General features: G+C 38.4%; 267 protein-coding genes, 1 other RNA gene and 1 pseudogene (1 of these 269 cut by a window edge). 181 read left to right on the plus strand and 88 right to left on the minus strand.

The features are described from left to right. Positions 1 to 524, minus strand: partial view of an AGE family epimerase/isomerase gene (locus AC2YJL_RS06655; RefSeq protein WP_230933199.1) — the beginning only. Its footprint begins 688 nt before the window's first position; the window shows 524 of its 1,212 coding nt (coding positions 1-524); it begins with the start codon at positions 522 to 524; the stop codon falls past the left edge of the window. Positions 525 to 869: 345 nt separating this feature from the next. Between AC2YJL_RS06655 and AC2YJL_RS06660 the strand changes: the two genes are divergently transcribed. The 3 genes from AC2YJL_RS06660 to AC2YJL_RS06670 all read left to right on the plus strand — a co-directional run bounded on the left by AC2YJL_RS06660 (position 870) and on the right by AC2YJL_RS06670 (position 5,827). Beyond that, positions 870 to 2,198, plus strand: coding sequence for an SH3 domain-containing protein (locus tag AC2YJL_RS06660; protein ID WP_251568566.1), 1,329 nt, complete (start codon positions 870 to 872; stop codon positions 2,196 to 2,198). Between the two features lie 456 nt (positions 2,199 to 2,654). Then, a complete protein-coding gene (locus tag AC2YJL_RS06665; protein ID WP_230933197.1) occupies positions 2,655 to 4,298 on the plus strand; it encodes a sensor domain-containing diguanylate cyclase in 1,644 nt (547 codons plus the stop codon). 17 nt (positions 4,299 to 4,315) lie between these two features. Continuing rightward, on the plus strand, positions 4,316 to 5,827 hold the full coding sequence (locus AC2YJL_RS06670) for a methyl-accepting chemotaxis protein (protein WP_230933196.1): 1,512 nt from the start codon (positions 4,316 to 4,318) through the stop codon (positions 5,825 to 5,827). 200 nt (positions 5,828 to 6,027) lie between these two features. Here AC2YJL_RS06670 and AC2YJL_RS06675 read toward each other — a convergent pair whose 3' ends face one another. Both AC2YJL_RS06675 and AC2YJL_RS06680 read right to left on the minus strand, forming a co-directional pair. Next, entirely contained in the window at positions 6,028 to 6,513 is a 486-nt protein-coding gene (locus AC2YJL_RS06675; RefSeq protein WP_308201969.1) for a hypothetical protein, read from the minus strand. Between the two features lie 472 nt (positions 6,514 to 6,985). Further along, complete coding sequence (locus AC2YJL_RS06680) at positions 6,986 to 7,198, minus strand: cold-shock protein (RefSeq protein WP_195696323.1); 213 nt, start codon at positions 7,196 to 7,198, stop codon at positions 6,986 to 6,988. 231 nt (positions 7,199 to 7,429) lie between these two features. Between AC2YJL_RS06680 and AC2YJL_RS06685 the strand changes: the two genes are divergently transcribed. The 5 genes from AC2YJL_RS06685 to AC2YJL_RS06705 all read left to right on the plus strand — a co-directional run bounded on the left by AC2YJL_RS06685 (position 7,430) and on the right by AC2YJL_RS06705 (position 11,169). Continuing rightward, a complete protein-coding gene (locus tag AC2YJL_RS06685) occupies positions 7,430 to 8,302 on the plus strand; it encodes an STAS domain-containing protein (RefSeq protein WP_369361244.1) in 873 nt (290 codons plus the stop codon). Between the two features lie 172 nt (positions 8,303 to 8,474). After that, the gene (locus AC2YJL_RS06690) at positions 8,475 to 8,609 is read left to right on the plus strand and encodes a hypothetical protein (protein ID WP_276511023.1); all 135 of its coding nucleotides are present in this window, start codon (positions 8,475 to 8,477) and stop codon (positions 8,607 to 8,609) included. A gap of 338 nt (positions 8,610 to 8,947) precedes the next feature. Beyond that, positions 8,948 to 10,105 carry a ParM/StbA family protein gene (locus tag AC2YJL_RS06695; protein WP_098432418.1) on the plus strand — a complete coding sequence of 386 codons (1,158 nt, stop codon included), beginning with the start codon at positions 8,948 to 8,950 and terminating at the stop codon, positions 10,103 to 10,105. Between the two features lie 15 nt (positions 10,106 to 10,120). Then, entirely contained in the window at positions 10,121 to 10,828 is a 708-nt protein-coding gene (locus AC2YJL_RS06700; RefSeq protein ID WP_230933194.1) for a hypothetical protein, read from the plus strand. A 185-nt stretch (positions 10,829 to 11,013) separates the two neighbouring features. Beyond that, the gene (locus AC2YJL_RS06705) at positions 11,014 to 11,169 is read left to right on the plus strand and encodes a hypothetical protein (RefSeq protein ID WP_369361241.1); all 156 of its coding nucleotides are present in this window, start codon (positions 11,014 to 11,016) and stop codon (positions 11,167 to 11,169) included. A 1-nt stretch (position 11,170) separates the two neighbouring features. Here the strand turns inward: AC2YJL_RS06705 and AC2YJL_RS06710 are convergent, their stop codons facing one another. Together AC2YJL_RS06710 and AC2YJL_RS06715 are read right to left on the minus strand one after the other, a co-directional pair. Continuing rightward, complete coding sequence (locus tag AC2YJL_RS06710) at positions 11,171 to 11,482, minus strand: hypothetical protein (protein ID WP_050690413.1); 312 nt, start codon at positions 11,480 to 11,482, stop codon at positions 11,171 to 11,173. A gap of 223 nt (positions 11,483 to 11,705) precedes the next feature. Then, positions 11,706 to 12,233 carry a cupin domain-containing protein gene (locus AC2YJL_RS06715; RefSeq protein ID WP_195696328.1) on the minus strand — a complete coding sequence of 176 codons (528 nt, stop codon included), beginning with the start codon at positions 12,231 to 12,233 and terminating at the stop codon, positions 11,706 to 11,708. Positions 12,234 to 12,509: 276 nt separating this feature from the next. Here AC2YJL_RS06715 and AC2YJL_RS06720 point away from each other — a divergent pair, with 276 nt between their 5' ends. The 3 genes from AC2YJL_RS06720 to AC2YJL_RS06730 all read left to right on the plus strand — a co-directional run bounded on the left by AC2YJL_RS06720 (position 12,510) and on the right by AC2YJL_RS06730 (position 13,757). Beyond that, a complete protein-coding gene (locus tag AC2YJL_RS06720) occupies positions 12,510 to 12,698 on the plus strand; it encodes a hypothetical protein (protein ID WP_195696329.1) in 189 nt (62 codons plus the stop codon). A 243-nt stretch (positions 12,699 to 12,941) separates the two neighbouring features. Further along, positions 12,942 to 13,118 (plus strand): aspartyl-phosphate phosphatase Spo0E family protein, encoded by a 177-nt coding sequence (locus tag AC2YJL_RS06725; RefSeq protein ID WP_230683488.1) that lies wholly within the window; start codon positions 12,942 to 12,944, stop codon positions 13,116 to 13,118. A 249-nt stretch (positions 13,119 to 13,367) separates the two neighbouring features. Further along, the gene (locus AC2YJL_RS06730) at positions 13,368 to 13,757 is read left to right on the plus strand and encodes a MerR family transcriptional regulator (protein WP_025750854.1); all 390 of its coding nucleotides are present in this window, start codon (positions 13,368 to 13,370) and stop codon (positions 13,755 to 13,757) included. A gap of 80 nt (positions 13,758 to 13,837) precedes the next feature. On the opposite strand, the gene AC2YJL_RS06735 is transcribed toward AC2YJL_RS06730, so the two are convergent. Both AC2YJL_RS06735 and AC2YJL_RS06740 read right to left on the minus strand, forming a co-directional pair. Next, a complete protein-coding gene (locus tag AC2YJL_RS06735) occupies positions 13,838 to 14,893 on the minus strand; it encodes an NAD(P)-dependent alcohol dehydrogenase (protein WP_251568567.1) in 1,056 nt (351 codons plus the stop codon). Between the two features lie 161 nt (positions 14,894 to 15,054). Next, complete coding sequence (locus AC2YJL_RS06740; RefSeq protein ID WP_251568568.1) at positions 15,055 to 15,309, minus strand: HPr family phosphocarrier protein; 255 nt, start codon at positions 15,307 to 15,309, stop codon at positions 15,055 to 15,057. Between the two features lie 267 nt (positions 15,310 to 15,576). Between AC2YJL_RS06740 and AC2YJL_RS06745 the strand changes: the two genes are divergently transcribed. Beyond that, entirely contained in the window at positions 15,577 to 16,293 is a 717-nt protein-coding gene (locus AC2YJL_RS06745) for a nucleotidyltransferase domain-containing protein (protein ID WP_230933176.1), read from the plus strand. An 83-nt stretch (positions 16,294 to 16,376) separates the two neighbouring features. Here AC2YJL_RS06745 and AC2YJL_RS06750 read toward each other — a convergent pair whose 3' ends face one another. Next, entirely contained in the window at positions 16,377 to 17,120 is a 744-nt protein-coding gene (locus AC2YJL_RS06750; RefSeq protein ID WP_050690431.1) for an SDR family NAD(P)-dependent oxidoreductase, read from the minus strand. 117 nt (positions 17,121 to 17,237) lie between these two features. Between AC2YJL_RS06750 and AC2YJL_RS06755 the strand changes: the two genes are divergently transcribed. After that, a complete protein-coding gene (locus AC2YJL_RS06755) occupies positions 17,238 to 18,080 on the plus strand; it encodes a LysR family transcriptional regulator (RefSeq protein ID WP_195696344.1) in 843 nt (280 codons plus the stop codon). A gap of 84 nt (positions 18,081 to 18,164) precedes the next feature. On the opposite strand, the gene AC2YJL_RS06760 is transcribed toward AC2YJL_RS06755, so the two are convergent. Then, a complete protein-coding gene (locus AC2YJL_RS06760) occupies positions 18,165 to 18,494 on the minus strand; it encodes a four-helix bundle copper-binding protein (protein WP_195696345.1) in 330 nt (109 codons plus the stop codon). A gap of 153 nt (positions 18,495 to 18,647) precedes the next feature. Here AC2YJL_RS06760 and AC2YJL_RS06765 point away from each other — a divergent pair, with 153 nt between their 5' ends. Further along, on the plus strand, positions 18,648 to 19,361 hold the full coding sequence (locus tag AC2YJL_RS06765) for a DUF4396 domain-containing protein (RefSeq protein ID WP_230933175.1): 714 nt from the start codon (positions 18,648 to 18,650) through the stop codon (positions 19,359 to 19,361). 120 nt (positions 19,362 to 19,481) lie between these two features. On the opposite strand, the gene AC2YJL_RS06770 is transcribed toward AC2YJL_RS06765, so the two are convergent. Then, entirely contained in the window at positions 19,482 to 20,024 is a 543-nt protein-coding gene (locus AC2YJL_RS06770) for a recombinase family protein (RefSeq protein ID WP_195696347.1), read from the minus strand. A 231-nt stretch (positions 20,025 to 20,255) separates the two neighbouring features. On the opposite strand from AC2YJL_RS06770, the gene AC2YJL_RS06775 reads away from it, so the two are divergent. The 3 genes from AC2YJL_RS06775 to AC2YJL_RS06785 all read left to right on the plus strand — a co-directional run bounded on the left by AC2YJL_RS06775 (position 20,256) and on the right by AC2YJL_RS06785 (position 22,942). Then, a complete protein-coding gene (locus tag AC2YJL_RS06775) occupies positions 20,256 to 20,459 on the plus strand; it encodes an XRE family transcriptional regulator (protein ID WP_230933174.1) in 204 nt (67 codons plus the stop codon). Between the two features lie 207 nt (positions 20,460 to 20,666). Beyond that, entirely contained in the window at positions 20,667 to 22,133 is a 1,467-nt protein-coding gene (locus AC2YJL_RS06780; protein WP_195696348.1) for a SulP family inorganic anion transporter, read from the plus strand. Positions 22,134 to 22,522: 389 nt separating this feature from the next. Next, positions 22,523 to 22,942 (plus strand): GNAT family N-acetyltransferase, encoded by a 420-nt coding sequence (locus AC2YJL_RS06785; RefSeq protein ID WP_230933173.1) that lies wholly within the window; start codon positions 22,523 to 22,525, stop codon positions 22,940 to 22,942. Positions 22,943 to 23,212: 270 nt separating this feature from the next. Here AC2YJL_RS06785 and AC2YJL_RS06790 read toward each other — a convergent pair whose 3' ends face one another. From AC2YJL_RS06790 to AC2YJL_RS06800, 3 genes are read right to left on the minus strand one after another with little or no spacing between them, the layout of a single operon-like run. Beyond that, positions 23,213 to 23,431, minus strand: a complete 219-nt coding sequence (locus tag AC2YJL_RS06790) for a helix-turn-helix domain-containing protein (protein ID WP_195696350.1) — start codon at positions 23,429 to 23,431, stop codon at positions 23,213 to 23,215. A gap of 10 nt (positions 23,432 to 23,441) precedes the next feature. Then, positions 23,442 to 23,921 (minus strand): DUF2975 domain-containing protein, encoded by a 480-nt coding sequence (locus AC2YJL_RS06795; RefSeq protein WP_028409470.1) that lies wholly within the window; start codon positions 23,919 to 23,921, stop codon positions 23,442 to 23,444. Positions 23,922 to 23,949: 28 nt separating this feature from the next. Beyond that, positions 23,950 to 24,432, minus strand: a complete 483-nt coding sequence (locus tag AC2YJL_RS06800; RefSeq protein ID WP_097822908.1) for a DUF2975 domain-containing protein — start codon at positions 24,430 to 24,432, stop codon at positions 23,950 to 23,952. Positions 24,433 to 24,997: 565 nt separating this feature from the next. Between AC2YJL_RS06800 and AC2YJL_RS06805 the strand changes: the two genes are divergently transcribed. The 9 genes from AC2YJL_RS06805 to AC2YJL_RS06845 all read left to right on the plus strand — a co-directional run bounded on the left by AC2YJL_RS06805 (position 24,998) and on the right by AC2YJL_RS06845 (position 31,916). Continuing rightward, the gene (locus AC2YJL_RS06805) at positions 24,998 to 25,309 is read left to right on the plus strand and encodes a hypothetical protein (protein WP_195696351.1); all 312 of its coding nucleotides are present in this window, start codon (positions 24,998 to 25,000) and stop codon (positions 25,307 to 25,309) included. A gap of 149 nt (positions 25,310 to 25,458) precedes the next feature. Beyond that, entirely contained in the window at positions 25,459 to 25,986 is a 528-nt protein-coding gene (locus AC2YJL_RS06810; protein WP_195696352.1) for an RNA polymerase sigma factor, read from the plus strand. Then, entirely contained in the window at positions 25,970 to 27,049 is a 1,080-nt protein-coding gene (locus AC2YJL_RS06815; protein WP_230933170.1) for a DUF4030 domain-containing protein, read from the plus strand. Before AC2YJL_RS06810 ends, AC2YJL_RS06815 begins: the two co-directional genes overlap by 17 nt. Positions 27,050 to 27,116: 67 nt before the next feature. Continuing rightward, a complete protein-coding gene (locus tag AC2YJL_RS06820; RefSeq protein WP_195696354.1) occupies positions 27,117 to 27,380 on the plus strand; it encodes a YesK family protein in 264 nt (87 codons plus the stop codon). 63 nt (positions 27,381 to 27,443) lie between these two features. Beyond that, a complete protein-coding gene (locus tag AC2YJL_RS06825) occupies positions 27,444 to 28,169 on the plus strand; it encodes an ABC transporter ATP-binding protein (RefSeq protein WP_369361228.1) in 726 nt (241 codons plus the stop codon). Beyond that, positions 28,166 to 28,993, plus strand: a complete 828-nt coding sequence (locus tag AC2YJL_RS06830; RefSeq protein ID WP_369361227.1) for a DUF2705 family protein — start codon at positions 28,166 to 28,168, stop codon at positions 28,991 to 28,993. The genes AC2YJL_RS06825 and AC2YJL_RS06830 overlap by 4 nt, the downstream gene beginning before the upstream one ends. A gap of 13 nt (positions 28,994 to 29,006) precedes the next feature. Further along, a complete protein-coding gene (locus AC2YJL_RS06835; RefSeq protein WP_195696357.1) occupies positions 29,007 to 29,780 on the plus strand; it encodes an ABC transporter permease in 774 nt (257 codons plus the stop codon). 7 nt (positions 29,781 to 29,787) lie between these two features. Then, on the plus strand, positions 29,788 to 30,465 hold the full coding sequence (locus AC2YJL_RS06840; protein ID WP_195696358.1) for a response regulator transcription factor: 678 nt from the start codon (positions 29,788 to 29,790) through the stop codon (positions 30,463 to 30,465). Beyond that, positions 30,453 to 31,916: a sensor histidine kinase gene (locus AC2YJL_RS06845; protein WP_230933166.1), complete on the plus strand. Its 1,464-nt coding sequence runs from the start codon at positions 30,453 to 30,455 to the stop codon at positions 31,914 to 31,916. Before AC2YJL_RS06840 ends, AC2YJL_RS06845 begins: the two co-directional genes overlap by 13 nt. A gap of 236 nt (positions 31,917 to 32,152) precedes the next feature. Here AC2YJL_RS06845 and AC2YJL_RS06850 read toward each other — a convergent pair whose 3' ends face one another. Together AC2YJL_RS06850 and AC2YJL_RS06855 are read right to left on the minus strand one after the other, a co-directional pair. Further along, on the minus strand, positions 32,153 to 33,019 hold the full coding sequence (locus AC2YJL_RS06850; protein WP_230933165.1) for an alpha/beta fold hydrolase: 867 nt from the start codon (positions 33,017 to 33,019) through the stop codon (positions 32,153 to 32,155). A 287-nt stretch (positions 33,020 to 33,306) separates the two neighbouring features. Then, positions 33,307 to 34,131 carry a hypothetical protein gene (locus AC2YJL_RS06855; protein WP_230933164.1) on the minus strand — a complete coding sequence of 275 codons (825 nt, stop codon included), beginning with the start codon at positions 34,129 to 34,131 and terminating at the stop codon, positions 33,307 to 33,309. Between the two features lie 227 nt (positions 34,132 to 34,358). On the opposite strand from AC2YJL_RS06855, the gene AC2YJL_RS06860 reads away from it, so the two are divergent. Next, the gene (locus AC2YJL_RS06860) at positions 34,359 to 34,685 is read left to right on the plus strand and encodes an antibiotic biosynthesis monooxygenase family protein (protein WP_195696362.1); all 327 of its coding nucleotides are present in this window, start codon (positions 34,359 to 34,361) and stop codon (positions 34,683 to 34,685) included. A 42-nt stretch (positions 34,686 to 34,727) separates the two neighbouring features. After that, the gene (locus tag AC2YJL_RS06865) at positions 34,728 to 34,856 is read left to right on the plus strand and encodes a hypothetical protein (RefSeq protein ID WP_269067663.1); all 129 of its coding nucleotides are present in this window, start codon (positions 34,728 to 34,730) and stop codon (positions 34,854 to 34,856) included. A 258-nt stretch (positions 34,857 to 35,114) separates the two neighbouring features. On the opposite strand, the gene AC2YJL_RS06870 is transcribed toward AC2YJL_RS06865, so the two are convergent. After that, positions 35,115 to 35,417, minus strand: coding sequence for a hypothetical protein (locus AC2YJL_RS06870; RefSeq protein ID WP_369361225.1), 303 nt, complete (start codon positions 35,415 to 35,417; stop codon positions 35,115 to 35,117). 248 nt (positions 35,418 to 35,665) lie between these two features. Here AC2YJL_RS06870 and AC2YJL_RS06875 point away from each other — a divergent pair, with 248 nt between their 5' ends. The 3 genes from AC2YJL_RS06875 to AC2YJL_RS06885 all read left to right on the plus strand — a co-directional run bounded on the left by AC2YJL_RS06875 (position 35,666) and on the right by AC2YJL_RS06885 (position 38,478). After that, a complete protein-coding gene (locus tag AC2YJL_RS06875) occupies positions 35,666 to 36,721 on the plus strand; it encodes a beta-carotene 15,15'-monooxygenase (RefSeq protein ID WP_369361224.1) in 1,056 nt (351 codons plus the stop codon). A 110-nt stretch (positions 36,722 to 36,831) separates the two neighbouring features. Further along, positions 36,832 to 38,082: an erythromycin esterase family protein gene (locus AC2YJL_RS06880; RefSeq protein ID WP_369361223.1), complete on the plus strand. Its 1,251-nt coding sequence runs from the start codon at positions 36,832 to 36,834 to the stop codon at positions 38,080 to 38,082. A 108-nt stretch (positions 38,083 to 38,190) separates the two neighbouring features. Then, the gene (locus AC2YJL_RS06885; RefSeq protein WP_230933162.1) at positions 38,191 to 38,478 is read left to right on the plus strand and encodes a cupin domain-containing protein; all 288 of its coding nucleotides are present in this window, start codon (positions 38,191 to 38,193) and stop codon (positions 38,476 to 38,478) included. A 24-nt stretch (positions 38,479 to 38,502) separates the two neighbouring features. Here AC2YJL_RS06885 and AC2YJL_RS06890 read toward each other — a convergent pair whose 3' ends face one another. After that, the gene (locus AC2YJL_RS06890) at positions 38,503 to 39,276 is read right to left on the minus strand and encodes a Cof-type HAD-IIB family hydrolase (protein WP_369361222.1); all 774 of its coding nucleotides are present in this window, start codon (positions 39,274 to 39,276) and stop codon (positions 38,503 to 38,505) included. A 14-nt stretch (positions 39,277 to 39,290) separates the two neighbouring features. After that, entirely contained in the window at positions 39,291 to 39,461 is a 171-nt protein-coding gene (locus tag AC2YJL_RS06895; protein WP_369361221.1) for a hypothetical protein, read from the minus strand. A gap of 114 nt (positions 39,462 to 39,575) precedes the next feature. Here AC2YJL_RS06895 and AC2YJL_RS06900 point away from each other — a divergent pair, with 114 nt between their 5' ends. Continuing rightward, positions 39,576 to 40,073 carry a hypothetical protein gene (locus AC2YJL_RS06900; protein WP_369361220.1) on the plus strand — a complete coding sequence of 166 codons (498 nt, stop codon included), beginning with the start codon at positions 39,576 to 39,578 and terminating at the stop codon, positions 40,071 to 40,073. Between the two features lie 62 nt (positions 40,074 to 40,135). Here AC2YJL_RS06900 and AC2YJL_RS06905 read toward each other — a convergent pair whose 3' ends face one another. Beyond that, on the minus strand, positions 40,136 to 40,336 hold the full coding sequence (locus tag AC2YJL_RS06905) for a hypothetical protein (protein ID WP_034650223.1): 201 nt from the start codon (positions 40,334 to 40,336) through the stop codon (positions 40,136 to 40,138). Positions 40,337 to 40,504: 168 nt separating this feature from the next. On the opposite strand from AC2YJL_RS06905, the gene AC2YJL_RS06910 reads away from it, so the two are divergent. The 4 genes from AC2YJL_RS06910 to AC2YJL_RS06925 all read left to right on the plus strand — a co-directional run bounded on the left by AC2YJL_RS06910 (position 40,505) and on the right by AC2YJL_RS06925 (position 43,612). Continuing rightward, positions 40,505 to 40,912 carry a DUF1878 family protein gene (locus tag AC2YJL_RS06910; RefSeq protein WP_369361219.1) on the plus strand — a complete coding sequence of 136 codons (408 nt, stop codon included), beginning with the start codon at positions 40,505 to 40,507 and terminating at the stop codon, positions 40,910 to 40,912. A 457-nt stretch (positions 40,913 to 41,369) separates the two neighbouring features. Continuing rightward, positions 41,370 to 41,903, plus strand: a complete 534-nt coding sequence (locus AC2YJL_RS06915; protein ID WP_230933157.1) for a sigma-70 family RNA polymerase sigma factor — start codon at positions 41,370 to 41,372, stop codon at positions 41,901 to 41,903. Positions 41,904 to 41,906: 3 nt separating this feature from the next. Further along, on the plus strand, positions 41,907 to 42,314 hold the full coding sequence (locus tag AC2YJL_RS06920; RefSeq protein WP_369361218.1) for a PadR family transcriptional regulator: 408 nt from the start codon (positions 41,907 to 41,909) through the stop codon (positions 42,312 to 42,314). Between the two features lie 8 nt (positions 42,315 to 42,322). Then, positions 42,323 to 43,612 carry an FtsW/RodA/SpoVE family cell cycle protein gene (locus tag AC2YJL_RS06925; RefSeq protein ID WP_369361217.1) on the plus strand — a complete coding sequence of 430 codons (1,290 nt, stop codon included), beginning with the start codon at positions 42,323 to 42,325 and terminating at the stop codon, positions 43,610 to 43,612. 821 nt (positions 43,613 to 44,433) lie between these two features. On the opposite strand, the gene AC2YJL_RS06930 is transcribed toward AC2YJL_RS06925, so the two are convergent. Next, a complete protein-coding gene (locus AC2YJL_RS06930; RefSeq protein WP_050689481.1) occupies positions 44,434 to 44,715 on the minus strand; it encodes a DUF4190 domain-containing protein in 282 nt (93 codons plus the stop codon). Positions 44,716 to 44,995: 280 nt separating this feature from the next. Between AC2YJL_RS06930 and AC2YJL_RS06935 the strand changes: the two genes are divergently transcribed. From AC2YJL_RS06935 to AC2YJL_RS06965, 7 genes are all read left to right on the plus strand, one after another. After that, complete coding sequence (locus AC2YJL_RS06935) at positions 44,996 to 45,286, plus strand: hypothetical protein (RefSeq protein ID WP_028409443.1); 291 nt, start codon at positions 44,996 to 44,998, stop codon at positions 45,284 to 45,286. A gap of 21 nt (positions 45,287 to 45,307) precedes the next feature. Beyond that, positions 45,308 to 46,072 carry a membrane protein insertase YidC gene (yidC, locus tag AC2YJL_RS06940; protein ID WP_050689483.1) on the plus strand — a complete coding sequence of 255 codons (765 nt, stop codon included), beginning with the start codon at positions 45,308 to 45,310 and terminating at the stop codon, positions 46,070 to 46,072. 56 nt (positions 46,073 to 46,128) lie between these two features. After that, a complete protein-coding gene (locus AC2YJL_RS06945; RefSeq protein WP_230933152.1) occupies positions 46,129 to 46,368 on the plus strand; it encodes a hypothetical protein in 240 nt (79 codons plus the stop codon). 296 nt (positions 46,369 to 46,664) lie between these two features. Beyond that, entirely contained in the window at positions 46,665 to 47,516 is an 852-nt protein-coding gene (locus AC2YJL_RS06950; RefSeq protein ID WP_251568570.1) for an ABC transporter ATP-binding protein, read from the plus strand. Next, complete coding sequence (locus AC2YJL_RS06955; protein WP_251568571.1) at positions 47,517 to 48,170, plus strand: ABC-2 transporter permease; 654 nt, start codon at positions 47,517 to 47,519, stop codon at positions 48,168 to 48,170. It begins immediately after the preceding gene. 240 nt (positions 48,171 to 48,410) lie between these two features. Then, positions 48,411 to 48,716 carry a hypothetical protein gene (locus AC2YJL_RS06960; RefSeq protein ID WP_195696378.1) on the plus strand — a complete coding sequence of 102 codons (306 nt, stop codon included), beginning with the start codon at positions 48,411 to 48,413 and terminating at the stop codon, positions 48,714 to 48,716. A gap of 449 nt (positions 48,717 to 49,165) precedes the next feature. Beyond that, the gene (locus AC2YJL_RS06965) at positions 49,166 to 49,375 is read left to right on the plus strand and encodes a hypothetical protein (protein WP_230933148.1); all 210 of its coding nucleotides are present in this window, start codon (positions 49,166 to 49,168) and stop codon (positions 49,373 to 49,375) included. Between the two features lie 332 nt (positions 49,376 to 49,707). Here AC2YJL_RS06965 and AC2YJL_RS06970 read toward each other — a convergent pair whose 3' ends face one another. Beyond that, positions 49,708 to 50,754 carry a 2,3-butanediol dehydrogenase gene (locus tag AC2YJL_RS06970; RefSeq protein WP_251568574.1) on the minus strand — a complete coding sequence of 349 codons (1,047 nt, stop codon included), beginning with the start codon at positions 50,752 to 50,754 and terminating at the stop codon, positions 49,708 to 49,710. A 127-nt stretch (positions 50,755 to 50,881) separates the two neighbouring features. Between AC2YJL_RS06970 and AC2YJL_RS06975 the strand changes: the two genes are divergently transcribed. The 3 genes from AC2YJL_RS06975 (at position 50,882) to AC2YJL_RS06985 (ending at position 54,204) form a co-directional block, all read left to right on the plus strand. Beyond that, positions 50,882 to 51,787 carry a LysR family transcriptional regulator gene (locus tag AC2YJL_RS06975; RefSeq protein ID WP_028409434.1) on the plus strand — a complete coding sequence of 302 codons (906 nt, stop codon included), beginning with the start codon at positions 50,882 to 50,884 and terminating at the stop codon, positions 51,785 to 51,787. Positions 51,788 to 51,831: 44 nt separating this feature from the next. Then, the gene (locus tag AC2YJL_RS06980; protein WP_369361216.1) at positions 51,832 to 52,461 is read left to right on the plus strand and encodes a hypothetical protein; all 630 of its coding nucleotides are present in this window, start codon (positions 51,832 to 51,834) and stop codon (positions 52,459 to 52,461) included. Positions 52,462 to 52,941: 480 nt separating this feature from the next. Beyond that, the gene (locus tag AC2YJL_RS06985; protein WP_369361215.1) at positions 52,942 to 54,204 is read left to right on the plus strand and encodes a SulP family inorganic anion transporter; all 1,263 of its coding nucleotides are present in this window, start codon (positions 52,942 to 52,944) and stop codon (positions 54,202 to 54,204) included. Between the two features lie 85 nt (positions 54,205 to 54,289). Here AC2YJL_RS06985 and AC2YJL_RS06990 read toward each other — a convergent pair whose 3' ends face one another. Together AC2YJL_RS06990 and AC2YJL_RS06995 are read right to left on the minus strand one after the other, a co-directional pair. Continuing rightward, on the minus strand, positions 54,290 to 55,237 hold the full coding sequence (locus AC2YJL_RS06990; protein ID WP_195696383.1) for a phosphotriesterase family protein: 948 nt from the start codon (positions 55,235 to 55,237) through the stop codon (positions 54,290 to 54,292). A 220-nt stretch (positions 55,238 to 55,457) separates the two neighbouring features. Continuing rightward, positions 55,458 to 55,964: a CcdC protein domain-containing protein gene (locus tag AC2YJL_RS06995; RefSeq protein WP_176543638.1), complete on the minus strand. Its 507-nt coding sequence runs from the start codon at positions 55,962 to 55,964 to the stop codon at positions 55,458 to 55,460. Positions 55,965 to 56,223: 259 nt separating this feature from the next. Here AC2YJL_RS06995 and AC2YJL_RS07000 point away from each other — a divergent pair, with 259 nt between their 5' ends. Then, on the plus strand, positions 56,224 to 56,670 hold the full coding sequence (locus AC2YJL_RS07000) for a helix-turn-helix domain-containing protein (protein WP_244658436.1): 447 nt from the start codon (positions 56,224 to 56,226) through the stop codon (positions 56,668 to 56,670). Between the two features lie 446 nt (positions 56,671 to 57,116). Continuing rightward, the gene (locus tag AC2YJL_RS07005; RefSeq protein WP_369361214.1) at positions 57,117 to 57,857 is read left to right on the plus strand and encodes a CPBP family intramembrane glutamic endopeptidase; all 741 of its coding nucleotides are present in this window, start codon (positions 57,117 to 57,119) and stop codon (positions 57,855 to 57,857) included. 79 nt (positions 57,858 to 57,936) lie between these two features. On the opposite strand, the gene AC2YJL_RS07010 is transcribed toward AC2YJL_RS07005, so the two are convergent. Then, entirely contained in the window at positions 57,937 to 58,071 is a 135-nt protein-coding gene (locus AC2YJL_RS07010) for a hypothetical protein (RefSeq protein WP_255219768.1), read from the minus strand. Between the two features lie 233 nt (positions 58,072 to 58,304). Between AC2YJL_RS07010 and AC2YJL_RS07015 the strand changes: the two genes are divergently transcribed. From AC2YJL_RS07015 to AC2YJL_RS07045, 7 genes are all read left to right on the plus strand, one after another. After that, positions 58,305 to 59,081: an SDR family NAD(P)-dependent oxidoreductase gene (locus tag AC2YJL_RS07015; protein ID WP_369361213.1), complete on the plus strand. Its 777-nt coding sequence runs from the start codon at positions 58,305 to 58,307 to the stop codon at positions 59,079 to 59,081. A 171-nt stretch (positions 59,082 to 59,252) separates the two neighbouring features. Further along, on the plus strand, positions 59,253 to 59,891 hold the full coding sequence (locus AC2YJL_RS07020; RefSeq protein WP_369383376.1) for an NAD(P)-dependent oxidoreductase: 639 nt from the start codon (positions 59,253 to 59,255) through the stop codon (positions 59,889 to 59,891). Positions 59,892 to 60,263: 372 nt separating this feature from the next. Beyond that, positions 60,264 to 60,554 (plus strand): hypothetical protein, encoded by a 291-nt coding sequence (locus tag AC2YJL_RS07025; protein ID WP_195696386.1) that lies wholly within the window; start codon positions 60,264 to 60,266, stop codon positions 60,552 to 60,554. Between the two features lie 430 nt (positions 60,555 to 60,984). Further along, positions 60,985 to 62,199, plus strand: coding sequence for a threonine synthase (locus tag AC2YJL_RS07030; RefSeq protein WP_487374729.1), 1,215 nt, complete (start codon positions 60,985 to 60,987; stop codon positions 62,197 to 62,199). 911 nt (positions 62,200 to 63,110) lie between these two features. Beyond that, positions 63,111 to 64,514, plus strand: coding sequence for an MFS transporter (locus AC2YJL_RS07035; protein WP_033580232.1), 1,404 nt, complete (start codon positions 63,111 to 63,113; stop codon positions 64,512 to 64,514). A 294-nt stretch (positions 64,515 to 64,808) separates the two neighbouring features. Further along, positions 64,809 to 65,012 (plus strand): cold-shock protein, encoded by a 204-nt coding sequence (locus tag AC2YJL_RS07040; protein ID WP_014459099.1) that lies wholly within the window; start codon positions 64,809 to 64,811, stop codon positions 65,010 to 65,012. A gap of 374 nt (positions 65,013 to 65,386) precedes the next feature. Next, the gene (locus AC2YJL_RS07045) at positions 65,387 to 65,560 is read left to right on the plus strand and encodes a hypothetical protein (RefSeq protein WP_014459100.1); all 174 of its coding nucleotides are present in this window, start codon (positions 65,387 to 65,389) and stop codon (positions 65,558 to 65,560) included. Positions 65,561 to 65,757: 197 nt separating this feature from the next. Here AC2YJL_RS07045 and AC2YJL_RS07050 read toward each other — a convergent pair whose 3' ends face one another. Continuing rightward, positions 65,758 to 65,958 carry a cold-shock protein gene (locus tag AC2YJL_RS07050; RefSeq protein ID WP_029714163.1) on the minus strand — a complete coding sequence of 67 codons (201 nt, stop codon included), beginning with the start codon at positions 65,956 to 65,958 and terminating at the stop codon, positions 65,758 to 65,760. 290 nt (positions 65,959 to 66,248) lie between these two features. Here AC2YJL_RS07050 and AC2YJL_RS07055 point away from each other — a divergent pair, with 290 nt between their 5' ends. Both AC2YJL_RS07055 and fbp read left to right on the plus strand, forming a co-directional pair. Then, positions 66,249 to 67,124, plus strand: coding sequence for a YitT family protein (locus tag AC2YJL_RS07055; RefSeq protein ID WP_013058095.1), 876 nt, complete (start codon positions 66,249 to 66,251; stop codon positions 67,122 to 67,124). A gap of 721 nt (positions 67,125 to 67,845) precedes the next feature. Further along, positions 67,846 to 69,774, plus strand: a complete 1,929-nt coding sequence (gene fbp / locus AC2YJL_RS07060; RefSeq protein ID WP_195696387.1) for a fructose-1,6-bisphosphatase — start codon at positions 67,846 to 67,848, stop codon at positions 69,772 to 69,774. 55 nt (positions 69,775 to 69,829) lie between these two features. On the opposite strand, the gene AC2YJL_RS07065 is transcribed toward fbp, so the two are convergent. Then, a complete protein-coding gene (locus AC2YJL_RS07065) occupies positions 69,830 to 70,537 on the minus strand; it encodes a M48 family metallopeptidase (RefSeq protein ID WP_369361211.1) in 708 nt (235 codons plus the stop codon). Position 70,538: 1 nt separating this feature from the next. After that, the gene (locus AC2YJL_RS07070) at positions 70,539 to 71,042 is read right to left on the minus strand and encodes a YehS family protein (protein ID WP_014459104.1); all 504 of its coding nucleotides are present in this window, start codon (positions 71,040 to 71,042) and stop codon (positions 70,539 to 70,541) included. A 420-nt stretch (positions 71,043 to 71,462) separates the two neighbouring features. Between AC2YJL_RS07070 and AC2YJL_RS07075 the strand changes: the two genes are divergently transcribed. From AC2YJL_RS07075 to phaZ, 3 genes are all read left to right on the plus strand, one after another. Next, positions 71,463 to 71,993: an ECF transporter S component gene (locus AC2YJL_RS07075; protein WP_230933141.1), complete on the plus strand. Its 531-nt coding sequence runs from the start codon at positions 71,463 to 71,465 to the stop codon at positions 71,991 to 71,993. A gap of 89 nt (positions 71,994 to 72,082) precedes the next feature. Beyond that, positions 72,083 to 72,274, plus strand: coding sequence for a hypothetical protein (locus tag AC2YJL_RS07080; protein WP_013058089.1), 192 nt, complete (start codon positions 72,083 to 72,085; stop codon positions 72,272 to 72,274). A 196-nt stretch (positions 72,275 to 72,470) separates the two neighbouring features. Then, a complete protein-coding gene (gene phaZ, locus AC2YJL_RS07085; protein WP_195696389.1) occupies positions 72,471 to 73,367 on the plus strand; it encodes an intracellular short-chain-length polyhydroxyalkanoate depolymerase in 897 nt (298 codons plus the stop codon). Between the two features lie 174 nt (positions 73,368 to 73,541). Here phaZ and AC2YJL_RS07090 read toward each other — a convergent pair whose 3' ends face one another. Beyond that, positions 73,542 to 74,117, minus strand: coding sequence for a CBO0543 family protein (locus AC2YJL_RS07090; protein ID WP_369361210.1), 576 nt, complete (start codon positions 74,115 to 74,117; stop codon positions 73,542 to 73,544). Between the two features lie 167 nt (positions 74,118 to 74,284). Here AC2YJL_RS07090 and AC2YJL_RS07095 point away from each other — a divergent pair, with 167 nt between their 5' ends. The 5 genes from AC2YJL_RS07095 (at position 74,285) to AC2YJL_RS07115 (ending at position 77,311) form a co-directional block, all read left to right on the plus strand. Next, a complete protein-coding gene (locus AC2YJL_RS07095; protein WP_369361209.1) occupies positions 74,285 to 74,554 on the plus strand; it encodes a hypothetical protein in 270 nt (89 codons plus the stop codon). Between the two features lie 108 nt (positions 74,555 to 74,662). Then, on the plus strand, positions 74,663 to 74,836 hold the full coding sequence (locus AC2YJL_RS07100) for a glycine zipper domain-containing protein (protein WP_195696392.1): 174 nt from the start codon (positions 74,663 to 74,665) through the stop codon (positions 74,834 to 74,836). A 23-nt stretch (positions 74,837 to 74,859) separates the two neighbouring features. Then, entirely contained in the window at positions 74,860 to 75,237 is a 378-nt protein-coding gene (locus AC2YJL_RS07105) for a hypothetical protein (RefSeq protein ID WP_195696393.1), read from the plus strand. Positions 75,238 to 75,498: 261 nt separating this feature from the next. After that, positions 75,499 to 76,122 carry an FMN-binding negative transcriptional regulator gene (locus tag AC2YJL_RS07110; protein WP_369361208.1) on the plus strand — a complete coding sequence of 208 codons (624 nt, stop codon included), beginning with the start codon at positions 75,499 to 75,501 and terminating at the stop codon, positions 76,120 to 76,122. A 211-nt stretch (positions 76,123 to 76,333) separates the two neighbouring features. Next, a complete protein-coding gene (locus AC2YJL_RS07115) occupies positions 76,334 to 77,311 on the plus strand; it encodes a ring-cleaving dioxygenase (protein WP_369361207.1) in 978 nt (325 codons plus the stop codon). A 57-nt stretch (positions 77,312 to 77,368) separates the two neighbouring features. On the opposite strand, the gene AC2YJL_RS07120 is transcribed toward AC2YJL_RS07115, so the two are convergent. The 4 genes from AC2YJL_RS07120 to AC2YJL_RS07135 all read right to left on the minus strand — a co-directional run bounded on the left by AC2YJL_RS07120 (position 77,369) and on the right by AC2YJL_RS07135 (position 79,750). Further along, positions 77,369 to 77,572: a YjcZ family sporulation protein gene (locus tag AC2YJL_RS07120; protein WP_372586384.1), complete on the minus strand. Its 204-nt coding sequence runs from the start codon at positions 77,570 to 77,572 to the stop codon at positions 77,369 to 77,371. Between the two features lie 292 nt (positions 77,573 to 77,864). Next, positions 77,865 to 78,758: a tyrosinase family protein gene (locus AC2YJL_RS07125; protein WP_369361206.1), complete on the minus strand. Its 894-nt coding sequence runs from the start codon at positions 78,756 to 78,758 to the stop codon at positions 77,865 to 77,867. A 229-nt stretch (positions 78,759 to 78,987) separates the two neighbouring features. Further along, positions 78,988 to 79,500 (minus strand): LPS export ABC transporter periplasmic protein LptC, encoded by a 513-nt coding sequence (gene lptC / locus AC2YJL_RS07130; RefSeq protein WP_230933135.1) that lies wholly within the window; start codon positions 79,498 to 79,500, stop codon positions 78,988 to 78,990. Positions 79,501 to 79,504: 4 nt separating this feature from the next. Next, on the minus strand, positions 79,505 to 79,750 hold the full coding sequence (locus AC2YJL_RS07135; protein ID WP_230933134.1) for a hypothetical protein: 246 nt from the start codon (positions 79,748 to 79,750) through the stop codon (positions 79,505 to 79,507). Positions 79,751 to 79,912: 162 nt separating this feature from the next. Here AC2YJL_RS07135 and AC2YJL_RS07140 point away from each other — a divergent pair, with 162 nt between their 5' ends. Then, the gene (locus tag AC2YJL_RS07140; RefSeq protein WP_251568578.1) at positions 79,913 to 80,452 is read left to right on the plus strand and encodes a GNAT family N-acetyltransferase; all 540 of its coding nucleotides are present in this window, start codon (positions 79,913 to 79,915) and stop codon (positions 80,450 to 80,452) included. 61 nt (positions 80,453 to 80,513) lie between these two features. Here the strand turns inward: AC2YJL_RS07140 and AC2YJL_RS07145 are convergent, their stop codons facing one another. From AC2YJL_RS07145 to AC2YJL_RS07155, 3 genes are all read right to left on the minus strand, one after another. Beyond that, a complete protein-coding gene (locus AC2YJL_RS07145; RefSeq protein WP_195696400.1) occupies positions 80,514 to 81,149 on the minus strand; it encodes an FMN-dependent NADH-azoreductase in 636 nt (211 codons plus the stop codon). 485 nt (positions 81,150 to 81,634) lie between these two features. Next, complete coding sequence (locus tag AC2YJL_RS07150) at positions 81,635 to 82,270, minus strand: FMN-dependent NADH-azoreductase (RefSeq protein ID WP_028414603.1); 636 nt, start codon at positions 82,268 to 82,270, stop codon at positions 81,635 to 81,637. Between the two features lie 30 nt (positions 82,271 to 82,300). Continuing rightward, on the minus strand, positions 82,301 to 82,618 hold the full coding sequence (locus AC2YJL_RS07155) for a winged helix-turn-helix transcriptional regulator (RefSeq protein WP_013058076.1): 318 nt from the start codon (positions 82,616 to 82,618) through the stop codon (positions 82,301 to 82,303). A gap of 220 nt (positions 82,619 to 82,838) precedes the next feature. On the opposite strand from AC2YJL_RS07155, the gene AC2YJL_RS07160 reads away from it, so the two are divergent. From AC2YJL_RS07160 to AC2YJL_RS07190, 7 genes are all read left to right on the plus strand, one after another. After that, entirely contained in the window at positions 82,839 to 82,982 is a 144-nt protein-coding gene (locus AC2YJL_RS07160) for a spore germination protein (protein WP_487374671.1), read from the plus strand. 313 nt (positions 82,983 to 83,295) lie between these two features. Next, positions 83,296 to 84,645, plus strand: a complete 1,350-nt coding sequence (locus AC2YJL_RS07165; RefSeq protein ID WP_407818782.1) for a glycosyltransferase family 2 protein — start codon at positions 83,296 to 83,298, stop codon at positions 84,643 to 84,645. A 127-nt stretch (positions 84,646 to 84,772) separates the two neighbouring features. Continuing rightward, entirely contained in the window at positions 84,773 to 85,393 is a 621-nt protein-coding gene (locus AC2YJL_RS07170; protein WP_369361205.1) for a polysaccharide deacetylase family protein, read from the plus strand. 256 nt (positions 85,394 to 85,649) lie between these two features. Continuing rightward, positions 85,650 to 86,243 carry a LemA family protein gene (locus AC2YJL_RS07175; protein ID WP_251568581.1) on the plus strand — a complete coding sequence of 198 codons (594 nt, stop codon included), beginning with the start codon at positions 85,650 to 85,652 and terminating at the stop codon, positions 86,241 to 86,243. Beyond that, positions 86,243 to 87,016: a TPM domain-containing protein gene (locus AC2YJL_RS07180; RefSeq protein WP_251568582.1), complete on the plus strand. Its 774-nt coding sequence runs from the start codon at positions 86,243 to 86,245 to the stop codon at positions 87,014 to 87,016. Before AC2YJL_RS07175 ends, AC2YJL_RS07180 begins: the two co-directional genes overlap by 1 nt. Positions 87,017 to 87,124: 108 nt before the next feature. Beyond that, on the plus strand, positions 87,125 to 87,400 hold the full coding sequence (locus tag AC2YJL_RS07185) for a hypothetical protein (protein ID WP_230933130.1): 276 nt from the start codon (positions 87,125 to 87,127) through the stop codon (positions 87,398 to 87,400). A 93-nt stretch (positions 87,401 to 87,493) separates the two neighbouring features. Then, positions 87,494 to 88,864 (plus strand): DUF2254 domain-containing protein, encoded by a 1,371-nt coding sequence (locus AC2YJL_RS07190; RefSeq protein ID WP_195696406.1) that lies wholly within the window; start codon positions 87,494 to 87,496, stop codon positions 88,862 to 88,864. Between the two features lie 36 nt (positions 88,865 to 88,900). On the opposite strand, the gene AC2YJL_RS07195 is transcribed toward AC2YJL_RS07190, so the two are convergent. Together AC2YJL_RS07195 and AC2YJL_RS07200 are read right to left on the minus strand one after the other, a co-directional pair. After that, the gene (locus AC2YJL_RS07195) at positions 88,901 to 90,205 is read right to left on the minus strand and encodes an aldehyde dehydrogenase (protein WP_230933129.1); all 1,305 of its coding nucleotides are present in this window, start codon (positions 90,203 to 90,205) and stop codon (positions 88,901 to 88,903) included. A gap of 63 nt (positions 90,206 to 90,268) precedes the next feature. Beyond that, positions 90,269 to 90,895: a nitroreductase family protein gene (locus AC2YJL_RS07200; protein WP_195696408.1), complete on the minus strand. Its 627-nt coding sequence runs from the start codon at positions 90,893 to 90,895 to the stop codon at positions 90,269 to 90,271. A gap of 446 nt (positions 90,896 to 91,341) precedes the next feature. Between AC2YJL_RS07200 and gdh the strand changes: the two genes are divergently transcribed. Both gdh and AC2YJL_RS07210 read left to right on the plus strand, forming a co-directional pair. Further along, on the plus strand, positions 91,342 to 92,127 hold the full coding sequence (gdh, locus tag AC2YJL_RS07205; RefSeq protein ID WP_251568583.1) for a glucose 1-dehydrogenase: 786 nt from the start codon (positions 91,342 to 91,344) through the stop codon (positions 92,125 to 92,127). Between the two features lie 145 nt (positions 92,128 to 92,272). Beyond that, the gene (locus tag AC2YJL_RS07210) at positions 92,273 to 93,262 is read left to right on the plus strand and encodes a DUF4003 family protein (RefSeq protein WP_487374672.1); all 990 of its coding nucleotides are present in this window, start codon (positions 92,273 to 92,275) and stop codon (positions 93,260 to 93,262) included. 88 nt (positions 93,263 to 93,350) lie between these two features. On the opposite strand, the gene AC2YJL_RS07215 is transcribed toward AC2YJL_RS07210, so the two are convergent. From AC2YJL_RS07215 to AC2YJL_RS07225, 3 genes are all read right to left on the minus strand, one after another. Continuing rightward, positions 93,351 to 93,488, minus strand: coding sequence for a hypothetical protein (locus AC2YJL_RS07215; RefSeq protein WP_195696410.1), 138 nt, complete (start codon positions 93,486 to 93,488; stop codon positions 93,351 to 93,353). 141 nt (positions 93,489 to 93,629) lie between these two features. Then, positions 93,630 to 94,391, minus strand: coding sequence for an MBL fold metallo-hydrolase (locus AC2YJL_RS07220; RefSeq protein ID WP_487374673.1), 762 nt, complete (start codon positions 94,389 to 94,391; stop codon positions 93,630 to 93,632). A gap of 144 nt (positions 94,392 to 94,535) precedes the next feature. Continuing rightward, on the minus strand, positions 94,536 to 96,116 hold the full coding sequence (locus tag AC2YJL_RS07225) for a histidine kinase N-terminal 7TM domain-containing diguanylate cyclase (protein ID WP_251568588.1): 1,581 nt from the start codon (positions 96,114 to 96,116) through the stop codon (positions 94,536 to 94,538). A 324-nt stretch (positions 96,117 to 96,440) separates the two neighbouring features. Between AC2YJL_RS07225 and AC2YJL_RS07230 the strand changes: the two genes are divergently transcribed. The 3 genes from AC2YJL_RS07230 (at position 96,441) to AC2YJL_RS07240 (ending at position 100,888) form a co-directional block, all read left to right on the plus strand. Further along, positions 96,441 to 97,292, plus strand: a complete 852-nt coding sequence (locus tag AC2YJL_RS07230) for a PRD domain-containing protein (RefSeq protein ID WP_221781353.1) — start codon at positions 96,441 to 96,443, stop codon at positions 97,290 to 97,292. Positions 97,293 to 97,411: 119 nt separating this feature from the next. Continuing rightward, positions 97,412 to 99,352 carry a beta-glucoside-specific PTS transporter subunit IIABC gene (locus tag AC2YJL_RS07235; RefSeq protein WP_251568589.1) on the plus strand — a complete coding sequence of 647 codons (1,941 nt, stop codon included), beginning with the start codon at positions 97,412 to 97,414 and terminating at the stop codon, positions 99,350 to 99,352. 42 nt (positions 99,353 to 99,394) lie between these two features. Continuing rightward, positions 99,395 to 100,888: a glycoside hydrolase family 1 protein gene (locus tag AC2YJL_RS07240; RefSeq protein ID WP_251568590.1), complete on the plus strand. Its 1,494-nt coding sequence runs from the start codon at positions 99,395 to 99,397 to the stop codon at positions 100,886 to 100,888. 79 nt (positions 100,889 to 100,967) lie between these two features. On the opposite strand, the gene AC2YJL_RS07245 is transcribed toward AC2YJL_RS07240, so the two are convergent. After that, the gene (locus AC2YJL_RS07245; protein ID WP_251568591.1) at positions 100,968 to 101,786 is read right to left on the minus strand and encodes a histidinol-phosphatase; all 819 of its coding nucleotides are present in this window, start codon (positions 101,784 to 101,786) and stop codon (positions 100,968 to 100,970) included. A gap of 248 nt (positions 101,787 to 102,034) precedes the next feature. Here AC2YJL_RS07245 and rnpB point away from each other — a divergent pair. The 3 genes from rnpB (at position 102,035) to AC2YJL_RS07260 (ending at position 104,275) form a co-directional block, all read left to right on the plus strand. Beyond that, positions 102,035 to 102,423, plus strand: an RNA gene (gene rnpB, locus AC2YJL_RS07250) — RNase P RNA component class B. Between the two features lie 220 nt (positions 102,424 to 102,643). Beyond that, positions 102,644 to 103,033, plus strand: a complete 390-nt coding sequence (locus AC2YJL_RS07255; protein ID WP_369361204.1) for a VOC family protein — start codon at positions 102,644 to 102,646, stop codon at positions 103,031 to 103,033. A 357-nt stretch (positions 103,034 to 103,390) separates the two neighbouring features. Further along, positions 103,391 to 104,275, plus strand: a complete 885-nt coding sequence (locus AC2YJL_RS07260; RefSeq protein WP_487374674.1) for a LysR family transcriptional regulator — start codon at positions 103,391 to 103,393, stop codon at positions 104,273 to 104,275. 32 nt (positions 104,276 to 104,307) lie between these two features. Here the strand turns inward: AC2YJL_RS07260 and AC2YJL_RS07265 are convergent, their stop codons facing one another. After that, complete coding sequence (locus tag AC2YJL_RS07265) at positions 104,308 to 104,865, minus strand: MerR family transcriptional regulator (protein WP_487374675.1); 558 nt, start codon at positions 104,863 to 104,865, stop codon at positions 104,308 to 104,310. A gap of 351 nt (positions 104,866 to 105,216) precedes the next feature. On the opposite strand from AC2YJL_RS07265, the gene AC2YJL_RS07270 reads away from it, so the two are divergent. Then, entirely contained in the window at positions 105,217 to 105,531 is a 315-nt protein-coding gene (locus tag AC2YJL_RS07270) for an MGMT family protein (protein WP_251568593.1), read from the plus strand. Between the two features lie 324 nt (positions 105,532 to 105,855). Here AC2YJL_RS07270 and AC2YJL_RS07275 read toward each other — a convergent pair whose 3' ends face one another. Beyond that, entirely contained in the window at positions 105,856 to 106,473 is a 618-nt protein-coding gene (locus tag AC2YJL_RS07275) for a LysE family translocator (RefSeq protein WP_251568594.1), read from the minus strand. Between the two features lie 137 nt (positions 106,474 to 106,610). Here AC2YJL_RS07275 and AC2YJL_RS07280 point away from each other — a divergent pair, with 137 nt between their 5' ends. The 4 genes from AC2YJL_RS07280 to AC2YJL_RS07295 all read left to right on the plus strand — a co-directional run bounded on the left by AC2YJL_RS07280 (position 106,611) and on the right by AC2YJL_RS07295 (position 110,289). Then, positions 106,611 to 107,156 carry a cupin domain-containing protein gene (locus tag AC2YJL_RS07280; protein ID WP_195696421.1) on the plus strand — a complete coding sequence of 182 codons (546 nt, stop codon included), beginning with the start codon at positions 106,611 to 106,613 and terminating at the stop codon, positions 107,154 to 107,156. A gap of 170 nt (positions 107,157 to 107,326) precedes the next feature. Next, positions 107,327 to 108,259, plus strand: coding sequence for a class A beta-lactamase (gene bla / locus AC2YJL_RS07285; RefSeq protein ID WP_251568595.1), 933 nt, complete (start codon positions 107,327 to 107,329; stop codon positions 108,257 to 108,259). A gap of 283 nt (positions 108,260 to 108,542) precedes the next feature. Beyond that, positions 108,543 to 109,940, plus strand: coding sequence for an NCS1 family transporter (locus AC2YJL_RS07290; protein WP_251568596.1), 1,398 nt, complete (start codon positions 108,543 to 108,545; stop codon positions 109,938 to 109,940). Positions 109,941 to 110,139: 199 nt separating this feature from the next. After that, positions 110,140 to 110,289 carry a hypothetical protein gene (locus AC2YJL_RS07295; RefSeq protein WP_013058052.1) on the plus strand — a complete coding sequence of 50 codons (150 nt, stop codon included), beginning with the start codon at positions 110,140 to 110,142 and terminating at the stop codon, positions 110,287 to 110,289. Positions 110,290 to 110,370: 81 nt separating this feature from the next. Here AC2YJL_RS07295 and bglA read toward each other — a convergent pair whose 3' ends face one another. Next, a complete protein-coding gene (gene bglA, locus AC2YJL_RS07300; protein ID WP_221784008.1) occupies positions 110,371 to 111,810 on the minus strand; it encodes a 6-phospho-beta-glucosidase in 1,440 nt (479 codons plus the stop codon). A 284-nt stretch (positions 111,811 to 112,094) separates the two neighbouring features. Here bglA and AC2YJL_RS07305 point away from each other — a divergent pair, with 284 nt between their 5' ends. The 3 genes from AC2YJL_RS07305 (at position 112,095) to AC2YJL_RS07315 (ending at position 113,663) form a co-directional block, all read left to right on the plus strand. Next, positions 112,095 to 112,805, plus strand: coding sequence for a GntR family transcriptional regulator (locus AC2YJL_RS07305; RefSeq protein WP_407818797.1), 711 nt, complete (start codon positions 112,095 to 112,097; stop codon positions 112,803 to 112,805). A gap of 170 nt (positions 112,806 to 112,975) precedes the next feature. After that, positions 112,976 to 113,179 carry a hypothetical protein gene (locus tag AC2YJL_RS07310; protein WP_407819223.1) on the plus strand — a complete coding sequence of 68 codons (204 nt, stop codon included), beginning with the start codon at positions 112,976 to 112,978 and terminating at the stop codon, positions 113,177 to 113,179. Further along, positions 113,172 to 113,663 (plus strand): GNAT family N-acetyltransferase, encoded by a 492-nt coding sequence (locus AC2YJL_RS07315; protein ID WP_407818798.1) that lies wholly within the window; start codon positions 113,172 to 113,174, stop codon positions 113,661 to 113,663. Before AC2YJL_RS07310 ends, AC2YJL_RS07315 begins: the two co-directional genes overlap by 8 nt. A gap of 23 nt (positions 113,664 to 113,686) precedes the next feature. Here AC2YJL_RS07315 and AC2YJL_RS07320 read toward each other — a convergent pair whose 3' ends face one another. Next, complete coding sequence (locus tag AC2YJL_RS07320; RefSeq protein WP_487374676.1) at positions 113,687 to 114,589, minus strand: DMT family transporter; 903 nt, start codon at positions 114,587 to 114,589, stop codon at positions 113,687 to 113,689. A 114-nt stretch (positions 114,590 to 114,703) separates the two neighbouring features. Between AC2YJL_RS07320 and AC2YJL_RS07325 the strand changes: the two genes are divergently transcribed. From AC2YJL_RS07325 to AC2YJL_RS07335, 3 genes are all read left to right on the plus strand, one after another. Further along, complete coding sequence (locus AC2YJL_RS07325) at positions 114,704 to 115,576, plus strand: LysR family transcriptional regulator (RefSeq protein ID WP_407818800.1); 873 nt, start codon at positions 114,704 to 114,706, stop codon at positions 115,574 to 115,576. 130 nt (positions 115,577 to 115,706) lie between these two features. Next, on the plus strand, positions 115,707 to 116,486 hold the full coding sequence (gene fabI / locus AC2YJL_RS07330; protein ID WP_014459159.1) for an enoyl-ACP reductase FabI: 780 nt from the start codon (positions 115,707 to 115,709) through the stop codon (positions 116,484 to 116,486). A 150-nt stretch (positions 116,487 to 116,636) separates the two neighbouring features. After that, positions 116,637 to 117,164: a complement C1q domain-containing protein gene (locus AC2YJL_RS07335; protein ID WP_195696431.1), complete on the plus strand. Its 528-nt coding sequence runs from the start codon at positions 116,637 to 116,639 to the stop codon at positions 117,162 to 117,164. Between the two features lie 252 nt (positions 117,165 to 117,416). Here AC2YJL_RS07335 and AC2YJL_RS07340 read toward each other — a convergent pair whose 3' ends face one another. Next, a complete protein-coding gene (locus tag AC2YJL_RS07340; RefSeq protein ID WP_487374677.1) occupies positions 117,417 to 117,638 on the minus strand; it encodes a hypothetical protein in 222 nt (73 codons plus the stop codon). Positions 117,639 to 118,407: 769 nt separating this feature from the next. On the opposite strand from AC2YJL_RS07340, the gene AC2YJL_RS07345 reads away from it, so the two are divergent. The 9 genes from AC2YJL_RS07345 to AC2YJL_RS07385 all read left to right on the plus strand — a co-directional run bounded on the left by AC2YJL_RS07345 (position 118,408) and on the right by AC2YJL_RS07385 (position 123,113). Beyond that, a complete protein-coding gene (locus AC2YJL_RS07345; protein WP_071272714.1) occupies positions 118,408 to 118,668 on the plus strand; it encodes a metal-sensitive transcriptional regulator in 261 nt (86 codons plus the stop codon). A 92-nt stretch (positions 118,669 to 118,760) separates the two neighbouring features. Further along, on the plus strand, positions 118,761 to 118,988 hold the full coding sequence (locus tag AC2YJL_RS07350) for a sulfurtransferase TusA family protein (RefSeq protein WP_071272716.1): 228 nt from the start codon (positions 118,761 to 118,763) through the stop codon (positions 118,986 to 118,988). A 46-nt stretch (positions 118,989 to 119,034) separates the two neighbouring features. After that, entirely contained in the window at positions 119,035 to 119,517 is a 483-nt protein-coding gene (locus AC2YJL_RS07355) for a DsrE/DsrF/DrsH-like family protein (protein ID WP_013058040.1), read from the plus strand. 27 nt (positions 119,518 to 119,544) lie between these two features. Beyond that, on the plus strand, positions 119,545 to 119,901 hold the full coding sequence (locus AC2YJL_RS07360; RefSeq protein ID WP_251568604.1) for a rhodanese-like domain-containing protein: 357 nt from the start codon (positions 119,545 to 119,547) through the stop codon (positions 119,899 to 119,901). Between the two features lie 22 nt (positions 119,902 to 119,923). Beyond that, positions 119,924 to 120,220 carry a rhodanese-like domain-containing protein gene (locus AC2YJL_RS07365; protein WP_028414564.1) on the plus strand — a complete coding sequence of 99 codons (297 nt, stop codon included), beginning with the start codon at positions 119,924 to 119,926 and terminating at the stop codon, positions 120,218 to 120,220. Positions 120,221 to 120,275: 55 nt separating this feature from the next. Next, positions 120,276 to 120,827, plus strand: a complete 552-nt coding sequence (locus AC2YJL_RS07370) for a sulfurtransferase TusA family protein (RefSeq protein WP_251568605.1) — start codon at positions 120,276 to 120,278, stop codon at positions 120,825 to 120,827. A gap of 62 nt (positions 120,828 to 120,889) precedes the next feature. Then, entirely contained in the window at positions 120,890 to 122,017 is a 1,128-nt protein-coding gene (locus AC2YJL_RS07375; protein WP_195696436.1) for an MBL fold metallo-hydrolase, read from the plus strand. Positions 122,018 to 122,041: 24 nt separating this feature from the next. After that, complete coding sequence (locus AC2YJL_RS07380) at positions 122,042 to 122,266, plus strand: sulfurtransferase TusA family protein (protein WP_251568607.1); 225 nt, start codon at positions 122,042 to 122,044, stop codon at positions 122,264 to 122,266. A 70-nt stretch (positions 122,267 to 122,336) separates the two neighbouring features. Next, on the plus strand, positions 122,337 to 123,113 hold the full coding sequence (locus AC2YJL_RS07385; protein ID WP_251568608.1) for a sulfite exporter TauE/SafE family protein: 777 nt from the start codon (positions 122,337 to 122,339) through the stop codon (positions 123,111 to 123,113). Between the two features lie 39 nt (positions 123,114 to 123,152). On the opposite strand, the gene AC2YJL_RS07390 is transcribed toward AC2YJL_RS07385, so the two are convergent. From AC2YJL_RS07390 to AC2YJL_RS07400, 3 genes are all read right to left on the minus strand, one after another. Then, positions 123,153 to 123,329: a hypothetical protein gene (locus AC2YJL_RS07390; RefSeq protein ID WP_165592324.1), complete on the minus strand. Its 177-nt coding sequence runs from the start codon at positions 123,327 to 123,329 to the stop codon at positions 123,153 to 123,155. A gap of 95 nt (positions 123,330 to 123,424) precedes the next feature. Continuing rightward, on the minus strand, positions 123,425 to 123,964 hold the full coding sequence (locus tag AC2YJL_RS07395; protein WP_251568609.1) for a DUF2812 domain-containing protein: 540 nt from the start codon (positions 123,962 to 123,964) through the stop codon (positions 123,425 to 123,427). Further along, on the minus strand, positions 123,965 to 124,291 hold the full coding sequence (locus tag AC2YJL_RS07400) for a PadR family transcriptional regulator (protein WP_140451309.1): 327 nt from the start codon (positions 124,289 to 124,291) through the stop codon (positions 123,965 to 123,967). A gap of 489 nt (positions 124,292 to 124,780) precedes the next feature. Here AC2YJL_RS07400 and AC2YJL_RS07405 point away from each other — a divergent pair, with 489 nt between their 5' ends. The 3 genes from AC2YJL_RS07405 to AC2YJL_RS07415 all read left to right on the plus strand — a co-directional run bounded on the left by AC2YJL_RS07405 (position 124,781) and on the right by AC2YJL_RS07415 (position 127,313). Next, entirely contained in the window at positions 124,781 to 125,983 is a 1,203-nt protein-coding gene (locus AC2YJL_RS07405; RefSeq protein ID WP_487374678.1) for an aminotransferase-like domain-containing protein, read from the plus strand. Positions 125,984 to 126,048: 65 nt separating this feature from the next. Continuing rightward, a complete protein-coding gene (locus AC2YJL_RS07410) occupies positions 126,049 to 126,591 on the plus strand; it encodes a dienelactone hydrolase family protein (protein WP_487374679.1) in 543 nt (180 codons plus the stop codon). A gap of 107 nt (positions 126,592 to 126,698) precedes the next feature. Then, entirely contained in the window at positions 126,699 to 127,313 is a 615-nt protein-coding gene (locus AC2YJL_RS07415) for a GNAT family N-acetyltransferase (protein ID WP_195696441.1), read from the plus strand. Between the two features lie 48 nt (positions 127,314 to 127,361). Here AC2YJL_RS07415 and AC2YJL_RS07420 read toward each other — a convergent pair whose 3' ends face one another. The 4 genes from AC2YJL_RS07420 to AC2YJL_RS07435 form a co-directional block, all read right to left on the minus strand. Continuing rightward, positions 127,362 to 129,308 (minus strand): FtsX-like permease family protein, encoded by a 1,947-nt coding sequence (locus AC2YJL_RS07420; RefSeq protein ID WP_487374680.1) that lies wholly within the window; start codon positions 129,306 to 129,308, stop codon positions 127,362 to 127,364. Next, a complete protein-coding gene (locus tag AC2YJL_RS07425; protein ID WP_029323043.1) occupies positions 129,298 to 130,059 on the minus strand; it encodes an ABC transporter ATP-binding protein in 762 nt (253 codons plus the stop codon). The genes AC2YJL_RS07420 and AC2YJL_RS07425 overlap by 11 nt, the downstream gene beginning before the upstream one ends. 100 nt (positions 130,060 to 130,159) lie before the next feature. Continuing rightward, entirely contained in the window at positions 130,160 to 131,164 is a 1,005-nt protein-coding gene (locus AC2YJL_RS07430; protein WP_487374681.1) for a sensor histidine kinase, read from the minus strand. Then, positions 131,157 to 131,849 (minus strand): response regulator, encoded by a 693-nt coding sequence (locus AC2YJL_RS07435; protein ID WP_487374730.1) that lies wholly within the window; start codon positions 131,847 to 131,849, stop codon positions 131,157 to 131,159. Before AC2YJL_RS07435 ends, AC2YJL_RS07430 begins: the two co-directional genes overlap by 8 nt. A 170-nt stretch (positions 131,850 to 132,019) precedes the next feature. Here AC2YJL_RS07435 and AC2YJL_RS07440 point away from each other — a divergent pair, with 170 nt between their 5' ends. The 3 genes from AC2YJL_RS07440 (at position 132,020) to AC2YJL_RS07450 (ending at position 134,781) form a co-directional block, all read left to right on the plus strand. Continuing rightward, positions 132,020 to 132,934: an NAD(P)-dependent alcohol dehydrogenase gene (locus AC2YJL_RS07440; RefSeq protein ID WP_487374682.1), complete on the plus strand. Its 915-nt coding sequence runs from the start codon at positions 132,020 to 132,022 to the stop codon at positions 132,932 to 132,934. Between the two features lie 385 nt (positions 132,935 to 133,319). After that, on the plus strand, positions 133,320 to 133,619 hold the full coding sequence (locus tag AC2YJL_RS07445) for a hypothetical protein (protein WP_487374683.1): 300 nt from the start codon (positions 133,320 to 133,322) through the stop codon (positions 133,617 to 133,619). Beyond that, the gene (locus tag AC2YJL_RS07450; RefSeq protein WP_487374684.1) at positions 133,597 to 134,781 is read left to right on the plus strand and encodes a M20 family metallopeptidase; all 1,185 of its coding nucleotides are present in this window, start codon (positions 133,597 to 133,599) and stop codon (positions 134,779 to 134,781) included. The genes AC2YJL_RS07445 and AC2YJL_RS07450 overlap by 23 nt, the downstream gene beginning before the upstream one ends. A gap of 182 nt (positions 134,782 to 134,963) precedes the next feature. On the opposite strand, the gene AC2YJL_RS07455 is transcribed toward AC2YJL_RS07450, so the two are convergent. After that, the gene (locus AC2YJL_RS07455; protein WP_244658439.1) at positions 134,964 to 135,437 is read right to left on the minus strand and encodes a hypothetical protein; all 474 of its coding nucleotides are present in this window, start codon (positions 135,435 to 135,437) and stop codon (positions 134,964 to 134,966) included. An 88-nt stretch (positions 135,438 to 135,525) separates the two neighbouring features. Here AC2YJL_RS07455 and AC2YJL_RS07460 point away from each other — a divergent pair. Next, positions 135,526 to 136,070, plus strand: a pseudogene (locus tag AC2YJL_RS07460) (N-acetyltransferase family protein). Positions 136,071 to 136,106: 36 nt separating this feature from the next. Here the strand turns inward: AC2YJL_RS07460 and AC2YJL_RS07465 are convergent. After that, positions 136,107 to 137,495, minus strand: a complete 1,389-nt coding sequence (locus AC2YJL_RS07465) for an alpha/beta fold hydrolase (protein ID WP_251568620.1) — start codon at positions 137,493 to 137,495, stop codon at positions 136,107 to 136,109. Between the two features lie 163 nt (positions 137,496 to 137,658). Here AC2YJL_RS07465 and AC2YJL_RS07470 point away from each other — a divergent pair, with 163 nt between their 5' ends. The 3 genes from AC2YJL_RS07470 to AC2YJL_RS07480 all read left to right on the plus strand — a co-directional run bounded on the left by AC2YJL_RS07470 (position 137,659) and on the right by AC2YJL_RS07480 (position 140,717). Then, positions 137,659 to 139,269 carry a gamma-glutamyltransferase family protein gene (locus AC2YJL_RS07470; protein WP_230933097.1) on the plus strand — a complete coding sequence of 537 codons (1,611 nt, stop codon included), beginning with the start codon at positions 137,659 to 137,661 and terminating at the stop codon, positions 139,267 to 139,269. A 297-nt stretch (positions 139,270 to 139,566) separates the two neighbouring features. After that, positions 139,567 to 140,067, plus strand: a complete 501-nt coding sequence (locus AC2YJL_RS07475) for a CBO0543 family protein (protein ID WP_195696448.1) — start codon at positions 139,567 to 139,569, stop codon at positions 140,065 to 140,067. A gap of 131 nt (positions 140,068 to 140,198) precedes the next feature. Then, on the plus strand, positions 140,199 to 140,717 hold the full coding sequence (locus AC2YJL_RS07480) for a hypothetical protein (protein WP_407818805.1): 519 nt from the start codon (positions 140,199 to 140,201) through the stop codon (positions 140,715 to 140,717). A 29-nt stretch (positions 140,718 to 140,746) separates the two neighbouring features. On the opposite strand, the gene AC2YJL_RS07485 is transcribed toward AC2YJL_RS07480, so the two are convergent. Then, positions 140,747 to 141,085 carry a hypothetical protein gene (locus tag AC2YJL_RS07485; RefSeq protein WP_028409338.1) on the minus strand — a complete coding sequence of 113 codons (339 nt, stop codon included), beginning with the start codon at positions 141,083 to 141,085 and terminating at the stop codon, positions 140,747 to 140,749. A gap of 223 nt (positions 141,086 to 141,308) precedes the next feature. On the opposite strand from AC2YJL_RS07485, the gene AC2YJL_RS07490 reads away from it, so the two are divergent. From AC2YJL_RS07490 to gvpU, 20 genes are all read left to right on the plus strand, one after another. After that, positions 141,309 to 141,491, plus strand: a complete 183-nt coding sequence (locus tag AC2YJL_RS07490) for a hypothetical protein (RefSeq protein WP_487374685.1) — start codon at positions 141,309 to 141,311, stop codon at positions 141,489 to 141,491. Between the two features lie 33 nt (positions 141,492 to 141,524). Then, entirely contained in the window at positions 141,525 to 141,725 is a 201-nt protein-coding gene (locus AC2YJL_RS07495) for a hypothetical protein (RefSeq protein ID WP_014459191.1), read from the plus strand. A gap of 87 nt (positions 141,726 to 141,812) precedes the next feature. Next, on the plus strand, positions 141,813 to 142,151 hold the full coding sequence (locus AC2YJL_RS07500) for a zinc ribbon domain-containing protein YjdM (RefSeq protein WP_230933094.1): 339 nt from the start codon (positions 141,813 to 141,815) through the stop codon (positions 142,149 to 142,151). 201 nt (positions 142,152 to 142,352) lie between these two features. After that, a complete protein-coding gene (gene gltP / locus AC2YJL_RS07505; RefSeq protein WP_230933093.1) occupies positions 142,353 to 143,597 on the plus strand; it encodes a glutamate-aspartate/proton symporter GltP in 1,245 nt (414 codons plus the stop codon). 265 nt (positions 143,598 to 143,862) lie between these two features. Beyond that, positions 143,863 to 144,342, plus strand: a complete 480-nt coding sequence (locus AC2YJL_RS07510) for a DUF2798 domain-containing protein (protein WP_230933092.1) — start codon at positions 143,863 to 143,865, stop codon at positions 144,340 to 144,342. Between the two features lie 191 nt (positions 144,343 to 144,533). After that, on the plus strand, positions 144,534 to 145,019 hold the full coding sequence (locus AC2YJL_RS07515; protein WP_045294309.1) for a general stress protein: 486 nt from the start codon (positions 144,534 to 144,536) through the stop codon (positions 145,017 to 145,019). 448 nt (positions 145,020 to 145,467) lie between these two features. Then, positions 145,468 to 145,728 (plus strand): gas vesicle structural protein GvpA, encoded by a 261-nt coding sequence (gene gvpA, locus AC2YJL_RS07520; protein WP_013058000.1) that lies wholly within the window; start codon positions 145,468 to 145,470, stop codon positions 145,726 to 145,728. 60 nt (positions 145,729 to 145,788) lie between these two features. After that, positions 145,789 to 146,274 (plus strand): GvpT/GvpP family gas vesicle accessory protein, encoded by a 486-nt coding sequence (gvpT, locus tag AC2YJL_RS07525; protein ID WP_028409331.1) that lies wholly within the window; start codon positions 145,789 to 145,791, stop codon positions 146,272 to 146,274. Positions 146,275 to 146,299: 25 nt separating this feature from the next. Next, on the plus strand, positions 146,300 to 146,773 hold the full coding sequence (gene gvpQ / locus AC2YJL_RS07530) for a gas vesicle protein GvpQ (RefSeq protein WP_487374686.1): 474 nt from the start codon (positions 146,300 to 146,302) through the stop codon (positions 146,771 to 146,773). Between the two features lie 19 nt (positions 146,774 to 146,792). Next, entirely contained in the window at positions 146,793 to 147,059 is a 267-nt protein-coding gene (gvpA, locus tag AC2YJL_RS07535; RefSeq protein WP_013057997.1) for a gas vesicle structural protein GvpA, read from the plus strand. Positions 147,060 to 147,134: 75 nt separating this feature from the next. Further along, complete coding sequence (gvpO, locus tag AC2YJL_RS07540; protein ID WP_153255151.1) at positions 147,135 to 147,401, plus strand: gas vesicle protein GvpO; 267 nt, start codon at positions 147,135 to 147,137, stop codon at positions 147,399 to 147,401. A 28-nt stretch (positions 147,402 to 147,429) separates the two neighbouring features. Further along, the gene (gene gvpN / locus AC2YJL_RS07545) at positions 147,430 to 148,356 is read left to right on the plus strand and encodes a gas vesicle protein GvpN (RefSeq protein ID WP_195696454.1); all 927 of its coding nucleotides are present in this window, start codon (positions 147,430 to 147,432) and stop codon (positions 148,354 to 148,356) included. Positions 148,357 to 148,370: 14 nt separating this feature from the next. Continuing rightward, positions 148,371 to 149,138, plus strand: coding sequence for a GvpL/GvpF family gas vesicle protein (locus AC2YJL_RS07550; RefSeq protein ID WP_195696455.1), 768 nt, complete (start codon positions 148,371 to 148,373; stop codon positions 149,136 to 149,138). A gap of 1 nt (position 149,139) precedes the next feature. Beyond that, positions 149,140 to 149,406 carry a gas vesicle protein GvpG gene (locus AC2YJL_RS07555; RefSeq protein ID WP_013084016.1) on the plus strand — a complete coding sequence of 89 codons (267 nt, stop codon included), beginning with the start codon at positions 149,140 to 149,142 and terminating at the stop codon, positions 149,404 to 149,406. Continuing rightward, positions 149,407 to 150,216, plus strand: coding sequence for a GvpL/GvpF family gas vesicle protein (locus AC2YJL_RS07560; RefSeq protein ID WP_230933091.1), 810 nt, complete (start codon positions 149,407 to 149,409; stop codon positions 150,214 to 150,216). Positions 150,217 to 150,233: 17 nt separating this feature from the next. Then, positions 150,234 to 150,521 carry a gas vesicle protein gene (locus AC2YJL_RS07565; protein WP_013057991.1) on the plus strand — a complete coding sequence of 96 codons (288 nt, stop codon included), beginning with the start codon at positions 150,234 to 150,236 and terminating at the stop codon, positions 150,519 to 150,521. Then, positions 150,475 to 150,759 (plus strand): gas vesicle protein K, encoded by a 285-nt coding sequence (locus AC2YJL_RS07570; RefSeq protein WP_013057990.1) that lies wholly within the window; start codon positions 150,475 to 150,477, stop codon positions 150,757 to 150,759. The genes AC2YJL_RS07565 and AC2YJL_RS07570 overlap by 47 nt, the downstream gene beginning before the upstream one ends. Before the next feature lie 21 nt (positions 150,760 to 150,780). Continuing rightward, on the plus strand, positions 150,781 to 151,083 hold the full coding sequence (locus AC2YJL_RS07575) for a gas vesicle protein (RefSeq protein ID WP_050690959.1): 303 nt from the start codon (positions 150,781 to 150,783) through the stop codon (positions 151,081 to 151,083). A 36-nt stretch (positions 151,084 to 151,119) separates the two neighbouring features. Next, positions 151,120 to 151,989 (plus strand): GvpT/GvpP family gas vesicle accessory protein, encoded by an 870-nt coding sequence (gvpT, locus tag AC2YJL_RS07580; RefSeq protein WP_195696457.1) that lies wholly within the window; start codon positions 151,120 to 151,122, stop codon positions 151,987 to 151,989. Between the two features lie 23 nt (positions 151,990 to 152,012). Beyond that, entirely contained in the window at positions 152,013 to 152,429 is a 417-nt protein-coding gene (gene gvpU / locus AC2YJL_RS07585; RefSeq protein ID WP_013057987.1) for a gas vesicle accessory protein GvpU, read from the plus strand. A gap of 30 nt (positions 152,430 to 152,459) precedes the next feature. Here gvpU and AC2YJL_RS07590 read toward each other — a convergent pair whose 3' ends face one another. Continuing rightward, the gene (locus AC2YJL_RS07590) at positions 152,460 to 153,362 is read right to left on the minus strand and encodes an AraC family transcriptional regulator (RefSeq protein ID WP_230933090.1); all 903 of its coding nucleotides are present in this window, start codon (positions 153,360 to 153,362) and stop codon (positions 152,460 to 152,462) included. Between the two features lie 108 nt (positions 153,363 to 153,470). Between AC2YJL_RS07590 and AC2YJL_RS07595 the strand changes: the two genes are divergently transcribed. Then, entirely contained in the window at positions 153,471 to 154,391 is a 921-nt protein-coding gene (locus tag AC2YJL_RS07595) for an EamA family transporter (RefSeq protein WP_230933089.1), read from the plus strand. A 34-nt stretch (positions 154,392 to 154,425) separates the two neighbouring features. On the opposite strand, the gene AC2YJL_RS07600 is transcribed toward AC2YJL_RS07595, so the two are convergent. Beyond that, positions 154,426 to 154,641: a hypothetical protein gene (locus tag AC2YJL_RS07600; RefSeq protein ID WP_230933088.1), complete on the minus strand. Its 216-nt coding sequence runs from the start codon at positions 154,639 to 154,641 to the stop codon at positions 154,426 to 154,428. Between the two features lie 273 nt (positions 154,642 to 154,914). On the opposite strand from AC2YJL_RS07600, the gene AC2YJL_RS07605 reads away from it, so the two are divergent. From AC2YJL_RS07605 to AC2YJL_RS07615, 3 genes are all read left to right on the plus strand, one after another. Further along, on the plus strand, positions 154,915 to 155,850 hold the full coding sequence (locus AC2YJL_RS07605; RefSeq protein WP_098332098.1) for an aldo/keto reductase: 936 nt from the start codon (positions 154,915 to 154,917) through the stop codon (positions 155,848 to 155,850). Positions 155,851 to 156,220: 370 nt separating this feature from the next. After that, positions 156,221 to 156,604: a MerR family transcriptional regulator gene (locus AC2YJL_RS07610; protein ID WP_025751010.1), complete on the plus strand. Its 384-nt coding sequence runs from the start codon at positions 156,221 to 156,223 to the stop codon at positions 156,602 to 156,604. Between the two features lie 20 nt (positions 156,605 to 156,624). Further along, on the plus strand, positions 156,625 to 157,071 hold the full coding sequence (locus AC2YJL_RS07615; RefSeq protein WP_251568623.1) for a GNAT family N-acetyltransferase: 447 nt from the start codon (positions 156,625 to 156,627) through the stop codon (positions 157,069 to 157,071). 314 nt (positions 157,072 to 157,385) lie between these two features. On the opposite strand, the gene AC2YJL_RS07620 is transcribed toward AC2YJL_RS07615, so the two are convergent. Beyond that, complete coding sequence (locus AC2YJL_RS07620; protein WP_057273570.1) at positions 157,386 to 157,532, minus strand: YjcZ family sporulation protein; 147 nt, start codon at positions 157,530 to 157,532, stop codon at positions 157,386 to 157,388. A 446-nt stretch (positions 157,533 to 157,978) separates the two neighbouring features. Here AC2YJL_RS07620 and AC2YJL_RS07625 point away from each other — a divergent pair, with 446 nt between their 5' ends. Both AC2YJL_RS07625 and AC2YJL_RS07630 read left to right on the plus strand, forming a co-directional pair. Next, positions 157,979 to 158,551: a GNAT family N-acetyltransferase gene (locus AC2YJL_RS07625; RefSeq protein ID WP_230933086.1), complete on the plus strand. Its 573-nt coding sequence runs from the start codon at positions 157,979 to 157,981 to the stop codon at positions 158,549 to 158,551. 80 nt (positions 158,552 to 158,631) lie between these two features. Beyond that, positions 158,632 to 159,768, plus strand: a complete 1,137-nt coding sequence (locus tag AC2YJL_RS07630; protein WP_028409318.1) for a GAF domain-containing sensor histidine kinase — start codon at positions 158,632 to 158,634, stop codon at positions 159,766 to 159,768. A gap of 58 nt (positions 159,769 to 159,826) precedes the next feature. Here the strand turns inward: AC2YJL_RS07630 and AC2YJL_RS07635 are convergent, their stop codons facing one another. Then, a complete protein-coding gene (locus AC2YJL_RS07635) occupies positions 159,827 to 160,600 on the minus strand; it encodes a DUF2628 domain-containing protein (RefSeq protein WP_251568624.1) in 774 nt (257 codons plus the stop codon). Positions 160,601 to 160,790: 190 nt separating this feature from the next. Here AC2YJL_RS07635 and AC2YJL_RS07640 point away from each other — a divergent pair, with 190 nt between their 5' ends. From AC2YJL_RS07640 to AC2YJL_RS07680, 9 genes are all read left to right on the plus strand, one after another. After that, positions 160,791 to 161,135: a YunG family protein gene (locus tag AC2YJL_RS07640; RefSeq protein WP_251568625.1), complete on the plus strand. Its 345-nt coding sequence runs from the start codon at positions 160,791 to 160,793 to the stop codon at positions 161,133 to 161,135. A 14-nt stretch (positions 161,136 to 161,149) separates the two neighbouring features. Next, on the plus strand, positions 161,150 to 162,028 hold the full coding sequence (locus AC2YJL_RS07645) for a PhzF family phenazine biosynthesis protein (RefSeq protein ID WP_251568626.1): 879 nt from the start codon (positions 161,150 to 161,152) through the stop codon (positions 162,026 to 162,028). 163 nt (positions 162,029 to 162,191) lie between these two features. Then, positions 162,192 to 162,866: a response regulator transcription factor gene (locus AC2YJL_RS07650; RefSeq protein WP_251568627.1), complete on the plus strand. Its 675-nt coding sequence runs from the start codon at positions 162,192 to 162,194 to the stop codon at positions 162,864 to 162,866. Then, complete coding sequence (locus AC2YJL_RS07655; protein ID WP_195696465.1) at positions 162,863 to 164,245, plus strand: sensor histidine kinase; 1,383 nt, start codon at positions 162,863 to 162,865, stop codon at positions 164,243 to 164,245. The genes AC2YJL_RS07650 and AC2YJL_RS07655 overlap by 4 nt, the downstream gene beginning before the upstream one ends. 72 nt (positions 164,246 to 164,317) lie before the next feature. Further along, positions 164,318 to 165,403: an ABC transporter permease gene (locus AC2YJL_RS07660; RefSeq protein ID WP_251568629.1), complete on the plus strand. Its 1,086-nt coding sequence runs from the start codon at positions 164,318 to 164,320 to the stop codon at positions 165,401 to 165,403. Beyond that, the gene (locus AC2YJL_RS07665) at positions 165,403 to 166,098 is read left to right on the plus strand and encodes an ABC transporter ATP-binding protein (RefSeq protein ID WP_251568631.1); all 696 of its coding nucleotides are present in this window, start codon (positions 165,403 to 165,405) and stop codon (positions 166,096 to 166,098) included. Before AC2YJL_RS07660 ends, AC2YJL_RS07665 begins: the two co-directional genes overlap by 1 nt. 252 nt (positions 166,099 to 166,350) lie before the next feature. Next, the gene (locus AC2YJL_RS07670; RefSeq protein WP_195696468.1) at positions 166,351 to 166,803 is read left to right on the plus strand and encodes a hypothetical protein; all 453 of its coding nucleotides are present in this window, start codon (positions 166,351 to 166,353) and stop codon (positions 166,801 to 166,803) included. An 11-nt stretch (positions 166,804 to 166,814) separates the two neighbouring features. Then, complete coding sequence (locus tag AC2YJL_RS07675; protein ID WP_251568634.1) at positions 166,815 to 167,375, plus strand: shikimate kinase; 561 nt, start codon at positions 166,815 to 166,817, stop codon at positions 167,373 to 167,375. Between the two features lie 5 nt (positions 167,376 to 167,380). After that, the gene (locus tag AC2YJL_RS07680) at positions 167,381 to 167,770 is read left to right on the plus strand and encodes a VOC family protein (protein WP_195696470.1); all 390 of its coding nucleotides are present in this window, start codon (positions 167,381 to 167,383) and stop codon (positions 167,768 to 167,770) included. Positions 167,771 to 167,836: 66 nt separating this feature from the next. Here the strand turns inward: AC2YJL_RS07680 and AC2YJL_RS07685 are convergent, their stop codons facing one another. Then, the gene (locus AC2YJL_RS07685) at positions 167,837 to 168,142 is read right to left on the minus strand and encodes a hypothetical protein (protein ID WP_251568636.1); all 306 of its coding nucleotides are present in this window, start codon (positions 168,140 to 168,142) and stop codon (positions 167,837 to 167,839) included. Positions 168,143 to 168,258: 116 nt separating this feature from the next. Between AC2YJL_RS07685 and AC2YJL_RS07690 the strand changes: the two genes are divergently transcribed. From AC2YJL_RS07690 to AC2YJL_RS07720, 7 genes are all read left to right on the plus strand, one after another. After that, positions 168,259 to 168,846, plus strand: a complete 588-nt coding sequence (locus AC2YJL_RS07690; RefSeq protein ID WP_251568637.1) for a GNAT family N-acetyltransferase — start codon at positions 168,259 to 168,261, stop codon at positions 168,844 to 168,846. Positions 168,847 to 169,029: 183 nt separating this feature from the next. Then, entirely contained in the window at positions 169,030 to 169,389 is a 360-nt protein-coding gene (locus AC2YJL_RS07695) for a hypothetical protein (RefSeq protein ID WP_195696473.1), read from the plus strand. Positions 169,390 to 169,830: 441 nt separating this feature from the next. Continuing rightward, positions 169,831 to 171,333 (plus strand): glucose-6-phosphate dehydrogenase, encoded by a 1,503-nt coding sequence (gene zwf / locus AC2YJL_RS07700; RefSeq protein ID WP_487374687.1) that lies wholly within the window; start codon positions 169,831 to 169,833, stop codon positions 171,331 to 171,333. A gap of 28 nt (positions 171,334 to 171,361) precedes the next feature. After that, positions 171,362 to 173,356 carry a transketolase gene (gene tkt, locus AC2YJL_RS07705; RefSeq protein ID WP_487374688.1) on the plus strand — a complete coding sequence of 665 codons (1,995 nt, stop codon included), beginning with the start codon at positions 171,362 to 171,364 and terminating at the stop codon, positions 173,354 to 173,356. A 30-nt stretch (positions 173,357 to 173,386) separates the two neighbouring features. Beyond that, positions 173,387 to 174,280: a phosphogluconate dehydrogenase (NAD(+)-dependent, decarboxylating) gene (gnd, locus tag AC2YJL_RS07710; protein ID WP_487374689.1), complete on the plus strand. Its 894-nt coding sequence runs from the start codon at positions 173,387 to 173,389 to the stop codon at positions 174,278 to 174,280. Positions 174,281 to 174,329: 49 nt separating this feature from the next. Further along, positions 174,330 to 174,998 carry a fructose-6-phosphate aldolase gene (gene fsa / locus AC2YJL_RS07715; RefSeq protein ID WP_050690981.1) on the plus strand — a complete coding sequence of 223 codons (669 nt, stop codon included), beginning with the start codon at positions 174,330 to 174,332 and terminating at the stop codon, positions 174,996 to 174,998. 78 nt (positions 174,999 to 175,076) lie between these two features. Next, entirely contained in the window at positions 175,077 to 175,562 is a 486-nt protein-coding gene (locus AC2YJL_RS07720; protein WP_487374690.1) for a hypothetical protein, read from the plus strand. 286 nt (positions 175,563 to 175,848) lie between these two features. Here the strand turns inward: AC2YJL_RS07720 and AC2YJL_RS07725 are convergent, their stop codons facing one another. Continuing rightward, positions 175,849 to 176,394 (minus strand): GNAT family N-acetyltransferase, encoded by a 546-nt coding sequence (locus AC2YJL_RS07725; RefSeq protein WP_153253544.1) that lies wholly within the window; start codon positions 176,392 to 176,394, stop codon positions 175,849 to 175,851. A gap of 294 nt (positions 176,395 to 176,688) precedes the next feature. Between AC2YJL_RS07725 and AC2YJL_RS07730 the strand changes: the two genes are divergently transcribed. From AC2YJL_RS07730 to AC2YJL_RS07740, 3 genes are all read left to right on the plus strand, one after another. Continuing rightward, positions 176,689 to 177,966: a glycosyltransferase gene (locus AC2YJL_RS07730; RefSeq protein ID WP_487374691.1), complete on the plus strand. Its 1,278-nt coding sequence runs from the start codon at positions 176,689 to 176,691 to the stop codon at positions 177,964 to 177,966. Between the two features lie 23 nt (positions 177,967 to 177,989). Beyond that, positions 177,990 to 178,646 carry a TetR/AcrR family transcriptional regulator gene (locus tag AC2YJL_RS07735; protein ID WP_195696475.1) on the plus strand — a complete coding sequence of 219 codons (657 nt, stop codon included), beginning with the start codon at positions 177,990 to 177,992 and terminating at the stop codon, positions 178,644 to 178,646. 152 nt (positions 178,647 to 178,798) lie between these two features. Continuing rightward, positions 178,799 to 179,392 carry a hypothetical protein gene (locus tag AC2YJL_RS07740; protein WP_195696476.1) on the plus strand — a complete coding sequence of 198 codons (594 nt, stop codon included), beginning with the start codon at positions 178,799 to 178,801 and terminating at the stop codon, positions 179,390 to 179,392. A gap of 40 nt (positions 179,393 to 179,432) precedes the next feature. On the opposite strand, the gene AC2YJL_RS07745 is transcribed toward AC2YJL_RS07740, so the two are convergent. From AC2YJL_RS07745 to AC2YJL_RS07775, 7 genes are all read right to left on the minus strand, one after another. Next, on the minus strand, positions 179,433 to 179,777 hold the full coding sequence (locus AC2YJL_RS07745; RefSeq protein ID WP_025751033.1) for a DUF1516 family protein: 345 nt from the start codon (positions 179,775 to 179,777) through the stop codon (positions 179,433 to 179,435). Between the two features lie 149 nt (positions 179,778 to 179,926). Next, positions 179,927 to 180,349, minus strand: a complete 423-nt coding sequence (locus AC2YJL_RS07750) for a NucA/NucB deoxyribonuclease domain-containing protein (protein WP_195696478.1) — start codon at positions 180,347 to 180,349, stop codon at positions 179,927 to 179,929. 140 nt (positions 180,350 to 180,489) lie between these two features. Continuing rightward, entirely contained in the window at positions 180,490 to 180,954 is a 465-nt protein-coding gene (locus AC2YJL_RS07755; protein WP_195696479.1) for a FixH family protein, read from the minus strand. Positions 180,955 to 180,983: 29 nt separating this feature from the next. Continuing rightward, complete coding sequence (locus tag AC2YJL_RS07760; RefSeq protein ID WP_487374692.1) at positions 180,984 to 182,366, minus strand: PepSY-associated TM helix domain-containing protein; 1,383 nt, start codon at positions 182,364 to 182,366, stop codon at positions 180,984 to 180,986. Positions 182,367 to 182,519: 153 nt separating this feature from the next. Further along, positions 182,520 to 183,512: a glycerophosphodiester phosphodiesterase family protein gene (locus AC2YJL_RS07765; RefSeq protein ID WP_230933075.1), complete on the minus strand. Its 993-nt coding sequence runs from the start codon at positions 183,510 to 183,512 to the stop codon at positions 182,520 to 182,522. A gap of 174 nt (positions 183,513 to 183,686) precedes the next feature. Then, on the minus strand, positions 183,687 to 184,328 hold the full coding sequence (locus AC2YJL_RS07770) for a response regulator (RefSeq protein ID WP_195696482.1): 642 nt from the start codon (positions 184,326 to 184,328) through the stop codon (positions 183,687 to 183,689). Next, entirely contained in the window at positions 184,329 to 185,150 is an 822-nt protein-coding gene (locus tag AC2YJL_RS07775; protein ID WP_195696483.1) for a sensor histidine kinase, read from the minus strand. Between the two features lie 221 nt (positions 185,151 to 185,371). On the opposite strand from AC2YJL_RS07775, the gene AC2YJL_RS07780 reads away from it, so the two are divergent. Together AC2YJL_RS07780 and AC2YJL_RS07785 are read left to right on the plus strand one after the other, a co-directional pair. Further along, positions 185,372 to 186,205: an AraC family ligand binding domain-containing protein gene (locus tag AC2YJL_RS07780; RefSeq protein ID WP_195696484.1), complete on the plus strand. Its 834-nt coding sequence runs from the start codon at positions 185,372 to 185,374 to the stop codon at positions 186,203 to 186,205. 27 nt (positions 186,206 to 186,232) lie between these two features. Next, positions 186,233 to 186,862 (plus strand): LysE family translocator, encoded by a 630-nt coding sequence (locus AC2YJL_RS07785; protein WP_195696485.1) that lies wholly within the window; start codon positions 186,233 to 186,235, stop codon positions 186,860 to 186,862. 309 nt (positions 186,863 to 187,171) lie between these two features. Here the strand turns inward: AC2YJL_RS07785 and AC2YJL_RS07790 are convergent, their stop codons facing one another. After that, a complete protein-coding gene (locus AC2YJL_RS07790) occupies positions 187,172 to 187,534 on the minus strand; it encodes a transporter (protein ID WP_153253242.1) in 363 nt (120 codons plus the stop codon). A gap of 198 nt (positions 187,535 to 187,732) precedes the next feature. Here AC2YJL_RS07790 and AC2YJL_RS07795 point away from each other — a divergent pair, with 198 nt between their 5' ends. The 3 genes from AC2YJL_RS07795 to cotJC are packed head-to-tail and all read left to right on the plus strand — an operon-like array spanning position 187,733 to position 188,829. Next, positions 187,733 to 187,981 (plus strand): spore coat associated protein CotJA, encoded by a 249-nt coding sequence (locus AC2YJL_RS07795; RefSeq protein WP_276510998.1) that lies wholly within the window; start codon positions 187,733 to 187,735, stop codon positions 187,979 to 187,981. Then, positions 187,978 to 188,238 (plus strand): spore coat protein CotJB, encoded by a 261-nt coding sequence (locus AC2YJL_RS07800; RefSeq protein ID WP_195696486.1) that lies wholly within the window; start codon positions 187,978 to 187,980, stop codon positions 188,236 to 188,238. The genes AC2YJL_RS07795 and AC2YJL_RS07800 overlap by 4 nt, the downstream gene beginning before the upstream one ends. A 21-nt stretch (positions 188,239 to 188,259) precedes the next feature. After that, complete coding sequence (gene cotJC, locus AC2YJL_RS07805; protein ID WP_025751043.1) at positions 188,260 to 188,829, plus strand: spore coat protein CotJC; 570 nt, start codon at positions 188,260 to 188,262, stop codon at positions 188,827 to 188,829. A 60-nt stretch (positions 188,830 to 188,889) separates the two neighbouring features. On the opposite strand, the gene AC2YJL_RS07810 is transcribed toward cotJC, so the two are convergent. Next, positions 188,890 to 189,258 carry a nuclear transport factor 2 family protein gene (locus AC2YJL_RS07810; RefSeq protein ID WP_195696487.1) on the minus strand — a complete coding sequence of 123 codons (369 nt, stop codon included), beginning with the start codon at positions 189,256 to 189,258 and terminating at the stop codon, positions 188,890 to 188,892. A gap of 303 nt (positions 189,259 to 189,561) precedes the next feature. On the opposite strand from AC2YJL_RS07810, the gene AC2YJL_RS07815 reads away from it, so the two are divergent. Both AC2YJL_RS07815 and AC2YJL_RS07820 read left to right on the plus strand, forming a co-directional pair. Further along, the gene (locus tag AC2YJL_RS07815) at positions 189,562 to 190,140 is read left to right on the plus strand and encodes a TetR/AcrR family transcriptional regulator (protein WP_028409287.1); all 579 of its coding nucleotides are present in this window, start codon (positions 189,562 to 189,564) and stop codon (positions 190,138 to 190,140) included. A gap of 26 nt (positions 190,141 to 190,166) precedes the next feature. Continuing rightward, positions 190,167 to 193,316, plus strand: coding sequence for a bifunctional cytochrome P450/NADPH--P450 reductase (locus AC2YJL_RS07820; protein ID WP_487374693.1), 3,150 nt, complete (start codon positions 190,167 to 190,169; stop codon positions 193,314 to 193,316). Between the two features lie 254 nt (positions 193,317 to 193,570). Here AC2YJL_RS07820 and AC2YJL_RS07825 read toward each other — a convergent pair whose 3' ends face one another. Beyond that, the gene (locus AC2YJL_RS07825) at positions 193,571 to 194,506 is read right to left on the minus strand and encodes a helix-turn-helix transcriptional regulator (RefSeq protein WP_195696489.1); all 936 of its coding nucleotides are present in this window, start codon (positions 194,504 to 194,506) and stop codon (positions 193,571 to 193,573) included. A 90-nt stretch (positions 194,507 to 194,596) separates the two neighbouring features. Between AC2YJL_RS07825 and AC2YJL_RS07830 the strand changes: the two genes are divergently transcribed. Both AC2YJL_RS07830 and AC2YJL_RS07835 read left to right on the plus strand, forming a co-directional pair. Beyond that, the gene (locus AC2YJL_RS07830; RefSeq protein ID WP_195696490.1) at positions 194,597 to 195,115 is read left to right on the plus strand and encodes a dihydrofolate reductase family protein; all 519 of its coding nucleotides are present in this window, start codon (positions 194,597 to 194,599) and stop codon (positions 195,113 to 195,115) included. A 77-nt stretch (positions 195,116 to 195,192) separates the two neighbouring features. Continuing rightward, positions 195,193 to 195,633: a cell wall hydrolase gene (locus tag AC2YJL_RS07835; protein WP_014459259.1), complete on the plus strand. Its 441-nt coding sequence runs from the start codon at positions 195,193 to 195,195 to the stop codon at positions 195,631 to 195,633. A gap of 137 nt (positions 195,634 to 195,770) precedes the next feature. Here AC2YJL_RS07835 and AC2YJL_RS07840 read toward each other — a convergent pair whose 3' ends face one another. The 10 genes from AC2YJL_RS07840 to gvpJ all read right to left on the minus strand — a co-directional run bounded on the left by AC2YJL_RS07840 (position 195,771) and on the right by gvpJ (position 199,902). Further along, positions 195,771 to 196,295, minus strand: coding sequence for a hypothetical protein (locus tag AC2YJL_RS07840; RefSeq protein WP_195696491.1), 525 nt, complete (start codon positions 196,293 to 196,295; stop codon positions 195,771 to 195,773). A gap of 144 nt (positions 196,296 to 196,439) precedes the next feature. Continuing rightward, a complete protein-coding gene (locus tag AC2YJL_RS07845; protein ID WP_014459261.1) occupies positions 196,440 to 196,568 on the minus strand; it encodes a hypothetical protein in 129 nt (42 codons plus the stop codon). 32 nt (positions 196,569 to 196,600) lie between these two features. Further along, positions 196,601 to 196,918, minus strand: coding sequence for a gas vesicle protein (locus AC2YJL_RS07850; protein WP_377238371.1), 318 nt, complete (start codon positions 196,916 to 196,918; stop codon positions 196,601 to 196,603). Between the two features lie 14 nt (positions 196,919 to 196,932). Next, the gene (locus tag AC2YJL_RS07855) at positions 196,933 to 197,217 is read right to left on the minus strand and encodes a gas vesicle protein K (RefSeq protein ID WP_013057927.1); all 285 of its coding nucleotides are present in this window, start codon (positions 197,215 to 197,217) and stop codon (positions 196,933 to 196,935) included. Then, positions 197,207 to 197,458, minus strand: coding sequence for a gas vesicle protein (locus tag AC2YJL_RS07860; protein ID WP_013057926.1), 252 nt, complete (start codon positions 197,456 to 197,458; stop codon positions 197,207 to 197,209). The genes AC2YJL_RS07855 and AC2YJL_RS07860 overlap by 11 nt, the downstream gene beginning before the upstream one ends. Further along, positions 197,455 to 198,279 carry a GvpL/GvpF family gas vesicle protein gene (locus AC2YJL_RS07865; protein ID WP_230933073.1) on the minus strand — a complete coding sequence of 275 codons (825 nt, stop codon included), beginning with the start codon at positions 198,277 to 198,279 and terminating at the stop codon, positions 197,455 to 197,457. The genes AC2YJL_RS07860 and AC2YJL_RS07865 overlap by 4 nt, the downstream gene beginning before the upstream one ends. 9 nt (positions 198,280 to 198,288) lie before the next feature. Continuing rightward, positions 198,289 to 198,546, minus strand: a complete 258-nt coding sequence (locus tag AC2YJL_RS07870) for a gas vesicle protein GvpG (protein WP_251568652.1) — start codon at positions 198,544 to 198,546, stop codon at positions 198,289 to 198,291. Beyond that, on the minus strand, positions 198,543 to 199,313 hold the full coding sequence (locus AC2YJL_RS07875) for a GvpL/GvpF family gas vesicle protein (protein WP_230933072.1): 771 nt from the start codon (positions 199,311 to 199,313) through the stop codon (positions 198,543 to 198,545). The genes AC2YJL_RS07870 and AC2YJL_RS07875 overlap by 4 nt, the downstream gene beginning before the upstream one ends. Before the next feature lie 23 nt (positions 199,314 to 199,336). Continuing rightward, positions 199,337 to 199,600: a gas vesicle protein GvpO gene (locus tag AC2YJL_RS07880; RefSeq protein WP_013057922.1), complete on the minus strand. Its 264-nt coding sequence runs from the start codon at positions 199,598 to 199,600 to the stop codon at positions 199,337 to 199,339. Between the two features lie 23 nt (positions 199,601 to 199,623). Next, a complete protein-coding gene (gene gvpJ, locus AC2YJL_RS07885; RefSeq protein ID WP_487374694.1) occupies positions 199,624 to 199,902 on the minus strand; it encodes a gas vesicle protein GvpJ in 279 nt (92 codons plus the stop codon). 434 nt (positions 199,903 to 200,336) lie between these two features. Between gvpJ and AC2YJL_RS07890 the strand changes: the two genes are divergently transcribed. Continuing rightward, the gene (locus AC2YJL_RS07890) at positions 200,337 to 201,161 is read left to right on the plus strand and encodes an SPL family radical SAM protein (RefSeq protein ID WP_195696494.1); all 825 of its coding nucleotides are present in this window, start codon (positions 200,337 to 200,339) and stop codon (positions 201,159 to 201,161) included. Between the two features lie 35 nt (positions 201,162 to 201,196). Here the strand turns inward: AC2YJL_RS07890 and AC2YJL_RS07895 are convergent, their stop codons facing one another. Next, complete coding sequence (locus AC2YJL_RS07895) at positions 201,197 to 201,580, minus strand: nuclear transport factor 2 family protein (RefSeq protein WP_195696495.1); 384 nt, start codon at positions 201,578 to 201,580, stop codon at positions 201,197 to 201,199. Between the two features lie 18 nt (positions 201,581 to 201,598). Next, complete coding sequence (locus tag AC2YJL_RS07900; protein ID WP_230183389.1) at positions 201,599 to 202,078, minus strand: RrF2 family transcriptional regulator; 480 nt, start codon at positions 202,076 to 202,078, stop codon at positions 201,599 to 201,601. A gap of 160 nt (positions 202,079 to 202,238) precedes the next feature. On the opposite strand from AC2YJL_RS07900, the gene AC2YJL_RS07905 reads away from it, so the two are divergent. Together AC2YJL_RS07905 and AC2YJL_RS07910 are read left to right on the plus strand one after the other, a co-directional pair. Next, the gene (locus tag AC2YJL_RS07905; protein ID WP_195696497.1) at positions 202,239 to 203,222 is read left to right on the plus strand and encodes a LacI family DNA-binding transcriptional regulator; all 984 of its coding nucleotides are present in this window, start codon (positions 202,239 to 202,241) and stop codon (positions 203,220 to 203,222) included. Positions 203,223 to 203,514: 292 nt separating this feature from the next. Then, complete coding sequence (locus tag AC2YJL_RS07910) at positions 203,515 to 204,198, plus strand: TerC family protein (protein ID WP_487374695.1); 684 nt, start codon at positions 203,515 to 203,517, stop codon at positions 204,196 to 204,198. Positions 204,199 to 204,234: 36 nt separating this feature from the next. Here the strand turns inward: AC2YJL_RS07910 and AC2YJL_RS07915 are convergent, their stop codons facing one another. Continuing rightward, positions 204,235 to 204,786: a helix-turn-helix domain-containing protein gene (locus tag AC2YJL_RS07915; RefSeq protein ID WP_050691007.1), complete on the minus strand. Its 552-nt coding sequence runs from the start codon at positions 204,784 to 204,786 to the stop codon at positions 204,235 to 204,237. Between the two features lie 95 nt (positions 204,787 to 204,881). Between AC2YJL_RS07915 and AC2YJL_RS07920 the strand changes: the two genes are divergently transcribed. The 3 genes from AC2YJL_RS07920 to AC2YJL_RS07930 all read left to right on the plus strand — a co-directional run bounded on the left by AC2YJL_RS07920 (position 204,882) and on the right by AC2YJL_RS07930 (position 208,284). Beyond that, the gene (locus AC2YJL_RS07920; protein WP_487374696.1) at positions 204,882 to 205,607 is read left to right on the plus strand and encodes an AzlC family ABC transporter permease; all 726 of its coding nucleotides are present in this window, start codon (positions 204,882 to 204,884) and stop codon (positions 205,605 to 205,607) included. Then, entirely contained in the window at positions 205,604 to 205,933 is a 330-nt protein-coding gene (locus AC2YJL_RS07925; protein ID WP_195696500.1) for an AzlD domain-containing protein, read from the plus strand. The genes AC2YJL_RS07920 and AC2YJL_RS07925 overlap by 4 nt, the downstream gene beginning before the upstream one ends. Positions 205,934 to 206,385: 452 nt before the next feature. Beyond that, positions 206,386 to 208,284, plus strand: a complete 1,899-nt coding sequence (locus tag AC2YJL_RS07930; protein ID WP_195696501.1) for an endonuclease MutS2 — start codon at positions 206,386 to 206,388, stop codon at positions 208,282 to 208,284. A 185-nt stretch (positions 208,285 to 208,469) separates the two neighbouring features. Here the strand turns inward: AC2YJL_RS07930 and AC2YJL_RS07935 are convergent, their stop codons facing one another. Together AC2YJL_RS07935 and AC2YJL_RS07940 are read right to left on the minus strand one after the other, a co-directional pair. Beyond that, positions 208,470 to 208,883, minus strand: coding sequence for a DUF1259 domain-containing protein (locus AC2YJL_RS07935; protein ID WP_195696502.1), 414 nt, complete (start codon positions 208,881 to 208,883; stop codon positions 208,470 to 208,472). 114 nt (positions 208,884 to 208,997) lie between these two features. Next, positions 208,998 to 209,654 carry a DUF975 family protein gene (locus tag AC2YJL_RS07940; protein WP_195696503.1) on the minus strand — a complete coding sequence of 219 codons (657 nt, stop codon included), beginning with the start codon at positions 209,652 to 209,654 and terminating at the stop codon, positions 208,998 to 209,000. Positions 209,655 to 209,937: 283 nt separating this feature from the next. Between AC2YJL_RS07940 and AC2YJL_RS07945 the strand changes: the two genes are divergently transcribed. From AC2YJL_RS07945 to AC2YJL_RS07965, 5 genes are all read left to right on the plus strand, one after another. Then, on the plus strand, positions 209,938 to 210,447 hold the full coding sequence (locus AC2YJL_RS07945) for a hypothetical protein (RefSeq protein ID WP_195696504.1): 510 nt from the start codon (positions 209,938 to 209,940) through the stop codon (positions 210,445 to 210,447). A 106-nt stretch (positions 210,448 to 210,553) separates the two neighbouring features. Continuing rightward, positions 210,554 to 210,916 carry a nuclear transport factor 2 family protein gene (locus AC2YJL_RS07950; protein WP_230933069.1) on the plus strand — a complete coding sequence of 121 codons (363 nt, stop codon included), beginning with the start codon at positions 210,554 to 210,556 and terminating at the stop codon, positions 210,914 to 210,916. Between the two features lie 83 nt (positions 210,917 to 210,999). After that, the gene (gene lepB, locus AC2YJL_RS07955; RefSeq protein ID WP_407818822.1) at positions 211,000 to 211,560 is read left to right on the plus strand and encodes a signal peptidase I; all 561 of its coding nucleotides are present in this window, start codon (positions 211,000 to 211,002) and stop codon (positions 211,558 to 211,560) included. A 290-nt stretch (positions 211,561 to 211,850) separates the two neighbouring features. Continuing rightward, positions 211,851 to 212,414, plus strand: coding sequence for an NAD(P)H-dependent oxidoreductase (locus AC2YJL_RS07960; protein WP_487374697.1), 564 nt, complete (start codon positions 211,851 to 211,853; stop codon positions 212,412 to 212,414). 325 nt (positions 212,415 to 212,739) lie between these two features. Continuing rightward, positions 212,740 to 212,904 (plus strand): hypothetical protein, encoded by a 165-nt coding sequence (locus AC2YJL_RS07965; RefSeq protein ID WP_162871488.1) that lies wholly within the window; start codon positions 212,740 to 212,742, stop codon positions 212,902 to 212,904. Positions 212,905 to 212,985: 81 nt separating this feature from the next. Here AC2YJL_RS07965 and AC2YJL_RS07970 read toward each other — a convergent pair whose 3' ends face one another. Further along, on the minus strand, positions 212,986 to 213,240 hold the full coding sequence (locus AC2YJL_RS07970) for a hypothetical protein (protein ID WP_013057893.1): 255 nt from the start codon (positions 213,238 to 213,240) through the stop codon (positions 212,986 to 212,988). Between the two features lie 362 nt (positions 213,241 to 213,602). On the opposite strand from AC2YJL_RS07970, the gene AC2YJL_RS07975 reads away from it, so the two are divergent. From AC2YJL_RS07975 to AC2YJL_RS07995, 5 genes are all read left to right on the plus strand, one after another. Beyond that, positions 213,603 to 214,409: a cell wall hydrolase gene (locus AC2YJL_RS07975; protein ID WP_013057892.1), complete on the plus strand. Its 807-nt coding sequence runs from the start codon at positions 213,603 to 213,605 to the stop codon at positions 214,407 to 214,409. 403 nt (positions 214,410 to 214,812) lie between these two features. Further along, positions 214,813 to 215,763 carry an ABC transporter permease gene (locus tag AC2YJL_RS07980; protein ID WP_050691534.1) on the plus strand — a complete coding sequence of 317 codons (951 nt, stop codon included), beginning with the start codon at positions 214,813 to 214,815 and terminating at the stop codon, positions 215,761 to 215,763. Further along, positions 215,756 to 216,703, plus strand: a complete 948-nt coding sequence (locus AC2YJL_RS07985) for an iron chelate uptake ABC transporter family permease subunit (protein ID WP_195696506.1) — start codon at positions 215,756 to 215,758, stop codon at positions 216,701 to 216,703. Before AC2YJL_RS07980 ends, AC2YJL_RS07985 begins: the two co-directional genes overlap by 8 nt. Continuing rightward, positions 216,697 to 217,455 (plus strand): iron ABC transporter ATP-binding protein, encoded by a 759-nt coding sequence (locus AC2YJL_RS07990; RefSeq protein WP_195696507.1) that lies wholly within the window; start codon positions 216,697 to 216,699, stop codon positions 217,453 to 217,455. The genes AC2YJL_RS07985 and AC2YJL_RS07990 overlap by 7 nt, the downstream gene beginning before the upstream one ends. Positions 217,456 to 217,478: 23 nt before the next feature. Then, positions 217,479 to 218,435, plus strand: a complete 957-nt coding sequence (locus tag AC2YJL_RS07995; RefSeq protein ID WP_487374698.1) for a siderophore ABC transporter substrate-binding protein — start codon at positions 217,479 to 217,481, stop codon at positions 218,433 to 218,435. The last annotated feature ends 273 nt before the right edge of the window (positions 218,436 to 218,708 follow it).

Below are 218,708 nucleotides of genomic sequence, written 5' to 3' on the forward strand. Positions count from 1 at the left end.
GCCGACCACGATGCGTCCCATTCGTCTCGGTAAAAGCCGTGCGCGTCTTCCCAAAAGTACTTTTCCATCACGTCATATACCTCTTCAATTGTTTCTTTTGCTTCTGAAATGCCGGCTTGATATGCGACGGAAGAAGCTAAAAGAGCAAAAGCGTGGCCATATGCTTGTTTAGAATCATCTTTTACTTCTCCGTCATCGGCTATTTCAAAAAAATATCCGCCGTGCTCTCTATCATAATGGTTGTTTTGTAGAAAACGAATGCCGTGCTGAGCTGCTTCTTTGCACCAATCCGGTCCGTCTAAAAGAGCCCCTACACTAAAGATATAAATAAAGCGCGCCGTACTTACCAAGTGCTTTGAATGCGTGTTGTTGACGGTACCGTCGTCGTAGTATTCATGGATATACCCGCCGTTTTTGTTGTCAATACAAGCGGGATAGTAGAAATGAAGCGTATCAAAAATATGCTGTTTTAATGTGTGAGGTTCTCGAAACGCAGTTGAGGAAAAATCCGTTGCCGTGTTCATTTTATCACCATCTCAATCTTTGTTTTTAGTTGTTTTTTACCCTAAGCAGTTGGGAGTAAACGTAAGGGTTTTTTTGCTGTTTCTGCTCTATTATTCTATTTTTGTTGAAAATGTATCAGTTTGGAAACAAGTTTGAAATATTTTGATATACTTTTGACACGATTATCCGGTATTCTAAAAGTACGTGCTAGCTGGAACGAAGTAATGATAAGCCTCTAGACGTCGAATAATTTTACTTAATGTTGTTTAGTTAAGGTTGAGCTTAAACATCGGATCCTGTTTTCACTTAACCTATTAAACTAGCAGCATATATTTCTATTATATTTTGCAAATGAGGTATAAAAAATGACAGAAGTGAACAAACAAAAATTTTACAAAAAATTAGCGGTAACAGGTCTTGCTTTTACACTTGTAGGGGCAGGAACTCTAGGTCTTCATTCTTTCCATTTTACGGGTGAGCCAACTGTCGCAAGCGCAGCGTCGGAAACATATACAACAACGGCGAATTTAAATATTCGAAGCGGTCCATCGACGTCAAACGCGATTATTGCAACGGTCAAACAAGGCACCCAGCTAACGGTAGTTGGACAAGCAGCAAGCGGCTGGCTGAAAGTAAGCTATCAAGGCAAAACAGGCTACGTAAGCAGTGAGTATGTTAAAAAATCAGCGAGTTCAACAACCAAAACCTATGTAACAACAGCAAATTTAAATATTCGAAGCGGCCCATCGACGTCCAACGCGATTGTTGTAACGGTCAAACAAGGCACCCAGCTAACGTCGACAGCCCAAGCAGCGAACGGCTGGCTAAAAGTAAGCTATCAAGGCAAAACGGGTTACGTGAGCACGCAGTACGTAAAAGAATCAACGGGTTCTTCTGAACCGGCTCCAGCTCCAGAGGCTTCTGTCTATGTGGCAACGGCGAATTTAAATGTTCGAACAACTGCTTCAACTTCTGGTGCTGTCATCGCAACACTTAAAGCCGGTACACAGATAGACGTAACGGCTAAAGCAGCAAACGGCTGGCTGAAAATTACGTATCAAGGTAAAGTTGGCTATGTAAGCGGTCAATACGTACGAGCATTAGCTGGCATGAAAGTGGTCTCGAACCCTGAAAGCATCCAAGTTGTTGTGAATAAACAAAACAAGCTTCCGGAAAACTACGTTCCGAAAGATTTAGTATATACAACGATTCCATTTACATTCAAAGAACAAACGGAAAAGAAAAAAATGCGAAGTGAAGCAGCCGCTGCTATTGCACAGTTGTTTGCGGGTGCGAAAAAACAAGGCGTTACGCTTCTTGGCGTATCGGCTTACCGTTCACATGCAACGCAAAGCGCGCTTTTTAGCTCGTATGTTCAAAGAGACGGTTACGATAAAGCGGCAACTTACAGCGCATTGCCAGGCACGAGTGAACATGAAACGGGTCTTGGAATTGATGTAACAAAAGGAGACGGCACATGTGCTGCTCAAGACTGCTTTGGCGGAACAAAAGAAGCAGCTTGGCTCGATGCCCACGCAGCAGAATATGGATTTATTATTCGTTATCCAAAAGGGAAAGATGCGGTAACCGGCTATAAATATGAGCCGTGGCATTTGCGCTATGTAGGCAAACCAGTGGCGCAGGCGATTAAGAGTAAAGGAATTACGCTTGAAGAATATTACGGAATTAAGTGATTTTTAAAAAAGAGGCTAGAACAACAGTAGCTTAGTTGAAGGAAGATCCGAACGTGTTTGATTCTCTATCAAGAGTCAAACGCGTTCGGATTTTTTATTGTTTTGATGAAGGTAGGTTTCATGTATGCAGCGACTTCTAAGTGCTGAATGGAGGGCAAGGCTCCTCGGCCGCCCACAGAAAAATTAACAGCGTTGGAACAAGTGATTTATACTAGCTGCTTTATTCCATTCGTTCGTTTTTAGATTGGATGGATTTAGCCATGCCTCAATCTCTTTTATTTTTGTTCATCATGTTTACCCTTCTTGTGAAGGAGGGTAGGTAATGATACAAAAGAACTACTGTTTGTACATTTAAAGTTGTGTTTGTGTGTGAAAAGATCTAGTGTATATTTCATACAGAAGTGTAAAGTACAGGGGGCGTTCATCTGTGAAAAAACGAAGGAGATGCATCCTACCATGTTGAAAGATCATATGTTTGAATTTTATTTTGATCAAATGAATGAGCTGGTTTTTTTAGCGGAAGTAAAGAACCAACATCTTTATTATAAAAAAATGAATAAAGCGGCTGCTAAGCTTGTACGGTGCCAAGGAGAAGCGGGCATGCGGCTAGAAAGCGTACTCTCTGAGCGGGCGTATCGCTCCTTTTACCCTTACTATATGAAAGCGATGGAAACAAAAAAGCCAGTTACCTACCATGACATAAATACCTTCTCAGATGAAGCTGAAGCGTTTGAAACAACGCTTACCCCAATTTTTGATGATGCCGACAATAGTACGCACCTATTAGTGATGAGTAAAAATATCCAGAAGTTAAAAAAAGAATTAGCCCAAAGCATGGAGCAGTATAAGTCGCTTTTTATGAACCATGAAAACGCCATATGTATGATGGATTTAAGCGGTAAAATCGTTCAAGCAAATCCTGCCTGTGAGCAAATGTTCGGCTACGATGCGCAGGAGATCATCAACAGTTCTTATAGGCAGCTTCTAGAAGAATTGAAGATCGATGCCCGTGCTTTGCCTTTTCATCACATCATATACGACCAAAGCTACAGCAAAGAAATCCAAGCGTGGCACAAAGAAAAAGGAAAGATTTATTTATATGTTACAAACGTGCCCATCATAGTGGAAAATGAATGGATTGGTATTTACTTGATTGCTCAGGACGTGACAAAGGAAAAGACAGCTGAAATAAAGTTGGAAAACACGGTGAAAGATTTAGCAAACATGAAGTATGCCCTTGATGAGTCCGCTATCGTAAGCATCCTTGATCCATATGGAACGATTAGGTATGTTAATGATATGTTCTGTACGATATTTGGCTATGAAAAAGAAGAGCTAATTGGACAATCATATGAGTTATTCGATGTAAGCTATGACCTTCGGGTTCTTGAAAGTATTGGACAAGGAAAGGTTTGGAGAGGGCAAGTCAAAAGCATAACAAAAGAAGGCGTCATCGTCTGGAGCCATAAGACCATTGTTCCGCTGACAGATATTCATCACCGAATCTCAAGCTACGTGCTGATTCAAACCGATATTACTGCGCAAAAAAACCTAGAAAATCAGCTGAAGTTTAAGGCATTTCATGACAGTTTGACGGGGGTGCCGAATCGAATGATGCTGCAAAAACAAGTGCAGGCTGCGATCGAGCAAAAAGAAAGGTTTGGTCTGCTGTTTTTAGACTGTGATAATTTTAAAGAAGTGAACGATCAATTTGGTCATGATATTGGCGATGCATTTTTAATTCAGTACGCGCATCGTTTAACGTCTTGCATTCGCGCATGTGACGAAGTATATCGCCTTGGAGGCGATGAATTTGTTATCTTGCTTCGGCAGATTGAAAGGCGCGAGGAAATACAGCAAATTATGGAACGAATTCACCGAGAGCTTCAAAAAGAATGGAGTATTGAATCCTGCATCTTTGCAGCTACATCGACCATTGGAGCCGCTTATTATCCAGAAAACGGAGAATCGTTTCAAGAGCTGTTAAAACAGGCGGATCAAGCGCTGTACGAAGGAAAACGACAGGGGAAAAATAACGTGAATTTCTATAAAAAAAACCAATCTGCAGCCGATTCTATAGATAAAGAAAGTATTGTCTAATATAGAAAGGGATAAATATGAATAAACATAAATTAATGGTTGTTTTATCAAGCGGAGCAGTGATACTTTCTCTGCTCATACATATCATTCATCGTATTTGGCCGATGGGCATGTCCGGCATGTCCATGGAACATCATTCAACGCCAGGCGAAGTGTCATTGATCTTTTTGATGCTTCCTATTCTTTTTCTTGGTGTGGTGCTTGTGCTGTACGTTAAAAAACATGACCTAGTACCTGCGTTTGTGACGCTAACGCTGACGTTTTCAAGTATTAGCACGGTTGTAGGCGGAGGAGGGATGGTCGAGTATCATTTTTCAATTTTTATGGTGATAGCTATACTTTCCTACTATGAAAATGTAAAGCTGCTATTGTTAATGACGGGTATTTTTGTCATCGAGCATCTAGCTGGATTTTTCGTGCCATTTTTTACGCCGGTTATTTTCGGAACGTCTTCTTATTCTTTTTCGATGCTTTGCCTTCACGCTGCTTATCTGCTTTTTACATCAGGGGCAACCGCTTGGCAAATTACTTCAAAGAAAACATACACAGAACAGCTTCAGCGGGAAAATGAACAAAAGAAGCATATCATTTATGACATGATGAAAAAACTGCATGAAACGAATGGGCAGGTAAGACAAACGGTTGCTGACTTAAAGGGGAATTTAGAAGAATCACAAACGGCTAGTCATCATACGTCTGCTTCAATGCAAGAGCTAGCGGCAGGAGCGGACCAGCAGGTAATAATGGCTCAAAAAAGCAGCGAGTTTCTAAAAGAGATGACGCAAGGCGTAACCAAAATAGCCGAGGCCTCAGCGGCAGTCAGCGAAGCTTCTGATCAAACAGCAAATGAAGCCGTGCAGGGAAAAGAAAAAATTCAAGAAGCAATTCAGCAAATTCATAGAATCGATTCTTCTGTTCAGCATGCAGCTAGCGTTATTCATCAGTTAAAAGAACGTTCTGCGGAAATCAACGATATTATGAGTGTGATTTCAGGCATTGCTGCACAAACAAATCTACTGGCGCTAAATGCTGCAATTGAAGCAGCGCGCGCAGGCGAACATGGGAAAGGGTTTGCGGTCGTAGCATCGGAAGTTCGCAAACTTGCCGAACAATCCAATCAGTCAGCCGAACAAGTAGCAAGGCTCATTCAGCATATTCAGCAAGAAACTTCTCAAGCCGTAGCTTTCATTCAATCAGGAACAGCCGATGTAAAAAACGGTATTTTACTAGCCAACGAAGCGGAAAATGTTTTTAATGGAATCGCCGACGCATCTGCGTACGTTCACGAACAAATTCAGCAAACGGCTGCTTCCGCACAGCAAATAGCAGCCGGATCTACGCAGGTGCTCCATGCCGTCAGCGATATGACCGCTTTTGCCAACCAATCGGCTGCAAGCAGCAGCAACATTTCTTCTGCTTCCGTGCGTCAGCTGCAATCGCTGCAGATCATTGACCAGACGGCGGAATTTTTAAGCGGGTTAGTTGAAGAGCTTGGCAGCGTAACGGAAAAGTTAGCGAAGCAAGCGTGAGTGAGGCAGCAGACTACATAGAAGTACATGATTTTATACACTGGATTAATGCTATAAATCTACTAAAAAATTATGTACATACGAACGCTTAACAAGTTTCTGCGGACCTTTAGACCACTAATGTTCATATCAATCCCCTCCTTTAGAAAAATGAAGCGATCTAAAAAGAGGGGATTGATGCTTTTGTCTAAAAGCTAGTGTTAGTTATTTGTTGGAGAAGGAAATCTCGCTGCTTCAAAATGTGAGCCATCTTCGGATGTGACGATTGTACCAGCTATGCTGCTCTGAACAAAAACTTCAACGCGATCTCCAGCTTCTAAATTGTAAATAGTAGACACGGATACCGCATTAACAAACGGTGTGTTCCCGCCAAAGAAATCGTTATCGATAGCGATAGCGGTTGTCCCATTTACACGTATTTCTATACGAGTTCTATAATCTAGCATCTGGTCGTTAGGAGAGAATCCAATTGTAGCAATGATGGAATATACGCCATCTTTTTTGGGGCGGAAAGTAGAAGTAATCGGGTTATATTCATTTGCTAAATCAAATTGTTCAGTTGGGAAAACTGCTTTTACAAACGTATTTGCAGGAACATTTTGAGACATCGTTAAATTGAGCGCTCTAAATGCTGATTCCCGCGTGCTTCCTTTTTTGCCTTTATCTTCTTTATATCTAGAAGCCAAATCATGTGATTCCTCATAGAAATCTCCATCGCCTCCATAAATCCAAACTTGTGATTCTTCAGAGCTGTCTTCTTCACGCCCATAAGCCCAGCCGCGTGCTTCCTCAGAGGCATCTTCTTGTTGCTGCTCTTTTAAATTATCGTGAGCTTTCTTCTTATTCTTATAAGGATAAGATTTTTCCACATAATATTTGTCATCTTTATCATTGTAATTGAAATAATACTTTTTTATAATAATCACCCTTTCTTTGCAGTACTCTATATTATATTCACTCATAGAGGAAATGTTTGGATACTTGTCTGACAACTTTAGAACTGTTTTTAATAGCTAATAGTAACTAACTTTGAATGTAGACTTAGTTGCATCATATAAAAAAACACCTTTTTCGAACAAAAGTCGAAGAGGTGTTTTTTGGTTCGAAAAGTATTTGATTCGACAGTCTACCCATAACCTGTATGTAAATGTCACTCTATCAATCAACAGGGTGTACTTTTATAGCGCTGGGTCCTTTAGCTCCTTCTTGGATTTCAAACTCTACTTTCTGTCCTTCTGCCAGGTTTTTATATTCCTCACGGTCAATCGTATTGGAGTGAACGAACACTTCTTTTGATCCGTCCTCGGGTGTGATAAATCCAGACCCTTTTGATTCGTTGAAAGATTTAACGGTTCCTTTATGTTTGCTCATGGAAAAAGCCTCCTTATAAGTATAGAAATAAATTCATAGTAGTTTTTTACCCAAACGCTGAAATTTCAATCATTTTATGGTAGGTATACCGATTAGAAGAGTAGGGATAAAAGTAAATAGGGAGGGCTTAACAATTTTTTATTTCGGTTATATTTTTATATTGTATGTGATATAACTATTGTTATAAAATGTAATCGTTAATTCTGCTAACTAAAGGAGATAAAGAAAAAAATGAGGGATGAGTTGTTATATATAGGGAAGAAAATTATCGATAATAAACAGGAATTAGCGATACAATTTTCTGATCTGATGGACTCTGAATATAAGCGGAAGCTGGTTTACCACGAAGAAAGCGAAGTTTTAAAATGGAGAGCGGAACTCATTGAGTATTTAGGCGAGTCGTTATTCGAAGAGCACTCGATCGTTTTAAAAAAAATCGTTCAATGGGGTACAGATATAGGAAAAGTGGCTGTGGAAAACGGACTTTCTTTGAGTCAAACGTTAAAATCACTCGCGCTGTTTCGAACAGTGATATGGGGCGTTTTTACAGAAGAACTGCAGCAGAAGCAGTTTGCTCCTATTACGATGCTTGATGTAAGTAAGAAAATTGATCCGATGCTTGATGAGCTTAATCATATATTTGTTGAAATCTATGAAGAACATAATACGGAAACCATAAAACGCGCTTATGCAGCGCTAGAAGAATTATCAGTTCCCATCGTTCCTCTTTCTGAAGGAATTGCTGTGATGCCAATCGTTGGACAAATTGATACGCATCGTTCGCAGCTTATTATGGAAACGGCTTTAGAAAAAAGCGCTCAGCTGCAGCTGAGTTATTTAATATTTGATATTTCAGGTGTTCTTATCGTCGATACGATGGTAGCGGACAATATTTTTCAAATTGTAAAAGCCTTACAGCTTATCGGCACTAAAACGATGATTACCGGAATACGTCCGGAAATCGCGCAAACCGTTGTGGATTTAGGCGTTGATTTTGGAACAATCAAAACAAGAGCGACGTTAGAAAAAGGCCTTGAAGAAATAGGCTTTAGCAAACTGACAGAAAATCCGCAAAGAAAACCAAACAAATGGCCTTTTCAATGAATAAAAAAAGGAAGAGGCTTAGACAAAGTATGTTAGTTGAAGTTAAACCCAAACCCAAACCCAAACCGTTAATCTAATTGATGGTTTGGGTTTACCGTTAATCTAATTGATGGTTTGGGTTTTTTGTTGTTATGGTGAACGTAGGTTTCATGTATGTAACTGCTTCTAGCTGGTGATTGGAGGGCAAGACGAAGACTCCTGCGGGAAAAGCGGAACAGGTGAGACCCCGCAGGAGCATAAGCGACGAGGAGGCTCACCGGCCGCCCGCGGAAAGCGAAGTCCTGCACGGAAATGCCCAGCGGTGTAAAAAGCAGTCCAACTCATTTATCTCATTCGTTCGTCTTTCGATTGGGTTGATTTAATTATGTTTCCATCTCTTAGTTTTCTCGTGTCTCTAAAAAATAAAAGAAAGGCTTATATTAAGAAAAATTTAAGAGGAAGTCACAGCGTCACATGTTATATTCCTTGTAAAAATGGGTACTGGTAAAAAGAAGCATTTCAAGTGCTTTTCAATTACAGTAGCCGTCTAAAATTAATTAATTGTCAATTTCGAATAACATAAATTATTTAAATACTTAGACAAACAAATGAGGAAAATATATACTTATTAGTGTTGTCACGAAAAGATAAAGGGGAGAAACAAGGATGGATATCAAACGTCAAAACGTTGATTTTGGTAACTCAATTTTTCAAACGCTAGTGGATGGTTATTACTATGAAATTCCTACAAACGTAGTAGAAATCACAAAAGATCAGGCAGAGGGTCATTTTCCTTCAAGTGTAAATGAACCGGAATTACTTCTTCAAAATTTACTGATTTCTACAACAATCGAAGGAGTAGAAAAGTATTATTTAGTAGGAGACGCAGCAGAGAAACACGTGCTAGGCAATATCCATATTAATAAGTTACATAATAAAACTGAATCTGATATTCCTTATGTGATGTTTTTAGCTTCAGTTGCTTATTACAACATACTTAAAGGAAAAGACAAAGAAGATAATCATGTGACGATTAATTATTTCTCGACTATGCTTCCGATTTGGCTGCTTAAGAAAACAAATAAATTCAGTGAAATGCAGCAGAAGATGGCCGAACGTTTTCAAGGAGAGCACACGGTTACGGTATTGACTCCTGGATTAGAAAAAACGCTCACTGTGAACATTGAAACGAGCAAATGCCGTATTGAAAGTGAAGTGGCTCGCTGGGCGATCAAAAAAGATTTTGAATTACAAGATAGAGAAGAAGCAAATGCATTCAAACATTTTGAAACGCTAATTGTAGATTTGGGCGGAGGCACGGTTGACCTGGCGCTGCTTCCTGCAGGACTTCAAGCTCCTAAAAGCAGAAACTCATTGAAGTGTCTTACGGATATTTCATATTTGAAGCATATTGAAAAGCTAAGAAATGAAAAGCTGCTTGAGTATTTTGATGATGTTCGTTCATTAGAAGAGTTTATTATTGCCAATATTCATAAAGCAAAAATGGAGCAAAGAGACGGCAATAGCGGGAAAAAAGTAGATCTCACGGAGCCTATTCACGCTTCGCTTAGAGAATACACGCAAATTTTATTAACGAAAGTTGAAAATCTATTTCCATCGCCAAAAGATAAAGTCTATAAATATATTTATATTGGAGGACTGGCTCCTATCCTTCAACAGTTTATTGCAGAGCAGATTGATAACATGTACGGGGAAGAAATCAGAGAAGAAAATCATCTTTTCTTGCCGGAGACTCGCAAATTAAACTTATACGGTCTTGAAATTTTAAGCAGACATGAAACAAACGCAGCGGTTCATGCTTAAAAAGGGGGAGCATATATGAGTCATCAACACACTCGCCTTAAGGAAGCGCTAGATGATTGGTACGGTCAGCTAAGCTCCCAAATGGCTGCACCATTTTACTTACTATCAAATGCGTTTTTGACAGCTGGCAATCTATCAGCAGATATGATGGGAGCAAGGGAAAAGACCGTAAGTAATAGAGATGAACATGCAAATTTAACAATCGAAACTGCTGACATTCCGTCAAAAGTGTCTTCATTTCTGAAAGAAAAACAGCAGGCAAACGAGCTGCAGGACTATATAGTAAGACTCATACAGCAAGACTTGCAAAAAATGAACAAAAAAGATGAAGTCGAGACGCTCGTTCATTCACTTCGAAAAGAGCTGTTGGGCGAAATTGACTTACTAAAAAAAGAAATGAATTCGCGTCTTGCTGCAAATCGTGAGGAGTATGAGTCCTCGCAGGCAAATCAACTTCAGGATTATGTAGCGAAGCTTGTGGAACAAAGCGGGCAGAAAGACGGCCGGGAAGAAGATTTTCAATCGTTAGTTCATTCATTGAGAACGGAGCTGTTAGGCGAAATTCATTTGCTTAAAAAAGAGCTTGGCTCTGCGTCAGCTCCTTCCTATAAGCAGCTGAAACCCGTTAAAAATCAGGGAGAAGAAACATTTAAAGAAGGTCAATTAATTAAAGGTGAAAAAGTGACCGGAACCATTCAAGAAGATATCGATGTAGATTTCTAAATAGAAAGTAGAGGCGTGATATGCCTCTACTTTTATTATTTTTCTATTAAAAATGAGGCCGAGGCAAAAGTATTTTAGGTGCAGGAAGATCCGAACGAGTTTGATTCTTGATTGTGAATCCAACTTGTTCGGTTTTTTATTGGTGTGCTGAATGTAGGTTTCATGTGTTTAAATGCTTCTAGCTGTTGATTGGAGGGCAAGGCGAAGACTCCTCCGGGAAAAGCAGAACAGGTGAGACCCCGCAGGAGCGCAAGCGACGAGGAGGCTCATCGACCGCCCGCGGAAAGCGAAGCCTTGCACGGAAATTAACAGCTATCCAATGTAAAAGCTTTAGCGTATAAATCATAAAGCTCTTTTGTTTCTTTTTAGCTTTTTTCGAAAGTATAAGCACATATCAAATGTAGCGATGGTACAGATACTGCATTTTATCATAAACCAAAATAACGATTCGTTTATGCCAAATCCGCCAATCGAAGCTTTTAGTTCATTTAGCTGCCTGAGAATTAAATTTGTGTCGTTTTCGTAGGCCACAGTAAAAGATTTAATCACAAGCATGGTCATAATGACTGCTTCTACAGATATATATAGAATTTTTCTTGCTAGTTTAAGAGAAGGATCTACGTTTGATTTGGGAATTTTATAAAAAGATTTCATCGCTCGTTTGCCTTTCAGTTATTTTAAGCTGTTTAAAAAGATTATTTTATTGTATAATTCTTTCCTTGGCTATAAAATCCTGTATGTATAGCAAGTTTAAAAAAGCCCGCTAGAAAAGATCATACACCGATTTTCTAGCGGGCTTTTTTAGTCAACATCCGTCTATTTACTTAGGATTGATCCTGAAAAAGCGTTCCAATCCTGCATAACGCTCTGCTTATCTTTAATGTTCTTCAGCCAGGGCGTTTGCTTTTGTCACATGAACAGTGCCAAACGGATGGTTTGGAGGAGCATATATGGAGTAAAGCTTTAGCGGAGTGGTACCCGTATTGGTGAGATCATGCCACGTTCCGGCAGGGATAAATATCGCATCATCATCGTAGACTTTTCGTTTAAAGGTTAGATTGTTTTTACTTTTGCCCATTTGAACAACGCCTTGCCCTTGTTCAATGCGCAGGAATTGATCAACGTTAGGGTGGATTTCTAAGCCGATATCTTCACCGGGCTTAAGACTCATTAGCGTCACTTGTAAATGTGTTCCCGTCCATAAAGCAGTGCGGTACGTATTGTTTTGCTTTGATGCTTCATTAATGTTAATAACAAACGGCCTTGGTCCGTAGTCCTTTAATTTACCATTTCTTTGCTGAAACTGTTCGCTGGTGTGATAGTGATTCGGCACATAATAACTATATGGCTGCCAGCCGTAATACACTGGAGCCTGCCACTGATGATAATAAGGTGTATAGTGCATACTCATTCTCCTTTTCTCGTTTCATTTTTCTTTTCATCCTATGCTTTTGTCAAAACGGTTGATACCATTTGCCTTTTTGTCCGCGGTCTTTATCCACTTATTTTTTGCTGAAATCATGTGATTCATGATTTATCTGAGCTCCTTGCCTGTTTTTTCGGTGGTTAAAAAATACTTTCATCACTTTAATACGATAATTCAGTAAAAAATATATCGTATGAAAACGTTTTATTTGATATAATTTTAGAAGATGAAAATTATTTTAAAGGGTGACGTTCATTGAAAGAAAAAAAACTTCAAGAATTAACTGAACATCTTAATAATTTATTCCACAATTTAATTCATGGATCTATCACAGAAGGTGAATTTAATGAGTTGTCCGAAGAGCTTTACAGAAAGCAAACTAGGCTGCGCTATGAGATAGAGTGTGAGAAAGGTTCGTATTATAGAGAATATTTTAGAGGCTAAGGCTTTGTATGAGACTGTTTTATAAGAAATAAGAAAAGACCTCCATTTAGGAGGCCTTTTTCTTAATTTCGAGCAGGGAGTGGAGTGATATTTTCTATTTCAATAAGTATATTAGTATATTTACTTCATAAAAAATACAACTGTTGAAGGTCTAAAACTCGCTATTCACCCCCAAAAACCTGTATGATAGGTTTAAGATTGCCGCATATGAGATATATGTATAGTAAAAAGGGGTGATGAGCTGTGAAGTGGTATAAAGGAGTTGTCATGCAAGTCTTAATGACAGAAATCGAAACAGCAAGAGAGAACATGGTTATGTTAGGACTTACAGAAGGTCTTACAAGTCGTAATACAGTTCGAATCAGTCAAACCCTTGATTATTTATTAAATGAACTAAGTAAAGTGATGGCCGCAGATTAATCGTAGTTTATATAAAAATGAAAAGAGCTGCTGACTTCACGGCAGCTCTTTATAAGTTGCCTTAACGTTTACTTTAATATTTATAATACTATTTATACAGTTACCTCATACGTAAAGAAAATAGCGGAATCTACTATATATATCGTATAGTAGAAACCTAGAAGATAAGTTGAAAGCACCTGTGAAAAGGGAAGCTTGGATACATAAAGCAAACGCCGTACTAAGAATGGCGATGGAGGGTAGAGTGGAATGGAATATCATATTAAAGAGGCCGCTGCAAAGGTAGGGCTGCCTACGCATACGCTTCGATACTACGAACAGCAAGGACTTTTACCTTTTATAAAAAGAGATGAGAACGGAAATCGTATTTTTAGCGAGTCCGATATCGAGTGGCTAGAATTTATTATTTGCTTACGAAAAACAGATATCGCCCTTTTAGAATTACGTAAAATTGTTGAATTAACACAAGAAGGCGATGATACAATCGGTTTGCGCAAGCAGATATTTGAAAAGCATAGAGAAAAAATGATGGAAAAACAAAGAGAGCTGGACGCAGCTTTTAGAAAAGTGGAAACAAAAATTGACTACTATGATAAATTAGAACAAAAGTATCAGGAAGAGCTTTCATCTAAAGCCTAATTTACGGGTTGTTTTTCTTATTTTATAAAGAAATAAAAAGCGGGCAGCTAATCCAATTAGCTGCCCGCTTTTCTCTAAATTTACAGTGTAGAAATGTCAATAACAAATCGATAGCGAACGTCGCTGCGAAGAACGCGCTCGTACGCTTCGTCTACTTGCTTAGCATCGATGACTTCAATCATAGGAGCAACTCCGTGTTCAGCCGCAAAATCAAGCATTTCTTGTGTTTCACGAATGCCGCCTACAAGTGAACCAGCAATGCTGCGACGTCCCATGATAAGTGAGAATACGCTGTATTGATCTGGGTTAGCCGGTGCGCCAACGTTAACAAGCGTTCCATCTACGCGAAGTAAAGATAAATATTGATCCACGTTCAGGTTAGCTGATACCGTGTTTAAGATAAGGTCAAAGCGACCCGCTAATTCAGTAAATGTCGCTTCATCACTTGTTGCAAAATAATGATCTGCGCCAAAGCTTAGAGCTTCTTCTTTTTTATTGTTAGAACGGCTTAATACCGTCACTTCAGCACCCATTGCATGCGCAAATTGAATCGCTACATGTCCAAGACCGCCCATTCCCACAATCGCCACTTTTTTGCCAGGGCCAGCATTCCAGTGCTTTAACGGAGAAAATGTTGTAATCCCTGCACATAGAAGCGGACTTGCTGCATCCATACTTAAATTATCAGGAATACGAACAACGAATCCTTCTTTTACGACGATTTTTTGGCTATAGCCGCCGTATGTAGGATTTCCGTCATAATCCAACGAATTATACGTTTGAACAACGCCTTTTGTACAATATTGCTCGTCACCGTTCACACAGTACTCGCACTCTCCGCAAGAGTCAACAAAACATCCAACGCCAACGCGATCGCCAACCTTGTATTTTGTTACGTTTTCTCCAACTGCTTCAACTACTCCCGCGATTTCGTGACCAGGAACCATCGGGAACATCCCGCCGCCCCATTCATCAAATGCACTATGAATATCAGAGTGACAGATACCGCTAAACTTAATATCAATTAAAACGTCGTCTGCTCGCAGTTCTCTGCGTTCAATTGTCGTGTTCTCGAATTTTGCCTTTGCATGCGGCGCACTTAGAACACGTGATGTTGTTGTATGTTGATTACACATAAGTAAAAACACAATCCTTTCGTCATTTGATGTATTTAAAAGCTACAACCCTAGCTTAAACGTTAAAGTCGACTTTAAAGCAAGAGTTTTTTGAAAAAAAATTTACTTTCTATGATTTTATGAAAAAAGGAGAGTAAGAGATATGTAGCAGCTTTTTCTCTCTATTTAGTTAAAAGAAATTTTTCAAGGGTGCGAGCGGCGGCGTGTTCATCCAATCCATTTGTCAGCAGTGTTATTTCATCTCCTTTTTTAACAGCTAAAGCCATGACCTTCATGATGCTTTTTCCACTTACACATTTTCCATCTTTCGAAATAAAAATGTCACTTTGAAACGAACAAGCTTCACGTACAAATAGAGCTGTATGTCTAGCTTGAAGTCCTCCAGAAAGCTGCACCGTCATTCTTTTAATCAGCATTGTATTTCCCCTTTTTTGTATTTTAAAAACTATAAAACTAGCTTAAACGTTAAAGTTAACTTTAAGGCAAGAGGTAATTTGGATAAAAAAGTAATTTATGAATGTATTGAGAGCAGCAATCGTTTCTACTAGTCATTTAAATGATGGTAGCTAACTGAAAATGCGGCACACATGTTCAGGAAGGTTCAATAAATAAGAATTTATTTTTAAAGGAATTTCCACGTTCTAACCAGAAAAACCATATATATTGTTTTCTGGAGGAATACGATGAAAGAGCTAAAAAGGTTAGAACCGCTGCAAGCAGCTACACAATTCATTCTTAAACATTACCCTAACTGTCAAGGTGCATTACTCGCCGGGAGCGTGGTGAGAGGGGAAGCTACGCACACGTCAGACCTTGATCTTGTTATTTTTGATGATAATTTTACTTCTTCTTTTAGAGAGTCCCTCATTGAATTTGGATGGGCAATTGAAGTTTTTGCTCATAATCTGACTTCATACCAATCCTTTTTTAAAAGCGACTGTAAGAGGGCTAGACCCTCACTCCCAAGAATGATTTCCGAGGGAATTATTTTAGAGGATAAAGGAGTGATGCAGGCTATAAAAAAAGAAGCTGCGCAATTACTAGAAAAAGGCCCGGAAAAGTGGCCGGAAGAGACGATTAGATTAAAAAGATATTTTATAAGTGATGCCTTAGATGATTTAATTGGTTCTTCAAATACAGGTGAATCACTTTTTATTGCTAACACGCTCGCTTACATAATGCACGAATTTGTTTTAAGAACAAACGGTCATTGGATCGGGGATTCTAAATGGATTGTCCGGTCTTTGAATGACTATAATGAACGCTTTAGCAAAGAGTTTGTAGAGGCATTTGATACCTTTTATAAAACAGGAAATAAAGATAAAGTAATTCAACTGGTGGATAAAGTGTTAGAACCACATGGGGGCCGGCTGTTTGAAGGATTTTCACTGGGGAAATAGAGGTTGAATCAGTAGCCTTGTTAGAACCCCACTACTATTGCTTGCTAGTAGTGAGGTTCTTTTTTATGAATATTCACGTATGCTTAAAGAGTTTGCCCGTTATCAATCGTAAATACTTGGCCCGTCACAGACTCTTGCTTTAACTGAAACAGAATAGCATCCGCGATATCTTCAGGAGAAGAAATACGCTGAAGAGGTAGATTTCCTGCAAGCTGATACATTTTATCTTCGTTGTCAGCCCACCATCTTGTGTTGACTGCACCAGGAGAGATGCAGTTTACTCGAATATGTGGTGCTAAGGCAATGGCTAACGACTTAGTCATCGTATGAATTGCTGCTTTTGTTGCTGCATAGGGAATAGAGGAGCCGATTCCAGTTGTACCCGCAACGCTTCCTACATTAACAATCGCCCCTGACTTTTGCTTTTTCATATGTGGAACGGCTGCTTTTACACAGTGAAACATGCCTTTTACGTTTATATCATATAAAGAGTCCCATACGTCATCCGTTGCAGACTCTAAGTCATTCATCGGGATTTGAGCTGTAATACTAGCGTTATTCACTAAACCATCTAATCGTCCAAATTGTGCAATGGTTTGATGAATCATTTCATTCACTTCGTGCTCGTTGGCTACACTCGCTTTAAAAGCAAAAGCCATGCTTCCTTTTTCTATAATCTCCTCCACAACTTTTTTCGCTTCTGTTTCTGAACGGCTGTAGTTTATCACAAGTTTCGCGCCCATGTCAGCTAACTTTAAAGCCGTTGCTTTGCCTATACCAGTGCCGCCGCCCGTAATAATAAATACTTTATTTTTAAAATCGATCATTTCTATAAACCTTCCTTTCTCTTAACATCTTTTATTATATCTTCGGTGGAAAAAAGGATATAATAGGTAATACTAAGAGAGGTATCATTTAAAATGATATCAGCGGAGGAATTAAAATTGGAAAGCCAAGACTTACGAATGTTCAAATGTGTGGCAGAAGCAAAGTCACTATCAAAAGCTGCGGAGATATTAGGATATGTGCAGCCGCATATCAGCCAGCGGATTAAAAATCTAGAGGAAGAATTAGACACCAAATTATTGATACGCACGAATCGAGGAGTCACGTTAACAAATGAAGGGGAAGCTTTGTTTAAATACGCCCAGCGTATTTTACGTTTAATGGAAGAAGCTAAAGCAGAAGTTAACCCTAACAAGTTTAAAAGATCCTTGACCATTGGCGCCTCGCAGACCGTCTCTGCTACTAAAGTTCCTTCTTTATTTTCATCTTTTCTGAAAGAACACCAAGGTATTGAAGTTAAAATAAAAACAGATAGAAAACAAGTCTTACAAGAAATGCTTTCGTACGGGGAAATTGACGGACTTTTTCTTAGCGGTACCTATAATGAGGCTCAGTTTGAAACAGTTTATCACTATGCAGAAAAAATGGTGCTTATCTCACCTCGATATGAAGCTAGAGAAGGAAAAGACCAACCAACGCTACTCATCAATAGTGATGGAAACTGCATCTATAGAAACAGACTATTAGAGTTTTCAAAGAAACATCATATACAGAAAGCCAACATTATGGAATTTGATTCATTAGAAGCTATTTTACAAGGCGTCCGTGATGGACTAGGCATGAGTGTAGTCCCCGCTAGCGTAGTAAATTCTCGTGGTGATATAAAAAACAGTGAATGCCAAGAGCTTTCAGAAGACGTTTATATTGATTTTGTAGTAAAGAAAGGGAAGCAGCGCTCGCAAAGTCTTAAAAAGTTTACCCATTTTTTAGAGAGTCTATAGATCTTCTCTTCCCATATCACTAAAAAGAACCCTTAATGCCTGAAATGCGCTTCAAGGGTTCTAAATTTTTTTGTGTTCCTAAGATTATGCAGCTAATTTTCTACATTCATCCGCGCATTTCAAGCAGGCTTCCGCACATTTTTGACAGTGATCATGATCGTGTTTCTTACACTCATTTCCGCATTTTTCGCAAATTTCTGCGCAAACTCCAGCCAGTTCAGCAACGAAAGGAGTTCTTCTTTCTAGAGCTTGTTCCAAATATCCACAAATATCTGCACATTCTCGGTCAAAACGGATACAGTCCACCATCATACCCACATTTTCTTCTTTTAGACAAGCATCAAAACAGTGGTTGCAGGCACTCATACAGTCATGCAGCGTTTGAATAACGGTTTGATAATTTTCGTTAGACATTGTAAAATTCCTCCTTATTTTTTCTTCTCTCTATTACATTAGACTATCGTTTAGTTTAGTAAACATAATAAAAATGAGCAGGTAATCTTCCATGTTTAAATATAGGGGTAGAGGGTATGTGGTTGATACATAAACCCTAAAGGAGTGTAGCACATGAGCTGGCTAGAAATACTTTCTTACATAGCTATTGCAATCGGACTTATTCAATTTTTAGTTATTACAATCGACGTGATCAAGCATCCGCAGATGATGTTTGTGATGAATATTGTGTGGCCTATTACGGGACTATATTTTCCTGTCGCCGGGATATGGTTTTACTTGAAATTAGGACGTAAAGATCGAAAAAAACACGCTCATGCTCATCATTCCTCTGAGCATATGCATGATAACCATGAAGGTCATCATGAGCACCACCATAGTAAAAAGCCTTTTTGGCAAAGTGTTTTTGTATCTACGACCCACTGCAGCAGCGGGTGCTCGATTGGAGATTTAATTGGTGCACCGATTGTATTTTTAACAGGGTGGACGATTGCTGGAAGCGTACTTTTTGCGGATTACGTAGTGGAATTTATTCTCGCTTATATAGCCGGAATTGCTTTTCAATACTACGGTATGAGTATGAAAGATAATAGCTCAAAAGATGAGTTGAAAAATGCGGTAAAAGCCGATACATGGTCGCTTATTGCGTTTGAAATCGGCATGTTTGGCTGGATGGCTTTATCACATTATGTCTTTTTTGCACAGGCACCTAAACCAGACAGCGCGGTCTTTTGGTTTATGATGCAAATTGCCATGATCATTGGCTTTTGTACGAGCTATCCAGCTAACTGGGTACTTGTTAAAAAAGGAGTAAAACATACGATGTAAACATGTTGGTGAAAGCTATTATGTAATTAGTAGGAATTAATAAAATGGATACTAAAACTCTAAAAAAGACGGCCTTTTACCGAATAAAAGGCCGTCTTTTTTGCATGTGTTTTTACTGCTTCAGTTATCTAAGTAACGGTATAAAGTCGTCTTGCTTATACCTGTAGCTTCCGTTATTTGAGCAATCGTATAGTTTTTACTCCAGTACATGTCAAGCGCTCGGTGGACGTTATAATCAGGCTTTTTTGGTCGGCCGCCGCTTTTTCCTTTTGATTTTGCTTCTTGAAGACCGGCTTTTGTGCGCTCGCTGATGACGTCATGCTGAAATTCTCCAATACGTTTAATAGTACTGAAAAAGGTTTTTCCTTGTGACGTGGACGTATCAACGTCATCCAAAATGGATACAAAGTGAACGCCATTGTCAAAAAGATACTCAATTAATTCAATGAGGTGCCGAGTAGAGTCTGCAATGCAGTAAAATTTATACACAACGACTGTATCGCCCGGCTGAAGCGAGGCTACCATCTCATCAAATTCTACTCTTTTCTTTATGGAGTTTGTTTTTTCTTGATAAATTTTATCGCAATTAAAAGGCTGCAATGCCTGTAACTGTTTGTCCACATTTTCATCTTCGCTATATGGACGGGTATAACCAATAATCACTACACCATCTCCTGCACGGATTGTTTATTTATATTTACCTATTGTACCAAATTCCCTCCACCCATAACATTTCTTTTCAGTATAGAAAGAAGTGCAGTTCCAAAAAAGATCGTTTTTGGGACAAAAAAAGATAGACATTTTGTTTTAGGTCTGCTAGAGTTTTAGTTGTTAACAGCGTCTCGGCTTCTATGAGAGTTGGAAGCCACTTATAAAAGAAAAGCGAGGTGTAATATGGATAAAGAGACCCTTAAGCTAATTCGAAAAAGCTACAATTTAAATCAGCGGAATTTTGCTAAAATGGTAAACTGTAGCTTTTCACTCATTGCGTTAGTGGAAGTTGAGAAGAGAAGAGTCACACAGGACTTGGAGAATAAAGTGAAAAAAGCGTTTGGATTAAATGAGGAAAAAATAAAGGAGCTGACTTCATCGTTTTAATAAAAGCGTTTCATGTACGTAAATATAATACTTGAGGAAGATGGGACATGCTTGCCTGTTTTCACTCGTTTTTTATATATTAAAAGTACCATAAACGTACCATTTAGGTTCTATTCATTTTCTATTTTACTACTTTTATTATTCAAAATCTAGACAAGCGTACAGTAGACGCTTATGACTATAGAGAGAAAGGTGTTTTTTGTTATCATGTTCAATAAATTAAAAACGGAGTGGTTTGGCAACGTGAAAGGAGATGTCCTTTCAGGTATTGTCGTAGCGCTTGCGCTTATTCCTGAAGCCATTGCTTTTTCTATTATTGCCGGGGTAGATCCGATGGTGGGCTTACACGCATCTTTTTGTATCGCCGTTGTAATGGCCTTTGTAGGAGGGCGTCCTGCCATGATTTCAGCAGCTACCGGTGCGATGGCCCTGCTGATGGTGACACTAGTAAAAGAACATGGAATGGAGTATTTATGGGCAACGACTATTTTGACGGGTGTGATTCAACTCCTGTTTGGCATTTTTAAAATTGCTCGCTTTATGAAATTTATTCCTCGCTCCGTGATGGTTGGGTTTGTGAACGCATTAGCTATTCTAATTTTTATGGCACAAGTTCCGCACTTCGTAGGAATTTCAGCAATGACGTATGTGTTTGTTGCGTTAACTCTTGTCATTATTTACGTGTTACCGCGCTTTACAAAAGCAGTGCCTTCTCCATTAGTAGCCATTGTCGTTATGACAATTGCAGCTATTTTAGGAGGATTCAATTTGCGTACAGTAGGAGACTTGGGGGAGATTACAAAGTCACTGCCGATCTTTTCTATTCCTAACGTTCCTTGGAATATGGAAACACTGTCCATTATCTTTCCAACAGCGCTAGGGCTGTCCATTGTCGGATTAACGGAATCGCTGCTAACGGCATCGATTGTGGACGATATGACAGATACGTCGAGTAACAAGAACCAAGAAAGCAGAGGGCAAGGGATTGCTAATATCGTCGTTGGTTTCTTTGGCGGCATGGCCGGCTGTGCGATGATTGGTCAAACCGTTATTAATGTAAAATCAGGCGGACGCGGTCGTTTATCAACGTTTGTAGCAGGTCTATTTCTAATGTTTCTCATCTTGGTGCTCGGCGACTGGGTTGTCAAAATTCCAATGGCTGCACTAGCAGGCGTTATGATTATGGTATCGATCGGAACATTCGACTGGTCTTCACTTCGAACGCTAACGAAAGTTCCGTTAACCGATACCGTCGTGATGCTTGTTACCGTGATTACGGTTGTAGCAACCCACGATTTATCAAAAGGAGTTATTGCCGGGGTTATTTTAAGCGCAGTTTTCTTTGCAGGGAAAATTTCCAAGCTAGACGTGTCAGCAAAAGAGTCAGAACACCAAACGGTCTACAAGGTAAAAGGTCAGCTGTTCTTTGCCTCTGTAGAAGACTTTGTTAACTCATTTTCGTTTACAGAAAAACAAGAACAAATTCTGATTGATTTTTCAGAAGCACATATTTGGGATGACTCAGCCGTAGCGGCCATTGATAAAATTGTACTGAAGTTAAAAGAACAAACATCTGCTGAAGTGAAGCTGACAGGTTTAAATGATGTAAGTGAAGAGCTGCTTCAAAGATTAGCGACTTATAATAAGCCGAACGTGAGGGCTTCGGCTCATTGATACAGTGATAATTCCTAGGTTCAAATCATATATGATTTGAACCTTTTTTAGTTTTCTTTACCAGTCTATATAGTTTTGGAAGACTAGAAAACCAAGCAGTATAAAGAAGGCAAAAACAAATAAGGCTTCGGCAGAATGTTGTCTTTCCGCTTTTTTACGTTTATTTTTTCTCTATATTTCCATTGAACGTTTCTTCTTTTCGAATCCAGTTTCATATATAGACTCCTTAAACGATTTCATATAAGTAATTTTACCATATTATTAAATATATGGTTTTTATGCCCTGGACAATCATAACTATCGGAATAATAAACGAATGGCTCATGCACCAAGGGATTTTATTTTCAAAGATCGAAATAGCTTATATAAAAATAAAAGGAGTAGATTCTATGAAGGTTTCCTTTTCAAATTCTATAGAAAATGTTGAGTGGACGAGAATGAAAGAAATTTATCACTCCGTAGGGTGGAAGAACCATGATGAAGAAAAGATCAAAAAAGTATTTCAATCAAGCAATGCAGTAGCGATTGCTTACGATGAAGATAACATAGCAGGGTTTGGCAGAGCTCTTTCAGACGGTGTATTTAATGCTGCGATTTATGATGTTGTGGTTGATGAGCACTATCAGTACAAAGGAATTGGCCAGCAAATTGTAGAAAACCTGCTGGCTCAGCTTAATGATATTTCCTGCGTTCATCTTGTTTCCACAGCGGGTAATGAAGAGTTTTATAAAAAAGCAGGGTTTCGTAAAATGAAAACCGGTATGGCTCGCTACTTAAGCCCTTCTTTAGCAGAAAAATATTTGCAATGAGCTATGCCTAAGATTGTCAACCGGGTGACATTTTAGAGTATGTACTAAATGAATAATAAAGAGGACGTAGAAAAATATAACGTGTTCTCTTTTGAGGTGTAAATATTGCAAATCACATCACACTTTTTGTTACCAATATTAGTATAATTCTCAATCGAGTTCTCTGATTGAATAGATCAATAAAAGCAGAGAAGGGACAGCAATTAAGCTGACCCTTCATTTTAATTTCAATACCTAATCCTCATGGTTGAAGGAATTTGTTGTCTTTTATTATGAATTGTCTTCGTCTCTTTTGTACTCTAAAATATCGCCTGGCTGACAATCCAAAGTCTTACATATTGCTTCTAATGTTGAAAAACGAACCGCTTTTGCTTTCCCATTTTTCAGGATGGAAAGATTCGCCATAGTAATTCCAACCCTCTCTGAAAGCTCCGTTACGCTCATTTTTCGTTTTGCTAACATCACATCAATATTAATAATAATTGCCATATCTTCCACCTCAGACCGTTAAATCATTTTCTGATTTTATGTTAATCGCTTCTTGCAAAAGTCTTTGGAGAACAGCAGCAAAAACTGCGATAACCAACGAAGCAAAAGGAATGACCATTCCAACAAAAATGAGACCTGGGGCATCGTCTTTATCTGCCACGAGATAATAGACGGGCAACCCTAAGACATGCAAACTACAGATAGAAATGGCGCAGTATTTGATGCTCATTAAAATTCGAACAGACAATTCGGAGAAAGCAATGTTCTTATCAATATAACTCAACAGTTTAACAGCTTGATAAAGGGCGAAGTAAAAAGGTAATGTTCCTCCATATAAAAGAATGAAAATGATATATTTTATGGAATGAATACCTAAGAACTCCGCTACCGCATCTGCCAGTTCAGGAACTAGAAATATGCACAAAGTGAGAACTAGAATTCCAATGAGAATAACTGCTATCTTCAAAAATAATGTGGTTGCTATCTTCATAAAAACACCTCTTCTATATTTCAAAATATTAATTGTTTTTTGTCTGTAAATCCATGACATTCTTTATAGGTTTTTGAAACACGTCTACAATGGCTGCGATGATACTTGTTGCCAAGATGCCCATTAGACCTAGAGATATTGGACCTGCTGCATCATCACCTGTGAATTGAGCATGCGCCCTTAAATAAACTATTGCTAACAAAATAAACAAAATGACAGTAAAAGTGCATTTTTTTATTACCTTCAAAGATTGAAGAGATAACTCAGAGAAAGCGTTATTCTTCTCGATATAGGTTAAAAGTTTAAAAGCTTGATAACACGCCAAAGAAAATGTAATACATATTCCATATGTACATACCAACAGTGGATATAACGAATAATCACCAGGACGCTCTATAGCATCTCTTCTGGCTGCTTCAGGCAACAAAAATATACATGCGGCAAGCACTGCAATTCCAATCAGAAAAATGATTACCTTTAAGAAAGTGGTAGAGCCTCGTTTAACATTCATAAAAAACACCTCACTTATTTAATAATAATACGAATTTAACATATGATTTATTGTTTTACAATAAAATGTTATTGTTTTTTATTATATTATTGTTGTTATTAAAATATCCTTTTAATTTTAAACAAAATAAAAAGCATTTCTCATTACAAAGAAATGCTCTTACTTTAGAAGGTTACATTTACAACTTTTTCAACAAAACTTCTTAACAGTTTAATAAAGTGAATCAACAACGAAAGATATCAGACCCTACTTAAAATAAATAATATCTTTAAAACTCACTAACTAATTCACTCAAATTCGAATAATTATTTCCATAGTGGAGAAGTTTTATGCGAATTCCTGCTTGAATTTGAGGGGGAATAGCAAATATACAAGTAATACAAGCAAATAAAAAACGTGAATTTACGCTAAAAGTGCATTATGAAAATAAATTTTGCCCCTTAGAAAAGAACCAGTAAATAAAAATCTATGTCTTCTTTTTCTGTGTGGTAGTAAGACTTTGTAATCTGTATATTTCAATTCAGTATTATATGGTATTATTTTCTTTAGTTAGGAGGTATTTGAAATGAGTATATCAAAAGAAAGTAAGCCGATTTTATTAACGATTATGTTACTGGCGGCTGCGTTTGTTGTATTTTTTGCAAATCGGCTGCTTCCCCAAAATTCAATTTTCCCAAGTGAAACCGGTGATTTGACCATTCTGCTGTGGCTGTTTTTTGCGATAGATATTGGCTTTATTGTGGCATTAGTTTTAGGAGTTCGAACAAAAAAGCCGAGCGTTGTGTGGTTTAGCATTATCGCAAACAGCATCTTTTTTGTGTTGCTTTCTGTTTTGATTTTTTTATTAGCAATTGCGAATGGGATTTCCGAGTCCTAAGCCTTTGGTTAATTAAAAATTTCATAGATTGTGATAGTAAAAGCTCTCTTAATTAGGAGAGTTTTTTTATTTTTGTAAATAAAAACCACAACTTTTTTATAAAAATTACGTCTAAGTAACGAATACTAGTTAAAAGGATGGTCAGGACATTGGAGAATACGAAAAAAGAAGAGATTGAGCGTTGGTATGATGAGCATAGTGACGCTTTATTCAAATTTATTTTGATGCTCGTAAAAGATTATCAGCAAGCTGAAGATTTGACCCATGAAACATTTGTAAAAGCCTATCTTTCCTATGATTTATTTCAGCAAAACGCTAGTGAAAAGACGTGGTTATTTCGTATTGCCCATAATGTAACGATTGATTATTTTCGAAAACAAAAGCCTACTAGTCTTTTAAAAGACTTTCTTCTTTCGAAAAAGGATCATGCTCGTTTACCCCAAGAAATGATTGAGCTTAGAGAAACTTCTCTAGAACTGTATCAAGCGTTAGGAAAGCTCAAAGATTCACATCGTAAAGTTATTTTACTGCGCAAAGTTCAAGGTTTTTCCGTTAAAGATACAGCTACTATTTTAGGCTGGTCTGAAAGCAAAGTAAAATCAGCGCAGTTCAGGGCAATTCCTGCTTTAAGAAAGCAGTTAGTAAAGGATGGATATGTATATGAAGAAACCGTTTAATTCTTATATAGATGACAATTCACTAGAAAAATTAAATGGGGAGTTGATTTGGGAACCAAAAAGAAAGCAAAAGCATAAACAAAGGCTTTTAGAAACAATAAATCAATTAGAATCTTCACAACTCGTAAAGTCTAAAAGTAATCTATTTTCTATCAAACAAAATCGCTTTTTAAGAAATATTGTATATTGTGGTATTGCCCTTTTTATTTTGAGCGGTGCGTTCATTAGTTCAGCATTTGTTTCTCCAGCAATGGCCCAAGTGGCTGCTAAAATCCCTTATGTAGGACAGCTTTTTAAGCAAAAGCCTGTATCCGATGTATTGTATCAAGAGCTTGAAAAAGAGGGATATAAAACGGCTAGCGTGGGGCAGACCTATTATGGAGGAAAAAAAGAATTAGTTGTATCAGTAGAAGGATCAGAGAAGTATTTTAATAAGGTACGAGGAGATATTACCGAGATTGCAACTGAAATCTTATCCAAAAGGAATTATGATGCCTATACGTTTAAAATTGAAAGAATGGAGCCGTATGTCTATACGGAACCGAATGCACAAGAGAAAAAAATTGAAAAGATTCAAACTGATATTTCTACAGAATTAGAGAAGCATCATTATGACTTTTTAATAGCTAACGTTAGTTATAATTCTCCGACAAGAGTAGAGCTGGAAATTCCTAATACAGAAAAGAGAGTAGAAGAAATAAAAGCCCTCATTCAGGCTGTTCTGGCTGAAAATAAAGCAGAGAATGCTTCCATAAAAATAAAGAAAATAAACCTTAAGAAACGTGACCAAGACAATCGATGGGGAACTATTGTTACGGATGTGGGTGAAGACTTACTAGGAAAAGAGAAATATCATGTAAAGATGGTAGGCTATTCTGTTCATCCCGCACCACAAGTATTTATCTACACTTCATTAAGCGTTTCTGAAGATAATAAGAAATTTGCCGATGAACTTAAAGGGATTATCGATGAATTTCTTGAAACAAAAGAAATGAAAAATAAAGTGAAAGGTGATTCGTACACAGTTGTGATTTATGGAAAAGGCAATAAGAAACTAAATTAAACACAGCACTTAAAAATTTTTCTATATATGTTCCTCAATAACAGATATTTTGAAAGGTTGATCGATTATGATGATAGGCGGTCCTTTACTTATTGCACTGCTGCCAGGTGTGCTTTTACTCCTTATAACCTGGCTGTTCAGAAAGATGAAGTGGAACAAGGTCATTAGAATGATTCCTTCAATGCTAACCGTTATTGCTGCCGCTGTTCTTTTTTATATTGGCTATGTAGAGGTAAGAGGCTTTGAAGGCGCTGGCTATTTGTTTTTATCTGTATTTTTGCTTTTATTCGCGCTTGTATCCTATATCGTAGCTAAAAAGCCTGTACAATAATTTTTATAAACTTTATAAATTCTTTATAAATCCCTCCTATACTACGTGTAGGGGGGATTTAATATGAAAAATATTATTTTAGAGGTAAAGAGCGTTTCTAAAAGAGTAAGGCGTTGCCACTTAGTAAAAGAAGTATCGTTTCAAATTAACGAAGGGGAAATATGTGGACTGCTAGGGCCAAACGGAGCTGGTAAAACGACGTTAATTCGTTTATTGACGGGGTTGATTAAACCAACTGGAGGAGAAGTTTTTATTAATAATAAACATATTGTTTCACAAAGAAAAGAAGCGCTGCAAAACGTTGGTGCAATTGTGGAGTCGCCCATCTTTTTTTCTTATATGACGGGGAAAGAAAACCTGGCAAACTTAGCTCGCCTGCATTCGTTTTCGACAAAACAAAAAAGGCAGCAAAGAGTGAAAGAAGTGCTTGATATTGTGGGATTAACCGGCAGAGAAAATGATAAAGTTCGAACGTATTCTCTTGGGATGAAGCAAAGGCTCGGAATTGCCCAAGCTCTCTTAGGTGACCCGGATTTGTTGATACTAGATGAGCCAGCCAACGGCTTAGATCCAATGGGCGTACGTGAACTGCGCGAGCTGCTTTTTACCTTAAAACGCGACTATAACAAAACGATTCTGATTTCTAGTCATTTGCTGGATGAATTACAGCGAGTATGTGATCAAATTGTGGTGATGAGAGAAGGAGAGTTAATATGGGACGGCGCTTTAGACCAGTTAGCATCTGGTAAAAATCTTGAAGATGCGTTTGTAGAGCTGGTGTCGCAATGAATGAGCTCTTAGTAGCGGAGTGGGAAAGACTTTGGAAACGAAAAGTGGCGTGGCTGACCTTTCTATTAGTGCCGGTAGTACTGTTAGCTGCTTCATCCTATCTCCAAAAAGAAAACGGAGCACTCACAGTCGATTTACCGCAGTATACGTTTGCGGGAAACTTTCCTGTACTGAGCTTAGCTGAAATGTTATTTACCGTTTTTAATGCCATGTTCTTAGTTTTTATTACGCTCGTTGTTACCGGCGAGTACCGGTCAGGACAGCTTCGAATGGTTATGATACGATCATATTCGTTTAAAGAAATCATCATCGCAAAAGCCATAGTGCTTCTGCTGTTTAATGCACTGTTTTTTATTACGTATTTTTGTATGAGCTATGTGATAGGCTTTTTAATGTTTGAACAGCCGCAAAGCTACTTTGTGTTTTATCACAGTCATGCTTTTAACATAAAAGAAGCGCTAGTATATAATCTTTCATTCTATGGATATGCCTACTTAACGACGATTGCGATATGCTGTGTGCTGTTTTTTATCTCTGTTATCAGCAAAACGACCACTGCGGCTGTTGGAATTGGCGTTGCTTTTATACTGATCTCGTTTTCGTATCCGACTTTATTAACGGGCTTTAAGCGGTGGATGAGTGAAGAGCTCTTTGGACAGCTATTTTTTACTTCCGTACCGATGATTCAATGGCAGGGGATTGCAGTCATGATGGCAGAAAAACCGCAGTTTGTTGGCTGGAATTTCGGCGTGTTAGGTTTTTATGTTCTGTTTTTTAGCGGTTTAACGTATGTAGCTATTCGAAAAAAAGAATCATTTCTATAAAAGGAGAGAAGACATGATGACAGGACTTTTTATCAGTGAATTAGAGCGAACGTTTAAACGAAAGAAAACGGCGGCTGTATTAGCCGTGTACGCAGGGTTACTTGCTTTTATTTGGTTCTTTTTATTTCGAATGGGAGGCACTTCGTTTTTCGATGCAGACCATGACGTGAAAATTGATTCTTTAAATTCCGCGCCTTTGTTTCTTCGAGAACTGTCGTTTGTTATTACGTTTATTGTCATTCCTATGTTTGTGGCAGATAGCTTTAACAGCGAGTACACGTCCGGAGCTTTGCGCATGGTATTGATTCGACCGCATCATCGTGTAAAGCTGTTTTTTGTAAAATGGGCCGTTCAATGTTTGTTAGTTTTTCTTATTCTTTGTATTACTTGGGGAGTGGGCACGTGTGTTGGGAAGCTAGCTATGCCTCACGTAAACGAAACAACATTTTTAGGCGGACATACGCTCGGGACTTTAGGGGCGTTCCTATATTCGCTGAAATTTTACGGCATTTGTTTTTGCATCTTTATAGCGGTTATTAGTATCGGGAGTATCCTGAGTGTTCTTATGCCTAATTCCATTTTATCTTACGTCGCAACTATTGGTGCTTTAATTGGAAGTGTGTATGTTTCAGATAAACTAAGCTTCTTTTTCTCCGTAACCGATTCTGTTTTTCATGAATTAAGCAGCTCAAGCTCTGAATTTTTAGTGAACCTATTATTTCCAATTTTAATCATTAGCCTTATAATAAACCTATTCGTATGGAAAAAGAAAGAATGGGTAGGGTGAACTGGAGATGAACCAAACAATTTTACTAGTGGACGACGAAAAAGACATTATTTCATTTATGAAAGATGCGCTGCAAGATGAAGGATATGAGGTGATGTTCGCTTACGAAGGACAGGAAGCGTTAAAAAAGTTAAAAATAAATCCAGATTTAATTGTGCTGGATGTGATGATGCCAGGCATGGATGGCTTTGCACTTTGTGAACTGATTCGAAAAAGCATATCATGTCCTATTATCTTTTTAAGCGCCAAGCAAACCGAGCAGGACAGAGTAAAAGGACTATTGGTCGGTGGAGATGATTATTTAGTTAAGCCTTTTAGCATGAAGGAACTAAAAGCTCGAATTTACGCCCATCTGCGCCGAGAGCAAAGAATTAACAGTAACTCCTATAACAGGCTTCATGTTGGAGAGTTAACGATTGATTTAAATGGCTATCAAATTTTACATAACAATGAAGTGATTCCGTTTACTTCAAGAGAATTTGAGATTATTCATTTCCTCGCTCTTCATCCAGGTCAGGTTTTTACACGTGAGCAGCTGTATGAAAAAGTTTGGGGCTACGACGCGGAAGGAGATTCATCTACTATTACAGAACACGTGAAAAAAATTAGAGCAAAACTATTAAAGTATGACGAAACGCCTTACATTTCAACGGTTTGGGGAATTGGCTACAAATGGGTAAAATAAAAAAATGGATGAACCGGGCGACGTTAAAAGCGCAGTTTGTTTTATCTTTTCATTTAATTTTGCTGTATAGCCTGCTTGCGACGCTTTTAACGTGGGGAATTGTCATCTTAGTGAACTGGTTTTTTATGCCCGGAGCATTGAATCCGGCGAATTATTATGAAAAGAAAATACCGAAAATTATCCAGTTTGTGAACGGAAAGGAAGATGCGCTTCTTTCTAAAAGTGCTAAAAATCAAGTAGAATCGGTTATTCCGCTAGAAGGAATGGATTATCAAATTATAAATAAAGAAGGACAAATCGTGTATGGGTCCATGTCCACTTCATACATAAAAAATAAACGGGATCTTTATTCTCAGGTCAATACAAATATCCATTCAGGTAAATATATTATAAAAGTCTATCCGCTTTTGGATTCAAAAGACGAAGTAAACGGGGCGATTGCTCTAAGATATCAATTAAATGTGACTTCGGCTAATCCAAATATTAAATGGATTGTTGCGCTTGTAACGTTTTTATCGCTAGCCAGTCCGTTTCTTTACTTTTACTTTTTTGCTTATTTGTTTGGAAGACGATTTAGCAAAAAAATTGAACGGCCTTTTAATGAGCTGATGACCGCAGCCAAAAATATTCAGCATAATAATTTAGATTTTTCGCTGTCCGTCACTCAAGACGCAAAAGAATTAAGTCAGCTGCTGCATGCCTTTGAAGAAATGCGAAAAGAATTAAAGCAATCGCTAGCTAAACAGTGGCAGCTAGAAGAAGACCGCAAAGATATGACGGCTGCGATTGCGCATGATTTACGAACGCCTCTTACGATTATTCACGGTCACACCGAAATTTTAGTAGAAGGAAGCAAAAAGGACCCCGAGAGGCTTAATCGATACTTACATACGATTTACACAAATACACAGCGTTCGATTCAACTATTAAATCAGCTGCAAGAAGTATCTGTCATAGAAAATCCGGGCTTTACTGTAAAGCGGGAACCTATTGATATCTATACATTTGTTCATGAGAAAGCGGACGAGTTTCAGCTTTTGTGTCAAAAAAAAGAGATTGCATTTGTATCTTCAATTAGTATAGAAGATGCATCCAATCAATTTTACGGAGATCCTCAGCGCATTTCTCAAGTATTAGATAATATCATCACAAACTGTATTCGCTACACGCCTGAACGAGGGGAGATAGCTTGGCATACCGTCGTTCATCACAGCGAAGTAATCTTTGAAATACATGATACGGGTCCTGGGTTTACGTTATCGAACAGAGATCAGCTGTTTAAAAAGTTTTACAGAGAAGATGCGTCAAGAGCAAGCGGCTACGGAAACTTAGGGCTAGGTCTTTATATTGCTCATTCCATTGTGAAAAATCACGGAGGAAGCATCACGGCCGATAATAAGGAGACGGGAGGAGCACTGTTTAAGATTGTTCTTCCAATGGGAAAGAAGTAAACGCGTAAAAAAAGAACCCTCAAAAAAGAGAGTTCCAAAAAGGGTAAGTAAGAAAGAAATATACATGTTCCTTTGGGGGGACTGCATCTGTACAGTAAAATTCATACCCGGTATGCATCTGTTAAAACGTTGAAAAATAATCCAATAATGTAAAAAATAGATCTGAATAGCTTTTATCATTTATAAAAAAGACTGCAAAGCGGCTGTATACCGTACCTTGCAGTTTTTTTTCTAGTTTATTTGCTTAAGAAGTCTCTCATAAATTTATTTACCTTTTGGGGCTGCTCATGCTGAGGCGCATGTCCTACACCGTCTAAGCGATGAATCGTTACGTTTGGAACGTATTCTTCGATGCCGTCTAAATTACTGTTTTCAAACGCTTCGTCCGCATTTCCCCATAGTATTAAAGTGGGAGACTGAAATACTTTATGCGGCAGTGCTACAGGTTTATGAACGCGTTCTTCAAATGGATAAAGAGAAGACGCACGGTAGTAGTTAAGCATGGATTTCATTGCATTCGGCTGGTTCCACGCCTCTACGTATTTCGCTGCTTCTTCTTTAGTTAAATAGCCTTTTTTGATGCCAGGCTCCGTCAGCATATTTCTTAGCTTTTCACTATTATTTGCGAGTAGCTCATCTTGAGAATTTGGCTGTTGGAAAAAGCTCATATAGCTGCTTGCTTCTCGTTGAGCAGGATTTTCAGCAAGCTCTCTTATAAAGGTATAAGGGTGCGGTGCATCAAACATGACTAATTTTTTAACATACTGCGGATATGTATAAGCAAATGCCCATGCAACAGCGCCGCCCCAATCGTGTGCCACTAACACACATTCTTTTTCACCAAACGCTTCAATTAACTGTTTTACATCTTCCATTAAAAGGGGCATGCTGTAAGAAGAAATTTCTTCTGGCTTATCTGATAAGTTATAGCCTCGCATATCTACAGCTACCACGCGGTAATCTTTCGAAAACTCTTCTAACTGATGGTGCCACGTATACCAAAAGTAAGGGAAGCCGTGTAAAAACAGCATAAGCTCGCCTTCACCTTTTGTTACGTAATGAAGGTTTACATCATTCACTTTTACATAACCATCTTTAAACATCTTACTCATCCTTTCGCTTTTCACCTTTATTATAGAAAAACTTTACTCTTTATTAGTTGATGTATCAAATAATAAGGTTTCTTTACGCGATAAATGAGCTATAAAGCTCTTTTAAAATCCTTATTTTGGTTATTTTTTATGAAAAATAACACCGATATCCCCAGGTTATATGTGATGCTTCGCTTGACTTAGAAAAAGCGAATATGTGCAAAACGTAAGGAGTAAAAACTTGAGCTTGTAATGAATACAGAAAAAAAGCTCTCTAAAAGTACTTTTAGAGAGCTTTTTTAAAAATCACCGGCCTTGGCGATTCCTAAATTAGATTCAAAGTCGGTAATGTACACACAGGCATTGGTATACTTTTCAGATGCCTTATAGCTGAATTCTCTACTTACACTATAATCTTCACCTATAGGTTTATAAGATTGAATAGATTTAATTTGGTTGTCTAAAGACAAATCAAAATTATGAGTGGCTTTTTTTAATTGTTCGAGCTGCAGCTTGGTGAAACTATCGCGATGTTTTTGGATTTCATCTTGCATGAGTTCTATTTTATATTTAGATAGGGTGTTAATATGATCAATCGCAGGCCCCATATCTTTTTTTATTTGTGCTTCAGAAGAATGGAAGTGTTTATCATCAAATGAATCTGACACGTTATTGCTTTTTTCTGAAATTTTTGTTGCATCTATAACGTCATGAACATTGTTCATGAGCGTAACTTCATAGATAGTCTTGCTTGAATTAAATCTTTTATAGGATTTTACATATTCTTTTTTTGTTAATGCATCTACATCTCTTTTTAATTGCGCTATGCTTTTTTTTAGCTCACTATCATTTTGTGTTTCTACTTTTAACGTACTATTGATAGACGCAGATAGAAGGTTAAAATCGTTTTTATAGCTTTGAAACGTTTTATCTTCTATCTTTCCGTCTTTATTGATTAAGCGTTCACACTCGTTTTGCAGGAATTTCAGCTCTATGGCCAGCTCTTTTTTTGCCTCGCTTCCATCTATGCTCTCATTATTTGAACTTGTGTGACTGCACCCTATTAATCCAAGCGCCAAAGCTATCGTAATGGTCCCAGTTGTTATCTTGCTTATGTTCCTCATGTTGAAACTCCATTTCTATTTGTTTTTACATATAAAGACTATATCATACAAATGGAATATTTATCTTTACATGCTATTAAATGTTACATTTTGTATAGGCAAACTAAAAAAAGTATTATAATGGAATTTATAAAAATAGTGCTAAAAGAAGACAAAGGTAATAGAAAAATTAATTATGCACTTATACTTTTTTACTATTAATATGACGTCTAAAGGAGGAAATCAATATGTCTGGAATTGCTAAAACCCCAGAACCGCCTTATTACGCCGTTATTTTTGCTTCTGAAAGAACGGAAGGTGAGAAGGGTTATGGAATCATGGCAGACAAAATGGTAGAGCTTGCATCTAATCAAAAAGGCTTTTTAGGCATAGAAAGTGCCAGGGACAAAGATTTAGGCATTACCATTTCGTACTGGGATTCTTTAGAATCAATCAAAATGTGGAAAGAAAACTCAGCCCACCGCGCAGCACAGCACAAAGGGAAAACAGAATGGTATCAAACGTTTTCGCTTAGGGTTTGTAAAGTGGAAAGACATAGCTTTTTTGAGATGTAAGGCGTATATGGTTGAGTGTTTTAAAAAAGGGGAGAAGCCGTTATGTTTTATGGTGTTATAGGATTTATAGCCGCTTTTATCACTTTGTGTTCATTAGAAGCAAAGCTAAGAACGATTGTTAAACAAAATGATCGAGTGATTGAATTACTTGAGAAACAGAATAGAGAGTAAGAAAACGCTAATGAACTAACCGTTTATAATATCATCTCCTGATTTTAGCTACCGGAGATGTTTTATTTTAAGAGTCCATAAAAAAAACCTCAGTAGGAGGTCTAGTTATTACTTTTAAAAGCACTTATAACAAGCTCATTTACTGTCGGATGTCATCTAGAGGCTGTATTAAAAGCTAATTATAAAGTGAGGTTATATTTATCGTTTCACCAGAAAATATGAGCTCAATTTCTTTATTTCTTACTTGTGATCGTTCATTTAATCACCGTATTTTTTTCTGTACATGAGAAACGTTATTAAATATATAACTGAAATCATCGTCAGAAATATTAGCGGCGAAATGCCAATGCCATCATAAGAACTTTTCCCTTGAAAAGTCCGATAAATGGACTCTATAACCTCTAAAATCAGCGTACCTATAACTACCACAAATGCGTATGATTGAGCCTTCGTGCTGATAAACTTCTTCCTTTCATCACCTTTTCGCGAAGATGATGAAACAAAAATTAAAATTCCGCAAACTAACAGGATGAATGAATACACAATTTTAACCCAATCCATTCTTACTCCTCCTTGTTGAAAATGTAAAAAGTGTTTTACATTATCATTGTATCATCAGTTCCAAAAATGTCAAACTCTTTTTACATTGTAAATTATTTGTATATAAGAATCACTATAGAAGAGTGGATATCTTTAAATGGATTTTATAACACAAAGTCATGTTATAAAGTGACTTAAATCAACTCCATTGGTAAAATGGAAGTAACAGGAATTTTTGTGTTTCACCAACTAAAAGTGAGGTGGGTTGTTTGGTTCTTCATAGAAAAACAGTTTCTTTTGTTGCTCTTTTCTTGTTGCTATTAGTGATAAGCTCGAATTATGTGTTATATCATTCTTCTTTTGGACTTCAGTCGTTGCCTGGTGATTTCAACGGAGTGGTAGTAGGTTCTATTTTAGATTTAAGCCTTGTAGCTCCGCTCTTATTTCTAGCTTGGCAACGTAAGTTCAGTCTAAAGTACTTTATTGTATTAATGGCTACAGGCCTTGTGGCTGCGCGTTTTATCATTCCAAGCGAATACTTGGCTTCTTTTCAGTCGGTTATGTGGCTCGGTGTTGGAATAGAAGGAGTACTCATTTTATTTGAACTTTCACTGCTATTTATGCTAGTTAAAAACGTACCGCCTATTTTAAGAAGGATCAGATCAAGCTCTTTACCGCTTTTATTTTCTTTTTCGCGGGCTGTAAACGAAAAGTTCTCCAAACAAACTTTTATACACATCCTTTGTTCAGAAATGCTGATGTTTTACTATGCGTTTGGAACGTGGAAGAAGCAGCCGAGTACTGAAGGGAATACGTTTACTCTGTATAAACGCTCTAGTTTTATTACGTTTCAAATTATGATTATTCATGCGATTATCATTGAAACATTAGGTCTTCACTGGCTGCTGCACAATACCTCTATCATTCTTTCAGTCGTTTTACTGATCCTTAATATTTATAGCATTATTTTCTTCATAGGAGATATTCAAGCATTAAGGCTTAACCCTTTACGAGTCGATGATGATCGTCTATACATTTCATTTGGTTTAGCGAAGCGTGTGGAGATACCATTTAGAGACATTGCTGAGATAGTAGAAGACGCTCACGTTCTCGAGCAAAAAGTACCTAACACCACGATTGAATTTATCGCCCGCGATTTTGAAACTGTTCATCCTGATCTTTTACTAATACTAAAGTCTCCAACTGAAGCAACGCTTTTTATGGGAATCAAAAAGAAATACCAGCAGGTCGCCATTCGGGTAGATGATCCTCATGCGTTTAAAAAAATAGTCAAAGAACGTTTGGAGAAAGCTAGGACCTTATAGATAGATAAGGTCTTTTTGCTAATGATTAGTTGCTGTACATAAATAGTGAAGTGTTAGCTGTATTTTAGTAAGATGGAAGTAATAGGTAATGTAGCAAAGGGGGATAGGGTATGGGGATTTTTTTTAGAAGAAAAGAGAAGTATTCAAACTCTATAGAATGGCTATCTAAAAACTCAATCCAGTTAAGAGAACCAGCTAAATGTATGCCTGAAGAGTTTGAATTTCTCCGTCATATAATAAAAGATAAGAGAATTGTGTGGTTAGGGGAAAACGGTCATAACATAAGAGAACATAATATGATGAAGTCAAAAATAATAGAATTTCTACATAAAGAAATGAATTTTACCGTACTGGCATTTGAAAGCGGCTTAGCCGAATGCTTCAGCGCTAATGAGTTAAAGAAAGAGTTTACAGATGAAGACTTTTTAAAAAACGCGATTTATTCCCTATGGGCAACAAAAGAAAATCTGTCTTTGTTTCAGCTAATAAAAAAATCAGATTTAAGTTTAATAGGAATAGATAGTAATCCTTCTTCTAATCCTGATCTTTTCGTGAAATTCATTCAGCAGCTGAGTTCCGTAGTGTCTGAAGACGTGATAGAAAAGATAGAATACATTGAAGCAGGCGCGTATAAATGGTACTACCAACTAGGGCAATATAAAGCGAGAAGAAAAAAAGTCCCAGCAGAAATGCTACGTGAGTTTGCAACGTTTAAAGAAAAAGCAAGTGCAGTGATAGCAGCCTTAGAAGCTATACATAAAGAATACATTTTCGATCTTGAAAATCAAGAGCTTGTACGTCAGTTTAAAATAATCCTTCGCTGCCTGCAAAATCGCTTGTATTTTATAAACCATTTTCATAACAGCTACCGAACATATAGAAAAGGAAGAGAAAAACGAATGAAGGAAAATCTAGAGTGGGTTTGCCAGGAGCTGTACCCTGACCAGAAAATAATTATTTGGGCACATAACCTTCATATTTTTAAACAATACAAAACGTTTACAGGATTTGAACCATTAGGAGCAATTGTTTCTAATGAAATAAAAAAACAGTCTTATTACTTAGGGTTATTTATGTATGAAGGTGAAATACATACGGACACGGGACAGCCATATAAAATAGAGAAGCCGCCTAAAAAAAGTCTAGAAGACTATATGCATCAAGTTCAGTCACCAGCTTTATTTACAGATTTTTCACAGCTTGAAAAATCCTCAGTAAACAAGTGGATATTCACTAAAACGATTTTTTTAGAAGGTGGTACCATGCCAACTTTATTTGTACCGCGTGACCAGCTAGACGGTGCTTTACTTGTTGAATCTGTTTCTCCCCCTGAGTATCTTAAACGCAACAAAAAGAAATAAGAAAACGTAATGAATAAAGAGGTCATGCACATTGAAAACCTATAAATTTACTAAAGAACATGGAAAAAAGCAGAAAAATATCAGTCGCATTTAGCCACTTACGTAAAAATGGTCAGAACAAAGGAAGCAGCTACGATCGGTTATATGTATATAGAAGGAGAAGGAACAGTAGGATATCACGAAGCGCCTATATCTCAGCTATTTATCGTAGTTGAAGGTGAAGGGTGGGTAACAGGAGAGGATCAAAAACGAATACCCATTAGGCGTGGAGAAGCAGCACTGTGGGAAAAAGGAGAATGGCATACATCGGGAAGTGAAACCGGTATGGCGGTCATTGTCATTCAATCGGAAGAGCTAAATCCTGAAACATTTATGGAAAGGAAAAAGCACGCTTAGATAAGTTATCTAAGCGTGACTTTTCTATAGGACTTTAAATTTTTTAAGGGCAAACTCAATCCCGTCTTCACCCGATTTCTTCGTGACAAAATCAGCGGCGCTTTTTAACTTATCAGATCCGTTGCCCATCGCAATTCCGAGGCCGGCTAACTCGATCATATCGATGTCATTTTCTCCGTCTCCGAATGCGATAGCCTCAGATTGATGGATGTTAAAATAGTCTAAGACCTTCAGGATAGCTACCGATTTTGTAATTTCTTCTTGAAGAACACTTACGATAAAAGGATGCCATCTTTTAAATAGTAAATGAGGAAATTGCTGCGTATACTGCTCGGCGGTTTTGTCATCGGCATACAAACACATTAAATAAATATCTTCGTCATAAATACGCTCATTAATTTGAGGATAATCACTGAGCGATAACGTTTCCTTCAGGGCTTTTAAAATATTATCATCTTTGATCCCGTTCATACTGAGCTCTTTTGTGTAAAATGAAAGTCCATGCTTTTCTGATGCCGCGTATTCAAAGACTTCACGCGCGACGTGCTTGTCCATGGACAGCTTATGAATGACTTCTTCATTATGTACAGTAAACGCTCCGTTTGCGGTAATAAGCGTATCTATACCTAATTCTTTAACTTCTTCACACAGGGATAAAGGCCTTCCGGTAGCGGCTACGATTTTTAATCCTTTGTGCTTTAAACTTTTTACAATTTCTCGAGTTTTGGTCGAAATAGTCCCGTTTTCGTGATGAGTAAGAGTTCCGTCCACGTCAAAAAATACAATTTTATAGCTCATAGTAATCTCCTTGCTTAAACAGCTCGATCTTTTTTTACATTTACAAGCAGTAGCGCACAGGCAAAAATAGCAGCTCCATATAAAACCGCAGGAACAACCGGTTTATGTAAAAAAGCAGTATGATTGTATGAAGAGTCATACAAATAAAGAGCGGCTAAAAATAGAAAAGGCAGTAGTTTCTTCATGCTGTCACCTCCTGGTTTTATTATACATATTTTCCTTGTATTTGTATGTAATCTTATTACGAGTGATAGAATAATAGTATTTTACATAAGCAAAAAGAAAGAGAAGTGGCGAATATGACTGTGCATCACTATATAGGTTCTCCTTATGTATTACCGACAGGAAGCTTTGGCATAAAAGAAAAGCTGGTGCCTTTATCCGAAGTTTCTTCCTTTAATCGAAATCAAAAGAAAGATAAGCTGATTACAATCTATGAAAAAGAAGAAGATGCGTACGGTATTAGTATCCATTACTTAACTGACGGGTACAGCGATATAAAGCACGCATTCACCTTGCCCTATATCTACGAATTATCTTGCGATGTACATTCTAAATCAATAAGAGAGTTGTTTACTTATATTGAGGAATACCTTATAGAGGGCTGTCACATTGAATTATATTCTTGCTTAGATGGTGATGAAGCGGAAGAAAAAGATTCCAGTCTAGATACGAGTATTAACTTAAAAACGCTTTATTTGGGAAAGCATTATAAATTAGATAAAAAGAAGTATATCTACGAATTAGGGGAGATGTTTACATTTGAAGATAAACAATTTGTAGTGGTGGTTAAGTGAGTTGGTTAGCCTGTAACTTTTGGGTAAGAGTTATAGGCTAACCAGTTTAGGTAGACTAATATTTATAAAAAAGGCTTAATATACGGAAGACTCAAACCAAAATAAATAACAAATGACATAAGCAAGTAACACCCAATAACACTTCTTCTAACTGGTTTAGAAGCTTTTTTGAGCCAGCCCCAGTGCTTATCGTCATAGTCAAAGATAAAGTAATCTAAAATCACAGATAACGTGATAATAGCAGCAATTATTAATAGGCCCATATGTATCCTCGCTTTCAATTTATGAAATTATTCCTATTTATAATAATATACCTTATTATTCCATTAACTACAAAGTCATATCCTATAAATGGTTTATTAACGCTACTATATTATGGTAAAATCCACAGGGTATAGTAGTATCATTTTTTAAAGAAAGATGGGAAGAAGTTGGACGTCGTAAAAGAAGTAAAGCTATTAAAATATCAAATGAGTCTCATTAAGCACATGATTAACGCAGAGGAACACCCTTTTTTTATGTTTGCGATTGATCATGAATTTGAAGAAAATCAAGTGAAGGCATTCTTAAAAATACTAGGTGTGTTTAGCTGCCGAATAAAAGGTGAAGAAATTTTCGAATGGTATCAAAATGATCAGCTGTTCTCTCAATTTAACCTTTCGTTAGATAAACTATATGCGTCAGAACCACCTACGCTAGAAGAATTAAAAATGTATGTGACTAAAATTTTTTATCAGGAATTTGAACTAGAATATTTATTGTGCAGTTTGAAGAAGCAGTTTATTCAAACCGAAGTTTGTGATTTTTTCTGGAAGTGTTTAAAAACAGATTTGGAATAAATGATTTAAGAGGATTTTAAATATGTAAAGTTTAAAGGGAAAGGAAGTTTAATTGAAGTGGCACGAATTATCAACTTTTGGTCATTTATGTGTGCGGTACTGTGCGTTGTGTTCTTTTTCATCGCTTTTAATCACCCAGCGTTATTTAATATAAATTTTTGTTTAGCAATAATTCTATTTTTCGTCGGCATTTCAGGGTTCTTTGGAATAAACAATTGGGCATCAGCTCTAAGGAGTATTCTAACGGTGGTAATTAGTGCTGGGTTAATTCTAGTAACAGGATTTATTATCTTCATAGGCAATCTTTTTTCATAACACATACATAAGAGGTACAGCGAAAGGTTCTCGTGTAGAGAATCTTTTTTTATGTACATGCAATTATCCAGAAAATAAAAATGAAAATATAAAAACCTTTTGACAACAAGCTTCGTCTAAGAACAAGAAAGGAGAGGCAGAAGTGAAAGAACTAACCCTAGAATGGATACACGTACAAGACAAAGAATTAGTTATAGATGAAATCATGGATAGATATGGACAAGAAATCTTGCAGCTTGCTTACTCATATGTAAACAGCGTAGCCGTTGCAGAGGATTTGACGCAGGAGATTTTTATTAAATGCTATAAAAACCTTTACAAGTACAGCGGTAGATCCAAGTTTCGGACGTGGTTATGGCAAATCGCAATTAACCACTGTAAAGACTTTTTAAAAAGCTGGTACAACAAAAACATTATACCGGCGACAGACTATTTTCCAAATCATATAAGTGAAAAAGAAAACATAGAGGAAGCTGTTATTCAACACGAAGAAGACCACGAGCTGATGTCAGCTGTTATGAAGCTGCCTACCAAATATAAAGAAGTGATTTACCTCTTTTACTATGAAGAATTGTTAATTAAAGACATTGCGCTCGTAACCAAAACCGGAACGAATACAGTAAAAACAAGACTGAGGCGTGCAAAATCACTTTTAAAAGAAATGCTGGAGGAATGAGTCATGGATAAACGTCTTAAAAATCTTAGAAAAACAATGAATCGTGAAGTGTTTGCTCAGCTGAAATTTACAGAAAACCATAAGAAAAGCATTCACGAAAAAATAAAGCAAGAGACTCATAGCGACGAACAAATTCTGATTGCTATGATGCAGCTGCTTGTGCAGGAGAAAACGGGCTATGAGTTAGTCAGCTTACTGCAAAGCCGAGGAATTTTAAACTTTAAAGAAAACGAAGGGGCTTTATATGTCATCCTGCATCGACTAGAGCTAAAAGGTATATTGACGAGCAGTTGGCAAGAAGACGGAGCTAAGTTTTATCAATTAAATAAAAAGGGCTGCAGGCTACTTAAAAAAGTGGAAGAGCAGCCATTATCTAATCAAATGAGTTTTAAAGAAATATTTGAGGGGTGAAGAAGGATATGAGTGAACAAAGAAATTCATTCTTGGAACAAGTGAAGGCACAAATAAAATCAAAAGAAGCCAAGGCATTTGTTTCTGCGGAATTGCATCATCATTTAAACGAAGTAAAAAGCTATTGGCTGCAAAAAGGGATAAGCGAAGACCAAGCAGAAGCCAAGGCCGTTAATCAAATGGGAAACCCCATCAGCATTGGTCAAAGTCTTAACCGTATTCATCGACCGAAAGTAGACTGGATGACCTTAATTTTATTTGTAGCCACTCTACTTTTAGGGTTTTTGCCACTATTGTCTCAAGGGTATATGAGTGGTAATCATTTTCCTATGTATAAGGCTATCTTTGTGGTTTTGGGTGGAATTTTAGCTCTTGGCATGATGTTGATAGACTATAGAAAGATGGCCAATAAAGGATGGATGTTCTATTTATTAGGTACTGCACTCTTATTGTTCCTCACAAGGCATTTTAACACCGTCGTAGACGGTCAAGCTGTTTTTAAGTTAGGGCCTTTAAAAATGGAAGGTTTAATGGCCATTCCTTTTTTCCTTATGGCATGGGGAGGGTTCTTTCAAAGCGATCGCTTTAAAATGTGGAAATTTATTCTTTTGTTCATTCTGTCATCGTATTTCTTTTTACAATTTAGCCTTACAACGCTCTTTATATATGTAACCATGACGTTTACGATGATCTGGTGGAGTAAGCTAAATAAAAAGAAAATAGCCATTGTCCTAGGAACTGGCTTTGCGTTAGTCGCTGCTTGGGGCATAATTGGATGGATGACCGTTGCTTATTATCAGAAGTATAGAGTTCTTTCATTTTTAAATCCCTATAACGCTGAATATTTAACATCTAAATTTGGACTCTTAGAAATACATCATCTATTTGTGGGTGCAGGGTGGTTTGGCAAGCATTCATTTGCGGATCAATTTATCCCTGAGGCTCATACTAACTTCGTCTTCTTAAGTTTTACGTATTATTACGGATGGTTATTTGCAGCAATTCTTATTGTGGTTCTTTGTTTAGTTGCTCTGAGAATTATGTTTATTGCCCGAAATCTAAACGATACGTACAGCAAGCTTTTACTAGCAGGAGTTGTAATGGTCTATACTGTACAGCTAGTTGGGAACGTAGGAATGATTGTTGGATTCTTTCCTATGACAAACATGTCACTGCCCTTTATTAGCTATGGATTGATGCCGATCTTGTTAAATGCTTTCTTAATTGGAATTGTGTTGAGTATTTATAGACGTAAGGATTTAATGGCTACAAACACCTTACATGGTAATCAGCAATAGAGTATAGATCGTGAGACTTTAAGGTCTGTTGCTTTTATGAGCAAATAATTCACTTCATAAAAACAAGTAAAACAAACGCTGACATCCATTTGTCAGCGTTTGTTTTATATCTAGAGCGGTTATAGGTTTTTTAATTCTTTGAGGTAGTTTCTCGGTTTTTATATATTTTCTCGATAATTTTATACGTAGCTCCAGTTAAAACGGACAGTATTAGCACCTTTCCTATAAGGTTAAGACCATAGTTATATTTTAGATATTCTAATAGTACTGCATATACAAAGACGCAGATACCTAATATGACATGTTTCATAAATAACTCCTTTGTCATTGACTTCATGCAGCTATATTTTAACGTATAAAAGAGGGCTAAATCGTTAGCCCTCTTTTAAGTAAGCTTGTTAAGTGAACAGCTGTTTTTTAACTCAATTATTTACATTCAAAAGAATAGTCATTGGTAATTGGATTATGTATCTCTACTATGGCTTCTCCGCCGTTATCATAACATTTTGAGGTCAAAGTTTGTATCTCTGTACTATTAAAATAGCTAGAACAGTTAAGCAACACAGAGATTACTAGTAGTAAAGTAAGTAAAACAATTACTATTTCTTTTATTCTGGATTCAACGATAGGTTTAATTTTTTATTCTCCTTTGCAATTTACATGAAAAGCTATAGGTATAGTAACAATCTGTCATAGTTAACGTTTGAATTTCAAAAGCTTGATCTTCGGATAGTCGAAAATCAAGCTTTTATTCTTTCGCATAGAAAATTCAATAATCCTATCTACACCCCGATTTTTCTACATGTTTTAATTGACCTGTTTTATTCATAGTCCACCGTCGTTCCGCCAAACATAAACGTAATAATCCCTAATACAAAGAACAGCTGAGAAATTACGCCTACTATACTGCAAATCAATCCTGCAATTGCGAGTCCTTTACCGCCTTGATTGGAAGCAGCTATTTCGTTTGAAGCTTTTTTGTAGAGGATAATGCCGATAATACCTGTAATAAACCCGATGATTGGAATAAAAATGGACAGGATACCTAGAGTTAGAGAAACAATAGAGTTGGTGTTTACTTGAGGTTTTGTATTAGTTTCCAACAGATTCACTCCCTATGAATGATATTTTTGATTATACCATAAAAAGGAATAATATCCTTTTTACTAATAAAAGTAGAAATTTTTAGAATTATATGTGTGCCGGTATATTGTCTATACGTCATTTCATCAACCGTATAATGACAGCTACAAAAAGAAACTTATTTTTTGACTCCTATAAGGAAATCGGTTTCGCGGGCTATCTTAGAGTAAATCTGCTTCATAAAACATTTAACCTAAATTAAGGAAAATGTGATACAATAATCCACAAGGATGTGAATAAATGGAATTGTTTATACCGGATGCTTTTCTGTATTTATCATTTGCGATTATGACGGCATTCTTTGTGCATGCTGCTATTAAACTAGCTACATTTCAAACAATACATAAGCATGTTTGTCTGCAGCAAAAGGATATGTATCTTATACAAAACGTGAATCTTTTACGCGCTCAGGATCTCATATGCTGCGTGTATTACAAATTTAAATTTATATATTCTGTTCACAGACAAGAAGCAATAGGTGAACAAGATGATGAAGGTCCGCATTCGCCAGTATTTTTTTCGTTTAACTAAAAAAATACTGGAGGAATATAAATGTTAAAACATAAAAAGAAGTTTTTCTTTATTTTTGTTTCCATTTTTCTACTTGCCGGCTGTGATTCATCAAACGTGATTCAAAGTTCGCACACTCACTTTTTTGATCACTATTTTATTTATCCTTTTTCACTGCTCATTTTGTTTATAGGAAATACGTGGCTTCACCAAAGTATTGGTTTTTCAATTATGCTTGTGACGGTTGGCGTACGTATGCTGCTGGCGCCTTTGAACATTCTTCAATATAAAAATCAGCTGAGCAATAAACGTATACAGCCTCAGCTTCAAGAGCTAAAAGAGAAGTACAAAGATAAGGATCCTGAGAGTCAGCAGCAATATCAGCGTGAAATGATGAAACTGCTTAAAGAAAATGGAGCCAATCCTCTTATGGGATGCCTTCCTTTACTTGTTCAGCTTCCTGTCTTTTCAATCGTGTACTACGCGATTAGACGAATAGATGAAATTAGCGCATCATCTTTTTTATGGCTTGACTTAGGACATGCAGATCCGTATTTTATTCTTCCAATCGCGGCGGCAGTGGCTACGTACTTACAGTCAAAAGTTATGCAAAGTGATGTAGAAGGAATGAATCAATCGCACGCAGTGTTATCTCAAATTCTTTCGCCCCTCATGGTGCTTTCATTTGGAATATTTTCACCGTCTGGTCTTGTTTTATACTGGATGACGGGCAGTTTGTTTATGATTTTTCAGTCTTTTGTATTAAAGAAGGTTTTTCAAGAAAAAGTAGCGCTTGAAGCAAAATAAAGAGATTAAAAGGTTGCTCTGTTAGGAGCAGCCTTTTAGTGAAAGGAGGGAGCATTATGAAAAAATATATCATTTCATTCGGCGTAACAATTGGTACCATAGCACTTCTGTTTTTTATGGGAAATACATTTCATATTTCGTTGCTTTCAGTTCAATGGATTTATGTAAATGAACCGGAAAATTTTCAAATGGAAGCAAAAGGCGGTTTAATACCGGTAGCCCTTGGACTTATTCTTGGTTTTATAACCGACTACGTATTACGTGAAAAAGAAAAAAAGCAGCGTTATCAATTATAGTGAAGAAAAAAGGATCTTTTATAGCAGATCCTTTTTTTTATTTGTGATTTCGCTAAATAGGTCAGGCAAGAATAGTACAGGCAGATGTTGTCATACATATTACGGTCATCAAAAACAAATGAAGAGGCAGCAAACCTTTATGTTATCATCGACTTTTTATAGTTTACTAGCTATAATTGGTATTAAATAGTCATTTTTGTAAATAAAAGGTGATTATATGTGCCGTCAAAATGACTAAATCAGTTACTTTCTATGACTACACCTAACTCTACTAATAGAGAAAGTGAAGTGAGCAAATGACAAATCTTTTAGAAGTTAGAAACATGGCAAAATCGTTTGGCCAAAATGAGGTTTTAAAAGATGTTTCCTTTCATGTACCTCCTGGATCGATTGTGGGATTTATCGGTGATAACGGAGCAGGGAAATCTACGACGTTTAAAGCAGTACTAGGATTAATTTCGAGAGATAGCGGTACTGTCGAAATATTTGGTGAAGACAATTTGAATACAGATGCGACGATTAAAGAAGATATTGGCGTCGTGTTTGATGCGATTAATCTGCCGGTTTCTTTAACGATAAAACAGTTAAACAACGTTTTTAAGAAACTATTTAATTCTTGGGAAGAAGCTGATTTTCACCGGTTGATTCATTCTTTTTCATTGCCGGAAGATAAAAAAATACATACGTTTTCACACGGCATGTCGATGAAATTATCTCTAGCTGTAGCGCTGTCTCACCGTGCTAAATTATTGCTGTTAGATGAAGCGACAGGAGGACTGGATCCTTCGTCTAGAGAGCAAATACTAGATGAATTAAAAGCATTTGTCAGCGATGGCAGCAGCGGAATTTTGCTTTCGTCTCACATTATGAGCGACGTCGAAAAAATAGCGAGCCGCCTTGTTGTGATTAAAAACGGTGAGGTTTTATTAAATGAAGAAAAAGAGAAAGTTTTTCAGGAGTATGCAATTGCCGTTATGAATGAAGAACAGTTGAACGTCCTTCCTGAAGATGTAGTAGTGGCAAAAAGAACGTATGATACGTCTGTCCGTGTATTAGTATCAGATAAGCATCAGCTGCCAGATGAAACTATAACTGAACCGATGTCGATGGAAGAACTAAGCGTGCTTTTAACGAGGAGTGAAACGTAAATGAGAGGTCTATTGTTAACGAACTACTACCTCATTCACCGAAGCTTTTTGACTTACACAGCGCTCGCCATAGTTATTTCTGGGGTCATCTTTTATTTTGCGGATCCTTCATTTTACCGTATTATAGCGATGTTAATTATTTTATTAATGGCAATGCCAGCGCTTGAAGTAATCAAATTAGAAAGTAAGACCGGCTATGACAAGTACGTGCTTACTCTTCCGATTAGTCGAAAAAATGTGGTGCAAAGCCACTATATTTTTTACTTTTTAATTGTCGTCAGCGGAACCATTCTATCCTATGGTGTTTTTTCAATGTATTCGCTTATATCCAAGAGTGCAGTAGAGGATATAGTAAATATCGTTTCGTTTGGTACATTTATCGTACTTTTCGCTGGTGCACTTGCTTATCCGCTTCTTTACGTATTCGGAGCAGAGAAATCTGACGGAATAGTACTTGGAGGGGGCATGGGCGGCCTTTTCGTTGCAATTGCTTTACAGGGAGTTGTTGGGTATCTAGTTCAAATATTAGAAGCATCCAGCTTACCAATCGCTTCTTCTTTGTATGTTCCTATCTTATATACTCTTTTGGGGATGGTAATGTATATTGCTTCTTACTTTATTGCGCTGTCTATCTATCGGAAGAGAGAATTTTAGTATGAATTGATTTTGAAGTAAAGACTACAAAGCGTTCCTTAAGGCTATTTATCAACAAATAATTCAAACAAAAAAACAGCCACAACATTTAATAAACTAAGCAAACAAGATCTCAAAAATATAACGGATGTCATTGGTGATCAAGCTTAAGTGATAAGCACTTTTACAAAAGTTAATTGTGTCCTCTATACACATGTATTATAGTAAAAGATGCAGTTTTAAAACGAGAAAGGAGATTATATGGGGAATTCGTTTAAACATGCTTCAAACGTATCAAAAACCGCTTTTATTGCTACACTGATTTTGTATATCATTATTGTAGCATCTTTTATTCCATCAATTGTATTTGCGGGGAATGTCTTTGCTATAGTAATTAAAATAGCAGCAGCACTTTTAATCTTAGTAACAATCCTAGGAATGATTTATTCGCTCTTCATTAAAGGCGGTCAAAAATTTCTTTTTTTACTGTTACATGCCGCTTCTTTATTTATTGTGTTGTTTATTATCTCTGCTTTTATGCTCGCTAAAAGCGCTGAGTTGACATAGAGAAGAGGAATTACATATGCAAAAAAGCAGGAGAAATCCTGTTTTTTTTTATTTTTATATGATTTCAAGTGGATTCGTATGTTCTCGAGAAGCGCTGCTGACTATTTGGCTAAACTTGTTTAACAAGAAGAAAAGAAGGAAAAGGAAGAAAAAGGAGATGTGATAATTTGGAAATGGTCATAGCTATGACAGCAGGCATGGGATTTCTTTTCTCTTTCTATCTTTTTTACATTCACCTTGTTATAAGTGAAAGAAGGGGGAAACCTTTGAGTGACAGTCAAAGTTATATATTGAGAGGAGTAGCTGTAATCGTTCTTTTAGCCAGCTTTATTTTAGGAAGTCATTTTTTATAAAAGATGATTGATACATAATGTTGAGTGCATCTCTCAATCTAAAAAATGCTGCCACTATCAAGCTAGGCGGGTTGAAAAAGAGAGGAGGCTACTAGAATGAAATGGTACAAGCACGCGCTCATTCCTTTAGCTATAGGCTTTTTAAGCTTCGTATGTTTTATGATTTATAGTAAAGCAGCAGGAAATACGAGTCTTCAGTTAAACCAGGCGCTGTTTATTTCAATAGGTATAGGTATTGGTGCAGTCCCAGTCTCATTTTTTGTAGAGCATCAAAAGAACAAAGAAAATAAAAAGTTTCATAGCTAAGTTATTTACGGAATGGCCCCTAGTTCTTTATTTTGTTGGAAAAGGTGGCGTATTTTATATCTGTCTAGTCCTCATGAACTAACCTATTGATATGTTAGTATTAGATGAAACAACTTTTTTAGGTGTTAAAGTCTGTAATCTATGAAATTCATGTAACTAAGCATCCCATGGATTCGAATGTAATTAAATCAACGGGGATAGTCCTGGAGTTCACTCGTTAATTCTTCTACACTGTCAAATTATGTTGATGGAACTCTGCACACATCTCGGCTGAATCCTATTAAAGAGCTGAAAAGCCACTAATTACTATCAGTGGCCTAGAGAAATCCTTATTATTGCTGTTCTAATTCAACCAAAATTTTAACTTGGTTTTTTTCCTTAATCAGGCTTTCGAACCCTTCTTCAATTACATCGTCTAGAGCTATCTTTTTCGTTACTAACTTTTCGGCTGAGAAGTATCCTTTTTGCATAAGAGATAATACCGCTGGGAACACGTTACGATAGCCAATGATTCCTTTAACAGTTCGTTCTTTAATTACAATATCATTTGGTAGAATTTCTGCTCCTTTTTCCCATATGCTAACGATAATAGTTTCTCCACCAATTCCTGTAGATTGGATTGCTTGACGTAATACAATAGGTACGCCTGTTACTTCAAAAGATACATCTACGCCACCGTCAGTTAATCTACCAATTTCAGCTACCGTATCTTCAACTTCAGCAGGATTGATGATGATTGCTCCCAATTCTTCTGCTTTCGCTTGTCTTTCTGGAGATAATTCAACTGCATAAATATCGGTTGCACCTGCTGCTTTCAACGCTTCAATGACAAGAAGTCCAATGGGGCCACATCCAAATACAGCAACTTTGTCTCCTGCTTTCACTTTGCTTGAACGTACTGCATAAAGAGCTACTGCCGCTGGTTCTACTAGAGCACCTTGTTCATAAGATAAATCATCTGGAAGTTTGAATAAAAGTTCTTCGTCTACAGCAACATATTCACTAAGACCTCCACCGCCTCCGGCTAAACCTAAGAATCCCATTTGTTCATCTAGGTTATAAGCACCTTGGTGTCCATGTGTAGCAAAGATTGGCTCAACTACCACACGATCACCCACTTTATAACGAGTTACACCTTCTCCAATCTCTACTACTTCACCTGAGAATTCATGTCCAAGCGTCACTGGAGCAACCTCATTAGTGAGAGGGTGCGGTCTATCAACTGGAATAAAGATGGGACCGCCTAAGTATTCATGCAAATCACTACCGCAAATTCCACACCATTTAACTTTCATTTTTACCTGACCAGCCTGCACAACCGGTTCATTTATTTCTTCAAGACGAATATCTTTTTGATTATGCCATCTTAGCGCCTTCATATACTACATCTCCTTGTGTCATTTCTTTTACTATACCTATAAGTATACAATCAGATATGCTTATGGTAAATTTAGTTAATATTAACGATTGTTAAGTAATACTTAACTAAAAGAAAAAGAGGGCATTATGAATATTGAACAGTTAAAACATATGGTGGAAATAGATAAAACGGGTTCACTAAAAGAAGCAGCTAATAATCTGCATATTACGTTACCTGCACTAAGCCAATCTATAAAAAATTTAGAGAAAGAACTAAATATAATGATTTTTCATCGTTCTAGAAGAGGATCTATTCCAACTGAAGAAGGTCATAGGTTAATTGAAAAGGCCAATTCTGCTTTATTGAAAATTCAAGAATTTATGGATGAAGCAGAAGCGTATACAAATACAATGAATGGTGAAATAAAGATTGCAACCTACCCAGGACCAATGGAGATTCTCGTTCACTTAATAACAGAAATTAAAAGAGAATATCCGAACATAAAGGCTTCTGTCTATGAAAATAGCACCGAGTATATTATAGATAAAGTTCTAGAGGGGGAGGTAGATGTAGGTTTTATTACTTATACAGAAAAAGAAGAAACAAAGTATCGGAACTTGGTATTTAAAAAGTTATTAGATGGCCATATGGTAGCTGCAGTAAATAAGAAGTCCCCATTAGCCAAACAAACACTCATTACTGAAGAGATGTTGCTCAACCAGCCAATTGTTTTATATAACGATAAATATATTCAGGAATTTATGAAAGGTTTTAGTTCATTACCATTTGATATCTTGTTTACTACCAATAATGTAGATACAATTCGTAATACATTGGAAAATAATACGGCAATAAATATAGGATTTGACTACGCATTTAAAACAGATGCCGGCTTATCTAGAAGTGATCAATATGTAGTCGTTAACTTTGCTCCTCCGCATTACAAAACTTATTCTTTTGGCTACTTTTATAACGCTAATAATGGTCTTTCTAGAATAATAAGAGAATTCTTAAAGCGGATTCATAGAACTATAGTAAATAACGAATTATAAAGAATGAAGGTTAAAAAAGAATTATTTCAGAGAGAGGGAAATGTGTGAAGCGTCATTTAACCTTAATTTTATCGTTATGTAGTAGTTTACTTGTTTTTTTATTGTCACTGTTTCAATGGGATTTAGATGATCGGATAGGGAAATACGTAAGTCCATATATATGGTTATTCTTTGTCATTCCTTTCTTTTTACTACTAACGCTGTGGACAGGAATTTATCTTTTTAGCAGTAGAAAGTGGCTGCCTTTAGTCATTCAAGTGATAACCGTTGTGCTGTGGTTCTTCATTCCGTTTGAGCAGCTTAATTTAGACATAAACTTTAAACTCCATCAGCAGAAGAGAGAAGAAGTGGCAGCTAAAATACAAAAAGGTGTTCTGGAACCCAATGAAGCCAACTATCCGTCGTTCCATTTTTTACCCAATCAACCCGACCTCCCATCACTAATTGATCTGCAGAAAGAGTATGTGAGCGTATCTAGAGGTCGAGATGATGTCGCAGTAGAAACCAAAGGAAAGGCAATCTCCGTACTTTTCTTTACAAACTCTGGGCTCTTAGGTCATTTCTCAGGTATTGTTTATGGCCCAAACAACCGTAAACCTTCATCGGGCGATTTTGGTCTGAAGTTTGAAGAAATAAAAAAGTTACAAAGAAATTGGTATTATATATCTTATTAGTTAAAAACAGAGGCTTTGAATTGTAATTCAAAGCCTCTGTTTTTTTAGGTTTCCGGTAATTTGTTTTATGGTATGTCAGCACTAAAGGAGACAACTTTTTTAGTATTCAAGTTTAATATAATTAAACTAATGGAGGTAAGCCTGTCATCTACTTGAGCTTAAAGATTTTCTCCAACTAAGTATAGCCTGTCCACATCCATTCTATTGTTTCTATAGTGTCTAGTTATCTTGCTTTATTTATAACTAAGAAACACAGTTCATCTAAAAAATAACTAAAAGAATAAAAAGTAAGAATTTTTAAGAAAATTTTAATAACTGTCTAAGAAATTTCTAATTTCTCCTTTATTTTTTTGTAAGTTGTCTCCTTTAAGATAGAAGTAATCGAGTAGCCCACCTTATTTTGAGAAAGCTCAATAAGGTTGTATGACGAAAATACGAATGGGTAACCTCACTACTTAAAATGGAGGCTGATGTACACTTATGAATCTAGAGGTTTTTCGAAATTACTCCTTGCAGCATTTGAAGAAAGATATACTATCGGGTATTGTTGTTGGTATTATAGCCATACCCTTGGGATTAGGATTTGCGATAGCTTCTGGAATATCGCCTGTTACAGGACTTTATACAACGATTGTAGCGGGATTGCTAATTGCTATTTTAGGTGGATGTAGGTTTCAAATTGCGGGACCTACCGGTGCGTTTGTTCCTGTTTTGTTAGGGATTGTGTTGCAATATGGCTATGAAAACTTATTAATTGCCGGCTTTATGTCCGGAATTCTCCTCATTATCTTTGCGCTATGTAAAGTAGGAGCTTTAATCAAGTATTTTCCGTCCTCTATTATTATAGGATTTCAGTCGGGAATCGCGCTGATTATCTTTAGCGGGCAGATACCAAACTTCCTTGGACTGCACGCGATTGACAAATTTCAGTTTTTTCATTTGAATATAAAAGAGATCTTTAGTAATTTACACTTCATCAACATCTATAGTATCGCTACAGCAGGATTGTGCTTAGCTACGATTTTAATTGTTCTTTACTTTTCGCCTAAGTCGCTGGGAATATCCTATTTACTTGGCATTATTGTATCAACGGGCTTGGCATCTTTTTTCTTTGCAAATCAGTTTGAAACCATTGGTTCCATTTACGGAGAGATACCTCGTCATTTCCCGGCGCCAGCGTTTCCAGATATAACAGTGGAGAGGGTGGTCACTCTTTTACCTTCTGCATTTGTGATTGCTATACTTGTAGGGTTACAGTCTTTACTGACAGCTCGCGTTGCAGATGAAATGACAAAATCAAAGCACAGCAGCAAAAAAGAACTGATTGGCCAGGGAATCGTAAACATGGTAACGCCGATGTTTTCAGGTATTCCCGCGGCAGGAGAGATTGCAAGAACGGTTACCAATATTAAAAACGGCGCTTCATCTCCAATTGCAGGTATCACGCACGCTATCTTTGTGTTGATTGTGCTGCTAGTGCTCGCTCCGTACGCTTCATACGTTGCGCTTGCCAGCCTCGCGCCAGTTTTGATGGTCGTAGCATGGAATATAAGTAAAAAAGAACAGTTTGCGAAAGTGATAAAAGAAAGATCATTTCATTCGCTGGTTTTACTCACTACCTTTTTGTTAACGGTATTTACAAACTTGACAGTAGGAATAGCCGTTGGATTATGCCTGTGTGGTGTACACTTTATGGTGAAAAAGAGTCAAGAAAAACAAAAGCTATTAAGAAAAACTGGTTAATGTAAGCATATAAAATAATACGTGTAAAAACCCCCGCTGTATGTTTAGACAGTGGGGGTTTTAGTAGTAATGAAAAAGACTATCTTTATTCCTTTCCTTCAAACCAACAGCGGGCGTTATCAAAAAGCATGTGCTGAATCTGCTGTTCGGTTACGCCTTTTCTTTTTAACTCCGGCACGACTTCTTCTAACACAAAGCTCATTGACCATTTTGGAAAACGTTCTTCAATTACGCCTTCTGGAAACCAGTCCATTGTACAGCAGTAGTCTTGTGATAGAAACATGCGGTTTGAGTATCCTTGTTTGGCTAACTCAATGACCGTGTTATTTCTATTTTCAGTTGAACATTCTCTTGTCAAACCGTAGCGGTCCATTCCAATAAAAGCCCCTTGATTTAAAATATTTGAAATATATTCAAGGTTATCCGTATCTCCCGTATGTCCAATCAGAATTTGACTTGGGTTAGCACCTTCATCCAGTAAGATATCAAGCTGCTTTAAGCCTGTGCCGCTTGCAGGATGTGAATGGGTCATAATCGGCACGCCCGTTTTTTTATGAGCTCGTGCCACGGCACGCATTACTTTTTCTACATCGGCCGTTACGCCAGGTGCATCTGTAGCGCATTTTAGAAAGCCTGCTTTGATTGACGTGTTTTGAATGCCGACTTCAATATCTCGAACAAACAGGTCTGCCATATAGTCAATGCTACGAGTTTGAAAGTGGGTAGGGATGTAGTTATACGTATAAATTCCTGTAGCTGCGATGATCTGAGTGTCCGTTTCACGGGCAATTTTTTCAATAAAGCGAATATCGCGCCCTTGTTCCATTACCGTAGGATCACAGATGGTTTTGACTCCGAGCTTCTTCGCGCGATTAACTTGTTCGACTGCTTTTGCGATTTCTTGTTTCTCATCATATAAATGAGGAAACTGTGCGTGAACAGATTCAGAACGAACGCGCATATGTTCATGAATTAACGTTAGCCCTAGTTCTGACGCGTTGACTGGGCCGGTTACAGAATTGATAAATGTCATAGTGTAATTCCTTTCATAATCTACCTGTAAATTAAACAGCGGGTGATCAGGTACAGTTTTAATTTAATCTGTTTTATTTTTATATATAGACTACCGTTATAAAAAACACATATTGCATTATACAACATATGTATTGTCTTACACAACAGGCGGGACTTTTACTCCCCATGACAAAAAATCCTTCTTTCCAAGCAGAAAGAAGGACCATTCATATTGATGATTACCCAGCGTTTACGCTGTAATGATCACCGTTTAATTTACGAAATTTTAGATAGCTGCCAACTCTCCAAATAACAATATATATAAAGGCTAGCGTCATTGTTAAGACCGCGAAGTCTATCGAATCCAACCCTTTAAAGTACTGGCTCAAAGCCATTCTTATGAAAATAATAGCAATAATTACATATTTAAAATTTTTATTTGGCTTTGAGTAAATGAAGCCGTCTTCTCTTACTTCATAGTCTGTTTGGCTAAGCATAATAAGCCCAAATATAACACCTAATACACCAGCAATCAGCATTTCCCAGTAGGGAGGTAAGTGAAAGGGCTGGCCCGGTATGTGCATCAGCTGACTTAGACTAAGGGAAAATGCAATCAATATGAAAAAAATAGGTGCTAATATACCAAGTCCATTCTTTTTAATGGGCTTATTTTTCTTTTTCATCTTTCTCCAAATAATGAGTCCAATAAGAGCAATAACAAATATATAAATAAGCAGCATTTCCATCGTTATTTTGCCTCCTTTTTTATTTCTGCGTTCGTACAATCCACTATTTAGTATAAACAATAAAAGGATGAAGATAAAAGTGCATTCTTTCATTTTTTACACATGAGAATTCTCACTATTTTTATTACTGTCGTTTTAGATTTTTTGTATATGACTCATTAACTGTTTCTTTCTTTTTTACCACAATATGTTAGAATTGTAGAAAACGAGAAAACGTAGTGCAGGCAAATTTTGTTTACACGCTGCCATAGTTATAGAGGTGAATGAGTTGAGGTTAGGAAATCAGCTAGAAAAATTAAGAGAAGAACAAAAGATGTCTCAAGAAGAAGCTGCTAAGCAAGTGGGTGTATCTGTACAAAACATACATAAGTGGGAAAATAATCAGAGCTATCCTGGGATCCAACATCTTTTAACGTTAGGGGACATCTATGGAACAACCATTGATGAATTTATTAAAAGTGATGCTGCATTACAAAGCAGAATAAATATTCGGGAAGAAGAAAAAGAAGACGACGATGAACTGCTTCACCCAGGTTTTTATATCGGAATAGGCATCATGTTTCTTGGTACTTTACTTAGCCTGATTATCGGCAATCTTACAATCACGATGGTGACCAACATCGCTGGAATGCTAATTGCTTGTTTTTATAAAGGTATTTTAAAACTTTTGAAAGAAGTCAAAAAAGATTTTTATGAACAAGGATAAAAGGGTAAGTAGCGTAAGCCACCCTATGAAATAGCACAAAAACGATGAGGTGTACCAGGTGAAAGAGTTAAATTTAAATTTTATGACCATATCTTTTTTATGTTTAATAAGCTATTACTTATTTCGAGTGGGAGCATACGCTTTAGCCAGTAGGTATATACAAAAAACTCCTGAAGGAAGTGTTTCCAATTGGGCGCTTAGTGTACTTGTTAGAAGCGGCAAAAAAATGGAGTTCAGTGATTATGTCACGTGGGCAGGATTTTGTATACTTTTATATCTTATGTAGTCACAGTAAAAAAGTAAGGAACTACCTTCTTATTTTAAAAGGAAGAAGCGCTGTCTCACATGGTCTTTGAGCTCAAATGATAAAAGGGTGAAAACATATAAAATCCTTAAAACGAATAGTCTAGGTTATCAATGAAACCTAAAGCAGAGGTGGTGTAGTGATGATCAAGTCAAAGCTTTTGTGGAAAGTTATTGGCCTAGAAATCTTAGTTATCTTTTGGTTTGTTGTAAACGGTGCATACGTGAGCATGACGCATCCTACTACACATTATCTTCAGTATTTAGGAATCGTCCCTTTGGCGATTGGAATAGCATTTTATCTAACAAAAACAAAAAAGTGGCTGCATTTTTTCTCCTTTCAACAAAACATGTCGTTTAGAACGAGAATCCTGTTTCTTTCTCCGCTTCTTTTGTATTTGCTTATTATCCTCATTGGGAACAAAGGTGTACACGGAAGTTCCATTGCTGATCTTGTTCTTATTTTGCTTACCCAAACTCTAGTTATAGCATTTGTAGAAGAGATGGTGTTTAGAGGGTTTATCCTTAATCTGCTGTTATCAAAAAGCTATAAGGTAGCGGTTCTTTGTTCATCATTCCTTTTTGCTTTTACCCACAGTTTAAATGCGCTAAGCGGTCAATCGATAGGAGATACAATCTTTCAAATTTTATTTGCATTTGTTATTGGATTGGTACTCGCTTTGCTGATTGTTAACGGTGAATCAATTGGAATTACGATTGCATTCCACGGCTTAAATAATTTTCTTCAGTTTACAAGCCCTGTTGACGCTAACGATTCTTTACTTGTTAATTACGCGCTGCTTCTATTTTTAAGCGGATATGCCTTCTATTTATGGAATCGAAAATCTACTTTATCAGTTTCTCAACATCAGATTAGTACCTAATCAAAAGAGGTTGAGACGTAACGAGATATGAATTCAATCTAAAAACAACAACTAGTATGCATGAGCTGAACCGCGCTCGTTACATCGCAGTTGATTTCCGTGCAAGGCTTCGCTTTCCGCGGGCGGCCGCTGAGCCTCCTCGTCGCTTACACTCCTGCGGGGTCTCACCTGTTCCGCTTTTCCCGCAGGAGTCTTCGCCTTGCCCTCCAATCAACTGCTAGAAAAACCTACACACATGAAACCTATGTTTACCATAAAAAAACGAACCACGAATCAAAAGTATTGATCAATGACTCATTTTTCACTTCGTCTAATCTCCTTTTGCCCCAGTCTCTTTTTAGTGTTTTAAAGCAGGGATTAATCTACCCAAAGCTGAATAACTTCTATGGCTAGTGTTACTCAATTTAATTTGTTGGGATCTTATTGAACGCAAAAGGGGAGAAAGATATGTTTGAAGAAAAAGTAGGTATTATTACGGGTGGAACGTCGGGGATTGGCTTAGCAACAGCGGAATTACTCGCAAAAGAGGGCATGCATGTTGTGATTGCCTCTAGAAATAGTGAAAAAGGAGAAGAAGCTCTTTCTATATTAAGAAAGTGGTCTCCTCGATCTCTTTTTATCAAAACCGATGTAACGAATAGTCAAGATGTTAAAAACCTTGTTAGCCAAACATACTCTACGTTTGGAAAAATTGATGTGGGCTTTAACAATGCGGCTAACACTGAAGCTTCATCTAGTGCTACGCATGAATTCAAAGAAGAAGACTTTGACCATTTGATCAACGTTACGTTAAAAAGTGTATGGCTTTGCATGAAATATCAGCTGCAGGTAATGACCAAACAAAACAGCGGTGCTATTGTGAATACATCATCAATGGACGCTATTTTATGCTCAGCGGGGACTGGCGTATATGCGGCTGGGAAAAGCGGTGTGATCGCTTTAACGAAGTCAGTTGCTCAAGAATATGGCCATCAACATATAAGAATTAACTCTTTGTGCCCAGGTGCATTTCGTACGCCTATGTTAGAAGAAAAGTTTTCAAATCTGTCTGAAGGTGAAAAAGCAAAGCTCAATGAATCCTATCAAAAGCTAAACGCGCTGGGAAGAATTGGTGAGCCGCTTGAAGCGGCAAAAGCAGTGAAATGGCTTCTTTCTGATGACGCTTCTTTTGTTACGGGTCAAAACATTATTGTAGACGGTGGAATTGGGTTTAGGTTTGAGTAAGAATAAGTGCTGAAACATAAAAATCTTTTACTATCCAGAGTTAGGGCTCCTTTTTTAAAAGGATTTTAAATGAAAGATTGATAAGATTAAAAGAGTTTATCTCATTCCTTAAATGCAAAAATGGTATAATGTGGTTATTAACTAAGCTCTGTTACTATGTATATGAAGGGAATGATAGATATAAAAAACACAATTGCAATTATTGGAGGAACTGGAAGGACAGGTAAATTCTTGGCGAAATCAGCTTTAGAAAAAGGTTATCACGTTCGTATGCTAGTTAGAACTCTGCCAAAACCGTTATTTGACGGCCAAAATATAACTTTAATTCAAGGAGATGCTAGAAATCGAGATGATATTCTTTCTTTACTAAGAGGATGCCAGGCTGTTATCAATACATTTGGTCAGCCTAACAAAGCGGTGCCTTTATATAGCGAAATTACAGCATTAGTTATCCAGACTATGAAAGAGCTCGAAATAAAAAGGTATATTGGGGTAACTGGAGGATCTTTAGATATAGACGGAGATAAAAAATCCGTTCTTAATAAAATAGGAGCTATGGCATTTCGTATTCTGTACTCTGAAATGATGAGGGATAAAAGAAAAGAACTGCAGCTTCTTCAAACAAGCAGGCTTGATTGGACGCTTGTACGTCTTCCTTTTGTTAAAGAGCACCGAAAATCCCAGGCAATAAAGGAAGATACATTTGATATGCCGGGCTTTAACATAGCTTCTTGTGATATAGCCAGGTTTATGATTGAACACATACACAATCCATCTTACATAGGTAAAACTCCGTTCATATCCAATTAACTAGTTTAATATGTTGAAATGTTATAAAAAGGTATTTGTGTAAGGGGATGTGTATGTCTTTTATTCTTACTAATTGTATGGCCATCAGTATAATGTTTGTGATACTACTTTTTGTAAGTATCATATGTAACAAAAGAATAGTTGCCCTTGTTATTTCCTTTGTTACGGTGTTGTTCGGTTTATGTTTACTTCTTTACTCTTTTGATAAAATAAGAGGGTTTGATGCGCTAGACGTTCAAATAAAAGGTTTGATGATTATCGGAGAAGGTTTGATCTTACTCGTTATTACAAGTGTATTCATTTCCGTCCAAGAGGCAAAAAAGAAAACTCTCTAAAGTCAGAAATAAAATAGCTGCTAAAGGCGGTGATGAAATGGCAATTGGAGTTGCATTACTTGTTTTAGTATTAGGTCTGATGTTTGCAAGCGGACTAAGCCAAGGAAAATCAGCTAAAAGAAAATATATAGTGTGGGGAACAACAACCATATTGATTATAGCTCCGTTCTTTTCCTGGGCCGTTTCAATTTTGTTTGCGATTAGCCAGAAAGAAGGTTTTGCAGGAGTTGCATTAATGATGTTATTGTTTCCGTTTTTCTTTTTAATAGGACTTGTTACGCTGTTAATAGGAATCTTTAAGAAAGAAAGTGTGAATAAATCTGTTTAGGAACAGGGAGAGAACTATTAGAAGTTCATATGCGCAGATGAGTTAATGATGGGGAAAGATAATGCTGCTTTTGTGTATGAAAGTGTTCCTAGTATAGTAAAGGTTTCGGTGTTGAAATCCGAAGGGGAGTTATTGCTTCCTAATACAAGTGAATTTGCTGAAAATCATAAAGTGATTATTCCTATAATTAAAGTATGATTTTTGTTTATTCTGCACGTCTTTATTTAAAATCACTAGGGGAAAAATCTAAAAAAGTAATATAAACAAAGTGGAAAGAAGCATAAAAACCCTAATATAACAGGGGTTTTTATGCTTTTTATTAATATTCGAAAAATTATGGGTAAAACATACCTTACAATTCTGATAAAAATAATATAAATTATAATGTATATAGAGTAGTATGTTTACAGAATTTAAAGGAGTGTGTATGATGCCGTTTAGTTATGTTTCTCACTTATATTGTCCTAAATGTAAAAAAGAATATAGTCCAAAAGAAAAACATCAATTATGTGAATGTGGCTCACCTTTATTAGTAGCGTATGATTTAGAGAGATTGAAAGACAATCTAAGTCCGAGAGATGTCCAAAGCAGAGAACCGAATCTATGGAGATATCATGAATTGCTTCCAGTAGAAGATCCAGAAAACGTCGTTTCCTTAGGAGAAGGGATGACTCCGCTTATAAAAATGCCTAAGCTGGGTAAAGAAATGGACATTCCAAACTTATATATGAAAGATGAGGGTATTATTCCAACGGGATCATTTAAAGCTAGAGGCGCCGCTGTAGGGGTGTCAAAAGCAAAAGAACTGGGCGTTGAACAGCTAGCGATGCCTACAAATGGGAATGCCGGAGCCGCTTGGTCGCTTTATTCGTCACGCGCTGACATAAAAGCAACTGTTGTGATGCCAAAAGATGCGCCTGTTATTACACGAAATGAGTGTGCTGTCGCTGGAGCTGACCTTTACTTAGTAGATGGACTCATCAGCGATGCGGGTAAAATTGTCGGTGAGGCTATTAAAGCCTGGGGTCTTTATGACGCTTCTACGCTTAAAGAGCCGTACCGAATCGAAGGCAAAAAAACAATGGGCCTAGAAGTTGCTGAACAGTTTTCTTGGAATCTTCCTGACGTGATTTTATATCCAACAGGAGGAGGCGTTGGTTTAATCGGCATCTATAAAGCGCTAAATGAATTAAAAGAGCTTGGCTGGATTACAGGTGATCTTCCTCGTTTAGTTGCGGTACAAGCTGAAAACTGTGCACCTATTGTCAAAGCATGGAATGAAAGAAAACAAGAATCTGAATTTTGGCCGGATTCTTCAACCATTGCTTTTGGTATCAACGTACCAAAAGCAATCGGGGACTTCTTAGTTTTAGAAGCAGTCTACAATACAAATGGATGTGCGATTGCGGTGGACGAAGATAAGATTGCGGAGGAACAAAAAAAAGTTGCACAGCTTGAAGGTTCGTTCATTTGTCCGGAAGGTGCTGCAACATTTTTAGCTGCACGCCGTTTGCGAGAAGAAGGGTGGATTAAAGAAAACGAAACGGTTGTTGCTTTAAATACAGGGCTTGGAGTTAAATATCCAAACACGGTAGATATTGAAGTCCCTGTTTTAGAACGAAATGGCAGCCTTACTAAAAAATAAAGCAAGTAAAAAAATAGATCTCCGTCTAAGCGGAGGTCTATTTTTTTATTCTATCGCAGATAATAACATGTTTATCTAATGTAAAAAAATGTAATAAGTGTGAATCTTTATATTCAAAACCATAAGGGTGTATTTAGGTTTAAAGTTTGTCTTGTGGGGTATCTAAAAGAAGAAAGAGAGTATCTTTCTATCTGGCAAAACAGCGTGGTGAGGGAGTGGAGCTGGCATATTACGCAAGTTGAACAATATGCCAAAAGTAGCACTATAAACCAGCTTGCTTTTACAGTAGAAAACTTACTTGAAGCCACGAATGATTATACGGAGAAAGGAGTTGAATTTTTATCCCTCGAACCCAGCCAACTCTTAAAGTTTTATTCTATGGACCGAATCATCCAGTGCTGCACTTGTTAGAACGAGCTTTATATTTATTTTTAAGGCTACATAATTTTTGTAGTAGAAATAGTGTGTCTATTACAAAATAAAGCTTATATCTAATGGGTTGTAACAATAATTGTCAGATAACCTGAGTGGAAATTGCTACCAAGCATATTGTAAACCAGATGCGCTATCTTTAACGACAAGTTACTATTTCAGCGACTGTAATTCCATCGAAAACGATCCCTATTTTAGGCGAAAATCGTTTTTTTAATAGCAATGAATTGTACGTTGAAATAAAAAAAGTTTATTTTGGTTTTAATTCATTTATTTGTTAGCGTTCCTTCTTCAGCTTTTTTGGCTTCAAACCCTTTAGCCATAACCTTTTTTAATATTTAGCATCACATGAATAGTTTTCGTTTTTTACTTAAAAATAAGAAGTGTTTCAACACATTTACATGTGAAATACAGTAAGTCAAATTTGACTTTACTACTCAGTCTTGTATAATCGTATACCGCGGAGGTGACGTAATGAAATGAAGTTTAATAAGAAAAAAATTAACGTCGTAGATATTGACAAAGCTAAAAAAAGCGTCTTTGCTACAGGAGTAGGAAACGCGATGGAATGGTTTGACTTTGGCTTGTATTCATATTTAGCCGTAATTATTAGTCAAAACTTTTTTAGCGCAGTTGAAAATGATCAGCTCAAATTAGTATTCACATTTGCCACATTTGCGATTGCCTTTTTAATGCGTCCATTGGGCGGTGTTATATTCGGTAAAATTGGAGACAAGTTAGGAAGGAAAGTCGTTTTAACCACTACCATTATTTTAATGGCCTTTTCCACATTACTCATTGGGTTGTTACCTACATATGATCAAATCGGTATATGGGCACCCATCCTTTTATTAATTGCACGAATCATCCAAGGTTTTTCAACTGGTGGTGAATATGCTGGTGCGATGGTGTATATTGCAGAATCGTCTCCAGACAATAAGCGAAATGTGCTTGGAAGTGGACTAGAAATCGGTACACTTGTTGGTTATATTCTTGCTTCACTGCTAGCTAGCTTACTGTTTTTTGTTCTTTCGGATAAACAGATGGCCTCATGGGGCTGGAGAATTCCCTTCTTATTAGGATTGCCTTTAGGACTTATTGGTTTTTATTTACGAAGAAGTTTAGGGGAAACGCCTATTTTTGAAAATGAACTTTCCAACGAAGACGAAGTTGAAGAAGAAAGCTTCCTCTCTATTTTAAAAAATCACAAAAAAGATGTGTTTGTTTGTTTCGTAGCCGTGGCTTTCTTTAACATTACAAACTATATGCTATTATCGTACATGCCTTCTTATTTAAATGAAATTATTGGTTTATCAAACACAGTTGGTACGGTATTAATTACGGCAGTTATGATTTTAATGGTGCCGCTTGCTCTTATGTTTGGAAAACTGAGCGACAAAATCGGAAACAAGAAAGTTTTCTTAATCGGTTTAGGCGGATTAAGCTTACTGTCAGCCTTTTCGTTCTATTTAATCAACTTAAATGGTTTAGTTTTTATTTCAATCGGTATTCTTATTCTAGGTGTTTTACTTGCTACGTATGAAGGAACAATGCCAGGAACGCTGCCAACAATGTTCTACACAGATATTCGCTACCGAACATTAGCGATCACGTTTAATGTTTCAGTTTCTATCTTTGGAGGAACGACGCCATTAGTTGCGACATGGTTAGTTCACGCAACGGGCAATCACTTGGCTCCAGCGTTCTATTTAACCATTGTGAGCATCATCGGATTTTTCGTGATTTTATTCTTGTTTGCGAACACAGCAGGAAAATCACTCAAAGGTTCATACCCAACGGTTGCTTCTAAATCTGAATACAATGAAGCGGTTGAAAATCCAAAAGATTCATTATGGTGGCACACAGAGCAAACAGAAAAATAAAGTAAATAAACAGCAGGTGCTACATTGACTGCTTCGTAAAATAGGAACGATAAAAAGAGCCTTCTCTTTGTATAGAGCTACAAAGAGAAGGCTCTTTTTATCGTTCGACGATTTATTCCATTCCCTGTATTTGCTATCTTTGATTCTGTATGTTACGATTGAGTTAATTATTTTTGTTCGGTATAAGATTGAGAGAAGAGAAATCTCTTCCATAGAATTTTTTATCTTAAGATAGTATGGTTGGACAAGGGTAGTAATACAAGCGTGGAGTATTCCACACCAGGAGGCAATATTATGGAACAAGGTACAGTGAAATGGTTTAATGCAGACAAAGGCTTCGGCTTTATCGAAGTTGAAGGCGGAGACGATGTATTCGTACATTTCAGCTCTATTCAAGGTGAAGGCTTTAAATCGTTAGAAGAAGGTCAAAAAGTAACGTTTGACATTGAACAAGGTCAACGCGGAGCACAAGCTGCTAACGTTCATAAAGTAGCATAATTAATCCAACGTAAAAAGACTCCACATAGGGGTCTTTTTGCTTTGGATTTTAATAATTAAAAAAGAAATGATTTTAAAAAGGTTACTTTAAACATAAGTATAGACATTGGAGACAAAAGCCGGTAAAGAAGAGCTACCTATATCCTGTGTCGTAAATAACTAGAAAAGAATACATTATAGCTGTAGAACGATAGGCTTTAGGAGCAGGTATACGTAAGGTATCAAATATAACTAACCTTCGCTGGACTAGCCCTTGGGAAAGGTTTCTGATCATCAGCATGCTGATAAAGCCTCAAATATAAGCTGAACATTATATTTCCCGATAAATAAAGTTAAAAATTTGATTGTTTTTGATACGAGAGAGGATGAAGGATATGAGTATAAGCTTATTTGCTAATGGAGAAACAGTAAGTATAAAAGCATCTAATGAAATAGTGATCATCTTAAAAAGTCATTATGTGAAAAACATGAAAAGATATTCTTATACAGTTGATAAATATCCCAGTACATTTTTCTTTGAAGAAGAGTTAATGAAGCACGAATCATAATTATTCATGAAGAAATTTTGATTTATAGTTTGGATTCCGCCAATACTATGCTATACTGAGTTTACCATTTGTATTACCGATTACTATTTTTGTATTAATAAGCCCTATTCCTCAGTGGATAGGGTTTTATTATTACATTTTCAAAGTAATGAAAAAGACAGACTCCATGGAGTCTGTCTTTTTCTATTTATGATGGATTACGCTTTTTGAACGTTAGTAGCTTGAGGGCCGCGTTGACCTTGTTCTACTTCAAATGTAACTTCTTGACCTTCGTCTAAAGATTTGAAGCCTTCGCTTTGGATTGCTGAGAAATGTACAAATACATCGTCTCCGTTTTCGCGTTCGATGAATCCAAAACCTTTTTCTGCGTTAAACCATTTTACTTTACCTTGTTCCATAATTGTTGCCTCCTAGTGTGACACGCACACATTGTATTACTATCCTTGCTCAAATCTATAGACGAAAGTTATGTAACTTATCAATCTTTGCCGAACAAAAATAATTCTTCTTAAACTTAACAGAAATAGGGACTTATTGCAAGGATAGAGTCTGTACAGCTACAATTTCTCTTTTATCTATGTTTGCACTATGTGAGCTAAAAAACGATACGTAAGCCTCCTTAGTTCAAATAAAGAGAATGTTTGTGGTACACTTAAATAGTAAAAAACATTTAAAAGTGAGGAATTATATGAACACAACTAAAAAACATCACAGGCCTAAGCGGCTAAAAATTGCTTTCCGAGCATTAATGGTCATTATCGGAGGAATTATTGCAGCTTACGGCTTAGAAACTGTCCTAATTCCAAACCATGTTTCAGATGGAGGGGTAACAGGCATTAGCATCGTTGCTTCAAACCTATTTGGTTTGCCACTTGGGGTTCTCATCGCCGTTATCAACATTCCTTTTGTATGGTTAGGATATCAACAAATCGGTAAAAGTTTTGCCATCTTTTCAATCCTCGGAATCGTTTCATTAGCTGTCGGTACAAGCCTCATGCATCACACTCCAGCGATTATTGAAGGAGATACACTACTCGTAACCGTTGTCGGCGGTATTATCCTTGGGTTTGGAATGGGAATTGCACTTCGTAACGGCGGGGCCTTAGATGGCATCGATATGCTAGCTGTACTGCTTTCTCGAAAACTGCCGTTTGGAACAAGTGATCTTATTTTGTTCTTAAATGCGTTTGTATTTATTTTTGTTTCATTAGTATTTGGTCTGCAAGGCGCGATTCTTTCTGCAATTGCATACTTTATTGCATCCAAAGTTATTCACATCGTAGAGGTAGGGCTAAGCGGATCGAAAACCTTCCAGATTATCACTTCTCAGCCTGCATTAATGGTAGAGACAATACGTGATCGTTTAGGTCGAAGCGCTACATACAAAGAAGCTTACGGCGGTTATTCTCATGAAAAATTTAAGGAAATCACATGTGTAATCAACCGTTTAGAAGAAAGCAAAATGAAAGAAATTATCAATGAAATTGACCCGACGGCTTTTGTTACGGTATATGACGTAGCCGAAGTTAAAGGCGGTAATTTCCGAAAGAATAATATCCACTAAGTACACCAATCACTACATTTGTACAAACACTCTACCATATCCTCTTTTACTAAGGTGTGTAGAGATAAGAAAAGCAGCGTGATGTTTTACATCCGCTGCTTTTTTATATCGTAAAATCCGCTTGCTTAGCGGAGGGCTTTAAAACCGGATATGCTAAAAAAGTGAAACGGTGAGAATTAAGGTGGATAAGGCATCAGCAGACATTAATGTGATGATTTTTCTCTTCATCCAACAAATCCAACAGAAAAAATCTCTGAACATAAAAGAACAGAGATTCAACAGAATGATGATTCTTATATAATACAAAGGATGACTTTTCCTGTCTCAGAAAGGTCATTTTTATTGTAACACCAGCAAGGTCTTAACGCTGTGAGATATCTCACAGCTAGGAAGGGAAAAATCTGTTATTGTGTAGAGGTCGGAGTAAACTTTCTTGATTATGTGCGCTTCTTTCATATGTATCGAACCTGCTGACTGAGATCAGCAGGTTTTTTTATAGTATCACTTTCTCTATGAGGTAAGGGAAAAGAACGGGAAATCTTTATAGACAAATAGACTTTATACCATTTTACCTATACGTAAAATAGGTTAAAATAAAGAGGTGAGGCATGGAGAGAAAAGAGTTAAATAAGAGGTGCGTAACATTATAATCACAATTTATCTTAAAGGGTTATAACGGTGATTATACTAAATGGTGAACGTTGAAAGGGGATACATAGTTTTGAACACAAAATATCTAGATTTACTTGCACAAAGGTATGATACGGAAGAAAAAGTGGTAACCGAAATTATTAACCTTGAAGCTATTCTTCATCTGCCAAAGGGGACCGAGCATTTTGTCAGTGATTTACACGGCGAGTATCAAGCCTTTCAGCATGTGCTGCGAAATGGTTCAGGAAATGTAAAAGAGAAAATCAAAGACCTTTTTAAAGATGTATTATCTGACAAAGAAATCAATGAATTTGCGACATTAGTGTATTACCCTGAAGAAAAATTACCGTTGATTAAAGCGCAGTTTCGAAACAAAAAGGAACTCTATCAATGGTATACAGAAATCATTGATCGTATGCTTAATCTTATTTCGTACGCTTCTTCTAAATACACGCGTTCTAAACTGCGTAAAGCATTGCCGGATCAATTTGTGTACATTATTGAAGAACTGCTATATAAAACGGATGAATTTACAAATAAAGAACAGTACTATACAAAGATTGTTCAGCAGATTATTTCTCTGGGACAAGCCGATAAGCTTATTATAGGCCTTGCTTATACGACGCAAAGGTTGGTTGTGGACCATCTGCACGTAGTAGGGGACATTTATGACCGTGGACCTGAGCCGGATAAAATTATGGATACGCTCATTAATTATCACTCCGTTGATATTCAGTGGGGAAATCACGATGTGCTATGGCTAGGCGCTTTTGCGGGTTCGAAAGTGTGCTTAGCTAATATTATTCGTATCTGCGCGAGATACGACAATCTAGATATTATTGAAGACGTATATGGCATTAACCTGAGACCGCTGCTTAACCTGGCGGAGAAATATTATGATGACAATCCTGCTTTTAGACCAAAAGTAAGCTCGAGTGACAAACTATCCGATCACGAGCGACTACAAATTACGAAAATTCATCAGGCCATTGCGATGATTCAGTTCAAGCTGGAAAGTCCGATTATAAAAAGACGTCCTTTCTTTAATATGTCAGAAAGGCTGTTGCTTGAAAAAATTGATTATGATAAAAATGAAATTACGATATACGGAAACACGTATCCGCTAGAAAACAGCTGCTTTGCAACGGTGGATCCGGCGCAGCCTGATCAGCTATTAGAAGAAGAAGAGCAGGTAATGGAAAGACTGCTGCTTTCTGTACAGCATTCGGAAAAACTGGCGAGACATATGAAGTTTCTGATGAAAAAAGGCAGCCTTTATTTAAAATACAACGGAAACTTATTAATACACGGCTGCATTCCTTTAGATGAAGAAGGAAACATGGAGAAAATGACGATTGAAGATAAAACGTATGCAGGCCGCAACTTGCTTGATGTGTTTGAACATTATTTGCAAGAGGCTTTTGCCCATCCTGAAGAAACGGATGATTTGGCAACAGATATGGTCTGGTACCTATGGACAGGAGAATATTCATCACTCTTTGGGAAACGTGCAATGACGACGTTTGAAAGATATTTTATCAGTGATAAAACAACGCATAAAGAGAAGAAGAATCCGTATTATTACTTACGGGAAAATGAGGAAGTCTGCCGAAACATCCTGGAAGAATTTAAATTAAATCCTGATCATGGTCATATTATCAATGGGCATACGCCAGTCAAAGAAATTGAAGGAGAAAACCCGGTCAAAGCAAATGGAAAGATGATTGTTATTGACGGCGGTTTTTCAAAAGCGTATCAATCCACAACAGGGATTGCTGGATACACATTATTATACAATTCTTACGGCATGCAGCTAGTCGCTCATAAACACTTTAATTCAAAAGAAGAGATTTTATTAGAAGGAACGGACGTCTTATCTGTAAAGCGATTGGTTGACAAAGAACTAGAAAGAAAAATGGTTTTAGAAACAAATGTCGGAGAAGAATTGTTAAAAGAAATTTCTATTTTAAAAGATTTAAGAAAATATCGCTATAGTTAAAGATAAAAAAAGAGCAGTATGCCCCTGGGGCTTCTGCTCTTTTTATTTAGCGGTACTACACCGTCATTTCCCAGTTCGACATTTCCAGCCAGTTCTCTTGTTCACGATAATCGGGCATGATTTTCCCGACAAGGCGCCAAAAAGACCGGTCATGGTTCATGTGAACCATGTGGCACATTTCATGAACGACTACGTAATCAATGACGTGCTGAGGTGCCATTGCCAGCCGCCAGTTAAAGGTTAGCTGACGCTTGGAATCACACGTGCCCCACGCTTTTTTGCTATCGGAAATCGACATGGAGCGCGGCTTTGTTTTAAAATGTTTTTGATAGGAGGAGATACTCTTGGTTACTAGCGCTTTACATTGTTGATAGTAAAAGCGTTTGAGCGCTTGTTTTATCGCTTCATCGTCGTGCTGATTGACATAAATCTGAAGCGTGTTCGCTTCAAACACTACAGAATCCTTTGTAATAGTCGAATCGTGATGAATCTGTATCGGATAGTTTTTTCCTACATACAAAAAGCGTTCTCCGTGTTCATAGACTTTTTTCTTTGGTCCATGCGTTCTATCTTTCATTTCGTTTATTTTTTGCTGAATCAATGCCCAGTTGTTCTCTAGTAACATACGTACTTGTTCAGTAGACGTTCCTTTAGGAGCAAGGACTTCGACCGTTCCGTATCCGTCTACTTTAATTGCAAAAGAACTTCGGTTTTTATATCGTATTTCATAATGGATACTCTGATTTGAAAAAGTGTGTATCATGTTAGCCTCTATATTGTACGGTTAAGCCTCTTAGGAATTTTCGTGCAAAATTCTCTTTGCACGGTTTGTAATTTTTGTGGCCTTTTTTTCGTAATAAAGCACCTAATTCTGCTTTAGATACACGGATGCCACCGTCATCAAATACTTCTAACATCTCTTCACTGGTTAGGGACAAAGCAATTTTCACTTTCTTTAATAAGACGTTGTACATATTTTGATTGCTTTGAACGGGCGCTGGAGGTGCTTGCCCTGGTTTAGGGTCTTGTTTTCCTCTTTTAAAGGTAATAAAGCCGTTTAAAAAAGAATCTAACATACTGTTACTGCACGAGATGTGTTCGTCCGCATGAACTGCATCCTCGTCTTCTTCGTCCGGTGTTCTCGTAAGGATCTTTAATACGTCTTCTTTTGTTACGTCTACTCCGCCAAGATTAAAGATCTCTACCATTTCTGTATTTTTTAAATCCAAGGCATATCGTAATCTAATTAAAATATCGTTATTATCCATTCTTGCTCCTCCTATAACTTGCTTGCTGTATGTAAAAATCATGACTGCCACAATCTAAACGAACTTGGTTAATATCAGTACAATTATAGTAACAGGTTCCGCTGGAATTCTAGGTTATTCCATTCATTTCTACAAACATATAACTTCTCATATTTATAAGCCTTCGTCAACTCTTGAAAAAGAACGATTTGCTCATATTATGCCCGAACAGACTCTTTACCATAACAAAATTAGGCGCCGCAGTCTGCTAAAGTAAGCAGAGGTAGCTGTATTTTTTAAGAACGGATAGGACAATTTTTAAAGTTGACAGAGTTTTATGTGCCGCTAGAATGATATACCTTACTAAATAAATAGTTTTACGTATTTATTAAGTGTGTAATTAGGAGTATGATAGTAGTAAAAAAAGAAAGAGGTCAACAGATGAATTCAACATACTCACCAAGAGAATCAACCAAAATCAAAGCTTTATCCATGCATGCGCTTTTTATCGCACTGACGTTTGTAGCGACAATGTTTATCAACATCAAGCTTCCAATCATGGGTAACGGAGGCCTCATCCATTTAGGCAACGTTCCTCTTTTTATAGCAGCTTTTCTTTACGGCAAAAAAACAGGAGCCATCGCAGGAGCTTTTGGAATGGGATTATTCGACCTTATCTCCGGCTGGACAGCATGGGCACCGTTTACGTTTATTATTGTAGGGGCAATGGGCTTTTTAGCGGGTCTTATCTCAGAAAAAGCACCTGGTAAAAGAGCGTTTGTCAACACGCTGGCAGTTGTTGCAGCGCTGATTGTAAAAGTCGTCGGCTACTATTTTGCCGAAGTGATTCTTTACGGTAACTGGATCGTTCCGCTTGGATCTATACCAGGAAATGTGATGCAAGTTGTGATAGCGGGTATCATCGTTGTTCCGCTTGTAGCGCGCTTAAAGAATAGAGCGGTACAAATTTAATCGCTCAATCGTAACTTGTTTTACCATTATCCTATCCTTAAGTGATATACTTGATGAAGGTTTATCAAGTGAAAGGAGCGGAAAACACCATGAAATATTTAAAATCACAGATGAAGCAGCTCATTAAAGACAATCAGGAACTGCAGGGTAAGCTGAACGGTTTGATGAAAGAGCACAGCCTTGAAAAAAACTTTGCTCTTAAAGCTTTGTACCACGCAGAAGTGGCTGAAGGCGGAAAATATCAGCTTGCCTATCAAGCATTAGACGCACCGAAAAAGTAATGGCCTTATTGCTCATTCGCATATTTTTTTATCATAAAAAGGCAGCCAAATTGCATATTTGGCTGCCTTTTATAGCAAATAGAATGACATAGGATGATCTTGATGTTCAAGCAACTGCTTAACGCTAGATAAATAGGGTATGTAAAAATTAAAGCTAGCTATCGTTCTAATTATATAAGAAAAGAGGAAAATAGCGATGACCATATCTGCTTTAGAACAAGCAAAAGTAGAGTTACCGAATGGAGAAATAATCAATTACCGAATGAAAAAAGGCGGAAAAGAAGTACTTTTGTTAATTCACGGAAACATGAATTCTTCCCTTAACTGGGATGTGTTGATGAACGAACTTCCAGAACATATCACAGCTTATGCGCTTGATTTAAGGGGATTTGGAGACTCCACTTACCATACACCTATCCACACAATCAAAGACTTATCAGATGACGTCAAACTGTTTGCAGATGCTTTAAAGTTGTCTGCTTTTACAATAAGCGGGTGGTCATTAGGAGGAGCAGTCGCTATGCAGTATGTGATTGATCATCCGAATGATGCCAAAAAATTAATTCTCTTAAGCTCCGTCAACATCAAAGGCTACCCCATTCCAAGAAGAACGTTCCTAGAACTGCCTATTCCTAACAACTTTATACAAACGAAAGAAGAAGTAAAAGAAGCATTTAGAATGGTCGAAAACGCAAAAGAAACAAAAAACACATGGTTTTTAAAAATGATGCTGCGTCAATTTTTATATACAAAAAATAAGCCGTCTGCTGATCAATTTGAAAAATATTTAGAAGGAACGACCAAGCAGCGAAATTTAATTGATATCAATTATGCGCTGATGAGATTTAATATTTCAAACGATTTTAACGGTGTCGTTCAAGGGACAGGAGAAGTCGAAAAAATTATGATTCCTACTATGGTTATTCAAGGAGATGAAGATAAGATGGTTTCAACAAGAGATGCATCTGACATCGCAAAAGGAATAGGGGAAAATGCGACGTTGAAAATTATGAAAGGCGTGGGCCACTGCCCATTGTTAGATGATTTAAGCAGTTTAATGGATTTATACAACGCTAATTTAACCAGGGCTTAGGAAAAGCGAGATTTTCTTTCCTAACAAAAGTTTTATTATTGCTAGATGCATCATGTTCTAAATTAACAATGAGAAAAGCATTCTATCTTTTGAGGAAGCAGACAACTAGTAAGGACAATAATCAAAAAAAACGCAAGGTCTTTTGAAGATGCTTACGTTTTTTATTGATGACACTTACCCTATTCGTTTCTGTTTTTCAAAATAAAGAAACAGATTGGTAATCCATTTTGATAGCAGTATGACACCGAGATAAAATACAAATAAATAACCGTAAGTAGCCCATTCATGCAGCTGGAAAAAGCCAATCCCTGTTAATAATGGTTTGAAAATAAAAGCAAAAAACAAGCAAAGAATCGTTGCATATAAATAATAATTTTTATGATGATTGAGTGTCCATTGATAAAGCAGCATAAAGGAAACGGGAATAAGCGAAGCATCTAAGCTAAAGCTTACGGGTATGACGGTATTCATTTGATAAGGATACGTCCAAAGCCCGTTATAAACGCCAGCGGTGTCACTATAGTGAAACCAAACGTGCACGTTAAATCCATAAAACCCTAAGTGAAAGGCTCTTTTTCGGTCAATTAAAAAATAGAGAATGACTAAAGGTAAGATAAAAGCCCCTAGGGTCACCCAAAACTGCCAAGAGCTTGGACTCGAGTAGTGGTGCCAATAGTCCATCCACGTTTTGGAGAGATCTTCCTGTATGCTATGTATTTTTTCAAGATATTGCTTTTGATTGGTTGTCAACGTGATCCATCCTTTTTAAGTAAGAGAAGTGTTTTTATTTTTAAACTGCCCTTTTCTTAAGGTTTGGATACCTTTCCCTGTTGAGTTATTTGCATTTTTCTGCACGTACAGTCTAACTGGCCTTTATGCTAAAATAGGAGGTATAAAAAGTAAAAAGAAGGGGACGTATGGATAGCTCTATTTTAGACATAGTGATAGCCATTTTTTCTATGATGGCCGGGTTAATCATCCTTTCTTTATCTCAATCATTATCCGATGAATCAATGAAGCGGGTCCGGATTAGAGGGCTTCTTATCCACATGTACTGGATAGCTAAAAAATGCTTTGGCATATCGTTTGAGCAGTTTGCACGTAAAACGATGTATGTATTCGGGGTAATCTGCATACTGGGGTCGATTTTAATGCTCGGAGAAGCCGTTTATCAGCTCATTATGTAAAAAGCAGTTAAAGTGACTGCTTTTTTTGTTTCCATTTTTATGAAACTTTTAGCGCAGTTTTTACGTATAAAAGGTATAAATAAAATGGTAGCAAAAAGGAGTGATTTTTTGTCTGAAGAAAAGAAAGGTACTGATTATCTAGGAGTAGGATTAGGCTTGGGCGTTGCGATGGGGGCTTCTCTCGGAATGTTAATGGATAATATCGGGTTTGGTATTGCGATTGGGACATCATTAGGCGTTGTGTTTGGAACGGCAATGAATCAAAGAAGCAAAAAGGAATAAAGTTCTGAAGAAAGGAGTAGAGAATGAAATATTTTGACGAAGCAAAGGAAATATGGTTAAAATATGTTCCGAAAAGCGGGCAGTCGGATGTTGTAGAAGGAGAGGTCATTCGAGCTATTGAAAAGCTTCGCTGTGAAGCCCAAGGCAACGGAAATGCCAATTGGGATAAAGGATTTGAGATGCTGGTGTTATATATACTAGACGTATTAAATGACCCTGCGGTATTTATCTCAGCTGTTTTAGCAGAAATAAAAGCCGATATTCACACCTTGCTCACTTCTACAGAAGATCCGTATTTGGAAGATGATGTATATGATCGCTTAACCGACCGTGTCATTGAGTGGCATATAGCCAAAGGTGGACCTATTAAAAGAGAAAAAAATCCTCAATTATATAGATGAACAAAAAAAGGAGCTGCTTTAAACGAGCGCTTCTTTTTTTGTTTCTCAATCCTTTGCTCAGTGAACTGATATTTAATTACATCATGTGCTAAATAATAACATATAAAAAATCAGCGGTTTACATCACAACAGTGTAGCATAAACTTCATAAAAAATCGTTTCATAAGTTGCTGACCTCCCTAAAAAGTTCATAACTGACGCTGTTGCAAACACGTATAGTATTATATCTTTTACTAAATAAGAGATAAAGGAGAAGCGCCGATGTATATTCCAAAGTATTTCAAAGTGAATGATGAACAAATAATGTATGATCTTATTGAAGACAATGGGTTCGCCACTTTGTTTTCGTATCATAATGAAAAGCCTTATGCTACTCATTTGCCCCTGATGTTAAACCGGAAAGAAAAAGCTTTATACGGACATTTTGCACGTCCGAATCAGCAGTGGAAAGATGTTGAAAATCAAGAAATTCTAGCTGTGTTTCAAGGGCCTCACTGTTATGTTTCACCGTCATGGTATGAAACGAATCAAGCTGTACCAACATGGAATTATGAAGCTGTTCACGTGTATGGCACCATGAAAATGATTGAAGAACCAACAGAACTGCTTGGGCTGCTGAGGAAGATGGTAGCGAAATATGAAAGCCCGAGCAGTACATATACGCTAAATGACGTTGATCCTGCTTATACGAATAGTTTAAGCAAAGGAATTATTGGGTTTAAAATCGACATCAGCAAAATGGAAGGCAAGCAAAAGCTAAGTCAAAATCATTCACTCGAAAGACAGCAGTTAGTCATAGAAAAATTAGAGCAGACGTCTCGTGAAAATGAAACGAAAATTGCGGAGCTGATGAAGCAAAATGTGGAGCGCGTGCTTAAGAAGTAACCGCTGTTGGAAAAGGTCAGCAGTTTGTTAAAGGGAAGATAAAAAGAAACTAACCATGTGTTTAGTTTCTTTTTTATGTTCACAACATTTTCTTGTTATTGACAAAGGGGCTGTGCATCCTTTAAAATTATCTTTAATTAAAGATAATTAAATTAAAGATAATTTTAGTGGGAGTTAAAAAAATTATATATTATGAAAAGAGGCGGAGCAGATGGAATTGTTAGGGTTGCATCATGTATCTATTTTGACGGGGAAAGCTGAAAAAAACTATCAGTTTTTCACTAAAGTTTTAGGTATGCGATTAGTAAAAAAAACGGTGAATCAAGATAACACGCAGTCTTACCACTTATTTTATGCAGATGGAGAAGGAACACCAGGAACGGAAGTAACGTTTTTTGATATTCCGGGGCTTGCAAGAACCCATCAAGGTGCATCTGACATTTCAACCGTGTCGCTTCGTGTTAAAAGTACGGATTCTTTATACTTTTGGAAAGAGCGCTTTGAGCAGTACGGAGTAGAGTATGAAGAAATAGCTAAACGAGCTAATCGTGACACGTTAGCATTTAAAGATTTTGAAGGCACACGCTTGCTTCTTGTCGCAGACAACGGTGAAAAAGGCGTAAGAGCAGGCGTCCCGTGGAAGCGTGAAGATATTCCGTTAGAACATGCGATTATCGGATTAGGGCCAGTTACGCTAACGGTAGGCACGGCAGAACCAACGGTTGACGTACTGACAAGCATTATGGGATTTCGCTACGTAGGTTCTTATCCATCTCTTGCAGGAGATCATAGCGATATTTTAGTTTATGCAACAGGTGAAGGCGGAAGCGGAGCCGAAGTTCATATTGAAACGAGACCCGATTTGCCGAAAGTTCGCTTAGGGCGCGGTGGCGTTCATCACGTTGCATTCCGTGTGCCAAATGAAGAAGAATACAACAAGTGGGCAAGTCGATTAAATGAAAACAGTCTGCCGAATTCCGGTAAAGTAGAACGATACTATTTTAAAGCACTTTATTTCAGAGAGCCAAACGGCATTTTATTTGAATTATCAACGGACACACCTGGATTTGCGACCGATGAACCGCTTGAAACGATGGGGCAAACACTAGCGCTGCCGCCATTTTTAGAGCCGAAGCGCAAAGAAATTGAAGCGAAGCTGAGACCCCTAGATTTAGATGAAACGCTATAGGGTTTGCAGCGATTAAGACATGAAAAAACTCCAGTATTTATACTGGAGTTTTTTAGGTTAACAATCATCGTGATGGAAGCCGAAACCACATGCACCAATAATAATGAGTAAAATAAACAGTACGATGATAATGGCAAAACCATTACCTCTGTGGCAAGGAACGCTATATCCACATTCCATATATCCATAGTCCGGCATTGTGTATCCGCAGTGTGGAATCATATGGTCATAAGCAGGAGCAGTATAGCCGTGGTGAGCCATAGCAGGTGAGAACGGCATATTTTCATTAGAACTAAAAGGTGCGTTTACGTTATTATGCATTTTGATATCTTCCCTTCATTTATAAAACTTTTATAAAGCTTTGATAACTTATTCATATGTTCGAAGGTTCTCATATGAAGCTTATTCACAGCCCAATTATGGTTAATTAACTATATTTTATGGTGAATGGAAATGTAGCAGTGAGTTTTACAATGCTTGTGGCCTTATAAGTTATGTCAGAAGGGAAGGGGGTTACCTGTTCTAAATTGTATACCGCTGTTTCTAGAACGGGTTATGAGGAACGTTTTGATTTTCTTAATTCTATATCGTATACGTACCCAAGCTTTCGATGGTTCATAACGTCTTCAGGGGTTGTATTCCAAGGATACATCGGATCTCTAAAGTTTTGACCAAATGGTCCGTTTTTCATCGGCTGATAGTTTTGATTGCGATGAACAATTTGCCATACAGCCCAAATACGATCCACATTTGCGTGGTGTAAAAAGAAGACAGGATCATTCGGAGCAGTAGGTACAACACCCATCTGTCCGCCAACCCAACGGTGTACGCGATTGTGAAGCTGTGGCCCGTTAATAAATCCTTCAAGCTGATTACGAAAGCTGTTTTGGCTCGTCATACCCCAAGGCGGCGTATCATATTGCGTTATTTTTAAAGCATTAAGAACATCATCTCGAGTAGGGAGTGTAGGTGCTTCTTTCGTTGCGCCAAAATTACGTTTTAGCCCTCCAGAAGGATTTCCTTGCTCATCGATCGTCGTCCAGCGTCCGGCTGCAAACGGACCGGTATCGACGATAAAATCTTTTTTAGGATTTCCGTTTCCGCCCATAAAATCTGCGCTCCAAATTTTTGATTGTGATGGATCTTGCATCTGTGCATCCGTTTCCCATTCCCAATAAGGAAGGGTTACTTCTGGATTGATCGACTGAAGGTCACGTTCGAATCGCAAAAGGTATTCACGATGCCACGGCAAAAAAGCAGAACTCATATGTGCTGCATTTCGATCGCTGCCCGGAGGAGTATGAAATTTACCTGCTGTACCATGCCAGGCTATATAGCGGTCATATATTCCTTTTTCCTTTAGTATTAGCACGGCACGAATAAAATCTCTTTTTTCCGCGTCTGTAAGAGATAATACGTTTTTTCTAACTTTGTACTTGTTACTCATTTTTTAACCTCTTTCTTAAAAAAGAAGCAAGGGGCTGTTTCTTTTTTATATTTAGAATATGTCCAAGAAGTAAAAGTGCTACTGTCATATCTCCAAAATTTCATAGTCTAAAGTTGGATTTTTTACATATCAAATAGACTTTAAATCAATTATTAACTTTCTAGAGCTGTAGATAATGAAATGAAAAAAAGCAGGCTTGAGCCTGCTTTTTTCATTTCATATATTAGGGTTAATGACCTATTGGATACATGGTCGTTACACTGTAGTCATAGTCTTTGCCTCTGTAGTCGGTATACACAACTCTAACTTCTTGGTTTAAAGAACTAATATACTTTTCTTTAACATAATTGCCAGATTTATTATTGGTACCATCGTCACCTTCATTGATTACTTCTTCGGCAATCGACATCGCTTGTTTTTCACTTAAGTATTTGCTGAACTGGCTTTTACCATGGTAATTGTCTGCGCCTGGTTGTTGCATATGAGCGACGATGTGACAATATCCGTATTTATCATTTCCTTCTTGTAAAACAAGTTCTTTGCCGGTAAATAGTCTGTCGCTTTGAGTCTCTGCAGAGCATTGGTTGCTTGATGTAGTGTCCGACGTGCTACTCGATGTACTGCTTGAATTTTCATGCTGCTGAATGAGGGAAATAGGCGAATTGTTGGTAAATACAGCGATGAGGGCAATCGCAAGTGCTACAATAGTGTATAGTATTTTGCTGTTTTTAAAAAAATCCATTCCTTTATGCGTCTCCTTTTTGAATCAACGTTAAAATCAAATCAACTTTCTTTTCTAGCTGATCAATTAAGTTTTGTTTTACTTGTTCTGATTGTAATAAAGCGCTTCTGAGTTCGTCCATATCTTTTTGCATATACGCACGGTTTTCTTTTTCTTGCTGAAGCTCTTTTTGAAGAGCGTGTATCGTGGACAGCAATTCTTTATCTGGGTTCATTTCTACGTTCACCGCCTCTGTGCTGATAAAAATCAACTTATGTCCACTATATAAAATACCACTATCTCCGCTGTAAATCGACTATTTGGATAGGAAATGAGTCCTCCCGGGTGAGGTTTTAGCAGGATATTGCTAGTTGAGAGGAGAATAGTATGGTTTACCGTAGATAGATAAGCTGCGCAGAAAAGAGGGAAGAAAATGTTTCCGGAATTAGAGACAAAACGGCTGATATTAAGAAAAATTGTAGAAGATGATGCGGGTGAAATTTTAGAATGCTTTTCTGATGAAGAGGTGCTGCGCTATTACGGGCAAGAAGCTTTAGAATCGATCAACCAAGTAAAGGGGATCATTAAGAATTTTTCCAAAGGCTACGAAGAAAAGCGATTGATTAAATGGGGGATTCAGCTAAAAGGAAAAGAAAAGCTGATTGGAACAATAGGGTTTCAAGAGTGGTCTCCTGGGCATGAGAAAGCAAACGTAAGCTATGCTCTTTTTCCGGAGTATTGGAACAAAGGATACGCAACAGAAGCCGTTCATGAAGCGATTTCTTATGGCTTCCACGAACTTCAATACAATCGTATAGGAGCGATTGTATTTACGCAAAATAGCGGATCTATCGCTTTGTTAAGCAAAGTAGGATTTAAAAAAGAAGGAACATTAAGAGAGTACATGTACCAAGACGGCATCCCATTTGATACATATGTTTATTCGCTGCTGCGCGGGGAAGCAAAGATATAAATGTAAGCACAAAAAAAGGAACACGGGGAGATGTTCCTTTTTTTTATGCTTATATTTGTTATTAGAATGTACGTGCAGCTTCTTTAGCGCGAGCAATGCCGTCCTCTTTAATTTCTTGTGCTTTATCTGGCATTGCAGCCTGTCCTTCTACAAATAGGCTTCCGATAGATGGAACGCCGAAGAAGTTCATCATAATGCGCATATAGCGGTGACCCATTTCCAGTTCACCAGCAGGGCCGCGAGAATAAATACCGCCGTTTGCTTGAATATGGAACGCTTTTTTATCTGTTAATAGACCAACAGAACCTTCTGCTGTATATTTAAATGATTTTCCAGCTACTGCTACAGCATCTAAGTATGCTTTCATTACCGGTGGGAATGAGAAGTTCCACATTGGTGTAACAAATACGTATTTATCCGCTTGAGCAAATTGATCACTTAATTCGTTTAAACGAGCAACTTTGCGCTGTTCTTCAGGAGTAAGCGCGTCAAATTCTGCGCCGCTTCCAAGTTTACCCCATCCGCTGAATACATCGCCGTCGATGTGAGGGATATGTTCTTGATATAAATTAACGTGAACAACCTCATCCGTTGGGTTTACTTCTTTATACTCGCTAATAAATGCGTCTCCTGCAGCCATACTGAATGATTGCGTAGCATCGTTAGGGTTTGCTGTAATATATAATACTTTTGCCATAATTCTTTTCACCTTTCCGTCTTCAATATATAAATGTTGTTTCATGAATTAAAGATAATATGTTCGAAAACATCTACTACGTTATTAATAGTAACTTACGTAACAAATTTAGTCAAAGGTTTTTTATTGGGTTTTATCATATTCACAAGCGTTTTTAAGAGTATTATGCTTTTAGATTTTGTGGCTAAAACCTTTAAAAACAAAGGTTTATTTCATTTTAAAGCGTGATTTTAAACGTTATTCATTTGGAGGAACTATCTTTTTTGAACGTAGATAATTAAAAAAAGCAAAAGAAAAATCATGTGTTTTTGTGTTGTTCGTTATTAATAGTAACAAAAAATAACAGCGTTTCATCTTTCCTTTAAATCTATTTTCAACGTAAAACGAGCAGGAAGGTGATCATTATTTCAAGGGAAATATAAGGGAGGGAAGAGTAAAGAAAAAGACCTCGATCTGCTTCGAGGTCTTTTTGATTTTTATTGAATTTAAAACGTTTTGGCCATTGAATGGGCTTTTTGGAGTGCTTTTTCTTTAATTTGCGGAATTTGATCCGGGAATTTTACTTGCCCTTCAATAATAATGCTTTCAAACGCTTCAATTCCAAAGAAGTCCATCATGATTTCTAAATAGCGATGGCCCATTTCTCTTGCCATTTCAGGGCCTTCTGAATACACGTCTCCGCGGGATTGAATGTGAATCGCTTTTTTTCCTTTAAGCAATCCCTGAGCGCCTTCTTTTGTATATGTAAAGGTTTTACCTGACACGGTAATCGCATCAATGTACGTTTTCATAATCGCAGGAACAGAGAAATTCCACATTGGCGTGACAAAAATATATTTGTCAGCGAGTACGAACTGTCCGCCTAGTTCAGCTAATCGTCCCACTTTTAATCGTTCATCCGTTGATAAATCCTGGATGGAAGAGTGAGAACGAAGCTTTTTCCAGCCGTTAAATACGTCTGCATCTAAGTATGGAATATCTGCTTGATATAAATCTAAATGAACCACATCATCTTCTGGATGTGTTTGTTTATACACGTCAATAAATTCTTTCCCAACAGCCATGCTAAGTGATTCGTCTTCAGCTAAAGGGTGTGCAGTAATATAGAGAACATTTGCCATGATGCTCATCCTTTCTATGGAGTAGTTTTATTAATCTTGGACCCAGCTTTCTGCCCACTGGCTAATCGGCCCTAATATTTTGCCTAACTCTGTTCCTTTTTGAGTCAGCGAATATTCAGAGCGAATAGGGCGATCTGGAATGACATTTCGGACAACGATTCCGTGGTCTTCAAGCTCTTTAATCCGTTCTGTCAAAAGCCTTCTGCTTAAGGCTGGTATACTTTCATTTAATTCACTAAAGCGTTTAGGACCACTCATAAGTACATAAATGATTAATCCTGTCCACTTCTTGCCAATCAGTTCGAAACTTTTTTCTACTTTAGGTTGAATATCTTTTGGTTCGTCCATATTACGTATCCTCCTTCAAACAATATGGATGAAAAATAACTTATGCATTTATTGTAACAGAAAAAGCATAAAAACATGTGGAAACTTTGGGTGAAGCAGGGTGAAATGAATAATTTCACTAGTATTTGTACCTTGCTTTTCACTTCTTGAAAACTTTTCACACATAGGCTTGTCACAGCATACGATGTACGAATTCATTTTAAGAAAAGGTGGTATGGTCATGGCAGGAGTTATTAACATCTGTAACACGAGAATTAATGGTATGGCGAGAAACGGATCAATGAATTTTGGAGAAGTCCTTCACAACGAACACACAGCGGATGTTAAATCTGTTGGAATCAACTCAACGTATGGAGACATTTAAGCTGCTTGTGCGCGAATGAAAAATACAAATATGGATGCAGATATATTTGATCAAACGGCTGTTGCGAATATTGATGGGGTATATGGAAATCAGCTATAAAAGGGAGCTGCTTATAACGTATGAAGTTGTAAGCAGCTTTTTTATGCTGAGAAGTAGAACACTTATTTATGATAAGAGAATGTGTTTCTAATTCAATAGAATGATCTACCAGAGTTTGCGAATCTATTATATACGCCTTTTCTAAAACTTTTTACGTATTGTACAAGCACCTTGTCACTTTTTGAATAGTATATAGGGGAAAAACAGAGAAAGGATGATTAAAATAGACTTGTATGATTCTTATTACAACCGTTACGATGGAAAATACTATATTAAAAAGAAAGAAAAGAATCTTAAACCCTTAAAAGAGCCTAAAAACAAAAGGAGTAAAATAGACAATTCATTATATAAAATGAGCATAAAAAATAATCACAAACATCCTATTAAAGTTAGTATCATTATGCCTACGTATAATAAGTATCATCAAACCTCTCTTTCGCTTTATAGTTTATCAAAACAAACGTTTCCTCAAGCTGAGTATGAAGTCATTCTAGTGGATGACGCTTCTTCTGATAATACGCCCGACATTTTAAAAGAAGCGGATGTCCCGTTCAAATTTAAATATATTCAAATGAAACAAAATAAAGGGCGTTCCTCGGTACGTAATATAGGAATTAATCATGCTGAAGGAGATCTTTTAATCTTTTTAGACGGAGAAATGCTGGCACCTCCTGCTTTTATTGAAAATCACTATAAACATCATGTGCATGAATCCAATCTTGTGGTTACCGGAGCTATGCATTATGAAGGAGTTTACACGTTTATTATGCCAGACTATAATGAAGATCAAGTGGCTCACTTGAAAGAACTAGTCGGCAGGGATCCTGAGTATAGAAGATTGTATGAAAACTATGAACAGACGAAGCAGCATTCAAATGTTCCTTGTCCTCTGGTAAAAAAAGAAGACATTGATACAAACCGTTTTCAACGTTTATCATTTCCCAATCGTTATTTCCTTAACAGCGGGCTAAAACATTTCGGAGAGCGACTTGAAGGATTTACGCTACCGTATATCGCGTTTTTAAGTGGAAATGTATCCGTAAGAAAAGCGCAATTAAAGAAATCCGGCTATTTTGATGAGACTTTTGTCGGCTACGGGGCAGAAGACTGGGAGCTTGGATATCGTTTATATAAGAATGGTGCACAATTTGTTTTAGATTCCTCTACGGTTGCTTATCACCAAGAACACGGTATGTCTAAGCGAAAAGTAAAAGAACAATGGGGAAATCACTATCGTTTCGTTAAAAAACATCCTAATATAGACGTTCTTATCCTCTCTCTTGAATGGAAAGAGCTTCCGTTTATGCATATGCATAAAACATTAGTTGAATATAAAGCGCTGGAGAAGCGTTTTCCTGATGAATATAAGGAATTTAAACATGCTTTTCGCGTCATGCTGTTTAGAATCATTGAATATTTAAATAGTGGACAGCCCGTGACGAAACTTTACGATCTCCCAGGAGGATCAGAGGAAAGAATAAAAATTATTCAGCAGTTCGAAACACTGCGCCCTCGTGGATTTGACTACTTGGCGAGTTCTTTTGAACAAATCTATTACCTATAGCGCTATTACATGCAGAAAAAGATATAACATCATCTCTTAAAAATTGTCTCGTCGTAAAAGCCCCTCAGCTTACACCCACAAATTGAGGGGTTTATTTCTATATCTATTTTATATAAGGGGAGAAAACATGAATCAAAATTCACCAAGGTACGTTGCGTTAACGTTTGATGATGGCCCCTCAGCTTACACGGCTGCTATTTTAAAAATTCTAAAGAGATATAATGTACGTGCGACCTTTTTTGTCGTTGGTTCGGAAGTAGAAAGATTTCCAAAGCTGATCCAACGTATTCATAGAGAAAAGCACGTAATTGGAAATCATACGTGGAGTCATCCTGATATTACAACTCTTTCTAAACGTGAATTATGGAAAGAAATCACTTCTACAAATGCTCAAATAGAGAAAATAATAGGTTATTCTCCCAAGCTATTTCGTGCACCTTACAGTTCGATAAATGATACAGCTCTTGCTGCTATTAAGGAATTGGGAATGACGTCTGTTCTATGGAATGTAGATAGTCAGGATTGGCGTGAAGAAGATCCATTGGTCATATGCAAATATACGATTAAAAATCTACAAGAAAAGAATCTTATTGTCATGCACGACGGGGATCGATACGGCAGCGGAGCGCGGGATCAAATTGTTGCTTCATTGCCGAAACTTATTAAATATTTAATAAAAAACGACTATCAATTTGTAACGGTTCCTGAATTTCACCGAGTCGCATACAAGATTGAAGGGTGGTCTTAAGCAGAAAAAGGAATAGCCAAGAGGTATTCCTTTTTTCTATTGTGAAACAAGATAAAATCGAGAAGGTTATATGTGCGAATGGATAGAAAGACTAGGTAGAGAAAAGCATTTCACTTTATTTATAGAAGGGTTGATTGTTAGGAGATGTCTTCCTTATACGTTCAATACAAAAAAATGGTAAAAAATGAATCTTTTTAGAGCGTGATTCGTACTAGTAAGTAGATACATAATTTTGATGAAGAAAAGAGGTAGTACATTGAAAAACAAAGGTTCGATTGCTACGCTCATCGGGATAGCGATTGTTGTGATTTTAGGGTTAGGAATTGTTGTGATTTACGGAGTGAGCTCTTACAACAGTCTCGTTAGCGCCGAGGAAGATGTAGATAATAAATTTTCCCAAATAGATAATCAACTAAAAAGAAGAGCTGATTTAATTCCGAACTTAGTGGAAACGGTCAAAGGCTATGCTAAGCATGAGCAGGAAGCAATTGATTCAGTCACTCAGGCAAGAGCGCAGCTAGCGGGAGCTAAAACTCCTGAAGACAAAGCTGATGCTAATCAACAGTTAAGCGGCGCGTTAAACCGCCTGCTTGTAGTTGTTGAAAAATATCCGGATTTAAAAGCGAATGAAAACTTCAGAAGCTTAATGGACAGTTTAGAAGGAACGGAAAATCGACTCGCTGTAGCGCGTAAAGACTACAACGATGAAGTTGCAAAATATAATAAATCGGTTAAGAGATTTCCTAAAAGCATGTTAGCGGGTACGTTCGGCTTTGAAAAAAAGCCATATTTTGAAGTGACCAATGAAGAAAAAGAAGCGCCGAAAGTTGATTTTGGGAGCGATAAGTGATGAAATTTCTTGCTTCGTTTGCTTTATTATTGTCTCTTTTATGTAATATGGTAAGCGTTGCTTTTGCTGCACCTGATATTCCAAATCCGGTAGGCGATATTTATGTTCAGGATTTTGCTCATCTATTAAACGATCAGGAAAAAGCTGAAATAAACCAAATGGGCAGAAAATTGGATGATGAAACGAAAGCTCAGGTAGCGATTCTTACCGTGAATTCATTAGGTGATGCGGATGTAGAAGAGTACGCGAATGAAGCGTTTCGAAAGTATAAACTTGGTGATAAAAAGCTGAACAATGGTGTTCTTATTTTGCTCGCTAAAAAAGAACGAAAAATTCGAATCGAAGTAGGATACGGGTTAGAAGGAGCTATCACCGATATCAAATCGGGAGAAATTTTAGATTCTTATGCTATTCCTAACTTAAAAAATGGCAAATACGATACGGCACTAGAAAGCACATACAAAGCTGTTTATAACCAAGTCGTGAAAGAGTATGATTTAGGAAAAGATTTTGAACAAAAAGTGCCAAAAGCATCTCCGCCTTCCGATAGCGGTGTTCATTTCACAGCGCTTCAAACGCTGCTGATTGCAGCTGTTATTGTGGGCTTGCTTATCCTTGACTTTGTCTTTTTTAAAGGAGCTATCACTCAATTTCTGCTAAACTTCCTTGTCATGTTTGGAGGAAGAGGCGGCGGAGGTGGCGGCAGTGGAAGCGGTCCTCGCGGAGGGGGAGGCGGCAGCTCCGGAGGCGGCGGAGCGAGCCGAGGCTGGTAAAAAGATAAGAGTTAAAAGAGGCTGAGATAAAATTAGGTTAGTTGAAAGAAAATCCGAACGAGATGGATTCTTGATTGAGAATCCAACGCGTTCGGATTTTTTGTTTGTATGGTGAACATAGCTTTCATATATTCATTCAGTTACTTCAAGCAGTTAATTGGAGGGCAAGGCGAAGACTCCTGCGGGAACAGCGGAACAGGTGAGACCCCGCAGGAGCGCAAGCGACGAGGAGGCTCACCGGCCGCCCGCGGAAAGCGAAGCCTTGCACGGAAATCAATGGCGGCGTCACGAGCGGTTCAGCTCCTGTATCCTATTTGTATGTATTTAGATCGAATAATTAGGGGTATTCCAACCTCTTTTTTGCTTTGTGTGCCTATATCTTAAAAAAAGATTTTTTCCATTGTATAAGCATATTCAAAAAAAATTAGGGAACTAAGAAAAAAGTTAGAGATTTACAAATAAAAAGGAAGGTTTTATATGAATACATTTAGATGGATAGCGGCAAGGAAACAGCTCTCTCCTCGTGCGTTTAAAGATGAGTTAACTAGTCAAATCTGGTTTAGTCCCTTAATTTATGCTTTCTTTTCTGTTCTTTTAGCCGCATTGACGCTGTTTCTTGACTATTATTGCAAAGTAGGAGAGAAGGTTCCTTCATTTTTTTCGATCAACATGGATTTAACCAATACGTTAGTGAGTACGATTATGCCCGGAATTTTATCAATTACGACGTTTACCTTTAACTTAATGCTCGTTGTGTTTACATCATTTGCAGCTCAGTTTTCTCCTCGCGTATTAAAAAACTTTGCTTCTTCAAAATCTACTCAGCGAATTCTGGGCATTTTTATAGGGAGTTTTTTATATACACTTTTTGTCTTTCTGTTTTTAAACAGCTCTCAAGTAGACGGATATTTTGCAATTCCCTTTGTGACGACAGCCCTTTCTGTTTTTAGTGCGGGCACGTTTGTCTACTTTATTAATCATTCTGTTAAGTGGCTGCAAGTAAATCATATGACTCAATCGATGAAAACAGCGTCCATAAAAGCGATTAAGACAACGATTCGCGAGGAACTGGAGATTCATCGAACGCAGTCTAGTCATAGCGAACAATTTTCTTTTCCAGAAGGAGAGAAAAAGCCGGTATGTATTCAAACATCCGGCTATATTCAAACGTTGAACTACAGTCAATTGATCCACTGTGCCAAAGAGCATAATTTAGTGATAAAAATGGAGCGTGAAGTAGGGGATTATGTGCTCAGCGGAACCGTATTGTTTTATTATTGGCATAGAGATTCGACGGAGCACGATGAAATGGACTGTACCGTCTTTCACCAATATATCCATGTAGGGAAATCTCAGACTGATATTCAGGATACTACGTATATCATTACGAAGTTTGTAGAGATGGCAGTTAAATCACTAGGGAATGATGATTTCAAAACGGCGGTTAACTCCATTCATCAAATTAGCGATATTCTTCGGGAAATTTGTGAAGCCAGTCAATTTTCTTCTTATTTAGTGGATGACAGCGGCGTGATACGAATGGTGATTCCTGATAAAAAATTTGAGGACTTTTTATATGATGGATTCGCTAATATCCGGCACTATGCGAGACGGAATATTATCATTACGATGGAGCTGCTCAAAACGCTTGGAAATCTCGCTGAGGCCATTGGGCCGGCTTATTACGACGATATTTGGGAGTTTGCCGTATACATTTCTAAAGGCTTTGAAGAAGAGTATTTATTTGTTCAAGATAAAAAGTACTTTTTACATATTCTTTGTGATTTAGCGGTTTCTACAAAAAAAGAAGAGCAATATGATCAAATCGCCAAACAGATGAAGGAATAAAAAAGCCGAAGTCAGACGTTGACTTCGGCTTTTTACTTATTTATTTGAACGTTTTAAGATGCTTTTAGCATGTGAAAATGTATCAAAGCTTGCTTTTCCGTGATACGCACCCATTCCGCTGTCACCAACGCCGCCAAATGGAAGGTAGTGAGACGTCATGTGGTTAATTGTATCGTTAATAGAACCGCCGCCGAATGACACGCTGTGTAAGATGTGATCTTGGACTGCTTCATCTTCAGAGAAAAGATAAAGTGCCAATGGTTTTGGACGTTTTACGATTGCTTCAATGACTTCTGAGATTTCATCGTATACGATGACTGGAAGAATTGGTCCAAAGATTTCATCTTGCATCACATTGTCTTCCCATGAGATGTTGTCAAGAACAGTTGGTTCAATAAACAGACGAGAACGATCTGTTTTGCCTCCAAAAACGATATCTCCGTTTGTTAAGAAGCTGTTAAGACGATCAAAATGCTTCTCGCTCACTACGTGAGGGAAGTCTAGATTTTGTGAAACATCTTCGCCGTACGTGTTTGTTACGACTTGTTTTAGGTTAGCTAGCAGCTCGTCTTTTACATTTCGCTGAACAAGAATGTAGTCTGGCGCTACGCAAGTTTGGCCAGCATTTGCAAATTTACCGCGCGCAATACGTTTAGCTGCTTCTTCAATATTAGCATCTTCGTGTACAATTGTAGGACTTTTTCCGCCTAGTTCTAGCGTAACAGGCGTTAAATGTTTAGCTGCAGCTTCTGCTACAATTTTGCCGACCATTGTACTTCCTGTAAAGAAGATGTAATCAAAGTTTTCTTTTAATAAAGCCGTGCTTGTTTCCACTTCACCTTCGACTACCGTCAAGTATTCTTCAGGGAAGTTTTCATTAAACATCTTAGCAAGAAGGCTTGACGTATGAGGTGTTAATTCAGAAGGCTTTAACACCACGCAGTTACCTGCAGCAATCGCGCCTACTACTGGCGATACAGCAAGTTGGAACGGATAGTTCCAGGGTGCAATCACTAAAGCTAAACCGTATGGATCTTGATAAATGTAGCTTTTGGCTCCTGCGTGAGTAGATGGTGTTTCTACTTCTTTTGGCGCTGACCATTCTGCAAGATTCTCAACTGCAAAGTCGATTTCACTTAGCACAAGACCAACTTCTGCACGTTTTGCTTCCATTTCTGGTTTGTTAAGGTCAGCTTTTACTGCTTTTAAAATGTCGTCTTCATGACGCACGACAAGGTCTCTTAATTTCTTTAGCGTTTCGATACGGAACGCAACGTCTTTTGTTTTACCGCTATTAAAGAATGAAAGCTGTTTTTTTGTAAGTTCTTGATAGTTATTCATCAGAAAATCTCCTTTTACTTCACATTTTTAGTTCTTTATTTACTAAATAGAACTAGCTGCTGCTTATTTCCAAGTTGTAACCGTATTGACCGGTAAACGGTAAGAAGCATGGCCTTCGCTTGCTGCTTTCCCGATTGAGATAAGCATAATTGGAAGATAACGTTCTTTATCTAAACCGAATTCTTCTGCGATTAAGTGTTTTTCGTATCCGCCGATTGGATTTGTATCATATCCGTGAGCGCGAGCAACAAGCATAAGCTGCATAGATACAAGACCTGAATCTATTAAAACGATGTCTTTCATATCTGCTTTTGGCATGTTTTCGTAAATCGGCTTAAAGAAATTTAGCTGCTGTTCTTTAATATCCTGAGGCATATAGCCAAGCTCAACGGCTTTGCCGAAAATTTCATCTGCATATTCAACGTTGTTCATGTCACCAAACACGGCAATAACAGCTGAAGATGTATGAACTTGTTCACTGTTAAATTTCGCAAGTTTAGCTAATCTTTCTTTTCCTTCAGGTGTTTCAATTACAACAAAGCGCCACGGCTGCATATTAACAGAAGAAGGAGCGCGCATAGCTTCTGTAAGGATTTCTTCCATTTCCTCACGGCTGATTTTTACTGAAGGATCATATTTTTTAATTGAACGACGTTTTAAAGTAATTTCGTTAAAGTCTTTTATAGTCATAGTCATTATTCCTTTCTTTTTAGGCGTTAAACGTATTTATTGTCATTTCCATATTTTTGATTGTGGACAATTGTTTGACGTATCAATAATTGATACATCAACAATATAATACATTGATTTAAGAATTGCAAGGGAAAAAGTTTAAACTTTTGAAGTGGTGTTAATTGGAAATGTGAAACCACATCTTGTGGGGAATAGAGATGAAGAGAGTAAGTGATAAAAATAAATAATAAGAATGATAAAACAAAAAGTTTGACTACTTTATTTCTCTTGGTTACGATAAGTAACGAAAGAAGCAAAGGTGAATTTGCTGTTTTTCAAAGGAATGACAGTTTAAAAAAGAAGAGATAGAGAAATGTTTATTCTCTTTTTAAAACCTAAACTGTATCTTTAATTAGTACAGTATAGCGAGACATATCACGCAGGAAAAGTAGGAGGACTTCAAGATGTATACAGATTTAAAAAATAAAGTAGTAGTTGTAACAGGCGGATCAAAAGGATTGGGTCGCGCAATGGCCGTTCGTTTTGGTCAAGAGCAGTCAAAAGTGGTTGTAAACTACCGCAGCAATGAAGATGAAGCGCTAGAAGTAAAAAAAGAAATTGAACAAGCTGGCGGTCAAGCAATTGTGGTTCGAGGCGACGTAACAAAAGAAGAAGACGTTGTGAATCTTGTAGAGACAGCTGTTAAAGAGTTTGGCACATTAGACGTTATGATTAATAATGCTGGTGTTGAAAACCCGGTTCCTTCACATGAATTATCATTAGAAAACTGGAATCAAGTAATCGATACAAACTTAACGGGCGCATTTTTAGGAAGCCGCGAAGCGATTAAATATTTTGTTGAAAATGACATTAAAGGAAACGTTATTAACATGTCCAGCGTTCACGAAATGATTCCTTGGCCACTATTTGTTCACTATGCAGCAAGTAAAGGCGGTATGAAATTAATGACGGAAACATTGGCTCTTGAATATGCGCCAAAAGGTATCCGTGTAAATAACATTGGACCAGGTGCAATCGATACGCCAATTAACGCTGAAAAATTTGCAGATCCAGAACAGCGTGCAGACGTAGAAAGCATGATTCCAATGGGCTATATCGGCAATCCAGAAGAAATCGCATCAGTGGCAGCATTCTTAGCATCATCACAAGCAAGCTACGTAACAGGTATTACGCTATTTGCTGATGGCGGTATGACAAAATATCCTTCTTTCCAAGCGGGAAGAGGTTAATAAATAAAGCTGAAAGAAAAAAGACCTTGGGATATCCTGAGGTCTTTTTCGTATTGTCATAAATGTACGGCTTATTTACCGAATATTGAAACTTTTATTAAAGTGTTACGTATATAAGCTAACGACAAATAAAGGACGTGTTGATATGCTACCGGAAACGATTCAACAAAAAGTAGATCAGTATCGAGGTTTTTATATCAGCTTAAAAAATGAACTCAAATGGAAAGTGACAGATCCGAAGCAGTTTATGGCTATCGCTTCTATGTATGCAGTGAAAGGCAAATCGCTTCAGCTTCAGCCTTATATTGAGTTAAGTGACTATATTAAAAATCAAGTAGGAATGTTTTCTACATTAAAATCATCGCAGCGGTTTACGATCGCAGCCATGCTAGATACCCGCTATGAGAATCCACAAGAAACGTTTCATGAATTTCTGGATGTATATGATCAATTGGTACAAGGCGGATTTACCAGAGGCGCATTTACGTATATCGCAGCTTCCGCTATGCTGTCGAATGAGTCAAGTCGAAGTCATAAAGAAATGGTGCGAAGGTCAATAGAAATTTATCAAGGTATGAAAAAAAAGCATCTCTTTCTCACATCAAGCGGTGATGTACCTCTTGCCGTTTTATTAGCTGAAACGAGCGAGTCTGTTGATGATTTGATGCATGAAATTGAACGCTTCTATACCACATTGGGGCAGCATGGATTTAAAAGAGGGAATGACCTTCAATTTTTAAGTCATATTCTCGCAATCGATAAAAACTTACATGGAGATACACTTATTGAAAGATGCCTAGCAGTAAAAGAAATCTGTGAATCGGCAGGTATGAAAGTAAAAGCAATGCATTATCCGGTTCTTGGCTTATTAGCACTGTTTGAAAAACCGGGAGCTGAAATTGAAATTATTTATGACGTGGTAAAGCAGCTGAATGCAGATAAACTTTTTAAGTGGCAGAAAGACATCAATGTTATGCTGGCGGTTAATCTGGTTATCAGTGAAAAGCTAAAGGATTCTAGACTGGTCGAAACAGGCATCTATACAACGATTGAAACGATTATTCAAGCCCAGCAAGCGGCTATGCTAGCGGTTATTGCGAGCACTTCAGCAGTTGCTACTACGACTACTACGTGATAAATGAAACGGCTATAAAAAGAGGCTGAGGCATAACTATATGAATCTAACCTAAAGATGAACCAATGGAATAAATGAGCTGAACCGCTTATAACACCGCGGTTGATTTCCGTGCAAGGCTTCGCTTTCCGCGAGCGGCCGCTGAGCCTCCTCGTCTCTTACGCTCCTGCGGGGTCTCACCTGTTCCGCTTTTCCCGCAGGAGTCTTCGCCTTGCCCTCCAATCAACCGCTAGAAGTACCCATATACATGAAACCTACGTTCACCATACCGATGAAAAAATCCGAACGAAGTTGATTCTCCATCAAGAATCTTGATTCCTCGTTCGGATTTACATTCAACTAGAATACTTTTATGTCAGCTTTTCTCTTAAAAAGTATAAACTTCGCCATCATCTGGAACAAAAACACGGGACGCCATTTCTTTTTCTGTGATACAGCTTTTTAATTCTTCTCTTGATAGCGTCCAGTGATTTACAGCTTCCATATGGACAGAAATAATCGTAGCATGAGGGGCCGCTTTAAAAACTTGATAAATATCTTCTTTCCCCATCACAAGAGAACCGTCTTCTAAAAATTGATTATCGCCGCCGTTTACGACAATAACGTCGGGTTTATGTGTATTGATTTCTTCTTCAACAGCGGAATACCATACCGTATCTCCAGCTACATAGAGGGTTTTTTCACTCTTATGTTTAAAAACAACGCCGCACACTAAACCAGTACGCTTTAAAATTTCTCCTCTTCCGTGTTCACCTTTTGTTTTGATTAATTCAACGCCTTCAAAAACCGTGTTTTGCGTAAGTACTTCTACATTTTTAAAACCAGCTTCTTTTACTGCTGTGGCATCTTCTTCATTTTGAACGAACATTTTGATGTCTTTTGGCAAAGCCTGCTTAGCCGCATCGTCAAAATGGTCTAAATGGAGGTGAGTGACAATAACCGCATCTACACCATCAATAATCTCTTCAACGGATATCGGTAAGTTCACTAAAGGGTTGTTTTGATCTTGTCTGATCGAATTTGGGAAAGGAGGATACGTGCCTTTCTCCGCTAACATAGGATCAATTAAAAATGTTTTTCCTCCGTATTTAACAATTAGAGTAGCGTTACGAATATGTGTAACCTTCATCTGTATCTCTCCTTTTTTTGATCTACGTATAGTTTATAGGATAATCTACTCGCAAATACATAGATAAAATCAAGTCTTTTAACACTTTCACTTGATAAATGAAAGAATGTTAGTCAAAAGCAAAAAGAACCGAAACAGTGCTGTTTAGGTTCTTTTTAAGATTTCTTTTATCTCTTTATATATACGTACTTGGTTGCGTCCATGTTGTTTGGCAGCGTACAGGGCGATATCTGCTTTGTTCAACAGCTCATCTAACGTTTCATTTTCTTGTTTTTGCGCTTGTGCTACTCCAAGACTTAGCGTAACAGAAATGGTTTTTTCATTAATCAGTAAGGGCTGAGTCTCAACGTGACGGCGAATTTGGTCAGCAAGCGTTTCGCCTTCGGATAAAGTATAGCCCTTTAGCGCGAGTACAAATTCTTCACCGCCGTACCGAGCAAAAAGCGCTCCTTGCGGTAATACGGACTGACAGGCTTTTACGACATGTACAAGCACCTGATCGCCGGTATAATGACCATACGTATCGTTCACTTTTTTAAAATAATCAATATCAAGTAAAAGAAGCATGAAAGAAGATGCGGACTTTTTTGCTTCATCGAATGCTTGCTTGCTGTGCTGAAAAAATGCTCTGCGATTATAAATTTGCGTCAGCTCATCGTAATAAGCTTGATTTTCAAGCTTTAGCTGAAGTCTTTTTAGCTCCGTGATATCCGTAAAAATAAGCAGCAAGCCGTGACTGTTGTTGGCATACTGCAAAGGAGAGGTGCGAACTTGATACGTATACTGAGATTGATCCCCAGAAAAAAGCTGCAGTTCTTGACTGCTGTTTTTATTTTCTAATGTAAAAGGAAATGAACTGCCCGATAGCGTGAACCAAATATCAGCAAAACGTTTTCCGAACATCGCTTTTTTCAGCTGCGGAAACATGTTCTTCGACGCTAAGTTAAATTCAATTAATCTGTAAGCTTCATCAAGCACGATAACACCGTCATTGATGCTGTTAAATATCGCATCTTTCGCAACGGGCATAACCGTAAACATACGCGATGAGTTAATGGACCATAAATATAAAAAAGAAGAAACCCATAAAACCATCGGAACTGGATCAATTCCCTGCGGCGTAAAGCCCATTAAATAGACAAAAGCTGTGACGATAGGGACTAATTGCCCGACCATTAATGCAATTAACTGCAGGCGGTAAGCTTTGGCTGTTTCTTTCCAGCGATAAACGGCCAGCAAAAAAGCAACGAACATAGACGAAAAGATGAACATGCCGTGGATCGTATACCATGGTCCAATTTCTTGATGAACGTAAGGTGCACCTAAAACGGGAGCAATTTCAAACACGCGGTAATGAAGGTGATGCCAGTCATTCGTTGTGACCATAATCAAACTAATAAACGGAATGATAAAAAGGGCAAAAATATGTTTTTTCCTCACCTTTATGCCGACATACTGCATAACAAACAGCAGCCCTGCAGGAGGCGAAAAAGGCATGCCTACGTATTGAATAACGGTCCAAAATTTCATTTCCTCAAGATTAACGGATAGCAAGCTGAATGCCGCACCCATACAATAAACGGCGGTGAAACCCGTATGAAGAATAAATAAATACGCAATATTGCTGTAGTGGTGACGTTTAATAAATACGTAAAAACACAAGTATAAATTAAGAACACCAGACGTACAGATAAGCGTTATATAAGCGGTTAAATCTAAATTCACAATCGTGTCCCTCATTAAGAAAGCATTTTTAGTTAAATGTAGCACAGTTGAAATAAAATGTGGATGTTTTATTAGGAATTTAGTAGCGGTGAAGGAAGTAGCTGGCTAGTCTATAAGAATTATCTCTCTTTCACTAGCAGATTATTAAAAATTCAGTATTTTATGTATTGACATCGCTTTCATAGTAGAATATAATTTCAGTAATAACTTAAAACTGGATTGTTACTGATTCGATCAGGCATTACCTGTGTTAAAAATACGTGGTGTGTTCACGTGTTTTTAAGATAGGATTTTTACGTTTGTTCTGATGTGGGGGAAGCATCTATGAAATTTGTTAAAGTATTTAATAATAACGTAGCTTTGGTCAAAGACTCCTCTGATGTAGAATGGGTCATCATGGGAACAGGCGTCGGTTTCCAAAAGAAAAAAGGTGACCCCGTTGATAAAGCTGTCATTCGACGGAAGTTTGTGGCCGAGTCGTCCAATGTTCGTAGACCGCTGGCTCAAATTTTAGAGAGCATCAAACCAGAAATTCTCGAGGTTTCTGTCGAGTTAATTAAGCAAGCAGAAAAAGAAATAGGTGAGCCTTTTCGCACCAATATTCACTTGACCCTTGCGGATCACTTGAATTTTGCGATTGAACGAAGTCATAGTGGCCTTGAATATGCGCAGCCAAGCCGCTGGGAAGTTAAGAAGCTTTATCCCAAAGAGCATAATGCGGCTGTTAACGCGATTCGGCTGGTGTATGACAGGCTTGATGTGCTTCTTCCTAAAAGTGAAGAGACGTTTCTTACCTATCATTTTGTAAACGCACAGAATGTACAAGCAAAAGTGGAAGAAACGATGAAGATGACTGAAGTGATTAATCGAATTATCGATGTTGTCCAATATCATTTTCAGCTCAAACTTGACGAAGAATCCATGAACTATTCTCGCTTTGTCACGCATCTACGATTTTTTGTTTTACGTCAGCTGGATCAGAACCCACATGTTTCTCCGGAAGTTGATGCTACGCTGCTGGATGTTGTAAAAACAAAATATGAAAAAGCATATAAAGCTGTTGAAAAAGTGGCTAATTTACTTCATAAACAGCATGGCTGGTCTTTAACGTCAGATGAAAAGCTTTACTTAACGCTACACATTTGGCGAGTGACGAATCTAGTAGAAACTGAATAAATTTTCTTCATTGGAGGATTGTTACTGACTCGATCAGGCATTACCCAAGCAGACATTTGCATGTTACAAACATGCGATGATCTGTTTGGGTTTTTTTATTGAAAAAAGGAGGGATATAAATGACTTCATATAAAGAAACGGCTAAACAAGTAGTAGATAAAATCGGTGGAGCACAGAATGTTAACCAGGCTTGGCACTGTGTGACGAGACTTCGCTTTAACCTTCATGATAAGAATAAAGTCCAGGTGGAGGAAATTAAGCAAATAAAAGGAGTGATGGGCGCTCAGTTTTCTGGAGATCAGTTTCAAGTCATTATTGGAAACAGAGTGGCTGAAGTTTTTGAAGAAGTTGAACCTTTGGTAGGAAGCGGAAGCGCTGCTGAGGAGAAAAGCGGCACAAAACAAGGCGTTGTTTCATTTGTGATGGATAGCATTTCAGGAATCTTTACTCCTGTTTTACCAGCGCTTATTGGTGCAGGTATGCTAAAAGCTTTTGTCGCTTTATTTGCTACCCTAGGATGGCTGAGCATAGAAAGCGATACGTACGCAGTGCTGAACGCAATCGGAGACGGAGTCTTTTACTTTCTGCCATTTTTCTTAGCTGTTTCAGCAGCTCGTAAGTTTAAAACAAACGAATACTTAGCGCTTGCTTTAGCAGCTGCCATGCTGTATCCGACCTTTGTAGATGCAGCACGAGGCATTACGAAAATAAAAGAATTCACGTTATTTGGAATCAATTTTATATCCATTCCAGTTGTGAACTATACGTCTAGCGTTATACCGATTATTTTAGGTGTGCTTTTATTGAAGTATGTATATAAATTTGTTCGCTCATGGATGCCGGCTACTCTTACGGTCATGTTTTCACCGTTGCTTACCCTTTTAATTGCTGCACCTATCACGTTATGGGTAATCGGTCCGCTTGGAACATATATGGGAGACGGATTAGCAACTATATTCTCATGGATGTTTGAAACAGCCGGTCCGCTTGCGGGTCTTTTACTAGCAGGTCTTATGCCTCTTATTATCATGACGGGTATGCACTATGCAATAGGTCCAATCGCGATTCAAAATCTAAAAGTATACGGATTTGACAATGTTTTGATGCCGATGATGTATATCAGCAACCTTGCTCAAGGAGGAGCGGCTTTTGGAGTAGCGTTAAAAACCAAAAATAAAGATTTAAAACAAGTTGCGTTTTCATCGGCCATTTCAGCTGTTATCGGAATTACAGAGCCCGCTATGTACGGAGTAAACATGAAGTTAAAAAAACCTTTTTATTACGCTATGGCATCTAGTGCACTGCTAGGCGGCTTTGCTGGCTGGTATGGGTTTAAAGCTTTTACATTAGGAGGATTAGTCGGAATCTTTGCTATCCCTACGTTTGCAGATCCAAGCGGAGCAGCAGGCAATTTAATTGTCGCTGTGGCGCTACTGGCAGCGGCCGTTATTTTACCAGCTGTTTTGGTACTCACTCTTGGATTTAAAGATATTGCTTCAGAAGAAACAGAAAAAAATACAATCAAACTTGAAGAACACCCTGTCACAGAAAAAGCGCCGTTACAAAATGTTTCTCTAGCAGTAGAGACGAAAAAAAGCGGTAAAACAGCAAGCGTCTTTTCTCCGTTGCACGGTGAACTTATTCCGCTGCATCAAGTGTCAGATGCAACATTTGCTCAAGAAATTATGGGGAAAGGTATTGCGATTAAACCTAGTGACAACCGCGTAGTCTCGCCTATCGCTGGAACGATTATGGTGCTGCCTGATTCTCAACATGCAATCGGCATTAAAGGAGAGGATGGGGAGGAAATTTTAATTCATATTGGAATTGATACCGTCTCTTTAAAAGGAGAGCATTTTAAAGCACTGGTAAAAGAAAAAGAGTATGTCAATGCAGGGCAGCCGCTGGTTGAATTTGATCGACATGCGATTGCAGAGGCTGGATTCGAAACCGTTACGATGGTTATTATCACAAACACAGCGGAGTATTTAGATGTACTGCCAGTTAATGAAATTGGTCCAATTTTTGAAGGGGAAGAGCTACTTTCTGTAGTGAAATAAATGCTATTTTTAATAAAAATATGAGAAAAGGACGTGGGGACTATGTTAACAAATGATACTGTATTTAAAAAAGGATTTTTATGGGGAGGAGCAACAGCTGCTAACCAAATTGAAGGGGCTTATGACGTTGATGGAAAAGGGCTGTCTACTGCAGACATGATCCGATTTGTCCCAAAAGACGAGCGAACTGGTTATTCAATGGATGTAAAAGCAGATTATATTGAAGATGTGCTTAACAACAAAGTAAACGATCGTTTTCCAAAGCGTACGGCTATTGACTTTTATCATCGCTATAAAGAAGATATCGCACTGTTCGCAGAAATGGGATTTAAAACGCTTCGTATTTCAATCAACTGGGCGAGAATTTTTCCAAATGGAGATGATGCGAAGCCAAACGAAGCAGGGCTGCAATTTTACGATAACTTATTTGATGAAATGTTAAAGTACGGAATTGAGCCGCTAGTGACGCTTTCGCATTATGAAACGCCGCTTGAGCTTACCCGTAAATACAACGGCTGGTACAGCCGCGAACTAATTGGCTTTTATACACGCTACGCGGAAACGGTATTTACACGCTATAAAAACAAAGTAAAATACTGGCTGACGTTTAACGAAATCAATGTGATTACACACAGCCCTTATACAGGTGGCGGTATTTTAGTTGAAAACGTTCCAAATCAGTCAGCGGAGCAAATTGCGTATCAAGGGGCGCATCATCAGTTTGTTGCGAGTGCACTTGCCACTAAGTTAGCTCATGAAATTATTCCTGATGTAAAAGTAGGGTGTATGCTTGCGCGTATGACAACGTATCCTGGGACGAATCATCCGGACGATATTTTACTAGCTCAACATAAAAATGACTTAAACTTATTTTTTACAGATGTTCAAGTTCGCGGAGAATATCCAAAGGTAATGGAGCGTTACTTTAAAGAAAACAACATTGAAATAGTAAAAGAAGTAGGGGACGATGAGATTATCAAACAATATCCTGTTGACTTTATTTCATTTAGTTACTATATGTCTCTTTCTGTGACAACTCAAAGCGAAGAAGACAATGTCCTAGGAAATATGATTGCAGGAAGTGTAAAAAATCCTCATCTTCAAACGTCCGATTGGGGATGGCAAATCGATCCGAAAGGACTGCGCTATACGTTACAAGATTTTCATAACCGCTACGGCAAACCGCTATTTATTGTTGAAAATGGTTTAGGTGCGTATGACAAAGTAGAAGAAGACGGCTCGATTCATGATCCGTACCGCGTAGATTACTTAAGACAGCATATTGAACAAATGAAAGAAGCCGTTAAAGATGGTGTGGACTTAATGGGATATACCGCGTGGGGACCGATTGATTTAATCAGTGTGTCAACAAACGAAATGTCAAAACGATACGGCTTTATTTACGTAGATCAAGACGATGAAGGAAATGGTACGCTTGAACGATCTAAAAAAGATTCTTTTTACTGGTATAAACAAGTGATTCAGACAAATGGAGAAGATTTATCTTCATCTACAAAAGTCAAAGTTTCTCAGTAAAAAACACATGCCTGAAAACACGAGATGTCCTTGATCTCCGTGTCTTCAGGCATATTTTTATTGTGAGTCTATTTACGTTTTATAAAGGTGTAATCTGCGTTTTTTTCTGTCTAAAAAAGACCCAATCCGTAAAGCCGATTTCTTTAAGACGCTTTTTTACAAGTTCAAAATCGTCGCCAATGCGTTCCGGATCATGAGCATCCGAACCAAATGTAATGGGTACCCCGTAGTGCAGGGCTCTTTCTAAAATATCATCTGCAGGATACCAGCCTCCGCAGTCTTTGGTTTTGCCTGATGTATTCACTTCTATAGCAATGTCATGTGCTGAAATCACTTTTAGCGTCTGATCAATAGCAGCCGTCTCGATAGAAGAAAAAGAGGGATAGAATCCTTTCATGGCATCAATATGGCCAAGAATTTGAAACATTCTGCTTCGGGCGGACTCTTCAATCAGCTGATAATACGTTTCTTTCGTGCGCTGTTTTTCTTTTTGAGAAAGTCCTTCCCAGCGCGTTTTATGAAAGATACTGATTTCATCAACTTGATGGACAGAGCCAATTATGTAGTCAAACGGATATTTTTCGTAGTGGCTTTGATATATTTTTGCATGCTCGGGAAAAAAATCAGACTCAATGCCTAACAGCACTTCAATTTTCTTTTTATATTCTTCTTTTAGTTTCAAAATCTCCGCTACATATCCGGAGAATGCGCTTTTTCCCATCGCAATATGAGGATACGGCTGGTCTTCTTCGCTCGCAAAATAAGGAGAATGATCCGAAATCCCAATGATATCAAGGCCTTTATCAATAGACGCCTCTATATAATCTCGAATCGTTCCGCGAGCATGTCCGCATCGGTCGTGATGGGTATGAAAATCAAATTTTAACTCAGCGTTCATTTTTCATCACCTCTGTTACATTTTTATGTAGTGTATAAAATATTCTATAAAGAAACAAAGTATCCCCCCGTAGAAATAGATGAAGAGAATATTTCTCGGCTTGCTGGTGAGTCATCTACTAAAAAGATTGTACAGAAACAAGTTATTTTATTTAATTCGCTGCAAAAATTGAAATGGAATCCATACCAGAAGTTACATTTGATTCGGCAAGCTAAAACGAATATACTACTCATACACGATCTGAAATAACGTTCAGGTAATCGCTGCATCATGTGATGTAGAGGAAAGTCCATGCTCGCACGGTGCTGAGATGCCCGTAGTGTTCGTGCCTAGTGAAAAAATAAGCTAGGGCAGCTTGGCTTGTAGCTTAGCTGACGGCGGGAAAAAACACCTACGTCTTCGGATATGGTCGAGTATCCCTGAAAGTGCCACAGTGACGAAGCTTTGCTGGAAACAGCAAAGGTGGAACGCGGTAAACCCCACGAGCGAGAAACCCAAACAATGGTAGGGGAACTGTCTCTAAGGAATCAAACGGAGAGACGGACGGTTACATGTGTAATCGTAGATAGATGATTACCGCCTGAGTACGAGAGTAAAATCGTTTGCAGTACAAAGGTACAAAACATGGCTTATCGAACGTTGTTGAACAGAGACTGACTGTAAAATACGTAACCAAAACAAACCAATGAGGTTTGTTTTTTTATTTGTTATTTTTCAAATCATAGCCGACTCGTTGATAGAGTGCTTAAATTTTCCTAACCATAGTATGAGGATTCAAGGTATATGGAAATACATATTGCCTAAATTGCGGTATAGTTTACTTGTACTTATTAAATACGGGGAAAGGGAGAATATTCATGATTAAAAAAATGGAGCATATAGCAATTATTGTTGGAAATATGGATGAGACGATTCACTACTACGGAGATATGTTTGGCTTTAAAGTTCGCCTTCAAGGATCTAACGAGAAAAGAGAGATGGCTTTTTTGTATCTTGAAGAACAGCCGGGTATCGAAATTGAACTCATTCGAGATATTGATCCGATTGGCGAGTATAACAAAAGCGGGATTGTTAACCACCTTGCCTTTACGGTAGAGGATATAAATAAGGCGATTCAACATTATAAGAGCAAAGGAATTGAATTTTTATCATCTGAGCCTCAGCCAACGCTTGAAGGCGGCCGTATGATTTTATTTCACGGACCTAATGATGAACTGCTGCAGTTAGTAGAACGGGTTAAGCTTTAAAAAAGTTTACTTTAAGAGGTACATACAAGAAAAAATGCGTGTTAGATTCTCAAAAAAGACCTTTCTTTTATGATGATAGAAAGGTCTTTTTGATGTGTCGTTACTATGATATTTTAGTTAGCTTTTTAATAACTTTCCTTACGTTTCATACCAAATCCTTCTTTTTGCTAGAAAATGATGAGTATAAAATTTTATAAGTGCCGTATACAGCAATCGTCAAGATGAACTAAAAACATCCTCGAGTATGTTTCCATTTTTTATCGTAACACTCGATATTTATAATGTATAATTTATTATAATCATATTTTTCATACATCTATGTAATGAATAGAACGGTTAATAAGGAGATGGTACAAAGTGGAGTGGCAGCAGTTTAAATATTTTCAAACGCTTGCACGTACGCAGCATATGACGCGTGCAGCAGAAGAACTGTTAATTACGCAGCCTGCGCTCAGTCGTTCAATTGCTCGCTTTGAAGAAGAAGTAGGAGCGCCGCTATTTGACCGGCAAGGACGTTCCATTCGATTGAATCAATACGGTAAAGTTTTTTTGAAGCGTGTAGATAATATGATGAAAGAATTTGAGAAAGGACAAGAGGAAATTCAAGCGCTGCTAGATCCGGAAAAAGGGCAGGTGTCACTTGGATTTTTACATACGCTCAGCACAGATTTGATTCCAGATTTAATCGCGTCGTTCCGCAGCTTATATCCTAAGGTGAATTTTCAGCTGAGGCAAAGTCCTTCTCATGTTCTTCTTGAGCAGCTGGAGCTCGGTGAACTGGATCTTTGTTTGATTGCCCCTATGGAAGAGAAATCGTTCATTAAGTGGCAGCATCTTTGGAGTGAAGAACTGTTTATAATTGTACCGAAAAATCACCGGTATGCTGATCGTGAAAGTATTGCACTAGAAGAAATTGCTGAGGAATCATTTATTCACTTAAAAGAAGGTTTTTCTCTTCGTCTTACGTTTGAGCAGTTATTTGAAGAGACAGGGGTAAAGCCTCACATCATGTTTGAAGGAGAGGAAGCTGATACCGTAGCGGGACTTGTAGGAGCCGGCTTAGGAATTTCTATCCTTCCAGATTTACACGGAATCGATCAAAGTAAAATAGTGAAAATCCCATTAGCTAAAGCCAACTGCCACCGAGTAATTGGACTAGCATGGATTGAAGGAAGATATCTATCACCGGCTGTTAAACAGTTTAGAAACTTTGTTTTACATAAATTTAATGACCAGAAATAACGGTTTTTCGTAGCCTAGACTTGTTTACAAACTCAGTCCTTTTTTCGTTGAAATAATCGTTTTAAAATCGATCTTTTTTTACCTACTACGCTGCTTTCTTTTGAAGCTTCTACTAATTCTGAAATGGCCTGCTGTTCACGCAGGCTTTTACGCAAAGATTGAATGAGCTGCTTATCTTTTTCCTGAAGAATTTGTTTTGTATCAGGCTCTTGTTGGGGTGAAGGCTGTACCGGCTGTTCGGGAGGTGTCGGCTGCTGGTCGTCGGCCTCGGGCTGGTCAGCTGCTTCTGCTGTGTTCTCTGTGTCCTCTTTGTCTCCGGCTTCTTCTAGAGACACGGCAGCTTGATCCTCGCTTGTAGTCAAAGAGAATTCTTTTTGCAGCGCTTCATTGATTTCTTCTGCTTGACAGCCCTCATCATAAAGCTGCTTAATTTTCAGTAAAACAGTTGCAGCCGCAGCTTCATATTGTTTTGGTCGATGATCTTCTTTTTGTATAAAGAAATATTGGAATTTATCTATATATCTTCTGATGGTTGAAGTAGGAATACTCGTTTCTTCAGATAACTCTTTTACACTAAGCCATTTTGTCATTTTCTCACCACTTTTTAAATGATTACTTATTCGTCAGCATCAATTTGAAATTGTACTAGTATCTCTACTGTTTATCTTATCATGTAACGCTTCTACGTACCTTGCTGTGTTGGTTTCTGTAACGTTTTTATAATCACAGTGTCATAAGTGAGGTATAAGCTGCCACTCGCACAAAGATTTGTTAGTTGAAGAATAGGAAATAATCAGTAAGCATTTGTTTGGAGTATGTTGAACAATGATGAGCGTACTTCTTATTATTATCTTATAATGTTGCTGAAGAAAAATCGAGTGATTACTTCACTGTTTATTTAATATGGTAATGTTGTACTAAAGAATAAAAGGAGGAGCGACTTGAGTTTTACAGAACGAGCAGTAGCACTTATTAAACAAATACCATCCGGGAAAGTAATGACATACGGACAAATCGCCCGCCTGGCTGGGAGTCCGCGAGGTGCAAGGCAAGTTGTACGAGTCCTGCATTCGATGAGTAAGAAACATAATCTCCCCTGGCACAGAGTCATTAATTCCAAGGGAGAAATTGGGTTTAAAGACGAAGAAATGTACGTTGTTCAAAAACTTTCACTCGAAGCGGAAGGAATAATCGTTTCTTCGGATGGGAAGCTTGATCTTAAAGTCTATCTCTATGAACCTGGCGTGTATAAATAATAAAAGAAATTGAGACATAACGAAATTAATTCCAGCTAAAGATGAACAAACGAGATAGAGGAACTGAACCGCTTGTGACACCGCCATTAATTTCCGTGCAAGACTTCGCTTTCCGCGGGCGGTGAGCCTCCTCGTCGCGTATGCTCCTGCGGGGTCTCACCATTTCCGCTTTTCCCGCAGGAGTCTTCGTCTTGCCCTCCAATCAATAGCTAGAAGCACCTGATTAGACCTAAGTTCACCATCACAATAAAAAAATCCAAATGAGTTTAATTCTCCATCAAGAATCAAACTCGTTTGGAACTTTCTTCAACTAACATACTTTTGTTATTTATGTTTTTCAAAAGCAAGCTTTAATCCAAATCCAATTAACACAACACCCGTTACTTTATCCATAAAGCGCTGAACGCTAGGTGTTGTGAGCCATTTTCGTAAGTAGTTAATAAAAAAGACGAATACGAAAAACCACGTGATAGCAAGGATCGTATACGTTATTCCCATCAGAAGTAATTGAAGCGTTACGTTTTGGTCACTTTGAACAAATTGAGGTAAAAAAGTTAAGAAAAACACCGCTACTTTTGGGTTAAGAACGTTTGAGACAAGGCCTTGACGAAAAGCAGATGTTTCTTTTGACTTCTCCTCTTTTTGAGGAGAAGCTGTATTGCTTTTTTTAGAAAGAAAAGCAGAGATTCCTAAGTACATTAAGTAAATGGCTCCTGCGTATTTTACGATTTCAAATGCCAGAGCTGACTGAAGAAGAAGAGCCGATAAGCCAAACGTGGCGGCGAGGGTATGAACTAAAGAGCCGCTCGCTAAGCCTAACGCCATTTTATAGCCGCCCGTTTGTCCATCTGCCATCGTTCGTTTGGTAATAAGAGCAGTATCGATACCAGGACTCATAATAACGAATAATGTGAGAATCAAAAAGGTGAAGATGTCGTTCATTTTTTTCTTCCTCCTTACTGTGATAGTATTAAACTGTATTTTATTTATTAAATCTAATTTAACATAAGTAACGCTATTTATTAAGTTTAATTTAATAAAATTAAATGTAATTAAACATTTTTTACGGAGGAATCCTCATGGAAAACATAGATATTGGAAAAAAAGTAGAGAAATTTCGAAAAGAAAAGGGGCTAACCAGTCGAGAATTAGCCAAATTAGCGGAGATTACACCGTCTATGTTAAGTCAAATTGAGCGAGGATTAGCTAATCCGTCCATTTCAACGCTTAAAATTTTAGCTAAATGCCTCGATGTGCCTACTTTCAGCTTTTTACTTGAAGAAATAAACACCTCTCATTTAGTCGTAAGGTCGAACGAGCGTAAAGCGATGAAAGTAAAAGAGTTAACGTATTCGCTAGTATCACCAGACTTTACAGGAAATCTAGCTACGGCGATTATGGAAATACCGCCGATGAAGTCTTCATCAGAATCTCCTTTAGCGCATAAAGGGGAGGAAGTGGCATATGTCTTAGAAGGGAAAATTAAAGTGTTTTTAGAAGAGGAAGTATACGTATTAGAAAAAGGAGATAGCGTCAAAATCCCTTCGCATCTGAAGCACAAATGGCACAATCCGTTTGAAGAGAAAGCCGTGATTTTATTTTCCGTTACGCCGCCTGTTTTTTAAAATACTTCCGGTTTTCATACTGCTCATCTTCAGTGTGAGACACTTTTATTATACAAATGTGATAAAGGTATCATGTTTGTAAGGATAAACAATTGATAAAATAGAATTGTTGGTAATCTCTACCTAAGAGAATACATACTAAATACTTTTTTGAAAGGTGTTGAAGGGTAATGAAGACATGGAAAGAGATGTTTCGTACTTCAAAGCTTAAAAAAATGATGCCTGTACTCGCTCTGTCGTGCGCGGCGGCTGTAAGCTTTTCAAGCAGCGAGGTACATGCTGAAACGGTAAAATGTCAAAGACAAGAAACGAAGAGTGATCGAGAGTTTGCTAAGCTTGAAGACAAATATGATGCGAATCTGGGCGTTTTTGCTTTAGATACGGGTACAAATAAAACGGTAACGTATCATCCGGACGAGCGTTTTGCTTATACGTCTACTCATAAAGCTCTCGCTGTCGGTGCACTTTTACAGCAGAAGTCAATCGAAGATCTCGACGAGCGAATCTTTTATACGCGTGATGACCTTGTGAACTACAATCCAATTACAGAAAAACATGTGGATACAGGCATGACTCTTCGAGAACTCGCGGATGCATCGCTTCGCTACAGCGACAATACGGCAGGGAACTTAATTCTGCAGCAGCTGGGCGGACCGGACGGATTTAAAGAAGCTTTAGAAAACATAGGAGACGATGTGACGCTGCCTGAGCGCTTTGAGCCGGATTTAAATGAAGTGAATCCAGGAGAAACCCACGATACAAGTACAGCAAGAGCGCTCGCTGCAAGTCTTCAAACATATGTACTTGGACAGGCACTTCCTGAAGACAAACGTGCACTTCTAACGGATTGGATGAAGCGAAACACAACAGGGGATGCGTTAATACGAGCGGGCGTACCAAAAAGCTGGGAAGTAGCCGATAAGACAGGCGCAGGCTCATACGCGACGCGAAATGATATTGCTATCCTTTGGCCGCCAAAAGGAGATCCAATTGTTCTTGCGATCCTTTCCAATCGTACGGAAAAAGATGCAGAGTATAATGATAAACTAATTGCAGAAGCGGCTAAACAAGCGGTAAAGGCTTTAAGAGTGGCTCATAAATAGAAAAAGAGATAATAGAATAGTAGTATGAATGTGAAAAATAAATACTAGCTGACTCATCCAAGCGTTTATAATAAGCGCTTGGATTTTTTATTGTCATCAACTCCTATATGTTGAAAGCTGAGGTCAAAAATTAGTCAAATCGCACAAATTAATATCAGAAAATTCACATAAACAATAATGAACTTGCGTTAAAATTCGTATACACTATGTACATGTTAAGTTAACTTACATCTAATGTTAGAAGAGAGAGGGGAAACATCATAAAAAAGGAGTTGAGTGTATAGTGTCTACAAATGCAACAAGTTCCGTTATAGAAGAGGTGCATTCTTATCAAGACAGAAGTCTTGATCCGTCACTAAAGCCAAAAGCGGAAAGTGATCGAAAACTAACTCCGTTGTCCTATATGTTTATGTGGATTGGAGACGGCGTTAATTTAGGGAATATGACGCTTGGGGCTAGCTTGGTAATCGCAGGTACTGCGGTATTAAATCTTTTTCAAACGTTTGTGGCAGCGATTATTGCCATTGGTATTATTTCTACTTTTTTTGTGTTAAACGATCGAATTGGCTATAAGACGGGAATACCGTATGTGATGCAGCTTCGAATGTCTTTTGGAATAAAAGGATCCGTCATATCGTCTCTTTTACGAGGTATTCCAGCTATCATTTGGTATGGTTTTCAAAGCTGGACAGGCGGTACCGCTTTAAACGAAATCGGGAAAATTGTAAGTAAAGGGTCTTTTAACAATCTTGTTCTTTGCTTTATTATCATTCAGCTGCTGCAAATTGTGCTTTCCCTGTACAGCTTCCACGCGGTCAAATGGGTAGAGATGCTTGCTTCAATCATCATATTGCTTGGTCTTGTTTACGTATTTGGTGTTCTTTTAACTTCTCATAGTGAGGTAGTAGGGGAGAAGTGGGTACATACAAAAGGTTCATGGGGACTTCCGTTCTTTTCTTTCATTATGATGTTCATGGGGAATTATGCAGCGATTTTTCTAAGCGCAGCCGATTACTCTAGAGAACTGAAGCCAGGAATTAGCGACAAGAAGCGTGGATTCTTATACTTTACACCAATTCTAGTAGCCTACGGATTCGTTCTTACAATCGGGGCAATGCTTGCTTCTGCCACGGGCATATCCAATCCTGTCAAAGCGTTTGCAGTTGTGGTGGATAATTCATATATTACCGTCGCTGTATCAGCTTTTATTGTGATTGGCGTCATTGCCGTAAATATGGTGGCAAATATTATTCCGCCTACGTATGTGATTACGCTGCTGACAAAAGCAAACTACAAAGTGGCGGTGACCATTACCGGACTGCTTGCTTTCTGTTCATTCCCTTGGGTGCTTGTTCAAGATTCGTCAGCTGCAGGACTTGGGCTGTTCATTTTAATTTACTCTGCTTTTTTAGGTCCGATTGTTTCTATTTTACTAGTGGATTACTATATTTTACGGAAACAAAGAGTAAACGTAGAAGAATTGTATCAAGAAAAAGGACCGTTTTCCGGCTACAATCCGTGCGCCATGCTTGCGATGCTCATCGGTGCAGGTGCTGCGTTTATCGAAGTTGATTTAGGCTGGATTATAGGAGTGGTAGTCGCAGGAATCGCATATATTCTTTTGACGAAATTTGCTTTTAAACAGTCAAAGTTTAAAAAAGGAACCATTTTTGAACAATAATATTAAATAGATCAAAGCCTTTGCTTGCTGCAAAGGCTTTTGGTTTGTCTTTTGTCGCGTCAGATTAAATCTCTTTGTCTAGTTTCCTAAAAAGTGGGTAAAGTAAAGAAGAGAAAAAAGTTACCTCTATTATGAGTTGCTTTTACAGGAGCGCATCTAATGTATCGCATCAATCATAGCTTAAAGGAGAGGGCAGAGTATGTATGAATTTAGAGTGTATACTCTTCGAGATGGAAGCGAAAAGGTAATCAAAACGCTGAAGCATGAATCGTTTGCTGATGAAATTCAACGAGCGGGAATTAAGCAAACGGAAATTGCGCAAACACAGCTAGTAGATAAACCGAGATAATGTATTTGCCTTTATTTTTACACGTTTTAAAAAAGCCGGATTCCTATGTTTTTACGCAGGAGTCCGGCTTTTTCTAATTTCTTATAGTTCTTCACCATTTGTTTCAATTACATGTTTGTACCAGTTAAAGGAATCTTTTTTGTAGCGCTTCATCGATCCGTTTCCTTCGTTGTCACGGTCGACATAAATCATGCCGTATCGCTTTTTCATTTCGCCTGTTGTAAAGGAAACAATATCAATAATTCCCCACGGCGTGTAGCCCATTAAATCAACACCATCGTATGTCACAGCTTGTTCTAACGCTTCGATGTGTGATTTTAAATATTCAATTCGTGATGCGTCATGAATGGATCCGTCTTCTTCAACCGTATCAATGGCGCCAAATCCGTTTTCTACGATGAACAGCGGAATTTGATAGCGGTCGTAGAAGCGGTTTAACGTATAGCGCAAGCCCGTTGGATCAATCGACCAGCCCCAATCGCTTGATTTGATATAAGGGTTTGCTACGCCGTTTGGCAATCCGCCGTTTACGATATCGCCCGTATTGTCAGCTTCAACGTCGCTTTTAACCGTTGTTGACATGTAATAGCTGAAGCCTAAATAATCCACTTTTCCGTTTCGTAAAATTTCTTCGTCGCCTTCTTCAAAGGGAATATGATAGCCTTCTCGTTCGAATTCTTTTAACGCATAGCTCGGGTAATAGCCGCGAACTTGAACGTCAGGGAAGAAGTAGCGCTGTCTCATTGTTTCTTCTGCTAACATCACGTCTTCAGGGTTTGAAGAATACGGATAGATTGGCACGTGTGACACCATCGCTCCGATTTGGAAATTCGGATTAATTTCTTTTCCTTTTGATACGGCAAGAGCGCTTGCCAGCAGTTCGTGATGTCCCGCTTGATACATCACTTCTTTTGCGTTTTCACCCGGTTTTACAGAAACGCCGGAGTTCGTCCATAGAAAAAGAGGGTTGTTTACATCCATTTTGTTGTTGATTTCATTAAACGTCATCCAGTACGTAACTTTGTCTTTATAGCGATCGAAACAAACTTCAGCGAACTTCACAAAGCAATCTACCGTTTTTCGGCTTCTAAATCCGCCGTATTCTCGAGCTAAATGCAGGGGCATTTCAAAGTGAGACAGTGTAATAACCGGTTCAATTCCGTGCTTTAACAGTTCATCAAATACATCGTCGTAGAATTTTAGTCCTTCTTCGTTTGGCTCAGCTTCATCGCCTTTAGGGAAAATACGGCTCCAGCCAATCGATGTACGCAAACATTTTAAGCCCATTTCTGCAAACAGTGCGATATCTTCTTTGTAGCGGTGGTAAAAATCAATTGCTTCGTGATTTGGATAGAATTTATCTTCTTCTACTGTTTCAGTGATTTGTCGCGCTACACCGTGCGCACCTGCAGTCATAACGTCTACTACGCTCGGTCCTTTTCCGCCTTGGTTCCATCCACCTTCAAATTGATGAGCTGCTAATGCGCCGCCCCATAAAAAATTCTTTGGCATCTTTGTCATTGTTAGTTCCTCCTTATTTCACTACGGTAAATAATGTTTGATTCAGTCCACTATTTTTAACATCTTCAACGAGTACTTCTCGATAAGCGTTTGCATTTGTGATAATAACCGGCTTGCTCGTTAACCTCTTTGTTGAGTATACGCTTTCAGTATAATTGTATCGATATAATTTATCAATACCCTAATAAAATAATAATCAATAAATAATTTAAGTTTATGGCATGGAGTTAGATTATGGTATAATCGTGTTATTCTTGAGACAAATTCAGTAAAGAGGTATAGCTATGATTAAATACCAACAAATTGCAATTGAAATTGAAACCTATATTGAAGACCATAAGCTTCAGCAAGGAGAAAAGCTGCCTGTATTAGAAACGCTGATGGCGCAGTTTAAGGCAAGCAAAAGTACCGTAACAAAGGCCTTAGATCTGCTAGAGAAAAAAGGCGTGGTTTTTCAAGTGAGAGGAAGCGGCATTTTTGTCCGTCGCCATAAACGAACAGGCTATATTGGCTTGCTTTCCAATCAAGGATTTACGAGTGAACTTGAAGATTTTCAGTTAACCTCGGAAGTGATTGAGTTAGATGTACGAAAGCCGACGCAAGAAGCCGCGTTAAATTTAAACATAGAAGAAAATAGTGACGTCTATTATGTAAAAAGAGTACGGTATATTAACGGCCAGACGCTTTGTCTAGAGGAATCATTTTATAATAAATCCATCATTACATACTTAAATAACGAAATTGTTTCTCAGTCTATTTTTCATTACATTAAAGAAGGACTTGGCTTAAAAATAGGATTTTCTGATCTATATCTTCACGTTGACAAGCTGAACGAAGAAGAAGCTACATACTTAGGGTTAAAAGAAGGCGATCCTAAATTATTTATTGAAACACTTTTTCACTTAGCCAACGGCCAGCCGTTTGACTTTTCAAAAGTGACGTACAACTATGAACAATCTCAGTTCTTTTTACAAGCAACGAGTCATGTTTTATAAAAAAGTGTCTGTCTCTCAATTAGTCAGGAACGAGAGGCAGGCGCTTTTTTCTTTATTTCTCTAATGAAGATACGGAAAAAGACAAAGATTGTAATAAATAGGAAGTTGATATACGATAAAATGGTTACAAGATTTATGGAGATAGGGAAAGAGGTGCGAAGTTGAAAAAGATGCTGAGTTATCTTATTCCCATGCTTTTTATGTTTGGTTTGCTTTCCATGAATTTATTTCAGCCGACTAAAGGCGATTTTATCGCTGTAAGTGTGATAGCGATTCTTGCAGGTGTTGTGATTGGTTTTATAATAAACATAGGCTGTGCAGTATTAAAAACAGTCAAAAGTAAACTGATTAGAGGCGGTGGAGGCTTTGAGTGAAAGTATCATTATTCAGCCATATGCTAGCAAGTATCAACAGCAAGTAGTGGATTTAATTCTTCATATTCAGCAGCAAGAATACCAAATTCCAATAACGGAAAAAGATCAGCCCGATTTGTTTGAAGTCGAAAGCTTTTATCAACAGGGTAACGGAAACTTCTGGGTTGCTGTTTGCAACGAAAAAGTAGTAGGAAGCGTAGCTTTAATAGACATTGGCAGCCGTCAAGTAGCGCTGCGGAAAATGTTTGTAGCAAAGTCTTATAGAGGAGCAAACTTTAAAATAGCTCACCGGTTATTGCATACAGCCATCGCGTGGACAAAAGAGAGAGAAGTGGAAAGAATATATTTAGGAACCACCTTACAATATAGAGCTGCTCATCGATTTTATGAGAAAAATGGGTTTCAACATATAGAGAAAGAAAAGCTGCCTGAGAATTTCCCGGTGATGAACGTAGATAAAAAGTTTTATACATATAAGGTATAAAGTGAGCCGCTAGGTCAACGAATCTAGCGGCTTTTACTTTGGCAATGTCTCTTGATAATGAACTCTTTTTTTAGTAGCAAATTGTCTAACTGAGCAATTAAAATCCCCGCAACCACAATAACAGAACCAATCAGTTCTTTAAGCGTAAACAGTTCATGCAAAAAAAGAACGGCAAACAGCGCAGCAAAAATAGGTTCCGTTGCAAAAATAAGTCCTGTGTGAGTAGGAGTTGTGTAGCGCTGGGCAATGGCTTGACAAATGAATCCAATCGCGCTGCAAAGAACGCCAAGACCTAAAATGGCAATCCAAGATGATAAAGTAGTGGGTATGCTAGGGTGTTCAAATAAAAAGCTGCAAATTAGTGCAAATAATCCAGCAAACCCTAGCTGTAAAATGCCGAGAGCAATTGGATTTTCGTTTTTCGTAAACGTGCCGGTCAGCGTAATATGAATGGCATAACATATCGCCGTTCCAATGCAAAGTACATCACCAGCATTCATATGAAAGGAATGCTTTAAAGTTAAAACACTTATACCGGTTAGGGTAGTGATAATGCCGAGCCCAATCGGCCAAGAAGGAAGCTTCTTCACTAACACGCAGTTGAGCAACGGAACAAAAATGACTGTTAAACTGACAAGAAACCCGGCATTTGAAGCAGACGTCATGCTGACGCCAAACGTGACAAATGCAAAAACGGCAAACAGTAAAAAGCCTAAAATAGCGGATGACAAAATCGTTTTGCGCGTGATTTGCCGTAAAGGCTTATAGAAAAACAGCCCGGCAATGAAAAAAGCAATCAAACATCTAAGCGCAATAATGGTGAATGATCCGAGCGAACTCAGTCCCATTTTCATAAACACATACGACATGCCCCAAAATACGTTTACCCCAATCATCATCATATTTGCTCGTGTGCGGTAACTCACGTTCAACCCTCCATTTTTTATCATGTACCCACAGTATACAAAGGAATTTGATATTAATAAAATGAATCTTTATAATGATGAACGTGAATTAAATTCATGTTGGAGTGGGATAAAATGAGCTTAGTGAAATATGAAATCTTAAACAAAGTAGCGGAATTACAAAGCTTTACAAAAGCGGCAGACGCGATGGCGCTAACTCAGTCAGCGGTCAGTCATGCCATTACAAATCTTGAATCGGAATTTGGCTTCCCGCTTGTAAATCGAAACAGAGCGGGTATTACCTTAACAACAGAAGGCGAAACGATGCTGCTTGCCATTCGAAAAGTTCTGCAAGAAAATGAAAAAGTTCATCAAGAAGCAGCCAGCCTATTGGGTCTTGCAAAAGGAACCATTAAAATCGGTATTTTTAAAAGCGTATCGACCAAATGGCTTCCTGAAATTATTCAGCTGATGGAAAAAAACTACCCTAAGATTCAAATTCAGCTCAAGGAAGGCGACTACCTTGAAATTGAACAGTGGCTGCTGAGCGGAGAAATAGACTGCGGCTTTATCAACATTACGCATTCAAGTCAATTTCATATTATTTCTTTAAAAAAAGATCGGCTGCTGTGTGTCGTATCAAATCAAAGTGCTCTATATCATCAGAAAACTGTTTCTTTTGAAGATCTAGAGAAAGAACCGTTTATTATGCCGACATACGGCGGTTATCATGATATTAAGCAACTGTTTGAAGAACGCGGAATTCAGCCTGACATCCGTTTTGAATTAATGGATGAAAGTGCTATTTTATCGATGGTTACACATCACTTAGGAATTAGTATTTTACCTGAAATACTTTTAGATTCGATCCCGCAGGAGCTTCGTGCGATTCCGTTTCAAGTGGACAGCTACCGTTCAATTGGTCTAGCTACTCGTTATCATCTTTCACCTGCAGCCAAAAAATTTGCTGAAACAACCCAAGCATGGCTGCAGGATTCGGATAAGTAGGAGATTATTTGTAGAGCAAAATCGGTTAATTCATAAGACTCTTAGGAACTAAGCGCATCTTTGTGCTATAATAAAGCTATACAATTACCTATTAGTCATCATTGATGACTAATTTTTTTTGGAGGATAATATGGAAGATTTATTACAATTAAAGAACAAGAACATTGTGATCATGGGAGTTGCCAACGACAGAAGTATTGCTTGGGGTGTTGCAAAAGCCCTTCATCAAGTAGGAGCAAACTTAATTTTTACATACCGTAAAGAACGTTCACTAGGAAAATTGAACAAACTGCTAGAAAAAAATGAAATTCAAGCATCACTAATTGCTGAATGTGACGTGAACAGCGATGAAAGCATTGAAGCAGCGTTCAAGAAAATCGGAGAAGAAGCAGGCACAGTTCACGGAGTGATTCACTCTGTTGCGTTTGCTCACTCAGAAGATTTAAACGGTGAGTTCATCAATACATCAAGAAGCGGATATGCATTTGCTCAAGATACAAGCGCTTATTCCTTTATCGCGGTAGCAAAAGCAGCAAAACCTCTTATGACAGAAGGCGGTTCTCTTGTAGCGATGAGCTATCTTGGTGCAGAACGTGCAGTGGAAGGCTATAACGTAATGGGCGTAGCGAAAGCAGCGCTTGAGTCTTCAGTAAAATACTTAGCATTAGACTTAGGAAAAGACAATATCCGCGTAAATGCTATTTCAGCAGGTCCAATACGTACGCTTGCAGCAAAAGGTATTTCTGACTTTAACCAAATTCTTCACAAAGTTGAAGAAAAAGCACCTCTTAAGCGTAACGTAACGCAAGCAGAAGTTGGCGACATGACGGTTGTATTACTGAGCCATCTTTCACGCGGCGTAACGGGAGAAATCGTACACGTAGACGCTGGTTATAATATTGTAGGTTAATTCCAAAACACCTTCTCGAATGAGAAGGTGTTTTTTTTGTGGGAAACTTAGAAATCTATCGTTTCCTCTAGTAAAAATTATGTGTTAAAGGACAAGCATCCAAGCATTTTTCCTGCGAATGAATAAAATAGATAGACACATAAAAAAAGGATGATTACGATTAAAAAAGATGATAAATATTATGTAGAAAAGTCTCATTTTTCTAAGAAACATCATCATTGTTCTTCCACACAAGGAAACACAAGAGACTCAGCATTTCGTGCTCTTAACCTTACAAATCAGCCCGTATCAGCAAACACTTCTGTGAAAGTTTCTTATCAATTTAAACAATTTGATTTAGCAAATGAATACAATCCCGTTACGTCCGTTTTTCGCCCCAAAAAAGATGGCGTCTATTCCCTTGTTGCTACAATTGGATTTCTTCCTAACGATACGACTGTCGATTATCGAGCGCGCGTAGAAATTCGTGTCAATGGAACGGCAGTTATCGCAATTGATAATGATTTCTTTGGCGGAAATACTATATTTGTTAACGTGGTATCCGTTTCTACTATTTATAATTTAGAAAAAGGAGACCGAGTTGAAGTCTTCGCGGAAAGTAATGTTGACAGCACAATTGTCACAACAGAAAATGTATCCCATTTCGAAGCCGCAAGATTTCCATCTCCTGCCGAATAAAAGGCTACATGCATCTTTTGTTGTATAGAAGTCGAGAAAAAATGTTCAAAGAAGCCGGTTTCTTATAAGAAATCGGCTTCTTTTGCTTGTGTTCATTTAAACGTTTTTTATAGAAAGAGCATCATTTCGTAAGCATAGCAAGTGCAGCTTTTTAATAAAGAAAAGAAATGTTTAAAATAACAACCTCTTCTGGCTTCCAAGATCATGCATAAGAAATCAAACATCTATATTTTAAAACAGATAAGCTCTAAATCAAAAAATGAGCATATGATGGGGCAAAGAAAAGGAGTTGAAGGAACATGCATCAAGGATAGCAGCATTATATTCCATGGGAACAATGGCATCATCAGCATCCTCAAGGCACATGGAATCAATGGCATCAGCAACATCCTCATGTACCTTGGGAGCAGTGGCATAAACAGTATCCGCACGGTACGTGGAATCAATGGCATCAGCAAAATCCATATGTGCCATGGAATCAGTGGCACCAGCAGCATCCACACAGTTCGTGGAATCAATGGCATAATATTTATCATCAAAGCTAATCAGCTTTTTAACACAAAAGGTCCAGTTCTCAAGGAGAACTGGACCTTTTGTGCGCAGATGGTGAATGGTGCAGTAAGCTTATTTCTTGGTAATTTATATGAGCCCAGGTGATGTATGAAAACGGAAAAGTCTGTTTGGTCTATAGGGGAGGGGGTACACACAGTAAAGGAGGTTAAAGAAAACACTCATGATTCCTAAGGTGTATAAAGTGGATTGGTTTGTATGAAAGGATTCATGTAAATAAGTAAAATTAAATATAATTTTCTCGCTTGACAATATACCTATAGGGGTATAATATAGAGCATGTAAACAACATTAATTCAATAGCAAGGCGGTGATTCTTATGCTATATATAGCAGTATTGTTGCTTGCTATTTTATTTATTGCATACAGACGTTATTACCCCGTTAAAGGAATACAGTGCATACGTGAATCTGAAGCAAAAGAAATTGGGCGAACGGTTGTAGATGTTCGGCATTATCATGAAGTTCATGACTCTAAGGGCTTAGTTATTCCGTATGCGTATCTCAAACGCTTTTATTCAGAAATTCCACAGGGCAGCGTTCATCTGATTGCCGGAGATAGAGTAGAATTAAAATTAGGCGTACGGTTCTTACGAAAAAAAGGTTTTGAAGTACGCAGCTATGAGTTAGCAGCGTGTAAAAGTAAAGTAAAGGAAAGAAAGGGGTATTCGATTATGGAGTATAATCAACAAGTGAAAAATCGGCTGCGCCGAATTGAAGGGCAGCTAAAAGGCGTGCTTAGCATGATGGAGCAAGGAAAAGACTGCCGAGACGTCGTGACTCAATTATCTGCTGCAAGAAGTGCCATTGATCGCACAATGGGAGTTATTGTGAGCAGCAACCTTGAACAGTGCGTCAGAGAAAGCCTGCAGCATGGAGAGCCAACGGAAGGTTTAGTGAAAGAAGCTGTACAGCTGTTAGTGAAAAGTCGTTAATCATTGTCACCTTGTTTAAGGTTGACGAATATCATTATTTAGTATAATATACCCTTACAGGTATATGTATATAAAAAGGAGAGAGAAATACGATGAAAATTGATCATGTCTTAGATGCAAAAGGACTAGCTTGTCCAATGCCAATCGTAAAAACAAAAAAAGCAATGGATACTTTAACAACAGGCCAAGTATTAGAAGTGCAAACGACAGATAAAGGTGCTAAAAGTGATTTAACAGCGTGGGCAAAATCAACAGGACACGAGCTTATTGATTTTAAAGAAGAAGGCAGCACATTTATCTTTTACATTCAAAAGAGCTAATTTTTTTAGAATTAAATATACCCCATAGGGTAAAAGGAGGAACAACATGACTGAACAAAAGAAACGAACAACAATTGTATTATTTAGCGGTGATTATGACAAAGCGATGGCAGCTTATATTATTGCCAACGGAGCAGCTGCTTATGATCATGAAGTGACGATATTCCATACGTTTTGGGGATTGAATGCGCTTCGTAAAGAAGAAATGGTGCCGGTGAAAAAAGGATTTTTAGAAAAGATGTTTGGCAAAATGATGCCGCGCGGTGCGGATAAAATGGGCTTATCTAAAATGAACTTTGCAGGTATGGGACCTAAAATGATTAAAAACGTAATGAAAAAGCATAATGCTCTAACGCTGCCGCAGCTTATCGAAATGGCACAAGAACAAGATGTGAAGCTAGTGGCTTGTACGATGACGATGGATCTTCTAGGGTTACAGGAAAAAGAACTGTTAGATAATATTGAATATGCGGGCGTAGCGGCGTATTTAGCCGACGCAGAAGACGGAAACGTAAACTTATTCATCTAAAAGATAACTCATGAAGCGAGGGTTAATATGATTATCAATGCGCTTATTATCGTCTTTCTTTTGTGGTTTTTATATCAGCGTTTTGCACCAGTAAAAGGTATTCAGCAAATAGCCACAACGGAATTAAAAGCAAAGTTAAAAAATAAACATAAACAGTTTATCGATGTGCGAACACCGCATGAATTTCGGACTAAACATATTAAAGGATTTCGAAACATTCCTTTATCAGAACTGCCAGCGCAAACAGGCCAGCTTTCAAAAGACAGAGAAGTAGTCATTATTTGTCAAAGCGGAATGAGAAGTATGAAAGCAAGTAAACTGTTGAAAAAGCAAGGTTTTACATCTATCACCAACGTTAAAGGCGGCATGAATACGTGGAGATAAATCAAAAAGGAGGAGAAGTAGCGTGAAGACAATAGCAGCACAAGAAGTAGAACAATTAGTAAAAAAACAAGAACAAATTCACATTTTAGATGTGCGTGAAGTAGAGGAAGTAAAAATAGGTAAAATTCCAAACGCGTTAAATATCCCGCTTCCTTTATTAGAATTCCGTATGCATGAGTTAGACAAAACAAACAACTACATTGTTGTCTGTCGTTCTGGAGGCAGAAGCGGAATGGCAGCTCGTTTTCTTGAGCAGCAAGGCTACAGTGTAACGAATATGACAGGCGGAATGATGGAATGGAAAGGGGAAACGGTCTAATTTTTTTAGATAAAAATATACCCCTACTAGTATTTAAACCAAGGAGGAAAAAGAAATGATGCAAGCAAACTTCGTATTAGATGCAAAAGGGTTAGCATGTCCAATGCCAATCGTAAGAACAAAGAAGAAAATGAATGAATTAGAAGCAGGTCAAGTACTAGAAATTCAAGCAACGGATAAAGGCTCTACGGCTGACTTACAAGCATGGGCAAAAAGCACAGGTCATGAGTATTTAGGTACCGAGGCAGCAGGTGACGTTCTTCACCACTTTCTTCGTAAAGGCGGCGCTGAAGAAAACGTAACGCCAATTCCTGAAATTTCATTAGAAGAGTTTGCGAAAAAAGTAAAAAATGATGAACATCTTCATATTTTAGACGTTCGTGAAGTAGAAGAATACGATGAAGCTCATATTCCAGGCGTTGTTCATATTCCGCTTGGTGAAGTAGAAAAACGTTCGAATGAGCTAAATAAAGAGAATGAAATTTATATTATTTGCCACTCTGGAAGACGAAGTGAAATGGCAGGGCAAACGATGAAAAAGCAAGGCTTTAAAAACTTAATTAACGTGGTTCCTGGTATGCGTGACTGGACGGGTAAAGTAGAATAGCTAATGAATTATAGTGAATTAAAAAATTTTGATATTTTATATACCTAAGGAGGTATTTTGATATGACAGTACATGTACTTACTGCAAAAGAAGTTACATCTAAAATTATCAATAAAGAACCGTTATTTATCTTGGACGTTCGTAATGAAAGTGATTTTAGCGATTGGAAAATTGAAGGTCATCAATTTCAGCATTTAAACGTGCCGTACTTCGATCTTTTAGACGGAGTAGAAGAAATCTTAGAAAAAATCCCTTCTGATAAAGAAGTGTTAGTTGTCTGCGCCAAAGAAGGTTCATCCGTGATGGTAGCTGACATGCTTTCAGAAGCGGGGCTTACCGTATCGTACCTTAAAGGGGGTATGAAAGCGTGGAGTGAATATTTAGAGCCTGTTAAAGTCGGAGATTTAAAAGACGGCGGAGAGATCTATCAGTTTGTTCGTATCGGTAAAGGGTGCTTATCTTATATGATCGTATCAAACGGGGAAGCTGCTATTATTGATGCGACGCGTATGGCAGATGTGTACATCAACTTTGCCAAAGAACTTGGTGTCACGGTTAAGCACGTGTTTGATACGCACCTTCATGCAGATCACATTTCAGGAGGAAGAGTTATTGCGGAAGCAACAAATGCAGCGTACTGGCTGCCTCCAAAAGATGCAGAAGAAGTGATGTTTGACTACAAGGCTTTAGAAGAAGGCAGCGATGTCGTGATTGGTAACACAACCATTACGATTCAGCCGCTTTATTCACCGGGTCATACGATTGGATCAACTTCTTTTATCGTAGACGATCAATACTTGCTTTCAGGTGATATTTTGTTCATCGATTCAATTGGACGCCCTGATTTAGCTGGTATGGCTGAAGACTGGGTAGGCGATCTGCGCGAGACGCTTTATACACGCTATAAAGCATTGTCAGACGAGTTAATCGTATTGCCAGCTCATTTTATGATGATTGATGAGCTAAATGACAACGGCAGCGTAGCTGAAAAGTTAGGTACGTTGTTTGCGAAAAATCATGGATTAAACATTAAAGATGAAGCAGAGTTCAGACACTTAGTAACAGATAATTTACCGCCGCAGCCAAATGCGTATCAAGAAATTCGTGAAACAAATATGGGGAAAGTAAGTCCAGATGAAGAAAAACAGCGTGAAATGGAGATTGGACCAAACCGCTGTGCAATTCGCTAAAACCTAAACAAAGGAGAGAGAGAAATGGAATCAAATAAAGTACTAGATGCAAAAGGGCTGGCATGTCCAATGCCGATTGTTAAAACAAAAAAAGCAATGAATGAACTAGAAGCAGGTCAAGTGTTAGAAATTCATGCAACGGATAAAGGGGCAAAAAACGATCTTGCAGCCTGGGCAAAATCTGGCGGTCATGAGCTTCTTCAGACAGAGGAAGGCGACTTTCTTAAATTTTGGATTAGAAAAGGATAAGAAATAATGGACGAAAAGGGTATCTCTTGTAAAAGGTACCCTTTTCTTATATGAAACGGAGCGACTATAGATGGATCTTACATTTATCATCACGCTTTTTCTTATTGGATTTATTGGGTCGTTTATTTCCGGTATGGTCGGTATTGGCGGGTCTGTTATTAATTATCCGATGCTGTTATATATTCCTCCATTAGTAGGAGTAGGAGCATTAACGGCTCATCAAGTCTCAGGTGCAGGAGCTGTTCAAGTGTTCTTTGCGACAATAGGCGGCGTATGGGCGTATCGAAAAAGCGGATTTTTAAACAAATCATTAATTTTATATATGGGCAGCAATATTCTAATTGGAAGCATGCTTGGAAGCTACAGCTCACATTATATGAATGAACAAGGATTAAATGTTGTATATGGAGTTTTAGCTCTTATTGCGGTTGTTATGATGTTTATTCCAAAGAAAAATTTAGATGAAATAAAAGAAGGCGAACTTCAATTCAATAAAGGATTAGCTTCTATTTTATCACTGCTTATCGGAGCCGTAGCAGGCGTGTTAGGAGCAGGAGGAGCCTTTATTTTAGTTCCTGTGATGCTCGTGGTGCTTAAAATTCCAACTCGAATTACCATCGCAACTTCACTAGCCGTTACCTTTATTTCTTCCATTGGATCAACGGTTGGAAAGCTGATAACGCATCAAGTCCCATTTATACCTGCACTTATTTTAGTTGCTGCCAGCCTGATTGCTTCGCCAATTGGCGCAAAAGTTGGTCAGAAAATGAATACAAAAGTGCTTCAGTGGATTCTTGCCGGTTTGATTTTAGCAACGGCAATTAAGATTTGGTGGGGACTGCTGTAAAAAAAGCTCAAGCTATGGATTCCGATAGCTTGAGCTTTTTTATAGTACTTCATCACTTTCCACAAACGTTTCGAGCGCAGGATGAAATTCTTTTTGATAGTGGTTCGACGGACATACTTTTACAACAGTAGAGCGAAGCGCATTGGATTTTGATGTATTTAACACTTGCTTGCATTTAGGGCATCGTTCATTAAACAGCAAATGAAGCCATTTCACTTTTCATCACTCCTGTACTAAAACCTTTAAATCTTATCGAGTTAATAAGGATTATAAAGGGTTTTATACGGAAGGTCAATGAAAAGGGAATCTCTTTAGGTGTTACTAAGCTTTTTTAGGTTACGCTGATACGCAAGGTAAGGAAGTCCTGGAAATACTAAAATTACTGTTGAAATCGCTAATAAAATCTCGCTTATTGTACCTACTGCTTCCGGAAGCCAGCCGTATAAGCTCATAACGTCAAAAAGCAGCAGAAACACCATCGCGACAAGAATAGATAGAGCTGCTTTTCCTACAGAATGCTTTTCGCGTTTATATCTGTCAACAATTGTTTCTACATCGGAATAAATAGGTTTTGTTCCCGGAAGTGCGCTGAAAATATGCATAGCATTGCCTGTTGAACAAACGTGCTGCCATCCGGCTTCTTTAAAAAGCAGAAAATATTCATCATCTGCATGTTCTTGAAAATCTAGTGAATATTGAAGCTCTTGAGGCTTTCCTTTTTTTAATGTATATCCTAAAAATGCAAAACGATCTAACAGCCAGCCTTTTTTCGCATAGTCGCTAAGCTTTTGTAAATCTTCTTTTTCGGCAAAAGCAGTTCCGCCACTCAGTATGTATTTTGTCTTCTTCATTTATAAACCTCCTAAAGCATTTTCAGCATGTGTAATCATTTCTTTACGGCGCTGAACTTCTTTTTTTAAAAACTGAATTCCTTTTTCTGTTGCAACATACGTTTTCTTTTTGTCTTTGCTTTCGCCATAAAGCATGATTAACTCAGCTGCAAGAAGTTTTTTAATTGTAGTGTACATAGATGCAGGTCCAATCGAAAACTGTTGATTGGTCATATCTTCAATCGTTTTCATAATAAGATATCCGTGTTTTGCTTCTAAGAGCGACACTAAGATGTAGTAGGACGTGTCGGTAAGTTCCCCCGTCTCTAATGAATCGTTTCTCGGCATATTCAACCTCCTTATATCATTAAACGATATATCGTTAATTAATATATATCATTTAATGATATAGACAGTCAATAGAAAATGTTAAATTTTAGGCTTAGAATTGCCTCGTGAACCTATTTAACGAGTAGAAAGGGGAAGAAATCTTACAAAATAGTTTACTAAGATAAATATATTTGTATAAAAATTAAGAATTTGTAGAATTTATTGTTTATTTATTTGATTTTTATGTTATCCTTTTTAACATACATTAAACACAAGGCCATAATTATCGTACGACCTTTGATTTGTGTTACAGATAGTGAATGAGAAAAATATATATTGAAAGGAGAAAAGGAGAGTCAGAGAGGGTGCGAATGCTAGTTGTCTGTTAAAAAGGCATCTTGCACGGTAACTGTCTGATTTTATAAAGGTAATTGTCTACAGTTATTTTTCTGACTATTCGAATAATTAATGTTAAAAGTTTAAAATCTAAAAAAGGAATGATCATCAATGAAAGATAAATTTGCCGAACGAGCTAGTCTTGTAAAATCTTCTGAAACACGCGAAATCTTAAAAGTCACGGAACGACCAGAAGTCATTTCGTTTGCAGGAGGACTTCCGGCTCCAGAACTGTTTCCCGTTGAAGCAATGAACGAGGCGTGCCGTGCCGTATTAAATGAAGACGGAGCCGCTTCGCTTCAATACAGTACAACTGAAGGGTATATTCCTTTAAGAGAAGCCATCTCTACACGAATGAAGCATATCGGCATTGAGTCCACTGTTTCAAACATTTTAATCACGTCCGGATCTCAGCAGGCAATCGATCTTACCGGAAGACTGTTTCTTAATGACGGAGACGTGGTAATCTGTGAAAGCCCAACGTACCTAGCGGCCATTAACGTATTTAAATCCTACAATGCGACGTTTGTAGAAGTGGACATGGACGAAGACGGAATGATTATGGAAGAACTAGAGAAAAAGCTTCAGAAAAATCCGCATGCGAAATTTATTTATACGATTCCTGATTTTCAAAATCCTACAGGGCGCACCTTAACGCGCGAAAGACGTCAGCGAATGATCGAGCTTGCGAACGCATACGATGTGCTGATTGTAGAAGATAATCCGTACGGAGGAGTCCGATTTGCAGGAGAAACGCTGCCGCCGGTTAAGCATTTTGATACAGAAGGCAGAGTGATTTACATCAGCACATTTTCTAAAATTTTTGCGCCAGGTCTTCGAATCGGCTGGGTATGTGCAGACGAAGCTTTCATTGATAAGTACGTAGCGTTTAAGCAAGTGGCTGACTTGCATACGGACAGCTTTGCTCAGCGGGTAACGGCTAAGTACATGGAGCTTTACGATATCGAAGCGCACATTCAAAAAATTAAAGCCGTATACAAAGAGCGATGTACCCAAATGCTGTCGTGCATTCAGGAATTTTTTCCGGAGAATTTGTCTTACAGTAAGCCAGAAGGCGGATTGTTTATTTGGGTGGAACTGCCCCAAGGAATCGATTCAGCACATATCTTTTCAGAATGTCTAAAAAATAACGTAGCTTGTGTGCCTGGAACTCCATTCTTTCCAAACGGTACAAGAAACAATGCGCTGCGCTTGAATTATTCTAATATGTCTGCTGAACAAATCGTTGAAGGCATGAAGCGCATGGGAGACGTATTGCACCGTGAGCTGGCGAGAGAAACGACTGTTTTATAAAAGAAATGAAAAAATCAAATAAAGCCATTTTATTAATTCATGAAATATACGGTGTGAACGATCATATGAAGTTTGTAAAACAGGAATTGTCTAAGTTAGGGGCAGATATTATCTGTCCTAACTTATTATCTAACGACGTTCCTTATAGCTATAAAGAAGAAGGAATGGCTTATCAAAACTTTGTACAAAACGTTGGTATGGATGAAGGTTCAAGACAAATTACTAACATGTTAATTCAACTAAAACAAGAATATGAAGAAGTAGGAATCATGGGATTCAGTGTAGGAGCCACAATATCATGGCTGTGCAGTGAAAACAGTTTGTGTGACTTTGTGATTGGCTGTTACGGATCGCGCATTAGAGACTATATAAATAGACGTCCTGTGTGTCCAACTCTTCTTATTTTTCCCGCTGAAGAGCAAACATTTGATGTAGACTGTTTAATAAACTCACTAGAGCAAAAAAGAGAGCCGCTTTTGGAAATCAAAAAGTTTTATGGATTTCATGGGTTTATGAATCCTTTTTCACAAACCTTTAATAAAGAATCAGCGGACGAAGCCTTCCAAACAGTAAGTGACTTTCTTGAAAAGCACTTAGCTGACCACTAGCTATGTATTCTGAAAGTGATACCTTACAATAAGCAGAAACTGACCCTTTTTCAGTACGTATACCTGTATTAACATTTCCTTTAGATATATAGAAAAGGAGTGAGGTTATGCTAAAGTCAGGTGAGCTTGTAGGAACAGCGGTAAAGCTAGTGCCGCTTGAAAAAATGCATGAGCAAGGACTCTATGAAGCTGCAAAACCGAAAGAAATTTGGGAGCATCTCCCGGTAAAAGTTCATCGTCTAAGTGATATGAAACAGCTAATTGAAAGTGCTTTAAAAGCCAAGCAGGAAGGAAGAGAGCTGCCTTTTGCTGTTTTTGATATAGAGTCACATTCGATTGTAGGAAGCACAAGATTTTTAGATATATCACTTCCCAACAAAAGCGTAGAAATAGGGTGGACGTGGTATCATCCGTCCGTGTGGCGCACGCGAGTTAATACGGAGTGTAAGTATTTATTATTAAAATACTGTTTTGAAGAGCTAAAGCTTCACCGCGTTCAATTCAAAACGGATGTACGAAACAATCGATCTAGAGAAGCTATTAAACGGCTAGGGGCCACGCAGGAAGGAATCAGCAGAAAACATATGGTTTTACCTGATGGATACGTACGAGATTCGGTTATCTTCAGTATAATTGACGACGAGTGGCCATTGGTCAAAAAGCGACTAGAAGGTTTTTTACACGCAGCCAGTCAAGGAACTAAAGAAAATGCCAGCAATTAATGGCATTTAAAGATCAAAAGCACAAGCTATAGCTTGTGCTTTTGATCTTTAAAGAGCTTCTTTAATAATCTTTTTATAGTAAAGAACAGATAAAATGCCAAAAATAGAGTAGAGTGCCGTATAGACAATCATGACAATAATCATTGGTGTCCAAACCTCTGTTCCAAACAAGAACCAGCCGGATTGCACGGCAAAATAGCTGTGAAGCAAGCCTACGATTAACGGTATGCCGAAATTAAAGAGCTGTTTTATTTTTATTCCGTTTAGTAAGTCTTTTTCGGTAAAACCTAGCTTTCTAAGAATTGTATAGTTTGGCTTTTCATCTTCACTTTCGTCCATTTGTTTAAAATAAAGAATGCAGCCGGATGTAATTAAAAATGCTAGTCCTAGAAAAGCAACAATAAACATAATTAGACCCGTATTTTGTTTTTGACTCATTGTCATTTCTATACGCGAGTCATTTAAGCTATCATCGCTGAATTTCATCTCTCCGAAAAGCTCATTTGCTTTTTGTAGGTTATCTTCATTTAATATGTCTATTCCAGTGTAGAGAGAAGATTCTTTTTGAATGGAAGGGTCCACATCCTTTTTTAGCTCATTAAATAAGTGATTGTCTACAATCGCAGTAGGCAAACCGCCTCCTGTAAAATAAATAGGTAGAAGAAACTTTCGATTTAATCCTACAAACTTTTGTGGAATTACTTTTTGCCTCCCTTTTAGCTCAATACGCCCCGAATCTTTAAAGGCCATTGTTTTTTGAAGCATATTATTATAGCCGGTAAACAAGGTTTCGTTTGGAGCTACGTCTACACCACTAACGGATTTTTCACTAATCATTGGAATCGTCATAGCGGACGAGTCCACCATTGGACTTTCCAAATCATTTTCTAGAATGTTTTTTACGTTTGCTTTTACTTGGATGACGTCGATCTTTTTTTCCGTATATGCTATTTTCTTTCGATCCAGCGCGGCTTTAAACGAAGCAGCGTCTTTTGAATTATTGATAGCAAAATCATTAGGTACATAGTCTCCAGCCGACTTTTCAGCAGAGTAATAGGAAATGTAGCTCAAGCATAAAAAACCGATAGCAAGAGCGGATACGGTTGTAATAACCGTCAGTAATAATGCGTTTGATTTCATCCGAAACATAATCGAAGAAAGAGATAATACGTCATTAATTGACAAATAGCCTTTTTTGCTTTTTCGCATAAGATTTAATAAAAATCGAACCGAGCCTTTATAAAACAAGTAAGTACCTATGATAACTGAAGCTAAAATAGATACCATGGCGATTGCTAAAGCATTCATGCTTGTAAAAGATCCGTCAAACAATTTGGCAGAGATATAGTAGCCAGAAGCAATAAAGATCATGCCGAGAATTCCAATAATAATTTCAAGTATACTGATTTTTTTCGTTTTGCCTTCTGTCGATGAAGTAACTCGGAATAATGCTAAAATGGTCTGTCTTTTAATAAAAAGGTAGTTCATCGTCATAATCAGCAAATAGATGACTCCGAACACAATCAGCGTTTGAATCAAGGCTTCTTCTGAAAAGTGAAGCTTGGCAATGCCTTTTGTATCGGTGATTTTAAACAAAATCATAATGACCGCTTTTGAAAACGAAAACCCAATTAAAATGCCGACAATCAGTGAGGCAAAATACAGCATAAAATTTTCAACGGTCAAAATACGGAAAATTTTTGTTTTGGTCATGCCAATTAGCTGAAATAATCCAATTTCTTTACTGCGCCGCTTGATGAATATCGTGTTTGCATATAATAGAAAGATAGAAACGATGGCTACAAGTAAAACAGAAGCGGCCCGAACTGCTGCGCCTCCTTTAATTGAACCTTTGGTTGCATCAAGAGCGGGGTCATACTGCAGCGTGACAAAAGCAAAATATAAAGCTGCGCTAAAAATTAGTGCAAAAACGTATAAATAGTAGTTTTTTACATTCTTTTTGAAGTTGCGGAAAATCAGCTGATTAATGTTCATGTTGAACCCCGCCTAGCACGCCTTGAGTTTTCATAATATCGTCAAAAAAGGCTTTTTGCGTTTGATCGCCTTTGTACAGCTGCGTATAAATTTGTCCGTCTTTTATAAAAATGACTTTGCTGCAGTAGCTGGCTGCCACTGGGTCATGCGTTACCATCACAATACTTGCGCTTCTTTTGTCATTAAGCTCGGTCAGTTTGTTTAGCAAATCGCTGGCCGCTTTTGAATCAAGAGCCCCTGTGGGTTCATCAGCAAAAATCATGCTTGGCTCATGAATAAAGGCTCTTGCAGCGGAAGTACGCTGTTTTTGTCCCCCGGAAATTTCACTTGGATATTTGTCTTTGAGTTCATAGATGCCGAGCTGTTTAGCAAGCGCGTCAAATTTTTTGTGAGCTACTGCTGAAGGAGTTTTTGCAACAGAAAGAGGCAAGAGGATATTTTCTTTTACTGTCAGCGTATCAAGCAAGTTATAGTCTTGAAAAATAAAGCCTAAATGTGTTTTTCGGAAGTTTGCTAACTGCTTTTCTTTCATTCTGCTAATTTCATTTCCTTCGATTTTGATGGTTCCTCCGTTAATTTTATCAATAGAGGAAAGCACGTTCAGAAGCGTCGTCTTTCCTGAACCTGAAGCGCCCATAATTCCTACAAATTCTCCTTTCATAATCGTAATATCTACGCCTTTTAATACTTCTTGTCTATTAAATTTATTTCCGTAGCTTTTATGAATATTAGTTGCTTCTAATATGTTCATATGTACTCACTCCTTTAATCTGATACGTTTATTATAGAAAAAGGGCTTCAGCTTTTCCTTTGATTCACCGAACAAATAACGAAAGCATGTGACATTTTTGTCACATGCTTTTCATATCCACAAAATCATTTGATTTAGGAAAGGCAAGTGTAAACGCTGTGCCTTCATTAAGAGCAGACTGCACGCCAATGTGAATAGAAAGAGCGTGCGCAGCTTTTTGAGCGAGATATAAGCCCATGCCTGTGGCACGGCTGTCTTCATGCTGAGTGGTTGAGGTAAAACCCTTCTCAAAAATGCGCGGCATATCTTGAGGAGAAATGCCGCGTCCGCTATCTTTTACCTCGACGTACACTTGACCATGGTGCTTGTAGCTTCTAATTATCACGTCAGATTCTTCACTGTACTTGACTGCGTTTGTTAAGAGCTGTCTCATAATAAACGAAAGCCACTTTGCGTCACACAGTACACGTTCTGCCTGTAGGTCCACATCAAACCCAATATTTTTTTGCATACACCAAGCTTGCAGCGTTTTGATTTCAGTGAAAATAAGGGACTCTAAATCCAGATGTTCAATATACATATCATTTTCGATAAAGAAAATGCGCTTTTGATGCAGCTGTTGATCAAGTAAAAAGTGAATACGGAGCCATTCGAACGTCAAGTTTGCTTTAACTTCTGGATTTTCTAAGCGTTCAATTATTAAATGCATCGCAGTTAAAGGTGTTTTAATTTCGTGAATCCAAGCTAACAGCTCATCTTTTTCCTGCGTTACGTGCAGCTGAGTTTGCACGCCATCTTTTTTCACTTGTTCTAATTGCTGCATCAGGTTTCGCTGAACAATCTTTTCAAACGGACGCAGCGGATGAGAAAGAGTAGAAGAATCAAAGAAATCCTCTTCATCTTTTAACCCTTGGTAAAATTTCGTTTCTTTCTGATAGCGGAAGACGCAGAAAATAAGAAAGACAATCGATGATAAAAACACGATATAGAGAATCGAAGACAGAGGAATGGATTCATCAATATACGCGATAAATAGCATAAAAAAATGTATGATAAAAAAGAAAAGGATCCAGCTTAGACGCTCGCGAATAAAGAGTTTAATCATAGCGTTCCTCTTCAATGGCTACGTAGCCTTGGCCGACTTTTGTTTCAATAAAAGTTCCCAGTCCAATTTCATCTAATTTTTTTCGCAGGCGATTGACGTTTACCGTCAGCGTGTTGTCACTGATAAAACGTTTATCTTCCCACAAATTATTAATCAGCTCATCTCGGCTTACAATCGTATTCTTTTTATGTATTAAGCATTTTAAAATAAAGATTTCATTTTTGGTTAAATCGATAGCTGTAGATCCCGCTGATACTTTGTTTTTTTCATAATCAATCGTAGCTCCTTGCCATGAAAGAAGGTTTACTTGTTCAACGCTGTAATTATATACGCGGCGGAGAAGGGCCTGTATTTTTGCTACAAGCACATCAAAATGAAACGGCTTTTGCACAAAGTCGTCTGCGCCAAACTGCATAGACATTACCATATCAGAAGGATGATCACGTGAAGATAGGAAGATGATAGGGATTTTTGAATGAGAACGAATCATTCTGCACCAGTGAAATCCGTCATACTTCGGCAGCTGAATATCCATAATAACTAAATCAGGTTTTACCTCGCTAAACTCCTGCATAACGTTACTGAAATCACGGATGCCGTAAACATCATAAGACCATTGCTCCAACCGCTCTTTCAGTTCGTTAAACAGCGTTACATCGTCTTCAATTAAAAGAAGTTTAAACAATAACACGTACCACGCTTTCTGTTTTTATACTTATTTTATAGCAATATCCTTTTATTTACCATATGTGATAGTAGATTCACCGGCGTTCTTTATAAAATGTGAAAGAATAGCTTTCACCGAGCATAGTTTATAAACATATATTGAACGCTAGTGAAAAAAGGAGAGCTGTTATGAAAGCAATGGTCTGTACAAAGTATGGTAAACCAGATGTTCTTCAGCTTCAAGAAGTAAAAAAGCCTATTCCAAAAGAGAATGAAATACTGATAAAAATTCATGCCACCACAGTCACATCGGGCGACTGCAGAGTGAGGAGCTTTAATAGTCCACTGCTACTGTGGCTTCCAATGCGAATAGTTTTAGGATTACGGAAGCCTAGAAAATCAATACTAGGCGTAGAGCTGGCCGGAGAAGTAGAGGACGTCGGAAAGAACGTGACGCGGTTCAAAAAAGACGATCAGCTGTTTGCAATGACAGGTATGAAGTTCGGAGGATATGCGGAATATATCTGCTTACCAGAAAAGGGAACAATAGCCGTAAAGCCAGAGAATGTAACCTGTGAAGAAGCCGCCTCTATTTCTTTTGGCGGCACGACGGCTCTGCATTTTTTTAGAAAAGGAAACATTCAAACCGGGCAAAAAGTGCTTATCTACGGTGCTTCAGGTGCCGTAGGAACTGCGGCTGTACAGCTTGCTAGCTATTACGGAGCTGAAGTGACAGGCGTGTGCAGTTCTAAAAATAGTGAACTAGTAAAAGCTTTAGGAGCAGACCGCGTCATCGACTACCAAAACGAAAATTTTACTGAAAAACAAGAAAAATACGATCTTATCTTTGATGCCGTTGGAAAAATCACAAAAAATCAGTGCAAGGAAGCGTTAGCCTTAAATGGACGCTTTGTTTCGGTCGAGGGGCAAGGAATTGCCAAAGTGCAGACGAAAGATTTATTGCTTCTTAAAAAGCTGATGGAAGAAGGGCAGATAAAATCAGTGATTGATAGATGCTACTCTTTAGAACAAATTCCAGAAGCTCATGAGTATGTAGAAACCGGACATAAAATAGGAAATGTAGCTATAGTTGTAAAGAAATAAAAGAACATATTTAAAAAGCTAATTTGACTTACCTGGATAGTAGGTATAACATGCAGATAAGTCAACTAAACACCTATTTAAAACCGATCGACCAGACGACTGGAGATGCTTTGAACAATCAAAGCATCTCTTTTTTCCAAGTATTGATTTAATTATAGGAGATAGCGAGGAAGATGTAGAAAGAAGATATGGAGAGCTTGCCGCGCTAATTCCAATTAATCACGCCATTACATATTTAGCTCGTTTTTTTGATGATTATGACTTTCATCAATTTGACGTAGACGCACCGTTTCCAGAGTTAGGGGATATCGGAGCCAATGCCTTTCAAAGTACGACAAATAAAATTAAACAAGCGGCCGCTGCTCGAAAGTTAACGTTAAGACAAGTGGCACTTGAAACAATTTTGCCTCGTTCGCCGTTTTCAGGAACACCTGAACACGTAGCGGATGAAATGCAAAAATGGCATGAGCAGGAAGCAGCGGATGGATTTGTGCTTCGTCCGTTTATGAGTGAGACGTTTCATCAATTTGTGGGAAAAGTAGTGCCTATCTTACAGGAGCGGGGGCTTTACGACACTTCCTATGAAAGCAATACGCTGCGCGGAAATTTAAATCTTTCCGTTCCAGCCAATCGATATAGTCAAACAAAGGGGGAGTTTGTTTATGACAGTCAAATCAATTGGTGAATACAGCGTCACAGAAAGCTTAAAAAAGCAGGTAATTGAGTGGAGAAGGCACTTTCATCGCTATCCTGAATTATCGTTTCAAGAGCATCGAACGGCTCAGTTTGTTGAAGATACGCTTCGTTCGTTTGGAAGCTTTATCATTACGCGTCCTACACCAACAAGCGTGGTGGCTAGATTAATAGGAAAAGAGCAGGGAAAAGTGATTGCGATTCGAGCGGATATGGACGCGCTGCCGATTGAAGAAGAAAACACGTTTGCATTTGCCTCGGTTCATAAAGGCGTGATGCATGCATGCGGACATGACGGTCACACCGCTATTTTGCTAGGGGTAGCCTTTGTTCTTTCTCAATTAGGAAATGAATTTAAAGGAGAAATTCACTTGGTTTTTCAACACGCAGAAGAGCTACTGCCAGGAGGAGCGCAGGAGCTTGTGAAAGAGGGCGTGATGGAAGGTGTGGATTACGTGATTGGCACGCATTTGAATTCTGGCCTTCCCGTTGGAGAAATCGGCGTGCTTGCAGGTCCTATGATGGCTTCGCCTGACACGTTTAACATATCGATTAAAGGAAAAGGAGGACACGCCGCAGCGCCTCACGAAGCAGTTGATGCCATTGTGGTAGGAGCGCAAATTGTGACGAACCTTCAAACGATTGTTTCAAGAACGACCAATCCCATTGATAAATTAGTCATATCGGTTACACAATTTCACGGAGGAACTACGCACAACGTACTTCCTGATAAAGTGGAGCTGAACGGTACCGTTCGCAGCTTTGACGCGGCTCTGCGAGAAAAAGTTCCGGCACAAATTGACCGTATCGTAAAAGGATTAACAGAAGCCTACGGCGCAGAGTACACGTTTACGTATGAAAAAGGCTATCATCCCGTCATTAACTCTGCAGAAATTACGCGTTTAATTGAAGAAACAGCTATCGAAGAATACGGAAAAGACCGTGTAAAGACGCTGTCTCCTAAAATGGGAGGAGAAGATTTTTCAGCTTATCTGCAGGAAACGGAAGGAGCGTTTTTTAACATTGGAGCCCGAAATGAAGAACAAGGCATCGTATACCCTCATCATCATCCGAAGTTTACGGTAGATGAAGCCTCGCTTGAAATTGGCGTAAAGATGTTTTTGCGCATAACAGAAAAGTTATTGGCTCGTTAAAAAAAAGAACAAGAACCTATTTGGTTCTTGTTCTTTTTTATGTATTCTTACTTCGTATCTTTATAATTCGTCGCAAATCCTGCTGCAATTAAACCAATTAGACCCAGCACTCCTACAATAACGGTTACGACCATTACGCTCACCTCGGTTGCTCTTAATAATACGCTCTCATTTGTTTAATTTTACCATGAGTCTTCGTATGAAAGAAGCTTTTCTTTTAAAGGCTCTAGCTTCTTAAATTTTTGATCATAGCTTTGCCGTTTTAACATGTCGTTGGTTATTATCAGTGCATCTTCTTTACGCCCCGCATACAAGTAGGCTTCAATGACTTCGTCAAATCCTTCTGAGTAAGGGAATTTTTCGGATTTTGCTAGTTTAAACGAGGCGTCATAGTGTTTCGTTGCTTGTTCATACTGCTTTAGTTTCAAAAGCATGCGCCCGTTTGCTAAATGTAAATCTGCTCGTTCTAAATCGGTAAGGGTATGGAGTTCAATCCCTTGGTTGCGTATATCAAGGGCATCTTCATAGCGCTTTTTTTCTTCTAGTTCAAACGCTTTCTCATAAAAATGACCAAACTTCGTTAGCGGTCTTCTTGATTTATAGAACTTGTAAATGCCGTATAGAATAAACAGCAGTACCCCTAGCAACTCGTTCAACTCTCTTCCATCTCTTTATGTATACTATTTATATTAAAAGAAATTAAATTCAATTGATAGATTTATGAAAGACGCTTGGAGGAATACGATGGTCATCAATCAGCAGATTTACTATGTAAAAGGACTTCAGTATATCATTCGTTCAGCTGACACCAGCGATGCGCATGAACTGTCTCACCTAAGAGTCAGCTAGACGGAGAAACGGAAAACTTGGATCGTGAACCAGGAGAAGGGTATATGGACGAATCCGATTTTGAAAAACTTATTCAACGTGACACAGAAAGTAAACGAAACTTATTTTTAGTAGCAAGCGTACATAATGAAATCGTCGGATTTTCAAGGTGCCAAGGCAACGAATTGAAACGATTTTCTCATAAAGTAGAGTTTGGCGTATGCATCGCAAAAGAACGTTGGGGATACGGAATTGGCAAAGAGCTTTTACAGCAGTCCATACTGTGGGCAGATAGCGCGGACATGAAGAAAATGACGCTAAATGTGCTAGAGACCAATAAAAAAGCGATTGACTTATATACAAAGTTCGGGTTTGAAATAGAAGGATTATTAAAAAATGACAAGCTGCTGTCAGACGGCAAGTACTATGATACGGTTGTGATGGGAAGGTTTAATGAATAAGAGAACAAGGCGCTGATAAAACAGCGCCTTGTTTCTTTACTTTTGCGTTTCACGAACCCATTTCACAATATCATCAATGACATAAGAAGGAATGTTGGCTGAAACAGCATATTCATCGGGCGTGCTTTTTTCACCAGTTCCTTCTGTGAAAAAGTGGTTGAGCTTTGGATAAAGCTTAAAAGAAGTGTTCGAACGCTGAGACAAGCTTTGTTTCCAGCCTTCAAAATCTTCGGTCGTTACTTGATAATCACGCGCTCCTTGTAAAAGAAGCAGAGGCGTGTCCTGAGATTTTGCGACTTCTGCAGGGTGCCAGTGAGCTACGTCATACCAAAAATAAGGAGTGCCAAGCAGAAATTCTTTTGGCGGCTGAGCTGGCGAAAAGCTTGGGTCTTGTAAAATGGCAAACTGCTGCTGGAAAAAAGCAAGCTGCTCTTTCGGAAGCTGATTCAGCGATACAAGATAGGCAAATTGTTCAAGCATTAACTCTGGAAGTGTGCGGCTCGGTGCAGCGAGTAAAATAGAGCCGCGCACGCTTTTATCCGGTGTGTGATTTAAAATCCTGGGCATCATCATGCCGCCTTGACTGTGTCCTAGTATAAAAATATTGCGGCTGTCGATGCCTTTTTGTTTCGCCATTGCTTCCACTGCGAGTGCGGCGTCATCCGTTGTTTCATCGTCGACGTTTAGTTTATTTTCACCGGACATTTTAGCTGTATGTTCGTATGTGCGCTTGTTGTAGCGTAAAACGGCGATTCCTTGAGAAGCCAGTCCAGAAGCCAGATCTCGAAAAGGCTTTAAGCTCATAAACGTTTCATCTTGATCAGAAGGTCCTGATCCGTGAACTAATATGACAACGGGTACATTTTGATGTTTTGAACGTGTTGGAAGAGTAAGCGTTGCTGGAAGTTCGTAAGGTGCTTTGCCGATTGAAAGCTGTTTTTCACTGTAATTCTTAGGGGTGTCATAAGGCGGTGTGGAAAACGAAAACTGGCGCTCCTCCGGTACAATTTGCCAATCATCAATTTGACGATTTTGACTAAATCGAACGGTTAAAGTAGCTGATGCATGTTCAAATTCAATGGGAATTTCTATATTTCGATGAACGGTATTGATTTCACCTTGTACAGCTGTCCCAATCTTTTTTACAGCACCAAGCTGATCCGTTAGAGCTGACCACCATGTTTTTAGGTTGTCTTCACTCATTTTTAACTGCAGGCTGCGGGAAAAATGGCGCTTAGCTTCTTTTGTTTTTCTGTTCGCTACATTCGTTAAAAACGCATTAGCTCGTTTGACTTCAATTTTAGCTGAATGATGAGCAGCATTTGCCGCTGCTTCAGCTTGAACAGGTGAAATGGACATGGGAAGTGCTTGAAGCCCGAGTGCTAAAGAAACAGCGAGTGGAAGGGCAGCTTTTACTTTTTTCATACATCATCCTCCTTGGCGATTCTTGTACTCTATCAGTATACCAATTTTAGGTAAAAGGAGTCATGTCGTTATAAGATAAAAAAAGCCGATGGGTTATGAATATGGTAAAATAAAGAAGTTATATTATTTAGAAAATTTAAATATCTAAAAAGGAGGCGCTTTTATGACCTATGATCCGCATTATCATCCATATCCATCTTACCGAGTTCCCGTTTATGCCAAAAAAGGAATGGTATCTACATCTCAGCCGCTCGCAGCGCAGGCAGGCCTTGATATTTTAAAAAAAGGCGGCAATGCAATTGATGCAGCAATCGCCACAGCGGCGAGCCTTACAGTATTAGAGCCTGCGTCAAATGGAATCGGAGGAGACGCGTTTGCGCTTGTTTGGACAAATAATCAGCTCTATGGACTAAACGCTAGCGGACCTTCTCCGCAGTCTATTTCCATTGATGCGCTAAAGGAAAAAGGATACAGAGATATTCCTAAGTACGGAATGATTCCCGTTACGATTCCCGGTGCTCCGGCATCCTGGGCTGCTTTATCGAAGCGGTTTGGCAAACTGCCTCTTTCTCAAGTACTGCAGCCTGCCATTCAGTACGCCAAAGAAGGATTTCCGCTAGCGCCTACTCTCGCAAAACAATGGAAACAAGCGTACGATACGTTCAAACGAGCACATACAAGTGAAGAATTTGAGTCATGGTTTCAAACGTTTGCGGCTAATGGACGAGCACCAAAAGCAGGAGAAATGTGGTCATCCATCCATCATGCCCGTACGCTTCAGCTCATTGGCGAAACAGATGCAGAAGCGTTTTATAAAGGTGAGCTTGCGGATCGTATTGATGCATTCAGTAAAAAATATAGCGGCTTTTTATCCAAAGAAGATTTGGCTGCTTATGAGCCTGAGTGGGTAAATCCTATTAGCGCTCACTACCGTGGATATGATGTATGGGAAATTCCTCCGAACGGTCAGGGGCTTATTGCGTTACTGGCATTAAATATCGTAAAAGGCTTTGAGCTTCTAGAAAAAGATGCTGTGGATACGTATCATAAACAAATAGAAGCGATAAAGCTTGCGTTTGCCGATGGAGAAAAATACATTACGGAAGAAGCAAAAATGAGCGTGTCTGTTAGTGAGCTTCTGTCTGATACATATGCAAGCTATCGCCGCGGCCTTATAAAAGAACATGCCCTGCAGCCTGAAGCGGGAGAGCCTGTTGGAAGCGGAACGGTGTATTTAGCAACGGCTGATGAAGAAGGAAACATGGTTTCGTTCATTCAAAGTAATTATATGGGCTTTGGTTCTGGAATCGTTGTGCCAGAAACGGGAATTGCCTTGCAAAACCGCGGCCATAATTTTTCAATGGATCCCAATCATGATAACTGCCTTGCTCCTAATAAAAAAACGTTTCATACCATTATTCCAGGCTTTCTCACTAAAAATAATGCACCAATAGGACCTTTTGGCGTGATGGGAGGTTTTATGCAGCCGCAGGGGCATATGCAAGTTGTTATGAATACGATTGACTTTCACCTTCATCCTCAAGCCGCTTTAGACGCGCCAAGATGGCAGTGGAAAAAAGATAAAACGGTGCTTGTAGAGCCGGCTTTTCCTTCACACATAGCACAAGCGCTTGAACGAAAAGGACATAAAATTGAAGTAGCCGTGGATTCGATGGCATTTGGGCGCGGACAGATTATTTGGAGAGATCCTGAAAGCGGCGTGCTATGCGGAGGAAGTGAATCACGAACGGATGGATTCGTAGCCGGATGGTAACGTTTAAAAAAACACAATAGGTGGATGAAGAAGCCCGTAATGATTAGAGTTGGGCTTTTTTCATGTCTCAACCACATGTATAAATCTCTTCAAAGAACTGAAAACTAAAACAAATATTTACGTATGTATGGATAGCGTGAACATAAGGGTTATGTACGGGAAATTTACATTAGACGCTGCTGCGTATCTTTATAAATTAACATAAGCAATAATTGAGCGTGGTGAGAACGGCCGTCTCAAGCTGCCAATTGACATGAAGGTAGGCTGACAACACTTGGTGAAAGGAGCGAAAAGGTGATGAGAAATAAAAAATTTGAAGTGAAATTTTTACGTGTAATGCTAGTTATCGCCCTGGGGATTCTCCCTTTTTTATTTAGAAAACCACCGATTAAAGACTGGCTGCTGGCCTATGTATTTAACGCCTTAACAAATGGTATTATTGATAAATTTATTGTAACTCACGGCCTTCTTCGATATCCAACTCGCTTAATGAAAAAACAGTTTAGAATTAACGTGTTGTTCGACTTTTTGCTTTATCCTATGATATCCGTCATGATTAATCAAGCTACGTATTACGATAAAGGGTTAAAAGTTTTATATAAAATTATGTTTTTTACGATTCCAATGTTTTTTATTGAATTATGGGCTGAAAAACGAACGAAGCTCATCGAGTGGAAAACAGGCTGGATGTGGTACCACACCATTGCTAGCGTAACGTTAAAATCGTATCTTAACCGAATGCTGATTGGATGGATTCGAAAAATTGAAAAGAAGCAGGAAGAAACGAAAATACAATAGCAGAGATTTTAAAAACGACGTTAGAGAGGTGAACAAAGGTGCATATTTCTGTCCTTCTATGGCTGGTTTTTCAAAATATCCATAAGAAAACGTGGAACAAAATACACAAGCTGTATGCTGGGGTTTTATACGTGAGCTTTTTTAATATGCTCTACTACTTTTTATGTAATGATAAATTGCTTTGGGATTTTAAATCTTCTCATCTTTCATTAAAAGCACTGCGTATTTTACACCTTATGTTCATTACGCCTCTCATGATTTTTTCGTTCTTAGCTACTTATCCGTCTACACTCGCTAACCAGGTGAAATATATTACAAAATGGGTATGTACAGCTTCCTTTGTAGAATGGGTTGGGCTCAGGTGTAAAGGAATTACATTTAGGCACGGCTGGCATTTGGGGTGGTCCGCACTTATTTACGTAATGATGCTTATCTTCTCGAGATGGTTTCAAAAAAAGCCTTTTGCGGTCTTACTGCTCTCGGTTTTAGCAACAGTGGTTCTCAGCGTTATCTTTAAAGTTCCCGTGAGCAAACGGATGCTAAAACATCCGCTGAAACGAATATTGACTCGGCCTTTAAAAGATCATGTGACTCAAGCTGTTGCGAATAAAGTAAAGCGAAAATGCCTGCTTCTCAAGCTGTTCTCGTAAGTTCCTGCTCTCTGTGAAGAGCAGGTTTTTTAGCTTACTGGAGGAATAACGTCCGTCAGCAGCAGAACAAAAAAAATCAGGCCCACTCCCGTAAAGCTTAAAGAAGCAAGAAAATAAGCCGTCCAGCGCAAGCGAAACGGATTGTGTTCAATATTAGCCCCAGACATTAACCTCATGGAATGAGTCTTATAGTGAGAATGAGCGCTGTTGCTTCCGCTGCTTGAAAACCAAAAAGTCAAAACTGAAAACAAAAGTCCGCTAAAAAACATAAGCTCAATAAAGCGGATAGACAAAAATGATGAGCACGCATAGGTTAATCCAGCTTCAATAAGCAGGGTAATCACAAAAATAAGCTGAGTTCTCTTCAAAAAATTCTCCCCTTTTTTCTCCGTGTCTACTTTTCATCATACAATAATTTACATGTATAAAAAGTCTCAAAAATGCTTTTATTATGATATAATGGTAATAAATGTATTATTAAAAGTATTCAAAACCCGCATGCATCACGATTGTAAGGTCTTTTATAATGATGAGACTTACTATATACGCTGCGCTTAGCTTCAAGTGCGTAAATGAAAGTGAGGAGTGTGTATGGACTTAGGAGAAACTGTGATTGCGATACTAGCAGCGGGAGCACTGCTGTTATACGGTACGTTAGAGCTTTGGTTTGCGCCTCGTAATGCTTCCTTTTTTAAAGGGTGGAAGCAAAAACTAGCCGTCATTTTACCGTTATATGCGGTTACATTCGGCATATGGTTCGCGTGTTTTTCGTAACAAAAAAAGTCTTACAAAAAGGAGGAATGAAAAATGGAAATCAATTCATACCTCATTCGGTTTTCATGTATGCTGATGCTCATGTTTGGAGGATTATTTATTATACGGTATGTAAAAACAGGTGACTTTTATTTAGATCAGCTTCTTGTCTTTGGAGCGGGTTTTGTTCTGTTTATCGGCTCGCTTATTTGGAAAAGAAAACATCAGCAGCAAGGAAATAGAAAAGCTTGTTAATCTCATGGAATTGTGACAGTATAAAACAGATAAAAAATGTAATCTCGTGACCTTGCTAACGTTTACGAGCCGCTGGAGGAAAAGAAAATGAATGTACCTAATTGCCCAAGCTGTCAATCACAGTATACATATGAAGATGGAAACCTGTTCGTCTGCCCAGAGTGTGCCCATGAATGGAGGCAAGACGAAAAAACAGAAAGCAGGGAAGAACAGCTTACTGTAAAAGATGCAAACGGGAACCTTTTAAAAGACGGAGATTCAGTTACCGTCATCAAAGACTTAAAAGTAAAAGGGAGCTCATCGGTTGTAAAAATCGGAACGAAAGTAAAAAGCATTCGTTTAGTAGAAGGCGATCATAACATCGACTGCAAAATTGACGGATTTGGAGCGATGAGCTTAAAATCTCAGTTTGTTAAAAAAGCATAAGAATTAAAAAAGCCAGGATGAAGAACAACTTCACTCTGGCTTTTTTCTATGTGTTTTAACTGATACAGCTAAATATATAGACCATTTTGTCTATTTTAGAAGGAATCTAGCTAAATGTCCCGAACTTACTTAAAGTGTCTGATAATTTGGATATTAATGGAATGGATGTCCGTTTCATGAAGACAAAAGGGAGGGAGAAATGTGAAAAAGTTTTTAGCGTTTCAAATTTTAATTGCATTAGTAATCGGAGCTTTTATCGGGCACTTTTTTCCGGACTTTGGGATGGCTTTAAGAGCGGTAGGAGACGGGTTTATCCGGCTCATTAAAATGATTGTGGTGCCGATTGTCTTTTCAACCATCGTCATAGGTGCTGCGGGAAGCGGCAGTATGAAACAAATGGGGAGTCTAGGGTTAAAGACGATTATTTGGTTTGAAATCATTACGACCATCGTATTAGGAATCGGCCTGCTGTTAGTGAATTTGCTAAAGCCCGGAGTAGGCCTCGATCTTTCTCATCTTGTGAAAAAAGATATCGGTGAATTGTCTCAGTACACCGACAAAGTCGTAGACTTTAAACAAATGATTTTAAACATCATTCCAACGAATATCGTGGATGTGATGGCAAAAAATGATTTGCTGGCCGTGATTTTCTTTGCTATTTTATTTGGTGTTGCCGCTTCAGGAGTTGGGAAAGCATCCGAACCTGCAATGAAATTTTTTGAATCCACGGCTAAAATTATGTTTAAATTAACGCAAATTGTGATGGTCACAGCGCCTCTTGGTGTACTAGCGCTAATGGCTGCATCTGTAGGGCAATACGGCATTGTACTTCTGCTTCCAATGCTAAAGCTTATTGGAACCGTCTTTTTAGGTCTTTTTATTATTTTATTTGTTTTATTTCCGCTTGTTGGTTTTTTGTTCAAATTCAACTACTTTGAAGTATTCAAAATGATTTGGGATTTGTTTCTTATTGCGTTTTCAACAACAAGTACGGAAACGGTGCTGCCACAGCTGATGGAACGGATGGAAAAGTACGGATGCCCTAAACGAGTTGTGTCGTTCGTTATTCCGTCGGGCCTGTCGTTAAACTGTGATGGCTCCACGCTGTATTTATCCGTTTCATGCGTCTTTTTAGCACAGGCTTTTAACATCGATATGCCATTAACTCAGCAATTATTTATGATGCTTATACTCGTGATGACAAGTAAAGGAATTGCGGCTGTCCCGTCAGGTTCACTTGTTGTTCTTTTAGCAACAGCCAACGCAGTAGGTCTGCCGGCTGAAGGAGTGGCAATTATCGCAGGAGTAGACCGGATCATGGATATGGCCAGAACAGGAGTCAACGTTCCAGGCCACGCGATTGCCTGTATCGTCGTCTCAAAATGGGAAAAAGTATTCCGCACCCAAACGCCGATCCCGCCTGCATCTCACACGGAATCTCTATAAAACCAACCCCCGCTTTAGCTCATAAAGCGGGAGTTTTTTGTTAAATCTCTAAATATTTATTAACGATGTAGACTAGCGTAATTTGCCATACTCAGCCCTACTCAAAAAAAGAACACGCGCCGCTTAAGTCTAAAAAAATGCCCTGTGACTGTTTTTTGGTCACAGGGCATTTTTTTAGATGAATGTTCACAAATTGTTCACTTACGAAGAAGGAAGATAAAAAGCTATACTAAGCCAAGTAAAAAACATGAAAAGGATGAGGAATGTGCCAACAACTAAAAAAGAAAGTATGTATTTTGGAATGATGATGTGCGGAGGGATGGTGCTTGTGATGACGATGTATAACATGTTCATGAATGATGTTATCGGGCATATCACGCTTGCAGAAGGTATCTTGAACTTGGTTATCACCTTTGCAGTTGCCATGGCTGTCGAAACTTTCGTAGTCGGTCCCGTAGCAAAAAAAGTAGCATTTTCACTGCCTTTTGATAAGTCTAAACAGTTAAAAGTCGTGTTGATCCTCTCAACGTGCATGGTTATTGGAATGGTGCTTTCCATGTCTGTATACGGGTTAATTACGATGTCGCTTACCAAAGGTTTAGACGGAGAGCCGCTTCTTTCAAGCTATGCATTGATCGTGATGAAAAACTTTATCGTGGCATACCCGCTTCAGCTTCTCATTATGGGACCTTTAGTTCGCTTATTGTTCATGAAATTTGTGAAAAAGAATCCGGCAGCTGCTTAAGTCAAAACCCTAAGAGCGTCTATTTTCTTAGGGTTTTGTTATGCAAAGCTGTTTGGTAAGCAGAGAAGAAAGTCACTAAATGAAGAGTGATTTGGCGCTATCTATCTAAGTACAAAGAGGATTTCATACTCTCTAAAACGTTTCAAAGCCATACTCTCGGGTACACACAACATTAATGAGGAGGAGATAGTATGGAAGCAAAAGCTAAGAATGTTGTGGGAGTATATGAAACGGAACAAGAAGCAATTCATGCTGTAGAGAGTTTAAAAAAAGAAGGATACGCATCGGAAGAAATATCTATCATAGGTAAACATAAAAAGACTAAAAAAGTTCAGAAAGAAACGCATACAAAAGCAGAAGGCGCAGCAACTGGAGCGCTTACCGGAGGTACGCTAGGGAGCTTGACCGGAATATTAGCAGGTGCCGGCGCTCTTGCAATCCCGGGAATAGGTCCAATTGTAGCGGCTGGTCCGATTGTAGCTACATTAACAGGTGCAGCAGCTGGTGCGAGTGTAGGCGGTCTGTCAGGTATTTTAGTCGGTATGGGAATTCCAAAACAGCAGGCCGAGCACTATAATGATTCTGTTAAAGAAGGCAGCCTGCTTGTTTTAGTAGACAAAGAAGACTGGGATCATGATGGAAACCCGAAAGCGCCTTTAACCGGAATGATTTTATAGAACGTATGATATGTAAGAAAAAGCTGTTGCAGTGCGGCAGCTTTTTTTATGCGCTGATTTTGTTTAGGTGAACTTGACTCACAATAATATTCCATAATAGTTAAAAATATCAAAATATGTCATGGTGTATCGAGTGATAATATGCCTTAAATTATAATGTAATATTATTGTAACAATAATGTATTTATTGTTTTATTTTGGAATTAAAATCTTGATGAATGCTTTAATAGAAGGATTTACGCGTAACTAACATCCATAAATTAACTGTAAAATATTACACAAAGTAGAATAATTTTCTAATTTATTTTCAAGAATTAATTTTTAGCAAATTATTCATGTTTGAAAGATGGTTAAAAAGTATATTTCAAAAGTATGTTTACTTAAAAAGTTAAGCAGGTTGATTAGTAGCATCATTCATTTAGCTAAATTTCGAAAGGAGCTGCTAAAAATGAGTATTCAAAAAAGTACAGATAGTTCTAGTTTAGCAGAAGTGATTGATCGAATTCTTGACAAAGGAATTGTCATCGATGCTTTTGCCCGAGTATCACTCGTAGGAATTGAAATTTTAACGATTGAAGCGCGAGTCGTTATTGCAAGTGTCGATACGTGGCTTCGCTACGCAGAAGCGGTCGGGTTATTAACCGACAAAGTAGAGGAAGAAGGGCTGCCTGGCCGAACAGAAGAGCGAGGGGCAGGGCTTAGCTTTTAAGTCTTTTAATCGTAAGGAAATTCATTAAATAAATAATAATAAGAGAAAAGAGGATGAAACATGTCAACAACTGATAATAATGTGCAAAATGAAAAACAAGAAAATCAGCAGCAGGAAGAAAAAACGCAAAACTCTTTAAATCTTGCTATTTTAGGAGGCGTAGTAGGAGCAGGAATTGGGCTTCTTTCAAGTCCGCAAACGAGTAAAAAAGTACTCAGCCGCTTAGGACAATCAGAAATTGTACGTGCGACAGGACAAGAGTTAAGAAGAAACGCACAGGATATTTTAACACAGCAAGCGATGGGAGCATTAAGACAGACGGCTACAGGCTATCTTGAAAAAGACAATTTAAGCAAGCTGCTCGCACCTAAAAAGAAAAAAGAAGAGGCATCAAATGAACAGGGAAATGCGCAGGAAGAAGTCAGCCAAAGCGCAGAAATGGAAACGTCTCAGTACGAAGAGCTAAAAGAAGAAAATAAAAATATGAACGACCAGCTGCAGCGCATTGAAGAGATGCTAAACAAACTCATGGACGCGAAGAAGTAAGATATCCGTCCTGAAGGGGAATTTCATGGATAAAAAAGATGTGGAGAAAGCAGCACTAAAAGCAGGAAAAAAAATAGTGGAGCACACGCCTGAACCTGTTAAGGAAAAGGTAGAAGAAAAGGTTAAAGAAAAAGCCAAAGAAAAATTTGTCGAAAAAACTGAAGGGAAACTGCAGGGAAAAGCAAATGAAGCGTCAGAAAAACTGCAGGAAACAAAAGAAAAAAATGCCCAAAAGGTACACGGCAAAGGAGAAGACGCAAAAGAAAAGCTCCAAGCTGTCTTACTATCAGTAAAAGATAAGCTTAGCGATGTGAAAGAAGCTGGAGAAAACTTTCAAGAAAAAGTTTCTTCTTCAGACGATAAAGAGAAGTCAAAAAATAAGCGGAAAATAAAAGGCGCAAATCAGATTAAAAAAGCAACGGATATTAAAAGCTCTACTAAGATTAAAAGTTCCAATGATATTAAATCATCTACAGATTTAAAAACAATGGGATCATAAGCGAAAGGAGAAATGAGATATGTCTATTCAAAAAAGTACTAATAGTTCAAGTTTAGCAGAAGTCATTGACCGTATTTTAGATAAAGGAATCGTTATTGATGCTTTTGCAAGGGTTTCTGTTGTAGGAATTGAAATTTTAACGATTGAAGCGCGAGTGGTTATTGCCAGTGTTGATACATGGTTACGCTATGCAGAAGCAGTAGGGCTTCTTCGTGACGACGTAGAAGAAAACGGTCTTCCTGAACGTTCAAATTCTAGTGAAGGACAGCCGCGTTTTAGTATTTAATATGAAGTGATATGGAACCTTCCTTTTTTGAGGGTGGTTCCAGCTTTTAGATCTAACTATTGGAGGCTACTAAAAATGGAAATTAAAAAAATTATGCAAGCCGTGAACGACTTTTTCGGTGAAAACGTAGCTCCTCCTCATAAAATTACCTCGGTGGAAACTACTGAAGATGAAGGTTGGAGAGTTATTGTTGAAGTCATTGAAGAACGAGAATATATGAAAAAATACGCCAAAGATGAAATGCTCGGAACGTACGAATGCTTTTTAAACAAAGAAAAAGAAGTCATTTCATTCAAACGACTCGACGTCAGATATAGAAGCGCCATTGGCATTGAAGCATAAACGATAAGATGGCAGGAGGAACGTAAAAATGACCGTCTTAACAGACAAAAGGAAAAAAGGCAGTGGAGCTTTTATACAAGATGACGAGACGAAAGAGGTTCTTGCAAGAGCGCTGAGCTATTTAAAATCCGGCTATTCCATTCATTTTACAGGTCCTGCCGGCGGAGGCAAAACCTCTTTAGCGCGAGCGCTTGCTAAAAAGAGAAAGCGTCCTGTAATGCTGATGCACGGGAATCACGAGCTCAACAACAAAGATTTAATTGGCGATTTTACGGGATACACGAGCAAAAAAGTAATCGACCAGTATGTTCGTTCGGTCTATAAAAAAGATGAACAAGTGAGTGAAAACTGGCAGGATGGCCGATTGCTTGAAGCTGTAAAAAATGGCTATACGCTCATTTACGACGAATTTACTCGGTCTAAGCCTGCAACGAATAATATCTTTCTATCAATATTAGAAGAAGGCGTGCTTCCGCTGTATGGAGTAAAAATGACCGATCCTTTTGTGCGCGTGCATCCCGATTTTCGCGTCATCTTCACAAGCAATCCGGCTGAGTATGCCGGCGTATATGATACGCAAGATGCGCTTCTTGACAGGTTAATTACCATGTTTATTGATTATAAAGACATCGACAGAGAGACAGCGATTTTAACGGAGAAAACGGACGTAGAAGAAGACGAAGCGCGCACAATTGTAACGCTCGTCGCAAACGTGCGAAACCGCTCTGGAGACGAAAACAGCAGCGGACTTAGCCTTCGGGCTTCGCTTATGATAGCTACTCTCGCCACGCAGCAAGACATTGCTATCGATGGAAATGACGAAGATTTTCAAACGTTATGTATGGATATTTTGCATCATCCGCTTACCAAATGTTTGGATGAAGAAAATGCAAAAAGCAAAGCCGAAAAAATCATTTTAGAAGAATGTAAGAATATAGACACGGAAGAAAAGTAAAGGAGCTTGAAAACATGAGTGAAACAAACGAAACAGGTATTTATATTTTTAGCGCCATTCAAACGGATAAAGACGAAGAATTTGGCTCGGTGGAAGTAGAAGGAACAAAAACTGAAACATTTTTGATTCGCTACAAAGACGCGGCGATGGTAGCAGCTGAAGTACCGATGAAAATTTATCATCCCAATCGCCAAAATTTATTAATGCATCAAAACGCAGTAGCAGCGATTATGGACAAGAACGATACGGTTATTCCAATCAGCTTTGGGAATGTATTCAAATCCAAAGAAGATGTAAAAGTTCTTTTGGAAAACCTTTATCCGCAGTTTGAAAAACTGTTTCCAGCGATCAAAGGAAAAATTGAAGTCGGTTTAAAAGTAATTGGGAAAAAAGAATGGCTTGAGAAAAAAGTAAACGAAAATCCTGAACTTGAAAAAGTATCAGCATCCGTAAAAGGAAAATCAGAAGCAGCCGGTTATTATGAGCGTATTCAACTTGGGGGAATGGCTCAAAAGATGTTTACTTCCCTGCAAAAAGAAGTCAAGACAGATGTGTTTTCTCCGCTTGAAGAAGCAGCGGAAGCAGCAAAAGCAAATGAGCCAACGGGCGAAACGATGCTTTTAAACGCGTCTTTCTTAATTAACCGAGAAGACGAAGCGAAGTTTGATGAAAAAGTGAATGAAGCGCATGAAAACTGGAAAGACAAAGCCGATTTTCATTACAGCGGTCCTTGGCCTGCTTATAATTTTGTGAACATTCGCCTAAAAGTAGAAGAGAAATAACGTGCTTCACAAATTAGTAACCGCCCCTATTAACCTTGTAGTGAAAATCGGCGAAAAAGTACAGGAAGAAGCTGATAAACAGCTATATGACCTTCCGACGATTCAGCAAAAACTCATTCAGCTTCAAATGATGTTTGAGCTTGGTGAAATTCCGGAAGAAGCGTTTCAAGAAAAAGAAGATGAATTGTTAATGAGGTACGAAATTGCGAAGCGCAGAGAAATTGAACAATGGGAAGAGCTAACAAAAAAAAGAAATGAGGAATCCTAGATGGGAGAATTACTGTATTTATACGGTTTAATTCCAACAAAAGAAGCAGCAGCCATAGAGCCGTTTCCATCTTATAAAGGGTTTGACGGAGAACATTCACTGTACCCACTAACGATTGACCAGGTGACGGCTGTCGTTTCTAAACTGGATGCTGACACCTATTCAGAAAAAGTGATTCAAGAAAAAATGGAGCAGGATATGAGCTGGCTGCAGGAAAAAGCATTTCATCATCACGAGACGGTAGCCGCTTTGTACGAAGAATTTACGATCATTCCATTAAAATTTTGTACCATTTATAAAGGTGAAGAAAGTCTGCAGGCAGCTATTGAGATTAACAAAGAAAAGATAGAAAATTCACTGAAGCTGCTTCAAGGAAATGAAGAGTGGAACGTGAAGATTTACTGTGATGATACGAAGCTTAAAAAAGGAATCAGCGAAACGAATGAAAGCGTGAAAGCGAAAAAAGAAGAAATTAGTCACTTATCACCAGGAAGACAATTTTTTGAAAAGAAAAAAATAGATCAGCTGATTGAAAAAGAATTAGAACTTCACAAAAACACAGTGTGTGAAGAGATACATGACAAGCTCAAGGAACTGTCGCTTTATGACTCTGTGAAAAAAAATTGGAGCAAGGACGTAACGGGCGCAGCTGAACAGATGGCGTGGAACAGCGTGTTTCTTCTCCCGTCTCTGCAAATCAATGAGTTTGTAAACAAAATAGAAGAGCTTCAGCAAGAGCTTGAAAATAAAGGCTGGAAATTTGAAGTGACGGGACCATGGCCGCCCTATCATTTCTCGAGCTTTGCGTAAAGTGAGGAATCAACAGTATGTCTCTTAAACAATCCATGGAGAATAAAGATATTGCTCTTATTGATATTTTAGATGTCATTTTAGATAAAGGAGTCGCCATTAAAGGAGACTTAATCATATCCATAGCCGGCGTCGATTTAGTGTATTTGGATTTGCGGGTGCTTATTTCTTCGGTTGAAACGCTGGTTCAAGCAAAAGAAGGAAATCGCAAACCAATCACTTCTGAACAATTTGATAAACAAAAGGAGGAATTAATGGATGCAACCGGTCAGCCAAGCAAATGGACGAATCCACTTGGATCCTGATCAAGCTGAACAAGGCTTAGCGCAGCTTGTGATGACAGTTATTGAGCTATTGAGGCAAATCGTTGAACGTCATGCCATGAGGCGGGTGGAGGGTGGAACGTTGACGGACGAACAAATTGAAAACTTAGGAATTGCACTAATGAACTTAGAAGAAAAAATGGACGAGTTGAAAGAGGTGTTCGGTCTGGACGCAGAAGATTTAAATATTGATCTTGGACCGCTAGGCAGCCTGCTTTAAGCGGTCAGTAGGAGGAACAGTATGGCAGTCGAACATAATATGCAGTCAAGTACGATTGTAGATGTGCTCGAAAAGATTTTGGATAAAGGAGTCGTCATAGCAGGGGACATCACCGTAGGAATTGCAGATGTCGAGCTATTAACGATAAAGATCCGCTTGATTGTGGCTTCGGTTGATAAAGCCAAAGAAATCGGCATGGACTGGTGGGAAAATGACCCTTATCTCAGTTCAAAAGGAGCCACTAACAAAGCGCTCGAAGAAGAAAATAAAATGCTGCATGAGCGGTTAAAAACGCTTGAAGAAAAAATAGAAACGAAACGTTAAAAACTGTACGCTACTTAAAAAATGGAGGGATTTACAATGGCAACTGAAACAAAATTAGATAACACACAGGCAGAAAACACGGAAAATAAAAAGGCGGAAAACGGTTCAAAAGAAAAGAACGCTTCAAAAGCAAGCAAAACAACAAGCAGCGGGCCAATCAAACGAGCGGTAGCAGGAGGCATCATCGGTGCAACGATTGGATATGTATCGACTCCTGAAAATCGAAAAAGTCTCCTTGACCGTATTGATACAGACGAATTAAAAAGCAAAGCATCTGATTTAGGAACAAAGGTAAAAGAAAAATCAAAAAGCAGTGTAGCCAGCCTGAAAACATCTGCGGGAAGCTTGTTTAAAAAAGATAAAGATAAATCAAAAGATGATGAAGAAAACGTAAATTCTTCTAGTAGCGAAACAGAAGACGATAACGTTCAAGAGTACGACGAGTTAAAAGAAGAAAATCAAACTCTTCAAGATCGCTTATCACAGCTTGAAGAAAAAATGAACATGCTTGTTGAGCTTAGCCTCAATAAAAATCAAGACGAAGAAACGGAAGATACAGATTCCGACGAAGAAGAGAACGATGAAAACGAGCAGGACGACGAAAACGAAGAAGAAACATCTAAGCCTCGTAAAAAGAACAAAGAAGAAGAGGAGCAAGAAGAGGAAGAAGAAAGTGAAAGTGACGAAGACAGCGAGGAAGAAGAGGAAGATTCTCGCTCAAACAAGAAAAATAAAAAAGTAAAAACAGAAGAAGAAGACGAAGATGAAAGCGAAGAAGACAAAAAGGAAGCGAAGCCAAAAAAGTCAACAGCTAAAAAATCAAAAAATACAAAAGCAAAGAAAAACACGGATGAAGAAGAGGATGACGCAACATCTCTTTCTAGTGAAGACGACACAACAGCCTAAGGCGTAAAGGAGGAAAGAAAGACATGAGTACAGGCCCTTCTTTTTCAACTAAAGACAATACGCTTGAATACTTTGTGAAAGCTTCTAATAAACACGGCTTTTCACTTGATATCTCATTAAATGTAAACGGCGCTGTGATTTCCGGTACCATGATTTCAGCAAAAGAATACTTTGATTACTTAAGCGAAACGTTTGAAGAAGGCAGTGAAGTGGCTCAGGCGCTAAGCGAACAATTCTCTTTAGCAAGCGAAGCGAGCGAATCAAACGGAGAAGCAGAAGCCCATTTTATTCATTTGAAAAATACAAAGATTTACTGTGGAGACAGTAAATCTACTCCTTCTAAAGGCAAAATCTTTTGGAGAGGGAAAATAGCAGAAGTAGACGGGTTTTTCTTAGGAAAGATTTCTGATGCAAAATCAACGAGTAAAAAGAGTTCATAAAAAATGGCGGGGCAACCACCCCGCCGTTTTTTAGTGATGTGATGAAATGTGCAGCTTCTTTTTTCGATACATGAGCGGAGTCATCTTCATTTCTTTTCGAAACTGATTAATAAAATAGCTTGTACTATTAAACCCTACTTGATAAGCGACGTCCGTCACATTTGCTTCTGCTTGCTGCAGCATAACTAAGCTTTGCTGAATTCGATAGTTTAATACATAGGTCAAAGGCGATTTTTTTAACATTTTCTTAAAATATCGACAGCATTCAGAACGGCTCAATTGTCCGGCTTTGGCAATATCATCGAGCGTAATCTTTTCAGCAAAGTGCAAATGAATCCAATTAAGCATTTGCTTCATCCGCTGATTTTTGATCATTTCTTTTTCATTGTATTTCAGCTGCAAACCATTAAGAATTAAATTTTTCCAAAGTATGCTGAGTTCAGAGGCAATCTCTATTTCATAGTGGTGCGGCTGCTTATGAATCCATGTGTGTATCTTATGTATAGACTCTAACACGTTATTTCCCCAGGCTTGCTTTGGACTGATGAATAAATGTGATAGATTCGTTGCATGAATGTAGGGATAAACGTAATTTGTGAAAAGTTCTTGCGGCACAAGAAAATGAGGAGAAACATTTAAGCAAATGTACACGCAGCCAGATTTGTTTATGTCTTCAGCAGCCATATGAAGACATCCGCTGTTAATAAACAGTCCGTAGCCTTGTTTTACAGTCACTGTTTTTTCATTTATTTGAAAAGACGCATTACCTTTTATAACCAATACAAATTGAAGCTCATCATGCCAGTGAAGAGGGATGTAGCCGTTTATGTGATCACTGATCGTTGTTTGATAACATGCTACTGGCAGCTCAACGGTGCGATGGGTCGTTAGCTCTTTTAAGTTTTCATCAATTTTAAAATGTGCTGCTGGCATACATGGTCACCTCAATATATTTATATTTTTTAATGCAATATGCGTATTTTTCGCCCCGTTTTTCACTTATTATAACACTATTCTTATAATAAAAGTGAGGGATGAAAGATGAACGATCTCAGCAGAAAAAAAGGGTTCTTCTTTGTAACAACGGGAGCTATATGTTGGGGGATGGGAGGAACGGTTGCTCAAAAGCTTTTTCAAGAATTTGAAATCAGTGTAGACTGGCTTGTTTCAGTACGGCTGCTCATTGCAGGTTTTTTGCTGCTAATGATTTCATGTATAAAAAATAATCATTCTCACGTATTTGGAGTATGGAAGAACCGAAAGTCAGCTTTTCAGCTCGTCGTTTTTGCCATAGCTGGTATGCTTGCCGTTCAGTATACGTATATGGCTTCTATTAAGCATGGAAATGCAGCAGTAGCTACGCTGCTGCAGTATTTATCACCGGTGATGATTATCGTATATTTGCTTTTGCGCAAGCAGTCTATATTTACGCGACAAGACGTCATCACTGTTCTGCTGGCACTGGGAGGCTGCTTTTTTTTATTAACAAACGGCTCTATTTCTCAGCTGTCTGTTTCTGTATCTGCCGTTGTTTGGGGAGTGCTGTCAGGCGTAGCGGCTGCTTTTTATACGCTGTATGCGGTGCCGCTAATCAAGAAGTACAGTTCACTTGTCATCGTTGGCTGGTCAATGGTAATTGGGGGAAGCGTAATGAGCTTTATTCATCCTCCTTGGGAAGCGTCAAGCTTATCACCAATAACCTGGGGATATATTGTATTTGTTATTATTTTTGGCACGATGCTTGCTTTTTGGTTTTATGTAGAAAGCCTGCAAAGTCTTTTACCTAAAGAAACGAGTTTGCTTGGAAGTTTAGAGCCTTTAGCCGCTGTTATTACAACCGTTGTTTGGCTGAAAGAGCCTTTTGGTTTCTATCAATGGATGGGCACAGCTTGTATTATTGGATTAGTTCTATTACTCACACGAACGAAACAAGCATCTTCTGAGACGACACTTTCAGCATAAATGGGGGCTTGCTAAAAGAAGAAGAAAACCAATGTCACTTTGCCGCCGAATCTGTAGAAACTCGTTTGACTTTTAAAATCTTTACATATTGAATAAACACTCTTTCTTTTGTAGAGACATTTAATTTAGCAAGTCTTGATGCGTCATCTCGATTTTCAGCAGATTCTATCACAAAAGTTCCTTTGATTTTGGCTTCATCTTTTAGAACGGAATACTGTATTTCAAATCGTTTTGCTTTCGTTTTCTGCATAGTGATTGATAAGCTCCTTTGCCTGATAGATTAATGTATTGCTATGAAATAAGCTTCGATAAAAAGGAAGAAAAGAACGTAACATATACTACTAAATGAAATGCAGAGCGGCAGTGACTTTTATCACACCACACCCTAGTATTTCATCTTTTTACCAAAAAAGATAGGGTGTTTTACCGTTGCTGCTTATAAAATCTTTTATTCTTTCTGCTTGACCTAGAGTTAACTCTATGGTTTATCTTGTAGTAGTATCATTTCAAGGAGGGGCTTTATATGAAGTATCATACAATTGCTAATACTGACTTACACGTATCAAATTTAATTATGGGAAATATGCGTTTAACAGAGCTTTCTTTACCGGAAGCAGAGAAGCTAATCCGCACAGCGATGGAAGAAGAAATTAACTTTTTTGACCACGCTGATATTTACGGTCCTGATTATGTAGGACAATGCGAAGAGTATTTTGCAAACGCTATACAAATGAATTCAAGTCTTCGTGAGAAAATGGTGATTCAAAGTAAATGCGGCATTAACGCAGCGGAAAATTACTATGACTTTTCAAAGAAGCATATTATAGACTCTGTTAACGGCAGCTTAGAGCGTTTAAAAACAGATTACTTAGATCTTTTATTACTTCATCGTCCAGATCCGCTAATGGACCCTGAAGAAGTAGCAGAAGCGTTTAATGAGCTTCAAAGCAGCGGAAAGGTACGTCACTTTGGGGTGTCGAACCACAACCCAGCGCAAATTCAGCTGCTTGAAAAATATATCAACCAAAAGCTTGTCGTAAACCAGGTGCAGTTCAGCATCGCACATACGCCAATTATAGACTCTGGTATTTCTTTAAATATGGGCATCGACCAAGCTGTGAACCGCGACAGCAGCGTGCTTGAATATTGCCGTTTAAATGATATAACGCTTCAAGCGTGGTCGCCATTTCAAAACGGATTTTTCGAAGGACCTTTCCTAGGCGATAAAGAGAAATTTGGAAAGTTAAACGAAGTGATTGATCGCATCGCAAGTAAGTATAGCGTGACGAATACAGCGATTGCCGTTGCGTGGATCACAACTCATCCTGCAAACATCCAGGTAGTGCTTGGTACGACAAATATTCAACGTATGAAAGATGCAAGTAAAGGTTCAGAAATCAAGTTAACGCGCGAAGAGTGGTACGATATTTATAAAGCCGCTGGCAACATGGTGCCTTAAGCGCTGCAGTTTTTAAAATAAAGCAGGTAACTCCGTTCGGATATGGAACGGAGTTACCTGCGTTTTAGGATAAGTAACTACTGGTTAAGCTAGAAAAAGATTTAGCAGCAGCTCAATTATTTTTGTGACGCCAAGACCTAACAAAAAGGCAATAAAACCGCCAATTACAATAGTAAGCATCATGTGAGCAGTATTCATCGTATTCATCCTTTCGGGTTTAAATATATGTTGCTTGCTGCTTGTACAAAAAGTCTGCAGCATAAAGAGCGCAATGAAGAAGACTATAAAAGAATAAATTCTCGAGATAACTGGAGGTCAAGACAAACTCATCATGTTTTTCTGAGAAGTTTAAGGTGTAGGAGGAAGCAGTATGACGTATACCATTTCACAAGTTGCAAAGAAATTGAACGTGACAATTTATACCATTCGCTATTATGATAAAGAAGGGCTTTTTCCATTTTTAGATCGTACAGCGTCAGGGAATCGTATTTTTAAAGAACAAGATATTGAATGGATTGATTTAATCTGCTGTTTAAAAAGCACAGGGATGCAAATCAAGGACATTCGGACGCTTATTGAAAACTGTACGCTTGAAAATGCCGTGCTTGATAAAAGTCTGCAAATGCTGATGGATCATAAAAAAGCGGTACAAAAAGAAATCGAAGAAATCCATCACAAGCTTGAGACGATTGATTATAAAATTAAGCACCTGCCGGAAATGTACGAGCGAATTGTTAACAAGCCTTCAAACTAAACAAAAAAGGAAGCGTGAAAATGATCAAAAAAGTAGTACCTCTCGCTGCAGAGAATATGCAGCAGTGCATTAACTTATATATGAATGTATTTACAAAAAAACCTTGGAATGAGCCATGGACAGAGAAATCAGCTAGAGAAAGGCTGACTGATTTACTGAACACACCTAAATTTATGGGCTATTTATTTTATGACCAAGGAGAGTTGATTGGAATGATTGCAGGTCACGCAAAAAAATCATACAGCGGTATGACCTTTTACGTGGCCGAGCTTTGTGTCAGCGCAAGCGCGCAGGGAAAAGGGTACGGTTCAGCTATCTTAAGCCGGTTTGAGAACGAACTTCAAAGACACGATATCAACAGCTTGTATCTCTTGACGGCGACTGGAGGAGCTGCACAGGCTTTTTATGAAAGAAACGGCTATACTGTCAATGATCAGCGCGTTGTCTTGAAAAAAACGTTTGTTTAATGTTTAGCATCTACATAGAGCAGGAAGAGAGTTGCAGAGTGACTCTCTTTTTAATTAATCTTTTTATCTATTAATATGTAGAAGAAAAGGAAGTATGAACAAGAAAAATAAGGTGAGGGGAAGAAATAGACAAGAAACGGCAGATTAAAAAAATCTATTTTTTTATAATGGCTAGTCTTATTATTACCTGATTCATAAGCACATTTAAAAACAGTGCCCATTATGTGGACACTGCTTTTTCATAATAAAGTGGAAAGCTAGCTTTTGGTAAAAAAATTAGCGGAAATGAAGCTGTTCATCATTATTTCTAATGATTAGCAACCGCCAAACCCTCCCCAGCAAGCACAGCCGATGATGATTAATAAAATGAATAATACGATGATTAAAGCAAAGCCACTGCCAAATCCGCCGCCGCCGCCGTAACCGTAACCGCCATAACCACAGCCACCATAGAAGCCCATATATTTCACCTCCAAGTTCTGAGTACATTTTTAACATATGCCTGAAATGCAAAAGTGCTCCAAAAATATCCAATGATTTCAATGAAAATAAAAAAGATAAGAAAAGAAGATGGACACGGTACTTTTTTTCACTTTCTACATAGGATGAATCATCCCAAGATCTCATATATGAGCCCCCATGTTATAACAAAGCAGGCTAATACCACTTCCTCCTTAGCCTGCGTACATAATGAAGGAGAAGCCGAAGAATTTTTTCTTCGGCTTCTTATTTTTTTACTATGAAATAAACACGTTAGTACTTTCCCTATACCATTTTAAGTCAGGATCCGCTTTTTGTTCTTTACATTACAGTAAGAAACGCTTACTATGTGAGAAAATGGAAAATGTTAATGAAGCATTCTTTTTACATAACTTTCTGTGAGAAGTAAAAGAGGGAGAGACATAACATGATCGAAAGTCATACTATTTATTTACGCCCGTTAACTGTCAGCGATGCACACGACAGCCTTCGGTTGCAAAAGGACAATCGCGGCTTTTTTGAACAGTTTTCTATGATTCGAGAGCATTCTTTTTATACGTTAGAGAGCCAAGTAGAAAAAATTCAGCGTCACGAAGAGAATAGGAGAAACGATGAAGAATACTATTTTGGTCTTTTTCAAAAAGAGAATAATAAGCTGATTGGCACCATTAGTCTTTTTCAAGTGCTGCGCGGATCTTTACAAAGCGCATTTATCGGCTATTTTCTAGATCAGCATCATAATGGAAAAGGGTACGCAACAGAAGCCGTAAAAGCACTTGTTGACTATGCGTTTGAAGAGCTGCATCTTCACCGCATTGAAGCCGGCGTTATGCCACGTAATTTGCCTTCTCAGCGCGTATTAGAAAAAGCAGGGTTTCGTAGGGAAGGAATTGCTAGGAAAAATGTAAATATTAATGGCATATGGGAAGACCATCAAGTCTTGGCTATCCTTAACCCCAATGATGAAATAGAAGAAATACACGAGTTCTTAAAATTTTGATATACGTTTTTACATTTAAATTTTATAATGAGAGTAAGAGAATAGAACAGTCTATATTTAAATAGTAGGTGACTAAGGTAATGGAAGAGAGGAACATCAATGAAAAAGCCGTTTGGGATGTATTGCAGATGGCTAGCGAAGTAGTCGGAAGCAGAACGCTGTTTGTAGGGATTTTCGACGAACAATTTTCAGTTATGAAAGCCTTTAATAAAGAAGGGGGAAGCCTTGTAGAGGATGGACTGACGCTGCCGTTAGAGCTTGCGGTATGCAACTTAGTTACGTGTGATGAACCCCTTGTTATTCCCAATACAAAACGCGATGTTAGAACGTCTAATTTAGCCATCATTGATGGTGCCCGGGTAGGTTCTTATTTAGGAACACCTATTGTGCTAGAAGACGGGAGGATGTTTGGTACTTTATGCGCGGTCGATCCGGATCCTTATCAGTTTAGCGAAAGTGAAATTCAAGGGTTAAACCGGCTGGCTGGTATTTTGTCTCATATTATTTATAAAAATCAAGCGGCTGTTTTGCCGAAAATTGAAGAGAAAATTCTGCAGCTTGATAAACTGGCGCTCGTAGGGCAGCTAGCAGCAGGGTTAGCGCATGAGATTCGAAATCCGATGCAGTCGGTGCGTGGCTTTATTCAATTTTTATTTAATGAAAATGAACAGGCAGAGCCTTTTCAAAAAATTGTTCTTGATGAACTGGACCGTATGAATGAACTTATTAACAACTTCTTGCTTGTCACGCAGCCAACAGCGCCTAAAAAAGAAATCGTATCGATTGTAGAAGTTATTCATGATACCGTTGCTTTCTTGAAAAGTGAAGCTGCGCTGTATAATGTCGAAATGAACGTAAGAATAGAAGGAGCCATTCCGCTTGTATCAATCGATCCTGCTCAAATGAGACAAGTGTTTATGAATCTTTTGAAAAACGCCATTGAAGCAATGGAGAAAAAGAAACGCGGGGAAGTAAATCTTATTATCAAAAAATGGGAAGATTGTGCTCTTATTGATATTCAAGATACCGGTTCTGGGATTCCGCTATCCATTATTAATAAAGTAGGAAATCCATTTTTCTCAACAAAAGATGGAACAGGCATGGGGTTAGGGCTTTCTATTTGTAAAACAATCATCAACGAGCATAACGGTAAGCTTTCGATTGAAAGTGATGAGAACGGGACAGTAGTGACGGTTAAGCTCCCTTTGACGCTTTAAGATAAAACAAAAAAAGAAAGGAGAGCAAACCTCATCCTTTCTTTTTTTGCTGACCTTTTTAATATGCTGAACTGTCTTCAATCCAGTATTCATAGTCTTCCGCATCTTTTTTATTTAACTTTTTGCCGTTGATGTAAATTTTGTCCCATTCGTAAATTTGTTTATCCAAATAAACATTAAATACAATGCGTACATGCTCTTTTTCTGTATAATCGTAGCCGGTAAATTGTACAACGTGATGACGGCCTTCTTTTTTAATATAGGTCCATTTTGGATGATCGTTGTACATTTCAAGAGTAATTGCTTCGTCGCCGTAGCGAACTACATCTTTAATATTCGTTTTTGTTGGTAAAAATGATAATCCCGCTCCGACTCCAAAAGTAATCACAAGCGCTAAGATGCTTAAACCAATAGCAATTCCGATGTGAGTGCCGCCTTTTATTTGCAGATAAGCTTCTTTCCGCTGCTCCGGCTGAGCTTCGGCTCGAACTAACACGTTTTTAACTTGTTTATAATACCAGCGGTTGGCACATAGCCCTGTAATAAGTGAAGCACCGCCGAACACAATTGCATCCGACCACTCTGGTATGTCTACAAAGCACAAAAGGGAAAACCAAATTACCTCAATAAGCGTTAAAATAAAAAAGTGCTTATACATTTTTCGGTATGCAAACCAAGCGCTTGTCAGAAAAAAGGCTGCCCAGTTCCACGTGTTGTTTTTAGCTGGATTAGCTGTTTTTCCCCACTTCAAATCATAATAGGACGTATTTGTTCGAACTACTTTATGCTCTTCTTCAAAAGACAGGAGTCCATTTACTGCTTGTTCTTCCATTTAAAACACCTTTCATTGGTTATAATCTATCATCTAAAATGACTCTATTATTATACATTATTTCTATTATTTTTCTATTCTTCCTTAAATTATTTTTAACGTAAGAATATTTGTGCTATGGGTTTTTTAACGGGAACTTTCATAAAAAAGAAGAATATGGTAGATTTGAAGAAAAAGGAGCTCCTTGAACATGAATCGTTTAAAGAAAGACCTGCACCAATCTTGGTCAATTCATTCAAGCACGAAGTGGACGGCTGACAATCCTGCCAAAGGACAGTGCGGCGTGACAGCTCTTGTCGTTCAAGATATCAAAGGAGGATATATTTTAAAAACTCCGTGTAAAGAAGGATGGCATTTTTATAATCAGCTCAACGGACAGCGCTCTGATTTTACACAAGAACAATTTCGTGAGCCTCTCCATTATGCAGACATTTTGTCCAGTCGGGAAGAAGCGTTTATGGATACCAATAAGGAGCAATATGAGGCTTTAAAGAAAAACGTAATGGCCTGTTTCATACATGAAAATTCCCTTTAGAAAGGAACACATAAATGAAAAGTATTCAGTATTCCATTGTTGATGTATTTGCACAGAGAAAATATACGGGAAATCAGCTCGCTGTTTTTAAAGACGCAGGAAGACTTTCAGATAAAGAGATGCAGCAAATGGCTAAAGAAATTAATTTTTCTGAAACGACGTTTATCACGTCTGCTTCTGCAAAAGGAGAATATAACGTGCGAATTTTTACGCCTAATGAAGAAGTACCATTTGCAGGACATCCGACGCTCGGTACCGTTTATGTTATCCGAGAAGAACTAGAAGGAAAAGATACAGAGGAGCTTATTCTTCATTATAAAGCAGGTCCTACGCCCGTTACATATGATGAACAAAAAGATGTGCTGTGGATGAAGCAAGGTCAGCCCACGTTTGGGAAAGTGTTAGATAAAAAGCAGGTAGCGGATGTGTTAAACCTTGATGAAGCACATATCGATACGCGTTTTCCCGTTCAAGAAGTATCCACCGGTCTGCCGGTCATCCTTGTCCCGTTAATATCATTAGAAGCAGCTAAAGAAATAAATGTAGACAAAGAAAAATATTTCAAACTGATAGAAAATACAGAAGCGAAAGCAATTATGGTCTTTTCGCCGGAAACCTATCACCAAGATCATCAGCTAAACGTACGAGATTTTGCTGACTACTACGGCGTTCCAGAAGATGCGGCAACCGGCAGCGCCAACGGCTGTTTGGCAGCATATTTAGTTAAATACCGTTACTTTAATCAGCAAGCTATTGACATACGTGTAGAACAAGGATACGAAATCGAAAGACCTTCACTGCTTTATGTAAAAGCTAGTTATGATGGAGAAGCTTTTCACATTCAAGTAGGCGGAAAAGTAGAGATGATTGCGCGCGGTGAATGGATTTTGTAACAAGCTGTTCATCTGCTGTTCACAATAAGTCCTTATCCTAATGAAAAAGCAATAGGACCACGGCGTTTGGTTACACTAGTAAACAGATAGATACTGAAAGAATAAACGATGGCGGCCAAAAGGCCGCCATTTTAAATGGTTGATAAAAGGAGTGGCAGAAGAAATGATTCATATTTTACTGGCGGATGACGATGAGCATATGCGGCAATTAATTCGTCACTATTTGCAGCTTGAAGGCTATGTGGTTCATGAAGCAAAAGACGGAGAGGAAGCTTCGGGTCTGCTTGCTAAGCAGCACATTCATTTAGCGGTTGTCGATATTATGATGCCTCATAAAGACGGATATGAAGTTTGCGAAGAAATACGCAGCTATTATGATTTTCCAATTATTTTGTTAACAGCAAAAGATCAGCTGGAAGACAAAGAAAAAGGCTTTTTAGCAGGAACAGATGACTATGTGACAAAGCCGTTTGAACCAAAAGAATTGATTTTTCGAATCAAAGCACTGCTTCGCCGGTACGAAGTGGTAAATGAAAAAATAATCGTGCTGAACAACACCTCTATCGACCGAAAAAGCTATGAAGTGCACTGCAGCGGGCGACTGTTAATTCTTCCAATGAAAGAATTTGAATTATTAGCTCAGCTTGCGAGCTATCCAGGAAGAATTTTCACAAGAGAAGAATTAATTCATCTGATATGGGGAGCTGATTTTAACGGAGATAACCGCACAATCGATGTACACGTAAAAAGGCTGCGCGAAAGGTTTGAACATACCGATGATTTTGTCATTACGACGGTTCGAGGCGTCGGCTATAAGCTTGAGGTGACGGCAAAATGAAGACGCTCTATTTGCGGATTGTTCTGACAACCATTGCTGTAATGGTGTTTAGCAGTCTCCTAGCGTTTATTTTAGCAAACGTTTATTATCAGTACAGCTTAAAACCTTATAACGATCAAAAGCTTACGCGTATGGCAAAAGACATTGCGAGCTTTTACGAAAACAATAGGGGCGTGGATCAACAAGCTTATTTACAGCATATTAGTAAATTGGGCTATCAAATATATGTGGTGGACAGGAGCGGACATGAGACGTTTTACGGACGGGAATTTAGAAATCAGCGCTTAGAAAAGAGTGCTGTCAAACAAGTACTGGACGGAAAAATGTATCACGGAATTGCAAACTTTCCTTCACAGGTGTTTGTGACGGGATTTTTTGATAATGTGTTAGCGAATACCATCGGCGTGCCGTTAAAAGGAGAAAGTAACAAGCAGCAAGCGCTGTTTATCCGCCCTGATATTCAGCTGCAGTTCGGGGAAATGCGCATTTTTTTCTCGGTTATTTTACTGCTGATGATTGTATTAAGTATTTTATTTGTACTTATTAGTACGCGTTATTTAGTAAAACCAATTGTCAAGCTAACGGAAGCGACAAAACAAGTGGCAAAAGGAAAATACAACGTCGAGCTGTACGTAAAACGCCGAGACGAAATCGGCGCGCTTGCTTCACATTTCTCCGAGATGGCTAAAAGTTTAGAGCAGCTTGAAGAGATGCGCCAAGAATTTGTATCCAACGTGTCACATGAAATTCAGTCTCCCTTGGCGTCCATTCAAGGATTTTCAAAAACGCTCCGTTCTGCTAATCTTTCAGATGAACAGAGAAATGAGTATCTGTCTATTATTGAAGAAGAAAGCCGGCGCATGTCGTCACTCAGCAAACAGCTGCTTACGCTTGCTTCACTTGATAAAGAAAGTGGACATATCGAAAAAAGTACGTTTGATGTTGCAGCTCAAATCAAGCAAGTGCTGTTTATGACGGAGTGGAGCTGGCGTGAAAAAGAGCTGGCTATTGAAATGGATCTTCCTTCAACGATGATTTCAGGCGATCAAAAACTGCTTCATCAAGTGTGGACAAATTTGATTACAAACAGCGTAAAGTTTACGGAAGAAGGAGGAACGCTGTCTCTTCGCGTTGGTATGGAAGACACGCATTGCCGCGTGGAATTTCAAGATACGGGAATCGGCATGTCAAAAGAAAGCCTCCCGCATATTTTTAATCGTTTTTATAAAGAAGATAAAGCAAGAAGCCGGACCGAAGGAAGCAGCGGGCTTGGCTTAGCGATTGTGAAGCAAATTGTCGAAATGCACGGAGGTTCCATTCACGTTGAAAGCGAAAAAGGAAAAGGCAGCACCTTTCACGTTTATCTTCCGAAAATGTAATGAGCCGTTCATCTTCCATTCATTTTCTATTTTTATACTTTAAATAGAATTAAAAAAGGAGATGAAAGAAACATGTTTTTGGCTTTACGTGAATTGAAACATGCCAAGCTGCGCTACTTACTCATTGGCGTGATTATGGTGTTAATTGTATGGCTTGTGCTTTTTGTATCAGGCTTAGCAAAGGGGCTTTCCTCTGATAATGCTTCAGCTGTTCAAGAAATGAAAGGAAATTACGTTGTGCTTCAAAAAGAAGCGGATCAGCGCCTGACGCGCTCTGTTTTATCTATAAACAAAACAGAAGATATTCAACAACTAAGCGGCAAGAAAAATGCTGAGCCGCTTGGTGTGATGATGACAGCCGTTATAAGTGAAGGAAAACAGAAAAAAATAGACGCCTCGTTTTTTGCTGTAAGCACAAGCGGCTTTTTAGCTCCGAACGTAATAGAAGGGAAGATGATTACGAACGATGCGAAACATGAAGCCGTGGCGGACTCTTCTCTAAAAGAAGAAGGAGTAAAGCTAGGTGATATGATAAAAGATACGGCTTCAGGAAAAAGCTTTAGGATTGTTGGGTTTACAAAAAATCAGTCGTTTAGTCACGCGCCTGTTATTCATATTAATCTTACAGAGTGGAAGACAATTGAAAGCACAGGTGCCTTTAATGCAGTGGTGTTAAATATGAACGATAAAAAAGCACATGCTCTTCAAAAAAAGGAATCTGACATTGATGTAATTAGTAAAGATGAAGCGTTAAAAGGAATTCCTGGCTATCAAGAAGAACAAGGCTCGCTTTTAATGATGGTCGCGTTTTTGTTTATCATTGGCGCTTTTGTATTAGCCGTTTTTTTCTACGTAATGACGCTTCAAAAAATGAATCAGTTTGGGGTGTTAAAAGCGATAGGAGCAAAAGCAAGTTATTTAGCGCGGACGATTTTATCTCAAGTGGTTGTGTTAACTTTATGCAGTCTCGCTATTAGCATTGGACTGACGTACGGAGTAGCAGCCGTATTGCCGGATTCGATGCCGTTTCACTTGGACGTGTCGCTAATCGCAGGCTGTTCGGCGCTGTTTGTAGCTGTTTCCGTACTGAGTTCATTATTGTCGCTGTATCGCGTAGCAAAAGTAGATGCGGTTGAAGCGATTGGGAGGGCAGTTTAATGAGTGAAGAAAAATTAGTTTTAGAGAGTGTTAGCAAGTCGTTTGGAGAAGGAGAAAACGCTGTAGTCGTGTTAAATGACCTATCGCTGCGTGTAAAAGCAGGAGAGCTTGTGGCGATTGTCGGTCCTTCTGGTTCTGGGAAAAGTACCTTTTTATCCATTGCAGGTGCGCTGCTTTCACCGTCTAGCGGACGTGTGATCATTGACGGAGACGAGATTAATAAAATGTCTCCATCACAAATGAACAGCATCCGTTTGAAGAAAATCGGCTTTATCTTTCAATCAGCTAATTTAATTCCATATTTAACAGTTCGCGATCAGCTTCTTCTTGTAACGGAACTAGAAGGAAATCGAAACAAAGGCGCCAAAAAAAGAGCGGATGATTTGCTTGAAAAGCTAGGGCTTGCTCATCGAAAACATCACTATCCTGAAAGTCTATCCGGCGGAGAGCGCCAGCGGGCAGCGATTGCAAGAGCGTGGATGAATAACCCTGAAATTATCTTTGCAGATGAGCCGACGGCAAGCTTGGATTCAGAGCGAGGAAGAGCAGTCGTGCAAATGCTCGCAGATGAAGTAAAGCTGAGGGGCAAATCAGCTGTAATGGTTACGCATGACCAAAGAATGCTGGATTTATGTGACCGCGTTGTGTGGATGGAAGATGGGAAATTAGTAGAATCAAATAGCGTGCAAGTTTAAAAAAGTGCTGCTCTTGTCAAGAGCAGCACTTTTTTTGCGTTCTTCATTGTGCATATATTTGTCGTCTCGGTTTGGCGCCTCCATACGTTCGCTTCTTTGTTAGTAGATGGGTTAGTTATTCATATTTCATTTCTTTAAAAAGCGTGTAGCGAAAATAAAACGATTAACATATGTAACATAATTTAAAAGGGAAGAAAATAAGAAACAGGAAATGAAAAAGCAATGAAGAAATAGTAAAAAGGTGATGAAACGATGAGAAAATGGAAAACAGCCGGGTTTGGACTTATCGTAGCAAGCTTTACGGGATGTTCAAGCAGTGGAGTTCTTGAAGAATCCCCGCCAAAAGCGTATCTCGAGGCAAACAACCACCTTTATGAAACAAAAGTTGGCACATACTGCTGGAAAGAGACGTGTGTGGATAAAGCAGGCCCTTTAGAATTGTTAAAAACCGAAAAGCCTATTGAAGTTAAAGCAAATGAATCGCTAGCGCTTATTATCAAACATAAGCGGCAGCCTAACGAGAGGCATATGGTACAAATACAAAACAAAAATGAAGTGGACGTACCACTAAAGAAAAATAAGATGAAAACACCTTCTGAAAGAGGTACTTACTACTACTCATATTCAGTATGGTGGATGGATAAAAATCAAAAAAATGTATCCAATGGAGATGCGTTGTACACGTTTGTGCTGGAAGTGAAATAAGGAGGTAGCATATGCAAACCCCCATTATTCTCATTGGACCTATGTGCGCTGGAAAAACGACGGTCGGTGAAAAAGTGGCAAAAAAACTAGATATTCCTCAGTGCTCAATGGATGAAGTGAGGTTTTCCTACTACAGGGAAATAGGATTCAGTAAAGAAACACAGCAAAACATTCGAGAAAAACAAGGATTTCAAGGCATGTACGACTATTGGAAGCCGTTTGAAGCCTATGCCGTTAAAAGAATACTAGAAGAGTACAAACATGCGGTCATTGATTTTGGCGCGGGTCACTCAGTGTATGAAGACATGGGGTTGTTTCAGCAAGTAGAAAAGACGTTAAAACCTTACCAGTCTCTATTTTTATTGCTTCCCAGTGCTGATAAAGAAGTGTCTATACAACTATTACATCAAAGATTGCAGCAAATAACAGATGATAAAGATGTTTTTGAACTTAACAAACATTTTGTAAAGCATCCATCAAATGAGATGCTGGCAAAACAAACAATCTACACAAAGGAAAAGTCGGCAGATACCGTAGCCGAAGAAATTATTTTATCTATATCCAAGGAGTGAAAGCAATGATTAAAAAAGTCGGTCAAATTATGGTATATGTAAACGATCAAGATCAAGCGGTAAAGTTTTGGACAGAAAAAATGGGATTTCAAGTTATGTCTGAACAAAATAATGAGCAAGGCATGAAGTGGATTGAGCTAGCGCCGGTAGCGGGTGCTGAAACAACTATTATCCTTCATAACAAACAGCTAATAGCAAAAATGCAGCCAGAATTAAACGTCGGAACTCCTTCGCTTCTGTTTTTTACAGAGAATGTGGATGAACTATACAGAGATTTAACAGCTAAAAGCGTAACGGTGGGAGAAATCGTATCAATGCCTTCAGGACGAGTCTTTAATTTTTCAGACAGTGAAGGTAACTATTTTGCAGTTATGGAAAAAGCGAATAATAAATAGAGGAAACAGAAAAACACCGGGAGCATATATATTTTTCTCGGTGTTTTACATGTGAAACAGGATGAGTTAGACTTCATTGTCATTAGTGAAATTAAATTCAATTAGCTTATTTCGCCCGCACTTTCCTGCGATTTGTCCTTCTTGATTCGCATTTTGCCCGCCATTTTTGGCAATTTGTCCACCTTGAGATGCATTTTGCCCGCCGTTTATAGTAATTTGTCCGCCTTCATATGCAATATTTGTATAATAATTAATGATTACACAGCATGGTTTTTTCTTATGAGGACGCTTTTTAAAAGAATAATCGTTTTCTACATAATATTTGTCATCTGCTGAATTGTAGTAGCAATAATATTTTTTTATAGGATTCACTCCTTTCGTCATAGTTGTTATATTTTATTCGTTATTTAAAGTTATGCTTGTACACCTATGTATTCATATTCGTTTTAATTTCCTAGAATTTAATAAATCAAGGAGTGAGATGTTTTATGATGAAACTAATAGGAGAAAAAGTGTTGCTAAGGGAAGCGACAGAGGAAGATATTAATGAACTTTATTATTGGAAATACGAAGAAAAAAACCAAGAAGCAAAAAAGTGGAACGCTCCTTATATAACAGAAGAAAAGCTTACGAAAAAAGAATATATGAATTTACTGGACAAAGAGCATGAGCTTTTTCCAGGCGTTCCTCGACTCCTTACGGTCATCATTGATAAAAAAGCGGTGGGAACCGTAAGCTGTTACTGGGTGGACAAGCAAACAAACTGGCTGGAAACTGGAATTGTTATTTACGACTCAGCCTATTGGAGCGGGGGATACGGAACGGAAGCTTACCGGATGTGGATTGATTTTTTATTTGAATCGACATCTTTGCATAGACCCGGTATGTCCACGTGGTCAGGCAACATCAGAATGATAAAAACAGCTGCAAAAATAGGCATGAAAGAAGAAGCGAGAATCAGAGAAGCACGTATCGTAAACGGTGAACATTTTGACAGCATCAAAATGGGAATGCTGCGAAGGGAATGGGAAAGTCATCGCAATAAAAGATTTGATTATGAAAGAACACAGAGATAAATTAGAGCGCTAATATACATTGTCTAATTATTTAAAGCTTCTTCCTTTTTGAATGGAAGAAGCTTTTCTTATGTTCAATCATGTCATTTGTGAGATCTAGCGTGTATAAAATTAAAAGAAGGAACGTTTATATAGGTCTGCTCAAATCAGCTACTGTGTTAAAAACATCAGGGGGGGAAATGCATGCGGGCAAACTTTAAAGAATCTACAAAAAGAAGCGTGAAAAAGGAGAGAACGCTGCAATTTACGCTAAATGTAATCGGAATATTTATGTTTATAGGGGTTTTAATCAGATGGTGGACTGTTCCGTTCGCTATTAGTAACAACCTCGGAATTTATTATAATCCAGATTTTCAAATGAAGCCGAGTGAGTGCAAGGAATTTCTTGCATTCGTTTTATGCGCAGCAGGCGTGTATTTTAGTTTAATAAATATCTACTTTTTAGGCAAAACAGGTAAAAAACTAGTCTATACCGTTCTTGTTTTACTGGCTGTCTTTAACCTCTATATGATGCTTACACTTCTTGCTGTAGAGACGCATTAAAGGCGTGCGTGCAGCTTAAAAAAAGAGGACAAACTCTCCTTTCTCCTTTAGAGTGTTTTACGATTTTTCTATGTAAAAAAACTCATAGGTCTTCAGCCATCTTCATTCGTTGAGCTTTCATAGCACTTCCACCTTTTGATATTTTTCACCTGACACATATGTAAATAGTATGTATGTTTTTACTTTCATACAATTCTATCAAATCTATTAAAACAGTTTTATTTTTTAAATTCAACTGAAAAGTATTTTTATTATTTTTCCATAAACGAACCGAGATAAGCTGCTATAAGGGTTAAAGAAAAAAAGAAAACTGAAATGATTTTTTACGAGTTTAATATCTTGACGAAAAAATATTTCAGGAATAAGATATGTTACATAAAGTAACGAGTGAAAGAAAAGTTACTTTTAAAGATTATATTTTTCCTAACAGGAGGAAGAGATATGGAAGCGATGACTTTTGTTTTATTCGGTTCAACAGGTGATTTAGCGAAACGCAAAATTTATCCTGCACTCTATAATTTATTTGTAGACGGGAAAATCCCTAAATCAATTTCTGTTGTAGGACTAGGCAGAAGGGAGATGTCCGATGCAGATTTTCAGAAAAAAGTAGAAGAATCTATTCATACTTTTTCACGTCGCGTCGAAAAAGATTCATCTCTTATGCAGCATTTTCTATCAGCTTTTCGTTACAGCCAATTGGATGCAACGAATGCTGAAGACTATAAAAGGGTGTTAAATCTAGTAGAAGCACGAGAAGCAGAACTAAACATTCCAAGCAACCGAATGTTTTATCTCTCCGTTGCCCCAGAATTTTTCGGTACGATCGCCGAGCATATTAAAGACAGTGGCTTAGGTGCTACAAAAGGTTGGAAACGGTTAATTATTGAAAAACCGTTTGGCCATGATCTACAGTCAGCTCGACAATTAAACGAAAACTTAAGCAAAGCGTTTAAAGAAGAAGAAATTTACCGCATTGACCACTATCTTGGCAAGTCGATGGTGCAAAATTTAGAAGCGCTGGAATTCGCTAATCCTATTCTTCAATCATTATGGAATAACGAACATATTGCGAATATACAAATTACAGCAAGTGAAACGGTCGGCGTAGAGGAAAGAGCAAGCTATTATGACCATTCAGGAGCCATTCGAGATATGGTTCAAAATCATATGCTGCAAATGCTGATGATGACGGCTATGCACTTACCGGCTCGCATTAGCGCTGATGATATTCGAAACGAAAAAATAAATGTGTTAAAAGCACTTCGTCCGCTTGTAAAAGAAGATATGGATCTAGACATTGTTCGCGGTCAATATGAGGCCGGGAAAATAAACGGCTCTTCAGTGGAGAGCTACGTAAATGAGCCCGGCGTATCACCATCTTCGCAGACGGACACGTTTTTAGCAGCCAGACTATATATCGATAATTCGCTTTGGAAAGGCGTTCCTTTCTACATTCGTACAGGGAAAAGAATGGCTGAAAAAGCGACGCGAATTGTTATTGAATTCAAAGACTCGTTAAAAGAGTTGTACTTAGACAAAGGAGAAACAACATCTCCAAATCTGTTGATCATTGAAATTAACCCGCATGAAAATATTACGCTGCAGTTGAACAGCAAAAATCCATTTAATCATGGTCATATTGAGCCTGTACAAATTAATTTTTCAGGTCAGCAAGAAGGAGCACCGGAAGCATATGAGCGCCTTATTGCAGATGCATGTGCCGGAGATTCTACATTTTTTGCTCATTGGAAAGAAGTAGAGCTAGCTTGGGAATGGGTTCAGCCGCTCCTTGAAGCGTTTGAGGAAAATACAGTGCCGCTTCACAAATATGCTGCTGGTTCACACGGCCCTGACGCATCAAATGAGCTTTTAGAAAAAGACGGTTTTAAATGGTGGTTGGATGAAGAAATAGTAAGTCAATCACGCGAAGTACAGCCAGTTTAATACAAACAAAGCGAAAGAAGGATGACACATGAGTACCAACATAGAAACACTTGCAGTTAATACGATTCGCACCCTGTCAATTGATGCGGTGAACGCAGCTAATTCAGGCCACCCTGGACTTCCGATGGGAGCGGCTCCGATGACCTATGCGCTATGGGCGAATCACTTACAGCATAATCCGGCAAATTCAAGCTGGTTTAACCGAGATCGTTTTATCTTATCAGCCGGTCATGGCTCAAGCTTGCTGTATAGCATGCTTCATCTAAGCGGATACAATGTATCAATAGAAGATTTAAAAAGCTTCCGCAAGCTAAACAGTAAAACACCGGGTCATCCTGAGTTTGGCCATACGGACGGCGTGGAAGCAACAACAGGTCCTTTAGGTCAAGGAATTGCAAATGCAGTCGGAATGGCAATGGCAGAAGCTCATTTAGCAGCAAAATTTAACCAGTCAAAATTCCCTGTCATTGATCACTATACGTATACATTAGTAGGCGATGGTGACTTGATGGAAGGCATTTCTTATGAAGCAATGTCCATGGCTGGCCATATGAAGCTTGGCAAACTTATCGCTTTATATGACTCCAACGATATTTCGTTAGACGGGGAATTAAATCTTTCGTTTAGTGAAAATATCCAAAAAAGAGCGGAATCTGCAAACTGGCAGTATTTGCGTGTAGAAGATGGAAATGACATAGATGAAGTCACAAACGCCATCGAAAAAGCGAAGCAAAATACCGAACAGCCAACGCTTATTGAAGTAAGAACAATTATTGGCTACGGAAGTCCAAAAGTAGCGGGAACAAATAAAGCACACGGCAATCCGCTTGGAGAAGAAGAAGCAAAAGCAACAAAACAAGCCTACGGCTGGGAAACAGAAGAAAACTTCTATGTTCCAGAAGAAGTAAAAGCTCATTTTGAAAAGCTAGAAGAAAAAGGGATGAAAGCAGAAGCAGAGTGGAACGAACTGTTTGCTTCTTACCAAAAAGAATACCCTATGCTCGCTGATGAATTAGAGCGTGCCATCACGGGCGAAGCGTTAATTGAAGTGAATGATATTTTAACATTCTCATCAGAAAAAGCGATTTCGACTCGTGTTGCAAGCGGAGAAGCTATTAATTATTTCACTAAATCCGTGCCATCTATTTTTGGAGGCAGCGCTGATTTATCGCATTCCACGATGACGGACATTAAAGAAGAAGGCCCTTACGCACCAGGATATTTCGGTAATCGAAATATTTATTTTGGCGTACGGGAACATGCAATGGGAGCGGCCGGTAATGGAATGGCCCTTCACGGAGGTGTGAAGCCGTTTGTCAGCACATTCTTTGTTTTTAATGATTACTTGCGTCCAGCGATTCGTTTAGCTGCACTGCAAAAGCTGCCTGTCACATATGTGTTTACTCATGATTCCATAGCAGTAGGAGAAGATGGACCAACTCATGAGCCCGTTGAACATTTAGCTTCTCTTCGTGCAATTCCAGGGCTTACCGTAATCCGTCCGTCTGATGCAAACGAAACAGCTAGCGCTTGGGCTTATGCGCTTCAGCAAGCGGAAGGTCCTGTAGCCTTAGTGCTTAGCCGTCAAAACTTGCCTGTATTTGAAGAAACAAAACAAAATATCAACGATCTAGCTAAAGGAGCTTACGTATTAACCGAAACAAACGATAAGCCGGAGATGATTTTCATTGCCACAGGTTCTGAAGTAGCACTAGCGGTCAGTGCAAAAGCTCAGCTAGAACGTGAAGGTACCTCCGTACGAGTTGTAGCAATGCCTAGCTGGGAGCTGTTTAGCAAACAGTCAAAAGAGTACCAAGAGCGCGTCTTGCCTGAATCTATTTCAAAACGGATCTCTCTAGAAATGGGAATTTCACTTGGATGGGAACGTTTTGTAGGACCAAAAGGAAAAGTGTTAGCTATTGACACATTCGGTGCTTCAGGAACCGGAGCTGATGTGATGAAGCTGTTTGGATTTACAGAAGAAAACGTAGTGGCACAAGCAAACGAATTACTAAAGGCTTAAATAAGAAGATAAATAGAAGGAGCTGTTCATATGAAAGTAGGATTAGTTGGTTTAGGGAAAATGGGGATTAACTTAGGACAAAACTTATTGGATCAGCGTCATGACGTTGTAGCATTTGACGTAAATTCAAACGCAGTGGAACAAATGAAAGAGTACGGTGCGTCAGGAGTATCAAGCTTACAAGAACTTGTTCAGTCACTAGAAACACCAAGAGTTGTATGGCTGATGGTTCCTCATACGGTTGTTGATTCTGTTATTAGTGAAGTGAAGCCTCTTTTAGCTGAAGGAGATATCGTTATTGAAGCCGGAAACTCTCATTACAAAGAGTCTATTCGACGCTATAACGAGTTAAAAGAAAACAAAATCCACTTTATGGACGTTGGAACATCTGGCGGAATGGAAGGCGCTCGTAACGGAGCTTGTTATATGATTGGCGGAGATCGTGAAGCTTGGGAAATTGTTGAACCTATTTTCCGCGATACAGCAGTAGAAAACGGATATCTATACGCTGGAGAAGCAGGGAGCGGCCACTTTTTAAAAATGGTTCATAACGGCATTGAATACGGCATGATGGCTGCAATCGGAGAAGGATTTGAAGTTCTTGAAAAAAGCCAATTCGACTATGATTACGAAAAAGTGGCGAGAGTATGGAACAATGGATCTGTTATTCGTTCATGGCTAATGGAATTAACAGAAAATGCATTCTCTAAAGATGCTAAGCTAGATGACATCAAAGGAGTTATGAACTCTTCTGGTGAAGGGAAATGGACGGTAGAAACCGCTCTAGACCTTCAAACAGCTACGCCGGTTATTGCGATGTCTTTACTGATGCGCTATCGCTCGCTTGAAGATGATACCTTTACAGGAAAGGTAGTTTCCGCGCTTCGAAACGAGTTTGGCGGTCATGCTGTGGAAAAGAAATAACAAGTGAAATAGTGGGTATAGTAAAAAAAACTAATGGAGGAATGAAAAAATGAAATTTTTTATTGATACTGCAAACCTTGACGATATTAAAAAAGCATACAAAGTGGGCGTTTTATCTGGCGTCACAACAAACCCTTCTCTTGTTGCAAAAGAAGGCGTAAAGTTTGAAGATCGTATTGAAGAAATTTTAAAAACTGTTCCAGAAGTAGAATCCGTTTCAGCAGAAGTGACGCCGGATGCCCAAACAGCAGAAGACATGATTGCGCAAGCAGAAGAACTAATCAAAATTAATGGCGGGGATCAAAACATTACGATTAAGCTTCCAATGACAATCGCTGGATTAGAAGCGACTCGCTACCTTGCTAAAAAAGGTGTAAAAACAAACGTAACGCTTATTTTCACTGTGAACCAAGCGCTTTTAGCAGCCCGTGCAGGTGCAACATATGTATCTCCATTCCTTGGTCGCCTTGATGATATTTCAGAAGACGGCGTACAGCTTGTGGCTAAAATTGCCGAGTTGTTCCGCATTCAAAATATCGACTCGCAAATCATTGCGGCTTCTGTAAGACATCCGGACCACGTTACACGCGTAGCCCTTGCCGGAGCTCATATTGCAACGATTCCATATTCAGTAATCGAGCAGCTTGTTAAACATCCTTTAACCGAACAAGGAATTGAAAAATTTGCGGCTGATTGGAAAAACGCTGTTCAAAGCTAAGTAAAAGATAAAGAACGTGCGCATTCTAGAAAAAGAATGTACGCGTTCTCTCATAATATCCTTAAAGAGGTAAACACCATGAATACAGTAGATGCTAAGATGATTAAAACCCAATACGGTTCAGAGGTTTATGTAGATGATGTAGAGCATATTAACTTTAAAAGCCTTCATGCGCCGAAAGTTAACCAGCCGCTCTATCGCATTGAATTTGAAATTGGCTACTTTTTATTAAAGGAACACAGATATTACGAATACGAAAAAAACTATTTTTGGCTTGCAGTAAGCGAAGATTTTAGTAAGCTAATTATTCAAGAACCTGATATGGAGAGCTTATTTGGAGCTAAAAGCGAAGACGAAAGAAAGGCGACAAAAGAGCTTTTAAGTCAGTGGCTCATTCATACCGAGGCTTATAAAAAACAATTAAACCAGCATATTAATGACTGCAAAAAAAGTAATGAAACAAATAAGGGCATAACGGCTGTTTTAGAAAAATTGCTGACTATATCAGCAGCAGACATTGAACAAGCCCCGATTGAGAAATTAGCTGCCTCACGGGCAGTTTAACTTAAAAAAGTAGGCAGACATTCATAGCTGCAATAAAAAAGATGCTTCGTTTAAAACGCGAAGCATCTTTTTTTCATTCTTTATAAAGAGCGGGCTTATCTGTAGGAAAAGCTCTTTTCGCATAGATTATTTCCTGATAAGAGGTGATAAGATACTCTTTCAGGAGGCGGTTGCTCAATGATTAAAAACATCTATGCCAGGTTTTCGGACTTCACTAAAGACGAGCTTGACCTTTTAAAATTCCTATGTTGAAACGACTGTATTACTTATTCCGCTAAAACCCCTATTACTTGAATAACTTATACCAGTATAAAGTGGTTTCAATAGTAGGATTATATGATTGCTTTAGTGTGTCAACTCCACCTAGTATGAATCCTTGTTTCACATAAAATCTGCATGCACCAAGATTATCATCTTGTGCTTCCAAGGACATTCCTATAAGGTTTCTTTGTTTTGCCCACTCTTCTGCTTTATTTAAGAGCAACTTTCCGACGCCGCTGCCTCTATAATCTTTTTTAGTAGCAATATTTTCAATATAACAGAAACGATTCCAATCCTTATTTATTCTAATCTGTCCTATGCAAGTATTATTCATATAAGCTAAAAACAAAGCTTTATCCTCTCGGTTTATATATTGGCTCCAATCAAGTTTGTCATCTGGAAAACGTGTTTCTCTAGCTTCATCAAAAAGAACTTCTTTATAAGACCACTTTCCTGCTTGTAAAGTGGGGACAACTCTGCCATATAGCTTAAAATAATCATTTGTCATATTGATATCCTCTATTAAGTCATTATTTAATGGGAAAATAATGGGTTTACTTTCACTGCCCAATAGTACACACTTCCTTTTATGATGTTTTGAAAATATTTTATTTAAGGATAAGTAAACCCTACTCAACATTGCTGCCCGTTAGCTGAATAGGTCTTTCTTTATACAATACTGTAAAAAGGAAATTTTTCCTTGTTATAATTAAAGGCAATCATTTTTACGAAAAGAGCCTTAGGAAAATAAAAGATAGTAATAAAAGCGACAATATTGTCGTTTTTTTATTGACGCATTAATCCGAGAAGGGTACATTATATTAAAACGACATAGTTGTCGTTTTAATATAAGGAGGCTGAAATAATGCTTATTACGATGTTAACAACAGGAACTCGAGGAGACACCCAGCCTTTTATGGCTTTAGGATTAGAGCTAAAAAAGAAAGGATACCGTGTACGAATTGCCGCTTCAGAAGCTTACCAAAACTTCATAGAATCGTACGGGTTTGAATATGCCATGCTTCGGGGAGATGTTTCTAAAATTATAGAGAGCGGAGCAGCAGACGACGCAATTAATGCAGACAATCCTCTCAAATTTTTTTCAAGCTTAAAAAATGAAAAGATGATGGGTATGATGATTAATATACAAGAAGATTTGCACAAAGCATGCAAAGGAGCCGATGCAATTGTATATCATCCAGGTGCGGCAATTGGTTACTTTGCTGCTAAAGAGATGAATATACCAAGTATCTTAGCCAGCCCTTTTCCAATGACACCAACAAAAGACTATCCAGCTTTAATTTTTTATGACCGACCACAATTTGGAAAAATATACAATAAGCTGACGCATCGCATTTTTGAATGGGGATTTTGGAAAGTAGTAAGTGGTCCTTTAAAAAAATATTGGGTTCAGCAGCATGGAGAAGGACCTGACGATTTTTTATGTCCGTACCCAAAGCAGCGTACAGCAGCTAACCCAACTATTATTTCATCAAGTCCCGCCGTATTTTCCGTATCTAAAGATTGCCCTGAACACGTTCATTCCTACGGAAATTGGTTTATGGACAGTGACCGTAGCTATCAGCCGGAAGAGAAGCTGGAAAGATTTTTAAAGGATGGAGAACCGCCGGTTTATATTGGATTTGGAAGTGTTGGGGATAAAAAAAACGCAGACGAAACGACTGCTTTAGTGATTAAAGCCTTAAAACTTGCCGGGAAACGAGGTATCATCAATATAGGAGGAAGTGGAATGAACCACACCGAGGAGATAGCAGAAGACATTTTATTTGTAAAAAATATCCCTCATGAGTGGCTGTTTCCTAAAATGTCTGCCGTTGTTCATCATGGAGGAGCCGGAACAACAGCCGAAGGCCTTCGAGCCGGTGTTCCAAGTGTTATTATTCCTTATGGAAATGACCAATTCGCTTGGGGAAGAAAAATTCATGAGCTAGGAGCTGGAGCAAAAGCCATTCCGAGAAAAGAATTGACGGCTGAAAAATTATCCGCAGCTATTTCCTGTACGCAAGTTCATGAAATTCGATTCAAAGCACAGGAAATCGGAAAACAAATCCGAGCTGAAAAGGGAGCTGAAAAAGCAGCTCAGGTGATTATTGATACACTCGAGACCTTCGGGAATAAATAAAAAAGTAAGCGAGCGTGAAAAGAATGCCAAAAGTAAGGGAAGGATACGCTGAAAAAAAGAAGCAAGAGATTTTAGAAGCAGCCAAAAGAGTATGCAAGAGCAAACCGGTGCATGATGTAGCCATGCGAGATATCGTTTTGGAAGCTGGAATGAGTCAAGGAGGCGTGTACAAATATTTTTCAAACCTTGATGAAGTATTTGTCGGACTTCTTAATCAAGAAAGCGTCAGCTATAAAGTAAAAGATAAAATTGAAGCCCTGCTTCAGACAAAGAAAGACTCCTTTGAAATGTTACATGATTTTATTATGTATATTGGAGAGCATATCCAGGAATCAATGACAGCGGGAGGAGAAATTTACTTTGAACTAGTAGCGTTGTATTCAAAAGACCCTCAGCGTTTTATGAAAATTGAAGATCAGCTAGTTGAAGTATCAAACCTTAAATATATCCAAAAAAAGCTTCACGACTTTATTACGGAACAAATAGAAGTAAAGAATTTCTCTCCGGCTGTACCAGCAGATGACCTGCTAGCTTTTATGGCTACAACGATCAACGGAATTACACAAAATCCAGCGCCGGTTTACAACGTCGATGAACAGAAACAAGTTGCTGAGGCGGCGAACGTAGAACGGCATGTCAATACGCTGTCAATAGCTGTCCGAAAGCTATTAGGTGAATAAGCACAGCTGCAATCTTGAAATGTTCCCTATAGTATTGCTAGCAGCGTTAAGCATAGTTAGAAAAAAGGCTCTCACTTCTCCGTCTTCTTTGAATAGTTTTGCAAAAATTAAGCATAATACGACTGCAAACTATATTTAAGGAGATGGAAAAAATGAAAAAAGGACTTATCATTGCTTCTTCAGTTCTTTTCCTTTCAGGTCTAGCTGCATGCGGAGGAAATAAGGACAATAACGCAATGGACGACACTCAAAATGGATTACGCAACACTTCTACAAACGACGGGGTTGATAACAATATCCCAATGGATAACACCGATCAGCCGACCAAGTCAGTTAAAGCAGCGCAAAATGTAGAAGATATGAAGGAAGTTGATGATGCATATGTGCTTCGCGATAATAATAATGCCTATGTAACGGTAGACCTAGCCGGAAATGACGCAGCGGACAATAATGATAACGGCAAGGTCAACAACGTAACGTATAACGGCGATACTTATCATGAAGTTTCAACTGATTTTGAACAAAAAATTGCGGACCGTGTGAGAGAAGCAGATAGTAAAATTGACAAAGTATACGTGACGTTTGTAAACACGGGCTTAGACAATATGAACAACAACAATAACGTACCTGGCGTAGATAAAAATGACAAGATGTATCGAGATGATGAAAAAGATAACAACCGTGATCCAGAAGATATTGTAGAAGATCCAAAAGATATGATGGACCGTAACAACAAAGATCAATAACATCAAAAAGGCCTCTGAATCACCAGAGGCCTTTGGTTCATTAACTAAGTTCAAGTAAAGAAATAAAAATCGGAAGAACACAGCAAGAAACGGCTGAAATAAAATCAAGCTCGTTCTGTTTTTTTGCAGAAAGCGTGAACTCCATCAAAATAATTGTCAGGATACTCATGAAAAGCGTTGCATAAAAAAGAAAATCGCGCTGACTTTCCACTAAAAACAACACCGCATTTAAAATCAAAATAACGGCATAAAGAAACTTAAGCAGCAAGTGAAGCTGCATGCTAAATTTATTCTCTTGTTTGTAGCGCAAGATATAAACAAAAAAGAAAATAAATAAAGTTAATTGCCATGAGGCAGGGAGTAGCTGCTGCCATAGATTGTCCAAGAAACTCATTCCTCCTATAAAACGATGATGCATATATGTAACACACACGTTTTTATTTTAAAAGTGAAGAGTATCTTTAGGCAAGAGCAATTTTTCATTTTTTATAGACTTTTAATATAAAAAATGAAAGGTCATCACGACCATTCTTTTTACTTCACTTCAATTAAAACCTTCGTACCGTCAGAAAACTCGTCTACTTGATGGGAGATCCAAGACCCGGCGCCTCGGTTGTCTGAAGGCTTTACATATTCAATATCGGCACCGCTTCCGCCTTCTTCACAAAAGGCCATCGGAAACTCATCTCGGTCATAGCCTCTTTTAGTCGGAATGCCTTTTAAAGACTCACGGCGGTTTTCCTCAGCCCCGTCTCGGTCAATTGTACAAACAGCCGATTTTCCTTTATCGATTGCATGTTGAATGTGCGCTGCAGTTTCAGGGTAACGATCAGCAGGGAAGGTAATTACTTCATCGTAGGAGGTATTCGTTGAAGAGTTCTGCTCTAACGGATTTCCTTCAATCATAACAATAACGGCTAATACTAAAATTAAAATACCAGAAACAATTTTTTTCAATCTGTAAAACTCCTTTATAAAACGTTTATCACTTTTATTTTAAAGTAATAAGAAAAAAATGTAAAAACATATAATGGAACTAGCTAGAATTTATAAGAAAAACATAAGCTCACGTACAGCCCCTGAACGTGAGCTTATGCCTAATGATGAGAGTGATGATGGTGCGTTTCGTTTTCAGCTGGCTGCAGTGAACGTAACTCTTCTTTCGATAATTTGCCTACTGCGACTTGCTGAGTAGGAAGGATGTGTTCACCGCGCGCGTTAATATCGGTTTTAATATAATAAATACCATCCTCTTTAAAGGTTGCTTTTGCTTTATACATACTGCCGTCATAATGCGCTTTTACTGTTTCAACTTTACCGGGAGCATCTTTTTTCCACACTTTAAACTGAACGCTTTTTGCATCATTCACCGTTTTATTTTGTTGCATTACGTGCACTTCTAGTACCTGTGTGCTCCGTGGCTCTATATTTTCAGGAAGCATCACATGCGCAGACAGAGGCTTTGGCTGCTTGTAGAGCTGATCTGCGTTACTGTTTACAGAGCACGCGGAAAGTAAAATCGTACTGAGTATGACCAATCCGGGTATTTTCCATTTGTTCATTGTTACTGCACCTCACATCGTTTCATGCATCATGCGTTTAAAAACCGCTTCAATGCTGTAATTCGTTTGATGACAAAGAAATCTAAAAGCCACACGATAACTAAGGACAGTCCGACTAAAGGAAAGACAAGACCAAACACCACGATTATACACGTCACGATGCGCATTGCATTTCCTTCAGGAACTTTAGGAGAACCTATGTTTTTAGCTGGTTTTCGTTTCCACCACAGTAAGGCTCCGCTGATGGCGATACCAGCAATTCCGATACAAATAATGAGGCCAATAAGCTGATTTATAAACCCAAACTGTGTACCTTTATGAAGCGTAATACCAAGCGCAATCAATTTTCCCATAAATCCATAGTTGTCGTACCGATAATCAGCTAACACAGCGCCGGTGTATTGATCAAGGTGAATGGTTGCTTCATCCTGAGCTCTTGGTGAAAAAACAGAGAGCGTATACACGCCTTGAGGTTCCTGTGGAATAGAAATGGTATAGCCGTCGTGCATAAGCTGTTCTTTTGCAATATCTACAATGTCATCAAGCGATACTTTTGTATATTGCGAAGATGTGGAGCTTGGAACTTCTAACGTTTCAGCTCCCCAAGGCACGTCCGCTACATCTTTTGTTTGCACGGTTGAAGTAGGGGCACTGCCTACCCAAATAGACGGAGGGTACCCAACGCCTGCGTTTGTGGCGATTTGCTGAAACGCATTGCCCCACAGTCCTGACCACGGAAGGCCCGTTAGTACGAGAAAAAGCATACCGGCTGAAATCCAAAAGGCCGGTACCGCATGAAGGTCTCGTGCAAGCACGTTTTTACCTTTTGAAAAACGAGGGATCAGCACGCCTTTTACTTTGTCTTTTTTGCGCGGCCACCATAAAAAAGCACCGGTTACAATTAAGACAACCGCCCAGCAGGCAGCCAGTTCTACAATACGATCACCCGCTGTTCCTGCCATTAGCTCTCCGTGAAATTCTTCAATTTGATTCATTAAGCGACTCGAATCATCCAGTTTTCCTACAATGTGACCATTGTGAGGATTAACAAAAATCGTATATGTATGGTCTTTTAATGAGATTCCTACTTCTGAAGAACGAGTGGAGCGCTCACTGGGCTTATACGTCAACACGTCAGCGCCTGGATACTTTTCCTTTACAGCCTGCACTTGTGCTGAAGGGGATGTAGACTGTGACTGAGCTTGAACATGATACAAGTCGTGGTACAGTCTTTCTTCAATTTGAGGCTTGAATAAATACATGCCTCCAGTAACAGCTAATATAAGAAGAAACGGAGTAAATACTAAACCCGCATAAAAGTGCCAGCGCCATATAGCTTTGTATAGGCCTTGAGAACGCGTCGTGCTTTTTTTAGTTGTACTCGTTGTTTCTTCGCGCTTTTCCTGCATCATTTTTTCCTCCTTTTTACTAACGAACGTGCTTTTATTATAGAAGGAAAGGGAGAATTAGCCATCACTCCTGAGAGTGATTGTTGAGACTTATAAGAGGAAGGTGCTAATAAAAAAAGCATCTGCTTAATGTAGAAAGGGCAGATGCTTTTTCGATTATTTCTTTTTCTTTTCATAATAAGGACCTAGACGATCAATACGATTTGTCCAAATTCCACCTGAATAATTAGCCGGAAGGCGGTTTATGTCTTTGACAGAATCAAATCCTGTGGAAAATTCGCTTCCGTTTCCGCCTACAATAATCGTCCGGGTATTGATAAGATCCATTCGGTTTAAAAAGCGGTTTGGCCATCCCCACAGAAAAGGTCCGATCTTTTCGGGTATATGTAGTTCAGTGTTTTCGCATGTTTTAGGCATGTATCCGCTCCACCCGGTTGCTATATATGGAATAAGGCAAGATTTCATCGTTGCTTTTGACATGACTTTTAAGTTGGGCATCGCTTTTTTCAGCGAATTAATCGGTTCGTCTCCTCCGTAGACAGTGATGTTTTTTAAGCGTTCTTTAGAGAGATGGGACAAGTACGTTGCTAATTTTTTTCCTTCTTCAGGATCATTGCTTTTTACGTGAATAAGAAAAGATTTGTGCGGAAAGTATTTCATCACTTCGTCTAGAGAAGGCATAAGGTTAACTCCTTTGCCCCGAAAAGGATGCGTTTTTCCTCCGTCTGCCGTGTAGCCGTACCCAATATCAAGCTTTTTTAATTCCGCCATCGTGTAGTCCCGTGTTACGCCCGTTCCGTTTGTCCGGCAATCAAGAGTCCAATCATGAAACACAGCAAACTGATTGTCTTTTGTAATGTGAACGTCAAGCTCGACTATATCAGCTCCGTCTTTAAAGGCTTCTTTTATAGACGGAATCGTATTTTCTAAAAAAGAGTGCTCAGGTTTATAGATGCGTTCCGCTGTACACGTATCATTTTGAATCCCTTTTATGTTAAACGTTTGAGCTACGCCTCTATGAGCAAGAAGGAGAGGCTGTCCGCTTCTTTTTGTCAATAAAGAGCTGTTGTTTATGTAGACAAAAACAGCAATTCCGATCAAAATAAACCATACAGATTTTCGTTTTAAAAGCGCTCTTAAAAAATTCATGGTATCCCCCAGGTAGTTATTACATGTTAATTCTTACTTCTAAAAAATCCTATAAGAATCCGTTCTCATTTTCAATATTCAAATGCTAATAACTTCATAATAGTTTTCAGATAATTTATAGAAAAATAAAATGTTTTACATCTATGAACACAAAAAAACAGCTCGTGAAAGCTGTTAGTTCATCAAGCCATTTTGAAACGCATAGCTTGTCAGCTGCACGCGGTTTTCTAAATGAAGCTTGCTTAAAATATTTTTTAAATGGCTTTTTACCGTGTGTTCAGAAATAAATAACTGCGCGGAGATATCGCGGTTTGACAGTCCTTTAGCCACTAATTGAAGCACTTCAAGCTCTCGTGCAGAAAGGGGAGTGTCGAGTTTTTTTATCGATGTTTCTTGCGGAAACTCTTTTAAAATTTGAAACGCAATTTCTTTTGACATAGGAACTTCATCTAAAGCGAACGCACGCAAATAGTCGTACCACACTTCAGACTGCAGGTTTTTTAACAAATAGCCCTGTGCGCCTTTTTTCAGCGCATCAAATAAATCCGTAATATCGTCTGAAACCGTGATAACCACAATTTTAACGTACGGAAACTGAAGCTTAATTTGTTTTGTCGCTTCCAACCCGTTCATCACAGGCATTCCAATGTCCATTAGTACGATATCAGGCATTAACTTTTCAGTCAGTTCAATGGCTTCTTGCCCGTTGGTTCCTTCGCCAACAATAATAAAATCTTCATATTCTTCTAAAATATCGCGAATGCCTTCTCTCGCATGAGCATGATCATCTACAATCAAAATACGAAACGGCTGCATTTACATAACCCCCTTTTTAATGCTAACAATGGTTTGGTTCTGTTTTCGCTCAATGGAAAAGTCCCAGTTCATGTCCTTCGCACGATCTTTCATAATTTGCAAACCAAGACCGGACTTGAGAGAGTCGGACGTAAAACCTGTACCTAAATCTGTAATTTCACAAATCCATCCCCCGGCCGTTTCAGTGGCTGTAATCCAGATTTTATTCGTTTTTGCATGTTTGATTACATTCATAGCCGCTTCCTTTACACAAGCAAACAGCTCGTTTTTTTCTTTTCTCGACAGCGTTGTTTCTGACAGTCTCCAATCTAGGTTTACATCTAGTAAATGAGTATGTGTTAAATCATCGACGTATTGATGAATGCTTTCGGTCCAGCTTTCGGAAGAGTCAGACGGAGAGTGCTTTAAATTCGTAATCGCTTGACGCGTATCGTCATGGACATGCTGAAGGGTTTGTTTCATCCGGATAAAGTCAGGATCCTGTTCTAATTTATTTTTTCTTCCGAACTTGTTCATTTTAACAGATAGGAGAAACAGCGACTGTGCAATACCGTCATGCAGTTCACGAGCTAATTTTTCACGTTCAATAAGTGCTGCTTTCTTTTCTTTTTCTTGTCTTAGTTCCTCTTGCATTTTTTCTAAAATAGAAAATAAATAGCGGACAAATACAAGCGTTACAAAAAAGACAAGGAGCGGAGAAAACACATTTCCCATATCCATTGAGATGTAAGGGAGCAAAAAGGCATGACGAACATACTCCCAAAGCGCGATGGTCAGAGTTGGAAGAAGCAAAATCAGCCATTTAATTTGTCTATATTTCACGGTATCCCTTCTTTCGTCCATAAAATGTGTCTATATTTTATCATTTGAGCAGAAAATTACTAGAGGAAAGAAGAGAAATCACTCTTAAGGGTGATTAGTACCACCCGTAGCTGAACGGATAAAAGTAATGGAAAAAGTCTTATCTGCAATATCATACAAGAAAAATTTTCGAGTGAATGGTATGGTTAAAAAGCTTAGTATGTGACAAGGAGGGGTCATTGATGGTAAAAGAAATTCGCACGGCGCACGTTGACGCCGATTTACATATTGAAGCTTATCGTTTTAAAGGGATTATGCAAAAGTTTCCTGCTCATTTTCACGAGTATTATGTGATTGGATTTATTGAAGAAGGTCAGCGTCATTTAATTTGCCAAGGCAAAGAATACATCATTAATCCAGGAGATTTGCTGCTGTTTAATCCGTATGATGTCCATAGCTGTGAACAAATAGACGGCAAAACGCTTGATTATCGCTGTATTAACGTGACGCCAGAAGTGATGAAAAAAGCCGTTTTTGACATTAACGGAAGTGACAGTCTTCCGCGTTTTAACAGCAGCGTGGTACAAAGAAGTGATGCTGTCTCTAGTTTAAAAGAGCTTCATTTGCAAATTTTAAATGGTGAACGGGAGTTTAAGAAAGAAGAGTTATTTTTATATTTGCTAGAAGAACTCATGCAGGATCATTCAAACCTTTCTTTTCTTTCGTCAGCCGTTGACACGTCCCGTGAAATTACAACGATCTGCAGCTATTTGGAAGACAACTATACAAACAAGATCACGCTGGATGAGTTAAGTCAGCTAATTGGATGGAGCAAATACCGGCTGCTGCGCTCTTTTACAAAGCAAAAAGGAATTTCTCCATACAGCTACTTGGAAACAATTCGAATCAATCAGGCTAAAAAGCTGCTAGAGCAGGGGAAAAAGCCAATTGACGTATCCTTTCTAACGGGATTTAGTGATCAAAGTCATTTGACTAAATTTTTTAAAAGTCAGGTTGGGTTAACGCCAAAACAATATATGAAAATATTTGAAAGTGAAAAGAAAACAGGATGCTAGTAATAGCTTAGAAGGGAGAGAAGAGCTGTGGATCATTTAGCTGCTTACATGCTGATGGCATTGGTCATGTCGATGATACCTGGTGCTGATACAATTCTTATCATGAAAAATACGCTTCATCACGGAGCAAAAGCAGGACGTTTCACCATACTCGGTATGGCTACAGGCCTCACGTTTTGGACGTTAATTGCTGTGCTTGGCTTGTCTGTTGTTATTGCGCAGTCGGTGTATCTATTTAACACGATTAAATACATAGGGGCAGCGTACTTATTTTACTTAGGCATCAAAATATTTCTGACCAAAAATACGCTCTCATTGAAGGCCATTTCAGAAGAAACAAAAACTGTAAAGTCTTCATCTAATCGCTGCTATAAAGAATCCTACATACAGGGAGCTCTTAGTAATTTTCTTAATCCTAAAACGGTATTAGTTTATATTACGTTTATGCCGCAGTTTATTAACTTGGATGCACACACAAATCAACAGCTGCTGATACTCGGTTTTATTCTGACGCTTATAGCAGTAGGGTGGTTTTTAATCTTGGTGTATGTAATAGATTACGTGAAAAAATGGTTTAAAAAACCGGTGTTTCAAAAAGCCTTTCAACGATGCAGTGGCGTGCTGCTGATTGGTTTTGGAATAAGAACAATAGTGTAATCGTGGTTAGTAGGCAAAAAAAGCTGGGATAAAAATATGTTAGTTAGAAGATCCGAATGAGTTTGATTCTTGATGGAGAATCAAACTCGTTCGGATTTTTTTATTAGTATGGTGAACATAGCTTTCATATATTTATTCAGTTATTTCTAGTTGTTGATTGGAGGGCAAGGCGAAGACTCCTGCGGAAAGCGAAGTCTTGCCCTCCAATCAACAGCGGTGTCACAAGCCACCCATACTAGTTCATGTATCCAATTTGCTCGTCTCTAGGTTGTATTGATTTAACTATGTCTCAATTTCTTTTCTTAACGTTTAAAAACACGTAAACGAAACAATTTGTCGTGTATCCACACCGAAAATGGTCCAAAAACGTCCGTTCCATCTAAAACCTGCAACCGATCGCGGGCCTACAAAAATAGGGAAATACCAGAAGCTAGAGCCGTTTCTAAGCCATATGAACGTATTTCGGAACAGACATAGAGAAATCGCTCCAGGATCAACGGCAAATGGAGTTGCCGTTTGTTGAGCCGGAATAAATGCCGGCGGAGGAGAAGTTGGAGCCTGCTGCGGGCTAGGTGTAGGCAAGCCGCCTGGTGGTCTAGGAGGGCCTGGAGGGAGTTGAGGGCCAGGGAATCTTGTTGAGTATGAATAAAAATCCATGTAATTAATGTTCATTTTTTAACACCTCTTCTTTTATCACTATTTTATAAGATATGAGAAAGATGCCTAAAGGGATTGGGCAAATATAACGTTTTTATATAGGCCTTTTTGATGACGAAAAGGTTCGTTCCTAAGTAGGAAGTAAATTCCTTCATGAACTCGATAAAAGCTGAATAGGATAAAACAGAGTGTGTTTTTAGAGGAGGAATTTTCATGGATAACAATCCAAAAAAGATGTTTACACCGGTTAAGACCTATCAACCTTTCCACAGTATCTATGATCCTTGCCGGCCGATAGGAGTTAAATATTATTCTACGCCGCCTCATTTATACATGGGATTTCAGCCGCCAAACCTGCAGCAGTTTTCTCCAAAAGAAGCGCTGAAAAAAGGAACGCTGTGGCCGGCTTTTTGGGATTACTATGAAAATCCATACAAAGATAAGAAGAGGGATGAAGAATGAAAAATCTACCTCCAGAGTACTACAGGGATTTAGAAGAAATACAGGCCGTTGATTTTGCATTAGTAGAATTAACGCTGTATTTAGATACTCATCCAAATGATCAGCAGGCTATGCAGCAGTTTAACGAATACGCGCAGCAGGCTATGCAGTTAAAAAGAACCTTTGAAACAAAGTACGGGCCGCTTCAGCAATATGGAAACAGCTATACCGACGGAAAGTGGAGCTGGGGAACAAGCCCTTGGCCATGGCAAATATAAGCAGATAAAGGCGGGAGCTATATGTGGGTGTATGAAAAGAAATTGCAGTATCCAGTGAAAGTAAGCACGTGTAATCCAACGCTTGCCAAATATTTAATGGAACAATACGGGGGAGCGGACGGAGAGCTTGCGGCAGCACTTCGTTATTTGAATCAGCGCTACACGATTCCAGATAAAGTTGTTGGACTGCTAAACGATATTGGTACAGAAGAGTTTGCTCACCTTGAAATGATTGCGACGATGATTTATAAGCTAACAAAAGATGCAACGCCGGAGCAGCTGAAGGCAGCTGGGTTGACAGAACACTATGTGAACCATGATAGTGCACTTTATTACAATAATGCTGCTGGCGTTCCGTTTACAGCTACGTATATACAGGCAAAAGGAGATCCGATTGCAGATCTTTATGAAGATATAGCTGCAGAAGAAAAAGCAAGAGCTACATATCAATGGTTAATTGATATATCAGATGATCCTGATTTAAACGACAGCTTACGATTTTTACGAGAAAGAGAGATTGTTCACTCCCAGCGGTTCCGTGAAGCCGTTGAGATTTTAAAAGATGACAGAGACAGAAAGAAAATCTTTTAACGAGTAAAAGGAACATCCCTCTTAGTACAAGAGGGATGTTTTTTATTATGGCAGCGTTGATTATGCGCTAGAACTGCAGTGACAAGAAACAACCTTTAATTTCCCTCCAACATCTTTCCAAACTCGCGTATAGCAGTATTCGCCTCCAATAGATTCACCGGTTGCCAGTGCCCCATTTAACGCTACTTTTGTAACGGTAACGGCAAGTTCTTGAAACAGTTTAACTTCTTGTTCCAACACTTCCATGCCCGCTATATCAAGACTTTTTGAACGATGAACATTTATATCTTCTTCTTTTGACAACCATTGCCCAAGATGATTTACAAAAATAAGCTCATCTGAAAGTAATTCTTCTAATAGCTCTATGTTATTAGAAAGCATGGCTGAGCGAAGCATTTCTTCGTATTCTATAACTCTTGCTTGATTCATTTTTAATCCTCCTTTACGCCTTGTGTAACTCTTTTCTATTTCCACGTTGCTTTTTCTTTAAACTTCTTCCCTTAATAGATTGTGTTAAATTATGTTAATAGAGGGTATAAGTGGATTAATTTTCTGTAAGCATAAAATATTCTGAAAGACTCCATTATTTACCTTTAAATGGTATAAAATTAGAGTGAAAGAACCTTTTCTTTCCACTTTTCTAGTTATCTTTTTACTATTAAGATGCAGTTTTTTATACTTGTAATTGTAGCGGAATGAACGTTCATTCCGCTTTTGGAAAGAGGTGATAAAGTGGAATCTACTCCAACAAAACAAAAAGCGATTTTTTCTGCTTCGCTTCTGCTGTTTGCAGAAAGAGGATTTGATGCAACCACGATGCCAATGATTGCAGAAAATGCCAAAGTAGGAGCAGGAACAATTTATCGCTACTTTAAAAATAAAGAAAGCCTTGTAAACGAACTGTTTCAGCAGCATGTGAACGAGTTTTTACAGTGCATTGAAAGCGGCCTGGCAAACGAAAGAGAAGGATACCGAGATGGGTTTCATCATATCTTTGAAGGTATGGTGACATTTACTAAAAACCATCCTCGTGCTCTTGGGTTTATTAAAACTCATAGCCAAGGAGCTTTTTTAACGGAAGAGAGCCGCTTCGCATATCAAAAGCTGGTGGAATTTGTTTGCACGTTCTTCAGAGAAGGACAAAAGCAAGGTGTGATTAGAAATCTTCCTGAAAATGCGCTAATTGCTATTTTATTTGGAAGTTTCATGGAAGTATATGAAATGATTGAAAATGACTATTTATCTTTAACTGATGAACTTCTTACCGGTGTAGAAGAGAGTCTGTGGGCAGCACTTAGCAGACAATCATGAAACTTAACAAGTGAAAGAGGGATAACATGACAATTAAAGAAATGCCTCAGCCAAAGACATTTGGAGAGCTTAAAAATTTACCGTTATTAAACACAGATAAACCAGTTCAAGCTTTGATGAAAATTGCGGATGAACTAGGAGAAATCTTTAAATTCGAAGCGCCTGGCCGTGTAACGCGTTACTTATCAAGTCAGCGTCTAATTAAAGAAGCATGCGATGAATCACGCTTTGATAAAAACTTAAGTCAAGCGCTTAAATTTGTACGTGATTTTGCAGGAGACGGGTTATTTACAAGCTGGACGCACGAAAAAAATTGGAAAAAAGCGCATAATATCTTACTTCCAAGCTTTAGTCAGCAGGCAATGAAAGGCTATCATGCGATGATGGTCGATATCGCCGTGCAGCTTGTTCAAAAGTGGGAGCGTCTAAATGCAGATGAGCATATTGAAGTACCGGAAGATATGACGCGTTTAACGCTTGATACCATTGGTCTTTGCGGCTTCAACTATCGCTTTAACAGCTTTTACCGAGATCAGCCTCATCCGTTTATTACGAGTATGGTCCGTGCATTGGACGAATCAATGAACAAGCTGCAGCGAGCAAATCCAGATGACCCAGCTTATGATGAAAATAAACGCCAGTTTCAAGAAGATATTAAAGTAATGAACAACCTAGTGGATAAAATTATTGCAGATCGCAAAGCAAGCGGTGAACAAAGCGATGATCTATTAACGCATATGCTAAACGGAAAAGACCCAGAAACGGGCGAACCGCTTGATGACGAGAACATTCGCTATCAAATTATTACATTCTTAATTGCGGGACACGAAACAACAAGCGGTCTTTTATCATTTGCCCTGTATTTCTTAGTGAAAAATCCACATGTATTACAAAAAGCAGCAGAAGAAGCAGCACGAGTTCTTGTAGATCCTGTTCCAACCTACAAGCAAGTCAAGCAGCTTAAATATGTGGGCATGGTCTTAAACGAAGCGCTGCGCTTATGGCCAACGGCTCCTGCGTTTTCTCTATATGCAAAAGAAGATACGATGCTTGGAGGAGAATATCCGTTAGAAAAAGGCGACGAACTAATGGTTCTGATTCCTCAGCTTCACCGTGATAAAACAATTTGGGGAGACGATGTGGAAGAGTTCCGCCCAGAGCGTTTTGAAAATCCAAGCGCGATTCCGCAGCATGCGTTTAAACCGTTTGGAAACGGTCAGCGTGCGTGTATCGGTCAGCAGTTCGCTCTTCATGAAGCAACGCTGGTACTTGGTATGATGCTAAAACACTTTGACTTTGAAGATCATACAAACTACGAGCTGGATATTAAAGAAACTTTAACATTAAAACCTGAAGGCTTTGTGGTAAAAGTAAAATCGAAAAAAATTCCGCTTGGTGGTATTCCTTCACCTAGCACTGAACAGTCTGCTAAAAAAGTACGCAAAAAGGCAGAAAACGCTCATAATACGCCGCTGCTTGTGTTATACGGTTCAAATATGGGAACAGCTGAAGGAACGGCGCGTGATTTAGCAGATATTGCAATGAGCAAAGGATTTGCACCACAGGTCGCTACCCTTGATTCACACGCCGGAAATCTTCCGCGTGAAGGAGCTGTATTAATTGTAACGGCTTCTTATAACGGACATCCGCCTGATAACGCAAAGCAATTTGTCGCCTGGTTAGACCAAGCGTCTGCTGATGAAGTAAAAGGCGTTCGCTACTCCGTATTTGGATGCGGCGATAAAAACTGGGCTACTACGTATCAAAAAGTGCCTGCTTTTATCGATGAAACGCTTGCCGCTAAAGGAGCAGAAAACATCGCTGACCGCGGTGAAGCAGATGCAAGCGACGACTTTGAAGGCACATATGAAGAATGGCGTGAACATATGTGGAGTGACGTAGCAGCCTACTTTAACCTCGACATTGAAAACAGTGAAGATAATAAATCTACTCTTTCACTTCAATTTGTCGACAGCGCCGCGGACATGCCGCTTGCGAAAATGCACGGTGCGTTTTCAGCGAACGTCGTAGCAAGCAAAGAGCTTCAACAGCCAGGCAGTGAACGAAGCACGCGACACCTTGAAATTGCACTTCCAAAAGAAGCTTCTTATCAAGAAGGAGATCATTTAGGCGTTATTCCTCGCAACTATGAAGCAATAGTAGACCGTGTAACAGCAAGGTTTGGCCTAGATGCATCACAGCAAATCCGTCTGGAAGCAGAAGAAGAAAAATTAGCTCATTTGCCACTCGGTAAAACAGTATCAGTAGAAGAGCTTCTTCAATACGTGGAGCTTCAAGATCCTGTTACGCGCACGCAACTTCGCGCAATGGCTGCTAAAACGGTCTGCCCGCCGCATAAAGTGGAGCTTGAAGCCTTGCTTGAAAAGCAAGCGTACAAAGAACAAGTGCTGGCAAAACGTTTAACGATGCTTGAACTGCTTGAAAAATATCCGGCGTGTGAAATGGAATTCAGCGAATTGATCGCCCTTCTTCCAAGCATGCGCCCGCGCTATTACTCAATTTCTTCATCACCTCGCGTCGATGAAAAACAAGCAAGCATCACGGTTAGCGTTGTCTCAGGAGAAGCGTGGAGCGGATATGGAGAATATAAAGGAATTGCGTCGAACTATCTTGCCGAGCTGCAAGAAGGAGATACGATTACGTGCTTTATTTCCACACCGCAGTCAGGGTTTACGCTGCCAAAAGACCCTGAAACGCCGCTTATCATGGTCGGACCGGGAACAGGCGTCGCGCCGTTTAGAGGCTTCGTACAGGCTCGCAAGCAGTTAAAAGAACAAGGACAGTCGCTTGGAGAAGCGCATTTATACTTTGGCTGCCGTTCACCTCATGAAGACTATCTTTATCAAGAAGAGCTTGAAAACGCACAAAATGAAGGCATCATTACGCTTCACACTGCTTTTTCTCGCGTACCAAATCAGCCGAAAACATACGTTCAGCACGTGATGGAACAAGACGGCACGAAATTGATTGAACTTCTTGATCAAGGAGCGCACTTCTATATTTGTGGAGACGGAAGCCAAATGGCACCTGACGTTGAAGCAACGCTTATGAAAAGCTATGCTGATGTTCATGAAGTGAGTGAAGCAGACGCTCGCTTATGGCTGCAGCACCTAGAAGAAAAGGGCCGATACGCAAAAGACGTGTGGGCTGGGTAAATAAAAAATAACCTTCGCTATTTAGCGGAGGTTATTTTTTATAGCCAGATTGAGACATAACTAAACCCATATCATCTAAAGACGAACAAACTTGAGAAATGAACTTGTATGGATTGCTTGTGATACCGCTAGAAGTAGCCATATACATGAAACCTCCATTCAGCCTACCAATGAAAAAACCCAAACGAATTTAATTCTCTATCAAGAGTCTCAATTCATCGTTCCTTCCTTCAAAAACTACTTTTGTCCCCATCTTATTTATAGCGCCTTAGCGTTTCTTCTGCGTGACAGCAGATCTTTTGAATTAGCTCCTGAGGTTCTTCAATAAGGGCATGAGCACCTAGCGTATAGAAAAAAGAAGCCATGTAGCTTAATTCATTTCCGTCCGTTATCGTATCAATATAGCCAGTGCCATCACGCGTCACCTTCACATGATTTTCAAGCCAGGGAACGCCTTTACACTGACGAACGCCTTCGTGCGTCAAGGTTACTTTTAACGAAATCGGCTGTGTGTTTTCAGGAGTTGTTTCAAGCCATTCCTTTAACGTAAGACACATCTTTTCGTCTTTTTCTAAAATCTTTAATGAGTGAATACGATCTGCTCGAAACAATAATACTTTTTGCTTATCGTAGGAATAAGCGGGGCAGTACCATAAACCGTTATGAGCATAAATGCCAAGAGGCTTGGCTTGTTTCCTTGTTTGACCCGTCTTTGAATCATAAAGAAATTCAATATATTTTCCTTCAAGGCTTGCTTCTAACAGCGCTTTCAAATAAGGAGTGTTTAGATTTCTTTTAGGATTCCAAAATGCAATATGAGCACTCATTTTATCTACTTTTTTCTTCGTTTCTTCAGACAAATATACATAAAATTTTTGAAGAGCTGCATGAATTTCTGCATCAAATGGAAGGTTATGATAATACTGCAGAGCTTGATAGGCAAAAAAGATCGAAATGGCTTCTTCTTCTGTAAACAAAATAGGAGGGAGAATACGGTTTTTTAACACTCTGTAACCACCGCTCCGTCCTTTTTCACTGTAAAGAGGCAGTCCTAATTCGCTTAAGTCCAGTAAATAGCGCTGAACGGTCCGCACGGAAAGCCCAAATTCCTCCGCTAGTTCTTTTGCCGTAAACGTTCTTTTTGTGTTAATAAACATGAGCATATCTACAAGTCGTCTAGATTTAGCCATTTATTTTCACCTTTTTCTTTTAATATGACAAAAAGTGTCGTATTAAGATGATATCATACAGAAACAGTAAAGTTGAAAGGAGAAAAGGGAATGAAGAAAAAAATTGTCGTATATATTGCTGCAAGCTTAGATGGGTATATCGCAAGAGAAAACGGAGAGATTGACTGGCTACAAAGCGTAGAAGGAGAGGGAGACAACGGGTACCGAGATTTTTATGAAACGTGTGATGCGGTCGTTATGGGAAAGGCTACGTACGACCACGTGCTGAAGCTCACACCTGAGTTCCCGTATCTCGATAAAAAGTGCTACGTGTTTAGCCGATCAGCTCAAGGAAAAGATCAGTACGTAGAGTTTGTAAACGAAAGCGTGGCGTCATTTCTCAACAACCTCGATCAAGACGCTAAAAAAATATGGCTAGTGGGAGGCGCTGAGATCCTTGCTGATTTCTTAAAAGCAGAGAGTGTGGATGAATTTATCATATCGGTCATTCCCGTTTTGCTTGGGGGCGGTATTCCGCTATTCAAACAAGGAATTCCAGAAATGGACTTGAAGCTTACCGATATGAAGCAGTACGGGCAAATCGCTCAGCTGTATTACAAAAGAGGATAAACATCCACCTTCTGTTATTTTAGGGACAGTGACATCAAGAGCGTCCTTTTTTCATAGTATATTTTTGGGGTGAAAAAATGCCAAGAGTAAGTTATCGAGATTCAGATGTTGCTTTAATGGCAAGGATGATGAGAGCAGAAGCTGAAGGCGAAGGAAAACAAGGCATGCTGTATGTTGGAAATGTTATTGTAAATCGCCTTAAAGCAAACTGTTTAGATTTCAAAGATTTAAGATCAGTTCCGCAAGTTATTTACCAGGTGCAAGGAGGCAACTATTCATTTGAAGCAGTTCAAAAAGGGAACGTATTTTATCAAAGAGCAAGAAGTGTTGAAAAAAGGTTAGCCAAAAAGAATTTGGATTATTGGAGAGAACACCCGGGTAAATATGCCTTGTGGTACTTTAATCCATCCGCTCCATGCCCTCCAACCTGGTACGGTCAGCCCGCTTCTGGTCAATACAAAAATCACTGTTACTATGAGCCGAAACCAGGAACGTGTGCAAGCGTTTATAACGGTTAGATAGCTTATGAGATATGCTGCATTCTAAAGGTTTGACCTTAAAAAATTTTAGCTGCAGGTGACAAGGTAGTCGTTCTTCATATAATGAAAGAAAGCCCTCTTTTAATAAAGGGGGCTTTTGCTAATTGCTGCGTTTCTCATTTTGCTTCAAATTTTATGTTTTTACCAGCAGCAAATTCGGATTGATCCTTCGCTTTTGTATCCTTTACCATCCAGGACGTCTTTACTTTAGCTGCTGCTAAAATATCTTTGATTTGCTTATCGGTTAAACCTTTCGTATAAAGGATAAATTCCCTTGTATAGATATTTTTGTTTTCTTGCTCTTCATCTGCACCGCTGCCAAACCAATATCTTGTTTGCTGATCGTCTTTCATGTTATTAAAAGCTTGTTTATAATTAGGCAGCTTAACTTGAATATTCGACAGGTAATCCGTACCGCGTAATGTAAGAACCACATGCACTTTGCGAAAATCTTGTTTAGAGGGGCTTGTTAATTCGGATATTTCAACTTCACTAAATTCTTTTTTCGTCAGCGGTTTAACTGTAGTAGAAACAGAAACTTCCGGCTCCGACTTGTTTGTCGCAACGTCTTCGGTACTGCAGGCACTTAAAATGATCACCGTTAAAAGAGCATAAACGAACCCCACTACTTTTTTATTCATGCACGTTCTCCTTTGTCATTAATAGATAATGGTACTCATTCGTCGTATTCATTGTATTTACCTCTATTTGTTCCAATGTCCTAATCAACGAAGAAAATCGTAAAAGTATAAAAAAAGAAATGCCGAGGCATTTCTTTTTTCGTTCTATGAGTCTGGATTAAGCGAAGTATGCGTATACTCCGGCATACGCTCTTCTTTTTCCGTTAGCTGAGTATCGGGGCTTTGCTGCTCTTGTGAAACAGGAGACAGCGTAGATTTTTGTTCAGAATTCATGTTTGTTATTCCTCCTTATATAAAGTGAGCCGTTAATCAAGCGAAAGCAAATCATCTTGAATTTGCTGCGTTAAAGATGCCACTTGCTGCGTTAAACTGTCATTTTCCGCCTGGAGTTTTTGATAAGACTGATTTGCTTTTGAACATAGGTAAGGGTCTGTTTCCCACCAGTCCATGCCAATTTCTCTTGCTTTATCAATAGAAGCGACAAGCAGCCGGATTTTGATTGTTAAGAGTTCAACATCAGCAATTTGCACTTTAATATCTCCAGCAATAACAAGACCTTTATCTAATACTTTTTCCAATACTTCTACAATGGTGCCCAGATGCCCGTTATGTTCCGCCGCCATTTTTTCACTCCTTGTTATAACACTTTTCCTAGGGGACCTAGATCAATATTTAAATCTTCATTTGTAAAGTTAAACACTGATTTTAGCTCCTCCATTTTGTTCTCTAACTTCATCAACGCCACGCCCAGGTCTTCGATTTGAGCGTCCGTCAGGTTTCCGCTGTCGACTCGGCGAATCGCATGTTTTTCAATGAGCTGCCGCAGTAATTCAATGACGGTTAAAACAAGCTGCGCTAGGCCTTGTTCAGCATTTTCCGCGCTCAGCTCAATGCGGCCGTTTCGTTTGAGGTTATTTTCCATTTCGCAACGCCTCCGTTTCCTGTTCAAGCTGCTGAGAAGAAATGATTTGACGATCATGAGAGCCTATCAGCGTTTCTACAGAAGAAATCAATACCCGTAAATCAAGGTAGACTAAATCAATTCCGGCAATTGAAATCAATAAATCACCTTTAATGGCAATTCCTTTATCGAGGATCACATCTAATATATCAATGAGGGCGATGTCTTTTTGCTCCAGCGTTTGTTTTCGCAGCGATGTCATCCCGCATCTTTCTCCGAGCGCAGAGTGTCGATATGATAAGCAGGCCATGGTCCCGTTACTTCGATGTTCAGTCCCATTTCCCTATAAAACGTTTGCTTGTCGCTAATGGCTTTTAAAAATGATTCTACATTGTTCTTTGAAAGAAGGTAGATGCTGTTCCAACACATGCTGTAGCTCTCGCCGGTTATTTTTTGACTCCAGTTATTTTTGATTGTGTGGTAAGCGGCGTAAGGGCTTATCTCACTGTGCAAGTGATCACAAAGCGAAAGCTGTTCTTTTTCTGTTTCTTCTTCGATCAGCCTTTCTATCTTTTTACGTTCAAAAAACTGCCTGCCTGGAGGCAGCGTATTTATTTCTTCTTTTTTCTTTTGGATCGTTTCATTGTTCGTTAGCAGATACTTCTTTAAAGAATTCGTATGGGCATACACTTTTATATTCCATTCTTCAGATCTTTTTAAAAGCTGAAGAGAAGAGAGGGTTTTTTCTTTGTTATGAGCAATACTTTTTTGACAGCTATCCTTGCTTTTGTAGACCGTACAAAATTTCATGGGAAGAAGCGTGTAGTGACTTTGTAAGAAAAGAAGAGTCTCATGGTGATGCATGGCTTTGTCCTGCAGCCATTTCATATCGTGCTCGATCTTTTCTTTCAGCATTTCTTCCGAATACTCATCGCTTGGCAAGTCGCATACAAATGCGGTAATGTCATCAAAGCAAAGAGCATAGATAGGATTGTTCTCATCCATGCCTTCAAGGGAAGAAAAGGGGATTTTCTTGGCTTCTTCCGTTGGAACTAGACCATATAAATAAATGAGCTTTTCCATCTTTTAACCTCACTTTTGTTTCTTCGTCATTGATTCCCATCTTTTTAATTCATATTCTTTTGCAGCTTCATATCTCAGCAGCAGTTCTTTTTCTTTTTCCATATATGCATCTTCTGGTATTTCTCCAAGCTCATATATCATTTGAAGATGAACGATTTTTTGCTGAATAAAAGAGACATCGTAAAGTTCTTTATCCGCTTCTTCCTTGATTTTCTGTCCGACTTTTACAATGAGCGTAACAGGAGACAGCAGCAGTTTATGAATCATACATTCTCTTCTACTTTTAGTTGAATATTAATAAAGTTATAAGCAGCCCACGGTCCGGAATATTTAAAATCGGCTTTGTGCTTCCATTTTTCGTACAGGTCATTTACACGTTCATCAAACGCTGCTTCTTTTTCTCGGTCAATTAAAAATGAAGCGTTCAAAAGCATCGTTTCCACAATAGGAGGGTTGAGTCTCGACGCTTCAGCTATCGGTTCTAACTGTTGATACAGCTCTTTTTTACAGTCGTACTGAAGCTTTAAAAAGAATTTCTGAGCTGTTTCTCCGTGGGCAATTTGTTTATAAAAATCAGCACTGGCAGAACGCTGGTTTCGTACTTGCTGCAAAGAAGAATCTTGATTCACTTTTTGTTTCAGCCAGTCCGGTTTCCCTATTACTTTTAGTCCGACTTCTATTTTTCCTTTTAACTGTGGGAAAAGAGAGGCGAACTGTGGATATAAGTTTTCTAACAGCATTTCAACATCTTGCTGACTATGAAACACATTTCCAAAGCTGATTGGAATGACCGAATCATGCTCATTCATTACTTTGGAAATCACCTGCTGGTGCGCTGTGACGTTCTCTTTTGTAGGATGATAAATTTTAAGAGGAAAGGCAGCAGCCACTATAGCTGCATCTCGGTAATGAATGGTAAAAGTAGCTCTTTCTTGCTGATCAATCGTGACGCTGCCAAACGTATGCGCCTCGGTGGCGGGAATACTGCAAAAAATATAAATGCCCGTTTCTTCACTCATTGATTTTTGTTTCATTCCTTTCCATTAAAATAATCAGCTTACTTCTCTGCTGGAGAGCTTCGATAGCGCAGGCTGGTGCGTGAAAAAGACGTGATGTTATGCTGCTTATTGACCAGCACTTCATAGATACCAAGCAGTTCATCTTTTGCATAGCGCCTCATATACTCCTGTTCTTCAAATGCCTCAAGTGTTATTTTCCATCCTCCATTTTGAATCGATTCATACGAAATAATTCGGTGAGGAGGAGCAACGTGTTCTTTAAAAAAATCAGTCACGGATTCCATGATTTCAGCTACTTTCACTTCTCTAATCCACCTTTATGAGTTTATAAATCTAAATCTTGTAAAAGGTTTAGCTGTTCAAGTTTTTTTCCGCCTTTATTCGAAGAAAGAAAATCTTCTCTTTCATTATGAAGCAGCCGAACTGCCTCGGCATACCTCAGCCATGTATCCACACTGGCAATAACGATTCGAGCTTCGATGGTAATTAATTCAATACCAATAACGGAAATACGAGCGAATACGTCAATTACCACGCCTTTATCTAAGATGCGGTCAACTACTTCAGCTAGACTAGAACAATCGTTTGATTTGTTAATCGTCATGATGAAATTCCTCTCATGTTGCATAGTAAAATATATACGTTTGCTAATCTTGCTATTAATGTGCGTGATATTGTAAAAAATATACAAATAAACGTGCATAAATTAAAAATAGTATAAAATACCATGATTATTTTTGTTTAGATACGGGTAGAGTTAAATACATTACTTTTATCCATTGATGAATGAAAACACATACATAAAAAACAAAGGGAGTGGAGAAAGATGAGAAAAGAAGAGCAGCCGGTATTATCTGATTTTATTGAAAAGGACCAATTTGAGTTAAATTCATATTTAACCTCTTTACTTGAAACGACAAGTGAAAAGAAAGAAAATCAAAGTTGATGAATTGAAAACATAAAGGGCTACTTTCCATGTGGAAAGTAGTTTTTTCATTTGCGAACTTGATATACTTATTGGACAACGAGGTGAGAAAGATGAACAAAAGAGACGTGGTTTCGAGAAGTATTTTAACAAAAGCGACCGGCTTTTTAGCATCTGGTTATACTCATAGTTTAAATCCATATGCCGGATGTGCATTTTCCTGCAAATTTTGCTACGTGCGAGAGCTGCCAATTCAGCGTTTTAAAGAGATGGAGTGGGGGACATGGCTAGAGCTTAAAGTCAACGCAGCTGAAGTCTATCAAAAAGAAATACAAAAACTGCGAAAAAAAGAGCAGCCGGTGCGCATTTTTATGTCTTCAGCGACAGATCCCTATCAGCCTGCTGAGCGTAAAGCAGGCATCACACGTGCCCTTTTAGAAACGATGATCAATCATCCGCCTGATTTTTTATTGATTCAAACAAGGTCGCCCCTTGTGACGAGGGATATTGATTTGCTTTTACAGCTTCAAAAAGTATGTGATCTTCGCGTATCAATGACTGTTGAAACGGACCGAGAAGATGTAAAACAAATTTTTTCTCCTTATGCTCCAGGGATGAAACTTCGTATGAACGCGTTAAAAAAAGTAAAAGAAAGTGGAATTTCAACGCAAGTAACCATTGCTCCAATGCTTCCTTTCACACCTGAATTTCCTGAAAAAATAGAAGGAATAATGGACCGAATTTGCATTGATACCTTGTACTTAGGAGACGGTTCCTTAGGTAAAACGTCTAAAAGGCTAGGGATGCCGGAATTATTTGAGAAGTACGGTTTCCTAGACTGGTATGACAAAGACATTCATGTCAAAGCCATTCGTTATTTTGAAAAATTTTATCCTTCTTCGATGATTTATCTTTCTCAAGAGGGATTTGCCCCGTAAAAAAAGAAGGGCTAGAAGAGCCCTTCTTTTTTATATTAGTTTTTATACGTATCAAACATGTTCGTATCGTCAGGCACGTTTTCTAAATAGCTGATTTTCCCGTTTTTATCTAGCTTAGCAATATCTTTTCCCGTTTGAGTAAAGACGCTGCCAGATGCACGTTTTCCACATACTGCCCAAGGCGTTTCAAACTTATCTGTACCTTCAACTGCTTTCCAGCCTTCGAACATATGCTTAATATCAGCATTTTCTTTAAACACCATTTTCACAAACAGCTTCCAGTTTTCAATGCCCTGCTTTTCGTGGCCGTTTAAGACAAATATGATATCTTCTGAAAAAAGCCCCACTAATTCTTCAAATGCTTGTTCGCTTGTACGTGATTGATCGAATAAATCAAAATATCTATTTAAGTTTTCCATGATGATCTCCTTTGGGTGCTACAGCACCATTTTTTCTTCTACTGTTGCTTTTAACATGTCCAGGTTTTCTTTCGGACATTTTTTGTTAATTTCATTTGTCAGCGTAGCAATGGTTTGCCGTTTTAAGATAGACTGCCACGAAGATTCGGCTTCTTTCATTAAATCAGATAATAAGCAAATATCTTTGTCTTTTAAGTTAAGCATGTCGTGAAAAATACCGCTTGATGAGTAAAGAGACTGCTTACCTTCAATGGCTACGTATACGTCATAAATACGAATTTCTTCCGGCGTTTTCTTTAAGCGAAATCCACCTTTGCTACCAGGAACGGAAGCAAGTAAATCAGCGCTAACCAGCTTGCGAAGAAGCTTTTGAAAATACGTAGGCGAGCCCCCAAGCTGAGTGCTGATGACATCTCCTGGCAACACAGCTTTTTCAGGTAAAAACGTAAGCAGCAAAATGGCATACACCGATTGCTCAACGCCTGTTTTCATATGCAAAAACATCATCTCCTGTTTTATGTGTACAATATGGATAATCATTATCCGCGTTTAGATTATCATAACGCTTATGAAGCAAAAAGTAAAGCAGTTACTTAATATGCACGCGATATTCGTGTATACTGTGAAAGAAACAGCAACAAAATACGGAGATGAGAGAATGACAACTATTGCAGATATCGCTCGGCTTGCAGGAGTAGCAAAAAGCACTGTATCCCGCTACCTTAACGGAGGGTCTGTGAGCGATGCGACAAAACGAAAAATTGAAGAGATTATTAAAGAAACAAACTATAGCCCAAATGCGTTTGCTCAAAGCTTAAAAGCAAAAAAAACAAACATCATTGGTGTAATTGTTCCGCGCATGGGTTCTTTTGCGACTTCCCGCACATTAGATGGTATTGACCAAGAACTTAGAGACCACCACTATCAAATGATTATTTCCAATTCTAATCAAGATTTAGAAAGAGAAATCGAAAATATCTATACGCTGGCTAAGCAGAAGGTAGCAGGTATTATTCTTCTTGCCGTTCAAATCACAAAAGCTCATTTGGAAGCTTTCCGCACAATTTCAATTCCCGTTTTGCTAATTGGACAGCAGCATGAAGAAGTCCACAGTTTAATTCACCAAGACTACGAGGCTGCATGCGACATTGGAAGGTACATAGGAGAAAAAGGACATAAAAAAATCGCTTTTTTAGGCGTAACCGAAAAAGACATAGCTGTAGGTGTAAAGCGAAAAGAAGGCGTAAAGGAAGGCCTTAAAGACAGAGACTGCGAGATCCGCTGTTATCAAACAAGCTTTAACATGAGCGATGCAATCGGGGCCGCTACGGCTGTGATGAAAGAATTTAATCCGTCCATCATTGTATGTGCGACCGATAACATTGCGCTTGGCACATTAAAGGCAGCTTATTTAAACGGACTGCGCGTTCCGGAAGATGTATCCATTACCGGCTTTGGAGGCTACGAAATTACAGGTGTGATTCATCCCAGCTTAACAACCGTAAAATATTACTATAAAGAAGCGGGACAAATGGGGGCACAGCGAATTATTAAGCTAGTCAACGGAGAAGAAGTTGAGAAGCTTACACTTTCTAACTATGAATTGATTGAAAGAGAAAGCGTTGACAACCGCTTTGTATAAAAAAACGATTGACAGAATGTAGGAGATGCTATAGTATAAGTGGTGTAAATACAAACAAATAATTGAACGTATCTCCTAAAGGGGAGTAGCTTTAACAGCAAAGTCGTCATTACAGAGATTATCTCTCGGCTTTGTTGGCGACATTATGTTGTTAGCAAGACCTTTACCGTTTATTTGGTAAGGGTCTTTTTTGTATTCAATTATAAAAAGGGAGGAAAAGGTATAAAAGGGAGGAAAAGGCTCGGACATTTAGAGGAGAAACGTTACATAAAAAGAGAAGGTGGAGGTAACTATGGAGGAACTAATTGGCGTATCAGTGCAAGGTTTGCTGCAAATTATTTTTCTTGATTTAATTTTAAGCGGGGATAACGCGATTGTGATTGCAATGGCGGCTCGTAACGTACCAAAAGATTTACAAAAAAGAGCGATTTTAATTGGAACAGGCGGCGCGATTGGTCTTCGATTATTATTTGCGGCTATTATTGTCCCTTTATTGAAAATTCCATTAATCGGAGCGGTCGGCGGTTTGATGCTAGTATGGATTGCATATAAGTTATTAGCGGACAATCACGATCACGGCGACAATCCTCAAGGTGGAGCAACGGTATGGAGCGCGGTTAAAACGATCATTATCGCAGATGCGGTCATGTCATTAGATAACGTATTAGCTCTAGCAGGTGTAGCTCACGAATTTGTCCCGATTATGATTGGTGTATTAATTTCAATTCCGATTATTATTTGGGGAAGCAGCTTTATCATGAAAGCAATGGAAAAATTTCCGATTATCATTTACGCTGGAGCGGCGATGCTTGCATGGTCTGCTGGAAAAATGATTGTTGAAGATAAAATTATCGGCGGATTTGTTCCAAGTACAGCTTTACATCTCGCTGTTCAAGCTATCTTAACTATTGCAGTTGTAGGCATTGGGTACATGAAAAACAAAAAAATGAAAAAAGACCAAGCCCACGCAGCTTAAAAAAAGAGCGTACGGATCATCCGTACGCTCTTTTTTTTATGATTCGGGGTAGTGCATAAGCAAAAAAAAGCTTGCTTCTTCTTCAGAAGAATTGATATAGCTGTGAGAGGTATTTCCTGAAAAATGAAGAGCGTCTCCCGAGGCTAATTCATGTTCTTCATTTTCAAAACGAACCGTTAATTCGCCTTCTTTAATAAGTAAGTATTCATCTCCTAAATGAGTTTTCGCTTCGTGTACGCATCCGGGCTTTAATGTGACGATGTAAATTTCAAACTTTTTTTCCGGATGATAAGGAAAAAAAGAATATACTAAGTAATCACCTTTGTTGTCCGTGATGGGATCTAGCTGTTTTATGCTTACTTTCTGCACATCCGGGGTGTCTTCTTTCATAAATACAGAAAAAGAGACTTGAAGGCCGTTGGCGATTTTCCAAAGCGTGGTAACTGTAGGGCTGGATTTACCTTTTTCAATTTGTGCAAGCATTGCTTTACTAACACCTGTTAATTCGGAAACTTGATCAAGCGTCAAATTTCGATTTTTTCGTAATTTAACAAGATTTTTAGCAATAATATCTTGAATTGCGTCCATTGTTGTACTCCTTTAATTATTATAAAGATAGTATAACATACCGTTGTTTAATATAACGTATAGATGTATAATATAGCAGAAAAGGAGGGAGTACGGTGATTGCAGAAAAAGCAGTACAGCAAAGAGAAAAAGGGGACTTAACGTTCAGACAAGGGGCTAAGGATTGTATCCCTACGCTACTCGGTTACATAAGTATAGGGCTTGCGGCTGGAATCGTTGGAGTATCCTCGCATCTTTCCGTTATGGAAGTTACTTTATTATCAGCGCTCGTGTATGCCGGGGCAGCACAGTTTATTATTTGTGCGCTGATGGTTGCGAACAGCTCGATTTCAGCCATTATTCTCACAACATTTATTGTAAACTTACGCCACTTTCTTTTGAGCGCTACGATCGCGCCTGAATTTACGAAATATTCGTTATTTAAAAACGTCGGAATTGGAGCTCTTCTAACGGACGAATCATTTGGGGTGTCTTCAAGTAAAATTGCAAAAGGTGAGCCAATTAATGACCGCTGGATGAATGGATTAAATATAACGGCTTACGTCAGCTGGATTATTGCCTGTACGACAGGAGCTATTTTTGGCCATATGCTATCTAACCCTGAAGCCTTTGGGTTTGATTTTGCCTTAACAGCTATGTTTTTAGCTCTGCTTGTTTTACAAATCGAAAGCGTGTTACCTTCAAAGCTTAATCATTACTTACGTTTGATTCTTTATATGGCGATTACTATGATTGTGCTGTCTTTTTTCGTACCTTCACATGTGGCTGTATTGATTTCAACGATTATTGTAGCGACAATTGGGGTGGTGACGGATAAATGAGTATCCACTACCCAACACTCATGGTTATTTTAGGATGTGCCCTTGTTACCGTAGTTCCTCGTATTGTTCCGTTTTTAGTTGTACGTAACATCGCGCTGCCAGAACCCGTATTAAAATGGCTATCCTATATTCCTATTTGTATTTTAACCGCACTTGTTGTAGAAAATTTTATCATGCAAGCAAATGACAGCGTAAAGATTAACTGGCCCGTCATTATCGTAGTCATTCCAACCTTACTGATTGCCCTGAAAACCAAAAGCTTATCCATCACCGTTATTAGCGGAGTTGGAATGATGGCGCTGCTTCGTTTTTTTCTTTTGTCATGAAAGCTCAAGTTATGCTCTTAAGCTTTTTTACTGTCTCCTTTACGCACGCTTTTTCATATAGTATGATAAGAGTGTAAATTAGAAGCCAATGAAAACTAAAATATAGATGAGGTGCTTTTATGAGCGGAGTAGTATCTAAATAGGGACAATTGAATGAAATAAATTAAATAAGCAAGACGGGTATTTTTTGGAGAATGAAGGTACCCTTTATTTGCTTATGGATTTATTTCACTGCCTATGAAGATACCTACAATGCTTTATAAAGGGTTCGGCATTTGTCGCGAAAGAGGCGTCTGTTTTTACAGAGCTTTCTTTCGTGATATGTGTTTAGACACCTTATGAACGCAAAAAGCTGTGGGATCACCACAGCTTTTTTTGTTTACCTTTTTCATTGCCTTCTAATAAATAGGTATCTTCATATGTGATGACAAATCATAGTGAGGAGAAAAACCATGAATACGATGACATTTGAAAAATTGCAGTATCAGGAATTAAAAGAAATCGTAAAATCTCACTGCGTAAGTGAGCTGGGAAAACAATTAATGGATAAACTTCAGCCAAGCACATCTCTTAAAACAGTAAAAAACCGACTTAAAGAAACAACGGAAGCACGAAGACTTCTAGATGCTGAGAAATCACTTCCGCTATCAGGTGTCTCAGGTATAGGAAGAGTCATCGAAAAGCTTGAAAAAGGCATGATTTTAGAGCCCGAGGAGCTAATGCGCGTATCCGATTTTTTAAAAGGCTGCAGAAAAGTAAAACAATATATGGTGGATAAAGAATTTTTTGCTTCGCTCTTAAGTTCCTATGCCCATTCGATGAAAGAACTGACAGGTATAGAAGAGAAAATTAATTTTGCGATCAAAGCCGGAAAAGTAGACACTGCGGCAAGCAAAGAGCTCAAGCGTATCAGAAGACATATAGAAGGAACGGAAGCGAAGATTTCAGAACAGCTTGCGAAATTTTTACGAAACGGGAAAAACAAAGAGTATATTCAAGACTTCTTCATCAGTAAAAAAGGAGACCGCTATACGATTCCGATCAAGGCATCCTATAAAAATCATGTTGGAGGAACGATTGTTGAAACATCTTCTAAAGGGTCGACAGTGTTCATAGAGCCGGCATCTATTACAAAGCTGAATGCGGAACTAGCGATTTTGAAAGCAGAAGAAGAGGTAGAAGAATATCAAATTTTAGCGTTTTTAACAGGTTTAGTGTTAGAGAAGCTAGCTGATATTCATATTAATTTAGAGCTAATTAGCCAATACGACATGGTGTTTGCCAAAGCAAAATACAGTAAACAGGCAGATGGAATCGAACCTAAAATTAATGATTATGGATATATTCATTTAAAAGGCGCAAATCACCCTCTGTTAACTGGTAAAATTGTTCCCCTTCACTTCGAAATTGGCGAGAATTATCGAAGCTTAATTATTACGGGACCTAACGCAGGAGGAAAAACCGTTGTCTTAAAAACGATTGGGCTACTGACACTCGCTACAATGTTAGGATTTCATATTACAGCTGATGAAGGAACAGAAATTGCATTGTTTGAACATATTTTTGTCGATATCGGTGACAACCAAAGTATTGAAAATGCGCTGAGCACCTTTTCCTCACACATGAAAAATATATCCGCTATTTTGCAAAAAGCAACGAACAATACGCTGCTCCTATTCGATGAAATTGGCAGCGGCACCGAACCGAATGAAGGAGCTGCACTTGCGATTGCAATCTTAGAAAAGTTTTATCACATGGGCTGCATAACGGTCGCAACTACGCATTACGGAGAAATTAAGCGTTTCTCAGAAATTCATCCTGACTTTATGAATGCCGCGATGCAGTTCAACAGTAAAACATTAGAACCGCTGTATCAGCTGTTAATTGGAACATCTGGAGAAAGCAATGCGCTTTGGATTTCAAAGAAGATGAAGGTAGAAGAAGAGATTTTACAAAAAGCAAAGTTCTATATGGAAAGCAAATCGTATGATACAGAAGTCGTCAGAGAAAATAAAATAAAAAAACCAACTATTTTGAAGGAAAAGAAAAAAGACCGTGTTGAATATCAAATAGGAGATCGAGTAAAACTGTTAGATTATGAAAATCATGCGATTGTGTATAAGTCTAAAGACAACACAAACAATATAGTCGTACTCTATCAGAATGAGTTAATTGAAGTAAACGTTAAGCGAGTAGCTCTTGAAATCAAAGCTGCTGAATTATATCCCGAAGGCTATGACCTCAATTCGTTATTTATTAGCTATAAAGATCGAAAAGAGCAGCATGATCTGCAGCGAGGATCAAAAAAAGCATTGCGGAAAATTGAAAAAGATATACGCGAAAATAGATAAAAAAGAAACCCAGCACTTATAAGAAAGTACTGGGTTTTGTTTTTATGCAGCTTCTCAAAAATACATAGCGCCCTTTTGTTAATGACTTAAAAGGTAAGGCGGTTTCCTTTAGCTATATTAGTAATCTATAGGTATAAAAAACATCTCTCACCTCTCTAATATACCTGAGAGACGCGTTTAATAAATTATTCGTTTGTCGGAACGGGAAGACTCTTGAGCGTTGTAAAACAAAAAGCCATTTTTTTCGCAAAATGTAAAGGAGGCTCTACAGATTGAATATGAAGATACATAAGGACCGGTTCTGTAAAAAGCCAATGGTTATGCAAAGCGCTTACGATAAGACCTTGCCGCGCAGCAGCTTCTGTAAAACGAGGGATTTCTTCTTGTAAAATAGCAATTTCAGCCAAGTTTAACGCGTTTCCCTGTCCGTCTATCGCCTCAAAGGATACACCAACAGGAACGACAGAGCTGCTTTTCCGCCCTTGAACATGAGCTTGAAAGCTTCTTTTAAGCGACACTGAGCATCCTGTTGGACTAACTTTGCTTTTAGCGTTTAAAATCTGGCCAAACTGCTGACAAATTTCACTTGTAGTATACATATAAGCTCCTGCCTTTCTTCTATACTCTTAGTAAGCTTTATGACATAAGAGCTTCACTTATGCAAACAGTGTTCTTATAAAAAAATCCCCTTCACGATGAAGAGGATTTTTTTATTATTCAGCATGCGATGAGCGTTCGTTTAACAAATTTTCATAAAAACGGGCAAGTGAAGCAGAAAGGTATGGAATAGACCATAAAAAGCCGATTCCTATTGTAATAATACTTAATAAAAACCAGCCAAGAAAGCTTAGCAGCAGCAGGAAGTACTGTCCTTTATAACCATTCATCAACCTGCGGCTTTCTGTAATCGCTTGATTCATCGAGTAAGTAGGATTGTCTTTACAAATATAGTACGTTTGTGAATATGCCAGTGCTTTGATAATTCCAGGAATCAGTAAAAGCAGTGACCACAGCATCACATAAAGAGTCATGAGTACATAAATTCCTAGTGACTTTACATAGAGACCGAAGTCTTGGAATGTTTTAAACAAATGTCCCAATTGGACAGATTCACCGCGCGCCAAACCTAAAAATGCCCAGTAGTTCGCCATGAGAAGAGGCGAAAAGACAATAGCAAAGGCAGTTGAAATCCATGACGACGAATCAGATTCATCTTTCATCCAATTGTCATAGCCGCCGCTTGCCACAATTTCAAATGGAATAGGCAGAAGTGTATATACTCCGTACGTCACCACCGTCAGTAGAATCGCAAGTCCCCAGCGATTCTTTAAAGAAGCTTTAGCTTCTCTTTTAATCGTACCGATGTTCATGTTCTTCCTCCTTTAATGTTGCAAAACAGTATCTTTTTGCTTGTATCAACATGTAAACCATGCACAATTGTTAATTTTGTATGAAATGAAAATAATAGTCAATAGGTTCTGAGATGAAAAGCAAAGCTCCTGCGAAAAATTTTTACTAGACAGATAGAAATCGCTAAATAGGGACAATCTGCTTTTGAAGAAGGAGGAGGTGCAAAAGCACTGTGTGCGATGCTTTATTTTAGTATGAAGTGAAATCCTCATGGAAAGACTTTCTAAGATAGGAGGGATTTCTATGTTTGAAATGTTTGAAATGATTAAAATGATGCAACAAGTCTTAAATGAAAAGGAATTTTCTTATTGGGTTCATCAAGATCTTTTTAGTGTTCAATGGTGGCTCATAGTGGTGATAAACGCTCTTTTTCTGCTGCTCGTTTTTTTTATCAGCTTTGACATAGTCGGTTTAGTAGATGAATTCGGGAAATTTTTTAACCTGTGGTGCTACCCTCACCAGATGCTTCCGTTTACAGATCGCTTCAATACAGTTGACTTTGCTATTATTCCGGTAAGTATCGCACTCGTCTACCAATTTTTCAGCAAATGGAAATTTTTCTTTATCGCACATATCGTTACGTCTGCCGTTATTGCTTTTATAGGTATTCCGATATTCAAATCGCTGTATTTGTACCAATTGCTGAACTGGTCGATGTTTTATTCATTTCTTACCGTATTCGTCATGGGAATTGTCGTGAAAATGATTAGCGATTGGATTGCAGGTAAGAAAAAAGGCTATAGCGTTAGCTAAACAAATAACACTCCTATCTATTCAGATAGGAGTGTTATTTGTTTAAGTGAAAACTGCAGTATGCCTTTATAATGAATATAAGAAAGAATGAGAGGAGACTGTAAAAGTGGAAACAGCGAATATCACTCAAACATTTTATGAATTAGAATGTATGCACTTAAAATCAGAAGTACGAACCTCTGCTAAAGAGCTTTCAACCATTCTTGCAGATGATTACGTGGAGTTTGGCAGCTCGGGCAGGGTATGGAAACGAAAAGATTACAATACCAATCATGTACTTTCGCCAGATGTATTCGAAATCTCTCATTTTCATATAGAGGTATTGTCTCCTGACTGCGTATTAACTACCTATCATCTTATGAACCATACGGCAGAAAAAAAGACGCTTCGCAGTTCTATTTGGCGAAAAAGAGAAGAAAAGTGGCGTTTGTTTTTCCATCAAGGCACAGTGACAAACGGTGATCAATAAATAAGATTATTCGGTTATTATTATACTTTCCCTCTATTTGATGCTATGATGAAAGTATATTTTGACGTAAGGGATGTTTTGAGATGAGCAAAAATAACGTAAAAAAAGAAGTGTTCTCATGGATTAAGTCCATTGTTATTGCATTGGTTATTGTAGTGGGAGTTCGCCATTTTTTATTTGCGCCAACTACGGTTCACGGTGAATCGATGTATCCAACGTTTGAAGATTCAAACCGCGTTATTTTAAATAAAATCAGTGATGTTGATCGCTTTGATATGATTGTATTTCATGCACCGGATGCAGATGAAAATTATATTAAACGTGTAATCGGACTGCCAGGAGATACGGTAGAAATGAAAAACGACGTTCTATATATTAACGGTAAAGCTTATAAAGAGCCGTATTTAAAAGAATCTAAAAAATCTCTTGCACCTAATGAAAAATTCACGGAAGATTTTACGCTTCAAACGCTGCCTGCAGCTGATGGCAAAGTGAAGGTACCGAAAAATTCACTCTTTGTAATGGGGGACAACCGTCCTGTAAGTCATGATGGACGAGCATTTGGCTTCATTCCACAAAAATCAGTTATCGGAAAAGTGCAGTTTCGCTACTATCCGTTAAATGAAGTAGGCGAACCGAAATAAAAAAGGGAAAAAGGCTGGCGGAATTTAATTCGCCAGCCTTTTTTATCGGGTTAAAAGAACTGATTTAAAAAAACGATTTGCTTTATGTGAGTTAAACATCTTCTAAGAAATTAGTAAATTAGACCTTGTTTTTTTCTTTGTTTAGGAAATCATAAGGGTGTTTAAAAAGGGACTTCTAGGTGCCTATGTTACTTCAAAGTAAGAGTAGGTACTGATAGGTAAGTAGTTTTTATGGGTATACAGATATATGAAGATAAAGAAACAAGGATTTTGGAAAGGAGCAGGTCAGCATGAAAAACGTATTAATCATTAATGGACACGAGTATTATAAAAAATCAAAAGGAGAGTTAAATCAGACGATTTTTAACGAAATGCAGCATTTACTCGCTGATCAATTTGACATTAAAACAACGGTGGTTGATAAAGGCTACGAAGTAGAAGAAGAAATTGAAAAGTGGCTGTGGGCTGATGTTGTGATTATGCAGACGCCTATTTACTGGTTCAGCATTCCCGGAAAGTTTAAGCAATATATTGATCGCGTGTATATGGATAATATTTTCTTTAAAGGCTCCAATCAATACGGGCGAGGCGGCTTATTAACGGGGAAAAAATACATGTTTTCTCTCACGTGGAATGCGCCAGAAGCTATTTTCGACAATGACGAAGCTTTCTATGAAGGAAAAAGTTTAGACGAAGCCATTATGCATTTGCATAAAATGAATCAGTACGTCGGTATGAGTCCACTTCCAACTTATTCTATTCATGACGTAGTCAAACATCCAAACATTGATCACTACAAGCATAAATTAGAAAATCATGTAGCAGAAGTATTTGGAATAGGAAAGCATCAATAAAAGTATAGCCGTTCGTTTTCTGAGAGTATCCTTAGATTTTACAGCTAGTAAAAGAAAAAAACATAAAAAAGCTGCTTTCTATACATGTAATGGATAGAAAGCAGCTTTTTTACGTGACAGTTTCAAACTTCAGGGTGTGAGGTGGGATAGTTTTTGTTTACCCGTCTATATCTAAATAAAACAATCTAAATGATAATGAAGTAGAAACTATTTATTCCATTTGTTTATAAATTGTTTAAATATAAGATGAAGCCGTTTAGCTTTGGAAAATAAGGGAAAAAGCATACTAACTTGCCTGTGTATATTTAGAAAAGGAGGGATAAAGATGTCGTTAGCTCATTTTGATGATATTTCAGAAATTTGCTATGCATGTGAAAAACAGCCTCTTGGGAAAAGACAAAAACGCATTGGCGTATGGACGGAAAAAGAAATGAGAAAGCCTACCGAAGAGAGAGTCGAAAATCAGAAGGTGGTCGCACTTTCTCGTTAACGTAAAAAAGCCTTTAGCTCATCTAAAGGCTTTTTTACGTATTGGCGTTTGGACATGTGTGAAGGGTCATAGAAGCAATCGTTATAAATCTTCTAGTCTTTGAACTTTTTTGCCTTCTATTTTATGCTGTTCCATTGTTTCTTTTAACTCTTTGTTCGCCGTTGTCATCGTTGTTTCATTTGTTACGCCCATAAATGACCAGCCGTGAGATTCAAGCCAGTACTTGAATTCCCGCAAAAACTCTTCCTGCGTTCCTCCCGTATGATAAAAAGCTCCTTGAATTGTAATAGCCGGTTTCTCCGTGTTATACGTCACATACATTTTATTTGCACACATCCAAATAGACCTCCTTTATTAATAAACAAACGTAAATTGACAAAGAAGCGCTGAATCATTCCTCAATAGTTACACTATTTCTCTATTTGACTGCTGTTTTCCTTTTTATCTCGGCGATTAATCATAATTAAATCAAGTTTTTTACAGAAAGAGGAATGTAAGTAAACAGATAAAAAGCTCGTTTCGCAATGAAATCGTCATATTTCTACATATTCTTTAAGGGTCATGTAAAAGTTGTAACATAATGAATGGCACTGTAAGAAACTTAATCCAATTAGAACAAATGTTACTGTTTTTTTTAATGAAAAGGCGAATCTATGTGCTAAGGTAATAACAGGTTCAAATTTTAGGAGGTAGTTTTTGTGAGTAAAAAACGTGTAAAAAAATGGGCAGTTGCTTCTGCAGCGTCTGTAGCATTTCTAGCAAGTCAAGGAACAGCATCAGCAGCAGCTTCGCACAAAGTCGTAAAAGGAGATACCTTGTGGGGGCTTGGCCAACAAAATGGGGTGACGGTAGATGAGCTGAAAGGTGCTAATAACCGCCAAAACGACATGATTTACGTTGGAGAAACATTAACGATTCCTGACCAGGGACAAGCACAACCTGCCGCTAGTCCGGCAACATCTGTACATACAGTAGCACAAGGCGAAACGTTATATCATATTGCAACACAAAACGGCATGACTGTGGATCAGTTAAAAGCTGTTAACGGTTTACAAAGTGATATCATTACCATCGGACAAACGTTAAAACTTCAAGGAGAAGCACCGGCGCCGGCACAAACTGCTCCGTCTACATCGGTTTCTGCACAAGATCAAGATTTACTAGCTAGATTAGTAGAGGCAGAAGCAAAAGGTGAGCCGTACCAAGGAAAAGTAGCGGTAGCAATTGTGGTATTAAACCGTGTAGCTTCACCGGAATTCCCAAATAACATTCACGACGTTATTTATCAGCAGCTAGGAAACGGCGTATATCAATTTTCACCAGTAGCAAACGGAGCAATTAATCAGCCTGCATCAGAAGAATCAAAACGAGCGGTAAGCGAAGCATTATCAAATCCGCATGAAAACGATGCGCTGTTTTTCTATAATCCGAAAATCGCTGAAAGCCAATGGGTTGCAACGCAGCAAGTAACGGCCGTTATCGGAAACCATGTATTTGCAAAATAAGTAGATTTCTTTCAAATATAAACATATATTTCATATATATGTAATTGTGCTCCGAAGAGGTTGCGACAAAAGTATGTTGGTTAAAGTTAAATCCGAACCATTAATAGTTATTAATGGTTCGGATTTTTTTGTTGTTATGGTGAACGTAGATTTCATGTATGTAGTTGTTTCAATCTCTTATGTATGAAGAGAGAAATATCTATTTTTAAGTCTAATTGAACCTTAAAATGCCTTAACAGATGGATCTGTTAAGGCATTTTTTTGCTTAAGTTTTGAGAAAACCATTGATTATTTAGAAAATAATGATATGATAAAGAAAGTCAATTGATAATGATAATCATTTACATATGATGTAGAGGAGGAGATAACTAGACTTCTAGATGAAAGAAAGGAGCAAGGAAAGTTGAAGTTTTATCAGTTAATTCTTGTGTTTGCTGTACTATCGATTTTGTCTCTTTTTGTAGGAGTACAAGATCTGTCAGCAATGGATCTGTTTCATTTAACAAAAGAAGAAAGCCAAACACTGTTTTTTAGTCGTTTTCCTAGGCTTTTGAGTATTATTATGGCAGGAATGAGCCTTAGTATTTGCGGATTAATTATGCAGCAAATTACGCGAAATAAGTTTGTATCTCCAACAACGGCAGGAACGATGGACTGGGCAAGACTTGGTGTGTTGATTTCTCTACTAGTATTTGCTTCAGCAAGTCCTCTATTAAAAATGGGCATTGCTTTCATTTTCTCACTTGCGGGAAATCTATTGTTTATGAGAATACTAGACAGAATTAAATTTAACGATACCATTTATATTCCACTAGTTGGTTTAATGCTCGGCAGTATCGTAAGTTCCCTAGCTACCTTCATCGCTTACAAATACGATTTGATTCAAAACCTTTCTTCATGGCTGCAAGGCGACTTTTCTCTAGTAGTCAAAGGGAGATATGAACTTTTATACCTGAGTATACCGCTCTTAATAATTGCTTATCTTTACGCAGATAAGTTCACGGTTGCTGGTATGGGAGAAAGCTTTTCAATCAATTTAGGTGTGAAATACAAACAAATCGTAAACATTGGATTAGTCATTGTTTCGCTTATTACGTCGATTACGATTTTGACCGTCGGCATGCTGCCTTTTTTAGGATTAATCATCCCAAATATCGTATCGATTTACCGTGGAGATCATTTGCGAAAAAGTCTGCCTCATACAGCGCTGCTTGGAGCTGTGTTCGTACTTGCGTGCGATATTTTAGGCAGAGTCATTATTTTCCCTTATGAAATCTCTATTGGGCTAATGGTCGGTGTAATAGGAAGTGCGATCTTTCTTTTTATGCTGATAAGGAGAGGTCGTTATGCATAACAAACATAAAATCATCATTCTCGCCGCGCTGGCCATTTTATCAGTGGCCCTGTTTATCAGCTACGATTTAGGCTACTGGCAGTACACGCTGCCGCGAAGAATTGAAAAAGTCGCTGCGATTGTTTTAACCGGAGGAGCCATTGCGTTTTCATCCGTTATCTTTCAAACGATTACTAATAATCGAATTCTAACCCCTAGTATTCTAGGACTGGATTCACTATATTTATTTCTGCAAACGTTTATTGTGTACATCTTTGGCTCGACGAATATTGTCATCATGAACAAAAATCTTAACTTTCTTCTTTGCGTTTCGCTGATGATTATCTTTTCGGTCTTGCTTTACATACTGATGTTCAAAAAAGCCGGTAAGAATATTTTCTTTATTTTACTGGTTGGAATTGTGTTCGGCACGTTATTTAAAAGCATGTCTTCATTTATGGAAATGCTGATTGACCCGAATGAATTTCAAATTGTACAAGATAAATCATTTGCAAGCTTTAACAATGTTAATACCGATTTGCTATACATAGCAGCCGTCATTTTTATTCTACTGGGTATTTACGTGTGGCGCTTTACGTCCATTTTTGATGTCCTGTCGCTAGGAAGAGAACACGCGGTAAATTTAGGGATTAATTATGACGGGCTCGTCAAAAAAATGCTGATTGTGATCGCCATTTTTGTCTCAGTAGCTACAGCGTTAGTTGGGCCGATCACCTTTCTTGGACTTCTTGTTGTGAACCTTGCGAGAGAGCTGTTCAAAACGTACAAGCACACCTATTTAATGATGGGATCGCTGCTGCTTAGTGTTATAGCCCTCGTCGGAGGAGAATTTATTGTTGAAAAAGTGTTCACCTTCAGCACCACGCTGAGCGTCATCATTGACTTTGCCGGCGGAATTTACTTTATTTATTTGCTGCTAAAGGAGAATAAATCATGGTAGAAGTAACAAATGTCAGTAAAACATACGGAGAAAAAACCGTCTTAGAAAAAACATCCGTCGTGATTCCAAAAGGGAAAATCACGTCATTTATCGGCCCAAACGGAGCGGGGAAAAGTACGCTGCTTTCAATTATGAGCCGTCTCATTAAAGCCGACTCAGGATCAATATCAATAGAAGGAAAAAATATAGAGAATATTGACAGCTCAGATTTAGCCAAAAAAATGAGTATTTTAAAACAGTCCAATCAGCTGAATATCAGGCTTAGCGTACGTGAACTCGTAAATTTTGGCCGGTTTCCTTATTCAAAAGGCCGGTTAACAAAAAGCGATGAACAAGCGGTTGATCAGGCGCTGAGTTACATGAAGCTTGAAGGTATTCAAGATAAATACTTGGATGAACTGAGCGGGGGACAGTGTCAGCGGGCTTTTATCGCTATGGTCATCGCACAGGACACGGAGTATATCTTCTTAGATGAACCGCTCAATAACTTAGATATGAAGCATTCTGTTGAAATTATGAAGCTGTTGAAACGTCTTGTAGAAGACTTAGGCAAAACGATTGTGATTGTTATTCACGATATTAATTTTGCGTCTGTCTATTCGGATTACATCGTGGCGCTTAAAAACGGTGAAGTAATCCGTGAAGGCCCAACAGAAACCATCATTCAAACGTCTGTATTAAAGGATATATACGATATGGATATTCCAATCGAAACGGTTGGCGGCCAGCGTATTTGCGTGTATTTTTCATAAAATTTATTCATGAGGTGACGAAAGTGAAAAAAGTGTTAGTAATGTTTGTAGCAGTCTTAACTGCGATTGTTGTAGCCGCTTGCGGTAATCAAGGAGCAAAAGAAACAACAGGTGGAGAAAGTAAGCAAAAAGAGACGGTAACAGTAACCGATCAGTTCAATAAAGACGGCATTAAAATTAAGAAAAACCCTAAAAAAGTTGTAGTATTCAGCATGGGTGCACTTGATACACTAGATAAACTAGGGGTTGAAGTAGCGGGCTTGCCAAAACAAGCGATTCCTGAGTATTTATCAAAATATCAAGATGATAAGTATGCGAATGTAGGTGGATTAAAAGAACCTGATTTTGAAAAAATTGCAAAATTAAAGCCAGACTTAATTATTATTCAAGGGCGTCAAGCAGATTCATTTGATGAATTCTTAAAAATCGCGCCGACGATTTATATTGATACAGACACCCAGCACTACATGGATTCATTTAAAGAAAATACGAAAGTACTAGGACAAATTTTTGATAAAGAAGATCAAGCGAAAAAAGAGCTAGCAGCAATTGACAAGCAAATTGCAGATTTGAAAAAACAAGCGGACAAACTAGATAAAAAAGCGCTTGTCATGATGGCGAATGATAGCAAAATGACAGCGTTTGGTCCGGGTTCTAAATATGGATTAATTCACGATGTCTTCGGTATTAAGGCTGCAGACGACAGCCTAGATCCATCGGCTAAGCACGGCCAAAGCATTTCATACGAATATTTAGTTAAGCAAAATCCAGACTACTTATTCGTCGTTGACCGCGGTGCAGCGATTGGTGAAAAATCTTCCGCTAAACAAATTGTTGAAAATGAGTATGTAAAAGAAATCAACGCGGTGAAAAACAATCACGTTGTGTATCTTGATCCAGGCCTTTGGTATTTATCTGGAGGAGGTCTTGAGTCAATGGCTGGCATGATTAAAGAAATCAAAGCAGGGATAGAGAAGTAATAGAAAAAAAGAGCTGGTTTTGACCAGCTCTTTTTTTTTGCATGCAAAGTATTCACGGTTCCATGACTGTAAAAAGACCGCTACGAGCAGCTTTTTTGCTTATAACAAAGGGTGTTATCCACGTGTTTCAATGAAGGTGTCTTTTAGCTACCCAGAATAAAAAGGTCGCATATGGAAACAGTAGTTATGTGCAGATGTGAGAAAGATGGCACGCTAGAATATGTTAAGAAGAAAAGAAACAGTGAAAAAACCTATAGCGGACAAAAATCTACA

This window comes from Priestia sp. SRI_019, from assembly GCF_057586255.1.

Excerpts from the sequence above, each read along its gene's own strand:
- AC2YJL_RS07280 (WP_195696421.1), top strand. The coding sequence starts at position 106,611 with ATGGAAAACATAGATATTGGAAAAAAAGTAGAGAAATTTCGAAAAGAA.
- AC2YJL_RS06975 (WP_028409434.1), top strand. The coding sequence starts at position 50,882 with ATGAATATTGAACAGTTAAAACATATGGTGGAAATAGATAAAACGGGT.
- AC2YJL_RS06805 (WP_195696351.1), top strand. The coding sequence starts at position 24,998 with ATGAGTATATCAAAAGAAAGTAAGCCGATTTTATTAACGATTATGTTA.
- AC2YJL_RS07645 (WP_251568626.1), top strand. The coding sequence starts at position 161,150 with ATGAAAAGTATTCAGTATTCCATTGTTGATGTATTTGCACAGAGAAAA.
- AC2YJL_RS06850 (WP_230933165.1), bottom strand. The coding sequence starts at position 33,019 with ATGTTTAAAGATGGTTATGTAAAAGTGAATGATGTAAACCTTCATTAC.
- AC2YJL_RS07340 (WP_487374677.1), bottom strand. The coding sequence starts at position 117,638 with ATGGCACATATGGATTTTGCTGATGCCATTGATTCCACGTACCGTGCG.
- AC2YJL_RS07110 (WP_369361208.1), top strand. The coding sequence starts at position 75,499 with ATGTATATTCCAAAGTATTTCAAAGTGAATGATGAACAAATAATGTAT.
- AC2YJL_RS07255 (WP_369361204.1), top strand. The coding sequence starts at position 102,644 with ATGATTAAAAAAATGGAGCATATAGCAATTATTGTTGGAAATATGGAT.
- AC2YJL_RS06870 (WP_369361225.1), bottom strand. The coding sequence starts at position 35,417 with ATGGATTGGGTTAAAATTGTGTATTCATTCATCCTGTTAGTTTGCGGA.
- AC2YJL_RS07070 (WP_014459104.1), bottom strand. The coding sequence starts at position 71,042 with ATGGATAATAACGATATTTTAATTAGATTACGATATGCCTTGGATTTA.
- AC2YJL_RS07410 (WP_487374679.1), top strand. The coding sequence starts at position 126,049 with ATGAAGTTTGTAAAACAGGAATTGTCTAAGTTAGGGGCAGATATTATC.
- AC2YJL_RS07450 (WP_487374684.1), top strand. The coding sequence starts at position 133,597 with ATGACAGTCAAATCAATTGGTGAATACAGCGTCACAGAAAGCTTAAAA.
- AC2YJL_RS07695 (WP_195696473.1), top strand. The coding sequence starts at position 169,030 with ATGCGGGCAAACTTTAAAGAATCTACAAAAAGAAGCGTGAAAAAGGAG.
- AC2YJL_RS07325 (WP_407818800.1), top strand. The coding sequence starts at position 114,704 with ATGAGCTTAGTGAAATATGAAATCTTAAACAAAGTAGCGGAATTACAA.
- AC2YJL_RS07475 (WP_195696448.1), top strand. The coding sequence starts at position 139,567 with ATGAGAAATAAAAAATTTGAAGTGAAATTTTTACGTGTAATGCTAGTT.
- AC2YJL_RS07095 (WP_369361209.1), top strand. The coding sequence starts at position 74,285 with ATGGATAGCTCTATTTTAGACATAGTGATAGCCATTTTTTCTATGATG.
- gvpT (WP_195696457.1), top strand. The coding sequence starts at position 151,120 with ATGGCAACTGAAACAAAATTAGATAACACACAGGCAGAAAACACGGAA.
- AC2YJL_RS07665 (WP_251568631.1), top strand. The coding sequence starts at position 165,403 with ATGAGTGAAGAAAAATTAGTTTTAGAGAGTGTTAGCAAGTCGTTTGGA.
- AC2YJL_RS07080 (WP_013058089.1), top strand. The coding sequence starts at position 72,083 with ATGAAATATTTAAAATCACAGATGAAGCAGCTCATTAAAGACAATCAG.
- AC2YJL_RS07720 (WP_487374690.1), top strand. The coding sequence starts at position 175,077 with ATGAATACAGTAGATGCTAAGATGATTAAAACCCAATACGGTTCAGAG.
- AC2YJL_RS07350 (WP_071272716.1), top strand. The coding sequence starts at position 118,761 with ATGAAAATTGATCATGTCTTAGATGCAAAAGGACTAGCTTGTCCAATG.
- AC2YJL_RS06865 (WP_269067663.1), top strand. The coding sequence starts at position 34,728 with ATGTTTTATGGTGTTATAGGATTTATAGCCGCTTTTATCACTTTGTGT.
- AC2YJL_RS07575 (WP_050690959.1), top strand. The coding sequence starts at position 150,781 with ATGGCAGTCGAACATAATATGCAGTCAAGTACGATTGTAGATGTGCTC.
- AC2YJL_RS07025 (WP_195696386.1), top strand. The coding sequence starts at position 60,264 with ATGGCAATTGGAGTTGCATTACTTGTTTTAGTATTAGGTCTGATGTTT.
- bla (WP_251568595.1), top strand. The coding sequence starts at position 107,327 with ATGAAGACATGGAAAGAGATGTTTCGTACTTCAAAGCTTAAAAAAATG.
- AC2YJL_RS07795 (WP_276510998.1), top strand. The coding sequence starts at position 187,733 with ATGGATAACAATCCAAAAAAGATGTTTACACCGGTTAAGACCTATCAA.
- AC2YJL_RS06960 (WP_195696378.1), top strand. The coding sequence starts at position 48,411 with ATGGGGAATTCGTTTAAACATGCTTCAAACGTATCAAAAACCGCTTTT.
- AC2YJL_RS07120 (WP_372586384.1), bottom strand. The coding sequence starts at position 77,572 with ATGGCTCACCACGGCTATACTGCTCCTGCTTATGACCATATGATTCCA.
- AC2YJL_RS07605 (WP_098332098.1), top strand. The coding sequence starts at position 154,915 with ATGAAGTATCATACAATTGCTAATACTGACTTACACGTATCAAATTTA.
- AC2YJL_RS06935 (WP_028409443.1), top strand. The coding sequence starts at position 44,996 with ATGGAATTGTTTATACCGGATGCTTTTCTGTATTTATCATTTGCGATT.
- AC2YJL_RS07150 (WP_028414603.1), bottom strand. The coding sequence starts at position 82,270 with ATGGCAAATGTTCTCTATATTACTGCACACCCTTTAGCTGAAGACGAA.
- AC2YJL_RS07925 (WP_195696500.1), top strand. The coding sequence starts at position 205,604 with ATGAGTATCCACTACCCAACACTCATGGTTATTTTAGGATGTGCCCTT.
- AC2YJL_RS07625 (WP_230933086.1), top strand. The coding sequence starts at position 157,979 with ATGATCGAAAGTCATACTATTTATTTACGCCCGTTAACTGTCAGCGAT.
- AC2YJL_RS07245 (WP_251568591.1), bottom strand. The coding sequence starts at position 101,786 with ATGAACGCTGAGTTAAAATTTGATTTTCATACCCATCACGACCGATGC.
- AC2YJL_RS06790 (WP_195696350.1), bottom strand. The coding sequence starts at position 23,431 with ATGGCAATTATTATTAATATTGATGTGATGTTAGCAAAACGAAAAATG.
- AC2YJL_RS06740 (WP_251568568.1), bottom strand. The coding sequence starts at position 15,309 with ATGCTGATTAAAAGAATGACGGTGCAGCTTTCTGGAGGACTTCAAGCT.
- AC2YJL_RS07940 (WP_195696503.1), bottom strand. The coding sequence starts at position 209,654 with ATGAACATCGGTACGATTAAAAGAGAAGCTAAAGCTTCTTTAAAGAAT.
- gvpA (WP_013058000.1), top strand. The coding sequence starts at position 145,468 with ATGAGTATTCAAAAAAGTACAGATAGTTCTAGTTTAGCAGAAGTGATT.
- AC2YJL_RS07765 (WP_230933075.1), bottom strand. The coding sequence starts at position 183,512 with ATGAATTTTTTAAGAGCGCTTTTAAAACGAAAATCTGTATGGTTTATT.
- AC2YJL_RS06890 (WP_369361222.1), bottom strand. The coding sequence starts at position 39,276 with ATGAGCTATAAAATTGTATTTTTTGACGTGGACGGAACTCTTACTCAT.
- AC2YJL_RS07305 (WP_407818797.1), top strand. The coding sequence starts at position 112,095 with ATGATTAAATACCAACAAATTGCAATTGAAATTGAAACCTATATTGAA.
- AC2YJL_RS06990 (WP_195696383.1), bottom strand. The coding sequence starts at position 55,237 with ATGACATTTATCAATTCTGTAACCGGCCCAGTCAACGCGTCAGAACTA.
- gvpU (WP_013057987.1), top strand. The coding sequence starts at position 152,013 with ATGAGTACAGGCCCTTCTTTTTCAACTAAAGACAATACGCTTGAATAC.
- AC2YJL_RS07630 (WP_028409318.1), top strand. The coding sequence starts at position 158,632 with ATGGAAGAGAGGAACATCAATGAAAAAGCCGTTTGGGATGTATTGCAG.
- AC2YJL_RS07595 (WP_230933089.1), top strand. The coding sequence starts at position 153,471 with ATGAACGATCTCAGCAGAAAAAAAGGGTTCTTCTTTGTAACAACGGGA.
- AC2YJL_RS06970 (WP_251568574.1), bottom strand. The coding sequence starts at position 50,754 with ATGAAGGCGCTAAGATGGCATAATCAAAAAGATATTCGTCTTGAAGAA.
- AC2YJL_RS07185 (WP_230933130.1), top strand. The coding sequence starts at position 87,125 with ATGGTGAACATAGCTTTCATATATTCATTCAGTTACTTCAAGCAGTTA.
- AC2YJL_RS06845 (WP_230933166.1), top strand. The coding sequence starts at position 30,453 with ATGGGTAAAATAAAAAAATGGATGAACCGGGCGACGTTAAAAGCGCAG.
- AC2YJL_RS07850 (WP_377238371.1), bottom strand. The coding sequence starts at position 196,918 with ATGGCGGCGGAACATAACGGGCATCTGGGCACCATTGTAGAAGTATTG.
- AC2YJL_RS07740 (WP_195696476.1), top strand. The coding sequence starts at position 178,799 with ATGAAAAAAGGACTTATCATTGCTTCTTCAGTTCTTTTCCTTTCAGGT.
- AC2YJL_RS07345 (WP_071272714.1), top strand. The coding sequence starts at position 118,408 with ATGGAGTATAATCAACAAGTGAAAAATCGGCTGCGCCGAATTGAAGGG.
- AC2YJL_RS07890 (WP_195696494.1), top strand. The coding sequence starts at position 200,337 with ATGAACAAAAGAGACGTGGTTTCGAGAAGTATTTTAACAAAAGCGACC.
- AC2YJL_RS07870 (WP_251568652.1), bottom strand. The coding sequence starts at position 198,546 with ATGATTCATAAACTGCTGCTGTCTCCTGTTACGCTCATTGTAAAAGTC.
- AC2YJL_RS07855 (WP_013057927.1), bottom strand. The coding sequence starts at position 197,217 with ATGGAAAATAACCTCAAACGAAACGGCCGCATTGAGCTGAGCGCGGAA.
- AC2YJL_RS06710 (WP_050690413.1), bottom strand. The coding sequence starts at position 11,482 with ATGAAATCTTTTTATAAAATTCCCAAATCAAACGTAGATCCTTCTCTT.
- AC2YJL_RS07790 (WP_153253242.1), bottom strand. The coding sequence starts at position 187,534 with ATGAACATTAATTACATGGATTTTTATTCATACTCAACAAGATTCCCT.
- AC2YJL_RS07780 (WP_195696484.1), top strand. The coding sequence starts at position 185,372 with ATGGTAAAAGAAATTCGCACGGCGCACGTTGACGCCGATTTACATATT.
- AC2YJL_RS07395 (WP_251568609.1), bottom strand. The coding sequence starts at position 123,964 with ATGAAGAAGACAAAATACATACTGAGTGGCGGAACTGCTTTTGCCGAA.
- AC2YJL_RS07240 (WP_251568590.1), top strand. The coding sequence starts at position 99,395 with ATGTTAACAAATGATACTGTATTTAAAAAAGGATTTTTATGGGGAGGA.
- AC2YJL_RS07970 (WP_013057893.1), bottom strand. The coding sequence starts at position 213,240 with ATGTGTGCAAATAAAATGTATGTGACGTATAACACGGAGAAACCGGCT.
- AC2YJL_RS07840 (WP_195696491.1), bottom strand. The coding sequence starts at position 196,295 with ATGAATAAAAAAGTAGTGGGGTTCGTTTATGCTCTTTTAACGGTGATC.
- AC2YJL_RS06985 (WP_369361215.1), top strand. The coding sequence starts at position 52,942 with ATGAATCTAGAGGTTTTTCGAAATTACTCCTTGCAGCATTTGAAGAAA.
- AC2YJL_RS07275 (WP_251568594.1), bottom strand. The coding sequence starts at position 106,473 with ATGAACGACATCTTCACCTTTTTGATTCTCACATTATTCGTTATTATG.
- gvpO (WP_153255151.1), top strand. The coding sequence starts at position 147,135 with ATGGAAATTAAAAAAATTATGCAAGCCGTGAACGACTTTTTCGGTGAA.
- AC2YJL_RS06860 (WP_195696362.1), top strand. The coding sequence starts at position 34,359 with ATGTCTGGAATTGCTAAAACCCCAGAACCGCCTTATTACGCCGTTATT.
- AC2YJL_RS07415 (WP_195696441.1), top strand. The coding sequence starts at position 126,699 with ATGCTAAAGTCAGGTGAGCTTGTAGGAACAGCGGTAAAGCTAGTGCCG.
- AC2YJL_RS07065 (WP_369361211.1), bottom strand. The coding sequence starts at position 70,537 with ATGATACACACTTTTTCAAATCAGAGTATCCATTATGAAATACGATAT.
- AC2YJL_RS07810 (WP_195696487.1), bottom strand. The coding sequence starts at position 189,258 with ATGAATCAAGCAAGAGTTATAGAATACGAAGAAATGCTTCGCTCAGCC.
- AC2YJL_RS07675 (WP_251568634.1), top strand. The coding sequence starts at position 166,815 with ATGCAAACCCCCATTATTCTCATTGGACCTATGTGCGCTGGAAAAACG.
- AC2YJL_RS06925 (WP_369361217.1), top strand. The coding sequence starts at position 42,323 with ATGAGTGAACAAAGAAATTCATTCTTGGAACAAGTGAAGGCACAAATA.
- AC2YJL_RS07160 (WP_487374671.1), top strand. The coding sequence starts at position 82,839 with ATGGCAGGAGTTATTAACATCTGTAACACGAGAATTAATGGTATGGCG.
- AC2YJL_RS06700 (WP_230933194.1), top strand. The coding sequence starts at position 10,121 with ATGAGTCATCAACACACTCGCCTTAAGGAAGCGCTAGATGATTGGTAC.
- AC2YJL_RS07235 (WP_251568589.1), top strand. The coding sequence starts at position 97,412 with ATGACTTCATATAAAGAAACGGCTAAACAAGTAGTAGATAAAATCGGT.
- AC2YJL_RS07035 (WP_033580232.1), top strand. The coding sequence starts at position 63,111 with ATGAAGTTTAATAAGAAAAAAATTAACGTCGTAGATATTGACAAAGCT.
- AC2YJL_RS06800 (WP_097822908.1), bottom strand. The coding sequence starts at position 24,432 with ATGAATGTTAAACGAGGCTCTACCACTTTCTTAAAGGTAATCATTTTT.
- fsa (WP_050690981.1), top strand. The coding sequence starts at position 174,330 with ATGAAATTTTTTATTGATACTGCAAACCTTGACGATATTAAAAAAGCA.
- AC2YJL_RS07015 (WP_369361213.1), top strand. The coding sequence starts at position 58,305 with ATGTTTGAAGAAAAAGTAGGTATTATTACGGGTGGAACGTCGGGGATT.
- AC2YJL_RS06920 (WP_369361218.1), top strand. The coding sequence starts at position 41,907 with ATGGATAAACGTCTTAAAAATCTTAGAAAAACAATGAATCGTGAAGTG.
- AC2YJL_RS07590 (WP_230933090.1), bottom strand. The coding sequence starts at position 153,362 with ATGCCAGCAGCACATTTTAAAATTGATGAAAACTTAAAAGAGCTAACG.
- AC2YJL_RS06685 (WP_369361244.1), top strand. The coding sequence starts at position 7,430 with ATGAGGGATGAGTTGTTATATATAGGGAAGAAAATTATCGATAATAAA.
- AC2YJL_RS06695 (WP_098432418.1), top strand. The coding sequence starts at position 8,948 with ATGGATATCAAACGTCAAAACGTTGATTTTGGTAACTCAATTTTTCAA.
- AC2YJL_RS07845 (WP_014459261.1), bottom strand. The coding sequence starts at position 196,568 with ATGAATTCTGAACAAAAATCTACGCTGTCTCCTGTTTCACAAGAGCAG.
- AC2YJL_RS07690 (WP_251568637.1), top strand. The coding sequence starts at position 168,259 with ATGATGAAACTAATAGGAGAAAAAGTGTTGCTAAGGGAAGCGACAGAG.
- AC2YJL_RS06660 (WP_251568566.1), top strand. The coding sequence starts at position 870 with ATGACAGAAGTGAACAAACAAAAATTTTACAAAAAATTAGCGGTAACA.
- AC2YJL_RS07040 (WP_014459099.1), top strand. The coding sequence starts at position 64,809 with ATGGAACAAGGTACAGTGAAATGGTTTAATGCAGACAAAGGCTTCGGC.
- lptC (WP_230933135.1), bottom strand. The coding sequence starts at position 79,500 with ATGGATTTTTTTAAAAACAGCAAAATACTATACACTATTGTAGCACTT.
- AC2YJL_RS06715 (WP_195696328.1), bottom strand. The coding sequence starts at position 12,233 with ATGCACTATACACCTTATTATCATCAGTGGCAGGCTCCAGTGTATTAC.
- AC2YJL_RS07495 (WP_014459191.1), top strand. The coding sequence starts at position 141,525 with ATGGAAATCAATTCATACCTCATTCGGTTTTCATGTATGCTGATGCTC.
- gvpA (WP_013057997.1), top strand. The coding sequence starts at position 146,793 with ATGTCTATTCAAAAAAGTACTAATAGTTCAAGTTTAGCAGAAGTCATT.
- AC2YJL_RS06965 (WP_230933148.1), top strand. The coding sequence starts at position 49,166 with ATGAAATGGTACAAGCACGCGCTCATTCCTTTAGCTATAGGCTTTTTA.
- AC2YJL_RS07145 (WP_195696400.1), bottom strand. The coding sequence starts at position 81,149 with ATGGCAAAAGTATTATATATTACAGCAAACCCTAACGATGCTACGCAA.
- AC2YJL_RS07195 (WP_230933129.1), bottom strand. The coding sequence starts at position 90,205 with ATGAATAACTATCAAGAACTTACAAAAAAACAGCTTTCATTCTTTAAT.
- AC2YJL_RS06730 (WP_025750854.1), top strand. The coding sequence starts at position 13,368 with ATGGAATATCATATTAAAGAGGCCGCTGCAAAGGTAGGGCTGCCTACG.
- phaZ (WP_195696389.1), top strand. The coding sequence starts at position 72,471 with ATGACCATATCTGCTTTAGAACAAGCAAAAGTAGAGTTACCGAATGGA.
- AC2YJL_RS06840 (WP_195696358.1), top strand. The coding sequence starts at position 29,788 with ATGAACCAAACAATTTTACTAGTGGACGACGAAAAAGACATTATTTCA.
- AC2YJL_RS07615 (WP_251568623.1), top strand. The coding sequence starts at position 156,625 with ATGATCAAAAAAGTAGTACCTCTCGCTGCAGAGAATATGCAGCAGTGC.
- AC2YJL_RS07620 (WP_057273570.1), bottom strand. The coding sequence starts at position 157,532 with ATGGGCTTCTATGGTGGCTGTGGTTATGGCGGTTACGGTTACGGCGGC.
- AC2YJL_RS07355 (WP_013058040.1), top strand. The coding sequence starts at position 119,035 with ATGACTGAACAAAAGAAACGAACAACAATTGTATTATTTAGCGGTGAT.
- AC2YJL_RS07045 (WP_014459100.1), top strand. The coding sequence starts at position 65,387 with ATGAGTATAAGCTTATTTGCTAATGGAGAAACAGTAAGTATAAAAGCA.
- AC2YJL_RS07490 (WP_487374685.1), top strand. The coding sequence starts at position 141,309 with ATGGACTTAGGAGAAACTGTGATTGCGATACTAGCAGCGGGAGCACTG.
- AC2YJL_RS06945 (WP_230933152.1), top strand. The coding sequence starts at position 46,129 with ATGAAAAAATATATCATTTCATTCGGCGTAACAATTGGTACCATAGCA.
- AC2YJL_RS07155 (WP_013058076.1), bottom strand. The coding sequence starts at position 82,618 with ATGGACGAACCAAAAGATATTCAACCTAAAGTAGAAAAAAGTTTCGAA.
- AC2YJL_RS07470 (WP_230933097.1), top strand. The coding sequence starts at position 137,659 with ATGACCTATGATCCGCATTATCATCCATATCCATCTTACCGAGTTCCC.
- AC2YJL_RS07960 (WP_487374697.1), top strand. The coding sequence starts at position 211,851 with ATGAAAAACGTATTAATCATTAATGGACACGAGTATTATAAAAAATCA.
- AC2YJL_RS07730 (WP_487374691.1), top strand. The coding sequence starts at position 176,689 with ATGCTTATTACGATGTTAACAACAGGAACTCGAGGAGACACCCAGCCT.
- AC2YJL_RS07600 (WP_230933088.1), bottom strand. The coding sequence starts at position 154,641 with ATGCAGAAAACGAAAGCAAAACGATTTGAAATACAGTATTCCGTTCTA.
- AC2YJL_RS07500 (WP_230933094.1), top strand. The coding sequence starts at position 141,813 with ATGAATGTACCTAATTGCCCAAGCTGTCAATCACAGTATACATATGAA.
- AC2YJL_RS07990 (WP_195696507.1), top strand. The coding sequence starts at position 216,697 with ATGGTAGAAGTAACAAATGTCAGTAAAACATACGGAGAAAAAACCGTC.
- AC2YJL_RS07910 (WP_487374695.1), top strand. The coding sequence starts at position 203,515 with ATGGAGGAACTAATTGGCGTATCAGTGCAAGGTTTGCTGCAAATTATT.
- AC2YJL_RS07895 (WP_195696495.1), bottom strand. The coding sequence starts at position 201,580 with ATGGAAAACTTAAATAGATATTTTGATTTATTCGATCAATCACGTACA.
- AC2YJL_RS06955 (WP_251568571.1), top strand. The coding sequence starts at position 47,517 with ATGAGAGGTCTATTGTTAACGAACTACTACCTCATTCACCGAAGCTTT.
- AC2YJL_RS07985 (WP_195696506.1), top strand. The coding sequence starts at position 215,756 with ATGCATAACAAACATAAAATCATCATTCTCGCCGCGCTGGCCATTTTA.
- AC2YJL_RS07830 (WP_195696490.1), top strand. The coding sequence starts at position 194,597 with ATGAAGAAAAAAATTGTCGTATATATTGCTGCAAGCTTAGATGGGTAT.
- gvpN (WP_195696454.1), top strand. The coding sequence starts at position 147,430 with ATGACCGTCTTAACAGACAAAAGGAAAAAAGGCAGTGGAGCTTTTATA.
- AC2YJL_RS06680 (WP_195696323.1), bottom strand. The coding sequence starts at position 7,198 with ATGAGCAAACATAAAGGAACCGTTAAATCTTTCAACGAATCAAAAGGG.
- AC2YJL_RS07230 (WP_221781353.1), top strand. The coding sequence starts at position 96,441 with ATGAAATTTGTTAAAGTATTTAATAATAACGTAGCTTTGGTCAAAGAC.
- AC2YJL_RS07295 (WP_013058052.1), top strand. The coding sequence starts at position 110,140 with ATGTATGAATTTAGAGTGTATACTCTTCGAGATGGAAGCGAAAAGGTA.
- AC2YJL_RS07875 (WP_230933072.1), bottom strand. The coding sequence starts at position 199,313 with ATGAAACAAAAATCAATGAGTGAAGAAACGGGCATTTATATTTTTTGC.
- AC2YJL_RS06795 (WP_028409470.1), bottom strand. The coding sequence starts at position 23,921 with ATGAAGATAGCAACCACATTATTTTTGAAGATAGCAGTTATTCTCATT.
- AC2YJL_RS06765 (WP_230933175.1), top strand. The coding sequence starts at position 18,648 with ATGAGCTGGCTAGAAATACTTTCTTACATAGCTATTGCAATCGGACTT.
- AC2YJL_RS07660 (WP_251568629.1), top strand. The coding sequence starts at position 164,318 with ATGTTTTTGGCTTTACGTGAATTGAAACATGCCAAGCTGCGCTACTTA.
- gvpT (WP_028409331.1), top strand. The coding sequence starts at position 145,789 with ATGTCAACAACTGATAATAATGTGCAAAATGAAAAACAAGAAAATCAG.
- AC2YJL_RS07800 (WP_195696486.1), top strand. The coding sequence starts at position 187,978 with ATGAAAAATCTACCTCCAGAGTACTACAGGGATTTAGAAGAAATACAG.
- gdh (WP_251568583.1), top strand. The coding sequence starts at position 91,342 with ATGTATACAGATTTAAAAAATAAAGTAGTAGTTGTAACAGGCGGATCA.
- fabI (WP_014459159.1), top strand. The coding sequence starts at position 115,707 with ATGGAAGATTTATTACAATTAAAGAACAAGAACATTGTGATCATGGGA.
- AC2YJL_RS07835 (WP_014459259.1), top strand. The coding sequence starts at position 195,193 with ATGCCAAGAGTAAGTTATCGAGATTCAGATGTTGCTTTAATGGCAAGG.
- AC2YJL_RS07335 (WP_195696431.1), top strand. The coding sequence starts at position 116,637 with ATGATTACGATTAAAAAAGATGATAAATATTATGTAGAAAAGTCTCAT.
- AC2YJL_RS07200 (WP_195696408.1), bottom strand. The coding sequence starts at position 90,895 with ATGACTATAAAAGACTTTAACGAAATTACTTTAAAACGTCGTTCAATT.
- AC2YJL_RS06905 (WP_034650223.1), bottom strand. The coding sequence starts at position 40,336 with ATGGGCCTATTAATAATTGCTGCTATTATCACGTTATCTGTGATTTTA.
- AC2YJL_RS07650 (WP_251568627.1), top strand. The coding sequence starts at position 162,192 with ATGATTCATATTTTACTGGCGGATGACGATGAGCATATGCGGCAATTA.
- AC2YJL_RS07140 (WP_251568578.1), top strand. The coding sequence starts at position 79,913 with ATGTTTCCGGAATTAGAGACAAAACGGCTGATATTAAGAAAAATTGTA.
- AC2YJL_RS07105 (WP_195696393.1), top strand. The coding sequence starts at position 74,860 with ATGAAATATTTTGACGAAGCAAAGGAAATATGGTTAAAATATGTTCCG.
- AC2YJL_RS07820 (WP_487374693.1), top strand. The coding sequence starts at position 190,167 with ATGACAATTAAAGAAATGCCTCAGCCAAAGACATTTGGAGAGCTTAAA.
- AC2YJL_RS07385 (WP_251568608.1), top strand. The coding sequence starts at position 122,337 with ATGGATCTTACATTTATCATCACGCTTTTTCTTATTGGATTTATTGGG.
- AC2YJL_RS07550 (WP_195696455.1), top strand. The coding sequence starts at position 148,371 with ATGAGTGAAACAAACGAAACAGGTATTTATATTTTTAGCGCCATTCAA.
- AC2YJL_RS07610 (WP_025751010.1), top strand. The coding sequence starts at position 156,221 with ATGACGTATACCATTTCACAAGTTGCAAAGAAATTGAACGTGACAATT.
- AC2YJL_RS07220 (WP_487374673.1), bottom strand. The coding sequence starts at position 94,391 with ATGAAGGTTACACATATTCGTAACGCTACTCTAATTGTTAAATACGGA.
- AC2YJL_RS07115 (WP_369361207.1), top strand. The coding sequence starts at position 76,334 with ATGGAATTGTTAGGGTTGCATCATGTATCTATTTTGACGGGGAAAGCT.
- AC2YJL_RS06760 (WP_195696345.1), bottom strand. The coding sequence starts at position 18,494 with ATGTCTAACGAAAATTATCAAACCGTTATTCAAACGCTGCATGACTGT.
- AC2YJL_RS07680 (WP_195696470.1), top strand. The coding sequence starts at position 167,381 with ATGATTAAAAAAGTCGGTCAAATTATGGTATATGTAAACGATCAAGAT.
- AC2YJL_RS06820 (WP_195696354.1), top strand. The coding sequence starts at position 27,117 with ATGATGATAGGCGGTCCTTTACTTATTGCACTGCTGCCAGGTGTGCTT.
- AC2YJL_RS07380 (WP_251568607.1), top strand. The coding sequence starts at position 122,042 with ATGGAATCAAATAAAGTACTAGATGCAAAAGGGCTGGCATGTCCAATG.
- AC2YJL_RS06745 (WP_230933176.1), top strand. The coding sequence starts at position 15,577 with ATGAAAGAGCTAAAAAGGTTAGAACCGCTGCAAGCAGCTACACAATTC.
- AC2YJL_RS07770 (WP_195696482.1), bottom strand. The coding sequence starts at position 184,328 with ATGCAGCCGTTTCGTATTTTGATTGTAGATGATCATGCTCATGCGAGA.
- AC2YJL_RS07860 (WP_013057926.1), bottom strand. The coding sequence starts at position 197,458 with ATGACATCGCTGCGAAAACAAACGCTGGAGCAAAAAGACATCGCCCTC.
- AC2YJL_RS07180 (WP_251568582.1), top strand. The coding sequence starts at position 86,243 with ATGAAATTTCTTGCTTCGTTTGCTTTATTATTGTCTCTTTTATGTAAT.
- AC2YJL_RS06780 (WP_195696348.1), top strand. The coding sequence starts at position 20,667 with ATGTTCAATAAATTAAAAACGGAGTGGTTTGGCAACGTGAAAGGAGAT.
- AC2YJL_RS06835 (WP_195696357.1), top strand. The coding sequence starts at position 29,007 with ATGATGACAGGACTTTTTATCAGTGAATTAGAGCGAACGTTTAAACGA.
- AC2YJL_RS06815 (WP_230933170.1), top strand. The coding sequence starts at position 25,970 with ATGAAGAAACCGTTTAATTCTTATATAGATGACAATTCACTAGAAAAA.
- AC2YJL_RS06775 (WP_230933174.1), top strand. The coding sequence starts at position 20,256 with ATGGATAAAGAGACCCTTAAGCTAATTCGAAAAAGCTACAATTTAAAT.
- AC2YJL_RS07265 (WP_487374675.1), bottom strand. The coding sequence starts at position 104,865 with ATGACAAAATGGCTTAGTGTAAAAGAGTTATCTGAAGAAACGAGTATT.
- AC2YJL_RS07030 (WP_487374729.1), top strand. The coding sequence starts at position 60,985 with ATGCCGTTTAGTTATGTTTCTCACTTATATTGTCCTAAATGTAAAAAA.
- AC2YJL_RS07760 (WP_487374692.1), bottom strand. The coding sequence starts at position 182,366 with ATGATGCAGGAAAAGCGCGAAGAAACAACGAGTACAACTAAAAAAAGC.
- AC2YJL_RS07570 (WP_013057990.1), top strand. The coding sequence starts at position 150,475 with ATGCAACCGGTCAGCCAAGCAAATGGACGAATCCACTTGGATCCTGAT.
- AC2YJL_RS06830 (WP_369361227.1), top strand. The coding sequence starts at position 28,166 with ATGAATGAGCTCTTAGTAGCGGAGTGGGAAAGACTTTGGAAACGAAAA.
- AC2YJL_RS07405 (WP_487374678.1), top strand. The coding sequence starts at position 124,781 with ATGAAAGATAAATTTGCCGAACGAGCTAGTCTTGTAAAATCTTCTGAA.
- gvpQ (WP_487374686.1), top strand. The coding sequence starts at position 146,300 with ATGGATAAAAAAGATGTGGAGAAAGCAGCACTAAAAGCAGGAAAAAAA.
- AC2YJL_RS06735 (WP_251568567.1), bottom strand. The coding sequence starts at position 14,893 with ATGTGTAATCAACATACAACAACATCACGTGTTCTAAGTGCGCCGCAT.
- AC2YJL_RS06895 (WP_369361221.1), bottom strand. The coding sequence starts at position 39,461 with ATGAAGAAACTACTGCCTTTTCTATTTTTAGCCGCTCTTTATTTGTAT.
- tkt (WP_487374688.1), top strand. The coding sequence starts at position 171,362 with ATGAGTACCAACATAGAAACACTTGCAGTTAATACGATTCGCACCCTG.
- AC2YJL_RS06855 (WP_230933164.1), bottom strand. The coding sequence starts at position 34,131 with ATGAGGAACATAAGCAAGATAACAACTGGGACCATTACGATAGCTTTG.
- AC2YJL_RS07935 (WP_195696502.1), bottom strand. The coding sequence starts at position 208,883 with ATGTATACTACAAGTGAAATTTGTCAGCAGTTTGGCCAGATTTTAAAC.
- AC2YJL_RS07965 (WP_162871488.1), top strand. The coding sequence starts at position 212,740 with ATGTCGTTAGCTCATTTTGATGATATTTCAGAAATTTGCTATGCATGT.
- AC2YJL_RS07755 (WP_195696479.1), bottom strand. The coding sequence starts at position 180,954 with ATGAACAAATGGAAAATACCCGGATTGGTCATACTCAGTACGATTTTA.
- AC2YJL_RS07170 (WP_369361205.1), top strand. The coding sequence starts at position 84,773 with ATGAATCAAAATTCACCAAGGTACGTTGCGTTAACGTTTGATGATGGC.
- AC2YJL_RS07945 (WP_195696504.1), top strand. The coding sequence starts at position 209,938 with ATGTTTGAAATGTTTGAAATGATTAAAATGATGCAACAAGTCTTAAAT.
- AC2YJL_RS07050 (WP_029714163.1), bottom strand. The coding sequence starts at position 65,958 with ATGGAACAAGGTAAAGTAAAATGGTTTAACGCAGAAAAAGGTTTTGGA.
- AC2YJL_RS06995 (WP_176543638.1), bottom strand. The coding sequence starts at position 55,964 with ATGGAAATGCTGCTTATTTATATATTTGTTATTGCTCTTATTGGACTC.
- AC2YJL_RS06880 (WP_369361223.1), top strand. The coding sequence starts at position 36,832 with ATGGGGATTTTTTTTAGAAGAAAAGAGAAGTATTCAAACTCTATAGAA.
- AC2YJL_RS07560 (WP_230933091.1), top strand. The coding sequence starts at position 149,407 with ATGGGAGAATTACTGTATTTATACGGTTTAATTCCAACAAAAGAAGCA.
- AC2YJL_RS07515 (WP_045294309.1), top strand. The coding sequence starts at position 144,534 with ATGGAAGCAAAAGCTAAGAATGTTGTGGGAGTATATGAAACGGAACAA.
- cotJC (WP_025751043.1), top strand. The coding sequence starts at position 188,260 with ATGTGGGTGTATGAAAAGAAATTGCAGTATCCAGTGAAAGTAAGCACG.
- gvpJ (WP_487374694.1), bottom strand. The coding sequence starts at position 199,902 with ATGACGATTAACAAATCAAACGATTGTTCTAGTCTAGCTGAAGTAGTT.
- AC2YJL_RS07915 (WP_050691007.1), bottom strand. The coding sequence starts at position 204,786 with ATGGACGCAATTCAAGATATTATTGCTAAAAATCTTGTTAAATTACGA.
- lepB (WP_407818822.1), top strand. The coding sequence starts at position 211,000 with ATGAGCAAAAATAACGTAAAAAAAGAAGTGTTCTCATGGATTAAGTCC.
- AC2YJL_RS07075 (WP_230933141.1), top strand. The coding sequence starts at position 71,463 with ATGAATTCAACATACTCACCAAGAGAATCAACCAAAATCAAAGCTTTA.
- AC2YJL_RS07930 (WP_195696501.1), top strand. The coding sequence starts at position 206,386 with ATGAATACGATGACATTTGAAAAATTGCAGTATCAGGAATTAAAAGAA.
- AC2YJL_RS07370 (WP_251568605.1), top strand. The coding sequence starts at position 120,276 with ATGATGCAAGCAAACTTCGTATTAGATGCAAAAGGGTTAGCATGTCCA.
- AC2YJL_RS07055 (WP_013058095.1), top strand. The coding sequence starts at position 66,249 with ATGAACACAACTAAAAAACATCACAGGCCTAAGCGGCTAAAAATTGCT.
- AC2YJL_RS06665 (WP_230933197.1), top strand. The coding sequence starts at position 2,655 with ATGTTGAAAGATCATATGTTTGAATTTTATTTTGATCAAATGAATGAG.
- AC2YJL_RS07400 (WP_140451309.1), bottom strand. The coding sequence starts at position 124,291 with ATGCCGAGAAACGATTCATTAGAGACGGGGGAACTTACCGACACGTCC.
- AC2YJL_RS07210 (WP_487374672.1), top strand. The coding sequence starts at position 92,273 with ATGCTACCGGAAACGATTCAACAAAAAGTAGATCAGTATCGAGGTTTT.
- AC2YJL_RS07310 (WP_407819223.1), top strand. The coding sequence starts at position 112,976 with ATGCTGAGTTATCTTATTCCCATGCTTTTTATGTTTGGTTTGCTTTCC.
- AC2YJL_RS07420 (WP_487374680.1), bottom strand. The coding sequence starts at position 129,308 with ATGAACATTAATCAGCTGATTTTCCGCAACTTCAAAAAGAATGTAAAA.
- AC2YJL_RS07005 (WP_369361214.1), top strand. The coding sequence starts at position 57,117 with ATGATCAAGTCAAAGCTTTTGTGGAAAGTTATTGGCCTAGAAATCTTA.
- AC2YJL_RS06825 (WP_369361228.1), top strand. The coding sequence starts at position 27,444 with ATGAAAAATATTATTTTAGAGGTAAAGAGCGTTTCTAAAAGAGTAAGG.
- AC2YJL_RS07905 (WP_195696497.1), top strand. The coding sequence starts at position 202,239 with ATGACAACTATTGCAGATATCGCTCGGCTTGCAGGAGTAGCAAAAAGC.
- AC2YJL_RS07825 (WP_195696489.1), bottom strand. The coding sequence starts at position 194,506 with ATGGCTAAATCTAGACGACTTGTAGATATGCTCATGTTTATTAACACA.
- yidC (WP_050689483.1), top strand. The coding sequence starts at position 45,308 with ATGTTAAAACATAAAAAGAAGTTTTTCTTTATTTTTGTTTCCATTTTT.
- AC2YJL_RS07125 (WP_369361206.1), bottom strand. The coding sequence starts at position 78,758 with ATGAGTAACAAGTACAAAGTTAGAAAAAACGTATTATCTCTTACAGAC.
- AC2YJL_RS07635 (WP_251568624.1), bottom strand. The coding sequence starts at position 160,600 with ATGGAAGAACAAGCAGTAAATGGACTCCTGTCTTTTGAAGAAGAGCAT.
- AC2YJL_RS07640 (WP_251568625.1), top strand. The coding sequence starts at position 160,791 with ATGAATCGTTTAAAGAAAGACCTGCACCAATCTTGGTCAATTCATTCA.
- AC2YJL_RS06785 (WP_230933173.1), top strand. The coding sequence starts at position 22,523 with ATGAAGGTTTCCTTTTCAAATTCTATAGAAAATGTTGAGTGGACGAGA.
- AC2YJL_RS07440 (WP_487374682.1), top strand. The coding sequence starts at position 132,020 with ATGAAAGCAATGGTCTGTACAAAGTATGGTAAACCAGATGTTCTTCAG.
- AC2YJL_RS07655 (WP_195696465.1), top strand. The coding sequence starts at position 162,863 with ATGAAGACGCTCTATTTGCGGATTGTTCTGACAACCATTGCTGTAATG.
- zwf (WP_487374687.1), top strand. The coding sequence starts at position 169,831 with ATGGAAGCGATGACTTTTGTTTTATTCGGTTCAACAGGTGATTTAGCG.
- AC2YJL_RS07190 (WP_195696406.1), top strand. The coding sequence starts at position 87,494 with ATGAATACATTTAGATGGATAGCGGCAAGGAAACAGCTCTCTCCTCGT.
- AC2YJL_RS07360 (WP_251568604.1), top strand. The coding sequence starts at position 119,545 with ATGATTATCAATGCGCTTATTATCGTCTTTCTTTTGTGGTTTTTATAT.
- AC2YJL_RS07020 (WP_369383376.1), top strand. The coding sequence starts at position 59,253 with ATGATAGATATAAAAAACACAATTGCAATTATTGGAGGAACTGGAAGG.
- AC2YJL_RS06750 (WP_050690431.1), bottom strand. The coding sequence starts at position 17,120 with ATGATCGATTTTAAAAATAAAGTATTTATTATTACGGGCGGCGGCACT.
- AC2YJL_RS07565 (WP_013057991.1), top strand. The coding sequence starts at position 150,234 with ATGTCTCTTAAACAATCCATGGAGAATAAAGATATTGCTCTTATTGAT.
- AC2YJL_RS07165 (WP_407818782.1), top strand. The coding sequence starts at position 83,296 with ATGATTAAAATAGACTTGTATGATTCTTATTACAACCGTTACGATGGA.
- AC2YJL_RS07465 (WP_251568620.1), bottom strand. The coding sequence starts at position 137,495 with ATGAAAAAAGTAAAAGCTGCCCTTCCACTCGCTGTTTCTTTAGCACTC.
- AC2YJL_RS06670 (WP_230933196.1), top strand. The coding sequence starts at position 4,316 with ATGAATAAACATAAATTAATGGTTGTTTTATCAAGCGGAGCAGTGATA.
- AC2YJL_RS06900 (WP_369361220.1), top strand. The coding sequence starts at position 39,576 with ATGACTGTGCATCACTATATAGGTTCTCCTTATGTATTACCGACAGGA.
- bglA (WP_221784008.1), bottom strand. The coding sequence starts at position 111,810 with ATGACAAAGATGCCAAAGAATTTTTTATGGGGCGGCGCATTAGCAGCT.
- AC2YJL_RS07865 (WP_230933073.1), bottom strand. The coding sequence starts at position 198,279 with ATGGAAAAGCTCATTTATTTATATGGTCTAGTTCCAACGGAAGAAGCC.
- AC2YJL_RS07735 (WP_195696475.1), top strand. The coding sequence starts at position 177,990 with ATGCCAAAAGTAAGGGAAGGATACGCTGAAAAAAAGAAGCAAGAGATT.
- AC2YJL_RS07425 (WP_029323043.1), bottom strand. The coding sequence starts at position 130,059 with ATGAACATATTAGAAGCAACTAATATTCATAAAAGCTACGGAAATAAA.
- gnd (WP_487374689.1), top strand. The coding sequence starts at position 173,387 with ATGAAAGTAGGATTAGTTGGTTTAGGGAAAATGGGGATTAACTTAGGA.
- AC2YJL_RS07430 (WP_487374681.1), bottom strand. The coding sequence starts at position 131,164 with ATGATTAAACTCTTTATTCGCGAGCGTCTAAGCTGGATCCTTTTCTTT.
- AC2YJL_RS07375 (WP_195696436.1), top strand. The coding sequence starts at position 120,890 with ATGACAGTACATGTACTTACTGCAAAAGAAGTTACATCTAAAATTATC.
- AC2YJL_RS06950 (WP_251568570.1), top strand. The coding sequence starts at position 46,665 with ATGACAAATCTTTTAGAAGTTAGAAACATGGCAAAATCGTTTGGCCAA.
- AC2YJL_RS07670 (WP_195696468.1), top strand. The coding sequence starts at position 166,351 with ATGAGAAAATGGAAAACAGCCGGGTTTGGACTTATCGTAGCAAGCTTT.
- AC2YJL_RS06885 (WP_230933162.1), top strand. The coding sequence starts at position 38,191 with ATGGTCAGAACAAAGGAAGCAGCTACGATCGGTTATATGTATATAGAA.